Origin of the sequence: Pantoea sp. NGS-ED-1003, from assembly GCF_000738765.1 — a bacterium.
GTDB lineage: Bacteria > Pseudomonadota > Gammaproteobacteria > Enterobacterales > Enterobacteriaceae > Pantoea > Pantoea septica.
In genome coordinates this window covers 282,447-507,155 of sequence record NZ_JPQA01000002.1, presented here as the reverse complement: position 1 = coordinate 507,155, position 224,709 = coordinate 282,447, and the positions used below count along the sequence as shown (strand labels likewise).

The following is a 224,709-nucleotide window of genomic DNA, read 5'->3' as shown; positions in this document are numbered from 1 at the left end:
GCCGGCGGGATGGGACTGTCGGTAGAGGCGGGGCTGCTCGGCCCATTGGGTCAGCAGGTTGGGGATCTCTGGGCGACGTTCAGCATTTTTAGCGTCGGCGCGGCGCTCACCTTTTTGCTGATGCTCTTTTTCAGCCCGCGCAATAGCCCGTCGTTTTTCGCCCAGCCGGGCTGGCAGCTGCTCGGCGGAATTTTAGGCCCTGGCTACGTGGTGATCCTGACGCTGGCGACGCCGGTGATCGGCATCGCCATGACGATGATCGGCATTCTCGCCGGTCAGGTATTTAAAAGCCTGGTGATTGACCACTTCGGCCTGCTGGGAACGCCGCATCGCAGAATCGATGGCAAGCGCATCATTGCGCTGGTGTTTATTGTTATCGCACTGGCGCTGGTCGCCCGAGGTTAATATGACGATTTTTATGATCTGTTTAGCGGTACTGGGCGGCGCGCTGCTGAGTATTCAGGCGGCGATTAACGGCCAGCTCGGCGCCAAAGTGGGCGTTTTCCGCTGCGCCTTTCTCACCTTCGCGCTGGGCGCAGTGGTAACGGCGCTGCTGATCTTCTTTTTTGAGCCGCCGCAGGCGCACAGCCTGATGGATGTGCCCAAGTGGCAACTGCTGGGCGCGCTGTGCGGCGTTCCCTATATCGTGATTATGGTGCTGGCGGTGCAGCGCATCGGGACGGCCGCAGCTACCGTCGCGGTTATCTTCGGCCAGCTCGCCATGAGCATGCTGATCGATAATTTCGGCTGGTTAGGCAATACGGCAATCGCCTTCTCGCCAGGCCGGCTGGCGGCGGTTATCTGCCTGGCGATTGCGCTGTTCTTTATCTACAGCAGCAACAAGCCGAAAAAAGCAAGTGCCTGACCGCGATGCCTGCGCCCTCTGCGCAGGCATTACTGATTGTCGCGTCTCGCATCCAGCCGGTTTTCAAATAACTGTTAAACTTACTGTTTGTGTTTAACAGGGGGAAATATGAAATTAGGCTTCGCGTGTAAATATCTGGATGCAGACGGCAAACAACATTTCCCGTTTAAGAGCACAACCCGTACCCGTTTTCTCAGATTGCCGCGCGATGAGCAGATTGCGCTGATCGCCAGCCTTGCCCGCCTGAACCTGACGAATTTTGCCGGCCTGCTAGAAACGCTGGCTATGCAGCCAGAGACCCTGCGCATGATGCGTATCGGCAGCGATCTGCTGCCGCTCTTTACCGTGCCGGAAGCGATGCCGCTCTACCGGGAATTTCTGCCCGATCTCTACCCGCTGTTTGAGCGCTGCGGCGCGCTGGCGCGGCAGCATGGGATCCGTCTCTCTTTCCATCCCGGACAATATTCGGTGCTGGCGTCGGATAATCCTGATGTGGTGCAGCGGGCGATCGAAGATGTGGAGTACCATGCGCTCTGCGCCGTACTGATGGGCTACGGCAAAACGTTTCAGGATTTTAAAATCAACATTCATATGAACGGTAAGAAAGGCTTCGAAGGATTTCAGCAGGCCTTTGGTCAGCTCACGCCCGAAGCGCGCAATATGCTGACGGTGGAAAATGATGAGATTTCCTGTTCGCTGGATGAGGTGCTGCAGGCGAGGGCGCTCTGTCCCATTGTATTGGATATCCATCATCACTGGGTGAAAGAGAACGCCTTTATTCAGCCGGACGATAGCCGTATCGCCTTGATTCAAGAGTCATGGCGCGGCGTTCAGCCGGTGCTGCACTATTCGATTTCGCAGGAAGGATTAATACCGGAACATGGCTATCCCGATCAGCAGAGCCTTGGCGTGGCGAAAACCAAACTGCGCGCGCATTCGGACTACTATTTCAATTCGACGCTGAACGACTGGGCGCTGTCGTTCAGCGCCTTTGATATCATGTGCGAGGTGAAAATGAAAAATCTCGCCAGTCAGCGGCTTTATGACTATGCGCTGAGCAGAGAGCTTATCGATCCCAGCCGAAGTGGGCGGTAATGGCGCGGCGGTAAGGGGTATCGATCTGCGCGGGCACCTGCAAAATATAGGCGCGCGCGTGGTCTGCCTCTTTGCCTTCCAGCTGCTGAAGATAGTCTATCGCCTGTGGCAGCGTAGGAACTAAACCTTCAACGCTGCCCAGCTTTGGCGGCAGTCCGGTCCAGATGACCGCATCCAGCTCACGGGTGCGCGCCCACTCGGCCAGCACGCCAGGCGTGTGCGCTGTTACGGAAAAAATGCCGATGCCGTCGACGCGTTCATCAGGGATCCCTTCGCGCTCGCGCAGCTGCAGGCAGGCTTGTCCTAAATCCTGCGTCGCCAGCCTTGCCCACAGCACCGGCGGCGCGTTCATGCAGATCGCGGTCGCCAGCTCGCCGCCGTCGCTGGTGCGGGAGAACTCGACTGGAAAGCGCGGGCCATCCTGATGCCATGCGCCTTCGACGGGAAGATCGCCCGGTTTCCAGATCAGCGAGCCCCAACCTAAACAGGCAATATTCATCGAGTGCTCCTGAAAAGAAAACCGCAAAAGAGAGGGTCAGTGCCTGCGTTTATCGCCCGGCATCGCATCGCCCTTAAAGTGATGCTCGTTGTTGTTGCGATCGCGTAACGTCACGCGAGACTGGGTGGATTGCGTGGTAAGGTTCTGCTGCACCTCGTTAATGGCGCGAACGATAATCTGCTGCCGCTCTTCATCAGCTTCTTCCGCCGCCATGCGCTGCAGGACGTCCATCAGCGCGCGGCTGGAAACCGCTTTATCAGACAGCAGCAGCTCCAGCGTCGCCTCGCCAATAACGATGTCGGTCAGTCTTTCTTCATTACTTTTATACATAACATTTGCTCTGTGTCCCGCTGCACGCCCCAGCAGTTGGGGCAGGATTGAGGTGCGGTTGACTACAGAAAGAACCAGCGCACCTGGCTGGTGCTGGCGTGAGCCAGCGAATGCCTGCTTACATCTTAAGGCCGTGCCGGAAAAACGGAAATCGTAACTGTAATCGGGAATTAGCGGCCCAATAGCAAGCCGATCAAACGCTGATAGTGTTTCTCTTCTTCGGCCGTCGAGGCAACTTCCAGTCGTCTTACCAGCTTAGTGCAAATACCTTTACGGTTGACGTTTTTGCCTGCGCGGAGAAGCTCAACAACGATCTGGCCCAGCGTTTCCTGTTCGGAAGGCAGGCTGGCTTCACGAAAATAACGTGCGATATCTTCGGATGAAGAGAGAAGGCTGCTGCTCTGACGCATAATTTTACCCCAACAAAATGAGTTAAACGATGATCAGTCAAAAAAACTGACAAGTTGTACATCGATAGTAAATGTGTACAAGAATATGCAAGAAAAAGCCGTTAACTTTTTTGCAAAAAATGCTCTCAAATGAGTATATCTTTTGTTAACCCTTTGTATTGTGGCGAAAGCGGGCCCAGCGTCAAGTATTTTTAGGACTCTTTTACGGCTGTACAACTTCTGTTAACCGTAACGCCCTGCAGGAAATTTCCTGCAGAGCGTCCGCCTTATACCTGCGCCATACCGCCATCAACAAAAAGTTCGGTGGCATTGATAAAGCTGGCCGCGTCGGAGGCGAGGAAGGCAACCACCTTGCCAATCTCCTCCGGTTCGCCCAGGCGACCTAACGGCACCTGCGCCGCCAGCGCGTCAAACAAGCCCTGGCGGTTCGCTTCATCCACCAGCTCACCCAGGCCTGGCGTGCGAACCGGACCTGGGCTGACAACGTTAACGCGAATAGCGCGCTCTTTAAGATCCAGCGCCCATGAGCGGGCGAAATTGCGCACCGCCGCCTTGCTGGCGCTGTATACGCTAAATCCGGCGGTGCCCTGCACCGAGGTAGTAGAGGAGGTTAAAATTACCGATGCGCCGTCTACCAGCAGCGGCAGGGCTTTCTGCACGGTAAAAAGCACGCCGCGCACGTTGGTGGCGAAGATACGGTCGAAATGATTTTCCGTAATCGCGCCCAGCGGCAGCATATCGCCTCCGCCCGCATTGGCGAACAGAATATCCAGGTGGCCGGCGCTGCGCGCTATCTCGGCGTAGACCGCATCAAGATCGGTGAGAAGCGAGGCGTCGGCGCGGATGCCGGTCGCGGCGGAACCGATAAGCGCCACCGCTTCATTCAGCGCTTCCTGACGGCGTCCGGTAATAAAGACGCGGGCGCCCTGTGCGGCGAGCTGCTGTGCTGACGCCAGGCCGATACCGCTGGTGCCGCCGGTTACTAAGGCGATTTTGCCGTTAAGTGCGTTAGTCATGATCGTTTCCTCTTAAGCGTGTGGGTTAGGGTCAGTGCGCCAGGTCACTTCAGCGCTGAGGAGCAATCTATCTCTTACGGATTTGTTGAAAAATCCTGTAAAATGAAAAGCACTATTTCTGTGTGTGGATAATTCAGGGTTCAGGAGACGACGATGGATCAGCTGATGGCGATTCGGGCTTTCTCCCGCGTGGTGGAAGCGGGTAATTTTACTCGCGCGGCGGACTCGCTCGATATGCCGAACGCCACGCTCAGCAAGCTGGTGCAGGAGCTGGAGGCGCACCTCGGCATCCGTCTGCTGCAGCGCACCACGCGCCGCGTCACGGTGACGCCGGAAGGGCGGGAATATTATGAGAAAACGCTGCGCGTCCTGCACGATCTTGAGGATATCGACGCCTCTTTCAACGTGGCGCGCAGCTCGCCGCGCGGCGACTTGCGCATTGACGTCGGCGGCTCCACCGCCAGCGAGGTGCTGATTCCGGCGCTGCCCGATTTTATGGCGCGCTATCCCGATATTCGTATCGATCTCGGCGTCGCCGACCGCGCCGTCGATCTGATTAGCGACAATGTCGACTGCGTGATCCGCGGCGGCCCGTTAAACGACTCCTCGCTGATCGCGCGCCAGATCGGCTTTGCTACTCTAATCACCTGCGCCACGCCCGCCTATCTCAAGCTCTATGGCGTTCCGGCCTATCCTGACGAACTTAAAAACGGCCATCGATTGATCAGCTACCTTTCGCCGCAGAGCGGACGCGCCTTTCCCTTCCGCTTTGAGCGCGACGGGGAAAAAACGGAGATTAAGGCGGACTATCGCGTCGGGGTAAACGAAAGCAACGCGCATCTGGCGGCGGCGCTGGCAGGGCTGGGCATCGTACAGACCTTTACCTATGCCACCGCGGCGCATATCAGCGCGGGGAGACTGGTGGAGATCCTCACGCCGTGGCGGCCGGCGCGCTATCCGTTTCATGTGGTTTACCCGCAAAATCGCTACGTGACGCATCGACTGCGGGTCTTTATTCGCTGGCTGCAGGAAATTTTTCCCGCGCGGGTAGGACCATAACGTCCTGCCACGGCAGGACGTCACGCATTATCAGGCGAGCTTAATTAAGATCATGCCTGCCAGCAGCAGACTCAGCCCCGCCCAGCCTCGGGCGTTGAGCCGCTGGCCAAACAGCACCCAGCCCGCCGCCACCGTAGCGGCGATGCCGAAACCGCCCCACAGCGCGTAGGCGACCGACAGATCGATACCTTTTACCGCCTGAGAGAGCGCGCTAAACGCCAGCAGCACCGAAACCAGCGAGGCGATGCCCAGCAGCGGCTTTTTAAAGCCGTCGGAATATTTCAGAAAAATATTGGCGGCGATTTCCAGCAGGATCGCCAGCGCCAGCCAGAGCAGATGCGTTATATCAGCTGATAACATGCTGCGGCTCCTTCTTCTGCGTAGTACCGGTTTTAATCAGCATAATGCCGGCGATCAGCACCGTCAGTCCGGCGATTTTCATCGGCGACAGCGGCTCTCCAAACAGCTGCACGCTAAATAGCGTAATTAATACGATGCCGATGCCTTCCCACAGGGCATAGGCGACGCCGAGGGCAATTTTTTTGACGGCGAAACTCAGGAAAATATAGGAGCAGGCGATCATCACCAGCATGATTAAATATCCCGAGCCGCTTTCGTCGACGCTGGACCATTTCATCGCCAGCGTGCCGATAATTTCGCTAAAAATAGCAAGTAATAATAAAACCCATGCAAACATGGCTAACTCCTGTCGCAATTATTCAATTGACCCGCACCGCACAGGCGCAAGTTCCTTATGGCAAACGGAAACGAGGAGAGGGGCCTACAGGGCGCTACGCCAGTGCTGATCGGCGATATTCCAGACGGGAAGAGAGCAGATGAAAAGAGAATGATTGATAAATGCTACGCGCATAATTTAAACAAGACATCCACGCTGTTGCTTCTCATCGGTGGACGGATTGTACTCCAGTAATAAACACGGCGCAGTTATAGCATCTGCCAGTTGCCGTTTCAATAGCAGCAATTTCTAATATTGATTTATGACAAAGTTTATTGTGTCGTGGCTGCGCCTGGTTTCAGTCAGGATAAAGAGATTCAATGTGCTTCATATAGTTACAACATACATATGTAGCGATAGGTAATTACTCTGACACCGTGCAAAGCATCTTCTGGCAGCAAAAGCGCAGTAGTGACGTTGTCACACGGGCAAAAAAGGCCAGTCAGGTGCAGCGCTTGTTCTTGTCGCACATCGCAGCAGCAAGGCGCCCGGAAGCGAAAATGCCTCCGGATGCCTGCTGGTTTTTCTGTTTTACCTGTCGGGTTTTCGCGAACCGCAGAAAAGTGTCCCGCGCTACGCCTGCGGATCGCCGTGCCTGTTTTTAAGTCGCCGGGCTAAATAGGGCGCGGTCACGCTGTTCTCAGCGCGGCTGACCTCTTCCGGCGTACCGGCCGCCACGATATGACCGCCATTTTCCCCTGATCCCGGTCCAAGATCGATTATCCAGTCAGCCTCGGATGCAATTCGCATATCGTGTTCCGCCATCACCACGCTATCGCCGCGTTTCACCAGCTGATCCAGCACCCGCATCAGCTTATCCATGTCTGAGGGATGCAGGCCGGTCGAAGGTTCGTCAAGCAGATAGAGCGTTTTGCCGCGCTGCGCGCGCTGCAGTTCCCAGGCGAGTTTGATGCGCTGGCACTCTCCGCCTGACAGCTCCGTCGCCGGCTGGCCTAGCGTCAAATAGCCCAGACCCAGCGCCTTGAGCGCGGTTAGGGAGCGCTGAATGCTCTCATTGTCGCTGAAAAACGCGGCAGCTTCGTCTACCGTCAGCGCCAGTACGTCGGCGATGGTTTTGCCGTTCCAGCGCACTTCAAGCGTCTCGGCATTATAGCGACGGCCGCCGCAGGTAGAACAAGGCGCGCTCGCCTGGGGCATAAACAGCAGCTCAATGGTGATGAGGCCCTGTCCTTCGCAGGCGGGGCAGCGTCCGGCGGGCAGATTGAATGAAAAACGGCTGGCGTCGAAGCCGCGCGTCTTCGCCTCATCGGTCTCGGCAAACAGCCGCCTGACGGTGTCAAAAAAGCCGGTATAGGTCGCAAGATTGGAACGAGGCGTTCGACCGATAGGGCGCTGATCGATACGTACCAGTCGCTTCAGGGAAGCGCCGCCGGCAACCACGTTGCCCTGAACCGCCGTGACGGTTTCATCCTCATCTTCGCCTTCATCGGCCGGTGTGTTATCCAGCCGCTGGAACAATGCGGGCAGGACGCGAATCAGCAGCGTCGATTTTCCTGAGCCGGAAACGCCGGTAATCACCGTCATTCTGTCGAGCGGCAGCGAAAAATCGAGCGCACGCAGGTTATTGCAGGTCACCTGTTCAAATTGCAGCCACTGTTCAGGCAGGCTGCGCTGACGCAGGCCGGGATAACGATCGCCGAGCAGATAGTCTGCCGTCGCCGACCGGCCGTTGCGCGCCAGGCCGGAGGGCGCGCCGTTATAAACGATTTCGCCGCCCAGGCGGCCCGGTCCCGGTCCGATCTCCGTCAGCCAGTCCGCTTCGGCGATAACGTCAAGATTGTGCTCGACGATCACCAGCGAGTTGCCCGCTGCCAGCAGCGCGCGCAGCGAGCGGATCAGCGCGCGTACATCTTCCGGGTGCAGGCCGGCCGCCGGTTCGTCCAGCACATACATGACGCCGAAAAGCTGCGAGATCAGCTGCGTCGCCAGCCGGATGCGCTGTAGCTCGCCCGAAGAGAGCATCGTCGTCCTGCGGCCGAGGGAAAGATGGCCAAGGCCGAGGTTTTCCAGCTGGTCCAGACGCCCGCAAATATCCGTCGCCATGCGGATCGTCGCTTCCCTTAGCGCCGTCTCTTCAGGAAGGAGAGAAGAAGCGCCCTTCGCCAGCGGGGAAAACAGCGCCTTGAGTTGAGCGATAGTCAGCTCGCCCATTTCAGCGATGTCGTAACCTGCGAAGGTCACGGAGAGCGCATCCTGGTTAAGTCGTTTCCCCTGGCAGAGCGCGCAGGGCGCCACGGCGACAAAGCGGGAAAGACGTTTTTTGACGCTCTCTTTGCCACCCGCGTAGCTTTGCAGCACATATTTTCTGGCGCTGGTATAGGTACCGGTATAGGCAGGTTCGACCTCAGCCGCTATCGCCGCTTTGCGTTGTTCGGCGGTAAGCCCCATAAAGATAGGCACAGAAGGCTGTTCATCAGTCATCAGGATCCACTCTCTGTCCCGTTCAGAGAGCGTTTCCCAGGGCGCGTCGATGTCGTAATCCAGCGCCTCCAGGATTGAGCGCAGGTTTTTCGCCTGCCAGCCATGCGGCCAGGCGGCGATAGCGCCTTCGCGAATGCTCAGGGATGCATCTGGCACCAGGGCCTCCGTCTTCACCTGATGCACCATGCCCATGCCCTGGCATGCGGGACAGGCGCCCTGCGGGTTATTGGGGGAAAAAGATTCGGCAGCCAGAAAGGAGACGCCTTCAGGCCGCTTCCCGGCGCGAGAATAGAGCAGTCTGAGCGTTACGGAAACGCGCGTCAGGCTGCCGACGGTGGAGCGCTCCTGCGCGCCCGCGCGGCTCTGCTGCAGCGCAACCGCTGGAGGCAGGCCATCGATGCTGTCTACGTCCGGGGCCGCCGCCTGATCTATCAGGCGGCGCGCATGGGGGGCAACCGATTCCATAAAGCGCCGCTGCGCCTCTGCATAGAGCGTGTCGAACGCCAGCGACGACTTGCCCGATCCTGAAACGCCGGTGAAAACCACCATGGCGTCACGGGGAAACGTGAAGGAGAGATCTTTAAGGTTATGCGTTCTTGCGCCCTGAACGCTCACGCCGCTGTGGTTGCTGCGATGCGGTAGGCTGCCGCTGTTTTCCTTTCCTTTAGACGTCATAACGCTCCCACAAAAAGAGTTTCTATAAAAAGTGTTGTTCTGTCGGCTCGCTGTCTGCGCAGCTAGCCAATAAGTCGTCAAAGGGTAGCAGGGATATGCGCTGACTGAGGCGCGGAAGGTAAAAAGCAGGGCGAAGGCTGCGGCGGCCTGGGCCGCCTGAGCCTGAAAGCGAAGGGTGTTTTATAACAGACAGAAGGCAGCAGGCGGTATTTAAGCTCTGCGCCGATTAGGACGGATTACAATATAAATCCTGCCGCCGCCGGCGCATTGGCGCTATCGTCGGGGATATTATAGAGCGTCGCTTTCGCCGCCAGCAGCGGCTGGCCGTTGCTGCCCGCTTTGTGTGATTCCACATCGGTAATGTGGTAGCCGACGGCGCCCGCTTCATGCGCTTTATGGGCAAACGCGGCGTTGAGCTCCTCCATAGAGGTTGCCCAGCTGACCGAAGTCACGGCGAAGGGCTGAACGGAAGCGATTTCACGCTGAGTGAGGCCCGTACGAATCAACACGGGATTCACGCTCTGCGGAGAGAATATGGATAAAACATCCTGCACTAACTCTTTCATTAGCCGACTCCTTAAGGGATTAACGCACGGTTATTTTATTTTCGGTCGTAACGAAGGTAATAAACGCCAGAATTTGTTATGTGTTTTAGCTTTAATTGCTAATGAGATGTTATGGAAACAGCGGCTGATAACTTAACGAGGGTTTGGCGAAGATATTTTCATTTGATTACATTCTGGCTGTTTTTGACATGCCTGAATGAGAAGCGAAATGCCTCCGCAACCTGAAGGGGGATGCGGAGGCGGAAGCGGTTTTACCACCCTTTGATAATATCGCCTTTATAAAGCTCATTGGCTTTATCCAGCACTTCCTGCGAGCGGAACGCCTCTTTCAGCTTCTGGATATTGGGGCTGTCTTTATTATCTTCGCGCGCCACGATGGCATTCACGTACGGCGAGGCTTTCCCTTCCATAAACATGCCGTCGCGCGAGGCGGAGAGATTCGCCAGCGCGGCGAAGTTGTTATTGATAATAGAAACGTAAACCTGCGGGTCGTCGAGCGTGCGCGCCAGCTGCGGCGTATCGACCTCGACAAACTTCAGTTTTTTCGGGTTGTCGGTCACGTCCAGCGTGGTCGGCAGCAGGCCCGCTTCCGGTTTCACCTTGATGAGACCCTGCGCCTGCAGCAGCAGCAGGCTGCGGCCCAGCGTGGTCGCTTCGTTAGAGATGGTGATCGTAGCGCCGTCCGGCAGGGCATCCAGCGATTTGATTTTGCGCGAATAGCCGGCAATCGGGAAGACGAAGGTATTGGTGACCACGGCGAAATGGTAGCCGCGCTCTTTAGACTGCATCTCCAGATAGGGCAGGCTCTGGAAGGCGTTGGCGTCGACATCTTTATTGAACAGCGCTTCATTCGGCTGCACGTAGTCATTGAACGCCACGACATCGACATCCAGATGATATTTGTCATGCGCCACCTGTTTAACGGTATCCCATAACGTCTGGTCCGGGCCGGTATTAATAGCCACTTTGATTTTGCTGTCGTCATCTTTATTACAGGCGCTAAGCAGCGTAACTGACGCGGCCAGCAGAATAGAAAGCACTTTTTTGTTCATAAGCCAGATCCCTTTTGTCGTAGGGAAACGACTATAATCTACATCTAGACGTCTGTACATCCGTAACTGCGCGACTGCCGTTTTTTTATCCGCTTCATTTGACACCGTTTTCTGCCGATGCACAGCTATTTTCACTCCAGCAGTGAAAGTGCTGCTGTCGCCAGCAGGTGTTTCTCCTGACACAGGCCGCCTATGCTGTTACCTAGCATCAGCAAACTTATTACTGCAAAAAGGAACAGAGATGAAAGCTATCGTCTACAGCCAGAATGGATTGCCGATCGCCGATCCGCAATCGCTCTACGACACTACGCTGCCGCAGCCCCAACCGGGCGCGCACGATCTACTGGTGAAAATCGCCGCGATCGCCGTCAATCCGGTCGATACCAAAGTGCGCAACAACGCGCCGACGCAGCAGCCGCGCATTGTCGGCTGGGATGCCGTCGGCACGGTAGAAGCGGTCGGCGAGAGCGTGACCCGGTTCAAGCCTGGCGACGAAGTCTTTTACGCCGGCGCCATCGATCGCCCCGGCTCCTACGCGGAATATGGCCTGGTGGATGAGCGTATCGCCGGCCACAAGCCTGCTTCGCTGAGCAACGCCGATGCCGCCGCGCTGCCGCTGACCTCGCTGACCGCCTGGGAGCTGCTGTTCGACCGCCTTGAGGTGAAAGAGCATGAGAACGAAGCGCTGCTGATTATCGGCGCGGGCGGCGGGGTCGGTTCGATTCTGACGCAGCTGGCCAGCAAGCTGACCGGACTGCGCGTTATCGCTACCGCGTCGCGTCCTGAAACCGCCGAGTGGGTGCGCGAACTGGGCGCGCACGACGTTATCGATCATTCTCGTCCGCTGACGGAAGGGCTGCGCGAAATCGGCGTCGAGAACGTTCGCTATGTCGCCAGCCTGACCCATACCGACAAACACTATCAGCAGATCGTCGAGGTGCTGGCGCCGCAGGGCCGTCTGGCGGTCATTGACGATCCGGACACCCTCGACGCGATGCCGCTGAAGCGTAAAGCGATCTCGCTGCACTGGGAGCTGATGTTTACCCGCTCGCTGTTCCAGACGCCGGATATGGCGCGCCAGAATGAGATTCTGGAAAACGTGCGTCGACTGATCGACGATGGCACGCTGCGCACCACCAAAGGCGAGCATTACGGCGCCATCAACGCGGAAAATCTGCGTCGCGCCCATGCGCTCATCGAGAGCAACCGGGCACGCGGCAAAATCGTACTCGAAGGGTTTTAACCCAGCCTGACAAGAGAACCATCGCAGTTTGTCGGCGACAAACTACCCGGCCAAATGGCCGGGTTTTTTATTTGCGCTGCAAGGAGACCGACCGCTCGGCCTGCTTCCTGCTGGCCCGATTGCGCACCTGCGCTGCTGGCAACCGCCGCGCCGCCAGCCTGATGCCCGGGCGCCGCTGCCGCGTCCTTAACCACTATTTAGCGAAAAAGTCATGCCTGCGCTCGCAGAGCGCAATATTTGAGAATAACTCTCATTGCTACCAGTGCTGCTGTGCCCGTAGGTTGAGGCAACAGGTCAGACTGCGGAATATGCCGGATGTGGGAAGTGCCAGTTATTTATTGGGTGCTTCGCCGCCGGCAATAGCGTCGCAGTTAACATCAGGCGTTAAACGCTGCTTTGACCGCTGGCGAACGCATCAAATAATAAGGAATGTATGGGAGCTTACTGCAGGCACTGCCGCGCGCTTTTAAGTCGGGACGAATATTTTTGGTTTTACGACAGCTGTCTCCGCTGTGAAAAATGCGCGCAAATTCGTGCCGAAGAGCGAGAGATTTTCATTAAGTCGCCGCTATATGTCTGGAGTGAAATACGCTTTCAGACGCGCCGATTCAAACACCGGCTGGCGGCCTATTTGAAAAGGCAGAATCTTGTCTGAACAGCATCATCTGGTTTAACGCTGGGCAGTGGGGGACGGGATGAAATGTGAACGGTTATTTCTTCAGAACGGCTTGTTTACCGGCCGCTAAAATAAGAGGACTGGCCTTTTTTCCTGGCGCTGCATCAGGACAGAAACCTGATGGCGTACATAGCCGATCCCCGGAATGAAGAAGAAATACGATCCGCATCGTTTGAAACGCGCTTATTACCCTGGCGTAAAGGCTATGGCACAGAATCGCTGAACGCCATCATTCGCTTCGCGTTCGATTCGCTGGGTTACCGAAAACTCACCGCCACGGTGACAGCGGGAAATATTGCTTCAAAGCGTCTGCTGCTTAAAAGTGGATTCAGGCAGAAAGGGGTAATTCGGCAAAGCTATTATTTAAACGGCGAGTGGCGGGACGACTGGGTGTTCGGGCTGCTGGCTGACGACTATCATGGCTAAACCTTACGTGGCAGCGCTACCGCGGCCGCTTCTCGCCGGTCAGGCGTAGATCCTGACGTTTTCTTTATCATTTCTCCCGGTGCCGCTGGCGCTGGGCGCATACCGGGCGCGCGACGCTTGCAATAAACTACCGCGCGATCCTGCCACACCGATGAAAAAGATTTAAGTTTCTCTCCTTTCTTCCGATAACCATTCCGCCACTCTGAGGGTAGAGGATGCGTTTTCAAATATATCCATCACCTGAGTGCGCGTCGGGGCGCGACTGTCCCGTTTTTTAATTTAACAAGGAGCAGTAAATGAAAAACCGCAATTTAGTTATGGCGGCTGTCGTCGCATCATGTCTGGTTCTCTCAGGTTGTAGCGCAATGGGAACGGCCATCAAGAAACGTAATCTCGAAGTCAAAACGCAGATGAGCCAGACCGTATGGCTTGAGCCGTCAAATGAAAAAACGGTGTATCTGCAGGTTCGTAATACGTCAGATAAAGATATGAGCGATCTTCAGACATTACTGGCACAGGATCTGCGCGCTAAAGGCTATACCGTGACATCGTCGCCTGACACAGCGTATTACTGGATTCAGGCCAACGTGCTTAAGGCAGAAAAAATGGATCTGCGTCAGTCGCAGGGCTTTCTGTCGACCGGATATGAGGGCGCGGCCACCGGCGCGGCGCTGGGTGCCGGCATTACCGCCTATAACAGCAACTCAGGCGGCGCTATTCTGGGAATTGGCCTCGCGGCCGGTCTGGCAGGCATGGCGGCAGATGCGCTGGTTGAGGACGTAAACTTTACGATGGTGACCGATCTGCAAATCTCCGAGCGCAGCAAATCCACCGTCACGACCGATAATATCGGTGCGCTGCGTCAGGGCAACGCCGGCATTAAGCTGCAGACCAGCAGCGAAGAGGGCAACCGTATGAAATACCAGACGCGCGTGGTCTCTAACGCCAATAAGGTCAATCTGAAATTCGAAGAGGCTAAACCGGTGCTGGAAGCCCAGCTGGCGAAATCGGTCGCCGGTATTATGTAACTTTCTTCGCTTCAGTCACGCCTTAGCGAAATCAGGCGTGGCTGAGCATCCGGATATCGCTTTACGCCAGACGAGCATGAAATGTCCGGCTTTCCTGCCTTATTCATTCCCTCTTTTTTCCGCCTGACCCTTTCACCGGCATCGACGACAGAGATCATAACGAAGCGACGGGTCGCTTTCGTGCTACGCTTCAACGCCTGACCAGGCGTAACACCATCCTGTCAAACCCCTTTTCGCGCTGAACAAGCGCCTGTAACCAGGGAAGATCTATGTTTCATCTGATTTTCAGTATACCGAGCTGGTATGTCATCGTCCGTTTCCTTATCCCGTTAGCGATGCCGCTAGCGTTGAAAATCGTCTTAGCAGCGCTGGTCTTGCTGGCCTCGCAATATCTGTTGATTAGCCGCTTTACCGCGGGCGGCATCTTTTCACCGGAGATGCCCCGCGCGCTGATCATCCTGTGCAATTGGGCGTTCGGCGCCGTGCTGTTTCTTGCGCTGCTGCAGATGCTGATTGACGCGGTGGCGTTAATGTCGCTTTTATTCAGGCATCCGCTGGAGATTACGCCGATGGTGCGTTATCTGGCTGCGCTGTTGGCTATGGCGCTGGCGGCCGTTGGCGTACAGCAGGCGATACGCGTGCCGCCGGTGAAAGAGGTCACTATCAGAATTGATCATCTGCCGCGCGAGTTTGAAGGCTATCAGCTACTTCAGCTGACGGATCTGCATATCACCAAACTTTTCAACGCCGCCTGGAGTGCAGAGATGGTCAGGCGGGCGATGTCGCTCGACGTCGACCTGATCGTTATCACCGGCGATGTTATTGATGGAACCGTGCAGAACCGCATAAAGGATGTAGAACCCCTGGGTAATCTGCACGCGCCGGATGGCGTTTACGCCATTACCGGCAATCACGAATATTTTTTCGAACAGCAGCGCTGGACCGAGCATCTCGCTTCGCTGGGCCTGCCGACCCTGCATAACAGCCACACTATTATTAAACGCGGCGCAGCGGAGCTGGTTATTGCGGGTCTGCCTGACATCTCCGCATCAAGAAGAAACGCGGACGGCCCCGATCTGGCGATGGCGTTAAAAGGCGCGCCGAAAAACGCCCCGGTTATTTTGCTCGACCACCAGCCGCGCAACGCGCGCCAGAATGCGCAGCAGCAGGTCGATTTACAGCTGTCGGGCCATACGCATGGCGGACTGATCGCCGGCTTTGACCGGCTGTTTGCCAAACCCAACGGCGGCTTTGTTTCAGGGCTTTATCAGGTGGATGGCATGCAGCTTTACGTGAACAACGGAACCGCCCTCTGGCCCGGCATGGCAATCAGGTTAGGGCGGCCGTCGGAACTGACGCGCATAACGCTGCGGGGAAGAGAGTAGCCACAGGTACAGCCGCTTTCAGGCGGCTTTTCCGGCTGTTAATGCTTATGCGGCACCGGCGGCGTGCCGTGAGTATGAAACGTCTCGATGGTTTTCAGCCCCCAGGCCTGGCCTTTTTTTCGCTCTGCCTCTGTCCAGATAACTGTTTGCCAGTCTGGCGCCAGAATCAGACGCGCGCCGGAGTTCGCCAGCTCTATGCGGTTGCCGGCAGGCTCCCAGACATAGAGGAAGAAGGTACCCTGAATCGCATGCTTATGCGGGCCTGTCTCTATGTGAACGCCATTTTCCAGGAAGATGTCAGCCGCGCGCAGAATCTCTTCCCGCGAGTCGGTGGCCCAGGTCACATGATGCAGGCGTCCGTTACCGCCGCCGTGCTCTTCGGTGCAGGCCAGATCGTAAGTTTTATTATTGATGGTGAACCAGCAGCCGCCGATACGACCGTTATCCAGCTGAATCATCTCGGTTACCCGCGAGCCGAGGCAGGTTTCCATAAAGTTTCTGAACTCGCGCACGTCAGCAGCCAGCAGATTAAGATGATCGAGGCGTCGCGGGCAGGCTCCTCGCCCATGAAAGCGCTGCGCCAGATTTTTAAGCGAAGGGCGTTCATTCAGTTCCGCCTGATAGCGGACGGTATCGTAATAGATCTCAAAAACGTGACCAAAAGGATCGGCAAAGCGGAAGGCGCGTCCATGTCCCCGATCGTCATTCGACCAGCCAAGCACCTCATAATCACTGGCCTCGATCGCAGCTACGCGTCGCCTCAGGGCCGCTTCCGAGCTGGCGCGATAAGCAATGTGTCCAACGCCGGTCGTATGATGACGAGTAAGCTTTAAGCTATGGAACTCGTAATCATCCCATGCGCGCAGCCATGCGTGATTTTCATCCTGCGCCGAAACGGTAAGACCGTAAACATCGACGAAGAAGCTGAGACTCTCTTCAAATTTGTCGCTATAAATCTCAACGTGTGCCAGATGGGCAATATCAAAACAGGGTTCCGGCAGATGATTGGTCATAATGTGATTCCTGTAAATTTAATCCAGTTGAGCGAGCCAGGTTTTATCTGTTATTCAGCGTTTGTGAAAGCGAAGGAATGTCGTTTAAATCCGCGCCTTTAATTTTTAACGCGAGCGAAACGTTACGGTGTAGCACGATACTTAACGCGGCGAGTAAGGCGGGTACGGCCAGAATAAAGAAAATGGCTGACTGCTCAGGAAACGCCCCTATCAATAACCCGCCGACAGACGAGCTCAAAATCGCGCCGGTGCGCCCAATGCCATGCATCCAGCTCACGCCGGTTGCGCGGATTTCGGTGGGATAGTAGGCCGGGGAATAAACCTGCAAACCATTTTGCGCGCCATTAATGCACATGCCGATGAAAAAAATAAATATGCCCAGCGCAGTGCCCGAAAAGCTGAACAGACCCTGCGCCAGCAGACAAAGGCAGCCCAGCAGGTAAACGACGCTGATGACATATTTGGCATGTAACTTATCCATTAACGCGCCGACCAGAATGCCGCCAAGCGGCCCGCCGAGCTGGAACAAACCCGCCAGGATGGCGGCCTTTTCCAGCGAGATGCCGCCGGAACGCATAATCGTCGGCAGCCATCCGTTTAGCAGATAGATCACGAACAGCCCCATAAAATAGGTCGTCCATAAAATAAGCGTGCCGCGGGCGAAACCGTGACGAAACAGCTGTGAAATGGTGCTGTGGCGGTTAATGCGCGGCGAATTGATCACAAACGCGGCATCCTGCGTGAAATGGCCACCCATGCGATTCAACAGCGCGGCGATTGTCGCCCGCGGCGCCTTTCGCACCAGCAAATTCAGCGCGGATTCAGGCAGTAGCAGGCTCAGGAAGGGCAGCAGTATCAGCGGAACGGCGCCGCCGAAAATAAGCACGGCCGTCCAGTTGTATCGACTCAGCAGCGCGGCCGCGATAAAGCCGCCTAATCCCGAGCCAATATTGAAGCCGCTAAACATCAGAGTAATCATCACGCCCTTGCGACGTTCCGGCATATATTCCGCCAGCAGCGTCACGCAGTTAGGCATAACGGCGCCCAGGCCCAGGCCAGCGATAAAACGCAACAGCGCCATCTGTAAAGGCGTCGCCGCGAAGGCGCAAATAAGGCTGAAGACAGAGAACATCAGAACGGAGAGCAAAATAATCTTCTTACGGCCAAAACGATCGGATAAGGGACCTGCGATAAGCGCGCCGATCGCGACGCCGAACATCGCGGCGCCAAGGATCGGCCCCATCGCCGCGCGGGAAATGTGCCACTCCTCAATGAGCGCGGGCGCGATAAAACCCATCACCGCCGCATCGTAGCCATCAAACATAATGATAATCAGGCAGAGGAACAGTACGCGCCACTGAAAAGTCGAAATGGGTCGAGAATCAATCCAGGCCTTGATATCGACCAGCTTATTTGTATTCATGAGGTAGCTCTCTTGTAAGGCACTGAGGGACGTTTTGCCGTCATCACCATCTTTAACAATCCTGTTACACGGTATGCAGAGCGGCGCTCGGTGTCTGTCAAAAAAGGCTTTTAGCGGTATGAGTTGCGTTTATATTGTGAGCGAGTTGGCATACTCCCAGGCGCCAGCAACAGCGTGCAAGATGCCAGCATGGCGCCTGCCGAGCGTTCACGGGCTATTCAGTGTATGAATTTCGTTTAGGAAGCGTAAGAAGCGGCCTCGGCGTTAATGCATTCAATCAACGCCAGCGTAGCGGGAGAGTGGAGCGCGGCATGGCGCAGCGTGATGCCTATTTCGCGGCGTGTATCGGATAACGGCAAGGTCAGCGGCAGCAAAATGCCGGCGCGCAGTTCATATTCCAGCTGATGCCGGGAAACCGCCGCCACCATGTCAGAGTTGAGCAGCAGACCGCGCACAATCGCGAGGTCGCCGCTCTCCACTACCGGGACGGGGGCGGGCAGGCTCAGCGTGTGAAAAGCACGATCCAGCAGATGACGTGCTGGCGTATTATCGCGCGGCAAGATCCACTGAACGGCGGCAAGGTCGACAGGCGCCAGATTTTTTCCCGCCAACGGATGCTGCGGCCGTACCAGGAGGACTAACTCTTCGGTGAACAGCACCTGGCTGGCAATATCTTTTACTCCCTCATCGCGTCGCAGCGCGCCCAGAATAAGATCCACGTCTCCGGCCCGTAATTCAGTCACCAGGGCGCTATAGGCGCTTTCATTAGTGACCACTTTAATGGCCGGATGTGCCGTGACGAGGCGTGCGATAGCGCGGGGCAAAATCGTACTACGGCACAGCGGAAGCGCACCAATGGTGACGGTGCCCTGCAATACGCCTGCCTGCGCCGCCAGATCTTCAGGGATATGACGAATTTCATTCAGCGCGCGGCTGACAAGAGGCGCCATTTCCCGTGCGGCTGCGGAGGGGATCATCCCTTTAGGCGAACGCTGAAATAACGCCACGCCAGCGCCTTTTTCCAGCACTTTCAACGCGGCGCTGACGGCTGGCTGGCTGATACCCAACAGACTGGCAACGCTCTGCGTATGGTGCAGATGAAAGAGACGTAAAAATATTTGCAGGCGTCTGACATTAAACAGCCAGACGGGTTCGGCGTCATCACGCAGGCTTTCCCGCTGCTTAAAACGCGCCAGCAGGCCCGGTATCTGATTCAGTTCCTGAATAGCGCGTTGCGCGCGCGGCAGTACGCACTTTCCATACTCGGTTAATAACATGCCGCTGGCATGCCGTTCAAAAAGCGGAGCGGCCAGGGTGTGTTCCAGATCACGAATAGACCGTGTAACAGCAGACTGAGTCCGAAATAAATTTTCTGCAGCACTAGAGACTGTCCCTCTGCCAGCAACCATGCAAAGTGACCTTAATTGCATGATTTTAATATCATAATGATCATTTTTTGTTTTCATTTTTATCAGGTCTGAATACCGGATCGTTATCACAACATAAATAAAAATCATAGCTGAAGCAATGAAAGGCATTATTCGCCAGAAAAGCCGCATGCCAGGATGAAAAAAAACTAACAGCAGGAAAACAGAATGGAAGACGCGGTAAAAAAAAGTGCTTTAGTGGTCAGTGCGCATTCTGCTGATTTTGTCTGGCGCGCAGGCGGCGCCATTGCGCTGCACAGCGCACGCGGCTATGAGGTGCATGTGGTTTGCCTCTCCTTTGGCGAACGCGGCGAATCAGCGAAGTTGTGGCGCAAAGGAAACATGACCGAAGAGAAGGTAAAACAGCATCGTCGCACCGAAGCGGAAGCGGCGGCTAACGTTCTGGGCGCCAGTATCGAATTTTTTGATTTAGGCGATTACCCACTGCGAGCCGATAAAGAGACGCTGTTCCGGCTGGCGGATGTATATCGTCGCGTTCAGCCGCACTTTGTGCTGACGCATTCGATTGCCGATCCCTATAACTATGACCATCCTCTGGCGGCCCACCTCACGCAGGAAGCGCGCATCATCGCTCAGGCTGAAGGTTATCGCCCGGGCGAACCGGTGGTCGGCGCGCCGCCAGTTTACTGTTTTGAGCCTCATCAGCCCGAACAATGTCAGTGGAAGCCGGATGTGCTGCTCGATATTACCCCTGTCTGGGATAAAAAATACGAAGCTATTCAGTGCATGGCGGGCCAGGAACACCTGTGGGAATACTATACGCGCGTAGCGATGCAGCGCGGCGTGCAGGCGAAACGCAATACGGGCATTACTTCAGCGCGTGTCATCACGCACGGCGAAGGGTATCAAAGCCTGTTTCCGCGCGTGACGGAGGATTTGTCATGAGTCTGGTGAATAAAAGGGGCGTAGTGGTTCGTCATATCGAGCGTGCCGGCGACGCGTTAGTTAAACAGTTCGCACGGTATGGCGTGGCGACAGTTCATGAAGCGCAGCAGCGGCAAGGCCTGCTTGATGTACGAGTGCGGCCTCTCCAGCAAAACGTGACTGTCTCAGGTAGTGCCGTCACCGTGCTGGTCTCTCCCGGCGACAACTGGATGTTCCATGTTGCGGTCGAACAGTGCCAGCCGGGCGATCTGCTGCTGGTGGCGCCGACATCAGATTGTTATGACGGTTTTTTTGGCGATCTGCTCGCCACCTCCTTAAAAGCGCGCGGCGTCGTGGCGCTGGTGGGCGATATCGGCATCCGCGACAGCCAGACGCTGCGCGAGATGAATTTTCCCGTCTGGTCACGCGCTGTGTATGCCCAGGGCACGGTGAAAGCAACGCTGGGGTCCGTGAATGTGCCGCTGATTTGCGCCGGTCAACTGGTATATCCGGGGGATATCGTTGTCGCCGATGACGATGGCGTAGCGGTTGTGCCGCGTGCCAATGCCGCCGCAGTAGCGCAGGCTGCGCAGCAGCGCGTCGTCGCGGAAGAGGGAAAGCGGATGCGTCTGGCGGCCGGCGAGCTTGGCCTGGATATTTATCAGATGCGCGCGCAGTTAGCGGAAAAAGGATTGCGCTACGTTGATTCGCTGGATGAACTGCAGAAGATATCGCCATGAAGCAAACCCTGATTCCCTGCGTAATGATGCGTGGCGGCACGTCCAAAGCCGCCTGCTTTCTGGCCAGCGATCTTCCCGCAGAGACGCGACTGCGCGATGAGGTCCTTCTGGCGGCGATGGGATCGCCCGATCCGCGGCAGATCGATGGCATTGGTGGCGCCGATCCCCTGACCAGCAAAGTCGCGATTATTTCATCCTCATTGCGTGAGGATGCAGATGTCGATTACCTGTTTGCCCAAGTCAACGTAGATAAAGCGGTGGTGGATTATGGTCAAAACTGCGGCAACATTCTGGCTGCCGTGGCGCCTTTCGCCGTTGAGAAAGGATTGATAAAAGCGCAAGGCGCGGTTACGCAAGTGCGCATTTACATGATTAACACGGGTCAAATTGCGCAGGCGCGCATCGCAACGCCGGATGGCGCCGTTGAGTATCAGGGTGAGACGAAGATCGACGGTGTACCCGGTACTGCTGCTGAACAGGTGCTGAACTTTCAGGATATTGCCGGTTCCAGCTGCGGCTCGCTACTGCCCACAGGCAATGCGCGCGACAGGTTCGACGGCATTGACGTGACCTGTATCGATAATGGGATGCCCGTGGTATTGCTGCGCGCCGCCGATCTGCAACGAAGCGGACTGGAAACCCGTGAGCAGCTGGACAGCGACGATGAACTGAAAGCGCGGCTGGAGTCCATTCGCTTACAGGCTGGGCCGCGCATGAACCTGGGCGACGTAGCGAAACGCACCGTCCCCAAAATGACCCTCATCGCGGCGCCGGAAAAGGGTGGTGCGCTGACTACCCGCACTTTTATCCCTCATCGCTGCCATGCCTCCATTGGCGTATTGGGCGCGGTCAGCGTGGCGACAGCCTGTCTGATACCGGGTTCGGTGACGGAAGGGCTGGCGCACGTTAGCGAGGCGCGCGAACAGCGTCTGGCAATAGAACATCCCGAAGGTGAGTTCAGCGTAATGCTTACGCGGGATGAGTCGGACAACGTTATAAACAGCGGGCTGATTCGCACCGCTCGTTTGCTGTTTGAAGGACGTATCGCCATTCCCGGTTCTGTCTGGTCAGGCAAATAAGGAGTCGAAAATGACGCGTGTAGCCATTATCGGTTTTGGCGAAGCAGGGCAAATTTATGCGCAGGATCTGGCGCGCGCAGCGAATACGCGCGTCTGGGATAAAAAATTTATTACCGGGCAAAGCGACTGGCCAGGTGCGAAAGCGAAACAGGCCGCTGTACAGCCAGCCCGCTCGCTGGCGGATGCGCTGGAAGGCGCTGAGTTTGTGCTATCGCTGGTCACTGCGGGTAACGCGCTGGAAGTCGCTACGCAGGCGGCGCCGTTAATGCAGAGCGGACAACTGTTTCTCGACTTCAACTCCGTTGCGCCTGACACCAAACGCGCGGCGGCAAAGGCGATAAGAGAGGGCGCGGGAGACTATCTGGACGTTGCTGTCATGGCTCCCGTTCCGCCCCAACGGCTGCAGACACCGTTGTTAATTAGCGGTGAGGCAGCTGCTCGCGCCGCCGTCGCTTTATGCGCTATGGGGTGCAATGCCCGAGCCGTTAGCAAACGCATCGGAGAGGTATCAGCCATAAAAATGTGTCGTAGCGTGATGATCAAGGGGCTGGAAGCGCTCACGACCGAATGCCTCAGCGCCGCAAAGCAGTATGGCGTAGAAGAGGCGGTACTCGCTTCGCTGCACGCCAGCTTTCCCTCTCTGGGATGGGACGATCGGCTGCCGCATTATTTTATTAGTCGTGTGGCGGAACATGGCGTCAGACGCGCAGAAGAGATGGGTGAAGTGGTCAAAACGCTGCAAGATGCAGGCGTCGCCGCGCTGATGAGTCAGGCTATCCAGCAAGTGCAGGCTGGGTTGCCGGCCAAAATGGTTGAGAAGGGCGTAAGTTATCAGGAATTACTTCCTTTCTCCTGGCAAGATACGTTAGAGCGTCTGGCTAAATAGTTTTATCCGGTTTTAAAAAATATCCGCGACGAATAATACCTTTACAGAGGTAAGCACAATCACGCAGATACCGAATTTTTCATAATTACCTTTAATAAACCCTATGATCTCAGCGCCTGTCTGAGAGGCTTTTCTATTTTTAATGCAAAGGCAGGTCAATGATGAAAGCAGGATGGTATGGCGAGTTAACTCAGAGTGAGAAAAAAACGTGGTGGGCCTGCCTGGGCGGATTCACGCTTGACTCAATGGACAGCACAATATATTCGCTGGTTATGCCCATATTACTCAGCCTGTCAATTCTGACTAAGTCGGAGGCCGGTGTGTTAAGTTCCGCGTCGCTTATTGGCAGCGCGCTCGGCGGATGGAGCGCGGGCATGTTAGCCGATCGCTGGGGCCGCATACGGGTTATGCAGTTAACGGTTTTATGGGTCGCCTGCTTTACGGCGCTGACCGCGCTATGCGGCGAATTCTGGCAGTTTTTGACGGTGCGTTTTCTACAGGGATTAGGCTATGGCGGGGAGGTGGTCGTCGGCGGCGTGTTAATCAGCGAAGTGATCCGTGCAAGCTATCGCGGCCGCGTCGGCGCCTCTATTCAGAGTGGCTATGCGCTTGGCTACGCTATCTCCTTAGCGGTACTGCCCGTCCTGCTTAATTTCTTTCCACAGGAGGTTGCCTGGAAGCTGTTTTTCCTTATCGGTATCGTTCCGGCTATTCTCGTCTGGTTCATTCGCCGACTGGTTCCAGAGTCGCCTGTTTTTGCACACAGCGCTGAAAACCAGCAAAAGAAAAAAATTACCGACATCTTTCATCAGCAGCATCGCCGGATAACCGTGACGGCGACCATTCTGGCCAGTGGGATATTTGGCGGTGCATATATTATGATTACCTGGCTGCCAACCTATTTACGGATGGAGTTAGGGTTACCGGTTGTCTCAATGTCTGGCTATTTGGCTATCAATATTATCGGCTCACTAATTGGTCCTTTTATTTATGGCAGATTAAGCGATAAGTTTGGGCGCTGGAAAACTATTATTGTTTTTCTGCTGGGTCAAATATTGGTCGTAAGCATATATCTGTTTGCGGCTATTAGCCTGGACATGACGCTGGCGCTGGGGTTTTTCATGGGAGCATTGCAGGGCGGGTTAGCTTCTGGTTTAACGCCTGCTTTTTCGGAGCTTTATCCTACATACATACGCGGAAGCGGCGCCGGATTTTGCGCCAGTTTTGGTCGAGGATTCGGCTCACTTATGCCCGCGCTGGTCGGCATCCTGTCCAGCCAGCTTCACTTAGGCTATGCCATGGGCATGCTGGCTATCGCATCATATCTTATCGGCATTACCGCTGCGCTGTGCCTGCCGAATGCAACCGGAGTTGATCTGTCGAAGATAAATTAATGACGTCCTCAGGCTGCGGCTGGCTACTCAGGCTTCCTTATTGTGCACAGCGCGAAAAAAATCGCGTTAAGGCGTCCGCGACGGCATCGGGTTTCTCCTCGGCAAGGAAATGCCCGCACTCCGTAATCGTTTCTCCGACAACGTCAGCGGCAAACGCGCGCAGAAGGGCAGACATATCCGGGACCGACCCCTGATCGGCGCTTAAACCCAGCACCGGCATGGTGAGTTCGCCTTTTTGCGCTAACGCCCGGTTTTGCTCAGCGGATAGCGCCGCCGAGCGGTAAAAGGCCAGTCCTGCTCGCATGCCGCCGGGCGCGCCGTAAATCCTCAGATACTCGGCGATCTCCTCTTCCCCATAGCAAGCCGGACTGGCCGTCTTCGTCCAGAAAAACCACTCCAGATAGGCGCGTTCACGCCCCTCAAGCAGGATCTCAGGGAGATCGGGCACGGCGTGAAAAGCGAAGTGCCAGGTCTTCCAGGCATCAGGGGAGGCGGCCGGGAGCCTGTCCGGCAGCGTTACACCAGGGATGCCGGCATCCATCAGCGCCAGCGCCTCCACCTCCTGCGCGAACAGATGCGCATAGGGAAAGGCGACCCATGCGCCGACGTCATGAGCGGCGAGGCGGTATCGCCTGACGTCCAGATGAGCCAGAAGATCGTGGGTGCGGCGAGCGATGGTCTGCGTATCGTAGCCGTCCAGCGGGCGATCGCTGTCGCCCTGACCGGGCAAATCGAGCGCGATAATATGGAAACGGCGACCCAGCTGCGGCATCACGTGACGCCAGGCGTACCAGCTTTCTGGAAAACCCGCCATCAGCACCACTATCGACTCTCCTGGCGCGCCGCCTTCGACGTAGTGAAAGCGTAAACCGTCGACGGTGGCGAATTTGTGGCTGAAACCCTCAGGCGCGGTCGGCATTGAACCATGGATCATGACGTGTTCCTTCTATGCAATGAAAGTAGGGTAGCGCTGCGGGTTGAACACGGCGGCAGGCATGCCTCAGGCACGCTGCTTAGCGAAATTAGGAAACGATCATATCCTAATTGTGCCTGTCGGAGCGCGTCAAGCGTCATTGCGACTTTTCATGCAGGGACTGATTTCAGGCGATCAGGGGATTATATTTTCATTTTTTTTATTAAAAAATCGATAAAAATTCGGCATTTAAGTCGAATGCGATGGTCGCCGGCATAGACTATCGTTATATCCTGCGCCGGTAAGGCGTAGTCCGCAAAAAGCTGAATCAGCTTGCCTGCTTCACGCTCCTTGCGAACCATCCATTCAGGAAGAATGGCTACGCCAAGACCGGCGATAGCCATTGATTTAATGGCGGTTGACGAGTTGGAGTGGTATTTCGCTATGGCGCGTATTTCTGTGGAAGTACCGTCTTTATGGCACAGCGTCCACTGCGTCGGCGTCTGTAGATTACTATTAGCAATCCAGGGTGCGGTGTTTAAATCCTTGATAGAGCGTAATGGATTATTTTCCAGCCATTCAGGCGAGGCGACCAGCAAAATATCATAGCTGGCTAACTTTCTGCTTTTTAATTCCGAATCACGTAATGTGCCAAGGCGAATAGCTAAATCAAGGCGATCGGAAACGAGATCATTCAGAGATGAGTCTGCGTAAAAATTAATACCCAGGTTGGGGTGTAGCTGACAGAACTCTCCAGTCAGCGGAATGATATATTGTTCGCCGAATTCCGTGATTGACGTAATATTTAACGCGCCGGAGAGCGACCGATGGCTGTCAGATACATTTTCCAGCGAGCTCTGGATATTAATGAAGATTTCGCAGAAATCTTTGTATAGCGCTTCACCCGCTTCAGTCAGGATAATACCGCGCGAGTTGCGAATTAACAGCTGAACCTTAAGCGCCTCTTCGAGCGATTTGACATGAATGCTTGCCATGGCTTTGCTGATAAAGAGACGTTCTGCCGCGCGCGTAAAGGAACCGCAGTCGACCACCGCGATAAATGTCTGGATTCGGTTTAAATGGTTAAACATTAACTGTTAATTTTAAGTAAACACCGCGTTTAATTTAATTTAATCGACTCTCAACGTCAAGCCGCCTTAGACTCCGCGTCGGAGGTCACAATGACGTATCGCTATCGCATTGCTTGTGTTTTTCTTGCTGGTTTTTTTATCGACTGTATCAATATATTTATGTCGGCTATCGCCTTGCCTGACATATCGCGCGAGTTACAGGTCTCAGCTTCCAGCGTTGCCTGGGTAGCTAATAGCTATATTCTTGGTTTAACGCTTATTATTCCGCTTAGCCACTGGCTCGCCAGCCGCTTTGGCGCGCGTCTGACGATGACAGCTTCAATGCTGATATTCTCTGCTGGCGCACTGCTCTCTGGGCTTGCCGACCATTTTGGCAGCCTGGTGTTATTCCGCTTTATCCAGGGTGTGGGTGGAGGCTTGCTGATTCCCGTAGGGCAGGCGTTAACCTTTGACCTGTTTAAAAAGGATGAAAGAGCCAAAATTTCTACGCTGGTGATGGCTGTCGCCCTTATCGCCCCAGCCATTTCACCGGCTGCTGGCGGGGCAATTGTCGACCATTTCTCCTGGCGCTGGGTCTTTCTCTGCAATATTCCTTTCAGCCTCGTGACCGCTGCGCTGGCGCTGCTGTGGATCAAACCTGAAAAAAGCGTGGCGCCACGGCCCGATATCGTTGGCCTGATCATTATCAGCCTGGCGCTGACGGCTCTGCTGTCAGGCATGTCCTTATATGCTGATTCTGCTCACCAGAGCTTACCTTTGGGGCTGGTTCTGGCGGGCATAACGCTGGCTTTTGCTTATGTGCTGCACTACCGCCGCCAGGCTAACCCTGTGCTGGATTTAAGCGTGCTTGGAAACGCGCATATGCGTTTTTCGGTCATCGTTTATTACGCGGTGCCGGGCATCTTTACCGGGGTCAATCTGCTTAATATTTTTTTCGTGCAGGAGGTGCTGGGCTGGACAGCGAGCGAAACGGGTCTGCTGATGGTGCTCTACGCCGGCGGATCGTTCTGCGCGATGACGCTTTGCGGCCGTTTGTATAACCGCACCGGCGCCGCCCCCCTTTTTCTTGCTGGTCTACTGCTTCACGCCGCTGGTATTGCAATGCTGTCGGTCACCGAGGCGCCACACGATCTTCTGTTTCTTGTTTGCGCTTATCTGCTCATGGGAACCGGGGGCGGTATAGCGGCCAACACCGCCCAGACCACCGCGATGATGGATTTTGAAGGGGATCGCCTTGCACGCGCCAGCACTATCTGGAATCTGAACCGTCAAATTTCTTTCAGCACAGGCGCAGCGGTTTTTACCCTGTTATTCAACCTGCTGCAGAAGTCCACAACGATGACGTCAGCTTACCATTCCGCGTTTCTTATTGCCGCCGGGCTAGGGTTACTTCCTCTGCTCGGGCTCATCAATCTTACCCAAAAATCGGAGGTCTTATGCGATCGGAAAGAGAGTTAATCGCCCATTACAGCGTGACTGAACTGCATCAGTGGATTGAAGAGGTATTTACCGGGCGCGCTGGGTATCCCTCAGCCCTTGATCGGCTGCTCGCCAGTTTCAGCGACTCTTTCAGCATGGTTACCATGAAGGGACAGCCTGTCGGCTTATCTGAAGTGGAAAGTCTGTTCCGTAACAACACAGGAATACGGCCAGACCTGCGTATTGAGACGGACGCCTGCGAAACGCTCGACCAGTCGGAAACGTCGGTAACCTGTCGCTATCGCGAAACGCATCATGAAAATGGCGCCACGCATGTCCGCTGGTCGATCGCCATTATTGAGTTTGAGTCAGGCCAGCCTCGCTGGCGCTACCTGCAAGAAACGGCGGTAGCGGAATCATTATGAAACGTTTTGTCATCACGACTATTCGTTCTCTGGGCGAAGCCGTTCGCGAGTTCACTCTCGACGCGGATAACAATGAGCTGGCTTTGCTCACGCCGGGAGCGCACTACCGCTGGCAAATGCCTGACGGGATCGGCGCGCGGTGTTATTCCTGCGTCATGCTCGAACTGCCCGCGACCGCGCTGACGTTTGCTGTGCGACTCTCGCCGGACTCGTTAAGCAGCGGCTATCTGTCAGGTCTGGCGGAGGGGGACATCGTCACTCTGGAGGGGCCGTTCAATCATTTCCCACAGCTATCCGCGCCGTTGGATGGAAGAGATATCGTTATCGCCGGCGGGATTGGGGTAACGCCCCTGACGGGGATCGTCACGCGTCTGGTCGCCGCCGGGCGCCAGCCTGAATGCCATTACTTTGCCTCTTCTCGATCCCATGCGGCTTACTCGGATCGCCTGGAAAGTCTGACGCAAGCGAGGTTTCGTTTGCACACCTCAGAAGGCCCACGCATCACTATTGAGGCGTTGCTGGGTAAGCTTCAGCGCAACGATCGCATTCACGTTTGCGGACCGGCGCGTTTGTTGAGTGCGGTGCTGGACTACTGCGATGCCCATGATTTTCCCCGCAGCCATCTTGCATTTGAAATCTTTAACGCTCTTCCCACTGAGGCTGAAACGGGCGGTTATGAGGTCGAGGCGACAGAGACGGGGGTAAGGTTTCAGGTCACTCGCGGTCAGTCTCTGCTGGACGCGCTGGAAGAGGCCGGTCTGGAGCCCCTTTACGATTGCCGACGAGGGGAATGCGGACTCTGTGCGCTTGAGGTCGTTGAGGGAGAAGTCGAGCACCGCGACTTTATTATGACGCCGCAGGAAGCGGCAACCAGCCGGACAATTTATCCCTGCGTTTCCAGAGCTAAAGGAAGCGTTCTCAAATTAGCTTTATGAGTTAAGCCATGAACCTCAACAACCTTTTTCGCGGCAGCGAAATCCATAAATCCGCCTACCTTGATCAGACGCTTTTTCTCACGGAGCAAAAAACTGTCTTTGCGCACAGCTGGCTTTACCTGTGCCACGCCAGTCAACTCCCCGCTGCGGGGGATTATGTTACCGTTGAGCTTGCGGCTCAGCCCCTGGTCGCTATTCGTCAAAAAGCAGGTGACATCGCCGTCTTGTTTAACCGGTGCCCGCATAAAGGCGTCAAGGTTTTAGCCGAATCCTCAGGCAACTGCGGTCGCTTTCTACGCTGTCCTTACCATGCATGGACGTTTAAGCCGACAGGTGAACTGCTGAGCATTCCTGTGAAAAATGAATACGATCCCTGTGTGATGTCCGCGTGTGAAGCAGTCCAGGGCATGGCGCGCGTCGAAAACGTCGTCAATTATCGCGATTTCATTTTTGTGCGTCTGAGTCAGCACGGCCTCTCTTTTGAAGCGTTTTACGGCGATGCGCTTTCTACCCTGGACAATATGGTCGATCGCTCTCCAGCTGGCCAACTTCGTGTCGTCGGCGCGCCGCTGCGCCATCGCCATCGATGCAACTGGAAAATGGTCATGGATAATCAGACTGACACTTGCCATCCCATGGTGGCGCATGAATCTTCAGCAGGAGAAGCCGTCAATCTCTGGGCGCAGTCAGCGCGGCAGGCTGAGCAGCCGATGGCGGTGGAACTCTTTTCTCCGTTTATGTCCTCGCACGCTTTCTTTGCTGAAATGGGGATTCGCATCTGGCCAAACGGACACGGCCATACGGGAACACGTAATTCAATCCACAAAGATTATTCAGCCATCCCCGGTTACTGGGAAAGTATGGTTGAAAGCTATGGCGAAACCCGGGCCCGGCAAATTCTCGATGATACGCGGCACAATACCGTCTACTTCCCCAACCTGATGGTAAAAGGCCCAATACAAACCCTTCGCATCATTCGTCCCGTCTCGGCCACCGATACCCTGGTCGAATCCTGGATACTGGAACTGGTTGGCGCACCGCAGCAGATGCTGGAACGAACCGTTCAGTACAACAACCTGATCAATTCCCCCTGTTCCATGGTGGCGCATGACGATGTAGAGATGTATGAACGCGCGACGGAGGGGCTGCAAAGCCAGGCAAGTGAGTGGGTCAATATCGCACGTCTTTATCAGGCGGATGAGCAATGGAACCGCACGGCCGTCACCTCAGGAACCAGTGAGATTGCAATGAGAAACTTCTATGCCATGTGGCAGCATATGCTGGAGGAACATCATGTCTCCTGAACATGTTTATAAGCTGCTGACCGACCTGATCTATAACGAAGCCGAACTGCTGGACGAGCAAAATTACGATGCCTGGATGGCGCTTCTCTCTGAGGATTACAGCTGGTGGATGCCCCTGCGTCATGGTCAGCCTGATCCTTTAACCGAGTCTTCGCTGCTTTATGAGGATCGTTTTGTCACGCAACTACGCGTTAATCGCCTGCGCAGCGCGCGTAATTTTTCTCAACAGCCAAAGAGCCGCAGTCAGCACCTTTTGCAGCGGCCGGTGATTGCCTGGCGCGAAGGCGAGCTAAAGGCTGCGGCCGCTACTCAGGTCATCTATAGCGAAAGCCGCGGCGAGCAAGAGTGGCATTACGCTGCCCGCATTGAGCATGCGTTTCGTCTGGTGGAAGGGCAATGGCTAATCGCTGCGCGCAAAACGATTTTGCTTAATCTTGAACGTCCTCTCGACAGCCTCCAGTTGATCATCTGAGAACACCTATGACATCTCCATCACATGAAAACGGGGCGGCGCATGCTTTCCCCTATATTGATACGCTATTTGATTACGGTGATTTTCTTGCGCGAGCGCAGTCGCAGGGAGGCATCGGCCAGTGTCCAGAGAGCGAAAGCGCGCCTCGCGTCGCTATTATTGGCGCCGGCTTAAGCGGGTTGATCGCCGCGCGTGAATTGCTTCGGGCGGGAATACGCCATGTGACGCTGTTTGAAGCTGAGCAGGGCGGCTATGGCGGTCGACTGCTCAGCCAGCGCTTTGATCCTTCTATGCCGCACTATATTGCCGAAATGGGGGCTATGCGCTTTCCTCCCACGGAAGTCGGGCTGTTTCACTATTTAAACCATTTCGATATTAGTACCGCATCCGCTTTTCCAGACCCGGGCATTGTCGATACCGAAATCCACTATCAGGGACAGGCATTTGCCTGGCGCGCTGGCGCGCCGCCGCCCGCGCTGTTTCAGAAAGTCGATAAAGGATGGCGGTCGTTTATAAAAGAGGGTCTGACTCTGGATAACGGCAAGGTGGTGGTTGCGCCCGCCGCCATCACGCAGGCGCTGAAAGAGGGAAGGCTCGCAGACGCAAAAGAGGCGTGGCAATGTTATCTGGATCTGTTTGGCGACAGCTGTTTTTACTCGGCTCTGGTTCGCATTTTCACCGGCAAAAAATCCGCCCGGCGGGGAGCCCTGGCTTAAACCCACCGATTTTGCCCTGTTTGGCTCGCTTGGCATCGGCTCCGGTGGTTTTCAGCCCGTTTTCCGCGCTTCTTTTATTGAGATCATGCGGCTGGTTGTCAATGGTCTGGAAGAGGATCAGCGGCTTGTGCCGGCAGGGATTGCTACGCTCACTCATCGCATGGGCGAAGAGCATATTGACGGGCAGCCGCTGTCGGGCCGCATCCGCTATCAAAAAGTCACGGCTATCGTAGAACGCGACGATAAGCTGTTCGACGTTGTGACCGCCGAGGGCGGTGCTACGCTGTTTGACCGCGTCATTGTTACGGTATCGACGCGCGCGATGCAGATCGCTTTAAAGCTCTCTCAGCGCCCGCAATGGCTCTCGCCAGAGGTCTCGCGAGCGATAAATGAGACGCATCTTATCGGTTCGTCGAAGCTTTTCTTGCTTACCCGCGACAAGTTTTGGCTAAAAGAGAAACTGCCGCACACCATTCTGACAGATACGCTCGCGAAAGGGGTCTACTGCCTTGACTATCAGCCAGGCGATCCCGACGGACACGGCGTCGTGCTCATCAGCTATACGTGGGAAGATGATTCGCACAAGCTGGTCACGCTGAAGGATAAAGAGACTCGTCTGGCAAGGCTTGTCGAGGAGCTCAGCCAGACCGCGCCAGATTTCGCCCGCCACCTTGTTCCAATGAATAACGATCCAAAATTTATTCTGGAGTATGACTGGCTGACCAATCCTCTCTCGATGGGGGCGTTCAAACTGAACTATCCGGGCGACGACCGTTATTCAGAAGCGCTCTTTTTCCAGTTCCAGAGTGCCGTCAAACCTGAGACCGACAGAGGAATATACCTCGCAGGATGCAGCTGCTCCTTTACCGGAGGGTGGGCGGAAGGGGCCGTACAGACCGGGATCAATGCCGCGTGCGCCGCTATCTCTAGTCTGGGTGGTTCGTTGATACCTTATAATCCGCTGCACGCCATGGCGCGCCATTTTCACTACTGAGAGCGACACGTTCATGCTGACTAAACAACCTGGCTCTTTGGCCGCTGAGGTGGCCTCGAATCGCCACCCGACCGGATTAAAAGAGAATCATCTGTACCGACTGGAACGCTACCGTGAAACGCTGTCGCTTAATGCATTTATTGCTTATGACCCACAGCGTTTGAACGGTGAAGCGGCACCTGCAGAGAGCACCCACGCGCCGCTTTTTGGACTGCCTTTTTCCTGTAAAGATAACATCAACGCTCGCGGATTCGCGACGACAGCAGGTACGCCGGGACTGGCCGATTTTCTGCCTGAAAAAGACGCTCCCGTTGTTGCACGCTTAATCGAGCAGGGTGCAGTGCTGTGCGGCAAAAATAATATGCATGAATTATCGTTTGGCGTGACCTCATGTAACGGCACCTGGGGCACGGTAGGCAATCCCGTTCATCCCGGACATCTTGCTGGCGGAAGCAGCGGGGGGTGCGCGGCTGCCGTTGCTGCCGGCGCCAGCGCTTTCGCCGTCGGGACCGATACCGGGGGATCGGTGCGTATTCCGGCCTCGCTATGCGGTCTGTCAGGGTTCCGTCCGACCACCGGACGCTACTCGTCTGTCGGCATCGTGCCGGTTTCCCACACTCGGGATACGCCAGGCTTTATTGCGCCCGGCGTTTCCGATATCGTGCTGCTCGACGCCGCCCTCATGGGTGAAAAGCCGGTTGAGCCAGTTATGCCGCGCCGCGTGGGGATTCCTGAGCGCTTTCTGTGGCAGGAACTGGATATATCGGTAGAGAAGCGATGCCGGGAGGCTGTCGCCAGGCTTGAGGCTCAGGGCGTGGAGGTCATCAGACTTGATGACAGCCATCTTGGCGAACTCAATGCGTCAGTTCAGTTCGCCGTTCCGTTTTATGAGTTTTTTATCGATTTCCCTCGATTTCTGCTGGCGGAAGGGCTCGAATGGCGATTTCACTCCATTCTGGAACAGCTGAGCGATGACCAGGTACGTAATCTTCTTCAACGGCAGCTGCAGCAGTGCAGCGTTTCCTGGGATGACTATCTGGCAGGCCTGTGTACGACAGGCGATGTGCGCACTGCCTGGCAAGAGATGTTTTCTGAACATCAGCTTGATGTTTTACTTTACCCAACCGTGAGCTGCGCAGTGCCGCGCCTGACAGATGCGCACGATCCTGCTGTTTTTGAAAAACTGGTTCGCAATACGGATATCGCAAGCAGTGCAGGCGCGCCCAGTCTGACTTTGCCGGTTGGAAGAGCAGGCGAACTCTCCGTCGGTCTTTCTGTGGATGGTCTGCCAGGAGAGGATCGCCAGCTAATGAGTTATGCTCTGGCCGTCGCTCGCCTGGTGCAGGCTTAATATTTTTTATCGGAATACGTAATGACAGAAATAGCATTAACCCAGCGTCAGCCTTCAGTATGGTGGGGCGCGATGATTATCTGCGGGACGGTAGTTGGCGCCGGTATGTTTACGCTGCCAGTGGTCATGGCCGGCGCCTGGTTCGGCTGGTCGCTGCTGATACTGCTAGTAAGTTGGGGATGTATGCTGCTGTCGGGACTGCTGTTTCAGCATGCGAGCCGCTATTTTCCGCTCGGGTCTGGCTACGACACGTTAACCCGATCGCTGTTAGGACGCCGGTGGGCCGCGCTAAATGGCCTGAGTATCCTGTTTGTACTCGGCATCCTGACCTATGCCTATATTTCGGCCAGCGGGCCGGTCTATCAGCATTCGCTTAACAGCGCCGGTCTGCCTGTCTCCACCGCGGGCGCGAAAGCGATCCTGACGCTGTGCGTCGCCATCGTCGTCTGGCTGGGCACAAAAGGGGTCAGCAGGATCATGACCTTTTGCGTGCTGGCCAAACTTCTGCTGCTGGTAACGGTCTTCGGCGGGCTGCTCACGCAGGTCGATCTGCTTACGCTTGCCGACGCCGGCAACGGCGAGGGCGGCTACTGGCCCTATGCGTTCGGCGTCCTGCCGTTTTGTCTCGCCTCGTTTGGCTATCATGGCAATATCACGGGCCTGATAAGCTACTATGGCGGCGAGCAGAAGCAGGTCAGGCGCGCGCTGGTTTACGGCACCCTGATGTCGCTGATTATCTATCTGTTCTGGATTACCGGTACGATGGGCAATCTGCCGCGCGCCGCGTTTCCCGCCGTGGTGGCGGCTGGTGGAGATATCGCCGCGCTGCTCGCCGCTTTACGCGATCGCCTGCATGTCGGCGCGCTGAGCTTTATGATGACGCTGTTTTCCCATTTTGCGGTGATTGCTTCGTTTTTGGGCGTAACGGCTGGCCTTTTTGACTTTATCGCCGATCGCCTGAAGCTCGGCGATACGCCGTTGGCGCGCTTTAAGGTGGCTCTGCTGACCTTTGTGCCCGCGCTGAGTGCTTCATTATGGTTTCCAGACGGCTTTCTCGCCGCTATCGGCTTCGCCGGGCTGTTCGCTACGCTCTGGGCGGTGATTGTGCCGGCGTTACTCTATATCAAAGCGCGCAGGCGCTTTGCCAGTCAGGAAACAGCAGGGGCGCTGAGCATCTTTGCGCCAGCGATAGTGATAGCTTTTGGCGTGTTAAATATTCTGGCGTGGACGCTGAGCTGGCTCGGTATGTTGCCCAGATTTAGCGGATAGCGTTTCAATAACGGGCCTGCTGCCGTTGTTGTCAGCCAGGCCGGTTACTTTCATTACCCACTAAATATCCATGCCATTTTCCAGCAGGTTGCGGGCGATCCTTATGCTCGCTTTCTGCTCGTCTTCGCGTAAACCTTCCAGACGGCCTTCCTGTTGAAAAGGGAGGGAGAGCAACCGTATAAGCACAGCATCCTGACCATCAGTGATATCGCATTTAACATAATCATGATTATGCGCACTTTATTATATCAGGACAGCATCCGACGTTGTGTCGGTTTTGTTTTGCTGGAACAGATTTCAACCAGTATTTCGCCCTGATATGAACGGGTTAAACCCGCTTCCTGTAACATACCCAGCTGCATTGCATTTGATTTTATTTAAATGCAATATTCTTCTATTCATTACTTAACGCTAAGCATAAATGAAAATAAGCGCCCTGACTGAGCGACTCTCGCAGAAAATAGTTGGCCTGATCGATACCGGCAACATTGCACCGGGCGCGCACCTGAGCGTGCCTAAACTGGCCGAAACCTTTGACGTCTCGCGCTCGCCGGTACGCGAGGCGCTGGTCTATCTCGAACAAAAAGGCGTTCTGCAGCAAAAGCTTAATCGCGGCTTTTTTGTTAAAGAGGATTATGCGCCACAGCAGCATGACGAAGCGGCGCCTGCCGACGGCAGCGACCTGCCGGAATATTATCAGCTGGCGGAAGACTGGCTGCAGGACAATATCGACGCGGAAGTCACCGAACTCTATCTGATGAAGCGCTACAACCTGACCAAAAGCCAGCTCTCGACGCTGCTGGCGCGCGGCATCAGCGAGGGCTGGGTTGAGCGAAAACAGGGTTACGGCTGGCGTTTTTTGCCGGTGGCGAAAACCAAAGCGGCGCTGGAGCATATTTTTAGCTTTCGCATGGTGATTGAGCCGATGGCGATTCTGGAACCGACCTTTAACGCGCCGCAGGAGAAAATCGACGAAATACGCCGCGAGCTGGAGATGCTGGTCGACAACGGCATTGAGCGACTCTCGCCAAAACAGCTGCAGCTTGCTGGCTACCGCTTTCACGAGACGGTAATCGCCTTCTCTAATAACCCCTTCTTCGAAATCTCGCTGCGCAACGTCAACCGCATGCGCATGCTTATGGACTACCGCATTATGGATGACCGCAGCCGCTATTACGCCGAGGTCAAAGACCACCTGCGCCTGCTGGGGCTGATTGAGTCGGGGCAGCGTATCGAAGCCTCATATATGATGAAGCAGCATCTGGCGGTGGCGCTGGAAAATAAAAAAATGCGCCGTATCAGCGCAGAAATCTGAATAAAAAACGGCTCATTTTCTGAGCCGTTTTTGCTTATGCCGCCGTTGAGTAGACAGGATAAAGCCCTAACAGCAAGCCTGTCCCCAGGAAGATCATGCAGAGCAGAAACGCCCATTTGAAGGTATATTTCTGATGATCGCTAAATTCGACGCCCGCCAGCCCCACCAGCAGATAGGTTGACGCCACCAGTGGACTGAGAAGATGCACCGGCTGGCCGACCAGCGAGGCGCGACCAATTTCGATCGGTTCAATGCCATAGGCTTTCGCCGCTTCCGCCAGCACAGGCAGCACACCGTAGTAAAAGGCGTCGTTCGACATGAAGAAAGTGCCCGGCAGGCTGATGAGCGCAGTGATCGGCGCCAGATAGGGTCCCCACGACTGCGGCAAAATAGCCAGTAGCGAACCGGACATCGCCGTCACCATGCCGGTGCCGGATAAAATTCCGGCGAAAATGCCCGCGGCGAGAAAGATCGAGGTCTGGTTAAGCGCCGCCGGTGCATGGGCGGCGATACGCTGACGCTGCGCATCCAGACGGGGATAGTTGATCAGCAGCGCCAGTGCGAAGGCGACCATAAACAGCACCGACAGCGGCAGTAGTTCCATCACCAGCGACGCCATAAGTATTAGCGTCAGGCCGGCGTTCAGCCAGAACAGTTTCGGCCGACGCAGCTCTTCGTTAACCTCATTAATCGCGGGCAGATAGCTCTCTGCGTCCTCTTCCACCACCGAGCCGTCGGTGCGAGTCTGAATGCTCAGTTTGCCCAGGCGACGACGCTCGCGAATGCCGATATACCACGCCAGCACCAGCACGCCGACAAAGCCGCACACCATCGACGGGATCAACGGAATAAAGAGATCGCTCGACTCCACTTTCAGCGAAGCCGCTACGCGCGCCAGCGGCCCGCCCCACGGCAGCAGATTGGTGATGCTGCCGGCCAGGAACACCACGCAGGTTAAAGAAAGTGGATCGAGGCGGATGCGTTTAAACAGCGGCAGCATCGCGGTGACGCAAATCATATAGGTGGTGGAGCCGTCGCCATCCAGCGAAACCATCGCCGCCAGCACCGCGCTGCACATAACCGCTTTCACCGGATCGCCATTAATAATCCGCAGGAAGAAGCGAATAATGGGATCGAATAAGCCGGTATCGAACATGGTGCTGAAATAAAGAATGGCGAAGATCACCATAATGGCGGTCGGCGCCACTTTCTTTAATCCCTCTATCATCATCTCGCCCATCTCGCCGCCGAAACCGGCAATTAACGCGAAGATAATAGGAATAATCGTCAGTGCGACCAGAGCAGAAAGCTTTTTAGTCATAATCAGGATCATAAAGACCACGATCATGCCGTAACCCAGCAAAGAGAGCATAAGAGCCTCCGGCGCCCTTATAAATAAAGGCGCGAGTAAAGTTGTCGTCGTTATATTTTTTTTCAGCGCGGGAAAGTTAACTCATGTGCATACCGCCATTGACGGAGAAGTTCGCGCCAGTGGCGTAGCCCGATTCATCAGAGGCGAGCCAGGCGCAGATTGAGGCGATTTCCGACGGCGATCCCAGTCGCCGCACCGGAATCTCCTGCACGATCTTGTCGATCACCTGCACCGGCGTGACGGTTTTCAGCTTGCTGGTGGCGAGATAACCCGGCGACACGGTATTCACGGTGACGCCGCGCGCAGAGACCTCGCGCGCCAGCGCGCGGGTGAAACCGCGCACCGCATATTTTGCCGTGGAGTAATTCACCTGACCGACGGTACCGATTTGCGCGTTAAGCGAAGAGATATTGATAATGCGTCCCCAGCCGCGCGACATCATGCCGTCGATCACCTGACGCGTGACGTTAAACAACGAATTCATATTGGTATCGATAACCGCTTGCCACTCCTGTGGCTGCATATCACGGAATAACGCATTACGCGCAGTGCCGGCATTATTAATTAGCACGTCTACTTCGCCGATCTCACGCCGGATCTTTTCAAAGGTTTTAACGGTGGAGTCCCAGTCGGCGACATTGCCTTCCGAGGCGATAAAGTCGAAGCCCAGTTTTTTATTATCATCCAGCCAGGCCTGTTTTCTTTTTGAATCAGGACCGCAACCGGCAATAACTTTAAAGCCGTCTTTTGCCAGCCGACGACAAATCGCCGTGCCGAGACTGCCCATTCCAGAGGTGACATACGCGATACGTTGGGTCATACCCTTACTCCCAGATGCATTTTTTTAACATTCGTTCACTTCGCGTTAACAGTAAGCGGCGTGCCCGCTTTTTCTGCAATCTGCCCGCGTCGAAAATGTGAACAGGATCGGCTAATTTATGCTTTTAAAGATATGTAAATGCAATAATGCAGTTTTTGCAGCACCACTCCCTGCTCCGTATCAGCACCATGAAAAGCGTATTAATGGCGACAGAGAAGGGATTGTCGCGCTGACAGGCAACTATCGTGATATCCATCACAAGAAGAATTTTGCACTTATATTAATATAAATGCATAAATTTAGGGGGTTAGCATGATGTATGCCTATGTAGGTTGCCGCACATCCGCCTGGCGCGGCGCGCGCGGAAAAGGGATAGAGGTTTATCAGGTGCTGCCATCCGGTGAATGGCGGCTGATTCAGCGCGTCGAATCGGTGCAGGAGAACCCGTCATGGCTGACGCTGGATCCACTTCGCGATCGACTTTACGCGCTGCACGGCGACGGGGATGTGGTTGCGGTCTGGAAGCGCAATCAGGAGAGCGGCCTGCTGAGCCTGCTAACGCAACAGACCACGGGTCCGCGTCATGCACATCCCGATCTCGATCCGCAGCGGCGCAACAACCCGGTTGGCGCGGCGTTGACGCCTGATGGCCAACATCTGCTGATCGCCAACCATGAAGGGGGCAATATCGCAGCGCTCGCCATTGACGAACAGGGCCTACAGCCGCCTCACTCGCTGGCGCGCATTCCCGGCCACCCTGCCACGCCGGAAAGCCTCTCTCGACCGCATGAAATCGTCTTTGCGCCCAACAGCGATCTGTTCGCCGTGCCGATACAGGGACGCGCGGCGGGCAACGGCATTGATATGATCCGGCTTTACCGCTGGCATAAGGGTAAAGCGTGGCTGCTGGATGAAATCAGGCTCGCGCCTGGCAGCTGGCCGCGACACGTCGACTTTCATCCCAGCGGAAAATGGCTTTACTGCCTGAGCGAGCTGAGCAGCACGCTGACGGTACTGGAGGTGGATGCCCAGCGCGGCGCGCTAAGGCTAAAACAGACGCTGAGCGCGCTGCCGGAGGGCTATCTGACACGCAGCGACGCCAGCGAAATAGAGGTGCATCCCAGCGGCCGCTTTGTTTATGCAGCAAATCGCGGCCATGACAGCATCGGCGTGTTTGCGGTCGATGCACGCGACGGCACACTCAGCGTCATAGACTGGGTGGAATGCGGCGGCAAAACGCCCCGCTTCACCACGCTCTCGCCCGACGGACGCAGTTTCTTCAGCGCCAACGAGGAGTCCGATACCATTCAGGCGTTCGACGTCGATCTGCAAACCGGGCGGCTGCACAAGCGTCAGCAGACGATTGTCACGCCCAGCCCCACCTGCATCTGCTTCGCTAGCGCAGATTAACCACGCTGTCTGACGACTCCTCTTCCTGACCGCCCCGCCTGTTGGCGGCGGTCAGGCTTTCAATCAGGGTTTTTACCGACGGCGACGCCAGCGCGTGCGCCTTGACGCCTACCAGCAACTCCCGCCTCGCCCAGGGTTCAGCCAGCGGAATGGCGCGCACGCCGCTGTGCAGCGACGCAGGCGCGATCTCGTTGACTGGCAGGATAGCGATGCCGAGCTGCTGGCTGACCAGCTCTGCCATCGAAATAAAGCTGCTGACGCGCAGCCCGATGCTGAGCGTTCGTCCCAGCCTGCGCGCCTCGCGTGCCAGAATATGGCTCACGGCACTGTCGCGGTGCGGCCCCACTATTTTCTCATCCAGCAGATCGGCCAGCTGCAGTAACTTACGCGACGCGAGCGGATGATCGTGCCACACCAGCACGGAGAGCTGATCCTGCTGCCACGGCCAGACGTCGATGCCGGAGGCGGTGGTCCAGCTGGAGAAAATGCCCAGATCGGCGTTGCCTTCCAGCAGCCCCTGCACCACGCCGACGCCGGTCTGCTCTTCAATATCGATATCGGTTTGCGGATAGTGCGTCAGAAACTGGCTGATGGCGCGCGGCAGGCAGTGCATCAGCGCCGCTGAAATGGTGAAGATGCGAATATGCCCGCGGATGCCGGCGGCGTAATCGCTCAGCTCCTCTTCCATCTGTTCCAGATTGCGAAAAATCTGGCGCGCGTGATAGAGCAGCGAATGGCCCGCTGGCGTCAGCTCGATGCCGCGCGGCAGGCGCAGCATCAGCTGGGTACCCACCTGCTGCTCCAGTTCGGCGATGCGTTTGCTCACCGCCGATACCGCCGTATGCTTGCGCCGTGCGGCGTGGGTCAGGTTTTGCGTTTCCGCCACGGCGACAAAAAGAGATAACGAAACCAGATCGTAACGCATGGTCAGCCTTTCAGGGTTTGCTGGATAACAAAGGGCAAAATACCGCCGTGCAGCAGATAAGCAAGCTCCTGCTGTGAGTCAATCACCGCCGTCAGCGCAAACTCGCCGAGCAGCCTGCTATCTCGACTGACGCGCAGTTGCAGCGGCGTGCTGCCGGGCTGTAAATGGTCCAGCCCGATAAAGTCCAGCGTTTCGCTGCCGTCCATTTCCGGCAGACGCGCCGCCTCGCCCGCGCAGAAGTGCAGCGGCAGGATCCCCATGCCAATCAGATTGGTGCGATGGATGCGCTCAAAGCTCTCCGCCACGACCGCCTTAACGCCCATCAGCGCCTGCGCTTTCGCCGCCCAGTCGCGGCTGGAGCCGGCACCGTAACGTTCGCCGGCGAACACCACCAGCGGCACGCCGCGCGCCAGCCAGCTCTGCGCCGCTTCATAAGCGGGCAGGATCTGCTGACGATCGGCATCCCAGGCAAAACCGCCACCGCCGCGTTTTTCCGGCGGCAGCAGCCGGTTCGCCAGCGCCTTGTTGGTGAAGGCGCCGCGCACCATCACCTCATGATTACTGCGGCGCGTCGAATAGAGATTGAGATCCTGCGGATCCTCATGGTGTTCCAGCAGCCATTTTCCCGCCAGGCTGGTAGGCGGAATAGCGCCAGCGGGCGAAATATGATCGGTAGTGACGTCGTCGCCGAACCACAGAAAAGGCCGCGCCCCGCGTAGCGTCAGCGGCGCGGCGGGATCGCGCGGCAGACGCTGCAGATAACCGGGACGACGCAGATAGGTCGACTCCGCCTCCCACGGATAGTGCATGCTGCCCGGCGCGGCGATCTGCTGCCAGTGCGGCGTGCCCTGCCAGATAATGTCGCGGCGCTTGACGTAAAACTCCCGCTTGATGGCGCGCTCGACCCACTCTTCCACCTCTTCCCGCGTCGGCATCAGATCGCGCATGCGGAGCGGCCGCTGCTGCGCGTCGTAGCCCAGCGCGTCGTGGATCATATCATGGGCAATATGGCCTGCCAGCGCCCAGGCGATCACCAGCGCCGGAGAGGTGAGGTAGCCGTGCCCCAGGCTGGGATTGACGCGGCGGGGAAAGTTACGGTTGCCCGACAGCACGCAGACCGCCTGTAAACCTTCGTTCACCAGCGACTCCATAGCAGGCTGCAGCGCGCCGGAGCTGCCGATACAGGTCATGCAGCCGTAGCCGGTCACGTCAAAGCCGATCTTCTCCAGCTCGCTCAGCAGACCGCAGGCGCTGAGATAGTCGGTGACGGCGCGCGATCCCGGCGAGAACGAAGTCTTCACCCAGGGTTTGGGCTTCAGGCCGTGACGCGCGGCGTTGCGCGCGAACAGCGCCGCCTGGATCACCAGCCAGGGATTGGCGGTGGTGGTGCAGCTGGTAATGGCGGCAATGGCGATAGCGCCCTGCTCAATCGTCTGCGGGTATGCGGCGTGCTGCCAGCGGCGGTTACGCGCTTCAGCCTTCAGGCTGTCGCGAAAGCTTTCGGCAGCGAGGCCCAGCGGGACCTGCTGATGCGGATTCACCGGCCCCGCCATACAGGGCTCGATGCTGCCCAAATCGAGCTCGATTAACTGGGTGAAGTCGGGCGTCGGCGTCTGTGGCGTGCGCCAGAGATGCTGCTGCTGCATATAGGCGTGAATGATCGCCTGCTTCTCTTCGCTGCGTCCGGTCATCTGCACGTAATCGGCGCTGCGCTGGTCCCAAGGGAAAAACACCACCGTGGCGCCATATTCCGGCGCCATATTGGCGATGGTTGCGCGCGACTCCAGCGGCAGCAGATGCAGCGACGGGCCGGTAAACTCGACGAACTTGCCGACCACGCCCTTTTCGCGCAGCAGCCGGGTGATATGCAGCGCCAGATCGCTGTCGCTGACGTCCGACGCCAGCTCGCCTGACAGCGAAATGCCGATGACCTCTGGAAAGCGCAGCGTGACCGGTTCGCCCACCAGCGTCGCCTGCCCTTCCAGTCCGCCGACGCCCCAGCCCAGAATGCCCAGCGCGTTGATCATCGGCGTATGGCTATCCGTTGCCACCATGCAGTCGGCGTGCAGCAGCGGCACCTCTTCCTGCGCATCCACCGTGACAATCTCTGCGATCGCTTCCAGGTTCATCAGGTGAATAATGCCGGTGCCTGGCGGGATCACGCGGAAGTTATCAAGGCTCTGCTCAGCCCAACGAATAAAGCGGTAGCGCTCGGCGTTGCGACGAAAGTCGAACTGCAGGTTCTGCTCCAGCGCGTCGGCGGAGGCGTAGCTTTCGACGATCACCGAGTGATCGATGGTCAGCACTGCTGGAATATGCGGATTGATGCGCTGCGGATCGCCGCCGAGTTCGGCGGTGAGATCGCGCATCGCGGCAAAGTCCGCCAGCGCTGGCAGGCAGGTGGTGTCGTGAAACATCAGGCGGTCGGGATAAAAGGCGACCTCTCCAGCCGCCTCTTCGCCCTGAAGCATACGCAGAAAATGGGGCAGCGCCTGCGGCGAGCGCAGCGCGACGTTCTCCAGCAGAATGCGCAGGCTGAACGGCAGGCGCTGTAGCCGGTCGAGCGGCAGCAGCCGGGTCAGATCGAGAAAGTGATACTGGCGGCCATCAATGACCAGCATTGAGCGTTCCAGAGATAAGGGCGATGTCATACAAACCTTCCGCTATCACAGCATTGTTATGTTCTCAGATGGATAACGTGCCACGCCAGAAGGAAGTTGAAAATTGAACCTTGAATAAGAGAGCGTTCTCATAACGAGAACGCTCTGCGAGCGGCTCAGGCGTCAGCCAGATAGCGGTCAATGATGGACTGCAGGCTGCCGTCCTGCTGCCACTGCGTCAGCAGTTCCACGATCTTTTCATAGCGCCCCGGCTGCTGGCGCGGCACGCAAATCGCCTGATTGATGGCGCCGAAGTTGTCCGGCAGCACGCGATAGCCTGCCTGTTCGCGCGCCGCGCGCTCAAGAGGCTGACGAATGCCGGCCGCCATATCCCCTTCTCCTCTCAGAAACGCATCGATTGCAGCCTGGGAGGAGTCGAGTCGGTTCAGCGTCGCGTGCTGCAGTTGGCGCGTCAGATGCAGATCGTAGGCGGCGCCTTTACCGACGTTGATGACTACGCCCGGCCGATCCATCTGGTCAACGCTCCTCCAGCTGCTCTCTGCTTTCACCAGCACCGTCCCTTGAATTTGGATATAGGGCTGCGTAAAGCGCAGCACCTCTTCACGTTTGGGATCGACGGCAAGAAACGCGATATCCCAGCGGCTATTTTGCGCATCGTCCACCACTTTTCCTGCGGTGGGGTAAGTGACGAACCGCGGCTGAGCGCCTAGCGCGGTCGCTATTTTACTGGCGATCTCGACGGTAATGCCGCCGGGTGCGCCGTCTGGTAGGGTGTTGGCCAGAACGGCGTTGCCGAGGTTAATGGCGAAACGGATTTCTGAATCAGCGGTGACTGACATGCGGTTCCTCCGGGAAGCGGTCGTTTGGATCCTGCTGGCTGGTCTCGAAGTTCAACCGCTGGATTTTACCGGCGATGAAGAGATAGCAGCAGAGGTTCAGGAAGGCGCAGACGCCGACGAAAATCAATGCGCCGTTAAAGGAGCCGGTGTCCTTAATAATGTAGGCGATGATAATCGGCGTGAAGATCCCGGAAATATTGCCAATCATATTAAACAGGCCGCCGCTCAGCCCTACCGCTTCTTTCGGTGAGAAGTCGGAGACCACGCACCAGCCCATCGCGCCGAATCCCTTGCCGAAAAAGGCCAGCGACATGATCGCCACGACAATCCACGCAGAGTCGACGTAGTTACAGACCACCATGCTGACGGCCAGCAGCATGCCGATCACGATTGGCGTTTTGCGTGCCGCCGACAGGCTATATCCGCGCTGCAGCATATAGTCAGAAAGCACGCCGCCCAGCAGCGCACCTGCGCAGCCGCACAGCGCGGGCAGCGAGGCGACAAAGCCCGCTTTTAGAATAGTCATACCGCGGTCATGCACCAGGTAGACCGGGAACCAGGTGAGGAAAAAGTAGGAGAGCACGGTGAAAAAGAACTGCCCCATATAGACGCCCAGCGCCAGACGGCTGGTCAGCAATTTTTTGGTGTAGCCTCTGCCGCTGACGTCTCCTTTTTTCGCGGTTTTAAGGTTGGTCAGGCCGCCGCCGGACTGGATATATTCCAGCTCAGCGTTGTTCACCAGCGGATGGACTTTCGGCGTATCGGCCAGCACACGGCTCATCAGCAGCGATATCAGGATGCCGATGCCGCCCATGAACCAGAATACCGACTCCCAGCCGAAGGTATAGGAGAACCAGCCCATCAACGGCAGGAACACCACCAGCGCGAAGTATTGTGCGGCGGTGGTAAAGCCCGAGGCTTTACCACGTTCGCGCGCCGGAAACCAGGCGGCGAGAAAGCGCGAGTTAGCCGGCAGCGTCGGCGCCTCGATCAGCCCCATCATAAAGATAAAGCCAAACATCATGACGCGCGTCACCCAGACGCTGTCGAACGCGGTGCTAAATCCCACCAGGAAAACAAAAAACGACCAGGCGAAGACGCCGGTCACCAGCACCTTTTTCGAGCCAAAGCGGTCCAGCAGCCAGCCCCCGGGATATTGTCCCAGCACGTAAGCCCAGGTGAAAGTAGAGATAAGATAGCCCAGCGCGACAATATCGAGTCCGGCGGCTTTCACCATATCCGTTCCGGCGATAGAAAAAGTAGCGCGATCGCCGTGATTAAGCGCAATACTGAGGAACACCATCAGCAATATCATATAGCGATAGTGCGTTGGTTTATTTTTTCGTGGTGCAGAGTTTAAGGTATCCATTATTTCGGCCTTTTCTGGCATTCGATTAGTTAAATCGGTAAAGTTCAGCCGGGTTTGCCACAAATAACTTGTGCCGAACCTGTTCGTTACTTGCCCAGTGGAAAATTTTCGAAAGAATTAATGCGTCGTCTGGCATCTTTTTATTTGCGCTAATCAGGCTGGGGTGCGGCCAGTCGCTGCCCCACAACACGCGTTCTGTCGCTTCACTTAAAAAACTTTTTATAACGGCGGACATATCCGAGACGTCATCGCGCTGCGACTGGTGATACAGCCCGGAGAGCTTGACCCAGCAGCGTCCCTGATTGATGAGCTCCCACGCTAGCCGCCAGGCCGGATGCGCCATCGGTTCAGGCTGCGGCAGACGAAAAACATGGTCGATCACCAGATTGCCTGGCAGCTGCAGCAGAAGTTTGCGCAGCGACCAGAGCCGATCGGCGCAGGCGTGGATCTGCAAATGCCAGCCGCGCGCCGCCAGCCGATGTGCCAGCGGCAGCATCATCTCCGGCGTGGTGGCGCTGCCGGCGCCGAAGTTAAAACGTACGCCGGTCACGCCCGCCTGCCCGAGCGCCTCCAGTTCAGCATCACTGATCCGATCCGTCACCACCGCTTCGCCGCGCGCGCAGTCGCCCGCCTGCGCCAGGGCCGCCAGCAGACAGCGGTTATCGGTGCCGTAAGATGAGGGCTGCACCAGAACATGCCGCTGAAAACCCAGCCGCTTTTTCAAACGCGAATAGTCATCAAGCGTCGCGTCCGGTAAATTACGCGTATCGTCCGGCGCGTAGGGAAACCGATGGTCATAAATATGGTGATGACAGTCGCAGCTGTTTTCCGGCAACAGGCTGTCCGGCGAAGATGAAATATCGCTATATTTCACCTCCTCCTTAATAGAGTGGCTATTCACGGCTGGCCTTTATTATTGACGGTTAGAAAAGAGATTACGCCATCAGGCGTTTTAATTTCGCGACGGCGGCTTGCGCGCTGCTTAATACCGGACAGGCGGCGGCCGCTTTTATTTCCTCGAAGGCGACTTCCATCGAAAAATGGGCCAAAACGATGGCGTCAACGTGCGGGTTCTGGCGCGCAGCTTCGACCACCAGCCGGTTATGAAGCTCAACGTCGCCTGCGCTCAACGCGTCGCGCGCGCCAGCTACCACCTGTGTTCTCAGCGTGGCCTTCGAACCCTGCGCGGCGGCGAGCTGGTAAAATTCCGCCTCCATGCTCGGCACGGCGGGCGCGAACGTTGCCAGCATCAGAACGTCGTTGCCCTGCGCCAGCGCCGCTTCAAACATCGCTTCGTTGGGCTTCAGCACCGGCAGCGCATGGCGCTGCGCACTGGCGTCGATCGCCTCTCCCAGCGCCGAGCAGGTAAACAGGATCGCAGCGGCGTGCATCGACAATGCATAATCCACCAGCGCGTCGATACGCTGATAAAATTCCGGCGTCAGCGCCCCAACCTTGCCGCGATCGCCGCTCAGCGCGTCATCCAGCAGGTTGGCGATCTCCGCTTCCGGCCACTGCCGCTCGAAGGTGTCGTTGACTGGCGCCACCGCCAGCGGCGTGGCGTGGATCAACACAATGCGTTGGCTCATGTTTTTCTCCCTGCAAACAGGCTGCCGCCTCAGCGGCAGCCTGATGTCAGCCGTTATGCGCGGATGGCTGTCGCCACACGTTCCGCAAAGGCTTTGGTGCCGCAGCTGCCGCCCAGGTCCGGCGTGCGCGATTCCGGGTTTTCCAGCACTTCGTCAATGGCGCGGTTAATTTCCTGCGCGGCCTTGAGGAAGGTCGGCTGGTTATGCTTTTCCGCATACCATGCCAGCATCATCGCCGCCGACAGGATCATCGACACCGGGTTGGCCTTATCCTGATTCTGGATATCCGGCGCAGAGCCGTGCTGAGCCTGCGCGCAGCAGTGGGTATCGCTGGCCATGATAGAGCCTGCCAGACCCAGGCTGCCTGACAGCTCGCTCGCCAGGTCGCTGATGATGTCGCCGTAGAAGTTAGTGGCAACCAGCACGTCAAAACGCTCCGGGTTACGCACCAGGTGCGCGGTCGAAGCATCAACCAGCAGGTCGTCCAGCTCCACTTCCGGGAACTCTTTAGCAACGTCGCGCACGGCTTCGAGGAAAAGACCGTCAGTCATATGGAAGCTGTTGGCCTTGTGGATCGCCGTGACTTTTTTACGACGCTGCATCGCCAGCTCAAACGCCTTGCGCGCGATGCGCTCAGAGCAGTGGCGGGTAATTTTACGGGTCGAAAGCGCCATATCCGGGCTCGGCATCACTTCGCCCCAGCCGCGCGACATATTGCGATCGGGATAGAAGCCCTCAGTCGCTTCGCGCATGATCACCAGGTCCATGGTCTTGCCCTCTTTCATATTCGAGGTCAGGAACGGGCGGGTACGCGCAGGACGCACGTTGGCGTAAAGATCCAGACCGATGCGGAAGCCGGCAGAGACGTTGCGTCCACCCTTCTCCGGCGCCGGATAGTCAGCGTGGGACTGGGTGCCGAGGATAATACCGTCATAGGTTTTGGCTTTTTCCAGCGATGACTGACGCAGGGTAGTACCGTGCAGCTCCAGGCTTTTGAAGCCGACATCCTCATAGTCAAACTCGAAACCCAGGCCATAGGCTTTGTCCAGTGAATTCAGCACGGTTACCGCAGCTGAGGTGATTTCGGGGCCGATGCCGTCACAAGGCAGAACCAGAATACGCATATACACTCCAATAGTAGGTCAGTTTTGATTGCATTTTTATATCAATAAATGCACTGATAGCACGGTGATGCAGATCACATTTATCACACAAAAAAATCACATTTGTTCAAGGCTGTTTGATTTCAGTCAGTTAGCGGCAAGAGAATCGCCAGCCGACATATCCCTCTATATCTCTATTCATTACCCTGCTTACCGCAATCAGTAATCAACCAAGTGCTGGATTAATTTTGTGATCTTAACCACAAATTAACATTCACATACTTTGCATTTATAAGTATATAAAAGCAGTATGTGCCCATTCATTGAGCACGAAGGAAAAAGTATGATCAGGTTAGGCGTTATCGCCGATGACTTTACCGGCGCAACGGATATCGCCAGCTTTATGGTGAACGCCGGCTGGAAAGTGGTGATGTTTAACGGCGTGCCCGAAGAGGCGTTCGCCTCTGAAGGCGTGGACGCGATCGTTATCGCGCTCAAGAGCCGCTCGATTGCGGTAGAGGACGCGGTGAGCCAGTCGCTGGCCGCATCCAACTGGCTCAAGGCGCAGAGCTGTCAGCGTCAGCTGTTTAAATACTGTTCGACGTTTGACTCCACTGCGCAGGGCAATATTGGACCAGTCACCGATGCGCTAATGAAAAACCTCCACGCTGACATGACGCTGGTGTGCCCGGCGGTACCGGATAACGGCCGCACCATCGTGCACGGCCATTTGTTCGTTAAAGGCGAGCTGCTTAACGAAAGCGGCATGCAACACCATCCGGTAACGCCAATGAAAGCGTCATCGCTGAAAAAGCTGATGGAGGCGCAGTCAACCGGCCTGTGCGGCAATATCACCCTCGATACGGTAAAAAATCATCCGGATCAGATTCAGGATCAGCTGACAGCGCTACAGCAGAGTCAGGCTCGCTATGTGATTTTCGACGTGCTCGATAACGCCGATCTGCTGACCGTGGCGCGCGCCACCGCCGCGTTTCCGCTGGTAACGGGTGCTGCCGGACTGGGCTACGCCATCGCGGCGGTTGACAGGCAGCAGCAGCAAGGTGCTGGCAGCGCCATGACCATCGATGCCGAGGGCTATAGCGTGGTGCTGTCGGGAAGCTGTTCGTCGATGACCCGCCAGCAGGTCGATTTCTACCAGCAGCGTGCCGCCTCGCTGGCGCTGGACGTCGAAAAAATCCTTCACGATGCGGCCTATTTGCCTGTCGTGGCGGAGTGGGTACGCCAGCACGCTGAGGACGCCCTCGCCCCGCTGGTCTACGCCACGCAGCCGCCGCAGGTCATCGCGCAGATCCAGCAGAAGTACGGTGCGGCGCGGGTGAGCGAAAAGATTGAAGGGTTTTTCGCCGCGCTGGCGCAGACGCTGAGCCAGCAGGGTTTTAACAAATTCATTGTGGCGGGCGGCGAAACCTCCGGCGCCGTCACGCAGGGACTGCATATTCGCGGCATGGTGATCGGCGACGCCGTCGCCCCTGGCGTGCCCTGGACGCAGGTTCTTGATGAACGAAAATGGGTGATCCTCAAATCCGGCAACTTTGGCAACAGCGATTTCTTCCTGAAAGCACAGGAGCCTTTCCATGAGTGAATATCAACTGCGCCAGGATCTGGTGCGCTACGCCCGCTCAATGTATCAACGCGGCTACAGCAGCGGCGGCGCGGGTAATATTAGCCTGAAGCTGCCAGACGGCAACGTGCTGGCAACGCCGACTAACTCCAGCTTCGGCGATCTTGACCCTGACACGCTGAGCAAAGTGACCATGACTGGCGAGCTGCTGGCGGGAGAGAAAGCGTCAAAGGAGATACTGATGCATCTGGCGATCTACCGCCAGCGCCCGCAGTGCGGCGGCATCGTGCATCTTCATTCTCCGTGGCTGACCGCGCTCTCCTGCCTGCCCGGGCTGGATTATGACAACGCGCTGCCGCCAATCACGCCTTACTATGTAATGCGCGTCGGCAAACTGCCGGTAATTCGCTACATTCGTCCCGGTTCGCCGGTAATAGCCGAAGAGGTGGAAAAACTCGCCGCTGAACATAATTCGATGCTGCTGGCTAATCACGGCCCCATTATTTCCGGCAAAGACATCCGTGAAGCGGTATTCAACGCCGAAGAGCTTGAAGAAACCGCCAGACTCTATTTTATGCTGAAGCCGTTTGGCATGAATTCGCTGACGCCGGAAAATGTCGCCGAATTAAATCACCTTTTTAATATGAAATAGCCACTGTCTTCGCGCCCGGGTGACCTTCGCCCGGGCTTTCTGTGCCCTGAAAATAAAAACAGAGTTAATAAGACCATGTCATTGATGCTGATTACCGGGATCGTCATGTTTATCGTGCTGACCTGGTGTTTACTGAAAAATAGTTTTCCGCCGGGCATTCTGTTTATTATCCTGCCGACGATTGCCGCGCTGATATGCGGATTTGGTTTTAGAGAGCTGGGCGATTATGTTGCGCAGGGGCTGAAGTCGGTGGTGGGCACCGCCACGCTGGTGGCTTTTAGCGCCATGTTCTTTACGCTGATGAAAGAAGCGGGCGTGTTTGACGTCATCGTCCGTTTTATTCTGCGCTTTGTCACCCCGTCAACCTTTTCCATCTTGCTAGCGACGCTGGTCATCGCCTCAGTCTGTAGCCTCGACGGCAACGCTTACGCCACCCTGTTGGTCACCGTGCCCGCGCTGCTGCCCATCTATGAGAAGATGAACATCAGCCGAAAAACGCTGCTGCTGCTGGTGACGGTCGGCGTCGGCGTCACCGGCATTACGCCCTGGGGCGGATCCCTGAACCGCGCCGTCGCGGTCACCCATCTCGATATTCTCGCCGTTTACTACCAGCTACTGCCGCTGCAGGGCGTGCTTTTTGTGCTGGGCGTCCTGCTTTGCGCCTGGATGGCGCGCGTCGAGAACCGCAGAGGATCAGGCATTTCGCCCGAAGCTTTTTATGAGATGCGCCAGGCGATGCTGAACCCGCCGGCCAATCCGCGTCCCTGGCTGCTGAAACTCAACTTTGCGTTGGTTATCGCGACCATTGTAACGCTGGTGGCGGGCTGGGTGGCGGGCAATTTCCTGTTTATGATCGCCTTTGCGCTGGCGGTGATGATTAATTATCCCGACGCCAAAAAAGCGCAGCAGAAAATCAAAGAGTATGCGATTACCATTTTCCCGGTTATCGTGATTTTTCTTACAATCGGCGTCTTTGTCGGCATACTGCAGAATACTGGCATTATCAAAGTGCTGGTCAGTGAACTGGCAGCGATATTTCCTGACAGCCTCGGCCCGTATCTCTATCTTATTCTGGCGGCCTTTAGCGTGCCGGTGGTGATTTTAATCGGCTCGGACGCCTTCTATTTCGCCCTGCTGCCGCTGGCGGTTGGTCTGGGACAGAGTTTTAACGTCTCGCCGCTGCACGTCACCATCGCTATGTTGATCACCGAACAGATTGGTTTGCTGCTGAGCCCGGTTATTCCGGCAACCCATCTCGGCCTGAGTCTGCTCAATCTACGCGTGGACGAGCATATTCGTCACTCCATGATCAAGGTCTGGATCCTGAGCGTTAGCGCGCTGCTGGCGGCGATGCTGCTGGGCATCGTGCCGGTATAACGCCATGATCCCGGCAGAACGACATCAACATATTCTCGACGCGCTGGCCGACGAATCATGCCTTAGCCTTGCAGCGCTGGCGGATCGGCTGCGCGTTTCGGTGATGACCATTCGCCGGGACGTCGCCGAGCTTTCTGCCTCCGGCGCGCTGATCGCCGTGCGCGGCGGGGTCAAGTCAATCGCATCCGTCGCGCGCAGCCGCGAGGGCTTGGCAGAGAGCCGTTCGCTGCTGCGCGCGGCGCTGAGCTATCTTAAAGAGAGTCGCGTTATTTTCCTCGATAGCGGCGCGCTGTGTCGCCAGCTGGCGCAGCAGATCCCCTGGACGGCGGAGATGACGGCGGTGACCAACGACTTCCTGATCGCGGGCGATATCCTGCGTGACACGTCCGCGCAGCTTTTTTTTATTGGCGGCGAACTCAGTCGAAGCGACCATAGCTGCTATAAGTCGCTGGCGCTGGAGTCGCTCGATTCACTGAGCTTCGAGCTGCTTTATCTGTCGCCGATGAGCTGGAGCGAGCGCGGCGTCTGGCATCATGATGAGCATCGTCAGCGCTGGTATCGCGCGCTGGCTACGGCGTCGCGCCGCACGGTACTGCTGGCGGACAGCCGCCGCTACGATCAAAGCGGCCTGTTCAACCTCTATAGCCTCACTATCGCGGACGTGGTGATCACTAATTTTCCTGCGGCGGAAAGAATGCTTCAGGGACGCGTTGATCCGCTGAAGCTGCATCCGCTGCAAGACTGACTCAGGCTTACCCGACAAGGAGAGAACGCATGACGCATACCGCATCCGGTTCCCGGCTGCTCCACCCAGCCGATATTCAGCCACACGAGCGCGGCGGCGGCGCGCGCACTACGCCGCTGGTGACGGCGGGCATGGGCGCCAGCGCCTTCATTACCGGCTACACTGAGTTTGCCGGCGGCGCCAAAATCCCTTTTCACTTTCATAACTGTGAAGAGAGCGTGCTGCTGGTGGAGGGACATGCCATTTTCGATATCGACGGCGAAGCGTTCGATCTTCGGCCGCTGGATGTCACCTTTATTCCCGCAGGCGTGCCGCATCGGTTCAGAAATGCTTCCGCCACCGAGACGATGAAAATTATGTGGATTTATGGTTCACCGGAGGCTACCCGTACGCTGGTGGAAACCGGCGAAACGCGACCGATCGCGGCGGAGCACATTATCAAAGAAAGAGGAGAAAAGAATGCCTGAGATTGTGGTGTATGCGGTAGAAGGCCGCTCTGCCGAGCAGAAGAAAACCCTGATGGTGAAGATCACCGAGGCGGTGGTAGAGAGCTTCGGCGTAGAGCGCGATCGCGTGGTAGTGTCGATCGTCGAGACCAAAGCCAGCGATAAGGCGCGCGGCGGCGTGCTTTATAGCGAACGTGGGAAATAAATAACGCGCCGGAGAAAGGCGCGCTACTTAACTTATATAAGGCCGCTAGCGCGCCGAAGCGTGGTGGCGGCTAAACTGCTGTTCGGTCAGGGTCGCGCCCCACTGATCGCCCTGCCACTCCTTCGTCAGCTTAAAGCCGAAGCGCTCATAAAGACGGCGCGCGGCGTTCAGTCCGCTAAACGTCCAGAGCTGGGTAGCTTCGAAACCACGGCGATCGCAAAATTGCATCGCCTCCGAAAGCAGCCTGTTGCCGATACCGCTTCCCTGAGCGCTTTCATCCAGGATAAACCAGCGCAGATGCGCCTGGTTATCGCCCAGATCCTGACCGTCAATGGCGACTGATCCGACGATAACGCCCTGATCAACCGCCAGCCAGATCTGGTTATCATCTTGATCCAGACGGCCCGCAAACTCGGCAAGACCTGCTGCTACTTTCGCCTCAAAAAAATGTCCGAAATGATAATGTGCGGCGTAGTAGCGCCCGTGCATCTCGGCAATCCGACCAATCATGCCGGGACGATAGCCGGTAACGATTTGCAGACTGGGCGCAGATGCTGCCGGTTCGCCACTGCGACATTTTTCCAGCGCCCGGGCGTAAGCGGATAAGCCCCTGGCAACCTCTCGCTGCTGGTCGGGATCAAGATGCTGGAGCGCGTCAGCGACGCGCATCGCGCCATAATGATGAATCGCATTAACCGTCTCAACGCCCTTTGGCGTAAGCTGCAACTGCTTCACGCGTGCATCCTGCACCGAAGCCACCTCACAGATCTCTCCTGCCGCCAGCAGCTTCGATAGCATGCGGCTGACGCTGGACTTCTCCAGTCCCAGTATCCGCACCAGCTGAGCTGCATTGCGAGCGTTGCCGCTGGCGATCTCCAGTAGACTATGCACCGCAGAAGGTGACCAGTCGGTAGCGGCGAGCGTAGCGTTCATAAAGCCCAGTTCACGCACCATAAGACGTGAAGAGGCGCGGATATCGTTTATCAAACTCTTTGTGAGCACCGGGTTCATTCCGTAGAAATATGTTGGTTGCATAATACAACCATTAACCAGCGGGGCTCTCAATTGCACAGCATTCACGCTATAAATGAAACGCTGTTTTACTTTTATCAATCTGTACTTAATGACAGATGCAAGGAGAGACGATGTCAAAGAAAGCTGCCCTACTGCTGGCTCCGGGCTTCGAAGAAGCGGAAGCCTTTATCACCCTCGATATTCTGAGCCGGCTGGGCGTCGTGGTAACTACCGTCGCCTGCCATCCGCACAATCAGGTTGTCAGCTATCACGGCGTGGTGACGCTGGCGGATCGTTTGCTGGAAGAGACCCAGCACGAGCTGTTCGATGCGGTCATTATTCCCGGTGGCCCGGAGGGCACGATGAATCTGGCCGCGAGCCCAGCGGTGAGCGCCTTTATCCGCCGCCACGACGAGGCGGAGAAGATCATTGCGCCTGTCTGCTCTGCGGCGGCGCGCGTGCTGGCGGGCAACGGTCTGCTGAAAGGACGCCGCTATACCTGCTCGGGCGAACTCTGGATGCACTACGAGGATGGCGAGTATGTGATGGCGGACGTGGTAGAGGATGGCAATCTGCTCAGCGGCAGAGGGCTGGGCGTCGCTTTTGACTTCGCGCTGCAGCTGGCGCTGCGGCTGACCGGCAAGGCGGGCGCGGCGGATTTCCAGGCGGAGCATATCTACTATGACCGCTGGCGCAGCGATCGGCTGGGCAACTAATAGCGGGCCAGCCTGGCTGGCCCGTTTCGATATTACACGCTCGGGAAGGTAATATTGTTGCCCGGCGCCTCACGATGCAGATGGATAAAGTTCAGGTGACGCTCGTACTGATCGAGAATGTCGATAATCACCTGCTCTTTGCTGTAGTCCATCAGATCGTTGCCCTGGCTCCCCTCCAGCAGAAAGGTTTCCAGCCGGTAGTAGGTCGATTTGCCGCTGCGCGCGCGGTAGGTAAAGCCCGGCACGGAATACTGCTGCGGCCACACCTGATAGACGAAATCCTGCTCCTCGCCCAGGTTAACGCGCAAATCGATATAGCCCAGCGCGCTCTCTTCCGCTTCCAGCCGCTCCAGGGTCACGCGACCGCCGCGCAGCTCCAGCTCTTTCGCCACTTCCTGCATCGCCGGAAAGATCACGCTCTCCATCATCTGCTGGGTATAGCGCGAGCCAGGGTAGTTCATCAGCCGCGACAGACGTTTTTTCCAGCTCAGCCGATCATTGCTGGTCGCCAGATAGGGCGCGGTATCGCGGCTGGCGCTGGCGCGACGGTAATCTTCTACCTTCAGGGATTTATAGAGCCCCGCCATCACGAAGAAGATCACGAAGCTGAACGGCAGGCCCATAATCACCGTGGTGTTTTGCAGCGCGGAGATGCCGTTGGTCATCAGCATACTCAGCGTCAGCACGCCGATCGCCACCGACCAGAAGATGCGCAGCCAGTTTGGCGCGTCGCTGTTAATGTCCTTCAGCTTCGATGTGAAGTTGCCCAGCACCAGCGAGCCGGAATCCGCCGACGTCACGTAGAACAGCATACCGGTAATGGTCGCCACTGAAGCGCTCAGCTTAAAGGCGGGATACTGCTCCAGCAGCAGATAGAAGCCGCGTTCCGCATGCGCCATCACCTCCTGCGCAAAGCCGGTATTGCCGTGAATAATCTCGTAGAGCGCGGCGTTGCCGAACACCGACAGCCAGAGCAGCGTGAAGGTAAACGGAATAATCAGCGTGCCCAGCACGAACTCGCGAATGGTGCGGCCGCGCGAAATACGCGCCAGGAACAGACCGACGAACGGCGACCAGGCGACCCACCAGGCCCAGAAAAAGAGCGTCCAGCTGTTCATCCACTGCGTGGGACGATCAAAGGCGAAGGTATTGAGCGTCATGCCCATAAAGCGGTTGATATAGTCGCCGACGTTAAGCACCAGCGCGTTAAGCAGGAAATCGGTTTTGCCGAAAAAGAGCACGAACAGGATCAGGCCAAGCGCCAGCGCCACGTTCAGCTCGGAAAGAATACGAATGCCTTTGTCGACGCCGGAGGTCACCGAAATGGTGGCGATAACCACCGAGAGCACGATCAGCGCGGTCTGCGCCGCCAGCCCTTCAGGGATATCGAACAGTACGTTCAGTCCGTAGTTCAGCTGCACTACGCCGATGCCGAGCGTGGTGGCGATGCCGAAAATGGTGCCGACCACCGCCGCTATATCGACGGTATGGCCGATGGGGCCGTTAATGCGTTTACCAAAGATGGGATAGAGCGCCGAGCGGATGGTCAGCGGTAGGTTGTAGCGATAGCTGAAGTAGCCCAGCGCGATGCCCATCAGCGCATACATCGACCAGCCAGTCAGACCATAATGGAACAGCGTCCAGACCATCGCCTGCCGCGCCGCTTCCAGCGTCTGCCCCGCGCCTTCCGGCGGCTGCATATACTGCGTGACCGGCTCCGCCACCGAGAAAAACATCAGGTCGATGCCGATACCGGCGGCGAACAGCATTGCCGACCAGCTCAGCAGGCTGAACTCCGGCTTGGACTGCTCCGGTCCAAGCTTAATCGCGCCAAAGCGCGAACAGGCCATAAACAGCACAAATACGATGTAAAGCGTCGCGGCCAGCATGTAATACCAGCCGAACGTAGACGATACCCAGTTCACTGCCGCCTGAATCCATGCCGCAGCCTGATCGCTGTAGAGTATCGTCACCAGTGAAAATGTCAGAATCAGTCCGGCCGAGGCGTAGAACACCACGGGATTGATTCTGTCCTTTTCACTTGCAGGTGGATTGATCATCAGTTACCTCTGGTTTATAATAAATTCAACAGGTTATATTGTCCTCCGCGTGTAAACGCGTCTCCTTTATTCTTCTCCTCCTGACCGTTAAGCGTAGCGGTAAAGCGATGAGTTGTACGCTGCGCTTTGCAACAATCCAGGCACAGTATCCTAACAACTTTCTTTTTTATATTGAACGTTCAATCAATAAAAGTTCTAATAGTGGACTTGTTTAGGGCGGAGCGCTTGTTATGCCAAAGGTAGGAATGCAGCCGATTCGACGTCGGCAGCTGATTGATGCCACTCTGGAAACCATTAACGAAGTCGGGATCAACGACGCCACCATCGCGCAGATTGCGCGGCGCGCGGGCGTCTCGACCGGCATCATCAGCCACTACTTCAAAGACAAGAACGGCCTGCTGGAAGCCACCATGCGCGACGTGACGCGGCAGCTGCGCGACGCGGTGGCGGTCAGGCTCCGGCCGCTGGCCGGCGGCAGCACCGAAGCGCGCCTCTGCGCCATCGTCGAAGGCAACTTCGACGAAAGCCAGCTGCATAAGGCGGCGATGAAGGCGTGGCTCGACTTCTGGTCGAGCAGCATGCATCAGCCTCAGCTCAACCGGCTGGAGCGCGTCAGCAGCCGCCGCCTCTTCTCGTCGCTGGCCGCAGAGTTCCGTCGCGAACTGCCGCGCGAGGCGGCGCGCACCGCCGCTTATGGGCTGGCGGCGCTGATCGACGGCCTCTGGCTGCGCGCGGCGCTGGGCGGCAAGCCCTTTGATTTTCAGCTGGCTCGCTCGCTGACGACCCAGTTCATTCGCCAGCAGTTAGCTGGCAACACCCATTCCTGATAAGGAGGAACCATGTCCCGATTCGCAGAGCAGCACCTCTATATTGATGGCGCTTACGTCCCGGCAGCGGCTGGCGACACCTTTGACACCATCAATCCCGCCAACGGCGAAGTGCTGGCGAAGGTGCATGAGGCTGGCCGCGACGACGTCGACCGCGCCGTAGCCGCCGCGCGCAAAGGCCAGAAGGTCTGGGCGGCGATGACCGCGATGCAGCGCTCGCGCATTCTGCGCCGCGCGGTGGATATCCTGCGCGAGCGCAACGATGAGCTGGCCGCGCTGGAGACCCTGGACACCGGCAAGCCGCTGAGCGAAACCGCTAGCGTGGATATCGTTACCGGCGCGGACGTGCTGGAGTACTACGCGGGCCTGATCCCGTCGCTGGAGGGCCAGCAGATCCCGCTGCGCGATACGGCTTTCGTCTATACGCGTCGCGAACCGCTCGGCGTGGTGGCGGGTATCGGCGCGTGGAACTACCCGATTCAGATCGCCCTGTGGAAATCCGCGCCGGCACTGGCAGCCGGCAACGCGATGATCTTTAAGCCGAGCGAAGTGACTCCGCTTACCGCCCTGAAGCTGGCGGAAATCTACAGCGAAGCGGGCGTGCCGGACGGCGTGTTCAATGTGCTGCCGGGCAGCGGCGCGGTGACCGGTCAGCTGCTCACCGAGCATCCCGGCATCGATAAAGTCTCTTTCACCGGCGGCGTCGCCAGCGGCAAAAAAGTGATGGCTAACGCAGCGGGATCGACCCTGAAAGAGGTCACCATGGAGCTGGGCGGCAAGTCGCCGCTGATAGTCTTCGACGATGCGGATCTCGATCTCGCCGCCGATATCGCCATGATGGCCAATTTCTATAGTTCCGGACAGGTCTGTACCAACGGCACGCGCGTCTTTGTTCCAGCCAGCCTGAAAGCCGCGTTTGAAGAGAAAATTTTGGCACGTGTCGCCCGCATTCGCGCCGGCGACCTCAACGATCCCGCGACGAACTTCGGCCCGCTGGTGAGCTTTGGTCATCGCGACAACGTGATGCGCTACATCGAGCGCGGCGTTGCAGAAGGCGCGCGCCTGCTGTGCGGCGGCAAGCGGATGACGGGCGCAGGCTTCGACGCCGGCGCCTGGGTCGAACCTACCGTCTTTACCGACTGCAGCGATGAGATGACCATTGTGCGCGAAGAGATCTTCGGACCGGTGATGTCGATTTTGACCTATCAGAGCGAAGAGGAAGTGGTGCGCCGCGCCAACGCCACCGAGTACGGCCTGGCGGCGGGTCTGGTCACGCAGGATCTCAATCGCGCGCACCGCGTTATTCACCAGATTGAAGCGGGTATCTGCTGGATCAACACCTGGGGCGAATCCGCCGCAGAGATGCCGGTCGGCGGCTATAAGCACTCCGGCGTCGGCCGCGAGAACGGCCTGATGACTCTGCAGAATTATACCCAGGTGAAATCCGTGCAGGTCGAGCTGGACCGTTTTCAGTCTGTATTTTGATTAATGAAGAAACCTGAGGAGCGACTAATGGAATTTGATTACATCATTATCGGAGCCGGATCCGCAGGGAACGTTTTGGCTGCCCGACTGACCGAAGATAGCGACGTCAACGTTCTGCTGCTGGAAGCGGGCGGCCCAGATTACCGTATGGATTTTCGCACGCAGATGCCTGCGGCGCTTGCCTTTCCTTTGCAGGGAAAACGCTACAACTGGGCTTACGAGACCGAGCCGGAACCGCATATGAACAATCGCCGCATGGAGTGCGGACGCGGCAAAGGCCTGGGCGGCTCATCGCTGATCAACGGCATGTGCTACATCCGCGCCAACGCGATGGATCTCGACGGCTGGGCGGAAGCGCCGGGGCTGGAGTCCTGGTGCTATCAGAACTGTCTGCCCTACTACCGCAAAGCGGAAACGCGCGATATCGGGCCGAATGATTATCACGGCGGCGACGGTCCGGTCTGCGTGGCGACGCCGAAGGCGGGCAACAATCCGCTGTTCGCCGCAATGATCGACGCGGGCGTCGAGGCGGGCTATCCGCGCACCGAGGATCTCAACGGCTATCAGCAGGAGGGCTTCGGCCCGATGGATCGTACCGTGACGCCGCAGGGGCGCCGCTCCAGCACCGCGCGCGGCTACCTCGATCAGGCGAAAAACCGCCCGAACCTGAAAATCGTTACCCATGCGACCACCGATCGCATCCTGTTTGACGGCAAGCGCGCCGTCGGCGTGCAGTATCTGCTGGGCGCGAGCAATACCTCGCACAAGGTGCATGCGCGGCGCGAGGTGCTGCTCTGCGCGGGCGCCATCGCCTCGCCGCAGATTTTGCAGCGCTCCGGCGTCGGCGCCGCCAGCCTGCTGAAGTCGTTCGATATTCCCGTGGTGCACGATCTGCCCGGCGTCGGCGAGAACCTTCAGGACCACCTGGAGATGTATCTGCAGTACGAGTGCAAAGAGCCGGTGTCGCTCTACCCTGCGCTGAAGTGGTGGAACCAGCCGAAAATCGGCGCGGAGTGGATGTTCAACGGCACCGGCATCGGCGCCAGCAACCACTTCGAAGCGGGCGGCTTTATCCGCAGCCGTGAAGAGTTCGCCTGGCCGAATATTCAGTATCACTTCCTGCCGGTGGCGATTAACTACAACGGGTCGAACGCGGTCGACGCGCACGGTTTCCAGTGTCATGTCGGCTCGATGCGTTCGCCGAGCCGCGGCCATGTGCGCATTAAGTCGCGCGATCCGCGCCGCCATCCCGCTATTCTGTTCAACTATATGGCGAGCGAGCAGGACTGGCATGAGTTCCGCGACGCGATACGCATCACGCGCCAGATTATCAACCAGCCGGCGCTGGACAAGTTCCGCGGACGCGAAATCAGTCCCGGCGTGGAGTGCGAGACCGACGAGCAGCTGGATGAGTTCGTGCGCAACCATGCGGAAACGGCCTACCATCCTTGCGGCACCTGCAAAATGGGCAGCGATGAGATGGCGGTAGTGGATGGCGAAGGCCGCGTGCACGGCATGCAGGGGTTGCGCGTCGTCGATGCGTCGATTATGCCGCTGATCATCACCGGCAACCTGAATGCGACCACCATTATGATCGGCGAAAAAATCGCCGATAACATTCGTGGCCGCCAGCCGCTTCCCGCCTCTACGGCAAGCTACTTTGTCGCTGGCGAGACGCCGGTACGCGGCGAACCGCGACGCGCTTAACGCGCTTAAGCCCGCTTCGGCGGGCTTTTGCCGTTACATCATCTGCGGCTCGCGGATGGCATTGCCTTTGTCGAAACGCGTCAGGCGGTACGGCGCGATATCGGTAAAGAGCTGCCGATTTGTCATCAGCTGCGCGCAGAGCAGGCCCGCGCCAGGGCCGATGCCGAAACCATGCCCGCTGAAGCCTGAGGCGATAAACAGACCGGGCACGCGCGGCATCTCATCGATAACCGGCACCAGATCCGGCGTGGTATCAATCCAGCCGCCCCAGGCGTGATCGATTTTAATTCCTTCCAGCGCAGGAAACGCCCTCACCAGAATACCCAGCGCTTCATTAAGAATCTGCCGAACGGGCTCAGGATCCAGTACGCGAATCTTCTCGAACGGCGACACCGCGTCATTCGACCAGCGCCCCGCCGCCTCCGGCCCGTTAAAAAATGAGCCGTTCAGCCGGAGCTTGAGCTTTTTGGCGATCTTGCTGCGGTACATAGGGTAGAACTTCGTCGCATAGCGGATATTCTGCGGCGCGAGATCGAGCTGGCCGCGGCCAGGGATCGCCACGGTGTAGCTGCCGTCCAGCCGGCGGCGGATACAGAGCTCCGGCATGCTAAGACAGCCCTGAATTACCTCCGGCGCCGCCGTAGTTTTAAACGCGGTGCCGAGAATATTGGCGCTTGGCAGATCGATGCCGTACTGCTTGCAGAAGCGCGAGCTCCATGCGCCGCCGCAGCAGATCACCTGGCTGGCGCGCACGCGGCCGCGCTCGGTCCAGACGCCGGAGACGCGGCCCGCGCTCATATCCAGACCGCGCACCGCGCAGCGTTGATGAACGGAGGCGCCCAGCTTTTGCGCGCCGACGGCGATAGCAGGCGCCGCCAGCGACGGCTCGGCGCGCCCGTCGGTCGGCGACCAGATGCCGCCGACCCAGCGCGCCTGGTCGCCCAGCCGCTCATGCGCTTCTTTCGGCGACAGCAGATGGCTGACGAAACCGAGCTGCTTCGCCTGTTTGCCCCACTTTTCCCAGCGCGCCACGTCCGCTTCGTTTTGCGTGCCGTAAAGGATGCCGCTGCGGCGAAAGCCGAGATCCAGGCCGATTTCGCCTCCCAGCTCCTCCCATCTCTGCAGGCTGCGCATCGCCAGCGGCAGCTCGTAGAGGTCGCGGTTCTGCTGCCGCACCCAGCCCCAGTTGCGCCCGGACTGCTCGCCGCCGATCACGCCTTTCTCGAACAGCGCCACCGCAACGCCCTGCTTCGCCAGCTCGTAGGCGACGGAAGTGCCGATAATGCCGCCGCCGATCACCACCACATCGACCTGCTCGGGAAATGTCGGGCTGTCTGTCACAGCATTGATTTTTATGCGCATAGAGAAACCTTTTAAGTTCAGGGCATTCAGAGATGCTTTTCAGGCGGGATATGCATGATCCACAACACTCTGGCATCGCTCTCGGTATGGTTGAAAATGTTGTGCGGCAGATGGCTTTTAAACTGAAAACTGTCGCCGGTCATCAGGCGCGCGGTATCGCCATTGATCTCCAGCGTCAGTTCGCCTTCAACCACCAGCCCCGCCTTTTCGCCCTGACCGATCAGCATTTCGTCGGAGCGGACGCCTGGCGGAATGTCGATGACCATGAACTGCATATCGTGGTCGCCCGACGGCGACAGCATCTCTTTGGCGATGCCGCGCTTGCCGACGTTGAAGCGCGGCCGCTCCGCGCCTCGGCGGACGTAATGCTCGGCGCCGCGCAGCGAGGCGGCGCTCTCCTCCAGAAACGCCGTCAGCGGCACTTTTAGCACCAGCCGCAGCTGTTCCAGCACCCGTACGGTGGGATTCGTCAGGTTGCGTTCAATCTGGCTGATAGCGCCGGCGGAAACGTTGGCCAGCAGCGCCAGCTCGGTAATGGTCAGATTGCGCGCCTTGCGCAGGCTTTTCAGCCGCGAGCCGATATCCGTTTCAGCGGCGCCGGGTTCCGCCTTGTGTTGCGATGCGTTTTTCATCTCATGCTCTTGTTTGCCGTCGCGCCTGTTCGCCGACCTGGGTTAAATCAGGGCATGCCCCATTTATCTTTGATGGTCTGAAGCGTGCCGTCCTGTTTCATGGCGGTCAGAGCGCTGTCGATCTCCGCCAGCAGCTTGTCGTTGCCTTTTTTCACGCCGAACGCCATGGGCGAAACATGTTCCGGCTTATAGCCCTCTACAACGTGCATGCCTTTCAGCCCGCCCGCTTTGGCCTGCGCCTTCAGGATGGGATAGTCGTTCATGCCCGCCGCGATGCGGCCCAGCGAAAGATCGCGCGTCATGTCCGCGGGGCTGTCATAGACCTTCACCTCTTTGGCGATGCCGCTCTGCATCAGGCTTTGCGTGTAGTCGGTGCCCGCCATGGTGCCCACCACGTCCCCTTTCAAATCCTGCCAGGAGTCATATTTTTTAGCGTTGTCGTCGCGCACCACCAGCCCTGCGCCGAAAGCGGTGACCGGCTGCGAGAAACCGATTCGCTTCGCGCGTTCCGGCGTCGGCGTCATACCGGCGACGATCATATCGATTTTCCCGGCGATAACCGACTGAATCAGCGTTGAGAACGGCACGGCGGTAAAATTGACTTCCAGATGCTGACGCCTGGCCACTTCCGCCGCGACGTCCGGCATAAAGCCTTCAATTTTTCCGCTCTGGGTATTCAGGAAGGTGGTAGGCGCGCTGGAGGGCGGCGACCCTGCCGTTAACGCGGCGGCCTGGGCGTTAACGCTGACTACTGCGGCGATGCTCAAGGCTATGGAGATATTCAGCAGGCTTATTTTACGGGCGACAGACATAACTCACTCCTGGTTCAGTAGCGAAAGGGCGAACGTCTTTTTCACTATAATGAAATTTATGCTGCCGCTGTCAACGTTTTATTTTGCGAAAACGCCGCACCTCACACATTGCTGAAAAAGCCGTTGCTTTAATCATTTCGCCTATCTATAGCTGTTTCTTATCGCGGTAATAACAATTCGCTATCTCGCGAGAACCGGTATTTATTGACAGCGTGTGGCGGGTAAAGATATTCATTATAATGAATTGCCGTTGCCCCAAACCCCGTTACGCAGCACGTTCAGGAGCCTAAGATGGACTGGAGCAGCATTCATACGTATCTGCCCTTTTTGCTAAAAGGGGCTGAAATGACGATCTCTATCACGCTATTGTCGCTGGTGATTAGCACGCCGCTGGGATTAATATTTGCCGCCGCAAAGATGTGCCCGTGGAAAATTATTTCCTGGCCGGTAGCGACGGTGATTAATATTACCCGCGGCCTGCCGATGATTGTGGTGCTGTTTTATATCTACTTTGTTTTCCCCGATATTGGCATCACCCTGACCTCTTTTCAGGCCAGCGTCATCGGCATCGCTTTTTGCTTTTCCACCTATATCGCCGAGATATTTCGCGCCGGCATCGAGTCGGTCGATCGCGGTCAGTTTGAAGCGGCGCGCTCAATGGGCATGGGCTTTGCCAAAGCGATGCGTCGCGTGATCCTGCCGCAGGCGTTTCACGTCGCGCTGCCGCCCTACAGCAATACGCTGGTGATGATGCTGAAAGATTCCGCCCTCGCCTCCACCATCGCCGTTACGGAGATGACCCGACAAGGTCAGCTGATCGCCGCGTCGACTTTTGACAACACCACGGTTTATACGCTGGTGGCGGTACTCTATCTGCTGCTGTGCATGCCGCTGATGGCGCTGACCAAACGGCTGGAAAAACGCCAGATTAAAGGAGCCTGAGATGATCGAGATTGACGAAGTCCACAAAAAATTCGGCCGCGTCGAGGTATTGAAAGGCGTCAGTTTTTCCGTAAACGCTGGCGAGGTGGTCTGCCTGATTGGCCCGTCCGGCTCTGGCAAATCGACCATTTTGCGCTGCATCAACGGGCTGGAAAGCTATGAAGGCGGCGAGATCCGCGTGCTGGATCGACGGGTCGATAACCGCCATAAGAGCATTAACGATCTGCGTCGCCAGATCGGCATGGTGTTTCAGCGCTTCAACCTTTTCCCGCACCGCAGCGTGCTGGAAAATGTGATGGAAGGCCCTGTTCACGTCAACGGCGAGTCGCGCGCTCAGGCGGAAAAACGCGCCAAATCCCTGCTGGCGCTGGTAGGGCTGGCGGACAAGATCAACGCCTGGCCGGGGCAGCTCTCCGGCGGCCAGCAGCAGCGCGTAGCCATTGCGCGCACGCTGGCGCTGCAGCCGAAAGCAATACTGTTCGACGAGCCGACATCCGCGCTCGATCCTGAACTGGTCGGCGAAGTCTTGCAGGTGATGCGCAACCTGGCGCAGGAAGGGATGACGATGATTGTCGTCACGCATGAGATGCAGTTCGCCCGCGAAGTGGCCGATCGCGTCTGCTTTCTGCACAGCGGGCAGATTGTCGAACAGGGACCGGCGCAGCAAATTCTGCTGCAGCCTCAGGAAGCGCGCACGCAGGACTTCCTGCGTCGCGTTCTCGGCAGCAGCGACAGCCATTTTTGTCGCCAGTGTCAGGCGGTCGTTTAAAGGCTGCGCGCTCTGCGCGCGGCTGGTGCTAAACCGCAGTGGAGGACGCAGCGCCGGCGCGGCGCAGGTGTCTGCGCGCAGGACCTCTGTTCTCATAAAGTTATTCAGCGTTTATTCCTTCCGCTGACCCGCCGATTTGCCGCTTGGCTTTTTTTGTTTTGCTTCAAATACTTGTGAGAAAACCAGGCAGGGTTATACTTCGATCAACAGTGATTGCTCACTGAAACTAATAATCTCTACCCCCTTTTCTCTGCGTGCGGGATAACGCTTTTACTGCGGCCAGGCCCGGCCGGTCGCGCACCGTCTTCTTTTCCGGACACGGAATTCACGACAGCAACGTTGTTCTCTATAGCTTTTCCAACCTGATTGCTATGCCGGGGAGCATTCCGCGCGCGCAATAGCATAGGCCCTTTTTAATCCTGATTTTTACAGGAGGAGACGATGTTGCCTTTTTCTAGCTTCTGGCAGGCCGGGTACGAAGGCGCCGACCATATCAATACGGCAGGCCAGCGCCTGGTGATGGATGCGTTAACGGGACATCAAACGCGGTTTTACAGCGACTATCTCGCTTTACAGCATTTTGGCATCCGTACCGTGCGCGAGAGCATCGGCTGGCGCCAGGCGGAAGAGGATCCGGAACGGACGTTCGCCACGCTGCGCGCCAAAATGGAGGCGGCGCAGGAGCTGGGCATTCAGATTAACTGGACCTTCTGCCACTACGGCTGGCCCGACGACGTCGATCTTTTTTCAGACAACTTTGTCCCGCGCTTCGCCGCTTTTTGCCAGCGCGTCGCCGCTTTCCTGGCGCCCTGGTATCGTCGTGCGCCGATCTATTCGCCGATGAATGAGATCTCTTTTCTTAGCTGGGGCCTGTCGGTCGGTCTGTTCGGCAACCACCGCGAGGCGGATCCTGACGATATCAAGCGCCAGCTGGTGCGCGCGACCCTCGCGGGCTGCGACGCCATCTGGCTGGCCGATCCCCGGGCGCGCTTTCTTCATTGCGATCCTATTATTCACCTGGTTCCCGATGAAGAGAGCGAAGCCTGTTATCAGCTCACCGCCGAGTTGAACGACGCGCAGTTTCAGGCCTGGGATATGCTGGCCGGCATACGCAACCCGGAGCTGGGCGGCGCGCCGCGCTATCTCGATATCATCGGCGCCAACTACTATCACGCCAATCAATGGGAGGCCAATTCCAATCAGCGGCTGGCGTGGCACCTGGGCGACGGGCGAAGAAAGCCGCTCCATAAGCTGCTGCTGAATTTAGCGCAGCGCTATCAGCGTCCGATACTGCTGGCGGAAACCAGCCATGTCGGCAGCGGTCGTCCCGCCTGGATGAGCTATATCACCGCGCAGATTGCGCAGGCGCAGCTGGACGGCTGCGAAATCCTGGGCGTCTGCATTTACCCCATTATAGAAAGCCCTCTCTGGGAAGATCCTCATCACTGGCCGCGCAGCGGTCTGTGGGATGTCGCCCCTGATTTTACGCGTCAGCTGCACCAGCCTACCGCCGCAGCGTTGCGGCAATCACAACGTTCGCTGCACCGGTTTCACGCGCTTTTGTCGCCGGCCGGCGAGCCACAGGAGTCCTCTATGAAACAGTCCGTTTTGGTGGTATTTAGTCATCTTCGCTGGGGTTTCGTCTTTCAACGGCCACAGCATTTACTGTCGCGTCTTGCCCAGCACCATCGCGTGCTGTTCATTGAGGAGCCGGTTTATCAGCCCGGCGAGGCGGGTTTACGACAGCAGTCGCCCGCGCCTAACGTTACCGTTATCGAGCCGCATACTGACGTCGCGGCGCCGGGCTTCCATGACAGCCAGATCGCCGTGCTGCAGCCCCTGCTCGCCACGCTGCTGGATAGCGATGAGCAGCCGCTGGTATGGTTTTATACGCCAATGGCGCTGCCGCTGCTGGCCTGCTTCAATCCCAGCGCCATTATCTATGACTGCATGGATGAGCTTTCCGCCTTCAATATGGCGCCGCGCCAGCTGCAGCAGCGCGAGTCCGCGCTGCTGAGTCGCGCCGACGTGGTCTTTACCGGCGGCACCAGCTTGTATGAAGCGAAGAAGCACCGCCACCAGAACGTGCACTGTTTTGCCAGCAGCGTCGACGCCGCGCATTTCGAGCAGGCGCTCGATCGCAGCAACGGCCACCCGCTGCAGGAAAATCTGCCTGGCCCGATACTGGGCTACTACGGCGTGATTGACGAGCGTATGGATATCGCGCTGGTCGCCGCCCTCGCCGATGCGCATCCCGACTGGCACATCGCCATGGTCGGCCCGGTAGTGAAAATCGATCCGCTCAGCCTGCCGCAGCGGCCCAATCTGCACTGGTTCGGCCAGCAGCCCTATGAAGCGCTGCCTCATTTTCTGGCCGGATGGGACGTCTGTCTGATGCCGTTCGCGCTGAACGCCTCAACGCGTTTTATCAGTCCGACCAAAGTGCTGGAGTATATGGCGGCGCAGCTGCCGATCGTCAGCACCGCCGTGCCGGATGTGGTGCGTCATTACAGCGATATCGTCAGTATCGCCGACACGCCGCAGGGCTTTATCCTCGCCTGCGAAGCCGCGCTGGGGCTGAGCGAGGAGGCGCGGCGCCAGCAGGCAGCGCAGATGGCGGCGATCATCGCCGAAACTTCGTGGGATCGTACCGCGGAACAGATGCAGGCGCATATCGCCAGCCTGCGCGATAACGTGGTGCAGCCGGTTGTCGCCGCGAAAGTACCGGAAACTACCGACGGCGTGCGCGCGGTAACGCTGCGCCCGGTGGAGTGTCTGATCCTCGGCGCCGGGCCGACTGGCCTGAGCGCGGGCTACCACTACGGCGAAGGCGCGGTGGTGCTGGAGAAAAACGAGACGCCTGGCGGCTGGTGCCGCTCTATCGCAGATAAGGGATTTACCTTCGATTATGCGGGCCACATTATGTTCTCCAACGATCCCTACGTGCTTCAGCTTTACGACAAACTGCTGGGCGATAACCTGCACTGGCAAAACCGCGAAGCCTGGGTTTACAGCCATGACGTCTTCACCCGTTATCCTTTCCAGTCGGCGCTACATGGGCTGCCGGCAGAGGTGATTGGCGAATGCGTGCTGGGCGCCATTGAGGCGCGTTACGGTGTCACGGGAGCGCAGGAGGCGGCGCCGCTTAGCGCAGTGCGTTCGGCGGCCAATACCGACTGCCGCGACTGCTGCGCCGACGGCGTACTGGGTAGCGAAGCAACTGAACCCGCCGGCGCAGAAGAGATGAACGAGGATTTCGAGCGCTTTATCTTTCGCACCTGGGGACGCGGCATCGCGCATCACTTTGCCGTTCCCTACAACCGAAAACTGTGGAAAACCCCGCTTGCCGATATGGAAACCTCCTGGCTCGGCGGGCGCGTTCCGCTGCCCGATCTTCAGCAGATCATCTCTGGCGCGCTGGCGCCGCTGGATAAACCGGTCGGCCCGAATGCCCGCTTTGGCTACCCGAAACGCGGCGGTTTTCAGGCGCTGATGAATGGCTTCCTGCCGCATCTTAGCTGCGTACTGGAAACGGATGCAGAGATAGCCGACATCCAGCCGCAAAGCCGCAGCGTAATCCTTAAGGATGGTCGTCACTATCACTACGATCAGATGATCAGCACTCTGCCGCTACCCGAGCTGGTGCGCCTGATGGGCAACCGCGCGCCGCAGGCAGTGCAGCAAGCCGCCTCGCTGCTGCGTCACGTGTCGGTGCGCTGCGTTAACCTCGGCATCGGACGCGCCAACCTCAGCGACAAGCACTGGATCTACTATCCTGGCGATACGCTGTTCCACCGTATTTTCCTGCAGGGCAATGCCAGCCCGGAATGCAACCCGCCAGGCGGTTTTGGTTTGACCTGCGAAATCACTTATCGCGCCGATCAGCCGCTGCCGTATGAAGGCGAGGCGCTGATCCAGCGCTGCATTAATGACTGTATTCGCGTCGGCATTATTCGCGAGGATGACGTTATCGTCACCGCCAATGAGGTGGATATGCCGTATGCCTATGTGGTTTACGATCATCAGCGCAAAGCGAACGTCGAACTGATCCGCAGCTGGCTGGCGGCGCAGGGCATTCATCTTTCCGGACGTTACAGCGAATGGGAGTATTACAATTCGGATCACGCTTTCCTGGCGGGCAAGCGCGCGGCCGAAACGGTGAAAGCGCTGCTTACTAACCGTAAGACAACGGCGTAACCAAAGCGGACGCCGGGCGCGTTGCGTCTGGCGTCCACTATCGATCCCGGTAGCAAAAAGGATCCTCCAGATCTCTGGCTTTCTATAATAGGCATTATATAAAGTCACATGCAGGCAAATCGATGTTTTTTAAACGGCAAAATGGCAGCGCTACGTAAATTTTGCAGTACTCTTCCCCTGCTTTGCCGCCAGAATTCGCGTAGCGCGATCGTTTATTGCGATGTTTAACTTTTATACGGAACAAGATCGTTTAATCGCCACTTCGCGGAAGCGGCGCCAGTTGCCTCTCCTCGCAGCCATAACGGTAAACTCTTACCCGCTCTCTTTATGCTATTTTTTTGCATTAAGCCGATGATCTGCCAGTAGTCGATTACACTTTCTGTTTCGAGGCAGTCATTACAAGGAAATGAGGTATTCATGAGTCAACTCTTTAGCGCAACGCATATTGGCAAGCTGGCACTGGAAAACCGCATTGTTATTGCGCCGATGTGTCAATACTCCGCGAGCGAAGGCAAAGCCACCGCATGGCATCGCATCCATCTTGGGCAGCTGGCGCTTTCCGGCGCGGGCCTGCTGATTATCGAGGCCACCGCGGTTGAGCCGATTGGCCGCATTACTCCGGGCGACCTCGGCCTGTGGGACGACGATACCGAAGCGGCTTTACGCACGGTACTGGAAGATATTCGTGCCTATTCGCCGATTCCGGTCGGCATTCAGCTGGGGCATGCTGGCCGCAAAGCCTCGTGCGCCGCGCCCTGGGAAGGCGGTCATCAGCTGACGCTTGAAGAAGGCGGCTGGGAAACGGTCGCGCCTTCCGCGCAAGGTTTCCATGAAGAGGATCGCCCGCCGCTGGAACTGAGCCGCGACGATCTCGCACGTGTTAAACAGAAGTTTGTCGACAGCGCGAAGCGCGCGGAGAAACTCGGCATTCAACTCATTGAGCTGCACGCTGCGCATGGCTATCTGCTGCATCAGTTCCTGTCGCCGCTCAGCAACCACCGTGAAGATGAATATGGCGGTTCGCTGGAAAATCGCATGCGCTTTCCGCTGGAAATTTTCCGCGCGGTGCGTGAGGCGGTCTCTGATGATATCGCGATCGGCGTGCGTATTTCCGCAACCGACTGGGTTGAGGGCGGCTGGGATAATGCGCAGTCCATTGAATTAAGTAAAGAATTTGAGGCCGCAGGCGGCGATTACGTTCACGTATCGAGCGGCGGCCTTGCGCCTCAGCAGTCAATTACGGTAGGACCAGGCTACCAGCTGCCGTTCGCGCGCGATATTCGCAAAGAGGTGAATATTCCGGTTATCGCCGTCGGCCTGATTACCGAGCCGAAACACGCCGAAGCGGTGCTGCAGGAAGGCACCGCCGATCTGGTGGCGCTGGCGCGCGGCGTGCTCTACGATCCGCGTTGGCCGTGGCATGCTGCCGCCGAACTGGGCGCGCAGGCGATTGCACCACCGCAGTATCTGCGTTCTGAACCGCACGGATTGAAAGGTACGTTAAAGGCTAACCGCTAACTCTCTCTGCCGGCTCTCTCCTCAGGGCCGGTTTTTCTCTCGTTTCTGTGACGCGCGACAGCAGCGCTTTTTTATCTTAAGGTTTCTCTAAGCTGTAAAATGTAAAACTCTACTCAGTTACTGAGGAGAGTAAAAATGAAATCTGCCCTGCTTTTTAAACGCGAAGAATATCTGGCGATGCTGATCGCGTCTGCAAGCGTAATTAGCTACTTAGCTATCTGGTTCAGAACCTGAAAAATGTGACGCTGTCACTGATGTGGCGCATCGCTCTCTGTCGCGCTTTCGGTTGATGTCGTCATACACTTTCTTATGCGCTCGATATGGAGCGTTAAATAGGTCAGTTCGTCCCTTTCCAGGTCATAGTGATAATGCAGCTGCAGGAGATTTTCTATTTTTTTCGCGCACCGCCATGCGGTAGCGTAATTGCTTTTTATCGTATTGCAGAGCGTGTCATCTTCTTCGGCTTCAGTTCTTTGCGCGTGCATCCGCATGGCAAAAAACTTCAGATGAGTAATAAATCGCTGATAGCTTAGCGAGTCTGGCATATATTTTATCTGGAGCTGTTTTTCTACCAGATCCAGTATATCCTGCATCACGCGCGTTATTTTCATCACTTCCGGCATGGCGCTGTTAAGCTGCGCCGTGATCAAATGAAGGGCAATAAACCCCGCCTCATCTTCCGACAGTTGAATATTCAAACGACGGGCGATAATCGCGCACGCCTCTTCGCCCATCGCATATTCGTGAGGATAGAAGCGACGGATCTCCCACAGCAGCGCATTTTTCAGGCTGAGCCCCTGCTTCTGGCGCTCAATGGCGTAATGGCAATGATCGGTCAGCGTCAGATAAATGCTTTCATGTAACTCGCCCAACTGTTGCGTCGCCCGCGCGATAATGCGATCGCAGGCGATCATCACCTCAAGCGGGATTTGTCGCAGCAGTTCGCCCAGCCGACTGTTAAGCTCGTCGCTTTGCAAACAGAAGACTTTCTCGATGCGCGTCGCATCCAGCGTCTCGCCCGGCCGCTTTTTATACGCCAGGCCGCAGCCCATCACCACAACTTCCCGCTGCTGCGCATTTACCGCTATTACGGCGTTGTTGTTGAGTATTTTCGCTATTTTCATACCTTCCCCCAAATAAATATTTTTTACCTTATCTATTATTATTTTCCTGATTAAGGTTTCCCTCTGTAATTCGTGCTTTATGGTAGCACCGGGAAAAGCAAATCAAACCGTTTTGTCATGGCCTTGTTGTTAAATGTGATGCTGCATCCAGGATTGCGCTTTCTATTTTTATTATGCTCTTCATGTGAATGAAAAGTAAAAGTCATGCAGCTGATTGAGTTGAGTTTATCTTCGCGTTAATAGATTTGGTAAATTAAGCGGTAGCTGGATCCATGCTACCCTGTAGCAATTTAATTCCTTGAGCAACATCACAATAATACTGGTGATGAGGCTGGACTCTTTTACCGTCGACTGTTAATTTCTTTCTGTTTCGGGGTTGTTACTTCCAACAGGCAAAACCTGAGAGACTTATCGCAGCGGTGCTGTAATAAGTCTTCTCAGGTTTTTTTTTGCGCTTTATTAATCTTGAATCAACGCGGGTATAAAAATGAAATATCAGGCACTCGCTCAGGACATACTCAGGCAGGTCGGCGGCAAAGAGAATATTCGTAGTCTGGTGCATTGCGCCACACGGCTGCGCTTTAAGCTCAACGACAGCCAGCAGGCGGACGCTGAAAGTCTGAAGGCCAATCCAGAGGTCATTATGGTGGTCGAAAGCGGCGGTCAGTTTCAGGTGGTGATCGGCAGTCATGTGCAGGAAGTGTATGCAGCGCTCTGTCGGGAAGCGGGCCTGAACGACGTAAAGCGCGGCGCGCCAACGCAACACCAAGAAAAGCAGGCGCTGGCGGCGGCTTTTATCGATGTGGTGTCCGGCATATTCACGCCCTTTCTCGGCGTCATGGCGGCCTGCGGTATTCTGAAAGGCGCGCTTGCTCTCTGCCAGGCGGCAGGATGGCTAACGGAAAGCAGCGGAACCTGGCGGATATTATTCGCTGCGGCCGACGCGCTGTTTTACTTTTTGCCGCTGGTGCTCGGCTATACCGCCGGTAAAAAGTTCGGCGGCAAACCTTTTGTTACCCTGGTTATTGGCGGCGCGCTGGTTCATCCCACCATGCTGGCTGCTTTTCAGGCGGCGGCGACGGGAGAAACTGCGACCTTCTTCGGGGTGCCGATTGTGTTTATCAACTATGCCTCGTCGGTAATCCCCGTCATCTGCTCCGCCTGGTTCTGCTGCTGGCTGGAGCGCCAGTGCGACAGGATCATGCCCTCGGCGGTGAAAAGCTTCTTTACGCCACTCATGTGTCTGGCGGTGACCGTGCCTTTGACTTTTCTGGCGATCGGCCCGCTGGCGACCGCCCTTAGCCAGCTGCTGGCGGACGGCTTCCAGTTTGTTTACAAAGCCGCGCCCTGGCTGGCTGGCGGACTGCTCGGCGCGGTGTGGCAGGTCTGCGTGATTTTTGGCGTCCACTGGGGGCTGATCCCGCTAATGATGAACAACATGGCGGTGCTGGGGCATGATCCGATGCTGGTTATCTTGCTGCCCGCGGTATTTGGTCAGGTCGGCGCCGCGCTTGGCGTATTCCTGAAAACGCGCGACGCGCGACTAAAAGCGCTGGCTGGCTCGAGCGTTATCTCTGGGGTATTCGGCATTACCGAACCCGCCGTCTACGGCGTGACGCTCCCCAGCCGTCGCCCCTTTATTTTCGGCTGCGTCGGCGGTGCGCTTGGCGGCGCTATCGTTGCGCTGAGCCATAGCCAGGCTTACTCGTTCGGGCTGGCGAGTATTTTCACGCTGGCGCAGATCATTCCCGCAAGCGGCATTGATAGCTCCGTCTGGGGCGCGATCGTCGGCGCCGCCTTTTCCCTGATTCTTGCCTGCCTGCTGACAGTGGTTGCAGGCTTACCACAGCCGCAGCGCGCCGACGCCGGTTAAGCGCTGTGATAAAAAGGAGACGTCCATGAAGAGTGAATTTCCGCAGGAGTTTCTATGGGGAGGTGCGCTGGCCGCTAATCAGGCTGAAGGCGCGTATCGCGAAGACGGCAAAGGATTATCCACTTCCGACATGCTGCCTCAGGGCATTTTTGGGCCGGTGGTGGAACGCCAGCCAGGCGACTTCAACATCAAAGATATCGCTATCGATTTTTATCATCGCTATCCCGAGGATATCTCGCTGTTCGCGGAAATGGGCTTTACCTGCCTGCGTGTCTCTATCGCCTGGGCGCGGCTGTTTCCGCAGGGCGATGAACAGCAGCCAAACGAGGCGGGCCTGGCCTGGTACGATAAGCTGTTTGACGAGCTGGCGCGTCATAATATCCAGCCGCTGGTGACGCTGTCGCACTATGAGATGCCCTGGGGGCTGGTGCAGAACTATGGCGGCTGGACTAATCGCCAGCTCATTACCTTCTTCGAACGCTACGCGCGTACCGTTTTTACGCGCTATCGCAACAAGGTAAAGCTGTGGCTGACCTTTAATGAGATCAATATGTCGCTGCACGCGCCGCTAACCGGCGTGGGTTTACAGGGCGACGCGAGTCAGACGGAGATTTATCAGGCTATACATCATCAGCTGGTTGCCAGCGGCCTGGCGGTGAAAGCCTGTCATGAGCTTATCCCGGATGCGCGCATCGGCAATATGCTGCTTGGCGGTCTGCTCTATCCGCTGACCTGCAAGCCTGATGATGTGTTCGCCGCGCTGCAGGAGAATCGGCGCTGGCTGTTCTTCGGCGACGTACAGTGCCGCGGCCGCTATCCAGGCTATATCAAACGCTACTTTCGCGAGCAGAATATTACGCTGCACACCGAACCGACTGACGTCGAGGCGCTGAGCCATACGGTCGATTTCATCTCGTTCAGCTATTACATGTCCGGCTGCGCCACCGCCGACGCCAGTCAGGCGGAAAAGCTACGCGGCAATATTCTCGATATGGTGCCCAATCCCCATCTCGACAGCTCGGAATGGGGCTGGCAGATCGATCCCGTCGGGCTGCGCACCCTGCTGAATATTTTATGGGATCGCTATCAGAAGCCGCTGTTTATCGTTGAAAACGGCCTTGGCGCCAGGGAAAAGCCTGATGCAGACGGCCAGATCAACGACGACTACCGCATTCGTTACGTCAACGATCATCTGGTGCAGGTCTGGGAAGCGCTTAATGATGGCGTAGAGATCATGGGCTACACCTACTGGGGACCGATCGATCTGGTCAGCGCCTCAAAAGCGGAGATGGAGAAACGCTATGGTTTTATCTATGTGGACCGTCATCAGGACGGCTCCGGCACGCTGAAACGCAGCCGGAAAAAGAGCTTTTACTGGTATCGCGACGTGATCAACAGCCGTGGCGCGACGCTCAGCCGCTAGCAAAAAAAAGCCCTGCGCTGGCAGGGCTTTCACGATTAGCTTTTCCTGCAGGAAGTCAGAATATCGTCATCCGCTTTATAGACGTTAGTCGCCGTGCCGGTCAGCCCCAGCATGGTGGAGAAGAGGTTATCCTGCGAAAAGTTATCCTGCGCAGCCAGCTTATCAAGACAGCTTTTGTTCACCCCATAACGTTGCTGATAGTCCGGCGACAGCCAGATCAGCATCGGCACATGTTTCTGCACCTCTGGCGCGATGGCATAAGGCATCCCGTGTAGATAGGTGCCGTTCTCGCCCAGCGATTCGCCATGATCGGAGAGATAGACCAGGCTGGTGGTAAATCTGTCCTGATGCGCCTGCAGCAGCTTAATCGCCTTATCGACGATAAAATCGACGTACAGCAAGGTGTTGTCATAGGTATTCACCAGCTGCTCTTGCGAACAGTCCTGAATCTGATTGGTGTCGCAGGTCGGCGTAAAGCGGCGGAATTGCGGCGGATAGCGATTGTAATACGTCGGGCCGTGGCTGCCGATGGTATGCAGCACGATAACGCCGTTACCCTGCAGCTGCTGAATATACGCCTCTAGCCCGTGAAACAGCACCTCGTCATAGCATTCGCCTTTGATGCACATGCCCGCCAGGTTCAGGCTGGACACATCCTGATGCGGCACGCGATCGCAGGCGCCTTTGCAACCGCCGTCGTTATCGTTCCACAACACCTTGATGCCGGCGCGCTGAATCACATCCAGCAGCCCTTCCTGATGTCCGGCAAGCGCGTCGTCATAGTGGACGCGCGGCATACCGGCAAACATGCAGGGAACCGACACCGCCGTCGCTGTGCCGCAGGAGGCGGTATGCGGGAAATAGGTGACGTTATCTTTTTTCAGCAGCGGATTGGTTTCGCGATCGTAGCCGGAAAGGGAGAAATCCGCGGCGCGCGAGGTTTCGCCGACGATTAAAATGGTCAGATTCTTTTTGCCCGTTTGCATCGCAGGTTGCAGATGCGCGTCTTCGCCGATTTTAACCAGCGGCAGATTCATATCCCGGTTGTGTTTATACCAGGAGATGGTGGCGGCAATGGAGTTGGACGGGCTGAGCGACTTCACCAGCTCTTTCTGATTGCGAAACAGCGAGGCGTAATCTTTGTAGAACAGCGACGCCACCAGCAGAATGCAGATCACCGACGCCGCCACGCTGATAATGCGATAAACAGCGCTTTTCCAGAAGGGCCTGGTCGTACGAATGCGCACCCAGAACGCCAAAGCCGCCATAACGACGCCGGAAAGCAGCAGCGTCGCCACCAGCTGCGGCGTCATTAGCGCCAGACTCTCTGACGGCGTGGTGTCGAGGATATTCACCAGCATCGACCGATCAATAATCACCCCATAATTCCAGATGAAATATTGCGCGGCGGCGGAGACCAGAATAAACAGCGCGATCACCGCGCGATCGAGCCAGATAAAAGAGGCGGTGGTCACGACGATATTAATCACCGACATCGCCACCAGCGGCATCGAAAGAAACACCAGCCAGTTGCGCACGCTATCCAGCGGCATGGCGGCGATCACCTGGTGATAAAAGGCCAGGTTGAGAAATACCGCGATATAAACCGAAAACAGCAGCAGAAAAGAGAGCCGATTTAGCGTCGGTCTTTTATTGAGTGGGAAAAACATGCTTGCAGTCCATCTGTTAACAGGAGCGGGCAGCATGCTGTATTAACTTTAGGGAAACCTTAAGCCACTTTAATCAGAGCACGCGCCATCATGTTGACGGCGGCAAAGCGCGTTAAACTTGTCGCCCGCCTTGCTTACGATCACAGGAGAAGAGATGATCACGCTGCGCCTACTGCTTTCGGAATCCAACGATCCCTGGTTTAACCTCGCCGTCGAGGAGTGCATTTACCGCCAGATGCCCGCCACGCAGAAGGTGTTATTTCTCTGGCGCAACGCCGAAACCGTGGTCATCGGCCGGGCGCAAAATCCCTGGAAAGAGTGCAACACGCGGCGTATGGCGCAGGACGGCATCAAGCTGGCGCGACGCAGCAGCGGCGGCGGCGCGGTGTTTCACGACCTGGGCAACTGCTGCTTTACCTTTATGGCGGGCAAGCCGGAATATGACAAGAGCGTCTCGACCGGCATCATTTTGCACGCGCTGAGCAGGCTGGGGATTGAAGCCGAAGCGTCGGGACGTAACGATATCGTGGTCAGACGCGGTGAAGAGATGCGCAAAATTTCCGGCTCCGCCTATCATGAAACCCCCGATCGCGGCTTCCATCATGGCACTTTTTTAATCAATTCCGATCTGTCGCGGCTGGCGGATTATCTCAACCCGGACATCAAAAAGCTGCGAACCAAAGGCATCACCTCGGTGCGCTCGCGCGTAGCGAATTTAACGGAAATCGCGCCAGCCATAAATTACACCGCTATTTGTGACGCCGTCACCGAATCTTTTTTCGATTACTATCAGGCGCGCTGCCAGCCGGAACGCATTTCGCCGGAGGCGCTGCCCGACCTGCCTGGCTTTGCCGATCAGTTTGCGCGGCAGAGCAGCTGGGAGTGGAACTTCGGCCAGTCGCCCGATTTCTCTCACCTGCTCGATACCCGCTTTGCCTGGGGCGGCGTGGAGATCCATTTCGACGTCGAGCGCGGCATGATCAGCCGCTGTCAGATTTTTAGCGATAGCCTGAATCCTGCGCCGCTGGAGGCGCTGGCGACGCAGCTGCAGGGCGTCGCCTATCGTCCCGATACACTGGCCGCCGCGGTGGCGCAGCTGAAAACGGCCTGGCCCGCGCAGCATGAGGAGCTGACGCAGCTGGAAAGCTGGCTTACCGCCAGCGTCCGCTAGCGCGCAAAGGGGCCGGGCATCACCGATTCGCGCAGCGACAGGCTGGCGGCGAACGCCTCGGCGTCCTGCCAGGACCCGCCGTCGAGCATCGCCAGCAGGCGCGCAATCGCCTCCTGAATCATTTGCGTGACGGGGATTTTGACGCTGGAAAGCGCGGGCACGGTAAAGGGCGCGAGCGGAATATCGTCAAAGCCCAGCACCGACACCTGCGTCGGCACCGCGATCTGCGCCGTGGTCAGCGCTTTGATAGCACCGATCGCCATCTCGTCGTTGCTGGCCACCAGCGCGCTAAAGGCGCAGCCGCTGGCGAGCAGCGCAGACGTGGCCTGCGCACCGCTCTCCGCATGCCAGTTTCCCTGGGCGATGAGCGCCTCGCGCAGCGGGATGCCGTTTTCTTCCAGCGCCGCTTTATAGCCGGCCAGGCGCTCAAGGCCGGTCGGGGAATCGAGCGAGCCGGTGATAAAGGCGATATCCCGATGGCCGAGATCGATAAGCGATTGTACCGCCATCGCGCTGATCCGCTTCTGATCGGCGTAGATGCAGAAGCTGTGGTGCTGACGCAGGCGTCGGTTTACCACCAGCACCGGCTGTTTGTGCTGCGCGATGATCTCGTCCATTTCGTCGATGGTTAGAAAGCGCGGATAGATGATGATGCCGTCGCAGCGCAGGTCGAGCAAAAAGTCGATCGCCGCCCGCTCCTGCGCCGCGCTGTGCTTGCCGTCGGCCAGAATAAGCTGGCGGCCCTGCTGTTCCAGCATGCGCGCGGAGTGCGACATCAGCTCGGAAAAGTAGTTGCCGCTGTAGAGGGTGTTGGTTACCACCAGTCCTATGGTCTGGGTTGATTTCACCGACAGATTGCGCGCCAGCAGGTTAGGACGAAACTCCGTTTCGGCCACCGCCTGCATCACCTTTTCCCGCGTCTCCTGACTGACATAGCCATTGCCCGACAGCACTCTGGAAACCGTGGCTTTTGACACCCCCGCCCGTTTCGCGACCTCAAGTATGGTGGCCATAATTTTTTCCTTTTCCCTCAATCAGCTGAGCAGTCTACTTAACCTCAGACGCCGCTCGACAAGCATCAATCCAGTAAGTGATGCCAGTCACAGTTTGAAAAATATCCGCATTTGCCATCTTGTTATCAATTTTGCAACTGTTCATGATTTTGTGAAACCGGTTTCCTATGGCGCATCATCACGCCTTAGCGAATCAGCGCGCACTCTGTCCCTACAACAGCAGGCGGCCGGTAAAAAACACTCTACTCATAAAAACAGAGACGCAAAACTATGCCTAATCCCTACGCAGAAGTCTCTCGCGCCATCGTACAGTCGCTGGGCGGTATGCAGAACATTGAGGCGGTCACCCACTGCATGACGCGCTTGCGGTTCGTGGTTAAAGATCGCGGCCTGATCGACAGCGCCGCGCTCAAAGCGCTGCCTGGCGTGATGGGCGTGGTCAACAACGATACACAGTGTCAGGTCATTATCGGCAACAACGTCGGCAAGGCCTATCAGGCGATCCTGGAACTCGGTACCCCAGCCGCCTCAGGCGGCGCGCCAGTGAAACGTAAAATCACCCTGAGAAGCATCGGCGCCGGCATTCTCGATGCGCTGGTGGGTACCATGTCGCCGCTGATACCGGCCATTATCGGCGGCTCGATGGTGAAGCTGCTGGCGATGGTGCTCGAAATGAGCGGCGTGCTGCCGAAAGGCTCCTCGACGCTGACCATCCTGACGGTGATCGGCGACGGCGCCTTTTTCTTCCTGCCGGTGATGGTCGCCGCATCCGCCTCGCTGAAATTTAAAACCAATATGTCGCTGGCAATCGCCATTGCGGGCGTGCTGCTGCATCCCGGCTTTATCGACCTGATGGCGAAAGCGGCGCAGGGTCAGGCGGTGGACTTCGCGTCGATTCCGGTGACGCCGGTGAAATACACCTACACGGTGATCCCGGCGCTGGTGATGACCTGGATCCTGTCGCATATCGAACGCATCATCGACCGCATCACGCCGGCGGTGACGAAAAACTTCCTGAAGCCGATGCTGATCGTGCTGGTCGCCGCGCCGATCGCCATTCTGCTGATTGGCCCGCTCGGCATCTGGATCGGCAGCGGCATTTCCGCGCTGGTTTATACCGTGCACGGCTATCTCGGCTGGCTCTCGGTGGCGATTATGGGCGCGATCTGGCCGCTGCTGGTGATGACCGGCATGCATCGCGTTTTCACCCCGACCATTATTCAGACCATCGCAGAGAGCGGCAAAGAGGGCATGGTGATGCCGTCGGAGATCGGCGCCAACCTGTCGCTGGGCGGCTCCTCGCTGGCGGTCGCCTTTAAAACCAAAAACCGCGAACTGCGCCAGACCGCCCTCGCCGCTGCCGCTTCCGCGATTGTCGCGGGCATTTCCGAACCGGCGCTCTATGGCGTGGCGGTGCGTCTGAAGCGTCCGCTGGTCGCCTGTCTGATCAGCGGCTTTGTCTGCGGCGCGGTTGCCGGGGTCGGCGGGCTCGCCAGCCACTCGATGGCGTCGCCGGGACTCTTTACCAGCGTGCAGTTTTTCGATCCCGCCAATCCGATGAGCATCGTCTGGGTGGTGGCGGTGATGGTGCTCTCCGTGGTGCTCTCTTTTATTTTGACGTTGATTTTAGGTTTTGAAGATATTCCGGAAAGCGCGCCCGAGGCCAGCGCCTCGCCCACGCCATCCGACGCGATTAAGCCCGTTAAGGCAGCAGTCCATCATTGAGGTAATTTATGTCGGAACTGACATTTCCAGCAGGTTTTTTATGGGGTGGCGCACTCGCCGCGAATCAGTCTGAAGGCGGCTATCGTGAAGGCGGGAAAGGCCTGACGACGGTTGATATGATCCCGCACGGCGCCGCGCGCATGCCGGTTAAGCTGGGGTTAGAGAAGCGCTTTGCGCTGCGCGAAGACGAATACTATCCGAGCCATGAGGCGATCGATTTTTATCACCGCTATAAAGAGGATATCGCGCTGATGGCGGAGATGGGCTTTACGGTGTTCCGCACCTCTATTGCCTGGAGCCGCCTCTACCCACGCGGCGATGAACGCGAGCCCAACCCGGAGGGCATCGCTTTTTACCGCAGCCTGTTCGAGGAGTGCCAAAAGTACGGTATCGAGCCTCTGGTTACGCTGTGTCATTTTGACGTGCCGATGCATCTGGTCATGGAGTATGGCTCGTGGCGCAACCGCAAAATGGTCGATTTCTTCGCCCGCTATGCGCGCACCTGCTTTGAGGCCTTCGACGGGCTGGTGAAATACTGGCTCACCTTCAATGAGATTAACATTCTGCTGCACAGCCCTTTTTCCGGCGCGGGACTGGCGTTCGAAGCGGGCGAGAATCAGGATCAGGTGAAGTATCAGGCGGCGCACCACGAGCTGGTGGCCAGCGCGCTGGCGACCCGAATTGCCCACGAGGTCAACCCGGCCAACCAGGTCGGCTGCATGCTGGCGGGCGGCAACTTTTATCCCTGGTCCTGCAAGCCGGAAGATGTCTGGGCGGCGCTGGAGAAGGATCGCGAGAATCTCTTCTTTATCGACGTGCAGGCCAGAGGTGCCTATCCCTCCTATGCCGCCCGCTTGTTCCGCGAGAAAGGCGTCACTATCGAGATGGCGAGCGACGACGTAGATATTTTGAAAAACAGCGTCGACTTTGTGTCGTTCAGCTATTACGCGTCACGCTGCGCCTCGGCGGAGATGAACGAGCAGAACAGCAGCGCTGCCAACGTGGTGAAGTCGCTAACCAATCCCTATATTAAACGCAGCGACTGGGGCTGGGGCATCGATCCGCTGGGTCTGCGCATCACCATGAACATGATGTACGACCGCTATCAGAAGCCGCTGTTTCTGGTAGAGAACGGGCTGGGCGCGCAGGATACGGTGGAGGCGGACGGCAGCATCAACGACGACTACCGCATCAGCTATCTGCGCGAGCATATTCGGGCGATGGCGCAGGCGATCGACGACGGCGTGCCGGTGATGGGCTACACCACCTGGGGCTGCATCGATCTGGTCGCCGCCTCGACTGGCGAGATGAGTAAGCGCTACGGCTTCGTCTATGTCGACCGGGATGATTTAGGACGCGGCACGCTGGCGCGCTCGCGCAAAAAATCGTTCTGGTGGTACAAAAAAGTGATCGCCAGCAACGGCCGCGATCTCAGCTAAGAGAGGGTGAATCAGGCAGCAAAATTCATGCGCGGCAGCTCAATTTTCTCAGCTTATGCCACACTTAACGCACCTGCATTCTGTTAAGGATATCTGATGAATTTTCGCTGCCTCTTTCTCGGCCTGACTCTGGCGATATGGAGCCAGTCGCCGCTGGCGATTCCGCTGCCTCAGCGCCCGCCCGACACCCTTCCGCCGGAACAGTATATTAGCCACGTCAACGCTAACAATACGATAACGTGGCAGTTATGGGCGCCTGCCGCCAAAGCGGTCGAGGTCGTGACCGGACCCACGCCCGATCGTTACGTCTCGCATCCCATGACCAAAAACGATCAGGGCATCTGGTCTTTTACCAGCGAACCTCTGCAGCCCAGCTTATATGAATACTTTTTCAACGTAGACGGTTTTCGCAGTGTCGACACGGGCAATGCGCTGGCAAAACCGCAGCGGCAGGTGAATACCAGCCTGATCCTCGTGCCGGGGAGCCTGCTGGACGATCGCGAAGTGCTGCACGGCGAGATCCACACCCTGAGCTGGCATTCGCCGTCGCTGAAGCGCGAACGACGCATCGCCGTCTGGGTGCCGCCCGGCACGCGCGCCGACTCGCCGCCGCTGCCCGTGCTCTACTACTATCACGGCTTTGGCGATACCGGCATGTCGGTGCTGACCCAGGGACGCGTGCCGCAGATTATGGACAACCTGCTCGCCGAGGGGAAAATCGTGCCGATGCTGGTGGTGATGCCGGATACCGAAACCGACGCCGAGGGTGCGATACCAGAAAGCTTTGCTCCCGCCACGCGCCGCGAGGTTTTCTATCCGCGTAACGCGCAGGCAGCGGATAAAGAGCTGATAGAGGAGATTATGCCGCTGGTGGCCGCGCGCTATCCGGTGCGCAAAGATGCCGGCAGCCAGGCGCTGGCGGGTCTCTCTCAGGGCGGCTATCAGGCGCTGGTCAGCGGTATGCGTCATCTGGATAAGTTCGCCTGGCTAGGGATTTTCAGCGGCGTGACCACTGAAACGGTGCCTGACTTTCGCGTGGCGGCGCAGATGAAGAAGCCGGCAGCGATCAATCGCCAGCTTAAGCTGCTGACGCTGGTGAGCGGCGAAGAGGACATTATCACCGGACGTGATATGACCGGGCTAAAGGCGCAGCTGGATCAGCGCGGCATCCGCAGCGACTGGCATAGCTATCCCAAACTGGGGCATGAAATGGATGTCTGGCGCCCGGCCTATATTGATTTTGTGCAGAAACTGTTCAAGACAGAAAACTAAGGCAGCGTTTTCACCAGGGTCAGCTGGTTTTCCGTTTCCCCCTGATGGTAGCTGACCCGGTCCACGCCTGAAAAAATAAGCTGCATGCCGCGGCCGCCCTCGCTCAGGCTCTCCAGCGTCAGCGGCGCATCGGGATCGCTCACCGGCGGCTGGCGCTTCTCCTCCGGCACCGGCACGCCGCTGTCACAGAGTTTCACCGTGACCGCGCGACCGTCGTGGCTAAAATTGACCCTGTAACACGCCGTGGCGTCGTCATGATAGCCGTGACGAATAATATTGCTCGCCGCCTCGCATAAGGCCAGGTCAAGCGGATAGATCCAGCCCTCGTTCACCGGCAGCGCGGCCAGAAACTGACGCAGCGCGACGCCAAGCGTGGTCAGGCTGTTAATGGTCGCGGGCAGCCGTAGCTCTTTTTCCTGGGCGTGTTCGGACATAGATCAGCCTCCTTCGTTGATCGCGGCGATCGCCTCGCTGCGGTCGGCACAGATGGTAAAGACCCGATCCATGCGCGTCAGCGCAAACATCGCTTTGATATTGGCGTTGAGCGCGCAAAGCACCAGCTGCCCCTTGCCGCTCAGCGACTTCAGCAGCGAAATCAGGGCGCCCAGACAGCTACTGTCGATAAAATCGACGCGCGAAAAGTCGAGGATCAGCGCCGTTTCGCCCTGCTGGATCACCGCCGCCACCGCCTCTTTGAAACGTAGCGCGACGGAGGCGTCGAGACGGCGCACCACCGGCGTGAAGAGTAAAGCCTGGTCGATCTTTTCAGTTTCAAATTTCATTTTTATCTCCCGTTAAGCCCTGCTGACGTTCAATCACCAGCAGGGAAATATCATCCGCCGCTGACGCGGCTCCATCCGTAGTCATGCCGCGCCACTGATTAAGCGACTGCTCCACCGCTGCCAGCAGCGCCTCGATGGAGTGGTCGTGCAGCGAGGCCAGCAAGGCTTCCAGTCGCGCGGCGCCGAACATCTGTTGATCTGCGTTTTCGCACTCGCTGATGCCGTCGCTGTAAAGGCAAAGCCGTTCGCCCGGGGCCAGGTGAAAGGCGTACTCGTCCCAGTCGAGGTGCTCAAGCAGCCCAACTGGCGGGCCGCCCTCGCCGATTTCGCGCACCGCGCCGCTGTCGCTGACGATAAACGGCGTAGGATGGCCCGCCTGACAGAGCCGCCCTTCGCCGCTATGACGATCGATCACGCCGTATACCAGGGTGAAATAGCTGGTGACCTCGGGATGCTGCGCGCAAAAGCGCTCGTTCAAAATGCGCACCACCTGCGACGGCGGCGTAACGGCCTCGCCGTCGAACAGAAAGGGATCGACCGTGCGACCGTGCAGAAACTGGCGCGCCACCGCCACCGACATCATCGCCGCCGTTACGCCGTGTCCGGCGACATCGACGCAGTAAAAACCTACGGCTTTATCGTCGAGAGGAAAGAGATGAAAGAGATCGCCGGATACCCATGCGGAAGGCATAAACAGCCAGTCGGCGAAATAGTCGCCCTGACGCAGATGGTGCGGCGGCAGAATACTGCGCTGCAGCGTGGCCGCCGCCTGCAAATCCTGTTGGATCTGCGACAGCGCTTCGCTGAGACGGCGATTTCTACTGGCCAGCGTCCCCTCCAGCTGGAGAATACGTTCGCCTGCGTGCAGGCGTGCCTGCAGCTCGACCTGATTGACCGGCTTGCGTAAAAAGTCGTCCGCGCCTGCGGCGAAACCGACGCGCAGATCCTCTACGCTGTCGCGCGCGGTGAGCACGATGATGTAGATATAACGATCCTGCAACTGCTGGCGGATCTCACGACACAGCGTCAAGCCATCCATCACCGGCATCTCCCAGTCGCTGATCACCAGACTCACGGTTTCCTGCGCCAGCAGCGCCAGCGCCTGCTCGCCATTCTCCGCTTCAAAAACCTGATAGCCCCATTGACGCAGCAGGCCAGCCAGCAGTCGGCGGTAGAGCAGCGCGTCGTCGACGATGAGCACGGATTGAGGCGGTAGCGCGTCCATAAAAAACCTCAGAAAGGAAGAAACCAGATAAGCGAGATCGTGCCCTCGCGAAATTTCGCGTTGGCGCTGCTGCGGCCGGGAAAGCGCGTGCCGCTGTAGTTGCTGTACTGGAGCGAAAACGAGCCGGGCGTATAGCCGGCATAGCCGAAGCTGTAGCTGTAGTCACCGTTCCACGGCTGCTGCTGTTCAGAGTGCGGAAACCAGAAGGCGGTGGCGCGAATAAAGAAGTGCTGCTTAAAGGTATAGCCGCAGCCGCCCAGCCCGACCTCTTTATTGGAGCGCAGATCGTTATCCGCCAGCGAATAGTAGCGCGGCACCCAGCTGACGCCGACCTGGCAGGTGAGCGCGTCCCCTTTGTTGATAAGCAGATGCTTCTCCAGCGCCTTCGGCAGCGAAAATTTATAGGCGAAGGTAAAGGCGCCCTGCTCGAAGTAGGTGCGGCGCGCGTTGCCTGAGGGAAACAGGTGGTTATCGCCATAGTTGCTATAGACCAGGCTAAAGGTATTGGGGTGCCAGTCGTCATAGCCGAAGCTGTAGCGAAAATCGGTGGTGTATTTATCGAAATCGGTAACAGGCGCGCGCAGCGTAACGTTAGCGAACCAGAAGCTGTAGGGAGAATACTGCAGGCTGAGGTTCACCAGCTGATTGATCTTCTTTTTTTGCTGCGCCGATTCCTCGCCGTTAGGAATCGTGATCCACTGCTCTTTCAGCCCGCTTGAGAAGCTGAGCGCGCTGGAAAACTTATCTTTATTGCCGGAAAACAGGCGGCCCCAGCGGCTGGTAAATACCCCCGCCTGAATCGGCTCTTCGTGCGCCGAAACCGTTTCGTTGTCGGTCGCAACGGCGAAAGCGGGCGCCGCCGCGCCTGCGGCGAACGCGATAGTCAGCCATCCTGCTCCTCTGGCCGAAAGCCCCGGGTAAACCATGCCGCACTCCTCGCTTAATTAGGGATGAAACGCCCGCCAATCTCTTTTTTCGCCATCCACCACAGCAGCCCCAGCGCGGCGAGATGAATCAGCGTGTTGCGTATCCACGCCTGGTGCCAGAGGTCGAAATCCACGAACTGGCTGACCGCCATCACCACGAAAACGTGCAGGATAAAGGTATAGAGCGAGTGCTGTCCGAGCGGGATAAGAAACCAGCCGAGGGCGCGTTCGAGGGGGCGCCAGCAAAAGGTCAGCACCAGATAAACCAGCAGCATCAGGCTGAAATCGTTCAGCACGCGACAGGGGCCAAGGGCGTTTTTACTGGCGAGATGGTAGTAAAACCAGTTGAAATCGGCAGGCGGAATAACGTGCAGCAGCAAAAACGAGGGCATAAAGGGGTTGGTATGGTTTTGCGCGACGAACATCATGACCAGCGCATAGATCACCATAATGCCCATCACGATATAGCCGCCCGGCGTGCGGGCCAGCGACATCAGTTCATCCTTGTACCAGCCGCAGCACATGCCCAACACATAGATAAACTGCCAGGCGAGCAGCGGAAAGGCGAACTCAAACTCCGCCACCGTCAGGCGCGTCGGCCAGAGATGATAGCTGACGTAACCCGCCAGCGACGCCAGCAGCAGCCAGCCTGCGCGACGTCCCTTCAGCAGCGCCAGAAACAGCGGGCTGAGCAGCAGCAGGCAGATATAGAGGCCGAGGATCTGCGTCTGATGCGGCCCGATTTGCAGATAGAGAATGATATTGAACCAAGTCTCTTTGATCTGCGGCGTGGTGGGAAACAGCGACCAGACGGTGCCGGAGTAGCGATCGACGAAGTGGGTGACTTCAAAGGTGTTGACGTAAGGAATGCGCGACAGCAGCAGCATCAGGCCGATGATGGTCAGGTTGACCAGATAGATTTTCCCGGCCCGCCGCCACAGAGTCCAGCTTACCGTCAGCAGCACCTCTTTTTGCAGTCGCTGGCGGTTGAGCATGCCCAGCATAAAGCCTGACAAAATAACGAAGCCTTCGGCGCCGGTGGTCAGGCCGAACCGCTCCCAGGTAAAAATATTCACCAGCGACAGCAGCTCGGTGTGCGCCACCACCATCATCACCAGCGCGATGCCGCGCAGCATATCGACGCGCAGATCGCGTTTGCCAGGCACCGCATAGCGCCACGCGCGCCAGTCAAGGCTTACCGTTTTAGGCTCAACCGCTACATCCGCCATAAATGATTACCGTAAGTGATGTAAGGATATTTTTTAGTTAAATGAAGTAGATCGTTACTTTGTAAGGAGAAGTTTAGCGCTGTTGCTGTTTAAGTCACGCCGAAATGAAAAAATTCTTAATCTCCTTGTAAATAGCTGTAATTTAATACTATATAAATTGTCAGAGAGCGTTATTGGATTTATTGGTTAATATTTATGCATGATCGCTCCGTTAAAAACATAAAAATACTTTAATTATCACTATTTAATAAGCTAATGAATTAACTCTTGCCACCAGGTGAAAAGATAACCAACAGACGCTTCCGCCATTGAAACGAGACGCCATGGATTATTACTTTTCACGCTTTGAACACCGACGTCCGCCCGCTCCGCTCCATACGCCGCTGTGGGTAATGCGGCTCTGGCAGGTGCTGGCCGTAGCCGGCCTGATTCTGGGGGCGAATTACGTCCGCTGGCGCTGGATGGAGTCGCTCAATATGGATGCGCTCTGGTACGCCATTCCGCTTGCGCTGGCGGAAACGCTCGCCTGGGTCGGCACGCTGCTCTTCACCATCAATATCTGGCAGGTCAAGGATCCCGCCTGTCCGCCGCCGCCCGACGAGATTAACCAGTGTCTGCTGGAGCAGGACCGCGCCGATCCGCGCCCGCCGAAGGTCGATCTCTTTATTGCCACCTACTCCGAGGATCCTGAACTGGTGCGCCTCTCTATTCGGGATGCGCTTAAGCTGACCTATCCCACGCCACTCGATCTCGCCATCCACGTGCTGGACGACGGTCGGCGGCCTGAGATGCGCGCGGTGTGCGAACAGGAAGGGGTGAACTACATCACGCGTGAAAACAATATCGGCTTTAAGGCGGGCAACATCCGTAACGGCATGGAGCAGACCGACGGCGACTTTCTGGTGATTTGCGACGCGGACACCCGCGTTTTCCCCACGCTGCTGGCCAATACGCTGGGCTATTTTCGCGATCCCGACGTCGCCTGGGTGCAGACGCCGCAGTGGTTTTACGATCTGCCGGAGGGAGAGCGTTTCGCCGACTGGCTGCGCCGCCGCGCTGGCCTGCCGGGCTATCTGTTCGGCCGCGCCGCAGAGGGGCTGTTCGGGCGGCTTACGGTCGGCAGCGATCCCTTTTTTAACGATCCGCGCATGTTCTACGATGTGATCCTGCGCCGCCGCAACTGGGCGAACGCCGCGTTTTGCTGCGGCGCGGCGTCGGTTCATCGTCGTGAGGCGGTGATGCAGGCGGCCTTGCGCAGCTACGTATTCAGCGTCGAAGAGGAGATTTCGCGGCATACCCGCGATATTCGTGACGAAGAGATGCGCGCCACGCTGAGTCTGGCGATGCGCCCGCACGTGATCGCCGATACCGAGCTGACGCCTTACAAATTTCACGTATCGGAAGATATCTACACTTCTATCGTGCTGCACGGCGACAGCGGGCGGCGCTGGCGTTCGGTCATGCATCCTGGCATCGAGTCGAAAATGCTGTCGCCGCAGGACCTGCTCACCTGGATGATCCAGCGCTTTAAATATGCGGCGGGTTCGCTGGATATTCTGTTTCACGACAAGATTTTCAGCCGTCGCCGCTTTAAGCTCAGCCTGGGCCAGACGCTCATGTACGGCACCACCTTCTGGTCCTATCTCGCCTGTATCTGGAACACCGTGTTTCTGATCTCGCCGCTGATCTATCTCTTTACCGGTATTCCGCCCGTGTCGGCTTACTCGACGCCCTTTTACCTGCACTTCCTGCCTTTTTTCATCGTGTCGGAACTGGCGTTTATGTTCGGCACCTGGGGCATCTCTGCCTGGGACGGGCGCTCTTCCTATCTCGCCTTTTTCTCCGTCAACCTGCGCGCTTTGAGCACCGTGCTGCGCGGCGAGAAGGTGAAGTTTCACGTGACGCCGAAAGAGCGGCAGTCGGGGCGTTTTCTCTATCTGGTGAAGCCGCAGCTGGCGATCGTGGCGCTGACGCTGCTCGGCCTGATCTGGGGCGGCATACAGGTGGCGCGCGGCAACGTCGACGATCCGTCAGGCTACGTGATTAATATCTTCTGGGGTGCGGTCAATATCGCCGCCATGATGCCTATGATTATGGCGGCGATGTGGACGCCGCCTGCTACGCAGGAGGCGGAAGCGGAATGAGCCTGAAATCGGGCATTTACAGCGCGCGCAGCTATCTCACGATTCTGATCGGCTTTTTAATCGGCTTCGCCATCGTACTGTGGGTCGAGCGGCAGATGCCGACGCGCGTCGAAACCACGGACGGCATCGTGCTAAGCAAGTCGTTCCCGCCCTTGCCTGAGCAGCGCGAACTGAGCTTTGACGAGGCGGTCTGGGCGCGTATCGCCTGGCAATATTTCGTCAATAACACCCAGACCAACGGGCTGGTGAACGCCGAGGCGGACAAGCCCTGGCTTAGCCTGTGGAGCACCGGCAGCTACCTGCTCGCGGCGATCGCGGCGAAACAGCTTGCCATCATTCCCGACGCGGAGTTCGACGATCGCATCGGCTCGGCGCTGGAGGCGCTGGGCGCGCTTCCGCTGAAGCCGGATGGTTTGCCTGCCGCCTTTTACCACGCCGACACGCTGGAGGCGCTGCCGTCGGCGGATGAAAACGCCGGTTCGGCCATCGATATGGGGCGCCTGCTGATGCCGCTGCAGATCCTGCTGTGGCGCTATCCGCAGCATGCGGCGGCGGTCAATCAGCTACTGTCGCGCTGGCAGCTCGCGGGACTGCTGCAGAGCAGCGGGCCGCAGGGCGCCAGTTTGCCGGTCAACCGCTGGGTCATCCGCACCGACGATCCGCGCGGCAGCTACGGCTATCGTCTTTATGCAGGCAGCGTGCTGCGACTGATTAACGCCTCAGCCGGTCTGGCGGTCAGCCAGCCGCCGGACGGCCTGAAGCTGGTGGAGATCGACGGCCATGCGGTGCCTGATGAGGGTCTGCGCACGCCCTGGGGCAAGCAGCCGTCCCTGATCAGCATGCCCTATCTGCTGACCGGGCTGGAACAGGGTTTCGACGCGCGCAGCGGCGAAATCACCTGGCGCATTATGCAAATTGTCCAGAACCGCACCGGCACCCCGTCCGACGCGGGCGAGATCAACAGCGACTACGCCGAGCAGGCGCCTGATTTCGTCGGCGCGCTGCCGGGCAGCCAGCCGCTGCCCATCCAGAACATCAACGACAGCGCCAGCGAAACGCTCGCCAGCCGCGCCCTTACCTCAACCCGTTCCGCCTTCGCCTGGTATGCGCTGTTCCGCAACCGCTGGAGCGAGGCGCTGCGCAAAGGGATGCTGCCGATGATTGAACCCGGCATGGGCTGGAAAGCGGGCTTCAATGCCGACGGTTCGGTCAACGCCGCTATCGATGCGGATACTAACGCGATGGTGCTGGAGAGCCTCTCCTATATCGCCCACGGCCAGCTTCTTTGCCTGGGTTGTCTCGCCGCCCCTTTACCCGCTAAGCAGCCGCAGCAACAAGGAGTAACAACGAAATGAGATCTTTATGGCTTCGCCGTTCCAGCCTCGCTGCCCTGCTGGCTGCGCTGATGTTTCTGGCGCCTGCGATTCAGGCGGCGGTTAGCCTGCCTGCGTCCGATTACAAGGTGCGTCACGGCGAACTGACCGAGCGCGAAATGGCGGTGGCGAAAAACGCCTGGGCCTATTTTGTGGCCAACACGCAGCCCACGACTGGCCTGGTGAACGCGGTTAACAAATATCCCTCCACCACTATGTGGGACAGCGCTTCTTATCTGGCGGCGCTGACGGCGGCGCGCGAGCTCGGCATTATCGATAAAGCGGAGTTCGACCGGCGTCTGCTGCAGTTTATGGCGACGCTGAACAAACTGGTGCTGTTCCAGAACCAGGTGCCCAATAAGGCGTACAACACCATTACCGGCCAGAAAGTGGACTACCTGAACAAACCCGGCGAGATCGGCTTCTCCGCCATCGATATCGGCCGCATGCTGCTCTGGCTGAAAATCATCAAAGAGCGCTATCCGGAGCACGGCAACAGCATCGACAACGTGGTGCTCGGCTGGGATTTCACCCACGTGGTGGATGACTGCGGCACGCTTTACGGCGCCTATCTCGACGGCAAAAAACAGCCGCAATACGTGCAGGAAGGCCGACTCGGCTATGAGGAGTATGCTGCATCGGGCTACCAGCTGTGGGGCTTTACCACCTGCCAGGCGAGCCGGCCCGAGCCTTACGCGCTGGCGGATATCTACTGTGTACTGGTGCCCTACGACACGCGCGATCCGCGCATGACCAACCAGCATAACTACGTGGTGACCGAATCTTATCTGCTGCACGGCCTGGAGATGGGCTGGGACAACGCCGACGATCGCGATAACGATGCGCGCGACTTTAGCCATCCGTGGATGAAAAACTTCGCCGACCGCGTCTATCAGGCGCAGGAAAACCGCTACATGATCACCGGGACGCTCACGGCGCGCTCGGAGCACCAGCTCGATAAATCTCCCTACTTCGTTTACGACACGGTGTTTAGCGACGGCTACAACTGGAACACCATTACTGACAAAGGCCAGTATGTGCCCAACGTCGCGGCGGTTTCGCTCAAGGCCGCGCTCGGCATGTGGGTGCTGTGGGATTCGCCCTATACAGACCGCCTGTTCGACAGCATAGAAAATGCCGACGAACAGGGTAAAGGCTACTACGAAGGTCTGTATGAAAACGGCGACGGCCCGATTAAAGAGTTCACCGCTAATAACAACGGCATCATGATGGAGGCGCTGCTATTCAAGAAAGAAGGCAAGCTGCTGCGCTTTAACAGCAACGATCCGCGTAAGGCCAGCTATGCGCCCTCTATGTGGGAGAAACGGCTGGTCGATATCTTCGAACCCAACAACACGCCGCGCAACCGCCCGTTCCTTAACGTCACGCCAGGCATAAAAAACTGGTGCGAGCAGAGCGGCACCGCCGTGCGCAGCGCTCCGTCATGTCAGGCCTGCAAATGCGCGCGCTGCGACAGTCAGGCGCCCGTTAAGTTACCGCCGGTGGCGACGACATGCCTAAAACAGTAATTCGTCTTCTTCTCGCGCTGCTGCTGGCGATAGCGCTGGTTACTGGCCTGCTGGCCTGGAACCAGGGAGCAGGCTGGCGCTGGCTGGTCAACGGCGGCTGGCACACCACCGCGCGGCTGGGCGCGCTCAACGAGCAGGAGCGACGCTGGGCGACTATCGCCTGGCGCTACTTCGAGAACAACGCGCAGCCGCAAACCGGGCTAGTGAACGGCAGCGATAAACGACCGGTGGTCAGCCTGTGGCAGATGGGCGATACCCTGATCGCCCTCACGGCGGCGCGCCAGCTCGATTTGATCGATGATGAAGCGTTCGATCGCCGCCTGACGCTGATTCTTGGCACCCTGAACCGCCTGCCGCTCACCTCGGCGAACGTGCCGAATCTGCTTTACAGCGCCACCAGCGTAGCAATGGTGGGCTACGGCAATACGCCGCAGGTCATCGGCTGGTCGGCGAAAGATATGGCGCGGCTGATGATGGCGCTGCGCATCGTGGCGGCGTTTCATCCTCAGTACAGTGAATATCTGGAGCGCGTGATTTTACGCTGGGACTTCTGTCGCGTGGTGGATGATAAAGGACAGCTCTATGCCGGGCAGATGCGCGATAAAAAGCTGATGCCGCAGGCGGAAGGCCGTCTCGGCGACAGCGAATACAGCGCGGCGGGATTCGGTCTCTGGGGCTTCGCCAACGATCAGTCGCTGCGTCCGCCGTCCCAGCATGTGATTATCGACGGGCTGGCGCTCGATATCGACGCGCGCGATCCGCGCACTACCTGGACACCCGCCGCGATTACCACCACGCCTTATGTGCTAAGCGGCATGGAGTACGCCTGGACGCTGCCCGGCGCCGATCGCGATATCGTGACGCTTCAGCGCCAGCGCGCCAGCAATGTCTATCGCGTGCAGGAGATGCGCTGGCAGCAGAAAAATATCCTGACCGCCCGCAGCGATTTCAATATTTCCGCGCCGCCCTGGCACGTCAACGACACCATTTTCGCCAACGGCTACGCCTGGAACACGCTGGCTGACGACGGTAAATGGGTGCCGCGTCTGGCGCAGGTGTCGACCCGCGCCGTTTTCGGACTCTGGGCGCTGTGGCAAACGCCTTTTACCGACGCGCTGATGGCGATGACCCAGCGGCAGAACGATCCGCAGCGCGGCTGGTTCGAAGGACGCGTCGAGGCGACCGGCGACTACAATCGCGCCATTACGCTCACCACTAACGCCATGGTGCTGGAGGCGCTGCTGTTTAAAGCCAATATGGGCGCGCTGCTTCGCGACAGCGAACCTGGCGAGCAGAGCTATTTTCGTCGGCAGCTGGAGGATCCCTTCACCACGCCGAACCGCTGTTTTCCTGTTAACTACGCCGCCCAGCGCGGTAGCCCCAATTAAGGAGGCGTGATGCCTGAAAGCCAGCTTCCTAAAGCGCTCGATTCGCTGCGCGCGGCGGTACTGATGTATGACGACCAGGAGCGCCTGATCGCCTTCAATAATCAGGTGGTGCGCTTCTATCCCGGCATAGAAGCGCGCATTCGCCTGGGCATCACGCTGACGCAGCTGGCGGAAGATTTTATCGCCTCCGCCTATATGACAGAAAATCAGCAGAGCCGGCAGGCGATGATTGAGAATCTGGTCAGCCGCTGCCGCCTGGATAACCACAGCGAAATGCGCCGCATCGGCAACCGGCAGGTCTTTGTGCAGCACAACCGCACGCCGGAAGGCGGCATCGTCAGCCTGCATATCGATATCACGGGTTTCGAACCGATCAGCGAATCGCGCAACCAGCTGCACGCCGACTTCGTGCTGGCGGCGGAATCTACCCAGATCGGCATCTGGGACTGGCAGCAGCAAAAAGATCTGCTGCAGGTCAACGACGCGCTGCTCAATATGCTGGGCTACCCGCGCGAGACCTGGCACTACAGCGCCAGCTTCCTTGATACGCTGCTGCATCCCGACGACCGCGAGCCGCTGCAACAGCTCTTCTCCAGCGCCAGCAACCAGCAGCTGCCGGTGTTCGAAAGCGAGATCCGTCTGTTACACCGTAACGGAAACTACCGCTGGATGCTGCTTTCCGGCCAGGTGGCAAGCGTGACCGTCAGCGGCGAAACCGCACGCGTCATCGGCACGCTGCAGGACATCACCAAACGCAAAGAGGCGGAGCAGCTTTCGCTGCAGGCGCTGGCTGCCGCGCGGGCCGCGAACGAGGCGAAGAGTATTTTCCTTGCCAATATGAGCCACGAAATCCGCACGCCGATGAACGGCATTCTCGGCATGACCCAGCTCTGCCTGGATACTCAGCTCACCGCTGAGCAGCGCGAGTATATGACGCTGGTTTACCACTCGGCCCATACGCTGCTGCGCGTTATCAACGATATTCTCGATTACTCCAAGATTGAAGCGGGCAAGATCGAACTGGACGAGGAGGAGTTCCAGCTGCGCGGCTTTCTGCATGCGCTGATGCGGCCGCTGATGCCTACCGCCTCGGAAAAGAACGTCGAGCTGCTGGTTAACGTCGCGCCCGACGTGCCCGATCTGCTGACGGCGGACAGCGTGCGGCTGCGGCAGGTGTTGACTAACCTGGCGAGCAATGCGCTGAAGTTCACCCCATCCGGCGAGGTCGAGCTCTCCGTGCGGCGCGACGAGCAGACCAACAGGCTGCGCTTCCAGGTGCGCGACACCGGTATCGGCATTCCCGCTGACAAGCAGCAGCTGATTTTTGAATCCTTCAGCCAGGCGGATACCTCGACGACGCGCAAATATGGCGGCACCGGACTGGGGCTGACCATTTCGGCGCGGCTGGTAGAGATTCTGGGCGGCGAGCTGCGCGTGCAGAGCGAACCAGGTAAAGGCAGCGTATTCAGCTTTAGCCTGCCCGCGCCGCATCAGCCCGTCAGCGACGCCCTGAAAACCTCGCCGCGCTTCGGCAGCGTGCCGGTGCTGGTGGTGGACGATAACGCCACCAACCGCCATATCATGAGCGATATGCTGCGCAATATGGGCCTGCTGCCGAGCCTGGCGGCCAGCGCCGACGAGGCGCTGGCGATTCTACAGGCGCATCCTGGCTTCTCGCTGATCCTGCTGGATGCGCAGATGCCCGATAAAGACGGCATGACGCTGGCGCAGGAGATCAAAGCGACGCCCGTGCTGGCTGACAGCCAGATCATTATGCTCAGTTCGATGAGCCGCGTGATGGACGCCGATCAGCTCGCCCGCATCGGCGTGAACTACTTTCTCGGCAAGCCTGTGGACCAGCGCGAGCTGTATGACGTCATCAGGCAGGCGCTGGCGCTGCAGCCGACCAGCGCCGTCGCGCCTCTGTCGCCGCTGCGCGAGCTTGCCGCCAGCGCGGAGCGGCCGCTGCGCATTCTGCTGGCGGAAGATAACCTGGTGAACCAGAAGCTGGCCGCGCATTTCCTGACGCGGCTCGGCCACCAGTTCGCCATCGTCGGCAACGGCCTTGAAGCGCTGGAGCAGCTGGATAAAGCGAGCTGGGATCTGATCCTGATGGATTTGCAGATGCCTGAACTGGATGGCGAGCAGGCGACGCGCCTGATCCGCGAGCGCGAAGCGAGCCGTCCCGGCCGGGCGCATCAGCGCATTATCGCTATGACCGCGCACGCCATGAAGGGCGATAAAGAATTTTGCCTGCAGCACGGCTTCGACGGCTATCTGTCGAAGCCGGTCAGCCTGGAATCGCTGAACGACGAGATCCTGCGCGTGGTCACGCTGCCGACGCCAGCGCAGCCCGTCGCGCCCTCGCCGCCGCCCGATCGGCAGACGCTGGCGACGCGGCTTGGTCTGGATGACGCGCTGCTGAGCGAGCTGCTGGCGCTGTTCGCCACCGGCCTGCCGGAGATGATCGCCCAGCTGAAAAGCGCGCTCTGCGAACAGGATATGACGCGTATACGCCGCCTGGCGCACAAGCTGCGCGGTGAAGCCTCGACCTTTGGCTTCGACGCCTTCACGCGCTATCTCCAGGCGCTGGAGGAGTCAGCCCGCGATGAGGCGCAGCTGGATAGCGCCGCACTGACAACCGAACTCGAGCAGCAGTCGGATGCGCTCTTTACTCAACTTCGCCACCTGCAGGAGAAGCTATGATGCGTTACGCCCTGGCGCTGAGCGTCTTGATTTGCGCGCCGCTGTACGCCGCGCCGCTTCCGCCGCCGGAGAGCTGGTCGCTGGCGGGAGAGTGGCGCGCCCACGACGCCAACGACGCCGATTTTGTCGGCTGGCGCGGCAGCGATCGGACGTGGCGCAAGCTGCGGGTGCCGGCAAACTGGTACAGCGCCGGCTGGGATCATCAGGGCGCGCTCTGGTATCGCACCGAATTCTCCCTGCGCAAGCCGGCGGCCGATCGGCTGGCGACGCTGGAGTTCGACGGCGTAGATTACTTTGCCGACGTCTGGCTCAACGGCAAGAAACTGGCGCGGCATGAAGGCTATTTTCAGCGCTTCGCCGTCGATATTACCGACAGCCTGAGGCGCTATAACCGGCTGGCGGTGCGCGTCGACAGCCCGTTCGAAGATCCGCAAAAGAACTGGCCGCTGCGCAAAAACCTGATGAAAGGCATTCTGAATCAGCACGACTCCCGGCCTGGGGGCGCCTGGTCGCCGCAGGGACAGGACGCAAACTCCGGCGGCATCTGGTCGCCGGTGAGATTACGCCTCAGTCGCAGCGTGGCGATTGATAACGTGATCCTCAGACCAGACTGGTCGCAGGGACTGACGCAGCCGCGCCTGCGCGTTGAATTCGTCTATCGCGCCCCGGCGGCGAAAGCGGCGACGCTGGACCTCACCGCGCGGCCCGATAATTTCAGCGGCGAGACCTATCGCCTCTCGCAGGCCGTGGCGCTGCAGCCGAGCGGCGACGCAGCGCAGCGCATTGCCGTCACGCTGCCGATGCCGAAGGCGCAGCTCTGGTGGCCGAAGGGCTACGGCAAGCCTGCGCTCTATCAGGTCGAGGTGAAACTGCGCGACGACCAGGGCGTTCTCGACCAGCGCAGCAGCCGCACCGGACTGCGTCAGGTTATTGAGCAGGCGCAAAATCAGGGCTGGCTGGTTAACGGCCAGCGCCTGTTTATTCGCGGCACCAACTACATCGGATCGCCCTGGCTCAGCACCATGAACAAGGCGCGCTACGCGCGCGATTTCGATATGGTGGAGCGAATGAACGCCAACGCCATTCGCGTGCATGGTCATGTGGCCAGCCGCGCGCTCTACCAGGCGGCGGACGAGCGCGGGCTGATGATCTGGCAGGATGTGCCGCTGCAGTGGGGCTATAACGATACGGCCGCCTTCGCCGACAACGCGGTCAGGCAGACGCAGGAGATGGTGGAGCAGTTCGGCAACTCGCCTGCCGTGGTGGTCTGGGGCGGACAAAACGAACCGCCATTCAACTCGCCGTGGATGGGCAAGCGCTTTCCCGACTGGCATAAGGATCTCAACCGCAATCTGATGCAGCGCGTCGCCGATACGCTGGCGCAGGACACCAGCCGCATTGTGCATCCCTTCTCCGCCGTGGAAGAGCACTACTGGGCAGGCTGGTATTTCGGCTCGCTGGCGAACCTGCTGGAGCCGGCGAAAACCGCCACCATCACCGAGTTCGGCGCTCAGGCGCTGCCCCGACTCGCCACGCTGCGCACCTTTATTCCGCGCAGCGAGCTCTGGCCTGCCACTACCCAGCCAGGCGATCCGAAGTGGGTGCGCTGGAAGTATCATAATTTTCAGCCTATCCAGACCTTCCAGAACGCGAAAATTTCACGCGGCGACACTATTCAGAGTTTTATCGCCAATACCCAGCGCTATCAGGCGCAGCTGGTCGCTATCGCTGCGGAAAGCTACCGGCGTCAGCGGTTTCAGCCGGTCACCGCGCTGTTTCAGTTTATGTTCGTGGAAACCTGGCCCTCCGCAAACTGGGGCGTCGTCGATTATCTGCGCCAGCCGAAAGCGGGTTATTTCGCGATGCAGCGCGCCTATCAGCCGCTGCTGCCGTCGATAGAGCCCAACAGGCTCGACTGGAAAGTCGGTCAGACCGGACAAATCAACCTGTGGACCATCAACGATTTGCCGGTCGCTTACCACGGCAGCCAGCTTGAGTGGCGCATCGTCCAGGGCGACAGCGTGCTGGCGCAGGGCAAGCAGCCGGTCGATATCGCCGCTGACAGCGGTAAAAAAGTGGTGGAGCTGCCGGTGACACCGTCACGCACAGGAGCGCTGCGCGTAACGACGCGCATTGTCGATAGCGGCAATAAAACCCTGGCGCGTAATCAGATGGAGTTTGGCGTGACGCCGTAAACCGCAGGTTCTGCCGCGAGTCGGGCGAGCCACGCGATTACGGCTTCGCTGCCCGGCTGGCTGCGCGAGCGCTGCGGCCAGGCGAGATAATAGGCTTTGCTGAGCGGCAGGCTGAGCGCATCAATCGCCACCAGATCGCCGCGCGCCAGCTCCGCGGCGATCAGCCGTTTCTGCCCTAACAGCAAACCTGCGCCGGCGACCGCGGCGTCAATCGCCAGCGAGGTCAGGTTAAAGCTGAGCGATGGCTGAGCCGCCGGCGTTGCCGCGCCTCTGGCCTGCAGCCAGCTACGCCAGTCCGGCAGAAACCGCCCCTCATTACCCCAGTCGAGATGAATTAACGGCGCCTGTTCCAGCGCGCGCGCCAGCGGATAGCGCTGAAGCAGCAACGGGCTGGCGACGGGCACCACCTCATCTACAAACAGGCGCTGCTTCTCGAGCTGCGGATAGCGATCCTCGCCGAAACAGATCACGAAATCCGCCGGCGTGGCGTTGAAGTCCACCTGCGCGTGGGTGCCGTGCAGCGAGAGATCGATATCGGGACAGCGTTCGCGCCACTGCATAATGTTGGGCAACAGCCACTTTGAGGCGAGCGCCGGCAGCGCATAGAGCGTCAGCTTCGGCATTAGGGCGACGTGCCGCAGGTTCTGCTGCCCAAGATGCAAAATATCGAAGGCTTCCGTCACGTAGCGCAGGTATTCTTTGCCGGTTTCGGTGAGCATGACGCCGCTCTGCGTGCGCACGAAAAGCGCGCTGCCGAGCTGCTCCTCTAACTGACGGATTTGCTGGCTTACCGCAGCGGGCGTCAGCGCCAGCTGGGCGGCCGCTTTCGCCAGGCTGCCCAGCTCCGCAGCAACCTTGAACGACTGAATAACGCTGATTTTAGGCAAACGCGGCGACTGGGCGGGCATTAATCTTTCCTTAACAGGTCGTTAAATAACTATCGTTATGCACCAACATATCAGCAGGTTACAGTTTTCATCCACCTGCTATGATGAGAACCGCTGCGATGGACTTGATCCGTTTCGATTTACACCCGCTCGCCGACGCCCGCTGGCGGCGCGATTGCCGCGAACAGCTCAACCAGCACGGCGCGCTGGTGCTGCGTCAGTTTTTACAGCCCGCCGCGCTGCAGGCGATCGTTGCCGAGGGCGAGGCGCAGCGCCATCTTGCTTTTCACACCGTCAGCAAGCACAACGTCTATCTGATGAAACCCGACGCGGCCTATAGCGCCGATCATCCGCGCAATCGCGATGTGAACAGCACCAAAGGCTGTATTACCGACGACCTGATCGGTGCCGAGTCGCCGCTGCGCCAGCTCTACAACGACGCGCTGTTTAAAGCGTTCCTGTGCGATGTGCTGGGAGAAAGCGCGCTCTATCCCTATGCCGATCCGCTCTCCTCCATCAACCTGCACTACGCGCCCGACGGCCAGGAACTCGGCTGGCACTTTGACAACTCCTCTTTCGCCATCACCCTGCTGGTGCAGAAGCCGCGCGGCGGCGGCCTGTTCCAGTATGTGAGGGATCTGCGCGACGCCGATGCCGGCGAGATGAACTTCGACGGCGTGGCCGAGGTGCTGGATCAGCGCCGGCCGGTGGAGGCGCTGGAGATCGACCCCGGCGATCTGGTGCTGTTTCGCGGCCGCAATTCGCTGCACCGGGTAACGCCGACCGAAGGTGATATCACGCGTATGCTGGCCGTGCTGGCTTACAATACCGAGCCGGGCGTGGCGCTCTCCGAGACGGCGCGCATGACCTTTTACGGACGGCTGTGATCCAGGTCGAGTAAGCCGTTCCACCCCCGCGTGAAAATCTGCTGGGTGCGAAAGGCCACCAGATCGCGCCAGTCGCGGTCTGATGGCCAAAACCCTTCCACCAGCCGTTGTTTGACGGCATGCCCTGCCTCGCTGGCCGCATCGCCCTGCAGGTGCAGCCAGTGATCGTCGCGCACGCGGCGATGCATCTCTTCGCCGGGAAAGGTGCCGCACTCCACCACCAGCGGCAAAATATGCGTATCGGGCAAGGCGTCCAGCAGGAACTGCGAAAGATAGCCCGTGGCGGTGGCGGTTACGCCGGTGTCGCTCTCTCGTCCGGCGCCGGTGAACAACAGGGTCAGCCATTCGCCGTAGAGCGTTTTTCCCCACTGATGTGCGGCGACGGGCCGTTCGGCGATCGAGAGCAGTATCGGATGTCCCCACGCGCCCGCGCCGGTATGCAAATCGAAGCTGAGGAGGGTCGTCGCGCGCGCGAGATGATGTTCAACGATCGTTTGCAGGGTGCGATAAGACCAGCTGGGCTGCGCACCGCCATAAAACAGGCCGTCGGCAAAATGATACTGCCCCGCTTCCACCACCGGCTTTATCGCGCCCCAGCCCGCGCCGTCGAGGGCCGCCTGCAGCAGCCGATCGGCCTGAGCGCGTTCGCCGTGGTAAAAATGGTGATATTCGGCATAGGCCGCATTAGCGGGCGGCGTCTGGGCGAAGTCGATAAAGTTCCGATTGAGATCGACGTTGTCTTCATTGACGCGCCGCAAATGCGCCGCTCCCCAAGGGTTAAGCAGATGCAGCAGCACGATCGCGGTATCGTCGGGCAAGGCGGTGAGATGAAAGCGATTGAGCCATGCAATCTGGCTGTCGGAGCCGTAATAGCCCTCTACGCCGTGAGTGCCGGAGATAATCAGCATCAGGTTAGCGGCCTGGGGATCGCCCAGCACCGCGACATCGGTAAAAAGCGCTTCGCCCTGCGGGCCGGGCAGCGGATGCCGATAAGAGGTCAGAACGCCATTCTGGCGCTCGACGGCGGCGACAAAACGGGCGCGTTGGGAAGCGTAATGCGGCAGATCGGACATGGGATTTCCTGTGACGGGCAGCGGCGGGTCGCCCCTTAACCGGCCAGCGGCTGAGGGCGACGCGCACCGCTGCTTATGGGTAAACCTTAAAGGCGAAATACTTTTTCGCCAGCCGGTCGTAGGTGCCGTTAGCGTGCAGCTGCGCCAGCGCGTCGTTGATCAGCTTGAGATTCGCGGCGTCGCCCTTGCGCAGGCCAATGCCGACGCCGTTGCCGAGCAGTTCTTTATCGACCAGCGTCGCCTGAATCGCGTAATTTTTGCCTTCGGGCGTATTGAGGAAACCCTGAGCCGCCGACACCGCGTTCGCCAGCGAAGCGTCAAGGCGACCAGCCACCAGATCCGGGTAGATCTCCATCTGGTTCGGGTAGGAAACGATATTGACGCCCTGCGCCGCCCACTTCGCTTTGGCGTAGGTCTCCTGAATCGTTCCCTGCGCCACGCCGACAGACTTGCCGCGCAGCGTGCCGATATCGTCGGTCAGCGCGCTGTTCTTCGGCGTCAGCAGCGCGCTCGGCGTGTTGTAGATCATTGCGCTGAAGTCGACCTGCTCGCGGCGTTTTTCCGTCATCGACATCGCCGAAAGGATCGCATCGAACTTCTTCGCCTGTAGCGCGGGGATGCTGCTGTCAAAGCCGATCTGCACCCACTGGCACGTCACCTTCGCCTGCGCGCAGATGGCGTTGCCCAGCTCGATATCAAAACCCTGCAGCGAGCCATCGCTGGCTTTGGATTCAAACGGCGGGAAGGTCGGATCGACGCCAAAGCGCAGCGTCTGTTCGGCCAGCGAAAGCTGGCTAAACGCGCCCAGCGACAGCAGTAAAGCGAAGGACAGACTCTTTTTCATTATTCTCTCCAGCAGGCGGGCAAGGATAAAACGTCATCCAGAGTTAATACCATGACGGACGACCGGCCACCACCGAAAACGCGGGTTGATCGAGAGTTAATTCTTATAGTTGTTAATACGTTAGCGAATTTATCCGCCCCGTTAAGTTTTGCTTAACGCCTGCTTTTTTTATTCCGGGCTTGCTCTGCCCACCGCATGAGGGCAAAGGCGATCATGAAAAAAGCTCATGTTCGTTGAATTTATATCACTTTTCGTTGATTCCCGACTCAGGCATAAAAGATACATGGATGTTAAGTATTGGTAACGCGAAAAGTTGTGAACGAGATAGCAGCTTAACAAATCGGGATATCCTGAAAAGAAAGAATTAACGCCAGATTGTCCATCACGAATTAGGATGCCAGATTAAAATGACGCAACCCTTCAACTTTACGATTAAAACTCTTCGTTTCGACGAAAATTATAATCCTTCGGAAAATACGCGCATCACCACCAACTTTGCCAATTTGGCCCGAGGCGACAAACGCCAGCAGAATCTGCGCAACGCGCTGGCGATGATTGACAACCGTTTCAATTCGCTGGCGCAATGGGATAACCCGAACAGCGATCGCTATGCCGTCGAAGTCGATATTATTTCTGCTGAAATGATTATCGAGACGGAAGGCCGCCGCGCCACTTTTCCGGTAATTGAAATATTAAGACCTAATATCATCGACCGCAAAACCAGCCAGCGTATCGAAGGTATTCCAGGCAATAACTTCTCTTCTTACGTGCGCGATTACGATTTCAGCGTACGGCTCAATGAGCACAATAGAAATAAAGCGGAATTCACCATTCCTGAGGATTTCGGCGATCTGCACGGCGCCATCTTCAGAGGTTTCGTTGCGTCGGCGGCTTATAAAGAGTGCTTTCAAAAGTCGCCGGTTATCTGCCTGAGCGTTTCCAGCAAAAACGTTTACCACCGAACCAATAATCACCACCCGGTGCTGGGCGTCGAATATCAGCAGGATCAGCCCTCTTTAACCGACCGCTACTTTGCCAAAATGGGGCTGCAGGTGCGCTATTTTATGCCGCTTAATAGCGTCGCGCCGCTGGCGTTCTACTTTAGCGGCGACCTGCTGGCGGACTACACCAACCTTGAGCTGATTGGCACTATCAGCACCATGGAGACGTTCCAGAAGATTTACCGGCCTGAAATCTATAACGCCAATTCAGCGGCGGGAAAACGTTATCAGCCAGACCTGAATCATCAGGATTACTCTTTAACGCGCATTGTTTACGACCGCGAAGAACGTAGCCAGCTGGCCGTTGAGCAGGGTAAGTTCACCGAAGAGAACTTTATTAAACCCTACCAGACGATGCTTGAACAATGGGTTGCGCATTCCGTTCTTTGATTATTTAACCGACAGGGTCACGCTTGATGAAAAAGTTATTACCAACCTCTACCGCCGGCAGCTTACCTAAACCTTCCTGGCTGGCACAGCCTGAGGTGCTCTGGTCGCCCTGGAAATTGCAGGATCGAGAATTAGTCGACGGCAAGCTAGACGCCCTGCGTTTATGCCTGGCGGATCAGCTGCAGGCCGGCATCGATATCGTCAGCGATGGCGAGCAAACGCGGCAGCATTTCGTCACCACCTTTATTGAGCACCTGAGCGGCGTCGATTTTGAAAAGCGCGAAATCGTGAAAATTCGCGATCGCTACGACGCCAGCGTGCCGACCGTGGTCGGTGAAGTGAGCCGTCAAAAGCCGGTTTTCGTCGAGGATGCGAAATTCTTACGTCAGCAGACCAGCCAGCCCATCAAATGGGCGCTGCCTGGCCCGATGACGATGATCGATACGCTTTACGATAGCCACTATAAGAGCCGCGAAAAGCTGGCGTGGAAGTTCGCCGAAATTCTCAACCAGGAAGCTAAAGAACTTGAGGCGGCCGGCGTCGATATTATCCAGTTCGATGAGCCTGCCTTTAACGTTTTCTTTGATGAAGTGAACGACTGGGGAATCGCGACGCTGGAGCGGGCTATTGAAGGTCTGAAGTGCGAAACGGCGGTGCATATTTGCTACGGCTACGGCATCAAAGCTAATACCGACTGGAAAAAGACGCTGGGAACGGAATGGCGTCAGTATGAAGAGATCTTCCCGAAGCTGCAGAAATCGAATATCGATATCGTGTCGCTCGAATGTCAGAACTCGCGCGTGCCGATGGATCTGATTGAGCTGATTCGCGACAAAAAAGTAATGGTGGGCGCCATCGACGTGGCGACCAACACCGTCGAGACGCCGGAAGAGGTGGCCAGCACCCTGCGCAAGGCGCTGCAGTTTGTCGACGCCGATAAGCTCTATCCCTGCACCAACTGCGGCATGATCCCGCTGCCTCGCCACGTGGCGAACGGCAAGCTCAATGCGCTGAGCGCGGGCGCGGAGATTGTCAGAAGAGAGCTGCTGGCGAAGTAACGTCGGGACGAGCGCTACGTGAAAATGCAGCCCGATCAGGTAGCGCCTGATCGGGCTGAAATCCAGCCTCAACCCATGAGAGATATGCAGACGCAGCCACTCATCCCTTATCGCGCTCAGCCATACATAACTGAAAATAATTTTCCCCTCTGCATCCATTCGCCCTTCTCGCACGTATATCCCTTTATGAGTAACCTTATTGCTCCTTAAACGAGGATATATACTTTCAGGATTCATGCAGCCTGGCCCACAAAACAAAGGCGCAGAGGCTTACCAACGCGCCAGCCAGACAGACCGACTGCCATCCCCACAGTGCATAGAGCTGGGTGGCGACGAAGGCGCCCAGCGCGCTGCCCACTGAGTAAAAGCCCATATAGGCGCCGACAAGACGGCTGGCCTCGGCAGGCCGGGCGGCAATGATCGCGCTCTGATTAATCACATGAACTGTCTGCACGGCAAAATCGAGCGCAATGATGCCCATAACCAGCCATAGCAGCGATATTTCAGCACCGGCAATAGGCAACCATGAGAGCGTCAGCAACGCCAGCGCGGCGCCGGTTGCGCGCCGACCTCTGCCGCTGTCTGCCCATCCTCCAGCTCGCGACGCTGCCAGCGCGCCCGCTACGCCCGCGAAACCAAACAGTCCGATCTGCGTATGGGAAAGCGACATAGCGGTGAGCGGCATGACCATCGTGGTCCACAGCATGCTGAAAGCGGCAAAGATCAGCAGCGCGAAAATTCCGCGCGTCCTGAGCTGCGGTTCTGTGGCATAGAGGCGGAAAAAAGCGCCCATCAGCGTAGCATAGCGGGGCCGCTCCGCCGGTTGCGGGGTCGCGGGCATAAGCCTGGCCAGCACCAGGGCGATCGCCAGCATCAGGCAGGCGGAAAGCCAATAGAGCGCGCGCCAGCCGGCAAGGTCGGCGATCGCCCCTGAGATAAAGCGAGCCAGCAGGATCCCTAACACGATGCCGCTGGTGACGGTGCCGACAACCTTGCCACGCTGCTGGGGATCGGCCAGCACCGCGGCCCACGCCACCACTAACTGCACTACCACCGCCATCAGGCCGACCAGCAGCATCGCGCCCAGCAGGATCGGCAGATTTGGCGCCAGCCCGACCAGTGCTAAAGCCAGCGCCGAGAATAGCAGCAGCGCAATAACTAACATTTTGCGGTTCATCCAGTCACCGAGCGGCACCAGAAAGAGCAAGCCGATCAGGTAGCCGGTTTGCGTCAGGGTGACGACGCTGCCGATAAGGCCGGGTGCCAAATTGAGGCTAGCAGCCATGGATTCAAGCAGAGGTTGTGCGGCGTAGACGTTCGCCACCGCCAGGGCGCAGGTAAGCGAGAATAAAAAGGTTATCCAGGGCGAAAGTATCGGGTGAGTCTGTGCGGGCGTTATCGCAACTTCTGGATTTGTGTCTGCCTTAATCTGCATAGGCTCTCTTCTGGTTTCTTTTTGAAACTACCTAGTCGACAGAATCTACCGTGGTGGTTTTTTTTTGCAACCTCTTTTGCGACGGATTATGCTGGCGTCATCAGAAGCGAGCGGAGAGTTAACAGATGGCGAAACAGGAATCACTCAAGACCAGCGAATGCCCCATTGCCAGGACGGTTGAGTCGATTGGCGAGCGCTGGTCTCTGATGATCATCCGCGAGGCGTTTGACGACGTGCGCCGGTTCAGCGAGTTTCAGAAAAATTTGGGGCTGGCGAAAAATATTCTGGCGTCCCGGCTAAAACACCTGGTTGATATTGGCGTGTTTGACCTCTGCCCGGCCTCAGACGGCAGCGCCTATAAGGAATATGTTCTGACCGAAAAGGGCGAAACCCTATTCCCGGTGGTGGTGGCAATACGTCAGTGGGGCGAGCGCTATCTGTTTGAACAAGGCGAAACGCACTCGGTTCTGGTGGATAATGCCCATGGCATGCCGGTTGAGCCGCTAGAAGTGCGCTCCTGCGACGGGGCGCGACTGGCGCCGTCCGACTGTCATCGTCGGCGCGTTAGGGCTGGCGAAGAGGAGGATTATCCTCGGTGATACGCGCCGCCGCCTGAACCTTACTCCACGTGCAGGCTAATGCCGAGCCGTTTCGCTTCCATCGTTAAAATCTTCTCTCCCGTTGACAGATTGCCTTCGTGCAGACGGTCAAATAGCTTACCGAAGAGAAAGATGGTCAGGTAATCGGCGTTTGCCGGCGAGTGCTGAGTAAAGTTAATGCCGGCTGCGGCAAACTCCGCATTGGCAGCGGACTCCGTTTCGACGATAACCTCGGCGACCCGTCTGATTAACGCCTCTTCGTGACGCGTCAGCGTCTCCATAATTATCCGCTGTTCTTCTTGCGTGAATGACTGGTCCATCTTATTTTCCTCATTGAATGACGGCATAACAGTTATCATAAAATGAAATCGCTGACTCACGGCTTACATCAATTGCAGCTGGGTTTGCACAGGCAATATTATTTAACAGGTAACAACCACCATGGCTCTGATCCCTAAAAACTACGCGCGGCTGGAAAGCGGCTACCGCGAGAAAGCGCTGAAAATCTATCCGTGGGTATGCGGGCGCTGCGCGCGCGAATTTGTTTATTCGAACCTGCGAGAACTCACCGTCCACCATATCGATCACGACCACACCAATAATCCGGAAGATGGCAGCAACTGGGAGTTGTTGTGCCTCTACTGTCATGACCACGAACACTCAAAGTACACGGAAGCGGACCAGTACGGCACACGGGTGGTAGCGGGTGAGGATGCGCAAAACGATATCGGCGCCGCCACTTATAACCCCTTCGCTGATTTGCAGGCGATGCTCAATAAGAAAAAATAACGCATGCAGGGCAGCCAGCATGCTGGCTGCCCTGCTCGCTCTCGGCCTGCGGCGGAGGAATATCATGCTATTCCAGATGAACGACGCGCAGTCCTGACCAGCATCTCTCGTCCGAACGGGTCACCAGCACCGACGGATTGTCGCTGAATTTGCTGATCAACATCACGATCCGATTCATCAGAAGGGCGATCTTCTCCGTGCCGACATAGATAAATTCGTTGGAGGGAAGCGCATAGGTAAAGCCCCTTTCACATACCACGCTGCGGGAAAAACCATTATCCAGCATCGTGAAAAGTAGCTCGGTGCGCATTTTTTCGGTCTGATCTTTCAATTCGACCCGGATTGTATAGCTAGCCATAGTCATCCTCGATCGTCATGTAATTTAAGATAACTTAAATTATAGCCGCTATTGTTTTGAAAATGTGCATTTAAGATATATCTTATCCAGAGGATAAAGGCGGATGGAGACGCGTCGTCGTGCGGAAAGGTGGGATAAAAGATTGAAACAATCCGGAGGCGAACTCACCATCCGGATGGCTATTGCGTATTAACGGGAACGACCGCAGGCGGCATCCCCGCTTTTGGCGTTAGAAACTCTGCCAGTCCGCTTCGTTAAGCACCGCGACGCGCTGCGGCGCGGGGGTGCGCAGACGCGCAGGCTGTACCGCCGGCGCACGCGGCGCGACAGCCTCGAAGTCGTTACCGACGCGGAATTTGCCGACCAGTTCGGTCAGCGTGCTGGCCTGCTCCTGCAGCGACTGCGCCGCCGCCGACGCCTCTTCCACCAGCGCGGCGTTCTGCTGCGTGACGTCATCCATCTGGTTCACCGCCTGATGCACCTGCGCGATGCCCTGGCTCTGCTCGACTGCGGCAGCGGCGATTTCGCCGACCAGATCGCTCACCTGCCGAATCGCGTCTTTCATCACGTCCATATTGCGCCCTACGTCGCTCGCCTGCGCGGCGCCCGCTTCCGTCAGCTGATGCGAGGCTTCGATCAATGCCTTGATTTCATGGGCGGCGGCGGTAGAACGCTGCGACAGGTTTCTTACCTCGCCCGCTACGACGGCGAAGCCTTTGCCGTGCTCGCCGGCGCGCGCGGCCTCTACCGCGGCGTTGAGCGCCAGGATATTGGTCTGAAATGCGATGCCTTCGATCAGCGAAACAATATCGTTCACCTTGCGCGAGCTGCCGCGAATATTGTCCATCGTCGCCAGCATCGTGGTCAGCGATTCGCCGCTCTTCTCAGAGAGGCTGCTGGCGTTGGCCGCCAGCTGGCTCGCCTGACGGGTATTATCCGCCGTCTGGCGCACCGTCTCGCTCAGTTCGGTCATGCTGGCCGCCGTCTGTTCCAGCGACGCCGCCTGCTGCTCGGTGCGCGAAGAGAGATCTTCGTTGCCTGCGGTAATCTGCACCGATGCGCTGCTGACCGACTGCGACGCCTGATTAACCGAGGCGAGCGCCGAGGCGACGCGCTGCATCAGGTGGTTAAAGGCGCGCGCCATATTGCCAATTTCATCGCGGCGGCTTTCATCAGCGTTCAGCGTCAGGTCAAGACTGTCGCTGGCGCGCGCCATCACGTTGCCCATCGCCGACAGGCTGCGGCGAATGCGCAGAATGGTGACGGTGGAGAAGAGACCGAACAGCACGACGGTGGCAATAACGCCGCCGATGGTGGCCCACAGCACCGTTGTGAACAGGCTGCGGTTGGTATCGCGCAGCTGGTTGCTGATATCGATATTCAGCGTCAGCTGTTTCTGGTAGTCGGCAATCATCTGGCGAATCGCCGCGCCGACCCCCTCATTGCCCTCGATCAGTCCGAGCGTCAAAGTATCCTGGTGCGCATGAGAAGCGGCGATAAACGCCGGCAGGCGATCGTTGATGGCGCGCAGATTCTCATAGGCGAGGTTGGTCAGACGCTTATCTTCGTCGCTGGAGATATCGTTGGCCATGTAGTAGTCGATCTGCGATTTAATCTGCGCCAGGCTATCGCTGATGTTTTTTTCCACATCTACAAACTTCGCGTCTTCGGTCTGGCTCTGGTGCTTGTAGAGCGTAATCGCCAGCTGATTGCCTTCATCAATCATTTTTCCCAGATCTTTAATTGAGGGAATGGCGTTGGCTTGGACATATTCGAAGCGATCCTGAAACCCGGACAGCAGCGAGATAGCCAGTACGGCCTGTAAAATAATCGCGCCAAACAGCAGCGAAAATGCCAACAGCAGGCGTTGGGTAATGTTCATCCTGTTCTCCATAAGGTAAGCGTCCCTGTCCTTATGCGTTCAGGCAGGGTTTAGCCTCCTTATCATCGGCAACGTCCCGCCATTAATTAATTTTATTACCGTGCTTTGACACCTGCCTCAGATTATCGCCATTCCTCTCTACTCAGGCTGTAGTCCATGGCCCAGCTGCCGATAACCGGGAGAGGTATTTGGAATACCCTTTATCGATTCTCTGGCGCGGCGACTAAACATGACGACTTACGCTTTTCATCCCTCATCTGACGGACGCGCGCGCGGCCTGGTCAGAAAACCGATGCTTATAATGCTGGTGCTGCTCGGCCTCTCTTTTTGCGCCGCGCTGACCGCGCTGCTTTGCGTGGCCGACGATCTGAACGATAAAGCGGATCTTCGCAGCGGGCTGCTGCTGGGCAAGGCGTTTGCCAGCCGCGAAGAGAGCATGCGTTTTCACCTTAGCGACAACGCTGAATGGGGCGAAGCCTATAACAACCTGCATCGTACGCTGAACCTCGACTGGGCCTGGCGCAACCAGAATCTGGGCGAATCGCTGTTCAAAACCTTCGGCTACGAGGGCGTATTCGTCATCGCGCCCAATGGCGAAACGCGCTACAGCGTGCTCGACGGCGCGCTGCGCCGCAAGAGCTTTCAGGCGTGGCTGGGGCAGGATGCGCTTAACGCCCTGAAGCAGCGGCTACAGCAGAGCGACGGCAAGGCGATAGCGCGGCTGGTGCGCGTCGGCGACCAGCTGGCGCTACTCGGCGCCGCCTGGATTACCCCCGGCGGCGACCACAGCGTAAAAATGGTCGCGGGCCCGCCTTCGATCATGATTTTTGTCGATCGTCTGACCCCCGCCAAGCTGGCAAGCGCGGGCGCGGAGTATGGCATTAAAAAACTTAGCTACGCCGACGCGCCGCCCGAGGGCACAGGCGAGCATGACCGCTACCTCGCGTCGGCGCTGGGCGGCGTCGTGACGCTGAAGTGGCAGAGCGACGATCCCGGCGGCGCGCTGCTCACCTGGCTGCTGCCGCTGCTGGCGCTGCTGATGTGCGCCACCTTTTTCACCGCCACCATGCTGATGCGCAACGCGCTGCGCAAAGCGCGTCATAGCGACGTCAGCACTTTTCTGCTGGAGCAGAGCCAGCAGGCGCTGGCCGCCAGCGAGCAGCGCTTTCGCGACGTAGCGGAGAGCACCACCGACTGGATCTGGGAAGCGGACGCGCAGCTGCGCTTTACCTGGATCTCCGGCCGTTTTCCCGCCGTCACCGGCTATCACAGCCAGGACTGGCTGCAGCAGCCGCTGCACGATTTTCTGCTCGACGACGCCGACCTGCCGCAGCGGCTGACGCAGCGGGAGCAGCCCGCCGAGCCGCTGACGCTGTTGCGCTGCCGCTACCGATCCGCGCAGCAGCATATTCGCTTCTGCAACCTCACGCTGCGTCCCGTTACCCTGCCGCAGGGGAAAAAGGGCTACCGCGGTACCGCCACCGACGTTACCCTCGAGGTCGAGGCCGAGGCGCGCGTCCGCTATCTCTCGCAGTTCGACGAACTGACCGGGTTACCCAACCGCGCGCAGATGAACGCCTGTCTGGCGGGCAAGCTCAGCGATGCGCTGCATAGCGATTGCCCGCTGGCGGTCATTATGATCGACCTGGATAAGTTTAAGCCGGTGAACGATCTCTACGGCCACGCCGCCGGCGACAGCGTGCTGCACGACGTCTCCCTGCGCTTCAACGCCGTTCTTAAGGATGCCGGGATGACCGCCCGGCTCGGCGGCGACGAGTTTGTGATGATCGTCTCCGGCATTCACAGCCGGGAAGAGATCGGCGAGTTGTGCAGCCATATTATCGACCAGATCAATCTGCCCTTTACCATTAACGGCGGCGACGTCTTTATCGGCGCCAGCCTGGGCATCGCGCTGGCGCCGCAGGATGGCAACAATCCTGGCGATCTGCTGCGCTATGCGGATATCGCCCTCTATAAGGCGAAAAACGCCGGGCGCAACAACTGGGTGTTTTATCAGCGCGACATGGGAGAGAAGATCGTGCAGCGGCGCGAAATGGAGCGCGAACTGCGTGAGGCGATCCACACTAACCAGCTGCGCCTCGCCTGGCAACCGCGCTATGACGTGCGATCCGCGCGCGTCACCGCCGTGGAGGCGCTGGTGCGCTGGCACCACAGGCAGCACGGCGTACTGATGCCCGATCAGTTTATCCCGCTGGCGGAAGAGACCGGGCTGATCGGCGCGCTGAGCGACTGGGTGCTGCTGCGCGCCTGCAAAGATACGCACCGCGACCTGCCGGGCCTGACGGTGTCGGTCAACCTTTCCGCGGTAGAGTTCAGCGATAAAGGCCTGCCGCGGCGTATTCGCGCCGCGCTGGACGCCACCGGCCTGCCGAGCGGTCGGCTGGAGATCGAGGTAACGGAAAACGCCATGCTGCAGGATCCGGAAACCACGCTTGAGGTGATGCAGGCGATCAAAGCGCTGGGCGTGAAGTTTTTAATCGACGACTTCGGCACCGGCTACGCCTCGCTGAACTATCTGCGCAGCTTTCCGTTCGACGGTATCAAGATCGATAAATCGTTCATCTTTCCGCTGAACGACTCCGCGCAGGCGCGGCAGATTGTCGAGAACATGGTCGGACTCGGCAAGGCCTACTCGCTGAGCGTGACCGCAGAAGGGGTCGAAACCGCCTCGCAGATGGAACAGCTTAAACTGATGGAGTGCGACGGTCTGCAGGGCTACTACCTCGGCAAACCTCAGCCGCTGGCGCAGATCGTTGAAACCTACTGCGCCGCGCCGACCTCGCCATAGCGCTCAGGCGCGGCGCCGCGCCTGGTTGCGCCCGCCATGCTTCGCCAGATAAAGCGCTTCGTCCGCCTTCTCGATCAGCGCCTTAGGCTCAGGGCGATCGCTTTCGGGCAGAAAGGTAGCGCATCCCGCGCTCAGCGTGACGTGCGCGGCTATCGAGGAGGAGTCATGGGGAATATTGCGCGCGCTCACCGCCTTCACCGCCGCGGTAGCGATGTTCAGCGCATCCGCCCCTGTGGCGCCAGGTAAAATAATGGCGAACTCTTCGCCGCCGTATCTTGCCACCTTGTCGCCGCTGCGCAGCGTTAGCCCTTTTAGCGCGCTGGCGACCGTTTTCAGACAGGCGTCGCCGGCGACGTGGCCATAGGTATCGTTGTAGCGTTTGAAATAGTCGATATCCATCAGGATTAGCGACAGCTGCTGGCCGTGCTCCGCCGCGTCGAGCAGGCTCTGCTGCAGGAAATGGTCGAACTGACGACGGTTCGCCAGGCCGGTCAGGCCATCGGCGTGCGCCAGGTTCTCCAGTGAGAGGTTCGCCGCCGTCAGCTCGTCGCGCAGGCGGGTCAGCTCCTGCTGATAGCGCAGGCTGCGTCGCGCCTGGCTAAGGATATAGGCGCCAAGCAGCACAATTCCCGCCAGCAGCGCCAAATCGAGGAGCACATCCTCTACCTGTCCTTTAATCCAGTTTCTTAGCAGATTATGTTTATCGTAGCCTGCCGCCACCACCAGCCCGTAACGCTCGGAGCGGGCAAAGCCGAAAATGCGCGCCTGGCCGTCCAGCGCGGCACGCCACTGGCCGCTTCCTTTGTCGGAACTGGCAAGCATCGCCTGGAAAAGGTGGCTGGAGGAGAGGTTTTTGCCGATATAGCTGTCCGGCATTGGCCGCGCGTAGAGTACCGTGCTGTCTGCCAGCATCAGCACCAGCACATCCTGCGGTCCCAGCTCATAGTAGCTGTAGTAGTGACGAAAATAGTCGACGCGGATAGTCGCCAGCAGCACGCCGTCGAAGCCGCCGGAGGCGTCGTTAATTCGCAGCGACACCGGTATCACCAGATCGCCGGTGCTGCGGCTGCGTATCACCGGGCCGATATGCACGCTGTCGCGCGGGTTTATGCGGTGGTAGTGAAAATATTCGCGATCGGCGTTGTTAATACCTTTGGGGATGGTCTGAGCCGAGGTGGCGATCCACTTGCCCTGCGCATTGTAGTAGAACAGCCCATGCAGCTGCGGCAGCCGGCTCGCCAGCTCCTGCATGGTCTGGCTAAGGGCGGCGCCGTTGACGCCGGACGCCATTTCGCTCATTAGCTGATGCTGTACTTCCCGTAGCGACAGCTCCGTCTGTAATATGGTGTCGTCCGCCTGACGCGCCTGAGAAAGAGAAAGGTTTACCGCCATCTGTTCAGACTGAATCAGGGTATCGCGCCAGGCTTCACGCATCGTCCAGAGGTTAAGCCCGGTCACTGCCAGCGTCAGCAGCAGCCCGGCCATCGCAATGCTTCGGGGCAGCGAGCGATTTAACGACATCGCCCGATCGCTTCTCCTTTTACGTCTCATGAACCGCCTTTTTAAATGCATCAGGTAAGTTAAGCATATGTAGCTAGCAGAGGCTGGCAAGTCAGGGCAATCACCAGCAAACTGGCCAGAAAAGACGGAGCACTGTGCGATTTCCAAAAGGGCATTTTAAATAAAATAGTAAAAAGTGCATTTTAAATAAAATATTCACACTTCTTTGCACTATCGCTAACTCGCTAATTCGTATGGAAACCTGGAGTGGTTGAGGCAAACCCCCATTAAAACACTATTTTATGCTGTATCATTTTGGCTGTTACAGGTTCAGACTGTATATTCATCCACTGGACGACGCGGTGGCTATTCGCTCTCCGATTAAGGACAGCACATGATCTACTCCTCTGATACCGTCTGCGCGCTGACAGGCATCGATTCCTTTACACTAAAACGCTGGTACCGCAGTGGATTTATCCACAAAGGTGTCGGTAAAGACCAGTGGTCGGACGCGCAGCTGCAGCAAGTCTTGCTCATGCGAGAGATGACCAGTAACGGCGCAACGATTAGAGAGCTCAAAACGGCGCAGGAAACAGCGAATCCGTTACGTAGCGGCGGCTGGGCCGCACGACGTGGCGATATGCTCTGGCAGCTGGAGTTCGGCAGCGAACGCTCCCTGGCCATTCTGTTGCGCAAGCTCGCCAGCAACTTTGCGGGTGATGATTTCGTTTTACGGCTTCTGCTGCCGCTTAATCAATGGCTGCGCGACGATACGCGTACAGGCGCCTGCGGCCGACTGGCGCGCTTTCATAGCCTGATTGTCGCCCACGCCGGAAGCCTAATCCGAAGCGCTGCACGCACCGCTGCCGTCCCGCTGCTGCTGGAAAACGTCAGCGAAAAAAATCAGACCGAAATCTGGCTGGAAGCCATCAGGCTCAGCGGCCAGGGGTTTTGCGTAGAAATGCAGTCTGCCGACGCGATTAACTCGTCTGCCTCCTCGCATCCTCACCACCTGCTGTGGTGCGGAGCAGGTTTAACGGAGTTTATGCATGAACACTATCTGACGCGCCTGAACAAAGGCGAGTCCGTGCTGCTCTGCGGCCCTGACCGCCGCGTCCATCATCTCTATCCGCAACTGCCCGCGGTCGCCTGAGCGGCCGCCTTCTCTTCTTTCTTTCCCTGCCCTTCCAGCGCGCAATCAGGCCGCAGCGAGTACACTTACTGAGTCCCTTTCATCAGGAGGTTACTATGTCTCAGGTTTTCCTTCGCTATCGTCTTGGCGACGATGAGGTCGGCCGCGTCGGCTACGGCGCGATGCAGCTTGCCGGCCCCGGCGTCTTTGGCCCGCCAAAAGACGAAGCGCGCGCGATACAGGTGCTGCGCGACGCCATCGCCGCCGGCGTGCGTCATATCGACACCAGCGATTTTTACGGCCCGCACCTGACGAATCAGCTGATTAAAAAAGCGCTGCATCCCTACCCGGAAGATTTGATTATCGTCACCAAAGTCGGCGCGCGCCGCGATGAGAAAGGCGGCTGGCTGCCCGCTTTTTCGCCGGACGAGCTGGTCAGCGCGGTAGAAGATAACCTGCGCAACCTCGATCTCGGCGTGCTGGAAGTGGTGAATCTGCGTAGCATGATCAATCCGCAAAAGCCGGCGGAAGGCTCGCTTGAACCGCAGCTTAGGGCGCTGATAGAACTTAAAGAGCAAGGGGTGATCCGCCATATCGGACTGAGCAACGTCACCGCGCGTCAGGTAGAAGAGGCGCAGCAGCTTACCGAGATCGCCTGCGTGCAGAACCTGTATAATCTCGCTAACCGCGAGGATGACGCGCTGATTGACAAGCTCGCCGCCCAGGGCATTCCCTACGTGCCCTTCTTCCCGCTCGGCGGTTTTACGCCGCTGCAGTCTACGCAGCTGACTCAGGTGGCGCAGCAGCTTAACGCCACGCCGATGCAGGTGGCGCTCGCCTGGCTGCTGCAGCGCTCGCCCAATATTCTCCTGATCCCCGGCACCTCATCGCCGGAACATCTGCGCGAAAACCTGGCGGCGGCGCAGCTGACGCTGCCGGATGAGGCGCTGGCGGTGCTGGACGATATCGGCAATAAAAAGGGCCGCTAGCGCGGCCCCTGAATTTACCCACTCCGTTTTACCGCAGCGCGCCTGAGGTTTCTACAGGCGCCTCGCACAGCTCCAGCTCTACCGGGATACTTTTATAGGCCGGAATGCCGCTTTCGGTATCGTGGCTGTCGAGCGGCACCATCACGTTGGCCTCGGGGTAGTAAGCCGCAACCGAACCGGGCGCCATGTCATACACCACCACGGTCAGGTTATCGAGCCGCCGTCCGGTACGGTTGCCCTGCGGATCGAGCGCCACCATATTCACCTTATCGCCAACGCGGAACTGGCGTTTTTCCGCCTCGTCCGCCGCCATAAACAACACGTCGCGTCGGCCGGTGACGCCGCGATAGCGGTCGTTCAGGCCATAAAGCGTGGTGTTGTACTGGTCATGGCTACGCAGCGTTGTCAGCACCAGATCGTGACAGACCAGCGAGCGCGGATCTTCATTGATCCCCTGCATCACCTTGAACTGCGCCTTGCCGCTCGGCGTCAGCCATTTGCGCTGCGCGGCCGCCACCGGCAACCGGAAGCCGCCCGGCGTCAGGATGCGGTTGTTGAAATCGTCGAAGCCGGGGAAAACCGCCTCGATGGCGTCGCGGATAAAGCTGTAGTCGCCCACCATTTTGTCCCAGTCGACGCGCGAGTTGCGCAGCGTGGCTTTCGCCAGCCCGGCCACCAGCGCCGGCTCCGATTTCAGATGTGGCGAGGCGGGTTTCAGCGTGCCGCGCGAGGCGTGCACCATCGACATCGAATCCTCTACCGTCACGCTCTGCTCGCCCGACGCCTGGCGGTCGATTTCGGTGCGGCCCAGCACCGGGAAAAGGTAATTATGCTTGCCGAGCAGCAGGTGCGAGCGGTTAAGCTTGGTGGCCATATGCACCACCAGATCGAGCTTGCGCATCGCCTCGAAAGTCACCTGCGGATCGGAGATGGCCTCCGCCAGGTTGCCGCCCAGGCAGAGCAGCGCTTTGGCTTTACCGTCGCGCATCGCCTGGATCGCCGCCACCGCGCCGTGACCATGCTTCTGCGGCGGCTTAAAGCCAAATACCTTTTCAATATTGTCCAGCATCCACTGCGGCGGAATTTCGGTGATGCCGACGGTGCGATCGCCCTGTACGTTGGAGTGACCGCGTAACGGACAGATGCCCGCGCCGCGCTTGCCGATATTGCCGCGCATCAGCAGCAGGTTGGCGATCTGCTGCACGTTCTGGGTGCCGTACTGGTGCTGGGTAATGCCCATGCCGTAGCAAATAATGGTGCTGTCCGACGCGGCGTACAGATGAGCGATATTTTGAATCTCTTCGAGCGTCATGCCGGAAACTTTCAGAATATGCGGCCATTCGGTCGCCTCAAGATCCGCCTTCAGCGCGGCGAACCCTTCGGTATGTTCGTTGATAAAGCTTTCGTCGATCACGCCCGGCTCGCCCGCCGCCAGCGCTTTTTCATGCATCGACAGCAGAGACTTCATCACGCCCTTCAGCATCGCCGCGTCGCCGCCGACGCGCACTTTGTAATAGGTGGACGCCAGCTGCGTCGAACCCATCGACAGCATCTCAATTGGGCTTTGCGGCGAGGTAAAGCGCTCCAGGCCGCGCTCGCGCAGCGGATTGATCGCCACGATGGTTTTGCCGCGCTTCGAGACGTCGCGCAGCGTCGCCAGCATGCGCGGATGGTTGGTGCCGGGATTGTGGCCGATGCAGAGCACCAGATCGCAGTGATCGAAGTCCTCCAGCTCGACCGTACCCTTGCCTACGCCGATCGACTGCGGCAGGCCGACGCTGGTCGGTTCGTGGCACATATTGGAGCAGTCGGGAAAGTTATTAGTGCCGTATTCGCGCGCGAAGAGCTGCCAGAGAAAGGCGGCTTCGTTAGAGGCGCGGCCGGAGGTATAGAATTCGACGCTGTCGGGATCCTCATAGCTGCGCAGCAGCGCGCCGATCTCGTTGAGCGCCGTCTCCCATTCGATGGGCTGATAGGTATCGCTCGCCGCGTCATATTTCATCGGGTGGGTCAGGCGCCCTTCGCCTTCCAGTTCCAGGGCGTTGCGCTGCCAGAGTTCGCTGACGGTGTGCGCGGCGAAAAACTCCGGCGTGGTGCGTTTGCTGGTCGCTTCCCAGGAAACGGCTTTGGCGCCGTTTTCGCAAAATTCAAACGAGGAGCGGTGCTGCGGATCGGGCCAGGCGCAGCCTGGGCAGTCGAACCCTTCAGGCTGGTTGACCTTGAACAGCGCGATAACATCCTGCTTAACCGACATCTGGCCGCGAATCGCATCCGCTACCGCTTTGAGCGCGCCCCAGCCGCCTGCCGAACCGCCATAAGGCGCAATACCAATATTACTGTTTTGTTTTTTCATACGACGTTGCTCTCCAGTGCTTATCCTTTTTAGCGTAGGCGAGCAGATCCTGAGTGCGGCGGCGGCGGGACCAAAGATGTTAAATTTATTCTTTCAGGATGTTACCGCGTCTCGCATAGCAGGTTCACCGAGAGCGAGATAGCCGATACGATAGCCCTCTCCCGACAGCCCTTCAGCAGCGGCGAAATCGACCTGAAGCAGCGACTGGGCCGAAATATCCCAGCCGACCAGCGCCGCCTCGAGGTTTAGCGCGGCGAGATCGCTATAGGGCGCAATCGGCCTGTAATGCAGCGCCGCAAAGCGCGCGTCGCGCAGCGTCGCCATCGACGGCATTTTCACGCCCAGCCAGCTTTGAATCACTGGCCAGCCGAAATCCTGCGTCAGCCTGGCGAAGCCGGCGCTCTGCAAAAAGCGAATCATTCCGGCGCTGTCGCGCCAGAGATAGAGCGGCGCGTAGCTGTTCGCCCTCGCGCCCTCGTCGCGTCGCGCATAAAGGTAGGCCTTGAATATGAGGTCGGGAAAGCCGTCGAGCTTTGCGCCGTTTTCCGCGATGCGCCGTTCGATAATCGCCATGTCGTAATCGGCAGGCAGCGTAAAGCGATAGTGCATCAGGATCATAACGCCTCCCCGACGAGCATTTCGCCGTTGCTAAAGCTCCAGTCGCCTGCGGTGTTGAACTGGATCACCACCATCACGTCAGCGGGCCGGACAGCCAACTGTGCGGCCAGCCGCTGTGTCAGCGTGCGGCAGAACGCTGATTTCTGCGCCGCCGAGCGCGGCTTGCCGGCAAGCAGCGTAAAGAGGATGAAATCGTCGCTGCGCCTGCCGCTCAGATAGTGCGGGTCATAAATGCGCTGCGCTGCGGGCAGTTTCTCTACTATCTGAAACCGGTCATGCGCCGGGACGTCGAAGGTCTCTACCAGCGTACGGTGCAGGATGTCGGAAATCTGCGCGATACGCGCCTCGCTGGTCTGCTCGTGCAGCGTGATGCGGGTCAGCGGCATGGGCTTTCCTCCTTTGGCAAATCGCTTTCAGGCAGATAGTGCAGCGCGGTCACGGCGGCAGGCCAGCCGGCATAAAAAGCCAGATGGGTAAAGACTTCGCTGAGTTCGCTGCGGCTCAGGCCGTTTTCAGCGGCGAAGCGCATATGCCAGCCGAGCTGTTTCTCGCGTCCCAGCGCGGCCAGACATGCCAGGGTGATCAGGCTGCGTTCGCGCGGCGTCAGAATGTCGCGCTGCCAGATATCGCCAAACAGCAGGCTATTGGTGATCTCCGCCAGCTTTGGCGACGCCTGCTGAAGGGTTTCTTTGTCGAGTGTGTTGCTCATCATGGTTCCTCTTTATTTATCGCTGACCCTCAGTCTCGTCCTCTGCTACTATCCTGAAAATCAAATTATTCAGTACGCCCAATCCCGAAAAACAGGATGATATGAACAGGCTCCCGGTTTCTCTCGATATGGATGCGCTGCGCAGCTTCGTGACGGGCATCGAATGCGACAGCTTTGCGCTCGCCGCCCAGCGGCTCTGTCGATCGACCTCCGCCGTCAGCGCTCAGCTCAAAAAGCTGGAAGCGCAGTGCGGCGCCGAACTGGTAGTGAAACAGGGGCGCAAGCTGGCGCTGACGCCCGCTGGCGAAATATTGCTGAGCTACGCGCGCCGCCTGCTGGCGCTCAACGACGAAGCGCAGCGCGCCGTGCGCGGCGAACTGCTGCAAGGCGAGCTGCGTATCGGCATGCAGGAAGATTTTGGCGAATCGCTAATGCCCGCGCTGCTCAGCCAGCTCGCTGGTCAGCATCCGGGACTTAACATCACGGCGCGCATAGAGCGCAACCGCGCTCTGCGTCAGGCGGCGATAGAGAAGCAGGTGGATATTGCGCTGCTGTGGCAGCCCGAGCAGGCGCTCGACGAGAGCGATTACCTGGGGGAGTGTCCGCTGGTGTGGATAGCCTCGCCGCAGAAAGAACTCAGGACGCTGCTGGCGGGCGGCGAACCTTTACCGCTGGTGATGTTTGACGCGCCCTGCCAGATGCGATCCCGCGCCATCGCCGCGCTGGATCAGGCAGGGATTCCGTGGCGCGTGGTCTTTACCAGCCCGAGCCTGGGCGGCCGTGCAGGCGGGCCTTGGCATCACGCTGCGCTCGCCCATCGGGCTGCCGCGTAACCTGCATATCGTCGACGGGACGCTGCCTGCAGCAGGCTGTATCGGGATTACGCTGTGGCAGAACCGCAGCCTGGATGCGCAGGCGCAGCGCCTGCTGCATGATGCCGTATCCGCTGCGCTGCTTCCCTCGCTGCTGCGCTAAAAATTCCTGGTTTAAACAATTTGGTTTAAATATGTTTCCCGCACGTAAGGTTAAGCCTTTTATATAACTTAACCTTCGCGCTGCGGATTAATTTACGGCGTGATAATTTTTATCGAGTCGTTTGTTTAATACGTCAACAAAAAAGGGCTTTAATTGCCTGTTTCTTCTTCGGTTAGCGTTTTCACTGCGGTTAAGCTCACCGGCTGCGTCGAGCCTTCACACCTTCTTAACACAGGCGTCATCAGGCGCGCGCATGCTCTACGGTCAGGTCGTAAGGCAGGAAAAGTTAGTTATAAATAAACGCGAACAAATCTAAACAAAATAAAAGATTGAGCCCGAATCGCAAAAGCTCTATATTGGCCGCGCCTAAAATCAGGTAACCCGAATTTTTAACATTCATTCAACTGCGGCACAGTCGATTGCCCCGGTTGTAGGAGAGATATGATGACGGATAAAGTCCGTATTGATTCTTTAGATGCCACTTCAAACGCAAACAATGAAACCTATTTGGCCCGTCAGGCTGAGTTCGAATCAAACGTCAGAAGTTATCCCCGCAAGTTACCGTTAGCGATCACCCAGGCGAAAGGCGTATGGATCACCGACGCCGACAATAAAGAGTACCTCGACTGCCTGGCAGGCGCGGGCACGCTGGCGCTGGGTCATAATCATCCTGACGTGTTGCAGAGCATCCAAAATGTCATTACCAGCGGCTTGCCGTTACATACTCTCGATCTGACGACGCCTTTAAAAGATGCGTTCTCTGAATACCTGCTGTCGCTGCTGCCTGGCCAGGGCAAAGAGTACAAACTGCAGTTCACAGGTCCGTCCGGCGCGGACGCGGTTGAAGCGGCGATCAAGCTGGCGAAAAAAGCCACCGGCCGTTCAGGCGTTATCGCCTTCTCCGGCGGCTACCACGGCATGACTCACGGCGCGCTCTCCGTCACCGGCAACCTGTCGCCGAAAGAAGCGGTCAACGGCATGATGCCGGAAGTCCAGTTTATGCCTTACCCGCACCTCTACCGCTGCCCGCTGGGCATTGGCGGCGAAGCGGGCGTGAAAGCGCTGACCTACTACTTCGAAAATCTGATCAATGACGTGGAAAGCGGCGTACGCAAACCTGCGGCGGTGATCCTGGAAGCGGTTCAGGGCGAAGGCGGCGTGAACCCGGCGCCGGCCGAGTGGCTGCAGCGCATCCGTAAAGTGACCGAAGAGCACGGCATTCTGCTGATCATCGACGAAGTGCAGGCGGGCTTCGCGCGTACCGGCAAATTCTTCGCCTTCGAGCACGCCGGCATTCAGCCAGACATTATCGTGATGTCGAAAGCCGTTGGCGGCGGCCTGCCGCTTGCCGTGCTGGGCATTAAAAAGCAGTTCGACGCCTGGGCGCCGGGTCACCATACCGGCACCTTCCGCGGCAACCAGCTGGCGATGGCCACCGGCCTCACCACGCTGAAGATCCTTAAAGAGCAGAACATCGCCGACAAAGTGGCGCAGCAAGGCGAGTGGCTGAAAGGCAAACTGGCCGAGATGCAACAGCGCTTCCCGGTTATCGGTCACGTACGCGGCCTGGGCCTGATGATCGGCATCGAGATCGTCAAGCCGAATGAAGCTAAAGATCAGCTGGGCTGCTATCCGGCGGACGGCGACCTCTCTGCGCTGCTGCAGAAGAAGTGCTTTGAAGCGGGCCTGATCCTCGAGCGCGGCGGCCGTCACGGCTGCGTGCTGCGTCTGCTGCCTTCCCTGCTGATCACCAACCAGGAGCTGGAAGTGTTCCTCGACAAGTTCGAGCAGGCGCTGCTGGCCGCTGGCGTGCAGCCGGTTTAAGTGGAGCGGAATGCGATCATGTCTGAATTAAATCCGATCCTGGCGGGCTCGGCGCAGAGCATCGAAGCCTATCAGCAGGTTATCGAGCAGAGCAGCAAAGCCGTCGTCGAATGGCTGAAGCAGCCTGAAATGTATCAGGGCAAAACCGTCGCGGAACTGCGCGAGCGTATTGCGCTGGACTTCAATCCGACCGGCCTGGGCAACCAGGCCGCCATCGAGCGCGCGGTCGAGTTCTTCCTCAAAGATAGCCTGGCGGTGCATCACCCGCAGTGCGTGGCGCATCTTCACTGCCCGAGCCTGGTGGTAAGCCAGGCGGCGGAAGTGCTGATCAACGCTACCAACCAAAGCATGGACTCCTGGGATCAGAGCCCGTCGGCGACCATCATCGAGATGAAGCTGATCGAGTGGCTGCGCGCCCAGGTCGGCTATGAAGCGGGTGACGCGGGCGTGTTCACCAGCGGCGGCACTCAGAGCAACCTGATGGGCCTGATGCTGGCGCGCGACGCGTTCTTTGCGCGTCAGGGCCACTCTGTTCAGCAGGATGGCCTGGTGGGCGACCTGCGTAAGCTGAAGGTCTTCTGCTCCGAAAACGCCCACTTCTCCGTACAGAAGAATATGGCGCTGCTCGGCCTGGGCTACCAGTGCGTGACCCAGGTGAAAACCGACGAATATGCCCGTATGGACGTCACCGATCTGGCAGAGAAGATCGCCCAGGCGAAAGCCAACGGCGATCAGATCCTGGCGATTGTCGCTACCGCAGGCACCACCGACGCCGGCGCTATCGATCCGCTGCGCGACATCGCCGCGCTGGCGGCCCAGAATAATATCTGGGTGCACGTCGATGCGGCATGGGGCGGCGCGCTGCTGCTGTCGGAGAAATATCGCGACTATCTGGACGGCCTTGAGCTGGTGGATTCCGTCACCCTGGACTTCCATAAGCAATATTTCCAGACCATCAGCTGCGGCGCGTTCCTGCTGAAAGACGCGGCGAACTACGAGCTGATGCGTTATCAGGCGGCGTACCTGAACTCTGAGTTCGACGAAGAGGCGGGCGTGCCGAACCTAGTGTCCAAATCGCTGCAGACCACGCGCCGTTTCGACGCGCTGAAACTGTGGATGGGTCTGGAAGCGCTGGGGCAGAAACAGTACGCGGCGATCATCGATCACGGCGTCACCCTCGCCCAGCAGGTCGCGAAATATATCAGCGCCCATCCGCTGCTGGAGCTGGTGATGAAGCCGCAGCTGGCGAGCGTGCTCTTCCGCTTCCACCCGGAAAGCGGCTGTCACGATCTGGCGGAAACCGCGCTGCTGAACCAGCGCATCGGCGACGCGCTGCTGGAATCGGGCCGCGCCAACGTCGGCGTGACCGAGCACAACGGCGTGACCTGCCTGAAGCTGACGCTGCTTAACCCGACCGTGACGCTGGAAGATGTAAAAGTCCTGCTGGCGCTGGTTGAGAAAACCGCGAAGCCGCTGGTAGGCTAACGGTCTGAGACGCAAAAAAAGCCGGTAACCCAGTTACCGGCTTTTTTATTGTCGCTATGCGGAGCAGGCAACGCAGACGCCTGCTAAATGATACAAATCAGTGTAAAAAACGCCCAATGATTCACCAGGCAGCCTTAAAGTATTCTGAGTTGATCCCTGGCTTTAAAAGATGGGTTACCAGATTCCATACGGATAAACCTTCCCCTTAATAAAATCTTTTATGTCTTTGTCATACCCATAAGAGAAATCACTCCTGGTGACCCCTTTGCAAATCTGCAATTGATCCCCGGAGAGAGTAGTTAGATCTGACGGCATTACGCGGTAATTAGTCTCAAACCCTATCCCCTCCAACCAGACAGCAACTTTGCCTTCCGGAGCCAGACCAATTTGCACGGTGTCGTAGGTGTTATGATAGGGATCACTTTTCCCGCTGGGGCTACGCATCTTTTCCACCATGTCGTCAGGCAGGGTCAGGTAGGTTTCATAAACCTTTTTATCTATCACCGAGTCCCAGCAGAAGAAAAATTGCTTTGGGGGAGATTTGACGCGATTCCAGTGTCCTCCTGGTGCCCGATCACGATCGTTCCATTCCCCTGTAACGTTAGGCATATCCGGGGTACTGTTCAACGTAATAAACCGGGATACTCCACCGTCAGCATCAAGAATAACGGCGAATGTCACCTTTGCAGGGAGCGCCTTTGGCGTGAAAAAGTTAAATTTCCACTCTGTCGGCACATTGCTTTTGCCGGATGTATCGGCCTGGTCACTACCGTGGCAGGCCGTCAGAACGAATACTGTAAACAATCCGGCCAGATGCGTTATTTCCATATTTTATTTCCTTCCATATCGTAAACCGTACGCTGCCAGCGTTCGTCTGGTCGATTTGTGAACGCCACCAGTTTTGCCGGGCTGACCGCGCCGCTTATCTTCCCTTGTCTATCCCTCATCACGCTGTTCCAGTTAGCCGAGCAGTGGATATATTTTTTGGCCAGCATCAGAATTTCAGGCGTTGTAAAGCCGGGAGCAGTCCGACCGCTGCGAACCGCACGTCCCATCATAATTGCTTTTTCGCATACTCTGTTGAGTTCTGAATGGAATTTAAGCTCTGTATTAGTTTCTCGGACAGGCTTAAACACAACGCCAGCATCCTGTGCAGCATCAAGCATCACTCTTAGTACCACCTTCGACCAGTCGTTGCGCATCGGCCGGTCGATAACCAGCGCGGCCCCGCTGCGTTTCTGCAAAGCGCCGTAACGGTCAGCGGCCATCCTGTCGTCATGCCAGGTATCAATATTCACATCCACCGCATTCAGCAGCGGCGCTATCGCCGGATAGCCATTCATCGCTTTAAGCTGCTCACAGGTCTGTCGGTAAACCCGTGTTTGTGTATCGGGCGTGGAAAGAGAAACGGCTTCAAACACCGGCCGGGTAAGGAAACAGGCCTCGTGCTCGTCAGGGTTGTAACCGCCGCCGATATCGGAGTGCGCGCCGGGCAGAGCCAGCTCCGGCCACGCCGGTTTTACGCTGTTCAGGGCAAAGTTGAACCGACATTCGTGCTGCGCGGTGATATGAAACACCTTCTCCGCGACGCCCGGACGCAGAGCCAGATTGACATCGCCGCTATCGGCGCTGTGGGGATTCAGGCCGTTGACCGGCGTGCCGATGGCCGCCACCGTATCGAACAAGCCCAGAAAGCGGGTTTTACCGCCGGGCGTACCGGCATATTCGGTACCACTCAGCCCGGATTGAATCGCCATGATAATCCCGCTGTCCTGACGGAATATCCTGTTGGCAAAATGTCTCGCCGCAGCCGCTCCACGGCTGAAGCCAAAAATATCGAACTGAAGCTCTTTAATTACGCTGGAACGAGCATCGCTATATTTAGCCAGATACCCGCTAATGGCCTCAGCTAGCATTGCCACCGCCATGTTGGTCTTCTGGATTACGCCGGTATCACCTCGGCCGGTTATTATCCCGAAAGTGCTGTCGCCCTTACCATATTCCGTGCCAATACCTTCGATATAAATAGCCTGCTGCCCTTCTCCTTCAGCGGGCGGAATGTCCTGGTTATATAAAGTATTGAGCCAGTAGACGTTGGTATAATAACCAAGATGACTGCCAGCTGCCGTATTGCTGTAGCCGTATTTTAAACGAACACACTGAACCTGAGCAGAGCGGGCGTCCGCATCATTCATTTTAAAATGCTCACCAGTACAGGCAGCCAGACGATCGGAGGTATTTGCTGCATTGTTTCCGGTACCATCGAAGAACACGCCGATGGTCAGCGTAATTTCCCGTTTCTTCTTCGCCGGCTGAGCACGCTGTTCCGGTTCTGACTGCCGCGCTTTTCGCTTCGCCGTCACTGCCCGTTCTGCGACACGACCGGCGTTACAGTCGCTTTCGTAGGTGTACGTCTGGACGGATGGTATAAACCGGGCGCGACACGGGCAGGAGCTGTAGCTGTCCAGCGAACCCGCCCACTCTTTTACGGCACCATTGACCGAATAGGTGTCTCCCATGCCGCCACATACGCGAAACCGTCCCTCATGCTTGCCACAGGTTACCGGGTCGCCAGCCCTGACCTGCTGCCTGATAATACCGCCGGTTTCGTAGGTGTCGTCAGGCGCGCCGGAAAGTATGCGTCCCCCACAGGTGGTTTTATCCAGGTGATACAAAAAAAATCCCTTTGCCATAATCCCTCATAAAACAGGTGTCCATACGCATTGGCATAATACATTAATCGTGACCTGACCCAAATTTTTTGCTTTATATTCTGTTAATGTCCAGGCATCTCAAGGCTGTATTGATAAGGGGCAATGCCTGAAATCGGGGTTTTATTCTGGCATCCATGTTGAATAAATACTCAAGTCTTGCGTGTTTTTTACAGTAATTTTACAGGTTTTATTTTTTAGCAGACGGTTATGTCTTATTTAAATCCATAAATAGATTGTTAAGGGTAAATAAGACGGTATTAATGAACGATTCGGATAGCGATAGACTTTCCTGAAAATTATTGGCCTCTATTGAAATGACCACATTAAGAAAAGGTATCGCTATACAATTTTATAGTTAGTTAATCATTTAACATCGCGCGCATGAACCATCGATGTTCGCCTTACCCTCATCAGCGTCAACGCCATCGACGTCACCGCCAGCAGAATCAGCACCGCGCTCAGCGCCGCCATGGCGTGAAAACCCGCCACGCGAAACAGCCAGAGCCCGGCAATGCCGCCGCCGAGAAAAGAGAAAATCGTCGTCAGGTGCGTTTTGAGCTGCTTCTTTTGCGCATGCGCATTTTTCGACGGGTCGCGGCGCAGCATGGCGCTGATGACCGAGGCGAGCGAAATGCCGGCATCGGTCAGCGTGCCGGTGATATGCGTTGCGCGCACGCGCCCGTTAGATAATTGCGTCGAGGTGGAGTTATGCACGCCCATCAGAAAACCGAGCAGCACCAGCACTTCACGGTTATTGCCGGAAGAGTAGAAAAAGATCTCAAACAGCGAGAGACACAGCAGCGCAATCCCTTCTGCGACTAACACCTGACAGAAAATGGTGCGCAGATTGTGTTTCAGACCGGCGATGACCGCCAGTCGGGCGGTTACCGCGCCCGCGACGAAGGCCAGCAGCAGACAGCCGAGAAAGGTGAGATCGCGCAGATCGCTGTTATTGACTTCGCTGGAAAGCTGCGACGTATTGCCCGACATATGAGAGGGAAAAAAACCAAACGCGCCTAATGCCATCGCATTCAGCAAACCGGCCGCCGTCGCCAGCCAGACAGCAAGATAACGGTCTTCCGTATGAGATCGCTCTCGCTTCATTTTTATCAACATGCACGCTTCACCTTTTTATTATTACCTGAGCTTAAGCGTAGGGAGAAATGCGATCCTTGTCACAGGGCCTAATCTAAAAGAGTTAATAAAAATGTTAAGTAACTTAAACAAAGCGGTGTTGCTTCAGTTACTGTAAAGACGTGACAGTGTTACGGAAAAGTCAATCAGCGGCGGGAGCAAAAGTGCGCCAGCCTCAGGCTGGGCTGGCGCAGAAGGAAGCATCAGCGACGGGCACGCACCACCTGGTAACGGCGGGTAAAATATTCCACCGGCGCGCTCCAGACGTGAACCAGCCGCGTGAACGGAAACACCAGGAAAATGGTCATGCCGAGGATCAGGTGCACGCGGTAAATCCACTCTACCCCATCCAGCCAGCGCGAAGCGTTGCCCTGGAAAGTCACGATCGCCTGCGCCCAGCCCACCAGCTTCATCATGCCCACCCCGTCGAGGTGATGCATGGAGAAGAGAATCGACGTCAGGCCCAGCGTGCACTGCACCACCAGAATGCCGAGGATAACAATATCGGCGCGCGTCGAGGTGGCGCGAATGCGCGGGTTAAGCAGACGACGCTTCAGCAGCAGGAAGCCGCCGACCAGCGTCATGATGCCGAACACGCCGCCCGCGCCCATAGCGATTTTCTGCTTGGTGGCGATAGCGAGGAACGGTTCATACATCCAGTGCGGCGTCAGCAGACCGAACAGATGGCCGAAGAAGATGCCGAGAATGCCGATATGAAACACGTTCGACGCGAAGCGCATGCCTTTTTTGTCCAGCATCTGGCTGGATGAGGCGCGCCAGGTGTACTGGCCATAGTCGTAACGCAGCCAGCTCCCTATCAGGAACACGGTGCCGCACAGGTAGGGATAGATATCAAAGAACAACACGTTTAAATAGTGCATCAGGCTGTTCCTCCAGCGGAGAGATCGAGATATTGCGGCGCGGTGTCGTGGCAGAAGCGCCGCTGATGTTGCTGTTGCGCCGAGCTGTCGCAGGCGCTGTCGTCGATAAACTTCACCTGTTCCTCCTCCCAGACCGCATCCATGGCGGCCGGGGTATCGTCGCGCGTCTCGCTGGCGACCTGCACCGCCACGCTTTCGCTGCTCAGCGGACTGTTTGCTACCTTCAGCAGCGTGTCGAACAGATCGCTAAAGTCGCTGCCGCGCTCTTTTAGACGGCCGCCAATCAGCGCCAGAATCGGCGCCACGTCCAGCAGGCCCTGCTGCGCCTCCGCTTCCGGCTGCATGCTGAGGTATTCCAGATAGAGCGGCAGATAGTCCGGCAGTTCGCGGCAGTTCAGCTCCAGTCCGGCGCGCTCATACTGCGCCATCAGATCGACCATCGCCTGACCGCGATCGCGCGACTCCGCGTGCACATGCTCGAACAGCAGCAGCGACGTGGCGCGGCCGCGTTCGAACAGCGCGCACCATTCCGCCTGCATATCGAGCGGCGGCGTGCCGAAGTAGCGGTCGATAAAAGGCAGCAGCGCGGGATGCTGCGCGCTGACCCGCTCGCGCAGCTCATCCTGATGCTCCCAGAGCGTCTCGTCGGGATACTCCAGCAGCAGGGCAACTACTTTAATCAGCGCCATTATTCGCCTCCCGCGTTGTCGCCGATATTGATCGCGTCGATACGGCGGCTGTTGAACAGGTTGAATTTGGTGTCGTTGCCGTGGCAGCCGTCGCCAAAGGTAAAGCCGCAACCGTTGCGTTCCGGGAAGGCCTCGCGCGCCAGCTCGCGATGGCTGCTCGGGATCACGAAACGGTCTTCGTAGTTGGCGATCGCCAGATAGCGATACATCTCCTCGACCTGCGCTTCGCTCAGGCCCACCTCGTCGATAGCGCGGGTATCGGTGACCCCGTCGACGTTCTGCGCGCGTTTATAGTGGCGCATTGCCATCATGCGCTTCAGCGCGCGCAGCACCGGCGCGGTGTCGCCAGCAGTCAGCAGGTTGGCCAGGTACTGCACCGGAATACGCAGGCTTTCCACGTCCGGCAGCACGCTGCTCTGCGACACCAGCCCGCCCGCGTCGACCACCGACTGAATCGGCGACAGCGGCGGCACATACCAGACCATCGGCAGCGTGCGATATTCCGGATGCAGCGGAAGCGCCAGCTTCCAGTCCATCGCCAGCTTCCACACCGGCGACGCCTGCGCGGCGTCGATAACGCTTTGCGGAATGCCCTGCTTCAGCGCCTCTTCAATCACTTTCGGATCGCGGGGATCGAGGAAAACGTCGCACTGGCGCTGGTAGAGATCGGTTTCATGCTCGGTGCTGGCCGCTTCGGCGATTTTATCGGCGTCATAGAGCAGCACGCCAAGGTAACGGATACGGCCAACGCAGGTTTCCGAACAGACCGTCGGCATGCCCGATTCGATGCGCGGATAGCAGAAGATGCACTTCTCCGACTTGCCGCTTTTCCAGTTGAAGTAGATCTTTTTGTATGGGCAGCCGCTGACGCACAGGCGCCAGCCGCGGCACTTGTCCTGATCGATCAGGACGATGCCGTCCTCTTCGCGCTTGTAGATGGCGCCGCTCGGACAGGTGGCCGCACAGGCGGGATTGAGACAGTGCTCGCACAGGCGCGGCAGATACATCATGAAGGTGTTTTCGAACTGGCCGTACATCTCCTTCTGCATCGCGTCGAAGTTTTTATCCGCCGAACGCTTGCTGAACTCGCCGCCGAGGATCTCTTCCCAGTTTGGGCCGCCGTTGATTTTGTCCATGCGCTGGCCGCTGATCAGCGAGCGCGGGCGCGCCGTCGGCTGGCTCTTACCCGCTTTAGCGGTGTGCAGATGCTGATAGTCGAAGGTAAAAGGCTCGTAGTAGTCGTCGATGCCCGGCACCACCGGGTTGGCGAAGATTTTCATCATCACCGAAGAGCGACTGCCGAGGCGCGGCACCAGCCGTCCCTTGATATTGCGGATCCAGCCGCCGCGCCATTTTTCCTGATCTTCCCAGGCGTGGGGATAGCCGACGCCGGGTTTGCTTTCTACGTTATTGAACCAGGCGTATTCCATCCCTTCGCGGCTGGTCCAGACGTTTTTACAGGTGACGGAACAGGTATGACAGCCGATACACTTATCGAGGTTCAACACCATGCCGACCTGAGAGCGGATTTTCATTTTGTCGCCTCCTGTACCTGATCGCGGCCTTCGTCATCCAGCCAGTTCACCTTGTTCATCTTGCGTACCATGATAAATTCGTCGCGGTTAGAGCCGACGGTGCCGTAGTAGTTGAAGCCGTACGCCAGCTGGGCGTAGCCGCCGATCATATGCGTCGGTTTCGGGCAGGCGCGCGTGACCGAGTTATGGATGCCGCCGCGCTGGCCGGTTATCTCTGAACCCGGAATGTTCATCAGACGTTCCTGCGCGTGATACATCATGGTCATGCCCGCCGGAACGCGCTGGCTGACTACCGCGCGCGCCGTCAGCGCGCCGTTGGCGTTGAACACCTCAATCCAGTCGTTATCTTCGATACCCAGCTCTTTGGCGTCGGTTTCACTCATCCAGACGATAGGACCGCCGCGCGAAAGGGTCAGCATCAGCAGGTTTTCGCTGTAGGTAGAGTGAATGCCCCATTTCTGGTGCGGCGTCAGGAAGTTGAGCGCCTTCTCCGGGAAACCGTTAGAGGGAATATGCTCCAGGTTCTGCACGCTGCGCGTATCGACCGGCGGCCGGTAGGCGCAGAACGCTTCGCCGAAGGCGCGCATCCAGGGGTGATCCTGATAGAGCTGCTGGCGGCCGGAGAGCGTGCGCCATGGGATCAGCTCATGCACGTTGGTGTAGCCGGCGTTATAGGAGACATGTTCATCTTCCAGACCTGACCAGGTCGGGCTGGAGATGATTTTGCGCGGCTGCGCCTGAATATCGCGGAAGCGGATCTTCTCCTCTTCCTTCGGTCGCGCCAGATGCGTATGGTCGCGGCCGGTGAATTCGCCCAGCGCCTGCCAGGCTTTCACCGCCACCTGACCGTTGGTTTCCGGCGCCAGCGTCAGAATCACTTCGGCGGCGTCGATAGCGCTGTTGATCATCGGCTGACCTTTGGCGACGCCATCTGCTTTGGTGTAGTTCAGACGGCGCAGCAGGTCGACCTCCTTATCGGTGTTCCAGCTGATGCCTTTGCCGCCGTTGCCCAGTTTCTCCAGCAGCGGTCCAACCGAGGTAAAGCGTTCATAGACGGCGGGATAGTCGCGCTGCACGCTGATAATCTGCGGCGCGGTCTGGCCGGGGATCAGATCGCATTCGCCTTTTTTCCAGTCGCGCACCTCGCCTGCCGCCAGTTCGCCGGGAGAGTCGTGCTGCAGCGGCTGCAGCACCACGTCGGTTTCCTCGCCGAGATGGCCGACGCAGAGTTCTGAGAAGGTTTTCGCGATGCCTTTATAAATTTCCCAGTCGCTTTTGGATTCCCAGGCGGGATCGACCGCGGCGGAAAGCGGATGAATAAACGGATGCATATCCGAGGTATTCATATCGTCTTTCTCATACCAGGTGGCGGTCGGCAGCACGATATCGGAGAAGAGACAGGTGCTGGACATGCGGAAATCGAGCGTCACCAGCAGGTCGAGCTTGCCTTCCAGCGCTTCGCCGCGCCACTCCAGCTCTTCCGGGCGATCCTGCTCATCGCTGATCGGTTCGCCCTGAATGCCGCTCTCGGTGCCGAGCAGATAGCGCAGCATATACTCGTGCCCTTTGCCCGAGGAGCCGAGCAGGTTCGAGCGCCAGATAAACATGTTGCGCGGATGGTTGCCGCCGTTATCGGGATCTTCGCACGCCATGCGCAGCTTGCCGGACTTCAGCGCCTCAACGGTCCACGCCTGCTCGGACTGGCCTGCGCGTTTCGCCTCTTCGGCGATGCGCAGCGGGTTAATGCCGAGCTGCGGCGAGGATGGCAGCCAGCCCATGCGTTCGGCGCGCACGTTGAAGTCGATCAGCTGGCCGCTGAACTGGCTGGCGTCGGCGAGCGGCGACAGCAGTTCGCTGACCTGCAGCTTCTCGAAGCGCCACTGGCTGGCATGGTTATAAAAGTACGAAGTACTGTTCATCTGGCGCGGCGGACGGTTCCAGTCCAGCGCGAAGGCCAGCGGCGTCCAGCCGGTTTGCGGACGCAACTTCTCCTGACCGACATAGTGCGCCCAGCCGCCGCCGGTCTGACCGACGCAGCCGCAGAACACCAGCATATTGATCAGCCCACGGTAGTTCATGTCCATGTGATACCAGTGGTTCATGCCGGCGCCGACGATAATCATCGAGCGGCCATGCGTTTTGTGCGCCGTTTCGCCGAATTCGCGCGCGATTTTTTCAATCTGGCTGCGCGGCACGCCGCAAATCTGCTCCGCCCAGGCGGGCGAATAGGCGCGCACTTCGCTGTAGTCGCGCGCGCAGTTGGCATCTTCGAGACCGCGGTCGAGCCCGTAGTGGGCCAGCGTTAAATCGTAAACCGAGGCGACCGGCAGCTCGCGGCCGTCGGCCAGCGTCAGCATTTTCACCGGCACTTTATGCAGCAGCACCTCTTCCTGCTTCACATGACGGAAATGCGGGTTCTCAATGCCGCCAAAGTAAGGAAAGGCGACATCCATCACCGCATCGCGCCGGTCGAGCAGCGAGAGCGTCAGCTGCGTCGGCGTGCCTGCCGCTTTCGGTTCGAGGTTCCATTTGCCCTTTTCGCCCCAGCGGAAGCCGATGGAACCGTTCGGCGCAACCAGTTCGCCCTCCTGGTTATAGGCGACGGTTTTCCACTGCGGATTATTCTCTTCGCCCAGGTTATCGGCCAGATCCGCCGCGCGCAGCTGTCGTCCGGGCACATAGCTGCCGTCTTCGCGCGGCTCAAGCAGCACCAGCATCGGCATGTCGGTGTAATGACGCGCGTAGTTAAGGAAGTAGTCGCTGGGGTTTTTCAGGTGAAACTCGTTCAGGATGACGTGGCCCATCGCCATCGCCAGCGCGCTGTCGGTGCCCTGCTTCGGTGCCAGCCACTGGTCGCACAGCTTGGCCACTTCTGAATAGTCCGGCGTGATCGCGACCGTTTTGGTGCCTTTGTAGCGCACTTCGGTAAAGAAGTGGGCGTCTGGGGTACGCGTCTGCGGCACGTTGGAGCCCCAGGCGATAATGTAGTTGGAGTTGTACCAGTCGGCGGATTCCGGCACGTCGGTCTGCTCGCCCCAGGTCATCGGCGAGGCGGGCGGCAGATCGCAATACCAGTCGTAAAAGCTCAGGCAGGTGCCGCCGATCAGCGACAGATAGCGCGTGCCTGCCGCATAGGAAACCATCGACATGGCCGGGATCGGCGAGAAGCCGGCAATACGGTCGGGGCCGTAGTTTTTGATAGTCCAGATGTTGGCGGCGGCGATCAGCGGGTTCAGCTCTTGCCAGCTGGCGCGCACGAAACCGCCACGGCCGCGCTGTGATTTATAGGTCTTACTCTTTTCGCTATCCGCCATAATGGCGTTCCAGGCGTCGACCGGATCGCTGTGCTGCGCCCGCGCCTCGCGCCACATCTCCAGCAGCACCTTGCGCACCAGCGGATATTTCAGCCGGTTGGCGCTGTAGAGATACCACGAGTAGCTCGCGCCGCGCGGGCAGCCGCGCGGCTCGTGATTAGGCAGGTCGGGACGCGTGCGCGGATAGTCGGTCTGCTGCGTCTCCCAGGTGACCAGGCCGTTTTTAACGTAGATCTTCCAGCTGCAGGAGCCGGTGCAGTTTACGCCGTGGGTGGAACGCACGATTTTGTCATATTGCCAGCGCTGCCGGTAACTCTCTTCCCAGTCGCGGTTGGTGTTATAGACCTGACCGTGCCCCTCTGCGAAGCTGTCGCCTTTCTGTTTGAAATAGCGGAAGCGGTCGAGAAGTTTGCTCATTGCGCATCTCCAGTATGGTTAGTGCTCATATGCTCTGCTTAGTTGTTATTGGTTTTGCGACGGCCATACAGCAGCCAGGTCAACAGCAGACAGACGATATAAAAGACCAGAAAAATTTTCATAGCGCCGACGGGCGAACCGGTGAGGGTCAGCGAGGTGCCGAACGCTTTCGGGATAAAGAAGCCGCCGACCGCGCCCAGCGCGGAGATAAAGCCCAGCGCGGCGGCGGTGTCGGTGACGGCGGCGTGCTGCGCCTCTTCCTTGCTGTGGCCTTTGGCGGTCATGCGATCCAGCGTGATCTGACGGAAGATCACCGCGATCATCTGGAAGGTCGAGCCGCTGCCGAGGCCGGCGGTCAGGAACAGACCCATAAACACCACGTAGAAGCTCAGGAAAGAGCCGGCGACGCTGCCAGGCAGGGTCAGGAACAACAGCGCGGAGAAAAGCGTCATCAGCATAAAGTTGATCGCCGTAACGCGCACACCGCCGAATTTGTCAGAGAGAAAACCGCCCGCCGACCGCGCCAGCGCGCCGAGGAAGGGGCCGAAAAAGGCGAGATGAATAATGTCTACCTGCGGGTACTGCGTTTTCGCCAGCATGGCGAAGCCCGCCGAGAAGCCGATAAACGAGCCGAAAGTAGCGAGGTAGAGCAGCCCGAGCGTCCAGAGATGCCCCTGCTTCAGCACCGGCAGCTGTTCCCGCAGCGAGGCGCGCATGCCGGCGATATCGTTCATGCCACCCCAGGCGGCGATCGAAGCCAGCGCCAGCAGCGGCACCCAGATCCACGCGGCGTTGGCGAGCCAAATCTGGCTGCCATCCTCCAGCGTCGCGCCGCCCACGAAGAACGGCACTACGATAATCAGCGGCGCGACCAGCTGCATCACGCTGACGCCCAGGTTGCCGAGGCCGCCGTTAATGCCTAGCGCCGAGCCCTGCTTACTTTTGGGAAAGAAAAGGCTGATGTTGCCCATGCTTGAGGCGAAGTTAGCGCCCGCCAGACCGCAGAACAGCGAAATGACGATAAACACGCCGTAGGGGGTTGCCGGATTCTGCACCGCGAAGCCGAGCCAGACGCAGGGAATGATCAGCACGGCGGTGCTGATCACCGTCCAGAGACGGCCGCCGACCACCGGCACGACAAAAGAGTAAGGCACGCGGAACAGCGCGCCGGAGAGTGAAGGCAATGCGGTCAGCAAGAACAGCTGATCGACGGTGAAGTTAAATCCTACCCGATTCAGGTTGACGGCGACGGTGCTAAACAGCATCCAGACGCAGAAGGCGAGCAGCAGCGCGCAGACGGAGATAATGAGGTTACGCCGGGCGATATGTTTGCCGCGGCTTTCCCAAAATTGTTGATTTTCAGGCGCCCAGTTTTCAAGCGCGCCGTGCCCGGAATGAGGTTTTACGCTCACATATCCTCCCAATAAGCAGCAGACGGATCGCTCCCGCTGTCTGCGAGTAGTAATTAAAAAGTAATAAATGAGAAACCGAATAAATCCGTATTAATACGAATCTGAATGTAATCAGATGACGACGCCGAATCAGCTTTGCCCTTTTTAAAGAAATACGGATGCTATTCAGGCGCCGTTATTTGGCGAACTCTTCCGTCCTGTAGAATGGTTAATAAGCCTATCTTAGCAAGCCAGAAAAACAAGAGGATTTGTAGGGGCTTTCATGACGCAGCGCAAAGCAACGCTGGAATGAGGAATAGCGCAGGTAGGGTTAACTACCTAATTATAGGTATAATTTATCTCTATGGAAATAGATGAGCTGCTTAGCCGAAAGTCAGGTTGATATAAATCAAAGAACGTTTGAATAAAGGTTAATATTTATCGAGAGACGCCCTTCACGCTTGTTTTTATATTAGTGCGAATTCATCTCAATTACGATTTTAGTAACTATAAAAAACTGTCCGGTCGCCATTCGTTATTAATTGCATTATATAGCGAATATTTCAATCTATTTATTTGCCTGGTTTATTACTAGCCCAGCGCTATCCGGTGCGCTGGGGTGATTTGAACAAGCCTGGCAGGTCATTAGTTGTCAGCGGATTAGGGAGCAATTAATGGCTAGCGCCCTTTCTGTGCTGACTTTTTTAGGTTGCATTTGGCACGGTGCTGATTGCTTTTACTAAAAACCAATTAGTATGTTGTAACTATAAATGGATGCCTTGATACTGCGCGGCCGCTTTTGCACAGCATCCCTTTTGTCGCAGCCGCCGTTAGCGGTTCTGAAACAGCCGCGCTACCCGTTCGCGGCAGTAGTCTGGCGTTGGCTCGCGGTCTTCAAACAGAATGTGATAGATCACCGGCGCCACTACCGTATCCACCGCCTCATCGATCGAGAAGCCCGCTTCGCCGCGCGCGATTGCGCGCTTTCGCAGCGTCTCAAGATGAAGCGCGGTAAAACCGCAGCACTTCACCGTCGCGCCATTACTCCCGCTGCCGATAACATCAGCCAGCATCTGCCGCCCCGGTTTCGACGACATCTCTTCTGCATACTGCAAAATGAAAGCTTCCATATCGCTTTGCATCTCGCCGGTATCTTCAGGCTCGCTTATCGGGCGCATACGCGCCACCGCCACGTCGGCGAGCAGCTGTGTCAGATCGCCCCAGCGGCGATAGAGGGTGGATGGCGTCACGCCCGCCGTTTCTGCCACCATTGGCACCGTCAACTCGCTGCGGTCGCGGGTTTTCAGCAGCATATTGACCGCCTTGTGCACCTCTTCCTGAATGCGCGCGCTACGTCCGCCCTGCCTGATCATCTCCCTGGCCATCTTTTTTCCTCCTCGAAAAGAATAAGCATGTCGAAAATTGTTTAATGCAAAGATATTGCGTTAACTGAGAAATGCAAGTATACCTCTCTTAAAGCTAATATTTTGCTTTAAGGTGATAACCATGTCTTCCTCTACCACAACGTTGCCCGCCGCTGCCGCGGCGCGCATTACTCTTTACGCCTTTGTCTGCGCCATGCTGTTCTCCGCGACCAGCAGCGCGCCGACGCCACTCTACCCGCTCTATCGCACGCTTTACCACCTGTCGCCGTTGGCGGTGACGCTGATTTTCGCCAGCTATGCGTTCGCCCTGCTTTTTGCCCTGCTGACGCTGGGCCGCCTTTCCGATTTTATCGGTCGGCGCGTGATGATGCTGGCGGCACTGCTGTGCAACGCGCTGGCGCTACTTATGTTTATGCTGGCGGACTCGGCGCAAACGCTGATCGCCGCGCGAATAGTTCAGGGCATTGCGACGGGTATCGCGCTGCCGACCTTTGGCGCGGCGATCCTTGACGGCGATAAGGCGCGCGGCCCGCTGCTCAATTCGATAACGGCTTTTCTCGGCCTGCTGGCGGGCAGCCTGACGGGCGCGCTGCTGATCACTTTTGCGCCTTTCCCCACCGTTTCCATCTATGCGCTGCTGTTTACGCTAATGCTGCTGGCGCTGGCGCTGCTGCCGCTCATGCCTGAAACGGTGGCGCGGACGCCCGGCGCGCTGCGCGCTTTAAAGCCGCAGGTTGCGATTCCGCCGCGTGCGCTGGGCGCGCTGCTGCGGCTGGCGCCGGTCAATGTGGCGGCCTGGGCGCTGGGCGGCTTCTATTTATCGCTGATGCCGACGCTGGCGATCCTCGCGACCGACCGCAGCTCGCCGTTTGTCGGCGGCGCCGTGGTGGCGACGCTGATGCTGAGCGCCACGGCGTCGGTGTTTATTTTCCGCCGCTGGCAGCCGCAGCGCGCGCTGTTTCTCGGCACCCTGGCGCTGATGGCGGGTATTGGCGTGACCCTGATCGGCATTAATCATCACCAGACGGCGCTGCTGTTTCTCGGCACCGCGGTTGCCGGGCAGGGATTCGGTTCGATCTTTTCGACCATTATCAGCATCGTAATGCCGCTGGCGGAGAGTCACGAGCGCGCCGGGCTATTCGCGGCCTTTCTGATAAAAAGCTATCTCGCTTTTGCGCTGCCGGCGCTGCTGGCGGGCTGCGCGGTGCCGATGATAGGCCTGGTGGCGACGGCTAACGTTTACTGCTGGGGAATTTTTTCAATGGCGGCGGTGTCGCTGCTGGCGGGACGGCGCGCGGTGCGCCTGAAGCCGGAGAGAGGATAAAAAAATGGCCGGTTTAACCGGCCATTTTCGGTTAGTTCGTTGCTTTGTTTTTCAGGTCTTCAGCGCCCTGCTTGGTTTTATCCCAGGCTTTTTCGCTGCCCTGCTTGGTGCTGTGCCAGGCTTTTTGCGAACCTTCGCTTACTTTGCTGGTGGTCGCATGGCTTTTGCCTTCAGCGGCGTGTTCCGCTTTCAGCTTCTGTTCAGCGCCCGCATCCTGCGCCTGATGCAGTTTCTCTTTGGCGGTGTCGGCGCCTTTATGCGCTTCAGCCACGGTTTCATCGGTAGCGTGTGTGGTAGCCGCAAAAACCGGAGTCGCCAGCATCAGAGCAGAAAGTGCAATAATTGTCTTTTTCATGATTTTCTCACTAGTTATTAAGTCCAGTTTCAGTATAGACAAATAATGCAACTGCACAGCAAAGTGCGGGTAATTTACTGCGGATTCGGCATATTCCTGGATTTTTATCTGGTCTGCGCCGCTCCGAGCGAGCAGCCACCGCCATCCGTCGCTACACTTCATGCCGTAACCCTCTACAAGGAATAGCGATGTTTTCTTTCTCTCCTGTGGTCGAGCTGACCGTACTCGCGCTGGCGCCGGGCTTTCGCGCTATCAGCATTCTGGTTGAAGCGACTGAGGTGCGGCACCCGCAGGTGGCGCGCACGGCGCTGGAAGACGCCTGCCGCGCCGTCGCCACCGAGGATGTGCCCTACGCCGAAGCGCATCTCGCCGCCTGGCGCGACGTCTTTAAGGCCTTTGGCGCGAAACCGGCCCGTACGCCGAGCTCGGTCGAAGCGCTGCGCAAGCGAGTCGCTCGCGACGGCGCGCTGCCTGCCATCGATCCGATCGTCGATCTCTATAACGCCATCAGCATTAAGTACGCCCTGCCGATCGGCGGCGAAAATGCTGCCGCCTATGTCGGCGATGCGCGGCTGGTGTGCGCCGACGGCAGCGAACGCTTCGACACGCTGAAAGCGGGCGAACCCTGTGAAGAGTCGCCCGAACCGGGTGAAGTGATCTGGCGCGATGATCTTGGCGTTACCTGCCGGCGCTGGAACTGGCGCCAGGGCGTGCGAACGCGTCTTGACGCCAGCGCGCAGCAGATGTGGTTTATTCTTGAGAGCCTGCCGGAAATGCCGCTAGATGCGCTGCATCACGCCAGCGACGAGCTGATCGCCGGGCTGGAGGCGATGATGCCCGGCTGCCGCATCGATAAACAGCTGCTGGGCGCCGGCTTTAGCTGATCGCCCCCTGCCACAGGCGCGGTTTAGCGAGCCGCGCCTCTCGCTGACAGCAAGCGCTTTACTGATTCGCCGGACTGGCACGCCTGCCCAGCATGGTATGCAGCGCGAGAGCGATAAGCAGCAGGCCGATCAACATAATGAACGGATAGCCAAACGCGCGATAGAGCCAGATCCCGGCCACGCCCCCAGACAGAAACGAGAGCAGCGTTAAGGCGTGCAGTTTCAGACGCTCAATATAGAGCGGCGCCTCTTTCGGCGACTCTTTGCGCCTCAGCACGTCGAACAGCATCGCTAATTCAATACCGATATCCGTCGAGGTGCCCGAGACATGGGTGGTTCTCACGCGCGCGTTCGATATTCGGGTGACGACTGCATTCTGCAGCCCCATCAAAAAGCTCAGAGATAAAATCAACACCACGCCGGGCGACTGCGGCGTCAGCCATGTTTCAACCCCGCCAAGCCCAACCAGACCGACGCCCTCCACCAGAATATTGAAGGCATAGACTTTGCGCATGTTATTGCGCCGTCCAGCATTGATCAGCAGAGTGGAAAAAGCGGAGCCGGTGATAAAGATGGCGACAATCGACACAAAGAAGATAGCTGGCGCCAGGCTTGCCTTGGCCAGATGATCCGAAAGCGAAGAGACATTGCCTGTCATATTGGCGGAGAAAAAGCCGACAACCTCAAACGCCGCAGTATTTAGCGCGCCCGCGACAGCCGCAAGCGTGCAGGCAAGCTGCGTATCGGCCGTGTAGCTGCGAAAGTTTTCAGTGCTGATGAGCATAGCGCCTACGATGTGGATTCAGACTGCGCAGATCATCCCCTTAATGACACCGTTTAACAAGCCGAACGGCCCCATTCGCTGTTCCCCGCGCGCCGACATCCGCTTTCTCTTCCCTGGGAGCGCTGAGATTTTTTGTGACCTACCTTACAGTTATCGCGCGCTGCGCTGGCAAGGTAGCCAACTCAGCCCGCACAATGGAATATATAATCCTTAATGAATATATATTCCATTATGGATTGCCGTCGCAATCCGACCACCTTTCTGTCTGCATCCTGAACGGAGAATATCGGCAATGAGTGACTACAACTATCCGAAGTTTGGCGCTGGCCTGTGGCATTTCGCGAACTACATCGATCGCTACGCGGTTGACGGCTACGGCCCGGCGCTCAGCACGCTGGATCAGATCAAGCTGGCGGCTGAAGTGGAGGATCTCGCCTATGTCGATATCCCCTATCCCTTTACCCCTGGCGTCACGGTCGCCGAGGTGAAGCAGGCGCTGCAGGAGGCGGGATTGAAAGCGATCGGCGTGACGCCGGAGATCTATCTGCGCAAATTCTCGCGCGGCGCCTTTACCCATCCCGACGCGGCGGTGCGTGCCGAGGCGCTGGCGCTGATGAACGAAGCGGCCGACGTAGTGCGCGAGCTGGGCGCAAACTACGTTAAAGTCTGGCCCGGTCAGGATGGCTGGGATTACCCTTTCCAGGTCGATCATAAGAACCTGTGGAAGCTGGCGGTCGACGGCATGCGCGAGCTGGCCGGCGCAAACCCGGACGTGAAATTCGCCATCGAATACAAGCCGCGCGAGCCGCGCGTTAAAATGACCTGGGATTCTGCGGCGAAGTCGCTGCTGGGTATTGAGGAGATCGGGCTGGATAACGTAGGGATCCTGCTGGATTTCGGTCATGCGCTGTTCGCGGGCGAATCGCCGGCCGGCTCTGCGCAGCTGATTATCGATCGCGGCCGCCTGTTTGGCATGGACGTGAACGACAACCTGCGCGGCTGGGATGACGACCTCGTGGTCGGCACCGTACATATGACCGAAATTTTCGAGTTTTTCTACGTGCTGAAGTGCAACAACTGGGACGGCGTCTGGCAGCTCGATCAGTTTCCGTTCCGCGAAGACCATGTAGAAGCCGCCAACCTTTCGATCCGCTTCCTCAAGCATATTTATCGCGCGCTCGACAAGCTGGATATGGCCGCGCTGCAGGCGGCGCAGCTGGAGCAAAATCCCCTGAAAGCGCAGCGCATTATTCAAAATGCCCTGCTGACCTCTATCGAAGAGTAAGGCGTCAGGCCGCGACGCGCGGAGCGTCGCGGCGCAGCCGCTACAGCCAGCCCGACTTGCGCAGCCGCAGCCAGAGCAGGAAGCAGCCGACGATTGTGCCGCCCAGCGCCAGCGGATAGCCCAGCGGCGAGTTCAGCTCCGGCATCTCTTTAAAGTTCATGCCGTACATGCTGAAGATCACCGTCGGCACCACCAGAATCGCACCCCAGCCCGCCAGTTTTTTCGTCACCTCGTTCTGCTGCACCGCCACCATCGCCAGGTTGACGTGCATGGCGCTGGTGAGCATTTCCCGCATATCTTCCGCGTCGGTGACTACGTGGCGCGCATGATCCTGTACGTCACGCAGATAGGCGCGCAGCTCTTTCGGCACGATATCTTCGTGCAGCCGCACCAGCTGCTGGCAGATCTCTTCCAGCGGTTGTGCCGCATTGCGCAGGCTCAGCAGCTCGCGGCGCAGGCGATAAACCTTTTTCACCGCGAGATTATCAAATTCGGAGCGGAACAGCGCCGCCTCCATCTCATTGATTTTATCGCCCAGCGAGGCGGTATATTCGCCATAGCGATCGACGATAAAATCGAGAATACAGTAGAGCGGATAGCCTGGCCCATGATCGAGCAGCGCGCTGTTTTGCGCCACGCGCTCGCGAATGGGCGCATAGCTGTCGGAAGCGCCGTGACGCAGGGTGATCAGGAAGTTTTTACCGATAAAGAAGTGGGTTTCGCCCAGGTGAAGGTGTTCATTTTCCGAACTGACGGTCTTCACCACGATAAACATCGACTCGCCATACTGCTCGATCTTGGGACGCTGGTGCGCGCATAGCGCGTCCTCTACCGCCAGTTCATGCAGCCCGAACTCGTTCTGGATTTTATGCATGAACTCCGCTTCGGGCTGATAAAGGCCCATCCAGATAAAGGCATCCGGCTCACTTAGCACATCGCTGATTTTTTCTACGTCTAATTCCTGCCCGGTCTGGCCTGGGCGATATACCATGCAATTTACAATCATGATCCCTTCGCTACACGGTTGTCTGAAGTAGTAACAGCATAACCGCTTTTGCGGCGCCTAAATAAAGAGGTTTGTAACAGAATGCCCGGCGGACAAGGTCCGCCGGGCAGAGGCAACGCGAGGGAATTAGCTGCGGGGATCGGTGGCTGGCACGTTCTGCACGCGGGCCGGTTTCAGCCCGAACAGCAGCGACATCAGCGGCAGCTGCTTAATCAGCAAATAGAGCGCGGCGCTGCAGATCAGGCCAAGCGTGGTCACCACCGCGACATAGGTTATCGGCAGCGCGTCGGGCAGATAGCCATCCAGCAGCCAGGCGAAGGTGATCACCAGCGGATAGTGCATGATGTAGATCACCAGCGCGGAATCCACCACGCCCTTCACCAGGCGGCTCTCTTTCATACGCAATTTCTCAAAGGTGAAGACCACCCAGTACGAGAAAATCACCGAGAACACGCTGGAGCAGAGCACCGGCAGATACTTCAGGCTGCTGGTGATGTTGTAGTGGAAAATGGCATAGAACACCAGCCAGCAGGCAAGCCCCAGCGCCGCCACCACTTTGGTATTGACCAGGATACTGCGCGCCTGTTGCGGTATCTGATCGCTGTTAAGGTAGAGCGCATAGCCTGCCGCGTAGAACACCATAAAGCGGGCGGTAACGGGGATAAGATTGACCCACTCGCCGAAGTCTTTCACGAAGAACTTCACCACAAAGAAGGCGTTTGCCGCGACGATCAGCGCTGCGACCAGCAGCGGGAAAGGCAGACGGCGCATCATCATCGCCGCGCGCTGATAGAGACTGCCCGGGATCAGGAACGACATCGCGGTCAGCGAAACCAGGAACCAAAGGTGGTGCAGCGAAGTATAGGCGCCCAGCGCGTTATGGGTGGTGAGGGCTTCGCCGTCGATTTGCGCGTTAATGAGATACATCAGCCCGGGAATAAACAGGAAGGCGGAGATCAGCGGCACCACGACGCGCTTCTTGCGGTTACTGTAAAAAAAGTCGGAGCCCTTACGCAGGATGACCATTGCCGAGAACATGCCCGACAGGAAGAAAAAGGCTTCCATTCGAAAGGTATGCATAAACTCGATCAGCGCGGTAAAGCCGTCCGCCTCATTTTTCCCTGAAATATAGTACCAGTTATTACCGCCGGGAAGACTTCGCGCGGCATGATATAAAACCCCTTCCAGAATCAACAGCGCGCGCAGGAAATCCAGGCCGATATTTCGGCTCGAGAGAAACGCTTTATTTTCCACGTTGTACCCTTCTCAATAATTCGTCAGAACGTCGCCTCTCTCCTGCCGCATTTTTAACAGCGAGACGCGAAAAGGATATAATCCTGACCTGGTGAAGTCGGCCGCGCAGAAATCAGAATAACCCTGTCTGGCCTGTGTGGGTAAAGCCTATCATCACTTAACGATAAAAAGCATTGCGCAGACAGGACATTAGGAATATGCCTAAAGCTTCGCGATTGAATTAGGAAAAAGGCCAGATAATGCAGGTATGAAAAGCTAACCGCCTTGGCGCTGCCATCGCCGTTTTATCTATCAAAAACAATAGCCTGACAATTTCCTTTTTCTGCATGCCGCTCATGTCCGTTCTGTTGCGGGTTGCACTCCGCTAAACGAGACGGCTGATAAGGCCGGTTAATAGAAGAAATATCGCTAACGAATGCGATTCTGCTTATTTTACTTTGCTGGCGCGAAAAAAACGTCCTGTTCGCCGCGATCCGCTTAAAAAGTGTCGCCTTACAAAAACAAAGTATTGATATAATTTTGCTGGTAACTATCGAGACTTTTCGGGTTGTTGGCGGCTAATTAATTTTGCTACCGTGATCGCAGCCGTGGTTTAACCGCGATATTCACTGCAGGCAACAAGCCGAGAGCGATATGCTTCGAAAAAAAATTCATTTTAAAATGGCGCTATCCATTGCGCTTACCCTCGCCGCTTCTGCGTCAGCCATGGCGCAGTCCGCATCGCCCGACACCTTTATTATTGAAGCCTGGGGAGGATCCAGCACCAAAGGGGTGCTGGCGGTGCGCGAAGCGGGCCGGCTGCGCAATATCGTCAGCGAGCACAATGAAATCGCCGTGCTTAATCAGCTGCTACAGGCGAAATACGGCAGCGGCGTGCAGGTGATCAATCGCGGCGCGCCGTCGGCACAGGCGATTGAACTCCTGAACGGACGTTATAAATATGAGCACAATCCGCCGTGGCAGGAAGCGATGAAACAGTCGAGCGCGCGTCTAATCCTGCTTAATTTTGCCACCAACGACGCACGCCACTATCACTTTCACGATATCGAAAAACCGTATCAGGTGAGCCCGCAGCGCTACGGCGAAGTGATGACGGCGCTGATCGACAGCGCCAGAGCGAACGGCAAAGCGGTGGTGTTGCAGGAGCCGCATCCGCTGTGCGGCCGGGCGGAGAAATGGGATGTCGCGCCTTATGCTGCGCGGCTTGACGCCGTCGCCCGCACGGAAAAGGTGCCGCTGGTCAGTCAGTACCAGCGCATTCAACAAATGCCCGACTGGCGCGCCATGATGTCGCCCGACTGCATTCATCCTTCAGAGCAGCTTTACCGCGTCAAGGCGCTGGAAACCTTTAAGGTGATCGAGCAGCATTTCGGCGCACAGCTGGCGAAGCTAAACCCCCGCGCCTAGGGCAGCGAGGCGCCGCCGCAAATCACCATCTCCTGACCGGTGATAGCCGCGGCCTGCGGCGAGAGCAAGAAAGCGGTCAGCGCGGCGACCTCCTGCGGCTGAATAAGCCGACCTATCGGCGGCACGACCGGCCTGGACGCCTCGCGGCCCGGCTGCGAGAGCATCGGCGTTTCCGTCGCGCCCGGCGCCACCACGTTGACCGTAATGCCGCGCGGCGCCAGCTCCATCGCCCAGCTGCGCGCCATCCCCACCATAGCGGCTTTGGTCGCGACATACTGGGAGCGGTTAGCCGCTCCGCGCGAGGTACGGCTGCCGATCAGCACAATACGGCCGCCCGGCTGCATCTCTGGTGCAAAGCGGCTGGCGAGGATCTCCGCCGCGCGCACGTGCAGCGACCAGAGGCGCGAGCTGACGCCAAGGTTGATCTCGCCCACCGGCGCGGCAGCCATCATGCCGGCGGCATGCACTAACGCATCAGGCACGGGAAGATCGGCCAGCGTGCGGATAAGCGCCGGCTCATCGGTCATATCTACCTGAACGCTGCGGAAAAGCGCTCTATCGCGCGTTACCGCACTGCGACTCAGCCCGGTCACCTGCCAGCCCTGATCGAGCAGCGCGGCGACAATCGCTTCGCCAATGCCAGAGCTGGCGCCGGTTACTAACGCATGCGGCATCTATGCCTCCAGAAGCGAACGTGGAATCTTAAACACCGCCTTGCGCACCCTTTCCGGCTGCGATGCGGCACAGAGCGCCTGATGCGGTTCGCCAGGCAAAAATACGGCGAAATCGCCAGCGCTCAAGCGTAGCGAAACCGGCAGCACTGGCGCAGCGGCGATAAAAAGATCCGCTTTGCGCTCTTCGTCGTCCGGCTGCGCCAGAGGCTGCTGGCTGGCGTTAATCACCTCATTGCCCGCCAGCACTACCTGAATATCCGCCCACTGGCGGTGATATTCGGTATGGCGCTGCGCCGCCGGCTCGGTCTGCGCCGGGCCGATATGGCAAAACCATTGCGCATCCGCGGGCTGAAAGCGGCCATCTTCGCGCTGTTTAAGCGCCTCAAGCCGACAATCCTCGCGCTCAAGGATGGCGCGTAGCGCGGCGGGCAGCCCCGCCATCGCCAGCGCCTGCAGATTACCGATAATCATGACGCCTCCTTTACCCATGCCGGCGACAGGCGCACATACTTAATGGCCTGTCGATAGAAGGTATAAGCGATATGCAGAGTGCCGTCGTCGCTCTGCTTGATAGTGGGATAGGAGAACTCGCGGTTGAGTTTCTGCTGGGAGTTATTGGTCATGCAGTAACCGTCGCCTTCGTCGAGATTGCGCTGCCACGGCCAGCTTTTGCCGCCGTCTGGCGACAACGCCACCGTCATCGGCGCGCGCGGCGCGCCCCAGAACGCGCTGCGCCCTTCGCGCGCCTGCGGCTCCTTGCGGCTGTCGTCGCCGTCGTCGATTTCGTCATAGAGCGAGGCGCGTCGCTCCGTCGCGCCCGCCGCGCTCATATTGTTGAACACCAGCGCCAGCGTGCCGTCCTGCAGCGTAGTGACCTGAACAGAAGAGTTATTGTTGGGCAGCGTGGTCGGCTCGGGCTGTGACCAGCTTTCGCCACCATCTTCTGACTGGCTGTAGTAAATGTGATCCGCCCAGCGGCTGCGATAAAGCGCCACCAGCGTGCCGTTCGGCAGCGCGGTGATGTTCATATGCACGCAGCCCAGACTGCCGGGTACCGCGACGTCGCGCCAGCTTTTGCCGCCGTCGCTGGAGATTTTCACCGCGCTGACGTCATCGTTGCCGACCCACTTCTCGCCCGGCTGAGTGCGGCAGTAGAACACCGGCAGCAGCCAGTTGCCGTTCTCCAGCACGGTAATCGGCTGGCGGATAAAGGTGCCAGGCTGATCGAGCAGCGTCTCGATCGGCCCCCAGCTGGCGCCCAGGTCGCGCGACTGGCGCATCCGCACAATAGCGGTATCCTGATTGCCGGCAAGCTGCGCCGTCCAGAGCAGCCACAGTACGCCGTCAGGCGCCAGAAACAGCACCGGGTTCTGTTCCGACCGCGCGGGATCGTCGGAGAGTTTTACCGCCTCGCTCCAGCGATCGGCACCCGACGCAAGGCGCGAGCTATAGACGGAGATATCCGCCACGCCTTCCTGCGAGCCGCCGAACCAGACGCACAGCAGCGAACCGTCCGGCAGCGGCAAAAGGTTGGCCGCATGGTTTTGCGGGCATGGCGACGGCAGCATCGCCGTCATGAGGCGCGCATCCTGCTCTGCTGGGCGCAGTACGCCATCGCGGTTAACGGTTACGGACATATCGGACTCCCCTCTGTTCAACGCTCTGGCGCGTTTCATCTACTTGTCGGTTTGGGATCAGGTAATCGATCGCCATAATGATGGCCGGCGTGACCAGCGCAATATACATATTATTAATGCCGAACGGGTCGCCCAGCAGGTACCAGACTGATGTCGCGACACAGGCGCCGATCAAACCGGCGTTGGCGCCGCGCGCGCTTTTAAAGAACGGCGCGTAGAAGGCGATCACCGCCACTACCGAAATCGAGAGGCGAATGGCGCGGGTAAAGAATGAGAGCTTCAGCACCTCAGGCACCAGAAGCACAAAAATCAGCGGCAGGAAGCCGATAATCAACGAGAGCCAGCGCGTCGCCTTGAACTCCTGCTCCGGCGTCGGCTTGCGATACGGCACGTAGAAATCCTTTACCACCAGCGAAGCGATGGCCAGCGCCACGGTGCTCACGCTGACAAATATCGACGCTACCAGTGACGTTGTCACCACGCCAGCCATCCAGGGATTCATATCCTGCAGGAAAATCGGCATCGCGTAGAGGCTGTTGATCTCCGGATGCAGATATTTCGCCGCCACCCCGATAACCGCAATCGCCAGGCCAATCGGCAGACAAAAGAAGAAGGCAACCCAGGTGGCGCGCTTCGCCGAGCGCACATCTTTTGTTGAGGAGATCGCCTGAATCACGAATTGAGTACAGAAGATGGAGCCGATAGTGCCGATCAGCCAGGCGACGATGGTGCTGGCGCCGATATGGCCATCCCACGTCCAGTAGTAGCTGGGCATCTGCTCGATCATCGGCGTAAAGCCGCCGGTTTTATAGAGTGCAAACCCCATAATGGCGAGAATGCCGAAATACTTCAGCGCGCTGTGCAGCATCGTGACCCAGGCGAGCCCTTTCATGCCGCCATAGCAAAAGTAAAAAGTGCTGACCACGGCGGTGATAAAGGCCGCAACCGGCAGGTTAACTTTCAGGATGGTCGAAATCGCCGCCGCGCCGCTCACATAGTTGCCCACGTTCACCAGCAGCAGCGCGTAAATCATGATGACGGAGATGATGTTTTTGGTGGTATTGCCGTACTTTTCCGCTATTGCGCCGGAGATGGTGATTTTGCCGGTGCTGTAGATGCGTTTGACCAACAGGAAGCCAAACAGCGGAAAGCCGATTGCCGCGCCGATCACCGACCAGGACGCGGCGAAGCCATCTTCAAAGGCGGCCTGCGCGGTGCCGACGGTCGATTTGGCGCCGATATATTCCGACATCAGCAAAATACCGACCACCAGCGCGGGCATGGCGCGGGATCCTTCCATAAAATCGCCGCTGCTTTTGCTGCGCAGCCGCCAGGTCAGCCAGGTAGTGAAACCAATATAAGCCACTACGATGCCGACGATAATCAGGGTGTCTTCAGCATTGAACGTATTCATCTGAGCCTCTCTTGAGGACGAGCGAAACCGTGAGGGTCATAACCCTCGTCTGTTTTCCATTAAGTTATTGCGCGTGCTGACGGGCTAGCGCATCGCCGTGATGACACCTGAAGGCGGCGCGGATGTTGAATCAGGGCAGCGCGTGCTGCAGTAGAGATAGGCCACGTTGGTCTCCTGTAAGGATACAGATTGATTAAGTTTAATCAGCGCACTTTCTTTTGAAGGCGTCACAGGAGCATTTATAGGGGAATTAGCAGTGCAATAAATTGATCATGCTCACATATGGTCAATTATGATTGCATATAATCACAATTAGCCGCAAAGCAGTTAACGACTCATGCACGGAATAGCTGGAGGAGAAAAGCGTGAGCAAAGCCGGTCAAACGCAGACCGGCCCGGGAGGAGAGGTTTAGCCTTCGGCAGACGGCGGTGTCCATTCGGTAAAGGTCGGCTTGTCGCTTTTTACTTCATAGGCGACATGTTTCACTTCGCCTTTAGCCGTGTTCACTTCGACTGGATTGATGGTGACGCGGCCCAGACCAAACAGGGTGGCGACGTAGCCGCCGATTTTATGCTTGCCTGGCGTCAGGAAGAGATCTTTACTCTGCCCGCCGTTCAGCTTGCCGGCATCTTTGCCGTCGACGGTGACGAACACTGATGAACCGTCATCGGTGCGCGTCATCACATGGGAAACGCTCACCTGCGCGGGACCGGCCGTAAACGTGGGATCGTCCTGGTAAGAGTGCTTTTTCGCGCATCCGGCGAGCGCGACGACGGCGATAAGGGCTATCGGGGAAAAACGTAAAGTCATTATTTATGTCAGACCTCAGCTGCGAGTAAGCCTCTATTTTAGCGCTACGTCACACTTTCTCCCATCAGACAATGCGTCAGCATGTTCCGAATTCGCCTCTTCTCTGCTTTTTACGCCAGTCACCGCACACTTTGTTCAGTAAAGCGAAGCGGGCGATTTCAGCCTGAAACTGGCGGCCAACCGGCCAGGATCCTTTCCGCTTCGTCCGCGCGCAGCGGGTAGCCATAAAAGCGCTGATAAAAGCGGCGGGTGGCGGCGATAAGGTCGAGCTGCGCAAAGCGTTGCGGATGCAGTTGCTTCGCCGCCCAGAGGATCTGCAAAGCCACTTCGGTGCCGTAGCGATCCCAGGGAAAGACGCCTGAGGGATTTTGCAGCACGCGATGCTGATTTACCGCCTTCAGGCCGCTAAACAGCGCCGCATAAGGCGACGCCACAAGCCTGCCTGCGCCTGCCCCGATAATAATAATGTCGGGATCCCAGGCGATGACCTGCTCAGGCGAAACCTCTTTCATATTGCCCGACACCGCCGCCGCCGCGTTTCTGCCGCCGGCAAGTCGGATCCAGCTGTCAATCAGCGTCTGGCTGCCGTCAACCTTCAGCGGCCGCAGCGACTGAATATGCAGCACCCGCGGCCGCTGCGCCTCGCTCAGCGAGGCGGTTTGCGTGCTGACGGCGGCGATCTGCGCATCAAGATAACGGTTGTACGCCAGCGCCCGACGCTGCGCCTGCGGCGTACCCACCACCTGCGCGGTGGTGAGCAGCGAACGTTTCATCGACGCCACGTCGTCAAAACGCATACTCAGCGTCGGGATAGCCGCCTGGCGATAGCTTATCGCATCAGGATCCTGCGCAGGAACGAAGATGGCGTCGACGCCGCGCGCCACCAGCGCCTCGCTGGAAAAGGTTTTTCCGCGCGCCTGCAGCGCCTGATTCAGCGAAGGCTGCACCTTAAACATCCAGGGCCGGTCTGCGGGATGATTGACGGTCGCAACGATCAGGTCGCCCGCGCCCAGCGTCATCAGCAGCGAATGGTGCGCATACCAGGCGTCGGCGATGCGGCGCGCCGGATGCGGCAGCTCGACCTGCTGCCCCAGGTCGTCGGTTAGCGTGGCGGCAGCGGCGACGCCCGCCGTCAGGCTCAGCGCCAGCGTCAGGCTGGCCCGCAGTAACGTTTTCATTATTCAGATTCCTTAAAAATCGAGCTGCATCGAGAGTTGCACCTGACGCGGCGCGCCGAGCGAGGCGCTGGCATACCCGGCGCCGCTGTAACCATTGAGGCCGCCCGGCACGATATTGGTCCAGTAGTGACGATTGGTCAGGTTAGTCACATCGAGCCGAAACGTGGTTGCGGTGTTCATCAGGCGGGTTTGATAAGCCGCGCCCGCGTCGAAGGTGGTATAGCCGCTTACCCAGCCGCTGTTGGCATTGTCGGTGGCGCGCCGTCCGACATAGCGCGCGCCGCCGTGCAGATCGGCTCCGCTGAGGCCAGGCAGATCCCAGGCAGCGAAGAGGCTGGCGGTATAGCGTGCCAGCCCCACCACCTGTTTTCCCTGCGTCGCGCGGCTGCCGGTATCGAACAGGCGCGGATCGAGCCAGGTCATGCCGCCGTAGAGATGCACCCCTTGCATGACGTCGCCATCCGCCATCAGCTCCACGCCGCAGTTGCGCTGTTCGCCGTCCACAGCGTAGTCGCCGCTGCCGTTGGTATAGGCAAAGGGACGTTTGATCTCAAACAGCGCCGCCGTCAGCAGCAGCCGATTCACCGCCAGCTTCGCGCCGACTTCCGTCTGCTTGCTGCGATAAGGTGCCAGGATCGCGCCGGCGTTGCTGGCGCCCGACGGAGCGGCGTCGCCCTGCTGCAGGCTATCCGCCCAGGTGAGGTAGAGCGTCAGCGGATCCACCGGCTTATAGACCAGGCTGGCGGAGCCAGAAAAGCCACTGTTAGAGGATTCGCTGCTGCGCACGCCGGTTTTCGCGTAGCTGGCGGAGCTGAGCAGGCTTTCGCTGCCTGCCAGCAGCAGGCTCCACTGCGGAGAAAACTGCAGGTTGTCGCTCAGCAAAAAGGCGTGCTGCGTCGCGGTGGCGGAGTGATAGCGGTTGCTGAAGTCGGGGTAGTCCGGCCGCTCAAAGCGAGAGGGCCGTTCCAGCGAGGCGCTGCCCAGCGTCGAAGTCGCGCCGTGCAGCGGATTCATATTCTTCCAGACAAAACCACGGATGCCTGTGGCGATCTGATGATGGATGCTGCCAGTATCGACTTCGCCGTTAAGATTCGCCATATAGCTGTTGATGGTGAAGCGACTGGCGGTCGAGGAAGAGGTCGTCGTGGTATAGCGCCCCGCCCGATCGGTAAAGGTATTGGTGACGCCAGTCGATTCGCGGTCGGCAATCTGGCGCAGTACGCCCACTTCGCCCTGCCAGTTGCCGTCAAAGTCATGCCGCAGGCGCAGCCCTGCGGTCAGGGTATGGTTGTCGTCGCCCGCATAGGCTTGTCCAAGTCCGTTTTTTTTCGGGTCGGGCGCCGCCGGGAAGGTGAGTCCATTGCCGAGCGCGAATTTGCCCGGCAGACCTTTATCGTAATAGTGGTAATAGCTGAAGTTGCTCTCCAGCACGGTACTGTCGCTGAGGTTTGCGTCCAGCGCCAGGCTAACCAGCTGGCGGCGCACCTTGCTGCCGCTGACATAGCCGCCGCCCTCGTCATCCAGCAGGTTCAGGCGATAGCGCAGGCGATCGCTTTGATCGAGCGGGCCGCTGAAATCCCCCGCGACGTTGTGATTACCGCCGCTGCCGCCGCCAATACGCAGACGACGCTGTGGTAAATCGGTGCCGCGCTTCGCCACAAAATTGAACAGTCCCGCCGGGTTTGCCGGGCCGTAGAGTGAACCGGCCAGGCCGTTCAGTACCTCGATATGGTCGAACTGCTCTGCCGCGTAGTCGGTTGTCGAGACGACGTTCAGGCCGTCGATCATGCTGTTCTGCACCACGCTGCCCTGCATACCGCGCGTCTGCGGCCGCGCGCCGTCGCCCTGTACCGACGGCATATAGCGATAGAGATCGCTGACGCTTTTTAACTGCTGCTGTTTCATCAACTCGCGTGAAAGCGACTGAACAGAGAACGGCGTGTTGCGTAGCGCCTGCTGGCCGGCGTTGCCCAGCATGGTGCTTTTTTGCGTGGCATCCTCATGACGCAAGGATGAGCCCGGCGCAGCAGAGACAACCAGCGTATCGTTTGTGGACGCCAGTGCGCCCTGTGTTTCCAGGGCAGTCAAAATTAACAAGCTAAGTAGGTGGGGTTTAAAACGCGCGCGGGAGAGTAATTTCATTTTTATTCTGTCAATTCTGCAGGTGATATTAACGGCGGGAAAGTGTAACCTTAATTTACCACTTTCGTTGTATTTACAATTATATAGCGAAAAGGTCATTTAACGACAGCGACAATCGGTTATGGCGCGATTAGTCTGATCAATGACGGCCGTACGGCAGATAAAATGAAGGAGATATAAATGTCAGCCATCGAAAGAATTAATTATCCCGCGCTGGGCGATGTTAAAGCGCCCTATGTCCATGCGGTAAAACAGGGAAAGACGCTTTATATTTCCGGCCTTACCGCATTCGGCAGCGCCGCGCAAGCCGGTTCCATCGCCGAGCAGGCTGAGGCGATATTCAAACAGTTTCAGCTTATTGCTCAGGCAGAAAACAAAACGCTCAGCGCATTGCTGAAAGTCACCATATTCATCACCTCCTTTGAGGGTATCGACGCCCTGCGCAAGGTGCTGTTTCATTATTACGGCGACCATTTACCCGCCAGTTCCTTAGTACAGGTCAGCGCGCTGTTTTCGCCCGATCTTAAAATTGAAATAGAGGGGATAATGGCGCTCTAATTCAGCGCCCCGCTATTCGCCATTACGAAAAGTAATCCATTCATTAATCTGGCTCATGCGGCTAATTTCCGCTGCCAAGTCAATACGTAGCGGGCGTATTTTGTTCAATTTATGAGATGACTCAAGGAACTGAAAAGTGACGACAAATCTCATTTATGCAACAACCATGCAACATAAGCACATCTTTATTCAGTGCGACGCGGCCAGCCACATTATTTATGCACTGCGCTGCACCAAAATGTAGCAAAAACGCTTTTTTCAGTGGCGTAAGAAAAATTATCTTTCTACGGTAAGTGGTAAATTAACGGGGTGCGGTTAGATCCGCTATCCATCCACGGCAACACATAATAAACGACTTTAAAAAAGAAAGGTCTTTATGGAAAAGTTATCCTACGCGTCTGAAAACAGTACATCTGCCTGGTCCACCTATCTTCAGCAAATCGACCGCGTCGCGCCCTATCTGGGCGAACTGGGACGCTGGATCGATACGCTGCGCCATCCGAAACGCGCGCTGATCGTCGATATTCCACTGCAAATGGACGACGGCACCATCCGCCATTTTGAAGGCTATCGCGTGCAGCACAACCTGTCGCGCGGGCCGGGTAAAGGCGGCGTGCGCTACCATCCCAATGTCGATCTGAATGAAGTCATGGCGCTCTCCGCATGGATGACCATCAAGTGCGCCGCGGTTAACCTGCCCTACGGCGGCGCCAAAGGCGGCATCCGCTGCGATCCCTTCGCGCTGTCGGAAGGCGAACTGGAGCGCCTGACGCGCCGCTACACCAGCGAGATCGGCATTATCATCGGGCCGCAGAAAGATATTCCGGCGCCGGATGTCGGTACCAACAGCAAGGTGATGGCGTGGATGATGGACACCTACTCCATGAACAGCGGCACCACCGTGACCGGCGTGGTCACCGGTAAGCCGGTCCACCTGGGCGGCTCGCTGGGACGCGAAAAGGCGACCGGACGCGGCGTATTTATCACCGGCCGCGAAGTGGCGCGCCGCGCAGGCATTCCCGTTGAGGGGGCGCGCGTAGCGGTGCAGGGCTTCGGAAACGTCGGCAGCGAGGCGGCGCGTCTCTTCAGCGAAGCGGGCGCCTTTGTGGTGGCGATTCAGGATCACAGCGCGACCATCGCCAACGCTGACGGCATCGATATGGCGGAGCTTTCCCGCTGGCAGCAGGAACACAAGCAGATCCTCGGCTTCCCTGGCGCGGAGAAGATCGATGAAGCGGCGTTCTGGCGCACCGAAATGGATATCTTTATCCCGGCGGCGCTGGAAGGTCAGATCACCCGCGAGCGTGCGGAACGACTGAGCTGCAAGCTGGTGCTGGAAGGCGCGAACGGCCCGACCTATCCGGAAGCGGACGACGTGCTGGCCGAGCGCGGTATTATCGTGGTGCCCGACGTTATCTGTAACGCAGGCGGTGTAACGGTAAGTTACTTCGAATGGGTGCAGGATATGGCGAGCTTCTTCTGGAGCGAAGATGAGATCAACGCGCGCATGGATAAGATCATGACCGACGCGATGGTGCACGTCTGGAATAAAGCCAAAGAGAAAGAGTGCTCGCTGCGCACCTCTGCCTATATCGTTGCCTGCGAACGCATTCTGATGGCGCGCAAAGAGCGCGGCATCTATCCGGGCTAACGGCTTAACGGGCAGCGCAGGCTGCCCATATTTCAGTAACGCACCAGGCCGCCGTCAACCGCGTACTGGCTGCCCGTCACATAAGAGGCGTCGCTGGAGAGCAGAAACAGCGCGACCGCCGCCGCCTCTTCCGCCTTCCCTGCCCGCTTTAGCGGCACCTGGCTGACGATAAAATCCTCAAACTGCTGACGCGCCGTTTCCGGCATGAAATCGCGGAAGTGTGTTTCGATCGGCCCTGGCACCACCACATTGACGCGAATGCCGCGCGGCGCCAGCGCCGTGGCCCAACTGCGCGCCATTGCCACAATCGCCCCTTTAGTGGCGGCATAGAGACTGGTACTCGCCGCGCCTTCATAGCTCGACGACGATGAGGTGACCACCACCGACGCACCGGGATTAAGCAGAGGCGAGAGTCTGGCGAGCTGCAGCATAGGGCCGCGCACGTTGGCGTTCATCATGGCGTTAAAAGATTCCGCGGTGATTGACTCCAGCTCGCCCAGTTCGGCGTAACCGGCGTTCAGCCAGAGCCCGTCCAGCTGGCCCCATTTTTCCACCGCTTCGCCCAACGCCTCGATATCTGCCTCCAGCGAGGCGTCGTTGCGCAGCAGCAGCGCATTGTCGTGCAGCACGCTGTTGGCATACTGCAGCCGACTGGGATTGCGGCCGGTGACCGCAACGCGGCCGCCTTCCGCCTGAATGCGTTGCGCACCGGCCAGCCCCATGCCGCTGGTGCCGCCGGTAATCAGGATACGCTTATCACTAAATCGGGCCATAACCCCTCCAGAAAGGCCGCCGTAGACCAGGGCGGCGCGTGCGAATCAATACCCTCTCTGAATGTTAGCTGGCGACAGCGATAACGCGTCATTAACTCAGTGACCGATTGATGACATTTTGCATCGGCTTATAACCGTATTTATACCAGGGTTAATTTTTCTTAAGCTAAATAAGGCAATCGCGCGCCGCTTATTAATCCCTGCGTTAAGTCAGGTTATTTCCGCGCAACGCTCTTTTTAACCGCATCTTTAAGGTTTTTTTACAGGATAATCCTCTGGGACAAAGCCATTTAAACCATGCTGATGGATCAAAGCGGCATCAATTGCGTGTTTAATGGGCTATAACAGTCTAAAAATCTGCTAATTTGAAAGCGAGGCCGTTTTTATAGTAAGGTAAATTGTTGTAAACAAGCTGCCGTAATTTATTTTAACAGGCTGCTTATAGCTTTCTTTCCCAGAGTTTGTTGGCAGTTCGGCGACGAAAGCTATAAGAGCCTCATTGGTTAATGAGGATATTATGAGCATCGGGAATCAACCCACAGATAAAAGCAAAAAGCATTTCTGGCAGAAAAAACAGAAAGAGCTGACGGTCGACGATATCACCATTGTCGATAACGATATGCTGAAGCGCGCAGTCGGCGCAGCGGCGCTGGGTAACGCGATGGAGTGGTTCGACTTCGGCGTCTACAGCTACCTCGCCGTGACCATTGGTAAGGTCTTTTTCGCCAACGCCAGCAACACTGCTCAGCTGATCGCGGCCTTCGGCACCTTCGCCGCGGCCTTCCTGGTGCGCCCCATCGGCGGACTGGTGTTCGGCCCGCTCGGCGATCGCATCGGCCGACAGAAAGTGCTGGCGATGACCATGATTATGATGTCGATCGGCACCTTCTGCATCGGCCTGATCCCCTCTTACGCCAGCATAGGCATTCTTGCGCCGATATTGCTGCTGGTAGCGCGACTGGTGCAGGGATTCTCAACCGGCGGCGAATATGGCGGCGCGGCGACCTTCATCGCCGAATACTCCACGGATAACCGTCGCGGCTTTATGGGCAGCTTTCTCGAGTTCGGCACCCTCGGCGGCTATCTGCTGGGCGCAGGCTTCGTCACCGCGCTGACCTCGGTGCTGCCGGAGCAGACCATGCTCGACTGGGGCTGGCGCGTTCCCTTCTTCGTCGCCGCGCCGCTTGGCCTGTTCGGCCTCTATGTGCGGCTCAAGCTGGAAGAGACCCCGGCGTTCCAGCAGCATATGGAGAAGCAGGAGGCGCTTGAGCACAGCAAACCGGCGATGACGGTAGTGCAGATGCTGAAGAAGTATCACAAGCCGATGCTGAAATGTATTGGTCTGGTACTGCTGTTTAACGTCTCCAACTACATGCTGACCTCCTATATGCCGAGCTATCTGACCGGCATCCTCGGCATGGGCGAGTTGAGCAGCCTGCTGCTGATTATGGTGGTGATGTTCGTGATGATGCCGCTGACGCTGTTCTGGGGACACTGGGCGGATCGCCTTGGCCGTCGTCCGGTCATTGGCAGCGGCGCGATTGGCCTGATCCTGCTGGCGATCCCCTGCATGATGCTGGTGACGTCGGGCAATATGTGGCTGGTGTTCGCCGGACTGATCGTGCTGGGCGCGCTGCATACCTGCTTCAGCGGCTCCATGCCTGCTACCCTGCCGGCGCTGTTTGTTACCGACATCCGCTACAGCGCGCTGGCGATCGGCTTTAACCTCTCCGTCTCGCTGTTCGGCGGCACCACGCCGCTGATTACTGCCTGGCTGGTGGATACCACGCATAACCTGATGATGCCTGCCTACTACCTGATGGGCGCAGGCGTGATTGGCCTGCTGACCGTGCTGACGCTGCACGAATCGGCGCGTAAACCGCTGCGCGGCTCTTCGCCTGCGGTAGCCAGCGAGGCCGAAGCGCACCGTCTGGTTAAAAAGCTGCGTTCACGCAATAAGGCGCGTCCTGCGCAGTAACCAGATCATCGCTTCACTATAAAAAACCCGCCGCCGGCGGGTTTTCTTTTATCTTTGGTATGAAAAGCGCGCGTCAGCATCAAAATGATTGAAAAAGCATATTTATTTGCCGACAGAATCGTTATGGTATCGGTTCCATAAAGCGGACAAGGAAAATCAACATGGTGTCCAAAGAGAACGCCGAACACTATTTCTGGGGCGATAAATGCGACGGCTGGACACTGCTGCAGCGGCAAGATCTCACTATCATCCACGAGCGGATGCCTGCCGGTACAGCGGAGATTCGCCACTATCACGCCCAGAGCCGGCAGTTCTTTTTTGTACTGCGCGGCACGCTCTGCATGGAGCTGGAAGGCGAGCGTCACCTGCTCAACGCGCATGAGGGTCTGGAAATTCCTCCCGAAGCGAAACATCAGGCCCGCAACGACAGCGACAGCGACGTCGAATTTCTGGTGATCTCGCACCCTACCACGCGCGGCGATCGCACCGACCTGCTCTAGGGCTTTTTGATCTACGCCGAAGTAGCGCTTAACCGTTGTGTGCAGGTTTTTTGATCCAGAACAATTCACGCCGCGCAGCCTTCTGTCAATTTGTGTCAACGGTTCCTGTAACCGCACACTAATGGAGGCAGGCTGATGACGGGTAAATTGGGTTTAACGGCAGGTTTGATGGTGTGGCTGGTCTACGTGGCATGGATGGCAAGCTACTATTTCGGCACCTTCTCTCTGTTCGCTCACTGATGCATAAAAGCCTGCAGGCCAGGCGCGCCTGACCGCAGAGGCTTCCCGCATACGAAAACGCGCCGCAGGCAAATGCGCTGCGGCGCGTTGTTTATATCAGGCAAACTAAACTTAAGCGGCCTTAACGGCGCGCACTTTCTTGATTTGAGCGACGTCGCCTTCGGCGCTTTCATCAGCATTCTCTGCAGCGCGAACGTTTTTCGCCGCGTCAGCCGCATCCGGAAGTTTGCTGGTGCGCAGGATATGCTGAATCGCATCTTTCTGCTCTGCGAGCAGCAGGCCAAGCGTTTCCGCCTGAGACTCATCCATATCGGGCTGATGCTGCGCTAACCAGTCGGTAAAGGCCTCCGCCATGTCGAGCATCTTGTCGTAGGCATCCGCCTCTTTTTTGCTGGCAAACGTCATTTTCTCTTCACCCTTCTTGACGACTACGTATTTAATTTCGACAGCCATTTTTGCCTCTCCGATACTGTTAATATATACAGTATATCCCTCATGCAGCCGGATTGCATCTTTTTTTCAACGCTATCGCTACGCCAGGTAAAGGCGAAATTTGCCTTATGAAATCAAATCATTAAGGAAGTCAGCCAGCGCTTTGCGCGGGTCATCCTCTTCCGACACGATCATTTCGATGCCCCACTGCCCCAGCACTTCGCGCGCTACCGGATTATTACGGTTGGTGAAGAGATAAGACTTCGGCCGCGCGGTCGCCAGGCCGGTTCTGCCCCACATTTTCGTCAGGCGATAGAACAGCAGGCGGATATTGAAATCGCTGATGCTGTAGCCGACGAACAGCACCGAATTGCCCATCACGTCATGGGTAAGTTTGATATCGAGCGGCGAATCGAAATAGAGACGCTCAAAATAGCTGCTTTCATCCAGCACGATTGAAGTGTCATCGTCGAAATCGCCGTGCAGTTTGATGATATGCCGCTTGTCCTCGGTGAGCGCCACCAGATCCGCCGCGTTGGCGACTTTGCTGTAGGGAACGCCGTGCGCCTCGTGCGCCGCTTCCAGCCAGCGATCGTAGTTGGTGGTATAGATGCGGCTAAAGTTGCCTTGGGTAATCATGGTATGAATTTCTGACGATCGGACATCAATGTCCGGACGGTGCCACTCGCGATCCATCCAGCTGCGCAGCGGCCCCAGCGACCCTTTCTTCTGTTTGTAGTACTCCGCCAGCGAAAGATGGGTGCCGTAGGTGTTGAAGATTTTCGGATCGTAGCCCAGCTCGTTCGCCAGATGGGCGATCAGCTCATGCCACTCCGGCAATCCGAGATTGCGCGAGATGCCCGCGCCAGCAAAGAGGATCAGCTTGCCGGAGTCATAGGCGCGTTTCAGTTCAGGTTTCATGCCACTCCTCGGGCGGTTTTCAAAAATTCGGCGAAGCGATCGAGCGCCAGCTTACGCATAGAGATCTCATTTTTCAGCTCGCCCATCTCGGCGAAAGTCTGCCTATGGCCTTCCGGGATAAAAACGCAGTCCCACTGAAACTCGCGCGGTCCGGCAGGTCTGGCGGCGATGGTACCGCGCACTTCGCCATGAAACTGGTACATTTTGCGTCCGTCGCAGTAGCCCAGCACGGTTTTCGCCGTCACCGCCTGGCTGTCGAGCCCCTGCACCAGCTTGGCGAAACGTTCAGCCTCCAGCCGGTTCCAGAAGATGCGCGTCAGTCCGGCAGGCAGGCCATTCAGCCCGTCGAGATAGAGACCGGTATGCTCGACAAACAGCGGGCGCCCGATAATGGAAAATGCCTTGGTCAGCTTGTCGCGTACCAGCGCAATTTCGTTTTCCGTCTGGATTTCGTCGATGCGGCGCGAGATAGGCAGGACGTCGACGCCTACCGGTTCGAGGATTTTGCGTACCTCGGTCAGCTTATGCTCATTGGCTGACAGAAAGCGGATTTTCATTGCAAGCCTATAAACTTATTATGTTTTTAGAAAGAAACCTTACCTGCTTGTTATCATAGTTGAATATGCTTCACGCATTATCGAAAAATGCGTGGAGGAACCAGACAAAGTTGAAAAAGGCTGTCGCTTTTCACTGGCCTGCCGCAGCGCAGACAGACGGCGCCATGAGGCGTCCTCTTTGCATCGTTTTTAAGGGTGAACTGAAAGCGGCGCTCTCCGCAAGCTGGGCACCGAATCTTAACTCGGCCCATTGGGAGACTCCATCAAGTTTGATTTAGCATTGGCTAAGCCTGGCACTTTTACCAGCATCGGCCAGTCTTCAGGCAGCTTGCGGCTGTATTGAGGGTGCTCAATGCTGGCTCACGCTTCTGGCGCTAACTGCCAGAACAGCTGAAAAGTCAGCGACGAAAAAGTGATTAACTTATTTCCGCTTTGCATAATCAGATTTCTTTTCCAGGCTTAATAAACATGTTCTATCCGGGAGGAGATATGTCAAATTCATATAAAGAGTGCATCGAAGCCTGTTATCTGTGCGCTGCCGCCTGCGACCATTGCGCAGCGTCCTGTCTTGAAGAAGAAAACCTGGAGATGATGCGAAACTGCATCAGGATGGATATGCAATGCGCCAGTATTTGTCGAGCGGCTGCGCAATTTATGGCGCTCAACAGCGAATCAGCCAAAATGCTATGTCAGCTCTGTGCAGATATTTGCCAGCAGTGCGGCGACGAATGCGGCAAGCACGAGCACGATCATTGCCAGGTATGCGCTAAAGCGTGCCGACACTGTGCCGAACAGTGTCGCAAAATGGCGGCCTGATAAAAGGCATCGGTTCGCTCAGGAAATGTGCTCACTTTATTATCGTTTGAGACAGTAAGATGCGGCCCGTTAATCACGGGCCGTTAGAGAAGCGTTAAAGCTTTTCCGAGAGTTTTTCTCTACCGCGGGCGTTACGCCTGTGACTTCATTAAGCCTTTCATGGTCGGTTTCTTCGCTTGCCCGATGATGTTGAAAGAGTCAGAGGTGCGCATGGCTCGGCAGGCAATCTCTGCCTTAAGGCAGCAAAATCTTTAACCATACTAATCATAAATTTAGCATCACCGTTTTCTGAAGTGCTTATTAAGCAGATGAGGAAGGCGCTGTAAAGCAGCGGAAAAACAGAATATAAAACCCAGTTACCGCCTATACACCAGAGCATTACATCAGTATCGAACGATAATTGACGCACAAATACCAGTCGATTTATACCTCCGCCGCCTGTTATTCATACCGTATCGGGATTACACTAAGCTGCTTTTTAATTAAAAACCTCTAATCAAAAAGGATGTTTAATATGGCTTCGAATGCTTCAGAGTCAGCACAGCTGGATGCCTGTAACAAACAGGTCGAGGATCTTAAAAAAGAGTTAGATAAGCAGAAAACGCTCTGCGAACTTTATCGGAACGAGATCCTCACCGACAGTGAGTTCCTGGGGTTTGCTATAGAAATTTTCGATAAAATTCAGGCGTCCATCAACAGCGAGGTGATTAATACCATGCCGGTCGAAGAGCAACGGCAGCTGCAGGAAACCCTGGTATACGTTAAAGAGCGTCAGGCCGCCGATAACCTCTATCGTAAAGAAGGCGATCCCGAACCGCGGACCTACGAAGAGTATCGTAACCCCTGAATGATCAGCGCTTCTATGATAAGCCGCCCATCAGGCGGCTTTTTCGCCGGCAGACGCTTAAGGCAGCGCCGCCCCTGTTTTAGTAAACGATCCCCGGCGGATTCACCGTCGACGTCGCAATCGCCTCATTCTGCTCGCCCCAGCGGTTCAGCACCTGCTGATACTCTCCGCCCGCAATGGCGCCGTTCACTGCGCTCTGCAACGCCTCCGCCAGACCGTTGCCTTTCTTCGTGGTGACCGCCACCCAGGATCGCACCGGGCCGTAGCCGACAATCTTCATATCGTTGCGCGACGCCACCTTCCAGGCCGCCATCGACTGCGGGCCGAACAGCGCGTCGGCGCGTCCCGAGAGCAGCGTCAGGGTCGCCGCCGCCTCGTCGGTGAGATAGACCGGCGTCACCGGCTTTAATCCTTTCGCGCGGTTCTGCGCGTCCCAGCCGAGCAGGATGCGCTCCTGATTAGTGCCGGAGCCGACGATAATGCGCAGTCCCGCAATATCCTCCGCCTTGTTGATACTGTTGATGGGGCTGTTCGCCTTCACCAGAAACGCATGGCCGTCGGCGCGGTAGGTTGCGAAGTCGAACTTCTTCTTGCGCTCTTCCGTCACCGCGATGTTGAACATCGCCACGTCATAGCGTCCGGCGGTCACGCCGAGCGGCCAGTCCTCCCAGGAGGCGGGCACCAGATGCAGCTTCAGCCCCAGGCTGTCCGCCAGCAGCCGCGCAAAGTCGGCGTCGCTGCCGATACGCGTTTTATTGTCGGACGCCAGCAGCCCCAGCGGCGGCGAGTTGGTACTGGTGGTGGCGACGGTCAGATAGCCCGACTCGACAAAATGGAAGCCCTGCGGGATCTTGCCGATCGCCTGCGGATTCGCCGGGGCCGCTATCGGCGTCTCATTCTGCGTAACGTCGAGAGTGGCCGCCAGCGCAGGCGGCAGCGCGCCGGCCAGCAGCAGCACAAGTAAAGAGGCTCTCATCATCGTTTTCCTATAGCACGCGCGCAAGGAAGCGGCGCGTGCGTTCATGGCGCGGATTGCTCAGCACCTGCGCCGCGCTGCCCTGCTCGACGATTTTGCCATCCACCATAAACACCACGTTATCCGCCACTTCGCGTGCGAAGCCGATCTCGTGCGTCACAATCACCAGCGTGGTGCCCGAACGCGCCAGCTTTTTGATGACGTCGAGCACTTCGCCCACCAGCTCGGGATCGAGCGCCGAGGTCGGCTCGTCGAACAGCATCACGCGCGGGTTCAGCATCAGGGCGCGCGCAATGGCGATGCGCTGCTGCTGGCCGCCGGACAAATGGCGCGGCCAGGCGTCCGCCTTATGGCGCAGCCCGACGATATCGAGCAGCTCACCGGCGCGCGCGACGGCGTCGCGCTTCGACAGCTGCCGATGGGCGATGGGCGCCTCTATCAAATTCTCCAGCACGGTAAGATGCGGAAAGAGGTTGAAGTTCTGGAACACGTAGCCGACGTTAACGCGCTGGCGCAAAATCGCCTTCTCTTTAAGCTCATAGAGCTTGTCGCCGCGCCGCTGGTAGCCGATATAGTCGCCGTCGATTTGAATAAAGCCCTCATCGACGCGTTCCAGATGATTCAGCGTGCGCAGCAAAGTCGACTTGCCGGAGCCGGACGGCCCGACAATCACCGTCACCGAGCCGGGATCCAGCGCCAGCGACACGTCGTCCAGCGCCTTGTGGCGGCCGTAGCTTTTGCTGACGCCGGTAATGCTGATGGCGCCGGTGGCGTGCGCCTGGCGGTAATCAATGGCTTCGGACATGGCTAATCTCCTCATTTGCGGCAACGGGGTTCAGGCGGCTGCGCCACTGGCGCCAGCGCGAAGGTTGCGGATCGCGGGTGACGCTGCGCGCCAGCCAGCGTTCGACGCCGTGCTGGATCGCCGACAGCACCGTGGTGATGATCAGATACCAGGCCGCGCCCACCATCAGCAGCGGAATCACCTCCTGGTTGCGGTTGTAGATCATCTGGATGGTGTAAAACAGCTCTGGCATCGCCAGCACGTAAACCACCGACGTGCCTTTAGCGAGACTGATGACTTCGTTAAAGGCGCCAGGAATAATGGCGCGCAGCGCCTGCGGCAGAATAATGCGAAAAGTACGGCGCGTCGCAGAGAGGCCGAGCGCCGACGCCGCCTCCATCTGCCCGTGATCGACGCCGAGGAAACCGCCGCGAATTATCTCCGCGCTGTAGGCCGCCTGCACCAGCGTCAGGCCGATCACCGCCGCCGGAAACTGCCCCAGCACGTTAATGGTCTGGAAATGGCCCCAGGCGAGCGCGGTAAAGGGCACGCCGAACGAGAGCGTGTCGTAGAGATAGGAAAAGTTATAAAGAATAATCAGCACCACGATCAGCGGCAGCGAGCGGAACAGCCAGATATAGCCCAGGGCGAGCGTGCTGAGCAGCCACGACGACGAGAGGCGCGCCAGCGCCAGCAGGCCGCCGAAAATCAGGCTAAAAACGGTGCCGAGCAGCGTCAGCAGCAGCGTCTGCCCCAGACCGTGCAGGATCACCGGATCGAAAAACCAGCGGGCGAAGACGCTCCACTCCCAGCGCGGATTGAGCGCCACCGACTCCACCACGCCTGCCAGAATAAACAGGGCGACGATCGCCCCAAAGGTTCGGGCCGGATAGCGCGCCGGCACCACTTTCAACTGTTGATGTTCCCTGCTCATTTTGCCTCCTTAACTCGCCTGCGCGACGCGGTTAACGTCGATCACTTTGGTAAAACGCAGACGGCCGTCATGGGGCGGCTGCCCGTAGCGTTCCAGATCGCCGCTCAGGTCGAACTGCGGCTGATAGCCGAAGCTGCTGTAGAGATGCACCGCTTCCGGCTGGCGAAAACCGGTGGTGAGATAGAGTCGCCGGTAGCCAGCGCGCAGCGCGCGCCGCTCCAGCTCCTGCACCACTAACAGCGCCAGTCCCTGCCGCCGCAGATCGCCGCGCGTCCAGATGCGCTTTAGTTCGGCGGTCTCCTCGTCAAAGGGCTTATAGGCGCCCATGGCGATAATCTCGCCGTCGCGCTCCAGCACAATAAACAGGCCGCGCGGCGGCAGATACCACTCGGTTTTCTCCACTTCCTGATTGTTGCGGAAGAAGTCGCCGTAGCGCGAGGCGTAAAAGGCGAAGAGTCCGCTCAGGATCGGCTGCAGCTCAGGCGCTTCCGGCGACACGTCGCGAAAATGTTGCTGGCTCATGGTTCACCTCTCAGTCGCCCAGGCCCGGCGGGTTAATTTCGGAACGATCGATCTTCTCTACGCCTTCGCCCCAGCGGTTGAGCACCTTGAGATAGTCGCCGTTCTGGATCACGCCGTTCAGCGCGGTATTGATCGGCTCGGCCAGACCGCTGCCTTTTTTCACCGTCACCGCGATGTGCGCCACTTTTGGCCAGCCGCCGTCGAAGCTCCCCACCAGGCGGGTTTTGCCGGTCAGCGCCGCTTTCCACGCGCCGATCACGTTCGGCCCGAAGTAGGCGTCGGCGCGGCCCGACTGCAGCGCCAGCGTCTGGGCGGCGTCATCTTTGGTATAGATCGGCGTGAACGGCTTCAGCCCCTTCGCCTGATTGGCTTTATCCCAGGCGAGCAGCACCGCCTCCTGATTGGTGCCGGAGCCGACGATAATGCGCAGCCCGGCGATATCCTCCGGCTTCGCGATCGCTGTAATCTTGCTGTCGGCCTTGACGTAGAAGCCGAGCGTGTCGCGGCGGTAGGTGGCGAAATCGAACTTCTCTTTACGCTCTCTGGTGACGGTAACGTTAGAGATAGCCGCGTCGTACTTGCCCGAGGCGACGCCGAGCGGCCAGTCTTCCCACGAGGTCGGTACCACGTTGAGCTTCAGGCCGAGGCTGTCGGCCACCAGCCGGGCGATGTCTACTTCGCTGCCGAGCAGGGTCTTGTTGTCGTCGGAGAAAACCGTCAGCGGCGGCGAGTTCTGCGCGGCGACCGCCACGGTAAACGCGCCCGGCACCACAAAGTGATGGCCCGGCGGCAGTTGCGCCACCGCCTGGTCATTCTTCGCGGTATTAATCGGCGCTTTATTGGCGTCGAGGCTGACGCGCTGGCCGTTGTAATCGACGTTAGTGCCTTCGGCATACACGCCGCCAGACGTCGCCAGCAACAGCAGGGCGATAAGGGTTTTATTATTCTGCATAGCGAAGGTGCTCTTATTGTTGTGAGAACTGGTTAGCCGGTTCCTTCAGGCCAAAGCTGGCGCGCAGGGTAGTGCCGGGGTAGTCGCGTCGCGTCAGGCCGCGCGCCTGCAACACCGGCACCACGCGATCGACGAAGCGCTCGAAGGTATCGGGCGTGCCGCCCTGAATGATGAAGCCGTCAGTGGCGAAATTTTCGAACCACTGCTGCAGGCCGTCCGCCACCTGTTCCGGCGTGCCGTGAAACAGCGGACGCGGCGTCGCGGCCTCCAGCGCCGCCTGGCGCAGCGTATGGCCGTGCTCGCGCGCCTTGCGTTTGATTTCGTCGGTGGTGCTGCGAAAGCTGTTCTGGCCGATATCGCCCAGCTCAGGGAAAGGCGCATCCAGCGGATACTGTGAGAAGTCGTGGTGATCGAAGAAACGGCCCAGATAGTTCAGCGCGTCCTGGATCGACACCAGCGCCGCGGTGGTCTGATACTGCTGCTCGACATCCTCGGCGCTGTCGCCGACGATCACGCTGACGCCCTGGAAGATATGCAGATCTTCCGGCTGGCGGCCGTTTTCCACCAGCTGGCGCTTCACGTCGCGGTAGAACGCCTGCGCCTCTTCCCGCGTCGGCTGATGGGTGAAAATCGCGTCGGCATGGCGCGCCGCCAGCTTTTTGCCATCTTCGGAGGCGCCCGCCTGAAAGAGGATGGGACGGCCCTGCGGCGTGCGCTGAATATTCAGCGGCCCGGCCACCTGAAAGAAATCGCCATGGTGGTCGATGGCGTGCAGCTTGCCCGGCTCGAAAAACTTGCCGCTCGCCTTATCGCGCACGAAGGCGTCCTCTTCCCACGAATCCCACAGCCCTTTCACCACGGTGAGATATTCGTCGGCAATGCGGTAGCGCAGCGCGTGTTCCGGATGCTGCCTGCGGGAAAAGTTTTTCGCCGAGCCTTCCAGCGGCGAGGTCACCACGTTCCAGCCGGCGCGGCCGCCGCTCAGGTGATCGAGGCTGGCGAACTGGCGCGCGGTAATAAAGGGCTCGCTGTAGGAGGTGGATACCGTGCCCACCAGCCCGAGATGTTCGGTCACGCCCGCCAGCGCCGACAGCAGCGTCAGCGGCTCGAAGCGGTTGAGAAAGTGGGGAATCGATTTTTCATTGATATAGAGGCCGTCGGCGACGAACAGGAAGTCGAGCTTGCCCTCTTCCGCTTTGCGCGCGATGCGTTTCGCATAGTCGAAGCTGATGCTGGCGTCCGCCTGCGCGGCGGGATGGCGCCATGCGGACATATTGCCGGAGGCGCCATGCAGGATGGTGCCCAGTCGAAGCTCTCTCGTGGTCATGATGTTCTCTCTTCTTTTGTGGCAGCGGTGCAGCTCGCACGGCGCATCGGCACGCGCGAACGCCGTTCAGTTCAGGGGATCAGATCAGGATGGCGTCGCAACATCGCGCGCTGAGCCGCTGCAGCGCGTGCTGCGCCAGCTGCGCGAAGTAGCGGGCGGCGGGCGCGATCAGCGCCTCGTCGGGATTAAAGGCGGAGTGATGCAGGCCGAACGGACTGGCGCTGCCGATGCTGACGAAGGCGCCAGGCGTCTGCTGGAGATAAAAAGCGAAATCTTCGCCGCCGAGGTGCAGATCGGCCGTCTGCACGCGGTAACCCGCCTGCCCGGCAATCTCGCTGGAAAAGCGCGCCCACTCAGGATCGTTGATCAGCACCGGTGGACCAGCGTGCCAGCTCAGGGTCGCCTGCGCGCCCGCCGCCTCGGCGAAATGGGTGACCAGCGCCCGCACGCGCGCCTCCAGCCCGGCGCGCACGTCGAGGTCGTGAGTGCGCGCGGTGCCGCCGAACTCGACGCTGCCGGGCAGCACGTTCCAGGTTTTGCCCGCATCGATGCGCGTGATGCTCAGCACCAGGCTGTCGAGGGTGTTGAAGCTGCGGCTGGTGAGGCTTTGCAGTCCCTGGATAATCTGACTGGCGGCGACAATCGCGTCGACGCCCTCTTCGGGATGCGCCGCGTGCGCCCCTTTTCCGCTAACGCGGATAATAAATTTGTCGGCGTTGGCGTAGAACGCACCGCCGCGCGTGGCGAACACGCCGGTCGGCAGGCCCGGTTCGTTGTGCATGCCGAAGATCGCCTGCACACCCTCCAGCACCCCGGCGTCGATAAACTGCCGCGCGCCGGCGGCGATCTCTTCTGCGGGCTGAAACAGAATACGCACCCGTCCCTTCAGCGTCGTCTCATGCTGCTTCAGCAGCAGCGCCGCGCCCAGCATCACCGCGCTGTGCACGTCATGGCCGCAGGCGTGCATCACGCCGGGATGGCGCGAGTGGAAGGCCAGGCCGCTCGCTTCATGCACCGGCAGCGCGTCGATATCGGCGCGCAGGGCGATCAGCGATTCGCCCTGACCAATCTCCGCCACCAGCCCGGTTTTTAGCGGATAGTCCAGCAGCGCAATATCCGCCGCCTGCAACCATGCGCGCAGCCGCGCGGTGGTCGCCTCTTCATGGCCGGAGAGCTCCGGCCAGGTATGCAGCTCGCGACGCCACGCAATCAGCTGGGAATCGAATGTGCTCATGGTTCTCTCCGCCAGGGTCAGGCCGCGACCAGATGGTGCGTCGCCAGCAGCTCCAGCGAGCGGACGCGCGCTTTCGGTTCGGCAATCGGCGTGTCGATAATGAATTCATCGACGGCGTAGTGCTGCTGCAGCGCATCCAGCTGGGCATGCACCTGCGCGGCGGTGCCTTTCAGCAGCGACGGCGTGCGCGGCTCAATAACGTAGTCGCTAAAGCCGCCCTGACGCACATAGCGCTCGGCCTGCTCAAGGCTGGCGACATTGACGCCCTGGCTGCCGTTGACCCTGACGTGAAAGTGACGCAGGCCGTTGACCAGCAGATCCGCCTCCGCCGGAGAGTCGGCGACCACCACCTGCACTGCGACAAGCGCGCGCTGGCCGCTGAGGCGCGTGTAGGTGCCGAGGGTATTCTCCATCAGCTGACGATCGCCGTTGAGATGGGCGGCAAACACCAGTTGCCAGCCCTGCTGCGCGGCGAGCGTGGCGCTCTCTTCGCTGGCGCCCAACAGAAAACGGTTAGCCGGACGCGGCGGCAGCGGCGTAGCGTGCAGCGCCTCTTCGTCGTCTGCCTCGCGCTGCGGCGCGTCGAGCCACTGGCCCAGCTGCTTCAGCTGCTCGGCGAAGCTGCCTTTTGCCTGCGCGTTCACGCCCGCCTGCAGCGCGCGGGTCGACAGCGGCAGCCCGCCCGGCGCCTTGCCGACGCCAAGATCGATACGGCCCGGCGCCAGCGACGCCAGCAGGTTAAAGTTTTCCGCCACTTTATAAGGGCTGTAGTGCTGCAGCATCACGCCGCCGGAGCCGACGCGAATATGCTGCGTTTGCGCGATAATCCAGGCGATCAGCACCTCCGGCGACGGACTCGCCAGCTGCGCGGTATTGTGATGTTCGGCCAGCCAGAAACGGTGATAGCCCCAGCGTTCCGCCTGTTGCGCCAGTTGCAGAGTGCGCTGTAACGCGCTGCTGGCCGGCTCATCTGCGAGCACCGGCGATTTATCTAACAGACTCAGACGATATGACATTCACCCTTCCTCACTTATATCCCGTTGCGACCCAGTGTGGAGCGAGGCTAATAATTCGTAAAACATGATATTGTCGCATTGATATTTAATTTATGCATATCAGTTAGATAACCAACATATCTTCGCATAAAACCCTTTTAAAACACGCAATTATGTACACATTTATTTTGTGTGTTTATCATAGTCAGTGCGCGGGCATGAGAGAACAAAGCTTATTGGGAATGGTTTGCCAAAATGTGTATATGACTTGACGACTGAATATGTCAGGGCCAATACTGTGTTTTTATACAGTCGAGGTGGCTATGGGAAATCAAAAAGAGTCTAACGTGGGGCGCATGCCGGAGCTTACTGATTTCGGAATGATCTACAGTGCTGCTGGTAGGATGCTCGTGCTCGATTTGGCAATGAAGGATTCTCTGGCGGGATACATTGATGATCCGGTTACCTTCCCTGATATGCAAATTAGCATTCGGGCCAACATGGCCAGGGAGTTGGCGGCGGAGCTTTTAAAGTGTGCTGATGCAATAGATGCAGGAATGCACCACCCTGATCTGAAGTTTGTTGATTAAGGAATGCCCGGTGTATACCGGGCAAAAATTCACAGGCAGGTTTTAATGGCAGCCTTACGCTTTTCAATCCCACCGGTAACGTCTAGGGCGCCACGAAGAGAGTAAAAATTTATTCGGGTAAGGTTACCGTCCGTAAACACGTCTGCGTTATCTGCCCCAGCGAAAACGCTGTAATACTTGCCTGTTTTTTGCGGGATTATTTGATACATCAACGGCTGCTTTTGCCAGGCAGCTAAAATGCATTCCTGAGTTTCTTCTGCTGGCTTTGCCGTGGTGTAAGAAGCCAGAACTTTCTGGTCCTCACGATAATTGTAAGGGTTGGCACAACCAATCAGAGCAAAAACACCCAAAGTAACGATTATCTTTTTCATGTCCCTGTCCCAAAATCTTATGTGGGCTGATAGTACCAGAAGTAATCGGACGATTGGCAGGAGCAATGCACTTTTTAAGTTTCACCGCAGTAGATCGAATCAGCCCCGTCTCCAGGGCATTTTTAGGCATCAAGTCCGTCGATGGCTTTCATGCGGTTTTGCAGCTCAGTAATGATCGCATCCTGTTTATCAATTCTCTCCATCAGCGCCAGGATGGCTTCATGGTGCAAGGCTGCTGATACTCCTGAAGTGTCAGGTGAAAGTATGTTTTTCACTACCGTGCCATCTTTCAAGGTTCTGTCTCCCGACACAAATACGCTGTCGGGAAATACAGCCTGAACGTCTTGTGCAATGAACCCAATGCCAGGGGCGGCGTTGTCCAGTCGCTCCCAGGTTACCCCTTTGATCAGCCTCATCTTGCCAAGCGGATCATCAATACGCTCTATTTTGGTTTTAATGCGCTCATCTGAGTTTGATACCCACGTTCCCGGAGCGATCGCGTTACCGGTATCAAGCGGGAAATACCAGCGCTTGGTGCCCTGCCAGTAGCTGCTTCCCGTTAACTGACCCTGAACAGGAGCCCCGGCTGCTGCGGGAGATATGGTAGCAAAACCAAAGTAGGCTCCATTCACCCCTGACGGCGCGTCATTGGGCCTACCCCACCCATCAAGAACTGCTCGTATTTCTGAAGACCACCTGCCTTGCGTATTATCTCCAAAAAGATTTTGAGACAGAACATCGCCTTTTACATTGACCAGTGATGATACATTGCCGCCTGATTTATTATTCAGCGTGCCCAGCCTTGAATCATTGCCCGCCGCCACGGTGGAGGCTGCTGTCCCGACATCCAGAACGGCTGCACCCTTTAACCCCAGGTTAGTTCTCGCAGCTGCTTTGTCGGCAACACTGTTAAGGTTGTCAGCTTTAGTCAGGACGCCTGTAGAGTCTGCCTTGCCGTTTAACGAAGAGGTAATAGAGCTCCACGCCGGTCCAGTATAAGTGCTGCCATCAGGCAAACTTACTGTAATCGTTCCTGTCCCACTAAATACCTGCTGCCAGTTGGCTTTGTCCATGTTCAAGCCGCGAATGGCCTTTGCCACATCAGCTGCCACCTGAGCTGTTATTCCTACGAGGGCGGCGTTTGGTAATGCCGTCCACGCCAGAGACGAAGTGGTTGGCCCGCCATAACCTGTAATAAGTGTCACGCTGGTAGCAGAATTCACAGACTGAACACCTAGCGTGTAAGTGACACCGCCAACCACCGCTACAATGAAGTCATTCGCTTTCAACTCTGTCGTAAAGCTTGTTCCTGAACCTGTAACAGTGGCTGAATTATTGGTTAGGGTAATAGTGCCTGCTGGCATATTTTTCTCCGGACAATAAAAAACCCGGCACAGTGGTCGGGTTTATTTGGAATGGTTTCCAGTTAGTTTGATTTGGCAAAATAAATTCGAAAATCTTACTTATTCACTTCATCAGCCAATCTGTGCATGATTTATAATCAGCACATAATCAAAAAAGGATATCTAAATGAAAAAGGTAATTACTATCATTTGTGTTGCAATGTCTTTGGTAGGTTGCGTATCTAACAACCCTCCCCTTTGCTATAACAAGGCGGTAATTTATAAACAGAAATACGATATAGCTGTATTCAAGATGGAAGAAGGAAGGTATCTTGCGGGAAACCCTTTCTACACATGGGCAGATAAATCACAGTTTGTTGACACGTCCTCGTGCGACAAGTTACACCCCTAAAGCCTGCCGGTAGTAGCTGTCATACGCATTTGTATAAATGAAACCGGGCGGTCCGCACGAGTAACTCGGAGGTAAGCCTGTATTAGATGGGTTATTGTAAAATGCGGATGCGTATATATCCCCGCCTGAGGCCTCCCAGTTACCAGAAGTGTTAATTCCTGCGCTATAACAGTTATAACGACGAGTCCCGATGTTCGGGAAGGCAGGGTCACTGGGTATAGATAACACTACAGAAACGCCCGGAGTAATTGCAACGGGCTGACCTGCGTTAGTTGTTGATCCGGTCTGCATCTGCAGTGGCAGGCAGTTGCTGTGCCACACCATGACTCCATTGTCATACATAAAGAAGCCGCCCGGGGGTACATTCACCATCATCTTTGCAAAAACGTAGATTCTCGTTGGTCCCATAGCGGATCCGAAGTTAGGACGAAATTGCAGAGCCCAGTATCCGTTCTGGTTTATCTCATACCACCAGACATGATCGAAACCCGATCCGGCAGTGCTCCTGTGAAAAGCCACCATCGACATGGTGGCTGGCACATTGGTCTGCACAATCTGGTCAAAGCCAGGGGTTAAGTCTATTACCTGCACCAAGTTAAAAGGAGTGAAATTCGGAGCCAGCTTAAACACCGGTGGATTCACGGAATAATCGTTATAAACGAAGCCTGCATAATTAAGTGTTGTGGCAGCAGTGGCCGTTACAATCAATTTTGATGCAGTGTCAACCCCGCTCCATGATACCGTCTGCCCGGATACAGATACCCCATATGTTATCTGCTGCCCTCCAGCCGAAGTACGACCGCCAATTATTGCCGCACTGAGGTTAAATCCAGCAAGGTTGTATGTTTTACTGCTTGTGCCGGATATCGTTGCCACATCCGCGATGAAGTTATAAGACATGGAGTTTACGGCATCGAACGAGGTGCCGTTAATGAAAGCCTGAAAACCTGCCATTACCTTTGAGCCCCCATTACAGCAACCAACTGGCCATTAGCGTTATACCAGGCTGCTCCACGGTAATCCAGAACGAACCGCCCTTGCCCTGCAACAGAACCATTCATCTCAAGCGTGCCGCCTTTATCTAAGCGCCACCCTATAGAACCAGCGACGTAGTTGGTGGACTGAATGTAATCGCCGATCATGGCGTTATTAATCCAGCCCTGACCGATAAATCCCTGGCTGATAAGGACCTGTCCATCCTTGATGACAAAGGGTGAATAGAGACTGTTGCCGACACCACTCATTACGACGAACTGGTTGGCATTAACCGCCACGCGAGTATCAACGCCTCCGTTGCCATTAGCCGTGGCGGCAACTGACAATCCGGCATCATAATTAACGCCGTTGTAACGGATGCCAGTTTTGAGCGTGTAAATCGCAGAAGGACTGTCAGCATCGGCATAGGCCGTTAATTTCTGCTGAATGACTGCCTGCTGCTCAGCAAATTCTGCTACGACATCTGTCTCCAGCTGAGCAACAGCGCTTTCGGCATCAGCGGCTACTTTCTGAGCCTGAAGAATTCCAGCGCGATTTTCTCCGAAGTTCGCCCACTGCTGATTAACCGAATCATAATCCGCCAGCATGTTCTGCAATAAAGCCTCTGGATCAGTGATTAGTGGGTCAAGCAGCTGCTTACCGTCAGGAGACGTCAGGAACTCTTCGACCACGCTGCCGATCAAATCATCTGCGTTTACGTTGGACATACCAGCAGAAAATGGCGTCCAGTCACCGGTATTGCCAATACGGTCCACAAGGCGAGCGCGGTACCAGCGACGAACGCCCGCGGGCATAGGGCCGTGCTGATAACTAACGCCGGGATAAGGGACGTATGCGAGGAACTGGGGGTTTTGACCATCTGCAGTGGTGGCAACTTGAATCTCGGTATAGGCCGTATCGCCTGAGCCTTCTGGAAAGCCCCAGGTGAGATCGATGTTCCACACCACATTGTCAGTAGCCATGAGGTTAACCGGCGTGCCAGGCTTCCCCGCTTTGCCGGTTAGGGAGGTGGAATCTGCATAACCCCACGGTGAGGAATCCTCGGCTGCGTTAACGGCGCGCACGCGTACGTCATAAACGCCGGTGTAGATGCCGCTGATGCTAAATCCCTGCGCGCTGGTCTGGCTAACGTTAATCCAGTCTCCCTTATCCTTGCGCCACTGAGCCACGTAGCTGATAGCGCCTTCAACTTTATCCCATGTGACCTGCATAGTGGCCACGGACAGCCCCTGCTCGATAAAGCTTGTTTCCGAGATGACAACATTCGCAGGAGCCTTGAGGACGGCCGTAGGGGTGACTGTGATCGGCGCAGGCTCAATGCGAACGCCATCATCGATATAACGATATTTGTTTGGATCGTGCTCAACACCCGTGATGGTAAACGTGTTGTCATCGTTTCTGGCGACTGAAGTCACGCGATAATACTGAATGGCCAGATTGTCGCTGTCGATCGCCCATACAGCACCGACAGCCGGCGTCATTTTGAAGGCTGTATTGACTCGCACCGTTTTTTTATCGCTGCTAATGCTGGCAATCGTACGCGTTTGCGCCGTTCCGTCAGGGAGATTCACAACCAGGCGAGCGCCAGCAGCATAGTCAATGGCCCGGTCAAGGGTGAAGCTCAGCCCGTTTACTGCGCTTATGCGTCCACCATTGTCTTTGCCGGCCCTGAAGGGATCGGCAATGCCAATAACTTCAGCCGGAACCGGAATATAACCCTCAAGGCCAGTAGCGAAGGAAACTGTACCGTCTTTGGCGTTTGACAGGATAGCCCAGCGCCCGCGGCGGTGCGCCTCACTCTGCGAAGTGCAGCCAATAGCCGTCAGTGACATTTCGTTTACGCCGTAACGCCCGACAAGGTCAGTGTCGTAAACCCCTTCCACCGTATCTGAATAGTGGTTTATTGGATCGGACCATGACACATTGCAGGAGGTATAGCGGTTTTTATAGCTACCTCCGGCGTAGGTCGGGAATCCGTCAATGATGTTGGAAGAGTGGTAAACGTAGTCAACATCCATATTGCCGTTAGCATCTACCTGCGGCACGTCAGCATTAACGAAAATCTGGTTATTACCCCAGAAGGTGATGCCACGGAAGACAGCCGCGATATCTTTGAGTACGGTATAGGCGTCCTGCTGATTCTGGATGAAAACATTACAGGTGAAGCGCGGCTCTGTGCCGCCGGCGCCATTACTTACCATCTGATCGCAATACTGGGCGATGTCGTAGAGGTCCCACTTGTCGATCATCGATGCATCGACGCGGTTGCCCATCCCGAATATTTTATCCAGCACCAGGTCGTAAAAAATCCACGCGGGGTTATTGGTATATGCCCACTTAAAATCACCCTGCCATGCCCCGGTATAAGTCCGGCTGTTGGAATCATATGTTGTTGGCACGCGTACCAGCCTGCCTTTCGGTTTGCAGGTTACTTTCGGCGCGCTGCCGTTGAACTGGCTGGCATCAACTTCGATATACAGCAGCGCGGTGTTTGGGTAGCGCAGCTTGCTGTCGATGATCTCGGCAAATGAAAACACCTTGAACGCATTGATGAGCTTGGAAGAGGAAGAATCGGCCGTAATGCGGCGCACTCTGATAGCCCATCCGGCTGATGCTTTTGGAAGGTCGATACGATGATCACGCTGATACTCTGATGTCGTTTTCCCGTTGAAGCTGCCATCAACGACCTGCACCCATGAGCCGCCATCGGTTGATAAGTCGATGGCATACTGCGTGACAGTGCCGACCATATCTCCATTGTCTTTATATGCGTACTGCAGTGGGAGACTGAGTTTAATTCGCACGGCATCGAGAGCAAGATTGGTATACTGGCGAGTCCAGGGTACAGACTGCGTAACCTCTACGCCCACAGACAGCTCGTTATCGACTTCAGGCATGCCCTGAATATAAGCCTGGTCCTGAGTACCTTTGCGCCAGTCCCAGACCACGCCGGTAAAATTATAGGTGCCGTCATCGTTCGCCAGCTTAGTGTCATTCAGGTAAATCTGCTGGGCTGTTAAATCACCCTGAATTTCACCCTCAGAGATGGCAAGCAGCATTTTCAGTTTCGCAATGGAAAGCAGATCGTCTGGCTGCTCAACTGGCGTATGTGCGCTGCCGCCGCCGCCCTTGCTGCCGCCAATAACGGTTGCCCCTTCGAGTAGTCGCATATTTCACCCACAAAAAAGCCACCCGTAGGTGGCCTGAAGTTAAGTCAGAGAGTTTTATTGCTGATCGCTGGTGAAGCTGCCGGCGCTGATGATGGCTCCCCCTATTTCCCGCTCACCGTAAAGAACAGGAACGGGCCACCCCATAGCCACAGTGTTAACCGGCGCGCCAAAAGCATAGTTAGGCTTATTATCCGTGCTCGATGACGCACCGATATTGTATTTAGGCTGGGGAGTGAGCATCTGGATAACTCCGCCAAGGACCATGCTTAATCCAAGGCTGGTCAAGGCGGTCGTTGCCATTCCTACTGCAGTAGTTGTACCCAGCGCTGCGCCGTAAGCCGCAAGACTAGCGCCGGCAGTAAAAAACGCAGCCACGATTGCCACCGCACCGATAATGACCTGTAGAGCACCGCCCCGCTTTGAGCCTTCAATAATGGGCTCCATTTCAAAATTATCGGACCCGGAAGACATATCAAACTCCTGCAGGCCGATGTTATTTTTGCCGCTAAAGAAGGCGAACCTGATGCCGTTGAGGTGAGCGTTTGATACATATTTTTTGAAGCCTGGCACCTGTGAGCACATAGCCCGAAGTAGCTCACGCAAATCGGCAACGTGAAAGCGGTGAACCTTGCCAAATTTCTTTGCCATTGCCCCCTTCAGGGTCATTGTTTTAAGCATCCATCAGCTCCTTTCTTCGAACCACGCGCACGGTTCGATTACGCCAGTATTCGCCATACGGAACGCGCGTTGAGAGGTTCCCGTAATTGTGGTGAAGAATGATGTTGTCGCCGAGATAAATGGCCGCGTGATTTGTCACGGGGGCCTGAATCTGCATCATGATCATGTCGCCTTTGCGCATGTCTGCAGCCGGCACCTGAATGAAGCCCTCAGCCTCCCAGTTATCGTCATAGCGGCTTTCTTTGCCATCGACCCACCACTCATAGTCAACCGACCAGTTATTGAGCCGAATGCCGTGTTCCTGTAGGTAATAATCCATGATGAGGGTCCAGCAATCGGCAAAGCCGAGCACCCAGCGGCGCCCGACCAGTTCACGGTCAACGCGCGGTGAAAAGGTACAGAAGTCCCCGTCCGGCCATGACATGATCCCCCACTCAATGCCAGAGTGGTCGCACATAACCCGGTCTCTTTCCGATGGAATAAGCTGAGGCACATCCGGGTGCGAATGGATAACCATCAGCACTTCACCCTGCTTTTCAGCGGCGCGCCTGTCTTCAGGTGAAAGGGTAAAGTGCTCGGTCGGCTCGTCGTGGATATTTCTACACGGAACATATATTTGCGCCCTGCCAGCCTGAATAACGAGCCCGCAGGCTTCTTTCGGGTACTCTGCAGCAACGTGCTCACGTATGGCTTCCAGAATCTTTTTACGCATGGTTATTTCCCCTGAAGGTTGGCCGCAGGGAACCCGCCGAATGACAGCGGCTGATCTTCGCCAAAGCGCAGCTTGCAGTCCCCGAGGCGACCGCCACATACATCAAGCGCCGGATTGTCTGTAGGCGTGCCGTCTTTGAGGAAATAACGGTTGCCGTTGTAGTCGCAGCCTGTACCGGTTCGATACCAGCCACGCATGCACCAGGTGCAGACGGGTGTTATCTGTCGAGAGGGCAGCTGCAGGCTTTGAATGTCGAACGGCGAGCACAGTTCAAAATCCACCTGGACGCGCGTTTCTGCCGTTTTTGCGTTGACATAGAAAAGCTGAACCCGATCTTCCTGCGGGTTAGCGTTCGGGTTGCCTGCCGTCCAGTTGGCCGCGTCGAGATATTTAGCCAGCGTGGTATGAATCCTTACCTTCGCCTTCACCATGTCCTGATACTGCAGGCAAAGCGCAGTAACGTAATTGCCAACGTTACCCACTGAAAGCTTTGGTGTAGGCTGTGAGCCTGAGCTACTCATTTCTAGCCCTGTCAGCTCGTAGGGATGCGGATCGTATTCGTTGCCCTGCCAGATAATGGATGGCAAATTATCCGCGGCGAATGATGCCCACCCTTCGGTAGGCAGGTTGTATGCATGAAAACGGAGGATGGTATCAAGGCCGAACTCTGTCCCGTCGATTTCTATAAGCTGCACCAGCTGGCCCGGTTCCAGCGCCTGAACATCCTGAGTAAAGCTCATATTTCACCCATAAAAAAAGGCGCCGTAGCGCCTGTTGGTTCGTGATATGTCACGGAGCGAATGCCTGTTCGAAAGTGAAAGAAATCTCCACGAAGTCGCCATTGACAAACTTAGGGTTTATCGAGTCCGACTTCACTCGATACAGTTTTTTTTCACCCCACGGGTTAGTCCACCAGAAAGAAGTGGTCACATGGCTTTTGAGAAATGCTCTCACAGGTGCCATAGCAGCCAGCCTTCCGTTACACGCGAGCGACCAGCTTTCTGATGCTTCGTTGATGCCCTTACCAGCGATCTGTTTATATCCGTCGCCAAACTGGGCCTGAATCGTAGCAACGTTCAGCTGCTCACTGGCTTCCGTTCTGGCGCACCAGGTGAATGTATCTATAGCCATTTTTCACCGTCACTTTATGTGCGATACAGGACGCCGCCGGGAGACATCTCTTTCCTCAGGCGCTCTGTGATTGTGGTTTGAACAATAGATTTAATCTGATTTGCCGCGTTTGCGGTGCCAGCAGAAGAAACGTCACCTGAACCATTCCCCTGAACGATGCTAACCGGCGCATCAACCTGAATGATCGTGCTGCCACTCCCGCTAGCACGGTTGACACCAGAGGCATAAGCGCGCTGGCCGGGCATTTCACCGACGTAGCCACCGCTGGCATAACCGCGCATCATGTCATAAAGGTTGGCGACACCAATTCGCTGCGTTGCCTCTTTGGTGAAAACAAACTCCCCTTTGTGCACGATGCCTGCAGGATCATGTTTACCACCCGGGCCTGTATATCCGCCGTCGTCATATGCGGCATAGCTCGTTGACATCCCCATTGCCCCAGTCGAGCCACCAGCCGCTCCGGTAGCTGCACCACCAACACTGCTGACTACTGACCCGAGGATGCTGCCAAAAGACGAGCTGGCACTACCCATCGCGTTAACCACGGCCATCTGCAGCGCGACTTTAGCAATCGTCTGTAATACTGACAGGCCCCAGCTTTTCCAGTCCGCCTTGCTGCCAACCAGCATAGCAGACATATTGTCCATTGCGCTGTCGAGCGTAGAGGTAATGCCAGAGGATACGGTACCGGAGATATTGCTGGCGCTTTCGAGCCAGTTCTCATAACCGCGGGAGGCGCCGCTCAGCCAGTTTGACTCTGAAGCCGCGATAGCCTGGTATTTCTTATCGAGATCATCAAGTGCCTGTTGGCGGGCAGCAATGGCGGCGGAGCCTTTGTCTGTCTTGTCGAATACGCGTTCAATTTGCTGCTGATCGTCATACCGGCTGCGCTGGCGATCGCTCATGCCTGCCGTGTCGGTAGTCTGTGCAGCATCATCCCGATATTTGCGGGCAGCGTCGGAAAGATCTTTAAGCGCATCAACCTGCTCACGCTGTTTCTTCACGTTTGCGTCAGCAAGCTGAGTCCATTTTTCCAGCTCAGTTGAGTTATCACGGATTGCCTTGCGCTGTTCTTCGGTCCACTTCGTGCCGGCTTGATGGGAGGCAGCATAAAGTTCAGCTGCTTTTTCTCCGTCAGTGGCCCTGACTTTCTGGACCTCAATCGCAACGCTCAGATCTGCAATTTTTCGTGCGTAGTTCTCTGCCTGAGTGGCCGCTTCACGCTCTGCTTTGTTTTGCGCATTAGTGGCTGCTGTTCCGGCTTTCTTGGCTTTTGCAGCTTCATCATCCTTTTTAGCAGCCTGATCCTTGTTGTAAACGTACTGCGTATAAAGCGCGCCGGTCAGTTTCAGGTCGTCGGCTTCATACTGGTGCTGACGATGAAGCTTTTGCAGACCGTCGAGGCTGGCAAGCTCGTTATCGCGTCGGGCCTTCTCGAGCGCAGTTTGCTGCTGAGGTGTCGCGCTGGCGAGATTTACTACCGGGCCTGCATACTGGGGCGGCTTAGCGCCGGCAGTCGCTGACATCGAGCGGTTAAGAAGGTCATAGGCACCTCGCAGTATGGCAACGGCACCAGCCTGCTCTACCGCTTTCTGAGCTGCCAGATCGCTTGCATCGTTAACCAGCTTTTGAGTGCTGGCAACTTTAGCCGCGACCTGCTCGCGCTGATATTCCAGTTTGTTGAGCTTGTCGGTCAGCTCCACGTTCTTGGCCGTAATGTCGGCCTGATCCATAAACGTGTTGATATAGGTGAGCGTTGGATGCTTGTTGTAATCCTGTTGAATCTGGTCGAGACCAGCAAGGCTGTCCTTCACCTTCAGAATCTGTGTATCGAGGTCGCTGAGGTCCTGCTTCTGAGCCTGCAATGATGTACGCGCATCTGCAGCGGTGGATTTAAGCCCCAGCACAGACATCTGCTTGAGCTTGCCGTTGATCTCATCAAGGTTATTGGAAAAACCTACGGCCTCTTTATGAACCTGTTGCGTGTGCTCATAAAGGCCGTACATTGCCGCGCCGGCACCGATGATTACGCCCGGCCAGCCGCCCAGTATACCCAGTACGCCGCTCCCCAGCCGGGACATTACTGAAGCTGTATTGGTAAGGTTATTTACCGCTGATGAGCGGCCAGCAATCGCGCTGTTAAGGCTCGTTTGTGCTGCAGCAAGGTTTCTCTCTGCAACAATTTGCGCCTCAATAGATACCGCAGCGGCCTTTGCCTGCTGAGCGCGATAAAGCGTCTGACGGGCAGCGGCAACGCTTACCTGTGCACCGCGTACCTGCGCCTGAGCGAGTGCCACCTCTGCAGCGGTGTTACTGACCACTACGGCCGTAGACTGAGCGACATTGCCAACCATATTGCCGAAATATCGGGCGAGTCCAATCCCAACCAGAAGCCCGGCAGTATTAGCAACTGAATCGATATTGTTCGCCAGGCCGTCAAGTACGCCGGAAAGAGAGGATGATGCACCAACAGCATCGTTGGCGCCGCCGACCCACGCTAGAAATGCGTTCTGTACTTTCTGCGCCGATCCGCTGATGGAAGCAGGCAGGCTTTCAAACTCTTTTCGCAGCACCTCGACATTAGTCAGCAGCGGCACGATCTTGTCAGTCGTCAGCTGGCCGTTATTCGCCATGTTGCGAAGGCCGCCAACCGATACCCCCAGCCCATCAGCCAGCAGTTTAGCCAGGCGCCCGCCGTTTTCCATGATGGCGTTGAACTCTTCGCCACGCAGAACGCCGGAGCCTAATGCCTGGCTAAGCTGGGTAATCACTGAGCTGGCTTCTTCCGTACTGGCTCCAGACAGCTTGAGCGATGTGGCTACCGTCTCCGTTACCTTTGCCACATCTGATGATGCATAGCCGGCAGCGCGAAGCGACTGTGCGATACGGCTGTATAAATTGCTGTTAGCCTCAAGAGACGTGCCGGTACGCTGGCTTATTTCCATCAGCGTGCGCTGGGAGGTGGCAAAGTCTTCAGTGGATGTGGAAGCCAGTCGCAGGCGCCCGTTCATCTGGTTCCAGGTGTCAGCAAATTCAATCAGCTGATGGGTAGCGAAAGCACCCGCCCATGCGCCTGCCAGACCCGCTGCGGAGGACTTAACTGTTGCCAGTTCAGAGTTAAGCTCAGACAGCGATCGCTGAGTTTCACGGGTGGCCGCCGCCGCCTTTTTGCCACCCTGCTCCATTGTTTTGTAGTAATCCGCGCCCATGCGAGAGGCGCGGGAAATCTCAGACTGAAAAGAGCTGGAATTGGCGGAAATCTTTATGATTAGTTCGCGCAGCGTAGCCATACATCACCCATATAAAACCCGCCGGCGCGGGAAATTAAAGACCACTCATCCATTCTTCAAGGCCGCTGATTTCAACCTCGTCGTCTTTTTCTCCCCACTGAAGCTGCAGCTCGCTGATAGTGGCTTTTCCACCTTGCGAATTCAGTACGGCAGCAGAAATCTGCGCGGCCTGAATATCACCACGCCAGTCGCCAATCGGGCTAAACCGGTCATAGGCGATCCACATTTTCAGCTCGCTTGCTGTGAGAGACTGGCGGAGTTCATGAAGCGTGCGCCCCAGACGGAGCGCCAGAGACATCAGGAAGAAAGTCAGCGGCTCTTTTACTTTGCCTCTGCGGCTTCCTGAGACATACCCAGATTGAGAGCCTGAGAAAGCAGACGGGAGTGAACCGGTCCGTAAATTTCAGACACTGTGGCTTCGTCTTGGTCGCTAAAGACGCGATTGCCGTCTTCATCCAGCAGCACGTCCATAAACATCACCACGTCAGCCTTTTTGTTGCGGAGGTACGTTTCCTGCTGGGTCAGTTTGGGCGCTTCTTCGCCTTCCGGCAGATCAGGGGTCATGATTTCACGGAAACGCAGCCAGGCTTCACCCGAAGGCTCACGAAGCATGACTTTTGCGCCATTCCATTCGGGAACGGCGATTACTTTAGAGCGAAATCCGGACGATGGAGCAAGCGCCAGATCGCGAAGTGAAGCCGGTAATGTTTTGGTTTGTTCTGCTTTGGACATTTCATGATCTCGAGGTCTGAAGGTGGAATAACAGAGCCACTGTCAGTGGCTCACAAAGAAAACCGCTTACGAACCTGACGCAACGATACGTTTAGGCTTGCCGCGAACGCGCAGCGAGTAAGTCGCGCTTACTACAGATGACGTGGTCGCGCCCCACGAACTCTGGCGAACCTCTACCAGCACGTAGTAGCCGTTACCCGACGGGAAAAGCACGCGCAAAGCGCGCAGCTCATCGTTGTCATAAGCCGTCTGCAATGCCATCTGTGCTTCTTCATCGCCTACCCAGTTACGACTGATGCTCATCTCCGCTGGAGCCGCAAGGCCGTTGGTCTGTTCCTGCTCGGTAGAGCAAAGCGTGGTGACGTCAATGTCGCCCTTTTGACCGCCGGTATAGGTGATCTCTTTCGTTGCACAGGCCGCCTCAAGCCATTTAACACTGGCTGTCGGGAAACCTGCCGCCTCAAATTCTTCAGCGGTTACCGGCGCATCAGAGACGGCGAACGTCATCCCCTTCGTTACTTCATATTTACTGGTCATGTTTTCTCCAGACGAAAAAAAACCGCCTTGTGGCGGTGGTGATATTGATGAGGGAAGCGATTACTGCTGGCTCTGAATTTCCAGCGTAGCCCGGAACAGGCCGGTATCGGATTCGTAGCCGTTCGTTTTGTTCATTTGGGTGAACTTCAGCGGCGACAATGCTTCGCTGGCTTGCTCTCTGATGGATCGTGCCTCATCCGGGGTCGATGCATATACGTCAACCTGCAGCGTGCCACTCTCCTCTGCCGGACCACACAACGTATCTCCGAACACCTCGCTCACTACAGTGAATACCAGCCAGGGAGGCGAAACAGACGGCGCCCCCTGCGGATTTAACGGCACCACATAGGGGTAAACCTGCCCACCAGATAATTCACTGAGAAGAGCGTAAATTTGCGATTCCGTCATTTTGACAGCGCCTCATCAATAGCCTGATTGGCCCGGGCAAAAGCGGCATTTGCAGCCTCTTCCTGTCTGGCATCATAAGCCGGCCGCACAAAAGGTATCGCCGGCATGTTCGATGTGCCTAACTCTACAAAGCGCCAGTAAAAGGCGTTGCGTGAGTCTTTCGTTTTCAGCTTACTGTCGCTGTTGCCGGTGCGCGGATTCGTGCCTCGAATGTGAACGCCAGAGGAAATGTCACCGTTACGCGTCCGCTGGGTCATCACAACGATATTCTTCTTCAGCTTGCCCGTTCTCTCTGGGGCGCGCTTAATCACTTCGTCCTGAAAAACCGTGGCAGCCGCCCGGGTTGCATCACGCATTACCTTCCGATTTTCGGCCTTACTGAGCGCATTTAGGTCATCGCTCAGATCCATAAGGCCGGAAAAGTCCAGTTTGGTATCAATCACGTCTTTACCCCCTGCTTACAGAGAATTTCAAGGCGTGTCCCATTACTGTTAGGGACTGGAGTGCCGGAAACGTCCAGAACCATTCCCTTCAGCGGGCCACTGGTGCAGATGAGGCGTGATCCAGCGGTAATGTCCGAACGGAATCGCACCCAGACACGAATAGTGGCTTCAGCCTTTTCAGCGCCGGAAGTCATCAACTCTCGCCCACTGATTGCCTTCACTTCTGCCGGACAGCCCGTAGCCGTATCGTGCCATTCATTCTTCGGCTGGCCTGAAGGCGTTCTGACCTGAGTTGAATTCTGAATTGTCACACGATGGCGAAAACGTCCGGGTTCCATCAGCTGCCGCCCTCCAGAATATCGTCGGTTTTGCCACGCCAGTTACGGTGAATGAACATCATGCGTTCCGCTGCAGCGTTTTCATAAAGCTGGACTTCACTCTGCGCGGTTCGATGCTCAAACATATCGGCAAAAACCAACAGTATTGCCCCTTTCACTGCGGCCGGAATGTCCGAAGGAAGTTTCCAGGCCGGTTCATCGCACCAGCGGAAGCAGTAATCAAATGCAGCCTGAGCGTAGAGGGTGATCAGCTCGTCGCGGTCATTTTCTTCAAACTCAATTTGCTGCTTCAGCAGTTTCAGGCTTACTACATCCAGAACATCAATCGCCATGCGTTATAAGGGCGGGTTTCCCCGCCCTCCCTCATCAGGAGCCAGAAGCAAAGGTGCCCTTGATGATCGCTGTCGGGCGGTAATGCGCCAGCGCCAGACGCTCTTCACACAGGATGGTCAGCATGTTTTTCACGAAGTTATCTCGGTCTTCACGGCTGACTTCCACAGTGGCATCCATGCGGTCCCACACCTGAGACGCCATATCGAAGCCGCCCACGGTGAAGGTGCCGGCCGCCTGCGCCTTAGTCGGCACAACCGGAAGGCCCCACATGATGTTGCTTGTGAAAGCCTGCGGACCGCCGAAGATATAACGACCTTCGCCATCTTTCAGCAGCGCGATGTTGTGCCAGTCGCGCGGGTTCAGCACGATGCCTGACGCGCTAAACTCAGACTCAGTCACCTGATAGATAGCGTGCGCAATGATATCGGCGCGGGTGTCGCCGGTAGCATTCAGCGAGGTGTCATAGGCGGTCGCCACTTTGTTCAGGCCTTCCAAGTTATCGCCGGAGCCGTCACCGTTCAGCAGCTGGCCTTCCTCTTTCAGCGCCAGACCGTACATCAGTCGGTTGTTGACGTAAGACTGCAGCATCGGCGCATCGTCCATAACCTGACGTGAAGCCTGCACCCAGTGTGCGATAGTTTTCACGTTAGCAGTCTGTTTGCTGAAGGTGATATCAGATTCAGGCTTCAGAGCCTTCTCCGCCACAATGTCGGCGTTATTGGTGAACACTTCTTCACGCACGTATTCCAGCGAGTTGCTGGAGATGCGACCCTGAGCCAGCAGGTCGCGAATGGTCAGACGACGCAGGCCCGGCATTACGATACCCGGCACCTGCATAGGCTGGATCAGGCTGCCAGCAGAGGCGGCATCGCTACCCAGCGATTTATTGAAGGTTTTGGCGTCAAAGCTACCCTTGCTGCCGTTCCATGACTTCTGCAGCTCTTCAGCGGCGCGCTCGGCGAAGGATTTCTTCTCCCCCGGGTTTTCTGCGCCTGATGCGAACTTCTGCTCCAGGTCAAACAGGCGAGTACCAGATTTGGTCAGCTCTTCCTGTACTTTTGCCAGATCGTTCTGCAGCTGCTTGGACACCTGACCGGTGCTTTCAATTTCCTGCTTCTGCGCATCGAACAGCTGAGACATTTTCTGCTGTGATTCTTCGATGGCTTTCTGAATTTGCGCGAGTTCGGACATGATTATTTTCCTAAATTTGAAGGGAAAGATTTGATGCTCTGAAGTAGAGCGTTAATTTGTGCTTCGTTTTCGTCGCCCCCGGACTCGCTCCGAATCGCTGACTTAAACCGGGCTATTAGCCCAACTGCCTGTGATTTGGTGAGCCCGACTGAATCCCTCAGCCAGTTCTCCACGTCACGAATAGTTTCGATACCGTCAACGCTCTTCATCGCTGACACGCCAGCAAGCTCGTTGGCCGGGAAGGTGCACACGCTGATTTCACGCAGCGCAGCAATGTTTTTGAAGATGCGGCCACTGGTGCCCATCGAGTAATCGTCTTTGCTGACAGAGAAGCCAACCGACATCCCCTCAACGGTGCCATGCTGCATTGCGGCTTTCAGGTCTGATGCGCCACTGTGACCCGGCGTAAGCTGACCGCGGACATAAAGCCCTTTGTCGTCTTCAGCCAGACTGTCCCATTTGCCAACGGGCAACTCCCACGTTTTGTGGTTGAAGAACATCGCCACCTTTCGGCTCTGACTGGTCAGCGCGTTTTTGAATGCGCCGGGAAGAATAATGTCGCCGTCAGAATCGGTGTTGTTGAAGACAGAGGCGTAACCCTCGAAAATCCCCTGCTTACCGTCGCCGGTAAACTTGATTTCCGTCTCATCAAACGACAGCGTTTTTACGATCTCAGGCATCACGGCCCCCATAAAAATTAAGCCCCGGCATTGCGGGGCTCTTTGTTGGTTCCTAACTCGGTGATTGGCACGTATTGCGCCTGTCGCATCGCCACATCTCCACCAGGCAGAGGCGGCATGTTGTCGGTGCGTCGCATTTCGTTGATCGTTCGAAGTCCCGCTTCTCCCATCGCTTTCATAAAAGCAGCGCGGGAAGCAGAATCGCCGCGAAGCAGCCCATCAAGGTTGTGCTCTGCGTGGTATCGACCGACATCAGCCGGCGGGATCAGCCAGCGCTGAATACTGTTTTCCCAGCGCGATATGTAAGGTTGTAGCGTGTACTGAAGAAAGCCGAGGTTTTGCTGCTCAATGCCTGTTCCCCAGCTCGTAGACTTCTCAACATCACCTACCAGGTGAGGCGGAACGCCAAAAAATCGCGCAAGCTCACTGACCTGAAACTTTCGAGACGCCATCATCTCAGCGTCCTGCGGCGTCACGCCGATTGCCGAAGTTGAAAAGCCGGCCTCCAGAATCCAGAGCCTCTTTTTGACCGGTCCGCCGGCGATTTCCTTGAAATTCTCTTCGACCTGCGAGCGCTGAGCTTCTGTCAGCACTTTTTCGCCAGTAGAGAGAATCTGGGGTGATTTGGCGCCGTTCGCGAAGAAGTCACGCTGCTGATCTTCCATTGCCACCGCTACCCCAGCCGATTTGCAGGCAAAAGCGATGGGTGATAGCCCCACAAGACCGGTAAAGCCGAAGCCTTTCAGGTGAAAAATGTCTTTCTGTGCAAAGTCTGCATAGCTGCCATCGCGTGAATAGCGATAAACGAGCTTTTTACCGTCCATTCGCACATCCATATTGGCGGACTGCAGCGGCAGAAGGCTAATCACGTCGCCGGCACCATTTCGCTCTACCAGTGCATAGGCGTTCCCGTAGAAACACAGCTGCATCGTCATAGCCTCCCGGAATTCCTGGGCGGTCATGTACTGGTTAGGAGAGAAACGAAGCAATCGTGCCAGCGGGTTATCCATACCAACCTTGCTGCGGTTATCCTCTTTGTCAGTTTCAAAAACATCGAGCGGAAGGCATGCGGTAAGCGTTGAAATCAGGCTCACACAGCGCCACACAGTAGAAATCTGGAGGATACGCTCGTCATTTACGGATGAATCGCCGAGGTGGCCGTGTGCCGAAACCGGACCAGACTGCGATCCCTGATTGGGGGTAACTAACCGCCCGCCTACAAACCACGACTGCAGGCGCGCCCACATCCCGTTATTGGTTCGCAGGTCAATCGAATATTTTGGTTCTTCCATCACATGCTCAGCGGTCTGAAAATGAAGTCTTCAAAGTCACCACCTTGCTCAGTGACCTCCCCATTAGCCGCGCCGACGGACATAGTCATCGCGACCATGCCATCAATGCGGCCTGTTGCTTTGGATTTGTCGAGTTTCCGGTTGCCGGCGGCGTCTTTCACGACCACGGCGTTAACGGCGCACATCGTTAGCACCGGATGCATGCCGTGCCTGACGCGTCCATTCAGCATCAGTGACTCCAGCGTATCGACAGCAGGCCCCATGTCTTTGAAGCCCTGCCCGAACTCCACCAGCGGCAGCGAAAGGCCGATCGCGTCAGCGTCTTTCCTGAACTGGTCGATTCGCCACCGGTCAAACGCCATAGAGGTAATGTCGAAATCACCAATAATTTCGGCGATATCGTTCACCACAAAGGCGTAATCCACCGATGCGCCAGGCGTGGTGCGCAGGAGACCTTCTCTAACCCACACGTCATAAGGCGCTCGGTCAGTTCTGGTGCGCTCTTCGAGCGTTTTTTCCGGCGTCCAGAAGAAAGGGAAGACATCCCATACGCCATCATCAGCTTCTCCAGCGATTACCAGCGCCGTTAAGTCATTTCGGGCTGACAGGTCGAGGCCTGCATACCATTTGCGCGGCGTGTTCAGCGGCTCATCGCCGCAGGATTCCCACACGCTGCGGGAAATGAACGGTGACACCGTCGAAACGCGCTGGTTAAGGTTCAGGTTGCGGAAGGTGTTTTCAAAGCTGGGCATGCGGCCGGCCTTTTCAGCCTGGCGGGCCATATCTTTTTCTGACCTGAACGTTCCTAGCGCCGGATTTGCCGCCAGCCAGCTTTCACGCTTGCTGATATCAGCCTCTTTTGGCACTTCATATAAGTGGCAAACGATGTGCGGGTCTTTAGATTTCACCGCGTCATCAATCCAGATACTCAGGAGGTCAGCGTCATTTGCAGCCTGTGTGCTGATGACAATCAGCAGCGGGTTTTCATGGGCACCCTGCGCAGTAGTGATCGCATCAATAAAGTCATCCTGCGGTCCGCGCACCTGCCCGGTTTCATCCAGGATCGCCAGAATAGGTGACAGACCGTGAGTTGTTTTCCCTTCCGCAGACAACGCCTTATATTCAACATTGCAGGGAAGACCAATCAGCTTTTTACCGCTCGGCGTAATGTGCACGATTTCCTGAAGCTGAGGGTTCAGGTTGACCATCTTAACCGCGAGGTTGAAGACAATAGCCGCCTGCTCCCGACTTAGTGCGCCACTAACGATCTGTGTGTTCTGAACTGCTTCCGGACCTACCAGGTGGGCCAGCAGAATGCCAGCAATCAGGCCGGTTTTACCGTTCTTACGGGCGATACTCAGGATCGCCATGTCGGTTCCAGCGGGATTGTCATAAACCGCCAGAATGAAATCTTTCTGAAATGGGTCCAGCCGCATGGGCTGACCGATAAGCTTGCCTTCCGGCACTATGCAAAAGCGTTCGATGAACGCTATTACACGCTCACCTCGCGTCATAGATTCTTATCCGTGTTTGGGGAAGGCGATCAGGTTGTCTTCTTCTGACTGGTGCTGCTTAGCAACGTCTCGGGCAGCCTTGTCGTTCTGGTTGCGCTTCTTCTGATCACGCGTCTCACCGTTGGTGGCGTGAGAATGAATTTGCAGGTCACGACGCTGTGCCAGAATGGTGCGCTGAAGCTCAGGCACCTGCTTTCTCAGATCTTTAATAAGAGCTTCGTTGCGTTCCTCGCCCAATATCTTTTCCTGCTTTCTTAGTTCTTTGCGCAGGGCAATGACATAGAGCTGATTGTTCGCCAGCTCGGCCGCAGCCAGCAGGTCAGCAGGCGTCCAGCTGTCGAGAGCTTTGGATCGGATGTTGTCATGCCAGAACGGTTCGGCACCTGCTTCAAGCCCTGCATAATCCGGGGGCTGAATGGTGTCCTCGGCTGCGTTTTTCATGGCCTGAATTGCCGCCGTAGAACTGTCTGAGCGGGTTCGTCTGTCTGCCATATGTCAATGCCTAAAGTTGAAAAAATCGGGTTAGCGTTAAAATAAAACTTTGGCGGCGGTCATTTGGGGCAAAGGGATTGAAGATTTACCCTCCCCCCTCGCCTTGATGAGACTGGTTCTCATTTGGTGATAGTTGCAAATGAAATGATTTCACTTGGTTACATGCTCAAGGTCATCACATTGAAGCTCTGCGCCAATCAAACCAAGAGCAACCGTTGCCTCTCCATCCGGGTAGCTTGCCAGTACCTCACGAATGGCCTGACTTGCTTTCTTCACTTTCTCCTGGCTCTCTTCAGGCAATGAAGCAATGAGCCCTTTGAACATCAGGATTGTCTGTTGGTCTTGTGTCATTACTTACTCCAGTGAGACGCCGGATCGAGCGGGTAGCCGTTAGCATCACAGCCGATGACTGTGCCGCTCTTCTCCATTCTCTGCTTGGTTGAATCGTGATGCGCTTTGCACAGTGGTTGCCAGTTCTCTTTACTCCAGAACAGGTGCTGTGCTTTCGATATCGCCAGCGGGTTGCCTGACTTAAGCGCGTCTTTAAGTTTGTGCGGTTCGATGTGGTCAACGACTGTGGCCGCCGTGATTCGTCCCTGCTGCTCGCACATCGTGCATAGTGGATGCTGCTGTAGGAATCGCAATCTCGCTTTATCCCACCGGCTTCCATAGATTCGTGGCTCTTTCATGGTCGAGAGATGATTGGTGCGAGTAGATTGAGATGCTTTGTCAGCAGCGTGATTTGACCCGTTGCCGCGGCTCTCTTTGTAAGATCAAGTGCAATCACACTGGCACGCTCACGGCAAAGGCCCGCATACTGATACTTATTCGGTTCGTTAAGTGCTTTCATCATTTCACCTATTGGGCTAATCGCCATGCTCTGCGCCTTTCGGTCCTAGGCTCATTGTCCGGATGTCGCTCTACTGTCGGTTGGTCTGCGTGGTCAACGAGTGAATAGCATGGGTAAACGATGGCGCATCCATAAGCGTCACCTACCGCATAATCAGCTGCCTTTGTGTTGTCCCACGATTCCAGCATGTGCTTAATGCTGGATGGTGGCGGGCTGTAGCATACGCCGTGAATCAGGCTACCCAGCATCAGATGGTCTTTGTTGTATCTGTCAGCGTCCACCAACTCCAGTGCTATTGCCTGCTGATATTGTGGCGGGCGACCAGTTCCCAGATAGAAGCTGATCAACGCATCAGGGAATCGCTCCACCCATTCGGCTACTTTTTCTTTGAAGCGAGGCACCGGCAGTGCGTCATCTTCGAGTATCACTACCCGGCAATTCTGCTGGCTGGCCCATTCGAGAGCACGCCGGTGATTCCAGTTCGCGCCATGCTGATCCTCATCAATCAGCAGGTGGGCACGCAGCGACCACGCCAGTTGTTCTGCCTGATGCCTGCGTGAGTAATGCCCTACAACCACAAAACTTATTTGTGCTTCCACCAGGCGAACTCCTTACCGATGCCTTCTGATTTAAACACTGTGTGCACATGGGGGCCGGTGACCAGCCTGTCACGGTAGCGATAAGCCACAATGCCAAAGGCAATCATGTCACCAACAGCCGCGGCTGAACCTTCTTTATTCCAGAAGCGCAGAGACTCGATGTGGTAATAAAGCCGCACAATGCCATGCGCTATCGCCATCACATCAGCGCGACTGCCACCAAGCAGGCCTGCATTCAGCATCACATCATTCTGATGGTCAGCGACAAATGCCCGATGGATAGCTTCAGGGTGACTCTGTGTGGACCACGGGTCCGCATATGTCTTCGGTTCAGAGCCAACGTAAATCTTGCCATCTTCCATCCCTTCCCACGGTTCGCGCAGCATCTCTACGTCAGTGCCATCGGTGCACCAGACGAGGTGATATTCAGGATGATCACGAAGATGCTGCCAGATATGCAGCCAGCGACGGAAGTAGACATTCATCTTCACGTCAGGAACGGCCACCAGCGATGCGCCTGCCGGTGCGGTAGTCAGTTCATCGGCAAGTACAACAGCATCACCGCCCTTTAACGATGCTGCCCAGTTAGCCAGCAGTTCAGGCGATGCCGTCAGCTTAGTTCCGCGTTGCGGATCGGGCTGGCTGGTCAGTAGAGTGGTGATCACCACATTGCGCTGTTGTCGGTATTCGGCATAGCCGGCATAACCTTCATCCCGGCGCCGGTTATGAATGGTGACGTTGCGCTTCACCTGCGCTTCACGATCAGGTTTAGGCACCGAACGCTCAACTGCCTGATGCTCGTCGAGCGAATAAATCAGCTTGTCCGAGCCCGCAACGTCAGCAAAGGCCCAGCTGGTTAATCCGCTGTTGTGAATCCGTAGTGCCAGGTCTGAATGCTCGTACATGCCGCGCTGATAGATGGGGTCAAAGCCGCCAACCTTTTCAATTGCGCTGCGGTGGTAATAGAGCATCACGCCACGCTGCCCGGTGAATGCGATATGTTTATCGTCCCGGTACAGCACAGCTATGTCGTTAAGCTTCTGTCCGGTAGCGAAGTCCTGAAACTGATAAGCCAGATGCGGTTCGGGCGATTTGATGTATGGTCGTTCCCAGCCACCGGCGATGGGCCATGCGTCATCGTCCCAAAGGAATAAATGCTCGCATCCAGCATCAATCAGCGCCTCGAGGCTGGCGTTCTTCGCCGCTACTATGCCGCGTGACGTTTCAAAGCGAATCAGATTCACACCTTCAGGCACTGCAACCGGCTTTGCTGACCCGTCATCAATAACCACCAGCAGCGCGCCGGCCGGCAGAAACTTCATCTGGTGATCCAGCGCGCGGGATAAAACTTCGTGGCGGTTGTGGGTAGAAATAGCGATGCCGATATTTGAGGCGCGGTTGCTTACCGGCGCGTATTGCACGCCATTGATGACAACGTCCATATTCACCCCAATAAAAAACCTCCCGAAGGAGGTTATCGTTTGTGAAGCAAGCCGCCTGGCTGCAACTCTTTATTCAGTCGCTGGCGAACCTGCTCGCTGATGATTTTTGTCAGGCGATCGGCACTTTCTTCACCACTCGCTACGTCAGCAAACTCTGCCGATACTTTCAGCTCTTTCAAGTCAGGTCGATTGTGCACTGCGACGATGTCATCAAATGAGGCGTTAATATCGACTTCACGGCTAAAGGGCTGTGTAGCTTTACCTGAAAATACTTCGCTGTGGATGCATTTACCGCTTTGGATAATATCAACCCGTACTTCAGCGCCAGCGAGAATTCCATCTTTCCACTCATGAAGACCAGCGATGTTGATGCGAACCTTACGCTTTGGCATCGGAAAGCCGCCGAACGGCAGAGGATGGTCATCACCGAAACGGGCTTTGCAATCAGCAAGGGTTACAGGAGCATGCTCATCTTTATCCCTGCTTTCCCCAGCATTCACTCCAACCCGCATGCGCACGTCATGGCTGTTATTCCCTGCGCAGTATTTAATTTCACCATTATTGCAGTGGAAGGAGCCAACCTGCGATTGCTTGTAAGGCCCAATAAGAGCCTCGTTAATAAACGCCTGTCCACCGATAATTTTAAAAGTGTTGCACAGCATAGTGGCTGCATCACCTGATGATTTTATGCTCAGTTGAGCCGGCCTTGAGCGTTTGCCGTTTCCGTCGTGCAGAGTTACCGTCAGGCTGATGTCTTTACCAGCCGGAACGCCTGTTACCTTATAGGCGCAATCGGGAAACTCGGCTTTGCCAGCCTGATAGGTAGGGTCGTCACCATCGCTGTATTCAGCGCGGATCACCGCATACCATGAAATTTCGGCTTCTTTCGGCCATTTCCATTCGACCTTGGCTCCCCACGGAGTTGGAACGGCAGATACATTGATCGCAGATGGAAGCGAGCGGCGGTCAGTGATCGTCAGTTTGTCAGGGAGGTTATCGACGATTCCCATTTTCAGGGTCGGGATGCCGTCCAGGGTGTAACTTGCTTCACCGCTGCTTGTCGATAGGCGATAGCCATCATCACAAATCGCAATATGCAAAGGGCCGTTTTTATTGCTCATCAGAGTTTCCTGCTGGCTGGATGTGTTTATCCCTCGGCAATGGCGAGACCACCAGCCGATGATTCATTGTGTTTATGCTGAAAGTTGAACTCGTTAAGCTCAGATTTCAGAACAAAATAAAACCGCCCGTAGGCGGTCTGTATTAATCGCTACCGCAACTGCCACCGCTATCTGACGAACTGCCAGAGTCGTAGCCGCCACTGCATGAATCAGAGCTGCTTGAGCTGCTGTAGTCGTTACCCACGTAAATCGGGCTGATGGGGTTAAGCGGGTTCATCAGGTCGCTGCCTGCGCCAGTTGTGCCAGTCATGCGACGGCGGTGTTCTTCATCACGGCGGCGGCGACTTTCCGCGCGGCGACGTAATTCTGCATCAGATAAATGGCTCATGGCTTTTTCTCTCTGTAGTGCCGGGGTCGCAACGCTTCACAGCGTGGCTAACCGTTATCCCTTGTCGGAGGATTCAATCGGCTTAACATGCGTAAACATGAAGCCGTCATAGGGCATCGGAAGGTTGCACACCATCCAGTTAACGAGGTCAAAGAACCATTCCGGCACGCCATTAGCTGCGCACACTTCAGGCTCATCTGATTCTATATGTCGGATATAGACCGGGACGATGTTGGCGAACAGGCCGGTATGCTCCCACTCGTTCTTTTTTACCCTGCCGAACAGTAATGCCATGTCATTTCCCTGATTCGATACGACGAACTGCAGCCCGGTCAATGTTGCACTGACCCAGCGCGCCATAGAGTTCTGCATTAAGCCCAACACTGTCTCCGAAGCTCATCGGGTCCGGTACCGCTGGCACATCAATCGGCGTGGTCAGCTCCGCCGGCAGGTTTAACCGCGGCTCCTTTATTGTCCGGTATTCCACCAGCGGTTTTTGCTGCGTCGCGCAACCGGTCAACAGCATCAGCAGGGACAGGAGCAACAGCGCATTTGTCTGCCGCGAGATAACGCTTAATTTCATTCTGAAGCTTCCGTTTCTGCTGCGCTGTCACGGCGCGCTGTTCAGCCACCTGGCTCATCACGGAGTTTTGCTGATTTACCGCTTTCACCAGGTCGTTCACGCTACCGGCCAGATCGTCATTCTTCGAGCGCAGATCGTTAATCTGTTCGTCTTTGCTGTTCGAAAGCTTTTCAAGCCGGTCGTTGGTGGCGCTCAGCTGCGAATTGCGGGCATTGAGTCCCCACAAGCAAACGCAGATAAGGCCGATGATGATGAGATGAGAGTAATTTCGGATGAAGCTGATTACGTTGAGCATAGAATCCCCTTAGCTTTAGTTAAGCGGGATTTCCTGTCTTCCAGACCGTTAATGCCACCGTTGATGATTCTGGTGATGCGGGTAACATCATCAGAGTCAGCCAGTTCATTCAGACCGTTGTTCTTCCACCAGGCACCAGCCGACATTGCCGCTAGCATATTCCCTGCCAGTCGGTCAGGGTAAGCAACGACATCCACGCCTAACTGCTTCACCAGCGCCGCGTAATTGGCTTTACCGGTAATCTGGATTAATCCACGCCCCCGATAGCGGTAGCCGTCACCAGAACTCAAATCGCCATTGCCGTTACGGTTGCCGTAAACGATGTTGGCGATCATCTTCTGGTTTGCCGGATGCGCCTCATTGCGGCCATAGGCTTTAGCCTGCTGGGGAGTTATCCGACGCTTGAAGGTTGCCAGCAGCGCGGTCTCGCTGTAGTTCAGCCCCTCTTCTACTTTCGTGAAGCCTGCCGACTCATGGCCGGTCTGCGCGAGGAAATGAGCCTGTCTCAGCGGCGTTGTGATGCCGAACGCCGCCATGCTCGCCGCTATATGCGGGAACCATGCGTCACGAACAGTATTAGATACGCCAGTAGCGCGCTGGAAATCACTGGGTGTCAGCATTGCTATCCCCCAAACGCTTATCAATCAGCCTGCGCAGCTTTGATGAAAGCCAGTCCACGCCGAGAAAGCCGAGAAACACTGCAACCACACGCGTTGTGTCGTCGCTGAAGTTCCAGTTAAAGACCGAGCCAATCACCTGAAGCGTTGGCTGAAGGAAAAAGGCAAAGACACTGCACATTGCGGCATCAAGCAGTCGCCGGGGCCACGTGTCCTTACCGATGTAAGTGGCGCGCAGAATTGCCATCACGCCTGCCAGCCCGGCATAACCGGATTCATTTCTGTGGGCATATAGCCAGGCAAGCAGGCTCGCCCAGAAGCCCGGATCTTTTTCTGGCATGCGTTTCATCCTCACCTCCCGAATTGGTCGGTGCCGTTCGTAGTCTTAAGAAAAAAGGCGCCCCTCCCCACACAGCAACGGGGAAATCTCAAAGTTTCGGGAGGGCACCAAAATAACACACACGATACACACTAAATCATTGCATCGCAGTGTGTATTGTGTGTATAATTATCTCATCAGTTAGCGAGACGGAGGAAGATTGAAGAGTTCGGAACTGATAAAGCTGTTAGAGAAAAACGGCTGGCAACTTGAAAGGGTAAAAGGAAGTCATCACCAGTTCAGCCACCCAGATTTCTCTATCGTCATAACGGTTCCGCACCCTAAAAAGGATTTGAAAACTGGTACAGTTCACCAAATCATGAAGGATGCGAAACTTAAATAATCAGGAGCCGCCCGCAAGGGCGCTCTTTATTCGCGGGGTAAATGCATGTTGTATTTCGGTATCGCTGAAATCGACCAGGACAAATCAGCCAGTGGCTATTTCCCGGGTATTCCGGGCTGTACTTTCGCAGGCGATGATTTGCGTGAAGCTTTGCAGGATGCAGAGTCGGCTCTTAACGCTCACTTTGAGCTAATGGCTGAAAAAGGTCTGCCAATTCCTGAGTACAATGATATGCCCGATGTGGATTCAGGCAGCTTCAATGAAAATGGGCTGAAGGTAATGATGATCTGCGTAGATGTTGATATCACCAAATATCTCGGCAAGTCTGAACGTATCAACATCACCATGCCTCACCTCTTGATCGAGAAAATCGATAAAGCTGTTGGACAGGATTCCCGCTATACCAGCCGAAGCCATTTTATTGCGGAAGCTGCTCGCAAAGAGCTGTCTCACCTCTAGCCGTCTTCCTTCGTCTCAAGGCCGCTTAGTGCGGCCTATTTTTTAGGTGCTCCGACGCAAATCGCGGTAACTGCCTGGCTCGTCAGCCCGGAGCTTGTTTGGTGCAAACTGGTGGTAACGATCCACCCTCTCAAGCTCTTCAGGCAAGCGCTAATCCATCTCAGCTAAGTTTGCTTATTTGGCGGGCAAGGCAGGATTCGAACCTGCGACCAATCGGTTAACAGCCGAACGCACAACCTCTGTGCTTCTCACCCTAAAAAAGATATAAAAAAACCCCGCCTGATGGCGAGGTTTCGAATGTTATGTGTCAGTGCGTAGTGACAACTCATAGCAGAATAAAGCCGGTTGTGTAATTACACAACCTTTTTCAATTTCATCGGCAAAATATTTTCTTTGCGACATTCCCGATCCATTTCCAGCTTAATATCGAGTGTGCAAAGTGAGCCCTGGATAAAACTTTCTGCCGACTGAAGGCGCACCGAAACGTGATTGTGTGAAATTCCCAGCTTTGCTGCCATTGCTCGCAGGGTCATATTGTCTATGTAATGCCATTCCAGCAGTGAGCAAAGATATTCGTCATGCTTCCGCAGTCGGATCATTGCCTCACTGATAAACATGCCATCATCATCACAGCATGACGGACGGCCGGCGCGGGTAGCGGGCAGAAGTCGCGATAATCCTGCAGCTGTTCGCGGATAGCCAATATTTGTATCTCCACTCGCAGCCCATGCACCCCAGCGTTCAAGTACCATTTGAATATCTCTCATTATGCGGCCACCTTTTTAAAGAATTGGATTTCACGCACAGCGTGGTGGTTAATAAGTACATCGTTGAAGTCGCCCTGATCCGGCCAGCGGATAATGACTTCACGTAAATCGTTTTTGCTGTCCTGCAGGTTTGAGTGCGCGCAGGCAAACGCCGCTGCGTGCCCGGCAGCATTCTTATCGGTGTCGGCAAAAATAATCAGACGTTTTACGCCATTCGGTACGCGGAACCTCTTCATCAGTGACGTGTTTAGCACTGCCCAAACGTTAAACTTGTAGATTTCCCGGCTCGCCAGAGCAGTTTCGATCCCCTCAGCAATTCCCAGCGTTTCATCTACCGGGAACATGCGAATAGCCACCGATCCGGCGTTCTGCAGATAGTTGTCATCCTGCAGGCTAAGCATCTTCTTAGCGCTTTCCACGTCCGCTTTATGGTTCCCGTCCAACAAAGTTCGGTGCAGATAGCAAGCGTTACCTTTGTCATCTGTCGCGATAGCCCACATTGCGCCAAACGTTCTGCCAGACCGATCTTTCTGCTCGGGATTAAAGCGCACTGATTCTGTTGGCAGCGTATTGATGTGACGCGCCTGAAGATATTGCTCAGCTGCGGTTCCTCGCAGGTACTGAAGTTTTGAGAAGCAGTAAGACACCTTCTCACGAACGGATGCTGTTCCTGTTTCCGGCTTGGGCTGATACTCACTGCGATCAAATTGGCGACCTACTATCTGGTCTACCTCAGCAGCGATCTGCGCATACGTTTTTTCCTGAGTTCGCATCAAAAGCGTCAGGCCATTGCCACTGCCGCATTTGCAGATCCACTCCCCGTTTCCGTTCTTGTCATCGCAACGGAATTTACCCTTCTCACCACACAGCGGGCATTCACCTTTGAAATGACGCTTGCCGGTGATGCCGGGCAATTTATAGTGCTGGTAGATTCGGGCCCACTGTCCCTTTGCAGCTTCAGCAGTTGTTTTCATGACCGCCTCCTGACTGACGCTCTGCCAGATAATCCCTCAGACCTTTAAGGCGCTGCTGGACATACTGGTAGCGCTCTTCCTTCGGCCTTTCTGCGCTGTGTTCTTTCTTGCGGGAATTTGCAAAGGCGATGTTTTTAGCTCTGATGAAGTTGCTCACCTCAGGCGTAATCTGCCTGGGGTTGTCATGAAGACCGTTTGGCCACTCCCCAAATTTGCTTTTGAAAGTATGGGAGCACCACCCACGAGACTTGACCTTGCCGATTGCCGCCTGCTGGTTCTGGTAATACATAAGCTGCGACCAGAAGCTCTGTTTTTCTTCGGTCGTGGCCTTCTTCTTGTCCTTCTTCATTTTTTTTAGTGAGCGCGTCTCGTCTGTTTCAACGTCTTCTCCCATGATCGGTTTGAAGCCACAGGATGGGCATTCGTAAACGCCTGCTGGCTTCATGAAGTGGCACTGACTGCATTCCTTTGGAAGCTTCTCTGCACGTTCTTTCTGAGCCTGTTTGCGGGTTACTTCCATGCCATCAGATTTAGTCAGAAGGCGGTCATATTCGATTTCATCCGGATAGCCCAGCCGATGAACCGTCCCGCTGTGGTCAAAAATAAGGCACGTATCCTTGCCCGGTGCCGTGCGGAGGCCACGCCCAATGCACTGGATCCAGCGAATCTCTGATTTGGTTGGGCGCGCATAGATAACGCAGCGCACATCACTGTCGAAGCCGGCCACCAGCACCCCGACATTCAGCAGCACTTTAGTCGCACCGCTCTCGAAGCGCTGAATGGTCAGCTGGCGGTCTTCCTGCGGCGTTTCGGCGATCATCACTTCGGCGTTCACGCCAGCACGGCGGAACTCCATTGTCAGATAGTTGGCGTGGCTGACATTCACGCAAAAGCAGATGGTGGAAAGGTTCTTGCCGTTCTCCAGCCAGTTTTTAACAATGTTGCCTACCAGATCGGCCCCACACATGATTTCAGCAACCTGTGCCTCGTTATAGTCCGAACCGTACTCGTCTGACTGGGTAGACTTGACGCCTTTCAGATCCGGGCGCGTCGGAGCAAAGAATTCATACCCGCTCAGCGCGCCAGCACGAATAAGCTCTTTCATTGTGGTTGGCTTTATTAGCCGGCTGTAGTAATTGCCCAGGAACTTGGCGAATGGGGTGCCTGACAGGCCGATCACCTTCACATCTGTATCTCGGATGTACTCCAGCAGGCGCTTACGACGCATATGGGCCTCATCGACAATGAGCAAGTCGATGTTGTCGGGCATTTGCCGGCGGATCAGCGTGTCGATTGAGGCAATCTGAATTTTCTTTTCTGCATCCACGTATCGTGGGTCAGCTTCTGCCCATACATAGGCAATGTCGTCGGCGTTAATGCCGTATTCGATAAAGCGTGTCGCTGTCTGGTTCAACAGGATGGTGTAAGGCGCTGCAAACATAACGCGCATTCCCCTTGCCACACATCCGGCAATAATGAATGCCGCCAGCCCTGTTTTCCCGCTACCGGTTGGAGAATAGACCATGAAGGTTCGCTCCTGCTTCCAGTAAGCTCTTAGTTCCGCTAATCCGCGTTCCTGTGCTAAATTGGGTGTGATGTTAAGCATCGTTATCTCCTGCAAGGGCCGTTTCTGTCGCTCGCCAAAGTTAAGATTCGGCTTCTTGCTCTCTGTGGTTTCTGCTGACTAAGTGCTGCTTTCGAAGGGATGGCTTTTCCAGGGAAAGGGCTTTTTAGATCTCACCCTACTTAAAGTAATTACCTGCCTTCTGGCTTAGCCTTCCCTAACACCCCTTTCAAAGATCACCCCCCTTACCCCCCTAGAAAGTTTTCCCCTCTTTCCCGTTGCGGGAGGAAATCATTCCGGGCGGTACTACTCACCAACCAGCTTAGGTTTTGAAACCCGACCCTCACGAATCGCTGAGCAGTTCACTACGAAGAGACGCAATCTGGTATTTGCCTCGCGCCTTGCTTTGTTCTCCTTTCTGTAATCGACAGGCTCCAATTCAAATGCCTGATGGTATGTTTCCGAATATCGAGCCAGTGCCCTTTCTCGCTGTTGCCGGTTAAGCCTCTCCATCTGCTGGAGAATCCACTGAGCATCAGCTTCAAAATGATGCTCAGGGAGGCGGCGATTAATTCCCTCAAAGCTCGTCATGGACTGGCTTGGAGTAACGTTCAGGGTGCAAAACCATTAGCCCATCAAATTCTTTATCTTCCCCGTGTCTTTTTGACGGGAAAGGCTTTGTCTCGTAGGCTGCAATCTTTCCTTCGTTAGAAATCTGAACGAATATTTGGCGCCCGGAACGGAGGGCTTTGCTGATGGCTATTTGGGTAACACCCAGATGCATACCCGCCCTAACTTGTCCGTTCTTAGCCACAAACTCTTTCAGAGTGAATGTCATCATTGTGGGCCTCAATTTTTAGTATCAAAGGTACAAGAAATGATAGTACTATCAGTATGAGACAAATTCAAACGAAAGGTATTAAAATTCGCTCATGAAAACACAATCGCGCTTAACCGAAGAACAGCTCAAGGATGCGCAGCGTCTAAAGGCTATCTATGACGCCAAAAAGAAGGCTCTTGGCATAACCCAGCAACACATCGCTGACGAACTCGGCATCACCCAGAGTGGTGTCGGGCATTATTTAAATGGCAGAAACGCCTTAAACATGAGCTCTGCATTGATGTTTGCTAAAATCCTTGGGGTCCAAATCGAGGAGTTCAGCCCGCATCTCGCGAAGGAGGTAGAGCTGATGCACGCGGCTGCGGCGAACATAAAGTTCGTTGGGAATTATGAAAAAAGGCCGTCTTACCCATTGCTTAGCTGGGTAAGTGCTGGCGCCTGGTCTGAGGCATGCGAGCCATATAATCTGAAGGACATTGACGAGTGGTATGAGTCAGACGCTCATATCGAGGGGAGTGGATTTTGGCTTCGCGTACAAGGCGATTCGATGACATCCCCCTCAGGGATTAGCATTCCGGAAGGAATGCTAATACTGGTAGACACGGGCAAAGAGGCTAAAAATGGCAGTCTGGTTATAGCTAAGCTGGTTGATGCTAATGAGGCAACATTCAAAAAATTAGTTATAGATGGCGGCCAAAAATTTCTTAAGGCCTTGAATCCACTGTATCCTCTTACGCCAATCAATGGCAACTGCAAGATTTTAGGCACTGTAGTCGAGGCCAAGTATCTATTCAACTAACCCCCCACCCAAAAGATAAAAGCCGGCATTAGCCGGCTTTTTTACAAGTAAATTTCCTGACAAATCATCCACTAATACCTTTGGTTATAAAAATAATTCACTTTTAGTATTGCAAATACTAGTACCTAAAGTACTATTAACTCATCGGCAGACAACGGAGCCTATGAGATGAATACCCATTTAAAAAACGTTATCGATTGTGAATCAATTTCAGTGAGGGTTGCTCCTGGCGAGTATTTTGAATTCGCCGTTGTTGATAACAAAGACATGTTCCCGCATTTTTTCAAAACGTCTGAATCTTTCAATATTCAGCTTCAATGCAACTGTATTGATTCCTTGGTTTACGCACTGTATGAACGCAAGGGGAATATTGCTTACCTTGTATGCTCTTGGGAGCATAAAAGCGAAATTAATGATGCCGCCTTGGGAATAATAAGATCAAGACCCAACCTTTCTTATCTTTTGAATTAATTTAACTGAAAAATAATTACAGCGCCTGCGCTGGGGGATTTTGCAACCAAATTTCAGGAGTAACAAAATGAACGAAGAATTATCACAAGATATCCAGCGCAGCATGATTAAGATTTGCGATGCTCTTTCAGCGCTTGAGTACGCATACCGCAGCACAAATGATGCCAAAGATTTCGCAGACGTTATGGCGATTATTAATGTCGCCACTCATTCAGGCATGACCGCCTACGAAACTCTCAGTAATGCGATTGATAAGGTAACGGCGAAATGAAAATCACAAACTCGGAAGAATACCGTAAAGCAGTGATGTTTCATAAGTCAGGTCTGGACGTGCTGGCAAACCTGTTTCTCCGCGCTGCATATGGAGTCAAGCCATGAAGGCGAGCGTTGTAAGCAATGCCAGATACAAAGGTGATCAACTTTGCGCATTACTTCAGGTGATGAATAACACTAAAGAATTCGATGATGATGCAATTGTTCATGACCTGATTTCACTTGCGTTTGATTTATCCGTTGAAGTTTCTGCAATGTTAATTTCCGAAGATGAAAAAGGAAAAAATAAATGATAACCATTGAATCTTTCGAAGAAGCAGACAATCTTGCCGAGCAACTGATAACACTTCTTCAGGCTATTTACACAGGAGGCCTAAGCGAGCCAGAAAAGGACATCCTTATTGGCCTTGCACTGAACTTAATGCAGGACCTCTACCGCTTTTGTAGAGCCGGCGCAAAAAAGGAGGGGGTCTATGACTAGCATTGTTGAGCGTAACCGCACCCGCCTGGTGAATATCTACCTGGCAACACTGGTGCATAAAACCGGCGCAATGGTAGCGCCGGTTAAATTGCCTGACGGGAAAATGACAGCGATTGAACTGGACGCAGAAATCGTTAGCAAGGCTCTTATTAAATTTTTCGAAACTGCTGTTCGCAAAGTTATCTCTGGCGATGCAGCTGACCGTGAAATTGCAGAAACCTATGGGGAATGCGTGAAGCTCAAATCAGGAAAGCTTTCTGACATTGGTGTCGGCTTCATGAGCGCCCTTCTGACAAACCTTATTGAGCAGGCATTTGGTCAGCGAGGTGCGGAATGAAAACGAATGCTTCTATTCCATGCGAAATCAAAGGTCCTGCTCTGCTGCACATTAAGCGCGGAGAGATCACGTCCTGCGAGGTATTCGGTCACACCGAAACAGTAAAAGCGCTGAATGCCTTTGTAGAAACCGCGCTCTCCAGTGCGCCGTCCGCAAGCTCAGCCAAGGATAACCGGTCATGACAATTACAGCACTTCGCGCCCCGGAATGGGTGATCAACCAGGCAACAAAGAAGCTGGGGCAATACAGAAAGCGGCGCGTCTTCCCCTGTCGCATACGCGGCACCGGCTATCTCAGCCTGAAGGTTAACCCGCGCTGGCGCCTGCTTTCGCAGAACGGCGGCAAAGACTGGCAGTTAATGACACATGAAACGTACAACCACGTTAAGGACAGAAAATGATCCAAGTATCCAAAAAATTGCCTGGTGTGGATGACGCTTTCCGCCAGGTGAAATCACCGGTTTATATCGTGACACGTCACGGCCGTAACCGCCGATTCCTCAGCCGCAGCGCTGCGATCAATAACCTGGTGCATTTCATGGTGACCGGCACCTTCGATAAAGCAGGCATCCCGACACATGAGGATATGCGCGAGGTGTGGAGTGAAGGCGTTCTGGTTCACAAGCAAGGCGAGCTGACCGAGCAGTACTGGAATGCACACAATCGCACCTATCGCCGCGTTCTGAAACTGATGGCCCGCCGCCGGGCGATCCAGAAGTGGAAGAAGAATTACGACGCAGCCAGCAGCACCATTGCCCAGCTGCTTAGCCAGAAACCTTACTGAGGCCCAGCTATGAATAACTTCATTATCGGTACCGCTTCGCAGCCAACCATGACCAGTCTGGATATTGCTGACCTGGTGGGCAGCCGCCACGACAGCGTAAAACGCACCATTGAGCGTCTGTCAGAAATGGAAATCATCCAACTCCCACCAGTGGTGAAAGTTGAGAATAAACAATCAACTAGCCCAAATCGATTTGCCGATGCTTATCAGCTGGAAGGTGAACAAGGTAAGCGTGACAGCATCATAGTTGTAGCTCAGCTTTGCCCTGAGTTTACTGCTCGTCTGGTAGACCGCTGGAAAGAGCTGGAAGAAGAACGTGCGCGCCCGAAATCACAGGCCGAACTTAACCTGGCTTATGCGCTGGCCCAGTTTGAGCAGGAGCGCCGGTTGAACAGCGTTGAAAGTAAGGTCGATGAAGTGGCTGAGACCGTAGAGAAAATTAAGCGCGGCTCTATTCCAGCTGGCTGGGCAGGATATTCGGTGCTGAGAGTTAAATGCGGCATGACAGACGCCAAATGCCGGACTCTGGTGAAAGGCTACAACATCCCTACAGACACAATAACCATCATGACGCCAGAGGGCCAGCCACGCCCGATGAAGATCGTGCTGGAAGCTGATTTCATGAAGGCGTTTCGCGGAATGATGACTGAAGCACAGCAGCGCGGCACAAAGTGGTTCCATCCCGCCATGGGGCTATTTCAGGTAATTGGGTGGGAGGTTAGTCATGCTGATAAATGATATTCAGCGGAGCCATCAGCAGGCTCTGCAATGGCTGGCTGACGCTTACCTTTTTCACCTGGTAAGCATGCATCGCCGCCCGGTTTTCCGTCACCAGTATGGCGATATTTCACTGAGCCAGCACGCGGTTCAAGGTTTTATCGATACCCACCTTGCGGAAAAAGGCAAAGGCCTCAAAGAACGCCGCGCTCGCTATATCAGCCTGCTGGACATGGATGCGTTTGCAGAAGGTATTAACTCAGACTTTGTGGACTGGGGAACTGTGCCAAAGCTTAAGCCCCGCGGCATTCGATGGATCAATGCCTGCTTCAATCGTTACGGGGAAATGGTCATGCATTTTGGCGGGCAGGAAATGGTTGAAGCCATGATTGAAAAGGAGAAGGCAGATGAAATTTGATTTCGTCGATAAAGGCGCTGTAGCCACGCTGACTATCACCAGCAGCCTGCTGGAGTTTCGCCGGCACAACCGGGCAGTGGATGCTGCCCTTCTCTCTGCTGATGTGATCGCCAGAACGTCAGGCATCTTCATCCGGAAAACAGTTATCAGCGGGCCGGTTAACCGCGGGCTTCGTGCATACCGTGCGGCCACAATGGAGGCGGCGAAATGACGCAGCGTGAAATGGCAGACCTCAACGACACACTGGTAAAAGCCAGCGTCAAGATTGATGACGGCTGCGATCACTCCCAGCGCATCGTGTGGCAGATGAACCAGAAGCGTTTTATGCGCAATGGTCAAAGCCCGGCGCGCCCGCCTGCGCCGAAGGTAGCGCCGGTAAAGATCGAGCCAAAGAAGAAGCCTCGCAAACGCGGTTACAAGATTGTCCAGCATGCGATAGGAGCAGTGTGATGACACGAATTTCAGCAACAGAAGTGATGATCGAGCATAACAGCAAGCTGGCGCGTGACCCAATCCACCTGCGCCGCCTTGTAACTTTCTGGCCAGAAGAGAACATCGTTCACCAGCTGGCCAAACAAGCCCTAGCCGATATGGAGCGCTTTAACATTCCATCTGGTTGGATGCCGGTCCCAATTGAGCCAACCAAAGAAATGGTGGCCGCTGGCCAGGATAGGTTTGAAGAGTGTATCGATCACGGATTCGATAGCTGTGAAGACGGCTCTACACACGAATACAGCAAAATATCTTCAGATGCGCCCTATCAGGTTTTCAAAGCCATGATTGAAGCCGCGCCAAAGGTGGAAAAATGAAATACAGCGACTTGAACAACATCACCACAATTACTGAAGCCCTGCAGGCGCTGGAGAACGTCGGCGCCAGCATCGAGCAAATCAAGCTGCAGCTGGAGTTTCCGGAAGGTAAAGACCGTGACTGGGAGACTCGAGCCCGATACGCACTGAAGAAGAAGCAAGGCATCCGTGCGGCAATCTGCAATCGCCTAGCTATTCTTCGGCAGCAGGAGAAAGAGCGTAATGTGGGATTCCGCGATGCTCATACTGACTGCCTCATCAAAGAAATGAAGCGGTATTTCTCGCGCGCTGCGTTTCTGGCATGTGATCACCGGGCGAAACTGAAGGCGGAGGCAGAAAATGGAATTTAAAGAAGAGATTTTGCGAACTCAAGATGTAATGGCGCGGTTTAAAATTTCCCGCAGCACTCTGCAGTTCTGGAGAACGCCTAAACGCATGCCTAAGCGGTTCAGCCGTCCTTTCCCGCCGCCAACTATTCCAGGAGCTCCAGATCGCTGGCGGCTATCAGAAATCATGAAATGGGAAGATGAGGTTAATTCTTTATCAGCGGGCGGCCAACAACCTTCTCAAGATGATCGTGCCACACTTTCAGCCAATGGCGTTGATCTTCAAGATAGTCGTGAAGGTTATAACGAGCCATAACGCCACCCATCTGGTGGCCAAGTAACTTCTCAATGACGTGTGGCGGCGCGCCCAGTTCAGAAAGGCGCGTTGCCACCGTTCTCCTGATATCGTGAAGTGTCCAGGGCTCGAGACCAGTTCTGTTAGAGATGAAGCGAGCATACTCGGAGACCTGCCCTTGATTCAGCGGCGCCGGCAGTTTTACTCGAGAATTCATTTTAGTCAGTACAAGCTCAGTGTTAGACAAGCTCTGAACAGTTTTCATCATTGAAACCGTAACGTCCCCCATCGCTCTTCTGATTGTTTTGCCGGTTTTGTATTCCTCGGCCGGAATTGTCCATGTTTTGTCTTTGAAGTCGAACCACTTCCATTTCGCCTTTCTGATTTCCGCAGTTCGGCAACCGGTAAGTAGTAAAAATCTTACCACCACCTGTTTATGCAATGGCAAAGTATCCAGTTCTTCCCAGATAACTTTTATCTCAGCATCAGACAGCTTTCTGTCCTGGTAAGCAGGCGACGTGCCAACGTCAGATCTGCGCAGCGATTCAAGCGGGTTGTTATTGATGACGCCACGGTTTGAGCAAAAACGAAAGGCCCTTTTCATGATGGAAAGCATTTCACCCGCCATCACAGTCCTTCCCATCGCATCGAATGTCGATATCCAGTGACCCTTGGTGGTCTGATCAACAACAGCATTGCCAAGCGTCGGCTTAATATGCCGCTCATAGCATCGTCTGTTACTTGGAAGTCCTACGATGCCCTCAGGGCGGCAATAAAACTGCTCCCAATAGGCATAAGCCTCATCAACCGTCATCGCTTCGGATTTGTTTTTCTTTTCAAATTTTACCTGCTGGCGAGGATCGACACCTTCAGTAAGCCATTTTCTGTATAACTGACGCCGCTCCCTTGCCTCGCTCAAAGATAAATGGGGATATTCACCAATAGTTATTTGGGCTGGTTTTCCATTCCAGCGGTAACGATAAAAAAAGGTCACTGCGCCGGCCACTGAAAGGCGGACATTTAGGCCATGTGCATCAGATAAAACTTCTACTGCATCACGGCGCTTCCCTAGAGATTTTCGCAGTTTTGTGTCTGTCAGCATTGTGTACACCGTCATGATTACCTATACCCAATAGTGTACACAAAAACACTTAGTTTAAGCTATACGGAATAACGCAGCTTAATGCACCTTTAGGCGTAAAAATCATATAAGCCAATGATGTTATTTGGAAACCTCAAGAGACTTAAACGCTATTAACGCTTGTTAACGCAACTTTGAATTTAGTAAAACAACAAATATGAAAAAAGGATCGCGAAAAATGGCATAGCGGCTGTTATTTCTGCCGGGCAGTGCGCTCCTGAAATAAATAAAAGCGGATAGCGAGAGAAATAATAAAACCCATCCTCTCTGGCGAATGACGCTTGTCTCCTTAATCCGGCGTTATTTGTTATTTTCAGATAAGCTTTGCGCAATTCGTTGGTTCATTTGGCCTGCGCCGCGTCCGATGATGAATTCCGTCTTTTAAGACAGTTGATAACAAAGGAATTCACATGACGCGTTTCACTTTTTCGCCACTGCCGCGCGCGCTGGCATTTGCTCTGCTTGCAGGGAGTATCACCGTTCACGCGGCGGAGACGCCGGTGAAAGGCGGCACGCTGATCTATCTTGAGCAGCAGGCGCACACCAATCTTTATCCGCCTGCGGGCGGCTTCTATCCTAACGGCGGCATCCTTAATCAAATTACCGATAAGCTCACCTGGCAGAACCCGGAAACATTGCAGGTCGAACCCTGGATTGCCGAGAGCTGGAGCAGCAATGGGGATAAAACCGAATATACCTTTAAGCTGCGGCCCGGCGTCACCTTCTCCGACGGCACGCCGCTAGACGCCAACGCGGTCGCGAAAAACTTCGATACCTACGGTCTGGGTAATAAAGCGCAGCGCCTGCCAGTCTCTGAAGTGATTAATAACTACGACCACAGCGAAGTTATCGATCTCCTGACGGTGAAGTTCTATTTCAAAAAGCCCTCGCCCGGTTTTTTACAGGGCACCGCCACCATCGGTTCCGGTTTGGTTTCGCTCAGTACGCTGGCGCGTAATTTCGACCAGCTTGGCGACGCGCGACATATTATCGGCTCCGGCCCCTTCGTGGTCAGCGACGAAAAGCTGGGCCGCGAGGTCGACCTGATCGCGCGCAAAGGCTACCAGTGGGGGCCGAAAAACGGCCAGCAGCAGGGGCCCGCCAATCTTGACGGCATCAAAATCATCGTCACGCCGGAAGACAGCGTGCGCATCGGCGCGCTGCTGGCGGGCCAGGCGGACGTGATCCGTCAGGTGCAGGCCTATGACGAGAAGCAGGCGAAAGATCAGCACTTCCCGCTTTACGCGGCGCCGACGCGCGGCGTAAACGACAGTATCAGCTTCCGTCCGGACAACCCGCTGGTGAGCGACCTGCGCGTGCGTCAGGCGCTGCTGCACGCCACCAACGCGAAGCAGGTGGTCGATACCCTCTTCTCGCCCAACTACCCGCAGGCTAAATCAGTGATCGCCGCCAGCGCGGCGGGCTTCGTCGATCTCAGCGACAGGCTGACGTTCGATCCGGAACAGGCGAAAAAGCTGCTGGACGAAGCGGGCTGGAAGGCGGGCGCCGACGGCATCCGCGCCAAAGCGGGCAAGCCGCTGGCGCTGACCATCTATGAATCGCTGCCGCAGCCGCAGAACAAAGAGGTGCTGCAGCTGATTGCCCAGCAGTGGCGTCAGGTCGGCGTGACGCTGACGGTGAAAGCGGGCGACACGGGCAGCAAGACCCTCGACAGCCTCGATCCGCTGAAAACGCCGCTGACCGTCTCGGAAGTGGGCCGCGCCGATCCCGACGTCATCAAAAGCCAGTTCTACCCCAGCAACCGCGACGCGCTGCTGCAAAAAGGCGGCTCCAGCGACAAAGTGCAGAGCTTCCGCGACGACAAGCTCAACGCGCTGCTGCTGGCGATCTCCGCCGAGGTCGATCCGGCGAAGCGCCTGCAGCTAGCGGGCGACGCGCAGCGCTATCTGCTGGATAACGCCTACGTCATTCCGATCTTCGAGGAACCGCAGGTGTTTGCCGGCGCGCCCTGGCTGAAAGGGGTGCGCTTTGAAGCGGTCGGGCGCCCGGCGTTTTACGGCGCCTGGCTGGAAAAACATTAAGGCGGGATAAATGATGCAACACTATCTGCTGCGACGGCTGGCTAGCGGGCTGCTGGTACTATGGGCGGCCTTTACCCTCTCCTTTGTGCTGCTGCAGGTGCTGCCCGGCGACGCGGTGCTGATTAAGTTTCAGAACCCGGATTTGGGGCTGAGCCCGCAGCAGATTGCGGAGATGCGCCTCGCCTACGGCGCGGACAGCCCGCTGTGGCAACAGTATCTGCATACGCTGCTCGCCATGCTGCGCGGCGACTTCGGCTTTTCGGTGCAGGCGGGCGTGCCGGTGAGCGCGCAGATCGCCGATAATCTGCCGGGCACGCTGCGCCTGGCGCTGTGCGGATTTCTGCTGGCGACGCTGCTGGCGTTCGCGCTGGCGGCGCTGTCGCGTCAGCCCGCGCTGCGCGGCCTGCGTGCGCTGCTGCAGTCGCTCCCCGCGCTGCTTATCTCTATTCCGACCTTCTGGCTCGGCATCGCGCTGATCCAGATCTTCTCTTTTCAGCTGCGCTGGATTCCGGTGATCAACCCCTCGCCGTGGCAGGGCCTGCTGCTGCCCATCGTCACGGTGGCGGTGCCGATCTCCGCGCCGCTGGCGCAGATCCTGCTGCGCAGCATCGATGAGGTTTCGACCCAGCCCTTTGTGGCAGTGGCGCGCGCCAAAGGCGCAAGCGAAAGCCGCGTGCTGTGGCGTCACGTCTTGCGTAACGCCATGCTGCCGGTGCTGACCATCGCCGGACTGCTGCTGGGCGAGCTGATCGCCGGCGCGCTGATCACCGAAACGGTGTTCGGCCTCGGCGGTCTCGGCCAGCTGACGCAGCAGGCGGTAAATAATCAGGATGTCGCGGTGCTGCAGGCGGTGGTGATGATCTCGGCGCTCGGCTTCGTGGCGATCAACCTGCTGGTGGATCTGCTGATGCCGCTGTTCGATCCGCGCCTGCAGCGCGTGGCGGGAGGTGCCCTGTGAGCCTTGTCGATTACTCAACCGCGCGCCGCGCCTTAAGCGGACGCCAGACGCTGCGCGTGCAGCCAGGCTTATGGCTGGCGTGGCTGGTGATAGGGCTGGCTGTGGGCGCTGCCATCGCGCCCGCGTTGTTTACCGCCTGGAGCGCCACCGAAGGCATCGCCGGGGCGCAGCGTCTGGCGCCGCAGGCGGGGCACTGGCTCGGCACCGATCAGCTGGGACGCGATCTCTGGGCGCGTATGGTGTACGGCGCCTCGGCGTCGCTCTCCGCCGCGCTGATCGCCGTGGCGATGGGGCTGACGGCAGGCACTGCGCTCGGCGTGCTGGCGGGCGCCAGCGGCGGCAAAACCGAGACGTTGATTATGCGCGCCGTCGACGTGCTGCTCGCCATCCCTTCTCTGCTGCTGTCGTTGAGCGTGCTGATCCTGCTCGGCTTCGGCACGCTGCACGCTGCGCTGGCGGTGGGCATGGCGTCAATCGCCAGCTTTGCCCGACTGGCGCGCGGCGAAGTGGTGCGCATCCGCCACAGCGACTACGTCGAGGCGGCCTTCGGCAGCGGCGGCACCTTTTTCGCCGTGCTGCGCCGCCATATTTTGCCCAACGCGCTGATGCCGGTGATCGCCTTCGCCGCGCTGCAGTTCGGCCAGGCGATCCTCGCGCTCTCGACGCTCAGCTTTCTCGGCTACGGCACGCCGCCGCCCGCGCCCGAATGGGGGCTGCTGATCGCCGAAGGCCGCAACTATCTCTCTACCGCATGGTGGCTTACCACCTTCCCCGGCATGCTGGTGATCGCCGTGGTGCTGGCCGCCAATCGCATCAGCATTCAGATTGCAGGAGGTCGCCGATGAGCGCATCCGCGCCGCTGCTGGCGGTGAAACATCTCAGCCTGAGCTATCGCAGCGGGCATCAGTGGCGTCAGGTGGTGCATGACGTCAGCTTTGAACTCCGGGCCGGGGAAATGGTGGCGCTGGTGGGCGAATCGGGCTCCGGCAAAACCACCACCGCACAGGCGATTATCGGGCTGATGGCGGAGAATGGCCGTCGCGACGGCGGCGAGATCCGCCTCAACGGCGAAGATATCGCCGACTGGACGCAGAAGCGGCTCGACCGGCTGCGCGGCGTGCGCATCAGCCTGGTGCCGCAGGATCCCGGCAATTCGCTCAATCCGGTGAAAACCGTCGGCGCGCAGCTGGAGGAGATCCTGCTCCTGCACACCGCACTCAGCGGCGACGCACGCCGCCGCCGCGTGGTAGAGCTGCTGACGCGCGTCGGCCTGAGCCATCCGCAGCAGCGCGTCGATCAATATCCGCACCAGCTGTCGGGCGGTATGAAACAGCGCGTGCTGATCGCTATCGCGCTGGCGCTTAGCCCGGATCTGATTATCGCCGACGAGCCCACCAGCGCGCTCGACGTGACGGTACAGAAGCGCATCCTCGATCTGCTCGACGCGCTGCGCCGCGAGTCCGGCACCGCCGTGCTGTTCGTTACCCACGATTTGGCGCTGGCGGCCGAGCGTGCGGATCGCATTATGGTGTTTCGCCACGGCGAGATTCAGGAGTCGGGGCCTGCCGCACAGTTGGTCGGCACGCCGCAGCATCCTTATACCCGCCAGCTGTTGCGGGATGCGGCGCCGCATCGCGTCACACGGCGCGCGCCCGACCGGCTGGCGACGCCCGCGATCGACGCCGCCGGCTTCGGCAAGCGCTTCGCGCTGGGCAAAAACAGGCAGCTGCAGGCGCTGCACAACGTCAGTTTTCAGGTGGCGCGTGCCTCGACGCACGCGCTGGTGGGCGAATCCGGCTCCGGTAAGACCACGCTGGCGCGCATTCTGCTCGGCTTCGAACGGGCGGACAGCGGCAGCGTGACGCTGGACGGCACGCCCGTCGGCAGCCTGCGCGGCGAAGCGCTGCGCCAGCTGCGGCGTAAGATCCAGTTCGTCTATCAGAACCCGTTCGCCTCGCTCGATCCGCGCCAGACGCTGTTGCAGATCATTGAGGAGCCGCTGCGCAACTTCGAACGGCTCGGCGCCTCTGAGCGTCGGCGGCGGGTTGAAGCGGTCGCCGAGCGCGTGGCGCTGCCTGCTGAGATGCTGTCGCGCGGCGCGCGCGAACTTTCTGGTGGCCAGCGTCAGCGCGTCGCCCTTGCCCGCGCGCTGATCCTCAACCCCGACATTCTGGTGCTGGACGAGGCGACCTCGGCGCTCGACGTGACCGTTCAGGCGCAGATCCTGCTGCTGCTGCAACAGCTGCAAAACGAGCTGGGACTCACCTATCTGTTTATCACCCACGATCTGGCGACGGTGCGCCATATGGCCGACAGCGTCACGGTATTGCGCGCAGGCGAAGTGGTGGAAAGCGGTGACGTTGTCACCCTGTTCGCCGCCCCGCAGCACCCCTATACCCGCGAACTGATCGCCGCCATTCCGCAGTTCACTCCGCGTATGAGGGCTTCCGCATGAGGCGACGTATTGGCTTTTTCACCCGACTGCTGGATAAGGCGCCTGCGCAGCAGCGCTACCGCCTGGCGACCGAACAGATCCAGCACGCGGAACGGCTCGGCTTCGACAGCGCCTGGATCGCCCAGCACCATTTTCACGAGGCGGAAGGCGGCCTGCCGGCGCCGCTGGTGTTTCTGGCGCACGTCGCCGCGCATACCCGCACCATTCGCCTCGGCACGGCGATTATCACCCTGCCGATGGAGAACGCCCTGCGCGTGGCGGAGGATGCGGCGGTGCTGGATCTGCTGGCTGAAGGACGGCTGGAGATTGGACTGGGCTCCGGCGGCACGCCAGACTCCTTTCTGCCGTTCGGCCTGACCTTCGACCAGCGCGCCGCCGCCTTCGCCGACAACCTGCATCAGCTGCTCGGCGCCTGGCGCGGCGATTCGCTGGCGCATCCCGACAACCATCTCTATCCCGCTGCGCCGCAGCTGGCGCAGCGCGTCTGGATCGCCACTTTCTCTATCGAAGGCGCAGCGCGTGCCGGGGCCGCCGGACACGGGCTGATGCTATCGCGAACCCAGCCGCGCCCGGCCTGGGATCCCGCGCTGCCGCTGGATGCGATACAGAATCCGCTTATCGACGCCTATCTCGACGCGCTGCCCGCCGGAGTTGCGCCGCGCATTCTCGCTTCGCGCACCGCCTTTATCGCTGATTCAGACAGCTATGCGCGCCGCGTCGCGGAGCCGGGCATCCGCCAGCAGGCGCAGCAGTACCGCGCCGCCGGCCATGCGCTGCGCGGCGAATCGCTGGACGATCTTTTCGCGCAGTTCGACGCCCACGTCGGTGACGCCGTCACGGTGCGCGCCTCGCTAGCGCAGGACAGCGTGCTGCCGCGCGTCACCGATATCTCTTTTCAGGTGCACTCGGTCGAGCCGTCGCCTGCCGATACGCTGCGCTCCATCGAACTTATCGCCGAACAGCTTGCGCCCTGGCTGCGCACGCTCACCTCTCAGGAGACCCTATGACCCATTCTCACGATCTGCTGGCTGACCTGGCCGATATCGATCCCGCCAGCGCGCTGGCGCAGGCGCGGGCCACGCGCGATGCCGCGACCCGCCACGCGCAGGGCAGCTACGAGGTGCTGTTTAGCCAGCAGGAGAGCGATTTTCCGCTGGCCGAGCGCCTCGCGCTGGCGGCGCAGGTGGCCGAATGGCACGGCGCTGAACGGCTGCGCGCCCACTATGCCGCCCATCCGACGTATCAGCCGCTGAGCGACGACGTGCGCCATCAGCAGGCGCGCGATTTTGCGCAGCGCCTGACCGTTGAGCCGGTCGCCGCCGCGCCGGCGCATATTGCAGCCTTGCGCGACGCAGGCTGGAGCGAGCGCGGCGTGGTGACGCTGGCGCAGCTGGTCGGCTTTATCAGCTTTCAGAGCCGCCTGCTGGCCGGTTTGCGCCTGCTGCAGGGCGAAGAGAGCAGCAGTCCGGCGCACGCCGCCGTTGCGGGCCGCTGGCACACCGCCGGGCAGACCCTTAGCGGCCAGACTGCGCTGACCGCCTTTACCCAGGCGGAACTTGGCTGGGAACCCTGGCTGGCGGCGAAGCCGCTGGAGGCATTTAATGCCGAAGAGCAGGCGCTTCTGGCGCGCTTCGGCCACAGCGACTCCGACTATTTCCGCCTGCTGGCGCGCAACCAGCCGGTGCTGGAACAGCGCACCCTGACCGATAAAGGCATCTTCTACACCGCCGGCGGACTGCCGCGCGCCGAACGCGAACTGGCTGCGACGGTAGCGAGCAAGATCAACGGCTGCATCTACTGCGCCTCGGTGCACGCGCGAAAGGCGTCACAGCTCTCGAAAGATAACGATGCGGTGCAGAAATTACTTAACGTCGCGCCCGGCGCGGTGCTGTCGCACGGCCAGTCGCCGCGCTGGGCCGCCGAGATCGACTTCGCCGCCTCGCTCTCCGTCACGCCACCTGCGACCAACCTGAAGCAGCTTCAGGCGCTGCTCGACCAGCAGCTGGATACGCTGTCGCTGCTCGACCTGATCCAGTCAACCGCCTTCTTCGCCTGGGCGAACCGCCTGATGCTGACGCTCGGCGAACCCTTTTTGCCCTCTGACGCACAAGGATAAGCATGTTGTTATCTGACCAACTGATCGCCTGGCGGCGCGAGCTGCATCAGCATCCTGAGCTGTCGAATCATGAATTTCAGACCACCGAGCGCATCACGCGCTGGCTGCGCCAGGGCGATATTCGTCTGCTGCCGCTGCCGCTGAAAACCGGCGTGGTGGCGGAGATCGGCCACGGCGAACCCGTCATCGCGCTGCGCGCCGATATCGACGCGCTGCCGATTGATGAAGCTGTCGACCATCCCTGGCGGTCGCAGCAGCCCGGCGTAATGCACGCCTGCGGCCACGACCTACATACCGCGGTAATGCTTGGCGTCGCGCACCGCCTGCGCCAGCAGGAGCAGCTGTTGCCTGGCCGGGTGCGCATTCTGTTCCAGCCCGCGGAAGAGACCTTTGACGGCGCGCAGCAGCTGATCGACGCCGGCGCGCTGGAGGGCGTGCAGGCGATTTTCGGCATGCATAACGCGCCTGATCTGCCGCTCGGCACGCTGCGCACGCGTGGCGGCGCCTTTTACGCCAACGTTGACCGCTTCACCATCCGCATCCGCGGCAAGGGCGCGCACGCCGCGCGGCCGCATGAGGGCATCGATTCGATTGTGATCGGCAGCCATATCGTTACTGCGCTGCAGACCCTGCCGAGCCGCGTTTTCAGCGCGCTGGAGGCGGTGGTGCTGAGCGTGACGCGCTTTACCGCCGGCAACAGCTGGAACGTGCTGCCGCAAAGCGTCGAGCTGGAAGGCACGGTGCGCACCCATAACGACGCGATCCGCGAGGCGATCCCGCACCGGATGCGTCAGCTGATCGGCAGCATCGCCGCGGGTTTCGGCGCGGAAGCGGAGCTGGAGTGGATCGCCGGGCCGCCTGCGCTGGTCAATACTCCCGCCTGGGCCGACTTTGCGCTGGATCTGGCGCAGGCGCGCGGTTTCGCCACCGAGCGCGGCACGCCACAGATGGGCGGCGAAGATTTCGCCTTCTATCTGCACCATGTGCCGGGCGCCTTTGTCAGCATCGGCAGCGCCAGCGCGTTCGGGCTGCATCATCCGGGGTTCGATCCCGATGAAGGCATGCTCGAAACGGCGGTGGACTATTTTACGCAGCTTGCGCCGCGCGCCCTGGATATCGTGGCCAGCGCATGACGAACAAGAGGAGAAAGGAGAAGGCTATTCCCGTTCCCGTACCGGTGCTGGATCATGTGGTCATTAACGTGGCGAATCGGCTGGATGAGGCGAGCGCGCTCTACCGGCGGCTCGGCTTTCAGCTCAGCGAACGCGGCCACCATACGCTCGGCTCCAGCAACCATCTGGCGATTTTTGGCGAGAACTACCTTGAACTGCTGGGCTACGAGCCAGGCCGCGGCGAACAGCGCAAAGATTTATGGCAGGCGCCGCCTGGCCTGACCGGACTGGTATGGAAAACCCAGGATGCAGAGAGCGCCTGGCTGCATCTGCAGCGTCAGGATCTGGACGGCGACGCGCCCGCCGCGTTTCACCGGCCGGTGACGCTGCCGGACGGCGAAGCGAGCGAGGCGCACTTCCGCACCGTGCGGCTGCGCCCGGCGCTGATCCCCAACGGCCGCAGCTTTTTCTGCCAGCACGACACGCCGCATGCGGTATGGCAGGCTGCCTGGCAGACGCATCCTAACGGCGTGCGCAATATCAGCGAGTTTGTCATTGTGGCGCAGGATCCGGCGCTCTCCGCTCAGGTTTACAGTCACCTGTTCGGCGCGGATCGCATCCTCGCCTGTCAGGATGGCGCCTTCGTGCTGAAAGCGGGCGAAGCAAAGGTGCGTTTCGCCTCCGCCGCCTATGCGCAGACGCGCTTCGGCTCGCTGCCGGCAGATTATGACGGCTCGGCGCGTATGTCCGCGCTCAGCTTTCGCAGCGACGATCTGGCGAAGGTGAAAGCGAGCCTGCTGCTGGGCGATATTCCCTTTCGCGAGGAGCCGGATGCGATTGTGGTGGCGGCGGAACAAGGGTTTAACGTAGCGCTGCGGTTTCATTTGTGAGGTAAGGGATAGTACAGCAATTACGTCCTTCTCCAGGCTGTTGCGCTGCATCTAAGGCAGCGGCCTGAGAGATCATGGTTTTACAGCGGCGCGTTCTCTGAGCCATCTGTCAGCTATCACGGCTCCAGGGCAAAAGTACGCTGCATTGTATGCAGATGAATATCAGTTGACTTGCTTGCCTACCTACTAGTAGATTGATGAACAGTCGTTACCTTATTTTTATTGTCGGAGCATGCATGAATACCGAACGTTCACTGAAAGCCGCAGAAATCATGCATCACGCCAGGATGCTGCTCACCTCAGGCGGCTATAAAAGCTTTAGCTACGCCGATATAGCCGAGCGCGTACAGATTCGCAAAGCCAGTATTCATCACCACTTTCCAAACAAAGCTGATTTGGTGCAGGCGGTAGTCAGTGATTATCGTCAGCAGGCGCAGGCGGGAATGGCGGCAACCAGCCAGCACTTTGCCGGGGATGCACTGGGCGAAATTCATGGCTATGTGAATTACTGGTCCACCTGCATTAAAAACAACGATTCGCCCTTCTGCATTTGCGTCATGCTGGCGGTGGAATTACCGGTTTTACCTGAAGAGGTGGCGAAGGAGGTCAGCGGGCATTTTACGGACCTTACCGAATGGCTGACCGCCGTGCTGAAAAGGGGCGAAAAGAGCGGCGTATTTACCTTGCGGGAAAGTGCAGCGACGGAGGCAGCATCTTTTATGGCAACGGTACACGGTGCGATGGTCGCAGCGCGCGCCTTTAATAACGTTGACCTGTTCCTGCACATTGTCGAACCGGCAATCAATAAGCTGATGAAATCGAACTGACTGCTGCCTGCTAAAAAGCTGCGCCTGACACTTTTTGTTCTCGATTCACTCTGCTCTGCCCCTCGCAGGCAAACAGAAAAATATAGCCGCTCTGGATATTAAATCCCCTTGTATAGGGGAATAAGGAGCTGGATTTGTCGTTGATGCTCAGCCTACCTTCTAGTAGGTTGATAAGCTACAGTTACAACCAACAGGCATAATGCTGGTGAAATTATGCTTAAACGCGCTTGCCATCATGGGGAAGTTATTTATGACCAGTATTGGTGCACTGCCTTCAGCGGTAAATTTAATATTGTCGAACGTTGACAGCATAAAAAACCGATCTCCCGATTCTGTTGCATCAGGTTTCCAGACCCTCCTGCAGAACCAGGTGAAAGCTTCACAACGTCATGCGTTAAAGATTGAAACTATGCAACTGAAGCAGTCAGAAAATATCTCATCGCATCGGTTAGACACCGATACTCTGCTTGCACAGCTGCTTGCCAGTAGAAAAATGCTATTACCTCCCAGGAGCCCTGAGTGTCATTCAGCAATGACCAACAGAAAAGCGTTGGCAGAGTGTCGTCAGGATAATCACTCTGATAGTGAAGCCTGTGAAATAACTTCTTCTGCGCCTATTCACAAAATCGATTCTCGCTCATGTCCTGATCGGATCAATGATTCAGATCCCCTGAACCTGGCGTGTAATACGCCTGTTGCAGACATTCAGTTTGCGGCTCAGCCCTATTTTCCTGCCATGGCGATGCTGCCGCTTACTTACATTTTTATTTGGGTTTCGCCCGAGTTTGTCCGGTTCCCTGTGCAATTTTCTAACGGCCACCCTTTGCGTGTACGCAGAGTGCGTCTTTTAGACCGTTCAGGTCGCCGCCAGAATAGTTATAGCCTTAATGAAGAGGTTTAATTTGGTCATTCCTTTATGCACAAACAACGTTTACTCAGTCTGTAACAGCCCCTGTCCATCTGGAGAATAAGTATGAAAAGCAAAAATTTAACGTCTACTGACCCGCAAAATCATTGGCTTCAGTCTTACTATTATATGCGCGCTGCGGTATCTGTTATCTGGATTACGCTTGCGGTACTTCTCGGGAAAGAGAATCCCGTTATCGGTGCCGTTCTGCTGGTGCTCTATCCTGCCTGGGACGCACTCGCTAATTATATCGATGCGCAAAAATCAGGAGGTTTAGCGGTAAACCCACCGCAAAAACTCAACCTTATTGTCAGTATGATTGTCGCACTGGCTATTGTCTGGGCGCTCTCCATAAGTATAAATGCCACCATCAAAGTCTTTGGTTTATGGGCAATATTTTCTGGCGTGCTGCAGCTTTCCGCTTCCCTCCGTCGCTGGAAAACCGCTAACGGGCAGTGGGCGATGATTTTAAGCGGCGCGCAATCTGCATTAGCGGGCATATTTATGTTTAAGCAGGCCAGCAGTGACCAGCTTTTAGATGTCACGACTGTTGCACCCTATGCGGCTTTCGGCGTCTTCTATTTCCTGATCTCAGCCGTCACCCTGACGATAAAAAACAGCCGCAAAAGTAAAATCATTGCCAAACGACAAGTGGATTAACGGGGAATAGTCCTGTCTGAAAATACGCCTGACCCGCTTTGCTGAGTGAACAAGCGAGGCGTTCGCCCTTTCCTTTATTCAAACTTATGGCGAGAGATAAATACATGTCTACTGATGATTATCAGGCAGCGCTATTATCGCATCGACAAACGATCGATAATCTCGATGCCGCGCTCATTTATATTCTGGCAGAGCGATTTCGTTGCACGCATAAAGTCGGCGAGCTCAAGGCGGCGCATAATATGCCGGAAAGTGATAAAAACAGGGAGGCCGTGCAGCTAACCAGACTGAAAGAGATCGCGGAAAGTTCGGGTCTCGATGTGAATTTTATGGAAGAAGTGATGCGTAAAATTATTGACGAGGTCGTACGCAGGCATGAAAAATTGAAAGCGTAACGCTGTGCAGGCAATAGTAATCCAGAGTAGCTGAATGCGTCGTCATCAATAATATTTCAAATAAAGGATAGCCTGGCCGAGCGCACCGTTTTTTCCGGGCGTCGGCCCCTCTCTTTTCAACCTCTGTAGCAAATTAACTTTCTTGAAAAGCCAGCATACTGTCCGCGATATCGAGCATGGCGCGCAGGCGGTCCATATGCCGGAGATCTTGATGATAGCCTACCCAGATATCCCTTGATGGCGGCAGATCGGGAGTGGCAATACGCTGCAGTCCGGGGGTGGCATCGCCCAGAGGTTGCGGCAATACGGCAACGCCCATGCCGCACCGGCACATTTGCGCCTGAATCGCACGACTGGTGCTTTTAAACGCGGGCTTTGACTGCGGAAAACGCTCGAGAAGCCAGGCGACATCGGGAAAGTGCGACTGTTCGGTGTTCATCAGGATCAGGCCCACCGACGCGGGATCGGCGACCATTTTCTGCGTATTTTCAGGCGTGCCATAGAGAGCGTATGGCATGCTCATCAGGCGCCGCTGGACAATATCGGGATCGGTAAAAGGCACGATGCGAAACGCGATGTCGGCATCGCGACGCGACAGATTGAGCAGGCGGAAACTTGCGATGACTTCCGGCACAATCGCCGGATGGCGACGCGTCAGTTCGCCGAGTACCGGCGCCAGAACATAGTTGGCAAACCACTCTGCTGACGATATGCGCAATATCCCTTCCAGGCGGTCATGATTCCCGGCCAGGCGACGTTCCAGCGCCAGCGCGGAGTTCTCCATCGCTTCCGCCAGCTTCATCACGCCGTCACCGGCGTCAGTGAGGACCAGCCCCTCCTTTGTCCGACGAAATAGCGCCTGCTGCGCCTCATCCTCAAGCGCCTTTATGCGGCGTCCGATCGTTGGGTGGCTCACGCCCAGACTCTGGGCCGCTTTGCCGAAAGAACCGTTGCGCATCACTGCAAGAAATACCTGAACGTCACCCCACTCCATGCCGCCGCCTCACCGTTCAAAAATGAACGTTGAATATACAAAATTGTCAGTTCTCAAACAACTTTGTAGGTATCACCATAGCTTCCATCACTCAATAGCCCTATGCGGCCCTGTCAGGAAGCTGTAAACATGCACAAATTAAAAGATAAAGTTGCCCTTGTTACCGGTGGCTCCAAAGGTATCGGAGCAGCGATTGCCCGTCAGCTGGCGGCTGACGGTGCGCAGGTCATCGTCAATTACGCCTCAGACAGAATCGGTGCCGATAAGGTCGTGGCCGATATTGAAGCCGCCGGTGGAAGGGCTGTGGCGGTAGCGGCGGATGTCACCTGCCAGGCAGAGGTCCAGGCGCTGGTCAACGCAGCCATCGATAATTTCGGCCGCCTGGACATTGTGGTGAACAACGCCGGCATTTATCAGTTCGCCCGGATTGAGGAGAGCACCGAAGCACTCTATCGCAGGCAGTTCGATATCAATGTTCTGGGACCGCTGTTAGTGACCGCCGCCGCCGCGCCGCACCTCGGTAAAGGCAGCAGCATCATTAACATCAGTTCCTTCGTCACCC

At 57.1% G+C, this 224,709-nt stretch carries 214 protein-coding genes, 2 tRNA genes and 4 pseudogenes (2 of these 220 running past the window's edge); 101 read left to right on the top strand and 119 right to left on the bottom strand.

Translation table 11 applies throughout. From position 1 onward, the window contains the following. From JS46_RS05835 to JS46_RS05825, 3 genes are all read left to right on the top strand, one after another. Positions 1 to 405, top strand: the 3' portion of a protein-coding gene (locus JS46_RS05835; RefSeq protein WP_033749106.1) for a DMT family transporter. The gene continues 30 nt to the left of window position 1, outside the view; 405 of the gene's 435 nt are visible here — the last part of the coding sequence; its start codon lies beyond the left edge, outside the window; the stop codon is at positions 403 to 405. A 1-nt stretch (position 406) separates the two neighbouring features. Further along, positions 407 to 865 (top strand): DMT family transporter, encoded by a 459-nt coding sequence (locus JS46_RS05830; protein ID WP_033748895.1) that lies wholly within the window; start codon positions 407 to 409, stop codon positions 863 to 865. Between the two features lie 108 nt (positions 866 to 973). Further along, positions 974 to 1,960 (top strand): UV damage endonuclease UvsE, encoded by a 987-nt coding sequence (locus tag JS46_RS05825; RefSeq protein ID WP_033748893.1) that lies wholly within the window; start codon positions 974 to 976, stop codon positions 1,958 to 1,960. Here the strand turns inward: JS46_RS05825 and JS46_RS05820 are convergent. The 4 genes from JS46_RS05820 to JS46_RS05805 form a co-directional block, all read right to left on the bottom strand. Continuing rightward, a complete protein-coding gene (locus JS46_RS05820; protein ID WP_033748891.1) occupies positions 1,932 to 2,459 on the bottom strand; it encodes a hypothetical protein in 528 nt (175 codons plus the stop codon). The two genes, JS46_RS05825 and JS46_RS05820, sit on opposite strands and share 29 nt — an antisense overlap. A 36-nt stretch (positions 2,460 to 2,495) precedes the next feature. Beyond that, positions 2,496 to 2,789, bottom strand: a complete 294-nt coding sequence (locus JS46_RS05815; protein WP_033748889.1) for a hypothetical protein — start codon at positions 2,787 to 2,789, stop codon at positions 2,496 to 2,498. A 170-nt stretch (positions 2,790 to 2,959) separates the two neighbouring features. Next, the gene (gene ycgZ, locus JS46_RS05810) at positions 2,960 to 3,199 is read right to left on the bottom strand and encodes a regulatory protein YcgZ (RefSeq protein WP_033748886.1); all 240 of its coding nucleotides are present in this window, start codon (positions 3,197 to 3,199) and stop codon (positions 2,960 to 2,962) included. 266 nt (positions 3,200 to 3,465) lie between these two features. Continuing rightward, complete coding sequence (locus tag JS46_RS05805) at positions 3,466 to 4,215, bottom strand: SDR family oxidoreductase (RefSeq protein ID WP_033748884.1); 750 nt, start codon at positions 4,213 to 4,215, stop codon at positions 3,466 to 3,468. Between the two features lie 153 nt (positions 4,216 to 4,368). Between JS46_RS05805 and JS46_RS05800 the strand changes: the two genes are divergently transcribed. Next, positions 4,369 to 5,274 carry a LysR family transcriptional regulator gene (locus JS46_RS05800; RefSeq protein WP_033748882.1) on the top strand — a complete coding sequence of 302 codons (906 nt, stop codon included), beginning with the start codon at positions 4,369 to 4,371 and terminating at the stop codon, positions 5,272 to 5,274. 30 nt (positions 5,275 to 5,304) lie between these two features. Here JS46_RS05800 and mdtI read toward each other — a convergent pair whose 3' ends face one another. From mdtI to JS46_RS05775, 5 genes are all read right to left on the bottom strand, one after another. Beyond that, positions 5,305 to 5,634, bottom strand: a complete 330-nt coding sequence (mdtI, locus tag JS46_RS05795; RefSeq protein ID WP_033748880.1) for a multidrug/spermidine efflux SMR transporter subunit MdtI — start codon at positions 5,632 to 5,634, stop codon at positions 5,305 to 5,307. Next, a complete protein-coding gene (gene mdtJ, locus JS46_RS05790; protein WP_033748879.1) occupies positions 5,621 to 5,971 on the bottom strand; it encodes a multidrug/spermidine efflux SMR transporter subunit MdtJ in 351 nt (116 codons plus the stop codon). Before mdtJ ends, mdtI begins: the two co-directional genes overlap by 14 nt. A 612-nt stretch (positions 5,972 to 6,583) precedes the next feature. After that, positions 6,584 to 9,127, bottom strand: coding sequence for an excinuclease ABC subunit UvrA (locus tag JS46_RS05785; protein WP_051905581.1), 2,544 nt, complete (start codon positions 9,125 to 9,127; stop codon positions 6,584 to 6,586). 236 nt (positions 9,128 to 9,363) lie between these two features. Further along, positions 9,364 to 9,693: a DUF1471 domain-containing protein gene (locus JS46_RS05780; protein WP_033748877.1), complete on the bottom strand. Its 330-nt coding sequence runs from the start codon at positions 9,691 to 9,693 to the stop codon at positions 9,364 to 9,366. A 251-nt stretch (positions 9,694 to 9,944) separates the two neighbouring features. Then, a complete protein-coding gene (locus JS46_RS05775) occupies positions 9,945 to 10,745 on the bottom strand; it encodes a MetQ/NlpA family ABC transporter substrate-binding protein (protein ID WP_033748873.1) in 801 nt (266 codons plus the stop codon). Positions 10,746 to 10,986: 241 nt separating this feature from the next. Between JS46_RS05775 and JS46_RS05770 the strand changes: the two genes are divergently transcribed. The 4 genes and pseudogenes from JS46_RS05770 to JS46_RS05755 all read left to right on the top strand — a co-directional run bounded on the left by JS46_RS05770 (position 10,987) and on the right by JS46_RS05755 (position 15,503). Continuing rightward, positions 10,987 to 11,988, top strand: coding sequence for a zinc-binding alcohol dehydrogenase family protein (locus tag JS46_RS05770; RefSeq protein ID WP_033748869.1), 1,002 nt, complete (start codon positions 10,987 to 10,989; stop codon positions 11,986 to 11,988). A gap of 712 nt (positions 11,989 to 12,700) precedes the next feature. After that, positions 12,701 to 13,090 (top strand): annotated as a pseudogene (locus tag JS46_RS22845) (GNAT family N-acetyltransferase). Between the two features lie 296 nt (positions 13,091 to 13,386). Further along, positions 13,387 to 14,118 carry a complement resistance protein TraT gene (gene traT / locus JS46_RS05760; protein ID WP_033748866.1) on the top strand — a complete coding sequence of 244 codons (732 nt, stop codon included), beginning with the start codon at positions 13,387 to 13,389 and terminating at the stop codon, positions 14,116 to 14,118. 269 nt (positions 14,119 to 14,387) lie between these two features. Next, positions 14,388 to 15,503, top strand: coding sequence for a metallophosphoesterase (locus JS46_RS05755; RefSeq protein WP_033748865.1), 1,116 nt, complete (start codon positions 14,388 to 14,390; stop codon positions 15,501 to 15,503). Between the two features lie 38 nt (positions 15,504 to 15,541). Here the strand turns inward: JS46_RS05755 and JS46_RS05750 are convergent, their stop codons facing one another. From JS46_RS05750 to JS46_RS05740, 3 genes are all read right to left on the bottom strand, one after another. Then, entirely contained in the window at positions 15,542 to 16,516 is a 975-nt protein-coding gene (locus JS46_RS05750; RefSeq protein ID WP_033748863.1) for a VOC family protein, read from the bottom strand. A 43-nt stretch (positions 16,517 to 16,559) separates the two neighbouring features. Then, positions 16,560 to 17,939 carry an aromatic acid/H+ symport family MFS transporter gene (locus JS46_RS05745; protein WP_033748861.1) on the bottom strand — a complete coding sequence of 460 codons (1,380 nt, stop codon included), beginning with the start codon at positions 17,937 to 17,939 and terminating at the stop codon, positions 16,560 to 16,562. Between the two features lie 236 nt (positions 17,940 to 18,175). Next, positions 18,176 to 19,405, bottom strand: coding sequence for a LysR family transcriptional regulator (locus JS46_RS05740; RefSeq protein WP_033749103.1), 1,230 nt, complete (start codon positions 19,403 to 19,405; stop codon positions 18,176 to 18,178). A gap of 129 nt (positions 19,406 to 19,534) precedes the next feature. On the opposite strand from JS46_RS05740, the gene galB reads away from it, so the two are divergent. The 5 genes from galB to JS46_RS05715 all read left to right on the top strand — a co-directional run bounded on the left by galB (position 19,535) and on the right by JS46_RS05715 (position 24,350). Further along, positions 19,535 to 20,272: a 4-oxalmesaconate hydratase gene (gene galB, locus JS46_RS05735; RefSeq protein WP_033748854.1), complete on the top strand. Its 738-nt coding sequence runs from the start codon at positions 19,535 to 19,537 to the stop codon at positions 20,270 to 20,272. Beyond that, positions 20,269 to 20,991: a 4-carboxy-4-hydroxy-2-oxoadipate aldolase/oxaloacetate decarboxylase gene (locus JS46_RS05730; RefSeq protein ID WP_033748853.1), complete on the top strand. Its 723-nt coding sequence runs from the start codon at positions 20,269 to 20,271 to the stop codon at positions 20,989 to 20,991. The genes galB and JS46_RS05730 overlap by 4 nt, the downstream gene beginning before the upstream one ends. Beyond that, positions 20,988 to 22,070: a 4-oxalomesaconate tautomerase gene (locus tag JS46_RS05725; protein ID WP_033748850.1), complete on the top strand. Its 1,083-nt coding sequence runs from the start codon at positions 20,988 to 20,990 to the stop codon at positions 22,068 to 22,070. The genes JS46_RS05730 and JS46_RS05725 overlap by 4 nt, the downstream gene beginning before the upstream one ends. 10 nt (positions 22,071 to 22,080) lie before the next feature. After that, the gene (locus JS46_RS05720; RefSeq protein WP_033748849.1) at positions 22,081 to 22,956 is read left to right on the top strand and encodes a DUF1932 domain-containing protein; all 876 of its coding nucleotides are present in this window, start codon (positions 22,081 to 22,083) and stop codon (positions 22,954 to 22,956) included. A 158-nt stretch (positions 22,957 to 23,114) separates the two neighbouring features. Beyond that, positions 23,115 to 24,350 carry an MFS transporter gene (locus tag JS46_RS05715; RefSeq protein ID WP_033748847.1) on the top strand — a complete coding sequence of 412 codons (1,236 nt, stop codon included), beginning with the start codon at positions 23,115 to 23,117 and terminating at the stop codon, positions 24,348 to 24,350. Positions 24,351 to 24,387: 37 nt separating this feature from the next. On the opposite strand, the gene JS46_RS05710 is transcribed toward JS46_RS05715, so the two are convergent. Both JS46_RS05710 and JS46_RS05705 read right to left on the bottom strand, forming a co-directional pair. Beyond that, complete coding sequence (locus JS46_RS05710) at positions 24,388 to 25,284, bottom strand: alpha/beta fold hydrolase (RefSeq protein WP_033748845.1); 897 nt, start codon at positions 25,282 to 25,284, stop codon at positions 24,388 to 24,390. 182 nt (positions 25,285 to 25,466) lie between these two features. After that, positions 25,467 to 26,354, bottom strand: coding sequence for a LysR family transcriptional regulator (locus JS46_RS05705; protein ID WP_033748844.1), 888 nt, complete (start codon positions 26,352 to 26,354; stop codon positions 25,467 to 25,469). A gap of 42 nt (positions 26,355 to 26,396) precedes the next feature. Between JS46_RS05705 and JS46_RS05700 the strand changes: the two genes are divergently transcribed. The 9 genes and pseudogenes from JS46_RS05700 to JS46_RS05660 all read left to right on the top strand — a co-directional run bounded on the left by JS46_RS05700 (position 26,397) and on the right by JS46_RS05660 (position 36,554). Next, positions 26,397 to 27,812 carry an MFS transporter gene (locus tag JS46_RS05700; RefSeq protein WP_255351568.1) on the top strand — a complete coding sequence of 472 codons (1,416 nt, stop codon included), beginning with the start codon at positions 26,397 to 26,399 and terminating at the stop codon, positions 27,810 to 27,812. Continuing rightward, a complete protein-coding gene (locus tag JS46_RS05695) occupies positions 27,791 to 28,198 on the top strand; it encodes a hypothetical protein (protein WP_033748839.1) in 408 nt (135 codons plus the stop codon). Before JS46_RS05700 ends, JS46_RS05695 begins: the two co-directional genes overlap by 22 nt. Further along, positions 28,195 to 29,133, top strand: a complete 939-nt coding sequence (locus JS46_RS05690) for a flavin reductase family protein (RefSeq protein WP_033748837.1) — start codon at positions 28,195 to 28,197, stop codon at positions 29,131 to 29,133. Before JS46_RS05695 ends, JS46_RS05690 begins: the two co-directional genes overlap by 4 nt. An 8-nt stretch (positions 29,134 to 29,141) precedes the next feature. Then, the gene (locus JS46_RS05685; protein WP_033748835.1) at positions 29,142 to 30,437 is read left to right on the top strand and encodes an aromatic ring-hydroxylating dioxygenase subunit alpha; all 1,296 of its coding nucleotides are present in this window, start codon (positions 29,142 to 29,144) and stop codon (positions 30,435 to 30,437) included. Next, entirely contained in the window at positions 30,427 to 30,909 is a 483-nt protein-coding gene (locus JS46_RS05680) for an aromatic-ring-hydroxylating dioxygenase subunit beta (RefSeq protein ID WP_033748833.1), read from the top strand. Before JS46_RS05685 ends, JS46_RS05680 begins: the two co-directional genes overlap by 11 nt. Before the next feature lie 8 nt (positions 30,910 to 30,917). Then, a pseudogene (locus JS46_RS24785) lies at positions 30,918 to 32,619 on the top strand (NAD(P)/FAD-dependent oxidoreductase). 13 nt (positions 32,620 to 32,632) lie between these two features. Beyond that, complete coding sequence (locus tag JS46_RS05670) at positions 32,633 to 33,970, top strand: amidase family protein (protein ID WP_051905579.1); 1,338 nt, start codon at positions 32,633 to 32,635, stop codon at positions 33,968 to 33,970. Positions 33,971 to 33,991: 21 nt separating this feature from the next. After that, positions 33,992 to 35,239 carry an aromatic amino acid transporter gene (locus tag JS46_RS05665; protein ID WP_033748832.1) on the top strand — a complete coding sequence of 416 codons (1,248 nt, stop codon included), beginning with the start codon at positions 33,992 to 33,994 and terminating at the stop codon, positions 35,237 to 35,239. Positions 35,240 to 35,660: 421 nt separating this feature from the next. Continuing rightward, positions 35,661 to 36,554, top strand: coding sequence for a GntR family transcriptional regulator (locus tag JS46_RS05660; protein ID WP_033748829.1), 894 nt, complete (start codon positions 35,661 to 35,663; stop codon positions 36,552 to 36,554). Positions 36,555 to 36,588: 34 nt separating this feature from the next. Here the strand turns inward: JS46_RS05660 and JS46_RS05655 are convergent, their stop codons facing one another. Together JS46_RS05655 and phbB are read right to left on the bottom strand one after the other, a co-directional pair. Further along, positions 36,589 to 37,926, bottom strand: a complete 1,338-nt coding sequence (locus JS46_RS05655) for a CitMHS family transporter (RefSeq protein ID WP_033748827.1) — start codon at positions 37,924 to 37,926, stop codon at positions 36,589 to 36,591. A 76-nt stretch (positions 37,927 to 38,002) separates the two neighbouring features. Continuing rightward, positions 38,003 to 38,746: an acetoacetyl-CoA reductase gene (gene phbB, locus JS46_RS05650; RefSeq protein WP_033748825.1), complete on the bottom strand. Its 744-nt coding sequence runs from the start codon at positions 38,744 to 38,746 to the stop codon at positions 38,003 to 38,005. 312 nt (positions 38,747 to 39,058) lie between these two features. On the opposite strand from phbB, the gene JS46_RS05645 reads away from it, so the two are divergent. After that, complete coding sequence (locus tag JS46_RS05645) at positions 39,059 to 40,156, top strand: lactonase family protein (RefSeq protein ID WP_033748824.1); 1,098 nt, start codon at positions 39,059 to 39,061, stop codon at positions 40,154 to 40,156. Here the strand turns inward: JS46_RS05645 and JS46_RS05640 are convergent. From JS46_RS05640 to JS46_RS05610, 7 genes are all read right to left on the bottom strand, one after another. Next, entirely contained in the window at positions 40,143 to 41,081 is a 939-nt protein-coding gene (locus JS46_RS05640) for a LysR substrate-binding domain-containing protein (protein ID WP_033748822.1), read from the bottom strand. The genes JS46_RS05645 and JS46_RS05640 overlap by 14 nt on opposite strands. A gap of 2 nt (positions 41,082 to 41,083) precedes the next feature. Continuing rightward, positions 41,084 to 43,702 carry an aconitate hydratase gene (locus JS46_RS05635; RefSeq protein WP_235212969.1) on the bottom strand — a complete coding sequence of 873 codons (2,619 nt, stop codon included), beginning with the start codon at positions 43,700 to 43,702 and terminating at the stop codon, positions 41,084 to 41,086. A gap of 155 nt (positions 43,703 to 43,857) precedes the next feature. Next, on the bottom strand, positions 43,858 to 44,541 hold the full coding sequence (locus JS46_RS05630; protein WP_033748818.1) for a transporter substrate-binding domain-containing protein: 684 nt from the start codon (positions 44,539 to 44,541) through the stop codon (positions 43,858 to 43,860). After that, positions 44,525 to 45,931: an MFS transporter gene (locus JS46_RS05625; RefSeq protein WP_072010396.1), complete on the bottom strand. Its 1,407-nt coding sequence runs from the start codon at positions 45,929 to 45,931 to the stop codon at positions 44,525 to 44,527. Before JS46_RS05625 ends, JS46_RS05630 begins: the two co-directional genes overlap by 17 nt. 4 nt (positions 45,932 to 45,935) lie before the next feature. Then, a complete protein-coding gene (locus JS46_RS05620; protein WP_235212968.1) occupies positions 45,936 to 46,784 on the bottom strand; it encodes an amidohydrolase in 849 nt (282 codons plus the stop codon). Between the two features lie 61 nt (positions 46,785 to 46,845). Next, complete coding sequence (locus JS46_RS05615) at positions 46,846 to 47,499, bottom strand: arylsulfatase (RefSeq protein ID WP_033748815.1); 654 nt, start codon at positions 47,497 to 47,499, stop codon at positions 46,846 to 46,848. 53 nt (positions 47,500 to 47,552) lie between these two features. Continuing rightward, positions 47,553 to 48,623: an isocitrate/isopropylmalate dehydrogenase family protein gene (locus JS46_RS05610; RefSeq protein ID WP_033748813.1), complete on the bottom strand. Its 1,071-nt coding sequence runs from the start codon at positions 48,621 to 48,623 to the stop codon at positions 47,553 to 47,555. A 322-nt stretch (positions 48,624 to 48,945) separates the two neighbouring features. On the opposite strand from JS46_RS05610, the gene otnK reads away from it, so the two are divergent. From otnK to JS46_RS05580, 6 genes are all read left to right on the top strand, one after another. Beyond that, entirely contained in the window at positions 48,946 to 50,205 is a 1,260-nt protein-coding gene (gene otnK, locus JS46_RS05605) for a 3-oxo-tetronate kinase (RefSeq protein ID WP_033748811.1), read from the top strand. Beyond that, on the top strand, positions 50,198 to 50,836 hold the full coding sequence (locus tag JS46_RS05600; RefSeq protein WP_033748810.1) for an aldolase: 639 nt from the start codon (positions 50,198 to 50,200) through the stop codon (positions 50,834 to 50,836). Before otnK ends, JS46_RS05600 begins: the two co-directional genes overlap by 8 nt. Positions 50,837 to 50,911: 75 nt before the next feature. Further along, entirely contained in the window at positions 50,912 to 52,213 is a 1,302-nt protein-coding gene (locus tag JS46_RS05595) for an SLC13 family permease (RefSeq protein WP_033748809.1), read from the top strand. Between the two features lie 4 nt (positions 52,214 to 52,217). Further along, complete coding sequence (locus JS46_RS05590) at positions 52,218 to 52,958, top strand: DeoR/GlpR family DNA-binding transcription regulator (protein ID WP_033748806.1); 741 nt, start codon at positions 52,218 to 52,220, stop codon at positions 52,956 to 52,958. A 29-nt stretch (positions 52,959 to 52,987) separates the two neighbouring features. Beyond that, positions 52,988 to 53,425: a cupin domain-containing protein gene (locus JS46_RS05585; RefSeq protein WP_033748804.1), complete on the top strand. Its 438-nt coding sequence runs from the start codon at positions 52,988 to 52,990 to the stop codon at positions 53,423 to 53,425. Further along, positions 53,418 to 53,609 (top strand): tautomerase family protein, encoded by a 192-nt coding sequence (locus tag JS46_RS05580; RefSeq protein ID WP_033748802.1) that lies wholly within the window; start codon positions 53,418 to 53,420, stop codon positions 53,607 to 53,609. Before JS46_RS05585 ends, JS46_RS05580 begins: the two co-directional genes overlap by 8 nt. Positions 53,610 to 53,654: 45 nt before the next feature. Here JS46_RS05580 and JS46_RS05575 read toward each other — a convergent pair whose 3' ends face one another. Next, a complete protein-coding gene (locus JS46_RS05575; RefSeq protein ID WP_051905578.1) occupies positions 53,655 to 54,644 on the bottom strand; it encodes a helix-turn-helix domain-containing GNAT family N-acetyltransferase in 990 nt (329 codons plus the stop codon). 110 nt (positions 54,645 to 54,754) lie between these two features. Here JS46_RS05575 and JS46_RS05570 point away from each other — a divergent pair, with 110 nt between their 5' ends. Further along, a complete protein-coding gene (locus tag JS46_RS05570; protein WP_033748798.1) occupies positions 54,755 to 55,339 on the top strand; it encodes a DJ-1/PfpI family protein in 585 nt (194 codons plus the stop codon). A gap of 32 nt (positions 55,340 to 55,371) precedes the next feature. Here JS46_RS05570 and JS46_RS05565 read toward each other — a convergent pair whose 3' ends face one another. Continuing rightward, positions 55,372 to 57,399: a choline transporter gene (locus tag JS46_RS05565; protein ID WP_033748797.1), complete on the bottom strand. Its 2,028-nt coding sequence runs from the start codon at positions 57,397 to 57,399 to the stop codon at positions 55,372 to 55,374. Positions 57,400 to 57,629: 230 nt separating this feature from the next. Between JS46_RS05565 and betI the strand changes: the two genes are divergently transcribed. From betI to betA, 3 genes are read left to right on the top strand one after another with little or no spacing between them, the layout of a single operon-like run. Next, complete coding sequence (betI, locus tag JS46_RS05560) at positions 57,630 to 58,226, top strand: transcriptional regulator BetI (protein WP_033748796.1); 597 nt, start codon at positions 57,630 to 57,632, stop codon at positions 58,224 to 58,226. 12 nt (positions 58,227 to 58,238) lie between these two features. Then, entirely contained in the window at positions 58,239 to 59,711 is a 1,473-nt protein-coding gene (gene betB, locus JS46_RS05555) for a betaine-aldehyde dehydrogenase (protein WP_033748795.1), read from the top strand. A 27-nt stretch (positions 59,712 to 59,738) separates the two neighbouring features. Then, the gene (betA, locus tag JS46_RS05550) at positions 59,739 to 61,418 is read left to right on the top strand and encodes a choline dehydrogenase (RefSeq protein ID WP_033748793.1); all 1,680 of its coding nucleotides are present in this window, start codon (positions 59,739 to 59,741) and stop codon (positions 61,416 to 61,418) included. Between the two features lie 33 nt (positions 61,419 to 61,451). Here betA and JS46_RS05545 read toward each other — a convergent pair whose 3' ends face one another. From JS46_RS05545 to JS46_RS05535, 3 genes are read right to left on the bottom strand one after another with little or no spacing between them, the layout of a single operon-like run. Continuing rightward, positions 61,452 to 62,780, bottom strand: a complete 1,329-nt coding sequence (locus JS46_RS05545) for an FAD-binding oxidoreductase (RefSeq protein ID WP_033748791.1) — start codon at positions 62,778 to 62,780, stop codon at positions 61,452 to 61,454. Between the two features lie 26 nt (positions 62,781 to 62,806). Beyond that, the gene (locus JS46_RS05540) at positions 62,807 to 63,412 is read right to left on the bottom strand and encodes a cupin domain-containing protein (RefSeq protein ID WP_033748790.1); all 606 of its coding nucleotides are present in this window, start codon (positions 63,410 to 63,412) and stop codon (positions 62,807 to 62,809) included. Between the two features lie 47 nt (positions 63,413 to 63,459). Then, positions 63,460 to 64,224, bottom strand: a complete 765-nt coding sequence (locus JS46_RS05535) for an ABC transporter substrate-binding protein (RefSeq protein WP_051905577.1) — start codon at positions 64,222 to 64,224, stop codon at positions 63,460 to 63,462. Positions 64,225 to 64,515: 291 nt separating this feature from the next. Between JS46_RS05535 and JS46_RS05530 the strand changes: the two genes are divergently transcribed. From JS46_RS05530 to JS46_RS05515, 4 genes are all read left to right on the top strand, one after another. Beyond that, positions 64,516 to 65,166, top strand: a complete 651-nt coding sequence (locus JS46_RS05530) for an amino acid ABC transporter permease (protein ID WP_033748787.1) — start codon at positions 64,516 to 64,518, stop codon at positions 65,164 to 65,166. Between the two features lies 1 nt (position 65,167). Continuing rightward, entirely contained in the window at positions 65,168 to 65,935 is a 768-nt protein-coding gene (locus JS46_RS05525; protein ID WP_033748784.1) for an amino acid ABC transporter ATP-binding protein, read from the top strand. 441 nt (positions 65,936 to 66,376) lie between these two features. Beyond that, positions 66,377 to 70,132 carry an NAD(P)-binding protein gene (locus tag JS46_RS05520; protein WP_033748783.1) on the top strand — a complete coding sequence of 1,252 codons (3,756 nt, stop codon included), beginning with the start codon at positions 66,377 to 66,379 and terminating at the stop codon, positions 70,130 to 70,132. A gap of 417 nt (positions 70,133 to 70,549) precedes the next feature. Then, the gene (locus JS46_RS05515) at positions 70,550 to 71,650 is read left to right on the top strand and encodes an NADH:flavin oxidoreductase/NADH oxidase (RefSeq protein WP_033748781.1); all 1,101 of its coding nucleotides are present in this window, start codon (positions 70,550 to 70,552) and stop codon (positions 71,648 to 71,650) included. Between the two features lie 248 nt (positions 71,651 to 71,898). On the opposite strand, the gene licT is transcribed toward JS46_RS05515, so the two are convergent. Then, positions 71,899 to 72,774, bottom strand: coding sequence for a BglG family transcription antiterminator LicT (licT, locus tag JS46_RS05510; RefSeq protein ID WP_051905576.1), 876 nt, complete (start codon positions 72,772 to 72,774; stop codon positions 71,899 to 71,901). Positions 72,775 to 73,261: 487 nt separating this feature from the next. Between licT and JS46_RS05505 the strand changes: the two are divergent. Beyond that, positions 73,262 to 74,641 (top strand): annotated as a pseudogene (locus tag JS46_RS05505) (PTS transporter subunit EIIC); the annotation flags it as partial. Between the two features lie 31 nt (positions 74,642 to 74,672). Next, positions 74,673 to 76,070: a 6-phospho-beta-glucosidase gene (ascB, locus tag JS46_RS05500; RefSeq protein ID WP_033748779.1), complete on the top strand. Its 1,398-nt coding sequence runs from the start codon at positions 74,673 to 74,675 to the stop codon at positions 76,068 to 76,070. Between the two features lie 35 nt (positions 76,071 to 76,105). On the opposite strand, the gene eptA is transcribed toward ascB, so the two are convergent. Beyond that, positions 76,106 to 77,740 carry a phosphoethanolamine transferase EptA gene (gene eptA, locus JS46_RS05495; protein ID WP_033748777.1) on the bottom strand — a complete coding sequence of 545 codons (1,635 nt, stop codon included), beginning with the start codon at positions 77,738 to 77,740 and terminating at the stop codon, positions 76,106 to 76,108. A 154-nt stretch (positions 77,741 to 77,894) separates the two neighbouring features. Here eptA and JS46_RS05490 point away from each other — a divergent pair, with 154 nt between their 5' ends. After that, positions 77,895 to 78,911 (top strand): lipoate--protein ligase A, encoded by a 1,017-nt coding sequence (locus tag JS46_RS05490; RefSeq protein ID WP_033748775.1) that lies wholly within the window; start codon positions 77,895 to 77,897, stop codon positions 78,909 to 78,911. On the opposite strand, the gene JS46_RS05485 is transcribed toward JS46_RS05490, so the two are convergent. After that, positions 78,908 to 79,924 (bottom strand): LacI family DNA-binding transcriptional regulator, encoded by a 1,017-nt coding sequence (locus JS46_RS05485; RefSeq protein WP_033748773.1) that lies wholly within the window; start codon positions 79,922 to 79,924, stop codon positions 78,908 to 78,910. The two genes, JS46_RS05490 and JS46_RS05485, sit on opposite strands and share 4 nt — an antisense overlap. A gap of 270 nt (positions 79,925 to 80,194) precedes the next feature. On the opposite strand from JS46_RS05485, the gene ascF reads away from it, so the two are divergent. The 3 genes from ascF to JS46_RS05470 all read left to right on the top strand — a co-directional run bounded on the left by ascF (position 80,195) and on the right by JS46_RS05470 (position 84,360). Continuing rightward, the gene (gene ascF / locus JS46_RS05480; RefSeq protein ID WP_033748771.1) at positions 80,195 to 81,649 is read left to right on the top strand and encodes a PTS cellobiose/arbutin/salicin transporter subunit IIBC; all 1,455 of its coding nucleotides are present in this window, start codon (positions 80,195 to 80,197) and stop codon (positions 81,647 to 81,649) included. Between the two features lie 8 nt (positions 81,650 to 81,657). Further along, on the top strand, positions 81,658 to 83,088 hold the full coding sequence (locus JS46_RS05475; protein WP_033748770.1) for a 6-phospho-beta-glucosidase: 1,431 nt from the start codon (positions 81,658 to 81,660) through the stop codon (positions 83,086 to 83,088). Between the two features lie 96 nt (positions 83,089 to 83,184). Then, positions 83,185 to 84,360, top strand: coding sequence for an esterase (locus tag JS46_RS05470; protein ID WP_033748768.1), 1,176 nt, complete (start codon positions 83,185 to 83,187; stop codon positions 84,358 to 84,360). Here JS46_RS05470 and JS46_RS05465 read toward each other — a convergent pair. Genes JS46_RS05465 through opgC form a run of 5 tightly spaced genes read right to left on the bottom strand, consistent with a single transcriptional unit; the run spans position 84,357 to position 88,522 of the window. Then, positions 84,357 to 84,794, bottom strand: coding sequence for an ATP-binding protein (locus JS46_RS05465; protein WP_033748766.1), 438 nt, complete (start codon positions 84,792 to 84,794; stop codon positions 84,357 to 84,359). The genes JS46_RS05470 and JS46_RS05465 overlap by 4 nt on opposite strands. A 3-nt stretch (positions 84,795 to 84,797) precedes the next feature. Then, complete coding sequence (locus JS46_RS05460) at positions 84,798 to 85,142, bottom strand: STAS domain-containing protein (protein ID WP_033748765.1); 345 nt, start codon at positions 85,140 to 85,142, stop codon at positions 84,798 to 84,800. Further along, on the bottom strand, positions 85,132 to 86,367 hold the full coding sequence (locus JS46_RS05455) for a PP2C family protein-serine/threonine phosphatase (protein WP_033748764.1): 1,236 nt from the start codon (positions 86,365 to 86,367) through the stop codon (positions 85,132 to 85,134). Before JS46_RS05455 ends, JS46_RS05460 begins: the two co-directional genes overlap by 11 nt. A gap of 8 nt (positions 86,368 to 86,375) precedes the next feature. Further along, positions 86,376 to 87,293: a hypothetical protein gene (locus JS46_RS05450; RefSeq protein WP_033748762.1), complete on the bottom strand. Its 918-nt coding sequence runs from the start codon at positions 87,291 to 87,293 to the stop codon at positions 86,376 to 86,378. A gap of 14 nt (positions 87,294 to 87,307) precedes the next feature. Next, entirely contained in the window at positions 87,308 to 88,522 is a 1,215-nt protein-coding gene (gene opgC, locus JS46_RS05445) for an OpgC domain-containing protein (protein ID WP_033748759.1), read from the bottom strand. Between the two features lie 323 nt (positions 88,523 to 88,845). Here opgC and JS46_RS05440 point away from each other — a divergent pair, with 323 nt between their 5' ends. Genes JS46_RS05440 through JS46_RS05415 form a run of 6 tightly spaced genes read left to right on the top strand, consistent with a single transcriptional unit; the run spans position 88,846 to position 99,857 of the window. Next, positions 88,846 to 90,666, top strand: coding sequence for a glycosyltransferase (locus JS46_RS05440; protein ID WP_033748757.1), 1,821 nt, complete (start codon positions 88,846 to 88,848; stop codon positions 90,664 to 90,666). Then, on the top strand, positions 90,663 to 92,021 hold the full coding sequence (locus tag JS46_RS05435; RefSeq protein ID WP_033748756.1) for a DUF3131 domain-containing protein: 1,359 nt from the start codon (positions 90,663 to 90,665) through the stop codon (positions 92,019 to 92,021). The genes JS46_RS05440 and JS46_RS05435 overlap by 4 nt, the downstream gene beginning before the upstream one ends. Positions 92,022 to 92,071: 50 nt before the next feature. Further along, positions 92,072 to 93,568 (top strand): DUF3131 domain-containing protein, encoded by a 1,497-nt coding sequence (locus JS46_RS05430; protein WP_051905589.1) that lies wholly within the window; start codon positions 92,072 to 92,074, stop codon positions 93,566 to 93,568. Further along, positions 93,553 to 94,956, top strand: coding sequence for a DUF3131 domain-containing protein (locus tag JS46_RS05425; RefSeq protein ID WP_033748754.1), 1,404 nt, complete (start codon positions 93,553 to 93,555; stop codon positions 94,954 to 94,956). The genes JS46_RS05430 and JS46_RS05425 overlap by 16 nt, the downstream gene beginning before the upstream one ends. Positions 94,957 to 94,965: 9 nt before the next feature. Then, on the top strand, positions 94,966 to 97,662 hold the full coding sequence (locus tag JS46_RS05420) for a response regulator (protein ID WP_051905575.1): 2,697 nt from the start codon (positions 94,966 to 94,968) through the stop codon (positions 97,660 to 97,662). Next, complete coding sequence (locus tag JS46_RS05415) at positions 97,659 to 99,857, top strand: glycoside hydrolase family 2 protein (RefSeq protein WP_033748752.1); 2,199 nt, start codon at positions 97,659 to 97,661, stop codon at positions 99,855 to 99,857. Before JS46_RS05420 ends, JS46_RS05415 begins: the two co-directional genes overlap by 4 nt. Here the strand turns inward: JS46_RS05415 and JS46_RS05410 are convergent. Then, positions 99,830 to 100,765, bottom strand: coding sequence for a LysR substrate-binding domain-containing protein (locus JS46_RS05410; protein WP_051905574.1), 936 nt, complete (start codon positions 100,763 to 100,765; stop codon positions 99,830 to 99,832). The genes JS46_RS05415 and JS46_RS05410 overlap by 28 nt on opposite strands. Before the next feature lie 98 nt (positions 100,766 to 100,863). On the opposite strand from JS46_RS05410, the gene JS46_RS05405 reads away from it, so the two are divergent. After that, positions 100,864 to 101,631, top strand: a complete 768-nt coding sequence (locus tag JS46_RS05405) for a 2OG-Fe(II) oxygenase (RefSeq protein ID WP_033748749.1) — start codon at positions 100,864 to 100,866, stop codon at positions 101,629 to 101,631. Here the strand turns inward: JS46_RS05405 and JS46_RS05400 are convergent. Next, positions 101,616 to 102,704: a DUF2817 domain-containing protein gene (locus tag JS46_RS05400; protein ID WP_033748748.1), complete on the bottom strand. Its 1,089-nt coding sequence runs from the start codon at positions 102,702 to 102,704 to the stop codon at positions 101,616 to 101,618. The genes JS46_RS05405 and JS46_RS05400 overlap by 16 nt on opposite strands. A gap of 73 nt (positions 102,705 to 102,777) precedes the next feature. Then, positions 102,778 to 103,548, bottom strand: a complete 771-nt coding sequence (locus JS46_RS05395; protein ID WP_033748747.1) for a transporter substrate-binding domain-containing protein — start codon at positions 103,546 to 103,548, stop codon at positions 102,778 to 102,780. Between the two features lie 407 nt (positions 103,549 to 103,955). Here JS46_RS05395 and JS46_RS05390 point away from each other — a divergent pair, with 407 nt between their 5' ends. Both JS46_RS05390 and JS46_RS05385 read left to right on the top strand, forming a co-directional pair. Then, complete coding sequence (locus JS46_RS05390) at positions 103,956 to 104,939, top strand: DUF1852 domain-containing protein (RefSeq protein WP_033748745.1); 984 nt, start codon at positions 103,956 to 103,958, stop codon at positions 104,937 to 104,939. Between the two features lie 26 nt (positions 104,940 to 104,965). Further along, a complete protein-coding gene (locus tag JS46_RS05385; protein ID WP_033748743.1) occupies positions 104,966 to 105,997 on the top strand; it encodes a methionine synthase in 1,032 nt (343 codons plus the stop codon). Positions 105,998 to 106,223: 226 nt separating this feature from the next. Here the strand turns inward: JS46_RS05385 and JS46_RS05380 are convergent, their stop codons facing one another. Beyond that, positions 106,224 to 107,432 carry an MFS transporter gene (locus tag JS46_RS05380; RefSeq protein ID WP_051905573.1) on the bottom strand — a complete coding sequence of 403 codons (1,209 nt, stop codon included), beginning with the start codon at positions 107,430 to 107,432 and terminating at the stop codon, positions 106,224 to 106,226. 125 nt (positions 107,433 to 107,557) lie between these two features. On the opposite strand from JS46_RS05380, the gene JS46_RS05375 reads away from it, so the two are divergent. After that, on the top strand, positions 107,558 to 108,031 hold the full coding sequence (locus JS46_RS05375) for a helix-turn-helix domain-containing protein (RefSeq protein WP_033748741.1): 474 nt from the start codon (positions 107,558 to 107,560) through the stop codon (positions 108,029 to 108,031). A gap of 20 nt (positions 108,032 to 108,051) precedes the next feature. Here JS46_RS05375 and JS46_RS05370 read toward each other — a convergent pair whose 3' ends face one another. Continuing rightward, positions 108,052 to 108,351 carry a hypothetical protein gene (locus tag JS46_RS05370; RefSeq protein ID WP_033748739.1) on the bottom strand — a complete coding sequence of 100 codons (300 nt, stop codon included), beginning with the start codon at positions 108,349 to 108,351 and terminating at the stop codon, positions 108,052 to 108,054. 121 nt (positions 108,352 to 108,472) lie between these two features. Here JS46_RS05370 and yajD point away from each other — a divergent pair, with 121 nt between their 5' ends. Next, positions 108,473 to 108,820, top strand: a complete 348-nt coding sequence (gene yajD / locus JS46_RS05365; RefSeq protein ID WP_033748738.1) for an HNH nuclease YajD — start codon at positions 108,473 to 108,475, stop codon at positions 108,818 to 108,820. Between the two features lie 67 nt (positions 108,821 to 108,887). On the opposite strand, the gene JS46_RS05360 is transcribed toward yajD, so the two are convergent. Both JS46_RS05360 and JS46_RS05355 read right to left on the bottom strand, forming a co-directional pair. Then, positions 108,888 to 109,178, bottom strand: coding sequence for a hypothetical protein (locus JS46_RS05360; protein ID WP_033748737.1), 291 nt, complete (start codon positions 109,176 to 109,178; stop codon positions 108,888 to 108,890). A gap of 229 nt (positions 109,179 to 109,407) precedes the next feature. Then, on the bottom strand, positions 109,408 to 111,060 hold the full coding sequence (locus JS46_RS05355; RefSeq protein WP_033748735.1) for a methyl-accepting chemotaxis protein: 1,653 nt from the start codon (positions 111,058 to 111,060) through the stop codon (positions 109,408 to 109,410). Positions 111,061 to 111,289: 229 nt separating this feature from the next. On the opposite strand from JS46_RS05355, the gene JS46_RS05350 reads away from it, so the two are divergent. Continuing rightward, positions 111,290 to 113,869, top strand: a complete 2,580-nt coding sequence (locus JS46_RS05350) for an EAL domain-containing protein (RefSeq protein WP_051905572.1) — start codon at positions 111,290 to 111,292, stop codon at positions 113,867 to 113,869. Positions 113,870 to 113,872: 3 nt separating this feature from the next. On the opposite strand, the gene JS46_RS05345 is transcribed toward JS46_RS05350, so the two are convergent. Continuing rightward, entirely contained in the window at positions 113,873 to 115,420 is a 1,548-nt protein-coding gene (locus JS46_RS05345) for a sensor domain-containing diguanylate cyclase (RefSeq protein WP_033748734.1), read from the bottom strand. Positions 115,421 to 115,763: 343 nt separating this feature from the next. Here JS46_RS05345 and JS46_RS05340 point away from each other — a divergent pair, with 343 nt between their 5' ends. Both JS46_RS05340 and JS46_RS05335 read left to right on the top strand, forming a co-directional pair. After that, on the top strand, positions 115,764 to 116,522 hold the full coding sequence (locus JS46_RS05340; RefSeq protein ID WP_033748733.1) for a MerR family transcriptional regulator: 759 nt from the start codon (positions 115,764 to 115,766) through the stop codon (positions 116,520 to 116,522). A gap of 95 nt (positions 116,523 to 116,617) precedes the next feature. Further along, positions 116,618 to 117,490 (top strand): aldo/keto reductase family oxidoreductase, encoded by an 873-nt coding sequence (locus JS46_RS05335; protein WP_033748731.1) that lies wholly within the window; start codon positions 116,618 to 116,620, stop codon positions 117,488 to 117,490. A 28-nt stretch (positions 117,491 to 117,518) separates the two neighbouring features. Here the strand turns inward: JS46_RS05335 and JS46_RS05330 are convergent, their stop codons facing one another. From JS46_RS05330 to JS46_RS05315, 4 genes are all read right to left on the bottom strand, one after another. Then, on the bottom strand, positions 117,519 to 119,843 hold the full coding sequence (locus JS46_RS05330) for an FdhF/YdeP family oxidoreductase (protein ID WP_033748729.1): 2,325 nt from the start codon (positions 119,841 to 119,843) through the stop codon (positions 117,519 to 117,521). Between the two features lie 93 nt (positions 119,844 to 119,936). Then, complete coding sequence (locus JS46_RS05325; protein WP_033748727.1) at positions 119,937 to 120,461, bottom strand: DUF4865 family protein; 525 nt, start codon at positions 120,459 to 120,461, stop codon at positions 119,937 to 119,939. Beyond that, positions 120,458 to 120,847 carry a tautomerase family protein gene (locus JS46_RS05320; protein ID WP_033748726.1) on the bottom strand — a complete coding sequence of 130 codons (390 nt, stop codon included), beginning with the start codon at positions 120,845 to 120,847 and terminating at the stop codon, positions 120,458 to 120,460. Before JS46_RS05320 ends, JS46_RS05325 begins: the two co-directional genes overlap by 4 nt. After that, positions 120,838 to 121,170: a carboxymuconolactone decarboxylase family protein gene (locus JS46_RS05315; protein WP_033748725.1), complete on the bottom strand. Its 333-nt coding sequence runs from the start codon at positions 121,168 to 121,170 to the stop codon at positions 120,838 to 120,840. The genes JS46_RS05320 and JS46_RS05315 overlap by 10 nt, the downstream gene beginning before the upstream one ends. A gap of 101 nt (positions 121,171 to 121,271) precedes the next feature. Between JS46_RS05315 and JS46_RS22835 the strand changes: the two are divergent. The 3 genes and pseudogenes from JS46_RS22835 (at position 121,272) to JS46_RS05300 (ending at position 125,454) form a co-directional block, all read left to right on the top strand. Beyond that, a pseudogene (locus tag JS46_RS22835) lies at positions 121,272 to 122,145 on the top strand (LysR substrate-binding domain-containing protein). A 441-nt stretch (positions 122,146 to 122,586) separates the two neighbouring features. Continuing rightward, positions 122,587 to 123,969, top strand: a complete 1,383-nt coding sequence (locus JS46_RS05305; protein ID WP_071997408.1) for a diaminobutyrate--2-oxoglutarate transaminase — start codon at positions 122,587 to 122,589, stop codon at positions 123,967 to 123,969. An 18-nt stretch (positions 123,970 to 123,987) separates the two neighbouring features. Next, complete coding sequence (locus JS46_RS05300; protein WP_033748722.1) at positions 123,988 to 125,454, top strand: aspartate aminotransferase family protein; 1,467 nt, start codon at positions 123,988 to 123,990, stop codon at positions 125,452 to 125,454. Positions 125,455 to 125,628: 174 nt separating this feature from the next. Here JS46_RS05300 and JS46_RS05295 read toward each other — a convergent pair whose 3' ends face one another. The 9 genes from JS46_RS05295 to JS46_RS05255 form a co-directional block, all read right to left on the bottom strand. Then, complete coding sequence (locus JS46_RS05295; protein ID WP_033748720.1) at positions 125,629 to 126,282, bottom strand: DUF2931 family protein; 654 nt, start codon at positions 126,280 to 126,282, stop codon at positions 125,629 to 125,631. After that, positions 126,273 to 128,147 (bottom strand): phospholipase effector Tle1 domain-containing protein, encoded by a 1,875-nt coding sequence (locus tag JS46_RS05290; protein ID WP_033748718.1) that lies wholly within the window; start codon positions 128,145 to 128,147, stop codon positions 126,273 to 126,275. The genes JS46_RS05295 and JS46_RS05290 overlap by 10 nt, the downstream gene beginning before the upstream one ends. 384 nt (positions 128,148 to 128,531) lie before the next feature. Continuing rightward, positions 128,532 to 129,284 (bottom strand): YoaK family protein, encoded by a 753-nt coding sequence (locus JS46_RS05285; protein ID WP_033748717.1) that lies wholly within the window; start codon positions 129,282 to 129,284, stop codon positions 128,532 to 128,534. Positions 129,285 to 129,505: 221 nt separating this feature from the next. Further along, on the bottom strand, positions 129,506 to 130,186 hold the full coding sequence (gene narI, locus JS46_RS05280) for a respiratory nitrate reductase subunit gamma (protein ID WP_152560673.1): 681 nt from the start codon (positions 130,184 to 130,186) through the stop codon (positions 129,506 to 129,508). Further along, positions 130,183 to 130,872 (bottom strand): nitrate reductase molybdenum cofactor assembly chaperone, encoded by a 690-nt coding sequence (gene narJ, locus JS46_RS05275; RefSeq protein WP_033748713.1) that lies wholly within the window; start codon positions 130,870 to 130,872, stop codon positions 130,183 to 130,185. The genes narI and narJ overlap by 4 nt, the downstream gene beginning before the upstream one ends. Further along, the gene (gene narH, locus JS46_RS05270) at positions 130,872 to 132,407 is read right to left on the bottom strand and encodes a nitrate reductase subunit beta (protein ID WP_033748711.1); all 1,536 of its coding nucleotides are present in this window, start codon (positions 132,405 to 132,407) and stop codon (positions 130,872 to 130,874) included. The genes narJ and narH overlap by 1 nt, the downstream gene beginning before the upstream one ends. Next, on the bottom strand, positions 132,404 to 136,138 hold the full coding sequence (locus tag JS46_RS05265) for a nitrate reductase subunit alpha (protein ID WP_033748709.1): 3,735 nt from the start codon (positions 136,136 to 136,138) through the stop codon (positions 132,404 to 132,406). The genes narH and JS46_RS05265 overlap by 4 nt, the downstream gene beginning before the upstream one ends. Positions 136,139 to 136,176: 38 nt before the next feature. Continuing rightward, the gene (locus tag JS46_RS05260) at positions 136,177 to 137,550 is read right to left on the bottom strand and encodes a NarK family nitrate/nitrite MFS transporter (protein ID WP_033748707.1); all 1,374 of its coding nucleotides are present in this window, start codon (positions 137,548 to 137,550) and stop codon (positions 136,177 to 136,179) included. Positions 137,551 to 138,359: 809 nt separating this feature from the next. Continuing rightward, entirely contained in the window at positions 138,360 to 138,914 is a 555-nt protein-coding gene (locus JS46_RS05255) for a TetR/AcrR family transcriptional regulator (protein ID WP_033748705.1), read from the bottom strand. 121 nt (positions 138,915 to 139,035) lie between these two features. On the opposite strand from JS46_RS05255, the gene JS46_RS05250 reads away from it, so the two are divergent. Further along, positions 139,036 to 140,238 carry an MFS transporter gene (locus tag JS46_RS05250; protein WP_033748702.1) on the top strand — a complete coding sequence of 401 codons (1,203 nt, stop codon included), beginning with the start codon at positions 139,036 to 139,038 and terminating at the stop codon, positions 140,236 to 140,238. Between the two features lie 31 nt (positions 140,239 to 140,269). Here the strand turns inward: JS46_RS05250 and JS46_RS05245 are convergent, their stop codons facing one another. Next, positions 140,270 to 140,593, bottom strand: a complete 324-nt coding sequence (locus JS46_RS05245; RefSeq protein ID WP_033748700.1) for a hypothetical protein — start codon at positions 140,591 to 140,593, stop codon at positions 140,270 to 140,272. Between the two features lie 188 nt (positions 140,594 to 140,781). Between JS46_RS05245 and JS46_RS05240 the strand changes: the two genes are divergently transcribed. Continuing rightward, complete coding sequence (locus tag JS46_RS05240; protein ID WP_033748698.1) at positions 140,782 to 141,477, top strand: B3/4 domain-containing protein; 696 nt, start codon at positions 140,782 to 140,784, stop codon at positions 141,475 to 141,477. Between the two features lie 58 nt (positions 141,478 to 141,535). Here the strand turns inward: JS46_RS05240 and JS46_RS05235 are convergent, their stop codons facing one another. Continuing rightward, on the bottom strand, positions 141,536 to 142,261 hold the full coding sequence (locus JS46_RS05235; RefSeq protein WP_033748697.1) for a YoaK family protein: 726 nt from the start codon (positions 142,259 to 142,261) through the stop codon (positions 141,536 to 141,538). A gap of 292 nt (positions 142,262 to 142,553) precedes the next feature. Here JS46_RS05235 and JS46_RS05230 point away from each other — a divergent pair, with 292 nt between their 5' ends. Further along, on the top strand, positions 142,554 to 143,546 hold the full coding sequence (locus JS46_RS05230) for a sugar phosphate isomerase/epimerase (RefSeq protein WP_033748696.1): 993 nt from the start codon (positions 142,554 to 142,556) through the stop codon (positions 143,544 to 143,546). A 40-nt stretch (positions 143,547 to 143,586) separates the two neighbouring features. Here the strand turns inward: JS46_RS05230 and corA are convergent, their stop codons facing one another. Together corA and JS46_RS05220 are read right to left on the bottom strand one after the other, a co-directional pair. Further along, positions 143,587 to 144,552 (bottom strand): magnesium/cobalt transporter CorA, encoded by a 966-nt coding sequence (gene corA / locus JS46_RS05225; RefSeq protein ID WP_033748694.1) that lies wholly within the window; start codon positions 144,550 to 144,552, stop codon positions 143,587 to 143,589. Between the two features lie 126 nt (positions 144,553 to 144,678). Continuing rightward, positions 144,679 to 145,806 carry an acyltransferase family protein gene (locus tag JS46_RS05220; RefSeq protein ID WP_051905571.1) on the bottom strand — a complete coding sequence of 376 codons (1,128 nt, stop codon included), beginning with the start codon at positions 145,804 to 145,806 and terminating at the stop codon, positions 144,679 to 144,681. Between the two features lie 660 nt (positions 145,807 to 146,466). Between JS46_RS05220 and JS46_RS05215 the strand changes: the two genes are divergently transcribed. Continuing rightward, the gene (locus tag JS46_RS05215; protein WP_033749085.1) at positions 146,467 to 147,213 is read left to right on the top strand and encodes an SGNH/GDSL hydrolase family protein; all 747 of its coding nucleotides are present in this window, start codon (positions 146,467 to 146,469) and stop codon (positions 147,211 to 147,213) included. Here the strand turns inward: JS46_RS05215 and JS46_RS05210 are convergent. The 7 genes from JS46_RS05210 to JS46_RS05180 all read right to left on the bottom strand — a co-directional run bounded on the left by JS46_RS05210 (position 147,210) and on the right by JS46_RS05180 (position 155,069). Next, positions 147,210 to 147,887 (bottom strand): SDR family NAD(P)-dependent oxidoreductase, encoded by a 678-nt coding sequence (locus JS46_RS05210; protein WP_033748691.1) that lies wholly within the window; start codon positions 147,885 to 147,887, stop codon positions 147,210 to 147,212. The two genes, JS46_RS05215 and JS46_RS05210, sit on opposite strands and share 4 nt — an antisense overlap. Further along, positions 147,888 to 148,358 (bottom strand): YhcH/YjgK/YiaL family protein, encoded by a 471-nt coding sequence (locus JS46_RS05205; RefSeq protein ID WP_033748689.1) that lies wholly within the window; start codon positions 148,356 to 148,358, stop codon positions 147,888 to 147,890. It abuts the gene before it with no gap. Continuing rightward, on the bottom strand, positions 148,355 to 149,524 hold the full coding sequence (locus tag JS46_RS05200) for an exo-alpha-sialidase (protein ID WP_033748686.1): 1,170 nt from the start codon (positions 149,522 to 149,524) through the stop codon (positions 148,355 to 148,357). The genes JS46_RS05205 and JS46_RS05200 overlap by 4 nt, the downstream gene beginning before the upstream one ends. Then, the gene (locus JS46_RS05195; RefSeq protein ID WP_033748684.1) at positions 149,508 to 150,938 is read right to left on the bottom strand and encodes a sodium:solute symporter family protein; all 1,431 of its coding nucleotides are present in this window, start codon (positions 150,936 to 150,938) and stop codon (positions 149,508 to 149,510) included. Before JS46_RS05195 ends, JS46_RS05200 begins: the two co-directional genes overlap by 17 nt. A gap of 409 nt (positions 150,939 to 151,347) precedes the next feature. Continuing rightward, positions 151,348 to 151,749: a hypothetical protein gene (locus JS46_RS05190; RefSeq protein ID WP_033748682.1), complete on the bottom strand. Its 402-nt coding sequence runs from the start codon at positions 151,747 to 151,749 to the stop codon at positions 151,348 to 151,350. 158 nt (positions 151,750 to 151,907) lie between these two features. Beyond that, complete coding sequence (locus JS46_RS05185; protein WP_033748680.1) at positions 151,908 to 152,927, bottom strand: ABC transporter substrate-binding protein; 1,020 nt, start codon at positions 152,925 to 152,927, stop codon at positions 151,908 to 151,910. Positions 152,928 to 152,939: 12 nt separating this feature from the next. Then, complete coding sequence (locus JS46_RS05180; protein ID WP_033748677.1) at positions 152,940 to 155,069, bottom strand: TonB-dependent siderophore receptor; 2,130 nt, start codon at positions 155,067 to 155,069, stop codon at positions 152,940 to 152,942. Positions 155,070 to 155,249: 180 nt separating this feature from the next. Between JS46_RS05180 and JS46_RS05175 the strand changes: the two genes are divergently transcribed. Beyond that, the gene (locus tag JS46_RS05175) at positions 155,250 to 155,627 is read left to right on the top strand and encodes a RidA family protein (protein ID WP_033748675.1); all 378 of its coding nucleotides are present in this window, start codon (positions 155,250 to 155,252) and stop codon (positions 155,625 to 155,627) included. A gap of 376 nt (positions 155,628 to 156,003) precedes the next feature. After that, entirely contained in the window at positions 156,004 to 157,278 is a 1,275-nt protein-coding gene (locus tag JS46_RS05170) for a Glu/Leu/Phe/Val dehydrogenase (protein ID WP_033748673.1), read from the top strand. A gap of 32 nt (positions 157,279 to 157,310) precedes the next feature. Here the strand turns inward: JS46_RS05170 and JS46_RS05165 are convergent, their stop codons facing one another. Next, the gene (locus JS46_RS05165) at positions 157,311 to 158,051 is read right to left on the bottom strand and encodes an SDR family oxidoreductase (RefSeq protein WP_033748671.1); all 741 of its coding nucleotides are present in this window, start codon (positions 158,049 to 158,051) and stop codon (positions 157,311 to 157,313) included. Between the two features lie 517 nt (positions 158,052 to 158,568). Here JS46_RS05165 and proP point away from each other — a divergent pair. Both proP and JS46_RS05155 read left to right on the top strand, forming a co-directional pair. Next, a complete protein-coding gene (gene proP, locus JS46_RS05160) occupies positions 158,569 to 160,029 on the top strand; it encodes a glycine betaine/L-proline transporter ProP (protein ID WP_033748669.1) in 1,461 nt (486 codons plus the stop codon). 161 nt (positions 160,030 to 160,190) lie between these two features. Next, entirely contained in the window at positions 160,191 to 160,529 is a 339-nt protein-coding gene (locus tag JS46_RS05155; RefSeq protein WP_033748667.1) for a cupin domain-containing protein, read from the top strand. Positions 160,530 to 160,880: 351 nt separating this feature from the next. Here the strand turns inward: JS46_RS05155 and JS46_RS05150 are convergent, their stop codons facing one another. The 3 genes from JS46_RS05150 to JS46_RS05140 all read right to left on the bottom strand — a co-directional run bounded on the left by JS46_RS05150 (position 160,881) and on the right by JS46_RS05140 (position 162,679). Continuing rightward, positions 160,881 to 161,222, bottom strand: coding sequence for a YebG family protein (locus tag JS46_RS05150; protein ID WP_033748665.1), 342 nt, complete (start codon positions 161,220 to 161,222; stop codon positions 160,881 to 160,883). A 105-nt stretch (positions 161,223 to 161,327) separates the two neighbouring features. Continuing rightward, positions 161,328 to 162,122, bottom strand: coding sequence for an SIR2 family protein (locus JS46_RS05145; protein WP_033748663.1), 795 nt, complete (start codon positions 162,120 to 162,122; stop codon positions 161,328 to 161,330). Next, the gene (locus JS46_RS05140) at positions 162,119 to 162,679 is read right to left on the bottom strand and encodes a non-canonical purine NTP pyrophosphatase (protein WP_033748662.1); all 561 of its coding nucleotides are present in this window, start codon (positions 162,677 to 162,679) and stop codon (positions 162,119 to 162,121) included. Before JS46_RS05140 ends, JS46_RS05145 begins: the two co-directional genes overlap by 4 nt. Before the next feature lie 489 nt (positions 162,680 to 163,168). Here JS46_RS05140 and JS46_RS23250 point away from each other — a divergent pair, with 489 nt between their 5' ends. Continuing rightward, a complete protein-coding gene (locus JS46_RS23250; RefSeq protein WP_072010405.1) occupies positions 163,169 to 163,495 on the top strand; it encodes a four-helix bundle copper-binding protein in 327 nt (108 codons plus the stop codon). A gap of 514 nt (positions 163,496 to 164,009) precedes the next feature. Beyond that, complete coding sequence (locus JS46_RS05135) at positions 164,010 to 164,342, top strand: hypothetical protein (RefSeq protein ID WP_033748660.1); 333 nt, start codon at positions 164,010 to 164,012, stop codon at positions 164,340 to 164,342. Positions 164,343 to 164,421: 79 nt separating this feature from the next. On the opposite strand, the gene JS46_RS05130 is transcribed toward JS46_RS05135, so the two are convergent. From JS46_RS05130 to JS46_RS05095, 8 genes are all read right to left on the bottom strand, one after another. Further along, positions 164,422 to 165,318, bottom strand: a complete 897-nt coding sequence (locus tag JS46_RS05130) for an ABC transporter substrate-binding protein (RefSeq protein ID WP_033748658.1) — start codon at positions 165,316 to 165,318, stop codon at positions 164,422 to 164,424. A gap of 10 nt (positions 165,319 to 165,328) precedes the next feature. After that, entirely contained in the window at positions 165,329 to 166,123 is a 795-nt protein-coding gene (locus JS46_RS05125; protein WP_033748656.1) for an amino acid ABC transporter ATP-binding protein, read from the bottom strand. Then, the gene (locus JS46_RS05120) at positions 166,107 to 167,036 is read right to left on the bottom strand and encodes an amino acid ABC transporter permease (RefSeq protein ID WP_033748654.1); all 930 of its coding nucleotides are present in this window, start codon (positions 167,034 to 167,036) and stop codon (positions 166,107 to 166,109) included. The genes JS46_RS05125 and JS46_RS05120 overlap by 17 nt, the downstream gene beginning before the upstream one ends. 9 nt (positions 167,037 to 167,045) lie before the next feature. Further along, positions 167,046 to 167,558: a GNAT family N-acetyltransferase gene (locus JS46_RS05115; RefSeq protein ID WP_033748652.1), complete on the bottom strand. Its 513-nt coding sequence runs from the start codon at positions 167,556 to 167,558 to the stop codon at positions 167,046 to 167,048. 10 nt (positions 167,559 to 167,568) lie between these two features. Beyond that, complete coding sequence (locus JS46_RS05110; protein ID WP_033748651.1) at positions 167,569 to 168,510, bottom strand: ABC transporter substrate-binding protein; 942 nt, start codon at positions 168,508 to 168,510, stop codon at positions 167,569 to 167,571. A gap of 13 nt (positions 168,511 to 168,523) precedes the next feature. Continuing rightward, entirely contained in the window at positions 168,524 to 169,837 is a 1,314-nt protein-coding gene (locus tag JS46_RS05105; protein ID WP_033748650.1) for an LLM class flavin-dependent oxidoreductase, read from the bottom strand. A gap of 79 nt (positions 169,838 to 169,916) precedes the next feature. Beyond that, on the bottom strand, positions 169,917 to 171,071 hold the full coding sequence (locus tag JS46_RS05100) for an amidohydrolase (RefSeq protein ID WP_033748649.1): 1,155 nt from the start codon (positions 171,069 to 171,071) through the stop codon (positions 169,917 to 169,919). A gap of 17 nt (positions 171,072 to 171,088) precedes the next feature. Further along, on the bottom strand, positions 171,089 to 172,087 hold the full coding sequence (locus JS46_RS05095) for an MsnO8 family LLM class oxidoreductase (protein WP_033748648.1): 999 nt from the start codon (positions 172,085 to 172,087) through the stop codon (positions 171,089 to 171,091). A 302-nt stretch (positions 172,088 to 172,389) separates the two neighbouring features. Between JS46_RS05095 and JS46_RS05090 the strand changes: the two genes are divergently transcribed. Next, positions 172,390 to 172,656 (top strand): hypothetical protein, encoded by a 267-nt coding sequence (locus tag JS46_RS05090; RefSeq protein ID WP_152560672.1) that lies wholly within the window; start codon positions 172,390 to 172,392, stop codon positions 172,654 to 172,656. Positions 172,657 to 172,685: 29 nt separating this feature from the next. Here the strand turns inward: JS46_RS05090 and JS46_RS05085 are convergent, their stop codons facing one another. The 31 genes from JS46_RS05085 to JS46_RS04935 form a co-directional block, all read right to left on the bottom strand. Next, positions 172,686 to 173,027: a hypothetical protein gene (locus JS46_RS05085; protein ID WP_033748646.1), complete on the bottom strand. Its 342-nt coding sequence runs from the start codon at positions 173,025 to 173,027 to the stop codon at positions 172,686 to 172,688. Between the two features lie 122 nt (positions 173,028 to 173,149). Beyond that, positions 173,150 to 174,391 carry a tail fiber domain-containing protein gene (locus JS46_RS24355; protein ID WP_033748645.1) on the bottom strand — a complete coding sequence of 414 codons (1,242 nt, stop codon included), beginning with the start codon at positions 174,389 to 174,391 and terminating at the stop codon, positions 173,150 to 173,152. Between the two features lie 379 nt (positions 174,392 to 174,770). Beyond that, complete coding sequence (locus JS46_RS23840; RefSeq protein ID WP_081876042.1) at positions 174,771 to 175,736, bottom strand: hypothetical protein; 966 nt, start codon at positions 175,734 to 175,736, stop codon at positions 174,771 to 174,773. Then, positions 175,736 to 178,948 carry a host specificity protein J gene (locus JS46_RS05070; protein ID WP_033748642.1) on the bottom strand — a complete coding sequence of 1,071 codons (3,213 nt, stop codon included), beginning with the start codon at positions 178,946 to 178,948 and terminating at the stop codon, positions 175,736 to 175,738. Before JS46_RS05070 ends, JS46_RS23840 begins: the two co-directional genes overlap by 1 nt. Before the next feature lie 54 nt (positions 178,949 to 179,002). Then, positions 179,003 to 179,626, bottom strand: a complete 624-nt coding sequence (locus tag JS46_RS05065) for a tail assembly protein (RefSeq protein WP_033748640.1) — start codon at positions 179,624 to 179,626, stop codon at positions 179,003 to 179,005. After that, positions 179,619 to 180,338, bottom strand: a complete 720-nt coding sequence (locus tag JS46_RS05060; protein WP_033748638.1) for a C40 family peptidase — start codon at positions 180,336 to 180,338, stop codon at positions 179,619 to 179,621. Before JS46_RS05060 ends, JS46_RS05065 begins: the two co-directional genes overlap by 8 nt. 2 nt (positions 180,339 to 180,340) lie before the next feature. Continuing rightward, positions 180,341 to 181,078 carry a phage minor tail protein L gene (locus JS46_RS05055; RefSeq protein ID WP_033748636.1) on the bottom strand — a complete coding sequence of 246 codons (738 nt, stop codon included), beginning with the start codon at positions 181,076 to 181,078 and terminating at the stop codon, positions 180,341 to 180,343. A 49-nt stretch (positions 181,079 to 181,127) separates the two neighbouring features. Continuing rightward, complete coding sequence (locus JS46_RS05050; RefSeq protein WP_033748634.1) at positions 181,128 to 181,469, bottom strand: phage tail protein; 342 nt, start codon at positions 181,467 to 181,469, stop codon at positions 181,128 to 181,130. A gap of 14 nt (positions 181,470 to 181,483) precedes the next feature. Beyond that, the gene (locus JS46_RS05045) at positions 181,484 to 184,759 is read right to left on the bottom strand and encodes a phage tail tape measure protein (RefSeq protein WP_033748632.1); all 3,276 of its coding nucleotides are present in this window, start codon (positions 184,757 to 184,759) and stop codon (positions 181,484 to 181,486) included. Between the two features lie 34 nt (positions 184,760 to 184,793). After that, positions 184,794 to 185,057 carry a DUF4035 domain-containing protein gene (locus tag JS46_RS05040; RefSeq protein WP_033748630.1) on the bottom strand — a complete coding sequence of 88 codons (264 nt, stop codon included), beginning with the start codon at positions 185,055 to 185,057 and terminating at the stop codon, positions 184,794 to 184,796. Between the two features lie 23 nt (positions 185,058 to 185,080). Then, positions 185,081 to 185,491, bottom strand: coding sequence for a phage tail assembly chaperone (locus JS46_RS05035; RefSeq protein ID WP_033748628.1), 411 nt, complete (start codon positions 185,489 to 185,491; stop codon positions 185,081 to 185,083). Positions 185,492 to 185,557: 66 nt separating this feature from the next. Then, positions 185,558 to 186,028, bottom strand: coding sequence for a phage tail tube protein (locus tag JS46_RS05030; RefSeq protein ID WP_033748626.1), 471 nt, complete (start codon positions 186,026 to 186,028; stop codon positions 185,558 to 185,560). A gap of 60 nt (positions 186,029 to 186,088) precedes the next feature. After that, the gene (locus JS46_RS05025) at positions 186,089 to 186,436 is read right to left on the bottom strand and encodes a DUF3168 domain-containing protein (RefSeq protein WP_033748624.1); all 348 of its coding nucleotides are present in this window, start codon (positions 186,434 to 186,436) and stop codon (positions 186,089 to 186,091) included. After that, positions 186,433 to 186,879, bottom strand: a complete 447-nt coding sequence (locus JS46_RS05020; protein WP_033748623.1) for an HK97-gp10 family putative phage morphogenesis protein — start codon at positions 186,877 to 186,879, stop codon at positions 186,433 to 186,435. Before JS46_RS05020 ends, JS46_RS05025 begins: the two co-directional genes overlap by 4 nt. Next, complete coding sequence (locus tag JS46_RS23245; RefSeq protein WP_033748621.1) at positions 186,876 to 187,217, bottom strand: phage head closure protein; 342 nt, start codon at positions 187,215 to 187,217, stop codon at positions 186,876 to 186,878. The genes JS46_RS05020 and JS46_RS23245 overlap by 4 nt, the downstream gene beginning before the upstream one ends. Further along, a complete protein-coding gene (locus JS46_RS05010) occupies positions 187,217 to 187,549 on the bottom strand; it encodes a head-tail connector protein (RefSeq protein WP_081876041.1) in 333 nt (110 codons plus the stop codon). Before JS46_RS05010 ends, JS46_RS23245 begins: the two co-directional genes overlap by 1 nt. 34 nt (positions 187,550 to 187,583) lie before the next feature. After that, the gene (locus JS46_RS05005; protein ID WP_033748619.1) at positions 187,584 to 188,741 is read right to left on the bottom strand and encodes a phage major capsid protein; all 1,158 of its coding nucleotides are present in this window, start codon (positions 188,739 to 188,741) and stop codon (positions 187,584 to 187,586) included. Between the two features lie 2 nt (positions 188,742 to 188,743). Beyond that, on the bottom strand, positions 188,744 to 189,421 hold the full coding sequence (locus tag JS46_RS05000) for an HK97 family phage prohead protease (RefSeq protein ID WP_033749082.1): 678 nt from the start codon (positions 189,419 to 189,421) through the stop codon (positions 188,744 to 188,746). 17 nt (positions 189,422 to 189,438) lie between these two features. After that, positions 189,439 to 190,713: a phage portal protein gene (locus JS46_RS04995; RefSeq protein WP_033748617.1), complete on the bottom strand. Its 1,275-nt coding sequence runs from the start codon at positions 190,711 to 190,713 to the stop codon at positions 189,439 to 189,441. Beyond that, positions 190,713 to 192,227 (bottom strand): terminase large subunit, encoded by a 1,515-nt coding sequence (locus tag JS46_RS04990; RefSeq protein WP_033748615.1) that lies wholly within the window; start codon positions 192,225 to 192,227, stop codon positions 190,713 to 190,715. Before JS46_RS04990 ends, JS46_RS04995 begins: the two co-directional genes overlap by 1 nt. A 6-nt stretch (positions 192,228 to 192,233) precedes the next feature. Further along, positions 192,234 to 192,719: a hypothetical protein gene (locus JS46_RS04985; protein WP_033748613.1), complete on the bottom strand. Its 486-nt coding sequence runs from the start codon at positions 192,717 to 192,719 to the stop codon at positions 192,234 to 192,236. Positions 192,720 to 192,869: 150 nt separating this feature from the next. Next, positions 192,870 to 193,070, bottom strand: a complete 201-nt coding sequence (locus JS46_RS04980; protein WP_033748612.1) for a hypothetical protein — start codon at positions 193,068 to 193,070, stop codon at positions 192,870 to 192,872. Further along, positions 193,070 to 193,408 (bottom strand): HNH endonuclease signature motif containing protein, encoded by a 339-nt coding sequence (locus JS46_RS04975; protein WP_033748611.1) that lies wholly within the window; start codon positions 193,406 to 193,408, stop codon positions 193,070 to 193,072. The genes JS46_RS04980 and JS46_RS04975 overlap by 1 nt, the downstream gene beginning before the upstream one ends. Positions 193,409 to 193,577: 169 nt before the next feature. Then, positions 193,578 to 194,171: a hypothetical protein gene (locus JS46_RS23240; RefSeq protein ID WP_072010395.1), complete on the bottom strand. Its 594-nt coding sequence runs from the start codon at positions 194,169 to 194,171 to the stop codon at positions 193,578 to 193,580. Next, the gene (locus tag JS46_RS04960; protein WP_033748604.1) at positions 194,153 to 195,610 is read right to left on the bottom strand and encodes a glycosyltransferase family 2 protein; all 1,458 of its coding nucleotides are present in this window, start codon (positions 195,608 to 195,610) and stop codon (positions 194,153 to 194,155) included. The genes JS46_RS23240 and JS46_RS04960 overlap by 19 nt, the downstream gene beginning before the upstream one ends. Before the next feature lie 32 nt (positions 195,611 to 195,642). After that, complete coding sequence (locus JS46_RS23055; RefSeq protein ID WP_051905569.1) at positions 195,643 to 196,731, bottom strand: hypothetical protein; 1,089 nt, start codon at positions 196,729 to 196,731, stop codon at positions 195,643 to 195,645. A 142-nt stretch (positions 196,732 to 196,873) separates the two neighbouring features. Further along, positions 196,874 to 197,119, bottom strand: coding sequence for a hypothetical protein (locus tag JS46_RS24080; RefSeq protein ID WP_152560671.1), 246 nt, complete (start codon positions 197,117 to 197,119; stop codon positions 196,874 to 196,876). A gap of 54 nt (positions 197,120 to 197,173) precedes the next feature. Beyond that, positions 197,174 to 197,479, bottom strand: coding sequence for a hypothetical protein (locus tag JS46_RS04950; protein WP_033748602.1), 306 nt, complete (start codon positions 197,477 to 197,479; stop codon positions 197,174 to 197,176). A 62-nt stretch (positions 197,480 to 197,541) separates the two neighbouring features. Beyond that, a complete protein-coding gene (locus tag JS46_RS04945; protein ID WP_033748600.1) occupies positions 197,542 to 197,997 on the bottom strand; it encodes an Rz lytic protein in 456 nt (151 codons plus the stop codon). After that, positions 197,985 to 198,617, bottom strand: a complete 633-nt coding sequence (locus JS46_RS04940) for a glycoside hydrolase family 19 protein (RefSeq protein ID WP_033748598.1) — start codon at positions 198,615 to 198,617, stop codon at positions 197,985 to 197,987. Before JS46_RS04940 ends, JS46_RS04945 begins: the two co-directional genes overlap by 13 nt. Continuing rightward, a complete protein-coding gene (locus tag JS46_RS04935) occupies positions 198,601 to 198,963 on the bottom strand; it encodes a phage holin, lambda family (RefSeq protein WP_235212965.1) in 363 nt (120 codons plus the stop codon). The genes JS46_RS04940 and JS46_RS04935 overlap by 17 nt, the downstream gene beginning before the upstream one ends. 190 nt (positions 198,964 to 199,153) lie before the next feature. On the opposite strand from JS46_RS04935, the gene JS46_RS04930 reads away from it, so the two are divergent. Further along, positions 199,154 to 199,336, top strand: a complete 183-nt coding sequence (locus JS46_RS04930) for a type II toxin-antitoxin system HicA family toxin (RefSeq protein ID WP_033748596.1) — start codon at positions 199,154 to 199,156, stop codon at positions 199,334 to 199,336. A 45-nt stretch (positions 199,337 to 199,381) separates the two neighbouring features. Next, entirely contained in the window at positions 199,382 to 199,795 is a 414-nt protein-coding gene (locus JS46_RS04925) for a type II toxin-antitoxin system HicB family antitoxin (protein WP_033748594.1), read from the top strand. Positions 199,796 to 199,894: 99 nt separating this feature from the next. Here JS46_RS04925 and JS46_RS04920 read toward each other — a convergent pair. The 6 genes from JS46_RS04920 to JS46_RS04890 form a co-directional block, all read right to left on the bottom strand. Continuing rightward, a tRNA-Phe gene (locus JS46_RS04920) sits at positions 199,895 to 199,969 on the bottom strand. Positions 199,970 to 199,974: 5 nt separating this feature from the next. Then, positions 199,975 to 200,049 (bottom strand) — tRNA-Asn (locus tag JS46_RS04915). Between the two features lie 99 nt (positions 200,050 to 200,148). Next, complete coding sequence (locus JS46_RS04910) at positions 200,149 to 200,562, bottom strand: antiterminator Q family protein (protein ID WP_033748592.1); 414 nt, start codon at positions 200,560 to 200,562, stop codon at positions 200,149 to 200,151. Next, positions 200,562 to 201,536: a toprim domain-containing protein gene (locus JS46_RS04905; RefSeq protein WP_033748590.1), complete on the bottom strand. Its 975-nt coding sequence runs from the start codon at positions 201,534 to 201,536 to the stop codon at positions 200,562 to 200,564. Before JS46_RS04905 ends, JS46_RS04910 begins: the two co-directional genes overlap by 1 nt. Further along, on the bottom strand, positions 201,520 to 203,142 hold the full coding sequence (locus tag JS46_RS04900; protein ID WP_033748588.1) for a DEAD/DEAH box helicase: 1,623 nt from the start codon (positions 203,140 to 203,142) through the stop codon (positions 201,520 to 201,522). The genes JS46_RS04905 and JS46_RS04900 overlap by 17 nt, the downstream gene beginning before the upstream one ends. Before the next feature lie 535 nt (positions 203,143 to 203,677). Beyond that, the gene (locus JS46_RS04890) at positions 203,678 to 203,941 is read right to left on the bottom strand and encodes a Cro/CI family transcriptional regulator (RefSeq protein ID WP_072010394.1); all 264 of its coding nucleotides are present in this window, start codon (positions 203,939 to 203,941) and stop codon (positions 203,678 to 203,680) included. Positions 203,942 to 204,032: 91 nt separating this feature from the next. Between JS46_RS04890 and JS46_RS04885 the strand changes: the two genes are divergently transcribed. The 15 genes from JS46_RS04885 to JS46_RS04825 all read left to right on the top strand — a co-directional run bounded on the left by JS46_RS04885 (position 204,033) and on the right by JS46_RS04825 (position 209,379). After that, on the top strand, positions 204,033 to 204,740 hold the full coding sequence (locus tag JS46_RS04885; protein WP_033748584.1) for a LexA family transcriptional regulator: 708 nt from the start codon (positions 204,033 to 204,035) through the stop codon (positions 204,738 to 204,740). 168 nt (positions 204,741 to 204,908) lie between these two features. Next, complete coding sequence (locus JS46_RS24075) at positions 204,909 to 205,211, top strand: hypothetical protein (RefSeq protein WP_152560670.1); 303 nt, start codon at positions 204,909 to 204,911, stop codon at positions 205,209 to 205,211. Between the two features lie 67 nt (positions 205,212 to 205,278). Next, positions 205,279 to 205,482, top strand: coding sequence for a hypothetical protein (locus JS46_RS04880; RefSeq protein ID WP_033748583.1), 204 nt, complete (start codon positions 205,279 to 205,281; stop codon positions 205,480 to 205,482). Positions 205,483 to 205,585: 103 nt separating this feature from the next. Further along, complete coding sequence (locus JS46_RS04875; protein WP_033748582.1) at positions 205,586 to 205,777, top strand: hypothetical protein; 192 nt, start codon at positions 205,586 to 205,588, stop codon at positions 205,775 to 205,777. After that, a complete protein-coding gene (locus tag JS46_RS04870; RefSeq protein ID WP_033748580.1) occupies positions 205,774 to 205,965 on the top strand; it encodes a hypothetical protein in 192 nt (63 codons plus the stop codon). The genes JS46_RS04875 and JS46_RS04870 overlap by 4 nt, the downstream gene beginning before the upstream one ends. Then, complete coding sequence (locus JS46_RS04865; protein WP_033748578.1) at positions 205,958 to 206,302, top strand: hypothetical protein; 345 nt, start codon at positions 205,958 to 205,960, stop codon at positions 206,300 to 206,302. Before JS46_RS04870 ends, JS46_RS04865 begins: the two co-directional genes overlap by 8 nt. Then, positions 206,299 to 206,484: a hypothetical protein gene (locus JS46_RS24070; protein ID WP_152560669.1), complete on the top strand. Its 186-nt coding sequence runs from the start codon at positions 206,299 to 206,301 to the stop codon at positions 206,482 to 206,484. The genes JS46_RS04865 and JS46_RS24070 overlap by 4 nt, the downstream gene beginning before the upstream one ends. Beyond that, positions 206,481 to 206,702, top strand: coding sequence for a hypothetical protein (locus tag JS46_RS04860; protein WP_033748576.1), 222 nt, complete (start codon positions 206,481 to 206,483; stop codon positions 206,700 to 206,702). The genes JS46_RS24070 and JS46_RS04860 overlap by 4 nt, the downstream gene beginning before the upstream one ends. Next, positions 206,699 to 207,085 (top strand): hypothetical protein, encoded by a 387-nt coding sequence (locus JS46_RS04855; protein ID WP_033748574.1) that lies wholly within the window; start codon positions 206,699 to 206,701, stop codon positions 207,083 to 207,085. The genes JS46_RS04860 and JS46_RS04855 overlap by 4 nt, the downstream gene beginning before the upstream one ends. Positions 207,086 to 207,094: 9 nt before the next feature. After that, the gene (locus JS46_RS04850) at positions 207,095 to 207,823 is read left to right on the top strand and encodes a Rha family transcriptional regulator (protein ID WP_033748572.1); all 729 of its coding nucleotides are present in this window, start codon (positions 207,095 to 207,097) and stop codon (positions 207,821 to 207,823) included. Further along, positions 207,810 to 208,220, top strand: a complete 411-nt coding sequence (locus JS46_RS04845; protein ID WP_033748571.1) for a hypothetical protein — start codon at positions 207,810 to 207,812, stop codon at positions 208,218 to 208,220. The genes JS46_RS04850 and JS46_RS04845 overlap by 14 nt, the downstream gene beginning before the upstream one ends. Next, positions 208,210 to 208,431 (top strand): hypothetical protein, encoded by a 222-nt coding sequence (locus tag JS46_RS04840; protein ID WP_033748569.1) that lies wholly within the window; start codon positions 208,210 to 208,212, stop codon positions 208,429 to 208,431. The genes JS46_RS04845 and JS46_RS04840 overlap by 11 nt, the downstream gene beginning before the upstream one ends. After that, positions 208,428 to 208,670 (top strand): hypothetical protein, encoded by a 243-nt coding sequence (locus tag JS46_RS04835; RefSeq protein ID WP_051905568.1) that lies wholly within the window; start codon positions 208,428 to 208,430, stop codon positions 208,668 to 208,670. The genes JS46_RS04840 and JS46_RS04835 overlap by 4 nt, the downstream gene beginning before the upstream one ends. After that, positions 208,670 to 209,029, top strand: a complete 360-nt coding sequence (locus JS46_RS04830) for a hypothetical protein (RefSeq protein ID WP_152560668.1) — start codon at positions 208,670 to 208,672, stop codon at positions 209,027 to 209,029. The genes JS46_RS04835 and JS46_RS04830 overlap by 1 nt, the downstream gene beginning before the upstream one ends. Next, positions 209,026 to 209,379, top strand: a complete 354-nt coding sequence (locus JS46_RS04825) for a hypothetical protein (protein WP_051905567.1) — start codon at positions 209,026 to 209,028, stop codon at positions 209,377 to 209,379. Before JS46_RS04830 ends, JS46_RS04825 begins: the two co-directional genes overlap by 4 nt. A gap of 182 nt (positions 209,380 to 209,561) precedes the next feature. Here JS46_RS04825 and JS46_RS04820 read toward each other — a convergent pair whose 3' ends face one another. Further along, a complete protein-coding gene (locus JS46_RS04820) occupies positions 209,562 to 210,752 on the bottom strand; it encodes a site-specific integrase (RefSeq protein ID WP_033748564.1) in 1,191 nt (396 codons plus the stop codon). 449 nt (positions 210,753 to 211,201) lie between these two features. Between JS46_RS04820 and JS46_RS04815 the strand changes: the two genes are divergently transcribed. From JS46_RS04815 to JS46_RS04765, 12 genes are all read left to right on the top strand, one after another. Further along, a complete protein-coding gene (locus JS46_RS04815; RefSeq protein WP_033748562.1) occupies positions 211,202 to 212,833 on the top strand; it encodes a TIGR04028 family ABC transporter substrate-binding protein in 1,632 nt (543 codons plus the stop codon). 13 nt (positions 212,834 to 212,846) lie between these two features. Continuing rightward, positions 212,847 to 213,791 carry an ABC transporter permease gene (locus JS46_RS04810; protein ID WP_200879021.1) on the top strand — a complete coding sequence of 315 codons (945 nt, stop codon included), beginning with the start codon at positions 212,847 to 212,849 and terminating at the stop codon, positions 213,789 to 213,791. After that, entirely contained in the window at positions 213,788 to 214,636 is an 849-nt protein-coding gene (locus JS46_RS04805; protein WP_033748558.1) for an ABC transporter permease, read from the top strand. The genes JS46_RS04810 and JS46_RS04805 overlap by 4 nt, the downstream gene beginning before the upstream one ends. After that, positions 214,633 to 216,246 carry an ABC transporter ATP-binding protein gene (locus JS46_RS04800; protein WP_033748557.1) on the top strand — a complete coding sequence of 538 codons (1,614 nt, stop codon included), beginning with the start codon at positions 214,633 to 214,635 and terminating at the stop codon, positions 216,244 to 216,246. Before JS46_RS04805 ends, JS46_RS04800 begins: the two co-directional genes overlap by 4 nt. Continuing rightward, positions 216,243 to 217,253, top strand: a complete 1,011-nt coding sequence (locus JS46_RS04795; RefSeq protein WP_033748554.1) for a putative FMN-dependent luciferase-like monooxygenase — start codon at positions 216,243 to 216,245, stop codon at positions 217,251 to 217,253. Before JS46_RS04800 ends, JS46_RS04795 begins: the two co-directional genes overlap by 4 nt. Next, entirely contained in the window at positions 217,250 to 218,362 is a 1,113-nt protein-coding gene (locus JS46_RS04790) for an alkylhydroperoxidase domain protein (RefSeq protein ID WP_033748552.1), read from the top strand. The genes JS46_RS04795 and JS46_RS04790 overlap by 4 nt, the downstream gene beginning before the upstream one ends. Before the next feature lie 2 nt (positions 218,363 to 218,364). Beyond that, the gene (locus JS46_RS04785) at positions 218,365 to 219,495 is read left to right on the top strand and encodes an amidohydrolase (RefSeq protein ID WP_369799137.1); all 1,131 of its coding nucleotides are present in this window, start codon (positions 218,365 to 218,367) and stop codon (positions 219,493 to 219,495) included. Then, positions 219,492 to 220,364 carry a VOC family protein gene (locus JS46_RS04780; RefSeq protein ID WP_033748548.1) on the top strand — a complete coding sequence of 291 codons (873 nt, stop codon included), beginning with the start codon at positions 219,492 to 219,494 and terminating at the stop codon, positions 220,362 to 220,364. The genes JS46_RS04785 and JS46_RS04780 overlap by 4 nt, the downstream gene beginning before the upstream one ends. 236 nt (positions 220,365 to 220,600) lie before the next feature. Next, positions 220,601 to 221,191: a TetR/AcrR family transcriptional regulator gene (locus JS46_RS04775; RefSeq protein WP_033748546.1), complete on the top strand. Its 591-nt coding sequence runs from the start codon at positions 220,601 to 220,603 to the stop codon at positions 221,189 to 221,191. Between the two features lie 199 nt (positions 221,192 to 221,390). Then, on the top strand, positions 221,391 to 222,092 hold the full coding sequence (locus tag JS46_RS24065) for a hypothetical protein (RefSeq protein WP_152560667.1): 702 nt from the start codon (positions 221,391 to 221,393) through the stop codon (positions 222,090 to 222,092). Between the two features lie 72 nt (positions 222,093 to 222,164). Beyond that, the gene (locus JS46_RS04770; protein ID WP_033748545.1) at positions 222,165 to 222,758 is read left to right on the top strand and encodes a DUF308 domain-containing protein; all 594 of its coding nucleotides are present in this window, start codon (positions 222,165 to 222,167) and stop codon (positions 222,756 to 222,758) included. A 104-nt stretch (positions 222,759 to 222,862) separates the two neighbouring features. Then, on the top strand, positions 222,863 to 223,153 hold the full coding sequence (locus JS46_RS04765; RefSeq protein WP_033748543.1) for a chorismate mutase: 291 nt from the start codon (positions 222,863 to 222,865) through the stop codon (positions 223,151 to 223,153). Positions 223,154 to 223,286: 133 nt separating this feature from the next. Here JS46_RS04765 and JS46_RS04760 read toward each other — a convergent pair whose 3' ends face one another. Continuing rightward, on the bottom strand, positions 223,287 to 224,147 hold the full coding sequence (locus tag JS46_RS04760; RefSeq protein WP_033748541.1) for a LysR family transcriptional regulator: 861 nt from the start codon (positions 224,145 to 224,147) through the stop codon (positions 223,287 to 223,289). A gap of 129 nt (positions 224,148 to 224,276) precedes the next feature. On the opposite strand from JS46_RS04760, the gene JS46_RS04755 reads away from it, so the two are divergent. Then, positions 224,277 to 224,709, top strand: the 5' portion of a protein-coding gene (locus JS46_RS04755; RefSeq protein WP_033748540.1) for an SDR family NAD(P)-dependent oxidoreductase. Its footprint extends 314 nt past the window's final position; 433 of the gene's 747 nt are visible here — the first part of the coding sequence; the start codon lies at positions 224,277 to 224,279; its stop codon lies off the right edge, out of view.

What these genes read in the sequence shown, in the direction of transcription:
- JS46_RS05830 (WP_033748895.1), top strand. Translation starts at nt 407, where the DNA reads ATGACGATTTTTATGATCTGTTTAGCGGTACTGGGCGGCGCGCTGCTG.
- JS46_RS05825 (WP_033748893.1), top strand. Translation starts at nt 974, where the DNA reads ATGAAATTAGGCTTCGCGTGTAAATATCTGGATGCAGACGGCAAACAA.
- JS46_RS05820 (WP_033748891.1), bottom strand. Translation starts at nt 2,459, where the DNA reads ATGAATATTGCCTGTTTAGGTTGGGGCTCGCTGATCTGGAAACCGGGC.
- JS46_RS05815 (WP_033748889.1), bottom strand. Translation starts at nt 2,789, where the DNA reads ATGTATAAAAGTAATGAAGAAAGACTGACCGACATCGTTATTGGCGAG.
- ycgZ (WP_033748886.1), bottom strand. Translation starts at nt 3,199, where the DNA reads ATGCGTCAGAGCAGCAGCCTTCTCTCTTCATCCGAAGATATCGCACGT.
- JS46_RS05805 (WP_033748884.1), bottom strand. Translation starts at nt 4,215, where the DNA reads ATGACTAACGCACTTAACGGCAAAATCGCCTTAGTAACCGGCGGCACC.
- JS46_RS05800 (WP_033748882.1), top strand. Translation starts at nt 4,369, where the DNA reads ATGGATCAGCTGATGGCGATTCGGGCTTTCTCCCGCGTGGTGGAAGCG.
- mdtI (WP_033748880.1), bottom strand. Translation starts at nt 5,634, where the DNA reads ATGTTATCAGCTGATATAACGCATCTGCTCTGGCTGGCGCTGGCGATC.
- mdtJ (WP_033748879.1), bottom strand. Translation starts at nt 5,971, where the DNA reads ATGTTTGCATGGGTTTTATTATTACTTGCTATTTTTAGCGAAATTATC.
- JS46_RS05785 (WP_051905581.1), bottom strand. Translation starts at nt 9,127, where the DNA reads ATGACGTCTAAAGGAAAGGAAAACAGCGGCAGCCTACCGCATCGCAGC.
- JS46_RS05780 (WP_033748877.1), bottom strand. Translation starts at nt 9,693, where the DNA reads ATGAAAGAGTTAGTGCAGGATGTTTTATCCATATTCTCTCCGCAGAGC.
- JS46_RS05775 (WP_033748873.1), bottom strand. Translation starts at nt 10,745, where the DNA reads ATGAACAAAAAAGTGCTTTCTATTCTGCTGGCCGCGTCAGTTACGCTG.
- JS46_RS05770 (WP_033748869.1), top strand. Translation starts at nt 10,987, where the DNA reads ATGAAAGCTATCGTCTACAGCCAGAATGGATTGCCGATCGCCGATCCG.
- traT (WP_033748866.1), top strand. Translation starts at nt 13,387, where the DNA reads ATGAAAAACCGCAATTTAGTTATGGCGGCTGTCGTCGCATCATGTCTG.
- JS46_RS05755 (WP_033748865.1), top strand. Translation starts at nt 14,388, where the DNA reads ATGTTTCATCTGATTTTCAGTATACCGAGCTGGTATGTCATCGTCCGT.
- JS46_RS05750 (WP_033748863.1), bottom strand. Translation starts at nt 16,516, where the DNA reads ATGACCAATCATCTGCCGGAACCCTGTTTTGATATTGCCCATCTGGCA.
- JS46_RS05745 (WP_033748861.1), bottom strand. Translation starts at nt 17,939, where the DNA reads ATGAATACAAATAAGCTGGTCGATATCAAGGCCTGGATTGATTCTCGA.
- JS46_RS05740 (WP_033749103.1), bottom strand. Translation starts at nt 19,405, where the DNA reads ATGAAAACAAAAAATGATCATTATGATATTAAAATCATGCAATTAAGG.
- galB (WP_033748854.1), top strand. Translation starts at nt 19,535, where the DNA reads ATGGAAGACGCGGTAAAAAAAAGTGCTTTAGTGGTCAGTGCGCATTCT.
- JS46_RS05730 (WP_033748853.1), top strand. Translation starts at nt 20,269, where the DNA reads ATGAGTCTGGTGAATAAAAGGGGCGTAGTGGTTCGTCATATCGAGCGT.
- JS46_RS05725 (WP_033748850.1), top strand. Translation starts at nt 20,988, where the DNA reads ATGAAGCAAACCCTGATTCCCTGCGTAATGATGCGTGGCGGCACGTCC.
- JS46_RS05720 (WP_033748849.1), top strand. Translation starts at nt 22,081, where the DNA reads ATGACGCGTGTAGCCATTATCGGTTTTGGCGAAGCAGGGCAAATTTAT.
- JS46_RS05715 (WP_033748847.1), top strand. Translation starts at nt 23,115, where the DNA reads ATGATGAAAGCAGGATGGTATGGCGAGTTAACTCAGAGTGAGAAAAAA.
- JS46_RS05710 (WP_033748845.1), bottom strand. Translation starts at nt 25,284, where the DNA reads ATGATCCATGGTTCAATGCCGACCGCGCCTGAGGGTTTCAGCCACAAA.
- JS46_RS05705 (WP_033748844.1), bottom strand. Translation starts at nt 26,354, where the DNA reads ATGTTTAACCATTTAAACCGAATCCAGACATTTATCGCGGTGGTCGAC.
- JS46_RS05695 (WP_033748839.1), top strand. Translation starts at nt 27,791, where the DNA reads ATGCGATCGGAAAGAGAGTTAATCGCCCATTACAGCGTGACTGAACTG.
- JS46_RS05690 (WP_033748837.1), top strand. Translation starts at nt 28,195, where the DNA reads ATGAAACGTTTTGTCATCACGACTATTCGTTCTCTGGGCGAAGCCGTT.
- JS46_RS05685 (WP_033748835.1), top strand. Translation starts at nt 29,142, where the DNA reads ATGAACCTCAACAACCTTTTTCGCGGCAGCGAAATCCATAAATCCGCC.
- JS46_RS05680 (WP_033748833.1), top strand. Translation starts at nt 30,427, where the DNA reads ATGTCTCCTGAACATGTTTATAAGCTGCTGACCGACCTGATCTATAAC.
- JS46_RS05670 (WP_051905579.1), top strand. Translation starts at nt 32,633, where the DNA reads ATGCTGACTAAACAACCTGGCTCTTTGGCCGCTGAGGTGGCCTCGAAT.
- JS46_RS05665 (WP_033748832.1), top strand. Translation starts at nt 33,992, where the DNA reads ATGACAGAAATAGCATTAACCCAGCGTCAGCCTTCAGTATGGTGGGGC.
- JS46_RS05660 (WP_033748829.1), top strand. Translation starts at nt 35,661, where the DNA reads ATGAAAATAAGCGCCCTGACTGAGCGACTCTCGCAGAAAATAGTTGGC.
- JS46_RS05655 (WP_033748827.1), bottom strand. Translation starts at nt 37,926, where the DNA reads ATGCTCTCTTTGCTGGGTTACGGCATGATCGTGGTCTTTATGATCCTG.
- phbB (WP_033748825.1), bottom strand. Translation starts at nt 38,746, where the DNA reads ATGACCCAACGTATCGCGTATGTCACCTCTGGAATGGGCAGTCTCGGC.
- JS46_RS05645 (WP_033748824.1), top strand. Translation starts at nt 39,059, where the DNA reads ATGATGTATGCCTATGTAGGTTGCCGCACATCCGCCTGGCGCGGCGCG.
- JS46_RS05640 (WP_033748822.1), bottom strand. Translation starts at nt 41,081, where the DNA reads ATGCGTTACGATCTGGTTTCGTTATCTCTTTTTGTCGCCGTGGCGGAA.
- JS46_RS05635 (WP_235212969.1), bottom strand. Translation starts at nt 43,702, where the DNA reads ATGCTGGTCATTGATGGCCGCCAGTATCACTTTCTCGATCTGACCCGG.
- JS46_RS05630 (WP_033748818.1), bottom strand. Translation starts at nt 44,541, where the DNA reads ATGTCAGTCACCGCTGATTCAGAAATCCGTTTCGCCATTAACCTCGGC.
- JS46_RS05625 (WP_072010396.1), bottom strand. Translation starts at nt 45,931, where the DNA reads ATGCCAGAAAAGGCCGAAATAATGGATACCTTAAACTCTGCACCACGA.
- JS46_RS05615 (WP_033748815.1), bottom strand. Translation starts at nt 47,499, where the DNA reads ATGAGCCAACGCATTGTGTTGATCCACGCCACGCCGCTGGCGGTGGCG.
- JS46_RS05610 (WP_033748813.1), bottom strand. Translation starts at nt 48,623, where the DNA reads ATGCGTATTCTGGTTCTGCCTTGTGACGGCATCGGCCCCGAAATCACC.
- otnK (WP_033748811.1), top strand. Translation starts at nt 48,946, where the DNA reads ATGATCAGGTTAGGCGTTATCGCCGATGACTTTACCGGCGCAACGGAT.
- JS46_RS05600 (WP_033748810.1), top strand. Translation starts at nt 50,198, where the DNA reads ATGAGTGAATATCAACTGCGCCAGGATCTGGTGCGCTACGCCCGCTCA.
- JS46_RS05595 (WP_033748809.1), top strand. Translation starts at nt 50,912, where the DNA reads ATGTCATTGATGCTGATTACCGGGATCGTCATGTTTATCGTGCTGACC.
- JS46_RS05590 (WP_033748806.1), top strand. Translation starts at nt 52,218, where the DNA reads ATGATCCCGGCAGAACGACATCAACATATTCTCGACGCGCTGGCCGAC.
- JS46_RS05585 (WP_033748804.1), top strand. Translation starts at nt 52,988, where the DNA reads ATGACGCATACCGCATCCGGTTCCCGGCTGCTCCACCCAGCCGATATT.
- JS46_RS05580 (WP_033748802.1), top strand. Translation starts at nt 53,418, where the DNA reads ATGCCTGAGATTGTGGTGTATGCGGTAGAAGGCCGCTCTGCCGAGCAG.
- JS46_RS05575 (WP_051905578.1), bottom strand. Translation starts at nt 54,644, where the DNA reads ATGCAACCAACATATTTCTACGGAATGAACCCGGTGCTCACAAAGAGT.
- JS46_RS05570 (WP_033748798.1), top strand. Translation starts at nt 54,755, where the DNA reads ATGTCAAAGAAAGCTGCCCTACTGCTGGCTCCGGGCTTCGAAGAAGCG.
- JS46_RS05565 (WP_033748797.1), bottom strand. Translation starts at nt 57,399, where the DNA reads ATGATCAATCCACCTGCAAGTGAAAAGGACAGAATCAATCCCGTGGTG.
- betI (WP_033748796.1), top strand. Translation starts at nt 57,630, where the DNA reads ATGCCAAAGGTAGGAATGCAGCCGATTCGACGTCGGCAGCTGATTGAT.
- betB (WP_033748795.1), top strand. Translation starts at nt 58,239, where the DNA reads ATGTCCCGATTCGCAGAGCAGCACCTCTATATTGATGGCGCTTACGTC.
- betA (WP_033748793.1), top strand. Translation starts at nt 59,739, where the DNA reads ATGGAATTTGATTACATCATTATCGGAGCCGGATCCGCAGGGAACGTT.
- JS46_RS05545 (WP_033748791.1), bottom strand. Translation starts at nt 62,780, where the DNA reads ATGCGCATAAAAATCAATGCTGTGACAGACAGCCCGACATTTCCCGAG.
- JS46_RS05540 (WP_033748790.1), bottom strand. Translation starts at nt 63,412, where the DNA reads ATGAAAAACGCATCGCAACACAAGGCGGAACCCGGCGCCGCTGAAACG.
- JS46_RS05535 (WP_051905577.1), bottom strand. Translation starts at nt 64,224, where the DNA reads ATGTCTGTCGCCCGTAAAATAAGCCTGCTGAATATCTCCATAGCCTTG.
- JS46_RS05530 (WP_033748787.1), top strand. Translation starts at nt 64,516, where the DNA reads ATGGACTGGAGCAGCATTCATACGTATCTGCCCTTTTTGCTAAAAGGG.
- JS46_RS05525 (WP_033748784.1), top strand. Translation starts at nt 65,168, where the DNA reads ATGATCGAGATTGACGAAGTCCACAAAAAATTCGGCCGCGTCGAGGTA.
- JS46_RS05520 (WP_033748783.1), top strand. Translation starts at nt 66,377, where the DNA reads ATGTTGCCTTTTTCTAGCTTCTGGCAGGCCGGGTACGAAGGCGCCGAC.
- JS46_RS05515 (WP_033748781.1), top strand. Translation starts at nt 70,550, where the DNA reads ATGAGTCAACTCTTTAGCGCAACGCATATTGGCAAGCTGGCACTGGAA.
- licT (WP_051905576.1), bottom strand. Translation starts at nt 72,774, where the DNA reads ATGAAAATAGCGAAAATACTCAACAACAACGCCGTAATAGCGGTAAAT.
- ascB (WP_033748779.1), top strand. Translation starts at nt 74,673, where the DNA reads ATGAAGAGTGAATTTCCGCAGGAGTTTCTATGGGGAGGTGCGCTGGCC.
- eptA (WP_033748777.1), bottom strand. Translation starts at nt 77,740, where the DNA reads ATGTTTTTCCCACTCAATAAAAGACCGACGCTAAATCGGCTCTCTTTT.
- JS46_RS05490 (WP_033748775.1), top strand. Translation starts at nt 77,895, where the DNA reads ATGATCACGCTGCGCCTACTGCTTTCGGAATCCAACGATCCCTGGTTT.
- JS46_RS05485 (WP_033748773.1), bottom strand. Translation starts at nt 79,924, where the DNA reads ATGGCCACCATACTTGAGGTCGCGAAACGGGCGGGGGTGTCAAAAGCC.
- ascF (WP_033748771.1), top strand. Translation starts at nt 80,195, where the DNA reads ATGCCTAATCCCTACGCAGAAGTCTCTCGCGCCATCGTACAGTCGCTG.
- JS46_RS05475 (WP_033748770.1), top strand. Translation starts at nt 81,658, where the DNA reads ATGTCGGAACTGACATTTCCAGCAGGTTTTTTATGGGGTGGCGCACTC.
- JS46_RS05470 (WP_033748768.1), top strand. Translation starts at nt 83,185, where the DNA reads ATGAATTTTCGCTGCCTCTTTCTCGGCCTGACTCTGGCGATATGGAGC.
- JS46_RS05465 (WP_033748766.1), bottom strand. Translation starts at nt 84,794, where the DNA reads ATGTCCGAACACGCCCAGGAAAAAGAGCTACGGCTGCCCGCGACCATT.
- JS46_RS05460 (WP_033748765.1), bottom strand. Translation starts at nt 85,142, where the DNA reads ATGAAATTTGAAACTGAAAAGATCGACCAGGCTTTACTCTTCACGCCG.
- JS46_RS05455 (WP_033748764.1), bottom strand. Translation starts at nt 86,367, where the DNA reads ATGGACGCGCTACCGCCTCAATCCGTGCTCATCGTCGACGACGCGCTG.
- JS46_RS05450 (WP_033748762.1), bottom strand. Translation starts at nt 87,293, where the DNA reads ATGGTTTACCCGGGGCTTTCGGCCAGAGGAGCAGGATGGCTGACTATC.
- opgC (WP_033748759.1), bottom strand. Translation starts at nt 88,522, where the DNA reads ATGGCGGATGTAGCGGTTGAGCCTAAAACGGTAAGCCTTGACTGGCGC.
- JS46_RS05440 (WP_033748757.1), top strand. Translation starts at nt 88,846, where the DNA reads ATGGATTATTACTTTTCACGCTTTGAACACCGACGTCCGCCCGCTCCG.
- JS46_RS05435 (WP_033748756.1), top strand. Translation starts at nt 90,663, where the DNA reads ATGAGCCTGAAATCGGGCATTTACAGCGCGCGCAGCTATCTCACGATT.
- JS46_RS05430 (WP_051905589.1), top strand. Translation starts at nt 92,072, where the DNA reads ATGTTTCTGGCGCCTGCGATTCAGGCGGCGGTTAGCCTGCCTGCGTCC.
- JS46_RS05425 (WP_033748754.1), top strand. Translation starts at nt 93,553, where the DNA reads ATGCCTAAAACAGTAATTCGTCTTCTTCTCGCGCTGCTGCTGGCGATA.
- JS46_RS05420 (WP_051905575.1), top strand. Translation starts at nt 94,966, where the DNA reads ATGCCTGAAAGCCAGCTTCCTAAAGCGCTCGATTCGCTGCGCGCGGCG.
- JS46_RS05415 (WP_033748752.1), top strand. Translation starts at nt 97,659, where the DNA reads ATGATGCGTTACGCCCTGGCGCTGAGCGTCTTGATTTGCGCGCCGCTG.
- JS46_RS05410 (WP_051905574.1), bottom strand. Translation starts at nt 100,765, where the DNA reads ATGCCCGCCCAGTCGCCGCGTTTGCCTAAAATCAGCGTTATTCAGTCG.
- JS46_RS05405 (WP_033748749.1), top strand. Translation starts at nt 100,864, where the DNA reads ATGGACTTGATCCGTTTCGATTTACACCCGCTCGCCGACGCCCGCTGG.
- JS46_RS05400 (WP_033748748.1), bottom strand. Translation starts at nt 102,704, where the DNA reads ATGTCCGATCTGCCGCATTACGCTTCCCAACGCGCCCGTTTTGTCGCC.
- JS46_RS05395 (WP_033748747.1), bottom strand. Translation starts at nt 103,548, where the DNA reads ATGAAAAAGAGTCTGTCCTTCGCTTTACTGCTGTCGCTGGGCGCGTTT.
- JS46_RS05390 (WP_033748745.1), top strand. Translation starts at nt 103,956, where the DNA reads ATGACGCAACCCTTCAACTTTACGATTAAAACTCTTCGTTTCGACGAA.
- JS46_RS05385 (WP_033748743.1), top strand. Translation starts at nt 104,966, where the DNA reads ATGAAAAAGTTATTACCAACCTCTACCGCCGGCAGCTTACCTAAACCT.
- JS46_RS05380 (WP_051905573.1), bottom strand. Translation starts at nt 107,432, where the DNA reads ATGCAGATTAAGGCAGACACAAATCCAGAAGTTGCGATAACGCCCGCA.
- JS46_RS05375 (WP_033748741.1), top strand. Translation starts at nt 107,558, where the DNA reads ATGGCGAAACAGGAATCACTCAAGACCAGCGAATGCCCCATTGCCAGG.
- JS46_RS05370 (WP_033748739.1), bottom strand. Translation starts at nt 108,351, where the DNA reads ATGGACCAGTCATTCACGCAAGAAGAACAGCGGATAATTATGGAGACG.
- yajD (WP_033748738.1), top strand. Translation starts at nt 108,473, where the DNA reads ATGGCTCTGATCCCTAAAAACTACGCGCGGCTGGAAAGCGGCTACCGC.
- JS46_RS05360 (WP_033748737.1), bottom strand. Translation starts at nt 109,178, where the DNA reads ATGGCTAGCTATACAATCCGGGTCGAATTGAAAGATCAGACCGAAAAA.
- JS46_RS05355 (WP_033748735.1), bottom strand. Translation starts at nt 111,060, where the DNA reads ATGAACATTACCCAACGCCTGCTGTTGGCATTTTCGCTGCTGTTTGGC.
- JS46_RS05350 (WP_051905572.1), top strand. Translation starts at nt 111,290, where the DNA reads ATGACGACTTACGCTTTTCATCCCTCATCTGACGGACGCGCGCGCGGC.
- JS46_RS05345 (WP_033748734.1), bottom strand. Translation starts at nt 115,420, where the DNA reads ATGAGACGTAAAAGGAGAAGCGATCGGGCGATGTCGTTAAATCGCTCG.
- JS46_RS05340 (WP_033748733.1), top strand. Translation starts at nt 115,764, where the DNA reads ATGATCTACTCCTCTGATACCGTCTGCGCGCTGACAGGCATCGATTCC.
- JS46_RS05335 (WP_033748731.1), top strand. Translation starts at nt 116,618, where the DNA reads ATGTCTCAGGTTTTCCTTCGCTATCGTCTTGGCGACGATGAGGTCGGC.
- JS46_RS05330 (WP_033748729.1), bottom strand. Translation starts at nt 119,843, where the DNA reads ATGAAAAAACAAAACAGTAATATTGGTATTGCGCCTTATGGCGGTTCG.
- JS46_RS05325 (WP_033748727.1), bottom strand. Translation starts at nt 120,461, where the DNA reads ATGATCCTGATGCACTATCGCTTTACGCTGCCTGCCGATTACGACATG.
- JS46_RS05320 (WP_033748726.1), bottom strand. Translation starts at nt 120,847, where the DNA reads ATGCCGCTGACCCGCATCACGCTGCACGAGCAGACCAGCGAGGCGCGT.
- JS46_RS05315 (WP_033748725.1), bottom strand. Translation starts at nt 121,170, where the DNA reads ATGAGCAACACACTCGACAAAGAAACCCTTCAGCAGGCGTCGCCAAAG.
- JS46_RS05305 (WP_071997408.1), top strand. Translation starts at nt 122,587, where the DNA reads ATGATGACGGATAAAGTCCGTATTGATTCTTTAGATGCCACTTCAAAC.
- JS46_RS05300 (WP_033748722.1), top strand. Translation starts at nt 123,988, where the DNA reads ATGTCTGAATTAAATCCGATCCTGGCGGGCTCGGCGCAGAGCATCGAA.
- JS46_RS05295 (WP_033748720.1), bottom strand. Translation starts at nt 126,282, where the DNA reads ATGGAAATAACGCATCTGGCCGGATTGTTTACAGTATTCGTTCTGACG.
- JS46_RS05290 (WP_033748718.1), bottom strand. Translation starts at nt 128,147, where the DNA reads ATGGCAAAGGGATTTTTTTTGTATCACCTGGATAAAACCACCTGTGGG.
- JS46_RS05285 (WP_033748717.1), bottom strand. Translation starts at nt 129,284, where the DNA reads ATGTTGATAAAAATGAAGCGAGAGCGATCTCATACGGAAGACCGTTAT.
- narJ (WP_033748713.1), bottom strand. Translation starts at nt 130,872, where the DNA reads ATGGCGCTGATTAAAGTAGTTGCCCTGCTGCTGGAGTATCCCGACGAG.
- narH (WP_033748711.1), bottom strand. Translation starts at nt 132,407, where the DNA reads ATGAAAATCCGCTCTCAGGTCGGCATGGTGTTGAACCTCGATAAGTGT.
- JS46_RS05265 (WP_033748709.1), bottom strand. Translation starts at nt 136,138, where the DNA reads ATGAGCAAACTTCTCGACCGCTTCCGCTATTTCAAACAGAAAGGCGAC.
- JS46_RS05255 (WP_033748705.1), bottom strand. Translation starts at nt 138,914, where the DNA reads ATGGCCAGGGAGATGATCAGGCAGGGCGGACGTAGCGCGCGCATTCAG.
- JS46_RS05250 (WP_033748702.1), top strand. Translation starts at nt 139,036, where the DNA reads ATGTCTTCCTCTACCACAACGTTGCCCGCCGCTGCCGCGGCGCGCATT.
- JS46_RS05245 (WP_033748700.1), bottom strand. Translation starts at nt 140,593, where the DNA reads ATGAAAAAGACAATTATTGCACTTTCTGCTCTGATGCTGGCGACTCCG.
- JS46_RS05240 (WP_033748698.1), top strand. Translation starts at nt 140,782, where the DNA reads ATGTTTTCTTTCTCTCCTGTGGTCGAGCTGACCGTACTCGCGCTGGCG.
- JS46_RS05235 (WP_033748697.1), bottom strand. Translation starts at nt 142,261, where the DNA reads ATGCTCATCAGCACTGAAAACTTTCGCAGCTACACGGCCGATACGCAG.
- JS46_RS05230 (WP_033748696.1), top strand. Translation starts at nt 142,554, where the DNA reads ATGAGTGACTACAACTATCCGAAGTTTGGCGCTGGCCTGTGGCATTTC.
- corA (WP_033748694.1), bottom strand. Translation starts at nt 144,552, where the DNA reads ATGATTGTAAATTGCATGGTATATCGCCCAGGCCAGACCGGGCAGGAA.
- JS46_RS05215 (WP_033749085.1), top strand. Translation starts at nt 146,467, where the DNA reads ATGGCGCTATCCATTGCGCTTACCCTCGCCGCTTCTGCGTCAGCCATG.
- JS46_RS05210 (WP_033748691.1), bottom strand. Translation starts at nt 147,887, where the DNA reads ATGCCGCATGCGTTAGTAACCGGCGCCAGCTCTGGCATTGGCGAAGCG.
- JS46_RS05205 (WP_033748689.1), bottom strand. Translation starts at nt 148,358, where the DNA reads ATGATTATCGGTAATCTGCAGGCGCTGGCGATGGCGGGGCTGCCCGCC.
- JS46_RS05200 (WP_033748686.1), bottom strand. Translation starts at nt 149,524, where the DNA reads ATGTCCGTAACCGTTAACCGCGATGGCGTACTGCGCCCAGCAGAGCAG.
- JS46_RS05195 (WP_033748684.1), bottom strand. Translation starts at nt 150,938, where the DNA reads ATGAATACGTTCAATGCTGAAGACACCCTGATTATCGTCGGCATCGTA.
- JS46_RS05190 (WP_033748682.1), bottom strand. Translation starts at nt 151,749, where the DNA reads ATGACTTTACGTTTTTCCCCGATAGCCCTTATCGCCGTCGTCGCGCTC.
- JS46_RS05185 (WP_033748680.1), bottom strand. Translation starts at nt 152,927, where the DNA reads ATGAAAACGTTACTGCGGGCCAGCCTGACGCTGGCGCTGAGCCTGACG.
- JS46_RS05180 (WP_033748677.1), bottom strand. Translation starts at nt 155,069, where the DNA reads ATGAAATTACTCTCCCGCGCGCGTTTTAAACCCCACCTACTTAGCTTG.
- JS46_RS05175 (WP_033748675.1), top strand. Translation starts at nt 155,250, where the DNA reads ATGTCAGCCATCGAAAGAATTAATTATCCCGCGCTGGGCGATGTTAAA.
- JS46_RS05170 (WP_033748673.1), top strand. Translation starts at nt 156,004, where the DNA reads ATGGAAAAGTTATCCTACGCGTCTGAAAACAGTACATCTGCCTGGTCC.
- JS46_RS05165 (WP_033748671.1), bottom strand. Translation starts at nt 158,051, where the DNA reads ATGGCCCGATTTAGTGATAAGCGTATCCTGATTACCGGCGGCACCAGC.
- proP (WP_033748669.1), top strand. Translation starts at nt 158,569, where the DNA reads ATGAGCATCGGGAATCAACCCACAGATAAAAGCAAAAAGCATTTCTGG.
- JS46_RS05155 (WP_033748667.1), top strand. Translation starts at nt 160,191, where the DNA reads ATGGTGTCCAAAGAGAACGCCGAACACTATTTCTGGGGCGATAAATGC.
- JS46_RS05150 (WP_033748665.1), bottom strand. Translation starts at nt 161,222, where the DNA reads ATGGCTGTCGAAATTAAATACGTAGTCGTCAAGAAGGGTGAAGAGAAA.
- JS46_RS05145 (WP_033748663.1), bottom strand. Translation starts at nt 162,122, where the DNA reads ATGAAACCTGAACTGAAACGCGCCTATGACTCCGGCAAGCTGATCCTC.
- JS46_RS05140 (WP_033748662.1), bottom strand. Translation starts at nt 162,679, where the DNA reads ATGAAAATCCGCTTTCTGTCAGCCAATGAGCATAAGCTGACCGAGGTA.
- JS46_RS23250 (WP_072010405.1), top strand. Translation starts at nt 163,169, where the DNA reads ATGTCAAATTCATATAAAGAGTGCATCGAAGCCTGTTATCTGTGCGCT.
- JS46_RS05135 (WP_033748660.1), top strand. Translation starts at nt 164,010, where the DNA reads ATGGCTTCGAATGCTTCAGAGTCAGCACAGCTGGATGCCTGTAACAAA.
- JS46_RS05130 (WP_033748658.1), bottom strand. Translation starts at nt 165,318, where the DNA reads ATGAGAGCCTCTTTACTTGTGCTGCTGCTGGCCGGCGCGCTGCCGCCT.
- JS46_RS05125 (WP_033748656.1), bottom strand. Translation starts at nt 166,123, where the DNA reads ATGTCCGAAGCCATTGATTACCGCCAGGCGCACGCCACCGGCGCCATC.
- JS46_RS05120 (WP_033748654.1), bottom strand. Translation starts at nt 167,036, where the DNA reads ATGAGCAGGGAACATCAACAGTTGAAAGTGGTGCCGGCGCGCTATCCG.
- JS46_RS05115 (WP_033748652.1), bottom strand. Translation starts at nt 167,558, where the DNA reads ATGAGCCAGCAACATTTTCGCGACGTGTCGCCGGAAGCGCCTGAGCTG.
- JS46_RS05110 (WP_033748651.1), bottom strand. Translation starts at nt 168,510, where the DNA reads ATGCAGAATAATAAAACCCTTATCGCCCTGCTGTTGCTGGCGACGTCT.
- JS46_RS05105 (WP_033748650.1), bottom strand. Translation starts at nt 169,837, where the DNA reads ATGACCACGAGAGAGCTTCGACTGGGCACCATCCTGCATGGCGCCTCC.
- JS46_RS05100 (WP_033748649.1), bottom strand. Translation starts at nt 171,071, where the DNA reads ATGAGCACATTCGATTCCCAGCTGATTGCGTGGCGTCGCGAGCTGCAT.
- JS46_RS05095 (WP_033748648.1), bottom strand. Translation starts at nt 172,087, where the DNA reads ATGTCATATCGTCTGAGTCTGTTAGATAAATCGCCGGTGCTCGCAGAT.
- JS46_RS05090 (WP_152560672.1), top strand. Translation starts at nt 172,390, where the DNA reads ATGGGAAATCAAAAAGAGTCTAACGTGGGGCGCATGCCGGAGCTTACT.
- JS46_RS05085 (WP_033748646.1), bottom strand. Translation starts at nt 173,027, where the DNA reads ATGAAAAAGATAATCGTTACTTTGGGTGTTTTTGCTCTGATTGGTTGT.
- JS46_RS24355 (WP_033748645.1), bottom strand. Translation starts at nt 174,391, where the DNA reads ATGCCAGCAGGCACTATTACCCTAACCAATAATTCAGCCACTGTTACA.
- JS46_RS23840 (WP_081876042.1), bottom strand. Translation starts at nt 175,736, where the DNA reads ATGGCAGGTTTTCAGGCTTTCATTAACGGCACCTCGTTCGATGCCGTA.
- JS46_RS05070 (WP_033748642.1), bottom strand. Translation starts at nt 178,948, where the DNA reads ATGCGACTACTCGAAGGGGCAACCGTTATTGGCGGCAGCAAGGGCGGC.
- JS46_RS05065 (WP_033748640.1), bottom strand. Translation starts at nt 179,626, where the DNA reads ATGCTTAAAACAATGACCCTGAAGGGGGCAATGGCAAAGAAATTTGGC.
- JS46_RS05060 (WP_033748638.1), bottom strand. Translation starts at nt 180,338, where the DNA reads ATGCGTAAAAAGATTCTGGAAGCCATACGTGAGCACGTTGCTGCAGAG.
- JS46_RS05055 (WP_033748636.1), bottom strand. Translation starts at nt 181,078, where the DNA reads ATGAGCTTTACTCAGGATGTTCAGGCGCTGGAACCGGGCCAGCTGGTG.
- JS46_RS05050 (WP_033748634.1), bottom strand. Translation starts at nt 181,469, where the DNA reads ATGGCTATAGATACATTCACCTGGTGCGCCAGAACGGAAGCCAGTGAG.
- JS46_RS05045 (WP_033748632.1), bottom strand. Translation starts at nt 184,759, where the DNA reads ATGGCTACGCTGCGCGAACTAATCATAAAGATTTCCGCCAATTCCAGC.
- JS46_RS05040 (WP_033748630.1), bottom strand. Translation starts at nt 185,057, where the DNA reads ATGTCTCTGGCGCTCCGTCTGGGGCGCACGCTTCATGAACTCCGCCAG.
- JS46_RS05035 (WP_033748628.1), bottom strand. Translation starts at nt 185,491, where the DNA reads ATGTCCAAAGCAGAACAAACCAAAACATTACCGGCTTCACTTCGCGAT.
- JS46_RS05030 (WP_033748626.1), bottom strand. Translation starts at nt 186,028, where the DNA reads ATGACCAGTAAATATGAAGTAACGAAGGGGATGACGTTCGCCGTCTCT.
- JS46_RS05025 (WP_033748624.1), bottom strand. Translation starts at nt 186,436, where the DNA reads ATGACGGAATCGCAAATTTACGCTCTTCTCAGTGAATTATCTGGTGGG.
- JS46_RS23245 (WP_033748621.1), bottom strand. Translation starts at nt 187,217, where the DNA reads ATGGAACCCGGACGTTTTCGCCATCGTGTGACAATTCAGAATTCAACT.
- JS46_RS05010 (WP_081876041.1), bottom strand. Translation starts at nt 187,549, where the DNA reads ATGGCGATTGATGTTCTGGATGTAGTAAGCCTGAAACTGCTGAAGCAG.
- JS46_RS05005 (WP_033748619.1), bottom strand. Translation starts at nt 188,741, where the DNA reads ATGTCCGAACTCGCGCAAATTCAGAAAGCCATCGAAGAATCACAGCAG.
- JS46_RS05000 (WP_033749082.1), bottom strand. Translation starts at nt 189,421, where the DNA reads ATGCCTGAGATCGTAAAAACGCTGTCGTTTGATGAGACGGAAATCAAG.
- JS46_RS04995 (WP_033748617.1), bottom strand. Translation starts at nt 190,713, where the DNA reads ATGGAAGAACCAAAATATTCGATTGACCTGCGAACCAATAACGGGATG.
- JS46_RS04990 (WP_033748615.1), bottom strand. Translation starts at nt 192,227, where the DNA reads ATGACGCGAGGTGAGCGTGTAATAGCGTTCATCGAACGCTTTTGCATA.
- JS46_RS04985 (WP_033748613.1), bottom strand. Translation starts at nt 192,719, where the DNA reads ATGGCAGACAGACGAACCCGCTCAGACAGTTCTACGGCGGCAATTCAG.
- JS46_RS04980 (WP_033748612.1), bottom strand. Translation starts at nt 193,070, where the DNA reads ATGACACAAGACCAACAGACAATCCTGATGTTCAAAGGGCTCATTGCT.
- JS46_RS04975 (WP_033748611.1), bottom strand. Translation starts at nt 193,408, where the DNA reads ATGAAAGAGCCACGAATCTATGGAAGCCGGTGGGATAAAGCGAGATTG.
- JS46_RS04960 (WP_033748604.1), bottom strand. Translation starts at nt 195,610, where the DNA reads ATGGACGTTGTCATCAATGGCGTGCAATACGCGCCGGTAAGCAACCGC.
- JS46_RS23055 (WP_051905569.1), bottom strand. Translation starts at nt 196,731, where the DNA reads ATGAGCAATAAAAACGGCCCTTTGCATATTGCGATTTGTGATGATGGC.
- JS46_RS24080 (WP_152560671.1), bottom strand. Translation starts at nt 197,119, where the DNA reads ATGAGCCATTTATCTGATGCAGAATTACGTCGCCGCGCGGAAAGTCGC.
- JS46_RS04950 (WP_033748602.1), bottom strand. Translation starts at nt 197,479, where the DNA reads ATGGCGCGCTGGGTCAGTGCAACATTGACCGGGCTGCAGTTCGTCGTA.
- JS46_RS04945 (WP_033748600.1), bottom strand. Translation starts at nt 197,997, where the DNA reads ATGCTCAACGTAATCAGCTTCATCCGAAATTACTCTCATCTCATCATC.
- JS46_RS04940 (WP_033748598.1), bottom strand. Translation starts at nt 198,617, where the DNA reads ATGCTGACACCCAGTGATTTCCAGCGCGCTACTGGCGTATCTAATACT.
- JS46_RS04935 (WP_235212965.1), bottom strand. Translation starts at nt 198,963, where the DNA reads ATGAAACGCATGCCAGAAAAAGATCCGGGCTTCTGGGCGAGCCTGCTT.
- JS46_RS04925 (WP_033748594.1), top strand. Translation starts at nt 199,382, where the DNA reads ATGTTGTATTTCGGTATCGCTGAAATCGACCAGGACAAATCAGCCAGT.
- JS46_RS04910 (WP_033748592.1), bottom strand. Translation starts at nt 200,562, where the DNA reads ATGAGAGATATTCAAATGGTACTTGAACGCTGGGGTGCATGGGCTGCG.
- JS46_RS04905 (WP_033748590.1), bottom strand. Translation starts at nt 201,536, where the DNA reads ATGAAAACAACTGCTGAAGCTGCAAAGGGACAGTGGGCCCGAATCTAC.
- JS46_RS04900 (WP_033748588.1), bottom strand. Translation starts at nt 203,142, where the DNA reads ATGCTTAACATCACACCCAATTTAGCACAGGAACGCGGATTAGCGGAA.
- JS46_RS04890 (WP_072010394.1), bottom strand. Translation starts at nt 203,941, where the DNA reads ATGATGACATTCACTCTGAAAGAGTTTGTGGCTAAGAACGGACAAGTT.
- JS46_RS04885 (WP_033748584.1), top strand. Translation starts at nt 204,033, where the DNA reads ATGAAAACACAATCGCGCTTAACCGAAGAACAGCTCAAGGATGCGCAG.
- JS46_RS24075 (WP_152560670.1), top strand. Translation starts at nt 204,909, where the DNA reads ATGAATACCCATTTAAAAAACGTTATCGATTGTGAATCAATTTCAGTG.
- JS46_RS04880 (WP_033748583.1), top strand. Translation starts at nt 205,279, where the DNA reads ATGAACGAAGAATTATCACAAGATATCCAGCGCAGCATGATTAAGATT.
- JS46_RS04875 (WP_033748582.1), top strand. Translation starts at nt 205,586, where the DNA reads ATGAAGGCGAGCGTTGTAAGCAATGCCAGATACAAAGGTGATCAACTT.
- JS46_RS04870 (WP_033748580.1), top strand. Translation starts at nt 205,774, where the DNA reads ATGATAACCATTGAATCTTTCGAAGAAGCAGACAATCTTGCCGAGCAA.
- JS46_RS04865 (WP_033748578.1), top strand. Translation starts at nt 205,958, where the DNA reads ATGACTAGCATTGTTGAGCGTAACCGCACCCGCCTGGTGAATATCTAC.
- JS46_RS24070 (WP_152560669.1), top strand. Translation starts at nt 206,299, where the DNA reads ATGAAAACGAATGCTTCTATTCCATGCGAAATCAAAGGTCCTGCTCTG.
- JS46_RS04860 (WP_033748576.1), top strand. Translation starts at nt 206,481, where the DNA reads ATGACAATTACAGCACTTCGCGCCCCGGAATGGGTGATCAACCAGGCA.
- JS46_RS04855 (WP_033748574.1), top strand. Translation starts at nt 206,699, where the DNA reads ATGATCCAAGTATCCAAAAAATTGCCTGGTGTGGATGACGCTTTCCGC.
- JS46_RS04850 (WP_033748572.1), top strand. Translation starts at nt 207,095, where the DNA reads ATGAATAACTTCATTATCGGTACCGCTTCGCAGCCAACCATGACCAGT.
- JS46_RS04845 (WP_033748571.1), top strand. Translation starts at nt 207,810, where the DNA reads ATGCTGATAAATGATATTCAGCGGAGCCATCAGCAGGCTCTGCAATGG.
- JS46_RS04840 (WP_033748569.1), top strand. Translation starts at nt 208,210, where the DNA reads ATGAAATTTGATTTCGTCGATAAAGGCGCTGTAGCCACGCTGACTATC.
- JS46_RS04835 (WP_051905568.1), top strand. Translation starts at nt 208,428, where the DNA reads ATGACGCAGCGTGAAATGGCAGACCTCAACGACACACTGGTAAAAGCC.
- JS46_RS04830 (WP_152560668.1), top strand. Translation starts at nt 208,670, where the DNA reads ATGACACGAATTTCAGCAACAGAAGTGATGATCGAGCATAACAGCAAG.
- JS46_RS04825 (WP_051905567.1), top strand. Translation starts at nt 209,026, where the DNA reads ATGAAATACAGCGACTTGAACAACATCACCACAATTACTGAAGCCCTG.
- JS46_RS04820 (WP_033748564.1), bottom strand. Translation starts at nt 210,752, where the DNA reads ATGCTGACAGACACAAAACTGCGAAAATCTCTAGGGAAGCGCCGTGAT.
- JS46_RS04815 (WP_033748562.1), top strand. Translation starts at nt 211,202, where the DNA reads ATGACGCGTTTCACTTTTTCGCCACTGCCGCGCGCGCTGGCATTTGCT.
- JS46_RS04810 (WP_200879021.1), top strand. Translation starts at nt 212,847, where the DNA reads ATGCAACACTATCTGCTGCGACGGCTGGCTAGCGGGCTGCTGGTACTA.
- JS46_RS04800 (WP_033748557.1), top strand. Translation starts at nt 214,633, where the DNA reads ATGAGCGCATCCGCGCCGCTGCTGGCGGTGAAACATCTCAGCCTGAGC.
- JS46_RS04795 (WP_033748554.1), top strand. Translation starts at nt 216,243, where the DNA reads ATGAGGCGACGTATTGGCTTTTTCACCCGACTGCTGGATAAGGCGCCT.
- JS46_RS04790 (WP_033748552.1), top strand. Translation starts at nt 217,250, where the DNA reads ATGACCCATTCTCACGATCTGCTGGCTGACCTGGCCGATATCGATCCC.
- JS46_RS04785 (WP_369799137.1), top strand. Translation starts at nt 218,365, where the DNA reads ATGTTGTTATCTGACCAACTGATCGCCTGGCGGCGCGAGCTGCATCAG.
- JS46_RS04780 (WP_033748548.1), top strand. Translation starts at nt 219,492, where the DNA reads ATGACGAACAAGAGGAGAAAGGAGAAGGCTATTCCCGTTCCCGTACCG.
- JS46_RS04775 (WP_033748546.1), top strand. Translation starts at nt 220,601, where the DNA reads ATGAATACCGAACGTTCACTGAAAGCCGCAGAAATCATGCATCACGCC.
- JS46_RS24065 (WP_152560667.1), top strand. Translation starts at nt 221,391, where the DNA reads ATGCTGGTGAAATTATGCTTAAACGCGCTTGCCATCATGGGGAAGTTA.
- JS46_RS04770 (WP_033748545.1), top strand. Translation starts at nt 222,165, where the DNA reads ATGAAAAGCAAAAATTTAACGTCTACTGACCCGCAAAATCATTGGCTT.
- JS46_RS04765 (WP_033748543.1), top strand. Translation starts at nt 222,863, where the DNA reads ATGTCTACTGATGATTATCAGGCAGCGCTATTATCGCATCGACAAACG.
- JS46_RS04760 (WP_033748541.1), bottom strand. Translation starts at nt 224,147, where the DNA reads ATGGAGTGGGGTGACGTTCAGGTATTTCTTGCAGTGATGCGCAACGGT.